231 protein-coding genes, 4 tRNA genes and 1 pseudogene (1 of these 236 cut by a window edge) are annotated in these 230,686 nt (G+C 37.5%); 105 read left to right on the plus strand and 131 right to left on the minus strand.

The window, feature by feature from the left end; genetic code table 11:
* On the plus strand, positions 1 to 289 hold a 289-nt coding region (locus AP75_RS01245), incomplete at its 5' end, for a transposase (RefSeq protein ID WP_143755761.1).
* 118 nt (positions 290 to 407) lie between these two features.
* Here the strand turns inward: AP75_RS01245 and AP75_RS01250 are convergent.
* The 3 genes from AP75_RS01250 to AP75_RS01260 form a co-directional block, all read right to left on the minus strand.
* Positions 408 to 481, minus strand: a tRNA-Asn gene (locus tag AP75_RS01250).
* 77 nt (positions 482 to 558) lie between these two features.
* Positions 559 to 1,896 carry an RIP metalloprotease RseP gene (gene rseP / locus AP75_RS01255; protein WP_088263431.1) on the minus strand — a complete coding sequence of 446 codons (1,338 nt, stop codon included), beginning with the start codon at positions 1,894 to 1,896 and terminating at the stop codon, positions 559 to 561.
* Positions 1,897 to 2,006: 110 nt separating this feature from the next.
* Positions 2,007 to 2,450, minus strand: coding sequence for a DUF6646 family protein (locus AP75_RS01260; RefSeq protein ID WP_031504480.1), 444 nt, complete (start codon positions 2,448 to 2,450; stop codon positions 2,007 to 2,009).
* 124 nt (positions 2,451 to 2,574) lie between these two features.
* Between AP75_RS01260 and AP75_RS01265 the strand changes: the two genes are divergently transcribed.
* Positions 2,575 to 3,333, plus strand: coding sequence for an amidohydrolase (locus AP75_RS01265; RefSeq protein ID WP_031504478.1), 759 nt, complete (start codon positions 2,575 to 2,577; stop codon positions 3,331 to 3,333).
* On the opposite strand, the gene AP75_RS01270 is transcribed toward AP75_RS01265, so the two are convergent.
* The 9 genes from AP75_RS01270 to AP75_RS01310 form a co-directional block, all read right to left on the minus strand.
* Positions 3,330 to 3,641 (minus strand): thioredoxin family protein, encoded by a 312-nt coding sequence (locus tag AP75_RS01270; RefSeq protein ID WP_031504476.1) that lies wholly within the window; start codon positions 3,639 to 3,641, stop codon positions 3,330 to 3,332. The two genes, AP75_RS01265 and AP75_RS01270, sit on opposite strands and share 4 nt — an antisense overlap.
* A 30-nt stretch (positions 3,642 to 3,671) precedes the next feature.
* Complete coding sequence (locus AP75_RS01275) at positions 3,672 to 3,983, minus strand: rhodanese-like domain-containing protein (RefSeq protein ID WP_031504474.1); 312 nt, start codon at positions 3,981 to 3,983, stop codon at positions 3,672 to 3,674.
* Between the two features lie 21 nt (positions 3,984 to 4,004).
* Positions 4,005 to 5,411, minus strand: coding sequence for an MBL fold metallo-hydrolase (locus tag AP75_RS01280; protein ID WP_031504472.1), 1,407 nt, complete (start codon positions 5,409 to 5,411; stop codon positions 4,005 to 4,007).
* A 90-nt stretch (positions 5,412 to 5,501) separates the two neighbouring features.
* The gene (locus tag AP75_RS01285) at positions 5,502 to 5,861 is read right to left on the minus strand and encodes a hypothetical protein (protein ID WP_031504470.1); all 360 of its coding nucleotides are present in this window, start codon (positions 5,859 to 5,861) and stop codon (positions 5,502 to 5,504) included.
* A gap of 2 nt (positions 5,862 to 5,863) precedes the next feature.
* Positions 5,864 to 6,664, minus strand: a complete 801-nt coding sequence (locus AP75_RS01290) for a sulfite exporter TauE/SafE family protein (protein ID WP_031504467.1) — start codon at positions 6,662 to 6,664, stop codon at positions 5,864 to 5,866.
* 77 nt (positions 6,665 to 6,741) lie between these two features.
* Positions 6,742 to 7,185 (minus strand): hypothetical protein, encoded by a 444-nt coding sequence (locus tag AP75_RS01295; RefSeq protein ID WP_088263514.1) that lies wholly within the window; start codon positions 7,183 to 7,185, stop codon positions 6,742 to 6,744.
* An 84-nt stretch (positions 7,186 to 7,269) separates the two neighbouring features.
* Complete coding sequence (locus AP75_RS01300) at positions 7,270 to 9,255, minus strand: TonB-dependent receptor plug domain-containing protein (protein WP_088263432.1); 1,986 nt, start codon at positions 9,253 to 9,255, stop codon at positions 7,270 to 7,272.
* A gap of 127 nt (positions 9,256 to 9,382) precedes the next feature.
* Positions 9,383 to 10,240 (minus strand): hypothetical protein, encoded by an 858-nt coding sequence (locus AP75_RS01305; protein ID WP_031504465.1) that lies wholly within the window; start codon positions 10,238 to 10,240, stop codon positions 9,383 to 9,385.
* A 100-nt stretch (positions 10,241 to 10,340) separates the two neighbouring features.
* Entirely contained in the window at positions 10,341 to 10,703 is a 363-nt protein-coding gene (locus tag AP75_RS01310; protein ID WP_051872732.1) for a hypothetical protein, read from the minus strand.
* A 137-nt stretch (positions 10,704 to 10,840) separates the two neighbouring features.
* Between AP75_RS01310 and AP75_RS01315 the strand changes: the two genes are divergently transcribed.
* The 9 genes from AP75_RS01315 (at position 10,841) to AP75_RS01360 (ending at position 21,163) form a co-directional block, all read left to right on the plus strand.
* Complete coding sequence (locus AP75_RS01315) at positions 10,841 to 12,367, plus strand: helicase HerA-like domain-containing protein (protein ID WP_031504461.1); 1,527 nt, start codon at positions 10,841 to 10,843, stop codon at positions 12,365 to 12,367.
* 22 nt (positions 12,368 to 12,389) lie between these two features.
* On the plus strand, positions 12,390 to 13,616 hold the full coding sequence (locus tag AP75_RS01320) for a 3'-5' exonuclease (protein ID WP_031504459.1): 1,227 nt from the start codon (positions 12,390 to 12,392) through the stop codon (positions 13,614 to 13,616).
* Positions 13,617 to 13,832: 216 nt separating this feature from the next.
* Positions 13,833 to 15,032 (plus strand): diaminopimelate decarboxylase, encoded by a 1,200-nt coding sequence (gene lysA / locus AP75_RS01325; protein WP_088263433.1) that lies wholly within the window; start codon positions 13,833 to 13,835, stop codon positions 15,030 to 15,032.
* Between the two features lie 30 nt (positions 15,033 to 15,062).
* A complete protein-coding gene (locus AP75_RS01330) occupies positions 15,063 to 15,545 on the plus strand; it encodes a hypothetical protein (RefSeq protein WP_088263434.1) in 483 nt (160 codons plus the stop codon).
* 172 nt (positions 15,546 to 15,717) lie between these two features.
* Entirely contained in the window at positions 15,718 to 17,154 is a 1,437-nt protein-coding gene (miaB, locus tag AP75_RS01335) for a tRNA (N6-isopentenyl adenosine(37)-C2)-methylthiotransferase MiaB (protein WP_031504452.1), read from the plus strand.
* Between the two features lie 197 nt (positions 17,155 to 17,351).
* Entirely contained in the window at positions 17,352 to 17,657 is a 306-nt protein-coding gene (locus AP75_RS01345; RefSeq protein WP_088263436.1) for a hypothetical protein, read from the plus strand.
* A gap of 3 nt (positions 17,658 to 17,660) precedes the next feature.
* Positions 17,661 to 18,944 carry a sigma-54 interaction domain-containing protein gene (locus AP75_RS01350; protein ID WP_031504450.1) on the plus strand — a complete coding sequence of 428 codons (1,284 nt, stop codon included), beginning with the start codon at positions 17,661 to 17,663 and terminating at the stop codon, positions 18,942 to 18,944.
* 1 nt (position 18,945) lies between these two features.
* Positions 18,946 to 19,494 carry an LptE family protein gene (locus AP75_RS01355; protein ID WP_051872731.1) on the plus strand — a complete coding sequence of 183 codons (549 nt, stop codon included), beginning with the start codon at positions 18,946 to 18,948 and terminating at the stop codon, positions 19,492 to 19,494.
* Between the two features lies 1 nt (position 19,495).
* Positions 19,496 to 21,163, plus strand: coding sequence for a hypothetical protein (locus AP75_RS01360; RefSeq protein WP_088263437.1), 1,668 nt, complete (start codon positions 19,496 to 19,498; stop codon positions 21,161 to 21,163).
* A 6-nt stretch (positions 21,164 to 21,169) separates the two neighbouring features.
* On the opposite strand, the gene AP75_RS01365 is transcribed toward AP75_RS01360, so the two are convergent.
* From AP75_RS01365 to AP75_RS01380, 4 genes are all read right to left on the minus strand, one after another.
* A complete protein-coding gene (locus AP75_RS01365; RefSeq protein WP_034766115.1) occupies positions 21,170 to 21,817 on the minus strand; it encodes a DUF4126 domain-containing protein in 648 nt (215 codons plus the stop codon).
* A 61-nt stretch (positions 21,818 to 21,878) separates the two neighbouring features.
* Positions 21,879 to 22,256, minus strand: a complete 378-nt coding sequence (rnpA, locus tag AP75_RS01370; protein ID WP_031501270.1) for a ribonuclease P protein component — start codon at positions 22,254 to 22,256, stop codon at positions 21,879 to 21,881.
* Positions 22,257 to 22,279: 23 nt separating this feature from the next.
* Positions 22,280 to 23,008 carry a tRNA threonylcarbamoyladenosine dehydratase gene (locus AP75_RS01375; protein ID WP_031501269.1) on the minus strand — a complete coding sequence of 243 codons (729 nt, stop codon included), beginning with the start codon at positions 23,006 to 23,008 and terminating at the stop codon, positions 22,280 to 22,282.
* A 1-nt stretch (position 23,009) separates the two neighbouring features.
* Positions 23,010 to 23,639: a TatD family hydrolase gene (locus AP75_RS01380; protein WP_088263438.1), complete on the minus strand. Its 630-nt coding sequence runs from the start codon at positions 23,637 to 23,639 to the stop codon at positions 23,010 to 23,012.
* Between the two features lie 90 nt (positions 23,640 to 23,729).
* Here AP75_RS01380 and AP75_RS01385 point away from each other — a divergent pair, with 90 nt between their 5' ends.
* From AP75_RS01385 to AP75_RS01410, 6 genes are all read left to right on the plus strand, one after another.
* Positions 23,730 to 24,356, plus strand: coding sequence for a TetR/AcrR family transcriptional regulator (locus AP75_RS01385; RefSeq protein ID WP_031501268.1), 627 nt, complete (start codon positions 23,730 to 23,732; stop codon positions 24,354 to 24,356).
* A gap of 144 nt (positions 24,357 to 24,500) precedes the next feature.
* Positions 24,501 to 25,475 (plus strand): outer membrane protein assembly factor BamD, encoded by a 975-nt coding sequence (locus AP75_RS01390; RefSeq protein ID WP_088263439.1) that lies wholly within the window; start codon positions 24,501 to 24,503, stop codon positions 25,473 to 25,475.
* A 42-nt stretch (positions 25,476 to 25,517) separates the two neighbouring features.
* Positions 25,518 to 25,847, plus strand: coding sequence for a DNA-directed RNA polymerase subunit omega (locus AP75_RS01395; protein WP_031501267.1), 330 nt, complete (start codon positions 25,518 to 25,520; stop codon positions 25,845 to 25,847).
* A 116-nt stretch (positions 25,848 to 25,963) separates the two neighbouring features.
* On the plus strand, positions 25,964 to 27,169 hold the full coding sequence (gene coaBC / locus AP75_RS01400) for a bifunctional phosphopantothenoylcysteine decarboxylase/phosphopantothenate--cysteine ligase CoaBC (RefSeq protein ID WP_088263440.1): 1,206 nt from the start codon (positions 25,964 to 25,966) through the stop codon (positions 27,167 to 27,169).
* Positions 27,170 to 27,205: 36 nt separating this feature from the next.
* A complete protein-coding gene (porD, locus tag AP75_RS01405) occupies positions 27,206 to 28,111 on the plus strand; it encodes a type IX secretion system protein PorD (RefSeq protein ID WP_031501266.1) in 906 nt (301 codons plus the stop codon).
* A gap of 120 nt (positions 28,112 to 28,231) precedes the next feature.
* Complete coding sequence (locus tag AP75_RS01410) at positions 28,232 to 29,881, plus strand: DNA repair protein RecN (protein ID WP_088263441.1); 1,650 nt, start codon at positions 28,232 to 28,234, stop codon at positions 29,879 to 29,881.
* Positions 29,882 to 30,016: 135 nt separating this feature from the next.
* Here the strand turns inward: AP75_RS01410 and fumC are convergent, their stop codons facing one another.
* Positions 30,017 to 31,399, minus strand: coding sequence for a class II fumarate hydratase (fumC, locus tag AP75_RS01415; protein ID WP_031501263.1), 1,383 nt, complete (start codon positions 31,397 to 31,399; stop codon positions 30,017 to 30,019).
* Between the two features lie 116 nt (positions 31,400 to 31,515).
* Here fumC and AP75_RS01420 point away from each other — a divergent pair, with 116 nt between their 5' ends.
* On the plus strand, positions 31,516 to 32,592 hold the full coding sequence (locus tag AP75_RS01420) for a helix-turn-helix transcriptional regulator (protein WP_031501264.1): 1,077 nt from the start codon (positions 31,516 to 31,518) through the stop codon (positions 32,590 to 32,592).
* Between the two features lie 427 nt (positions 32,593 to 33,019).
* Here AP75_RS01420 and AP75_RS01425 read toward each other — a convergent pair whose 3' ends face one another.
* Complete coding sequence (locus AP75_RS01425; RefSeq protein ID WP_088263442.1) at positions 33,020 to 33,718, minus strand: hypothetical protein; 699 nt, start codon at positions 33,716 to 33,718, stop codon at positions 33,020 to 33,022.
* Between the two features lie 2 nt (positions 33,719 to 33,720).
* Positions 33,721 to 34,707 (minus strand): DNA/RNA non-specific endonuclease, encoded by a 987-nt coding sequence (locus AP75_RS01430; protein ID WP_143755763.1) that lies wholly within the window; start codon positions 34,705 to 34,707, stop codon positions 33,721 to 33,723.
* Positions 34,708 to 34,957: 250 nt separating this feature from the next.
* On the opposite strand from AP75_RS01430, the gene AP75_RS01435 reads away from it, so the two are divergent.
* The 4 genes from AP75_RS01435 (at position 34,958) to scpA (ending at position 40,620) form a co-directional block, all read left to right on the plus strand.
* Positions 34,958 to 36,565: a fumarate hydratase gene (locus AP75_RS01435; protein WP_088263443.1), complete on the plus strand. Its 1,608-nt coding sequence runs from the start codon at positions 34,958 to 34,960 to the stop codon at positions 36,563 to 36,565.
* Positions 36,566 to 36,660: 95 nt separating this feature from the next.
* On the plus strand, positions 36,661 to 36,945 hold the full coding sequence (locus AP75_RS01440) for a hypothetical protein (RefSeq protein ID WP_031501238.1): 285 nt from the start codon (positions 36,661 to 36,663) through the stop codon (positions 36,943 to 36,945).
* Between the two features lie 284 nt (positions 36,946 to 37,229).
* The gene (gene prfA, locus AP75_RS01445) at positions 37,230 to 38,315 is read left to right on the plus strand and encodes a peptide chain release factor 1 (RefSeq protein ID WP_088263444.1); all 1,086 of its coding nucleotides are present in this window, start codon (positions 37,230 to 37,232) and stop codon (positions 38,313 to 38,315) included.
* Positions 38,316 to 38,502: 187 nt separating this feature from the next.
* On the plus strand, positions 38,503 to 40,620 hold the full coding sequence (gene scpA, locus AP75_RS01450) for a methylmalonyl-CoA mutase (protein ID WP_031501239.1): 2,118 nt from the start codon (positions 38,503 to 38,505) through the stop codon (positions 40,618 to 40,620).
* Here scpA and AP75_RS01455 read toward each other — a convergent pair.
* The 5 genes from AP75_RS01455 to AP75_RS01475 all read right to left on the minus strand — a co-directional run bounded on the left by AP75_RS01455 (position 40,617) and on the right by AP75_RS01475 (position 45,404).
* A complete protein-coding gene (locus tag AP75_RS01455) occupies positions 40,617 to 41,123 on the minus strand; it encodes a hypothetical protein (RefSeq protein WP_031501240.1) in 507 nt (168 codons plus the stop codon). The two genes, scpA and AP75_RS01455, sit on opposite strands and share 4 nt — an antisense overlap.
* A 169-nt stretch (positions 41,124 to 41,292) precedes the next feature.
* Positions 41,293 to 42,600 (minus strand): Fe-S cluster assembly protein SufD, encoded by a 1,308-nt coding sequence (gene sufD / locus AP75_RS01460; RefSeq protein WP_031501241.1) that lies wholly within the window; start codon positions 42,598 to 42,600, stop codon positions 41,293 to 41,295.
* 46 nt (positions 42,601 to 42,646) lie between these two features.
* A complete protein-coding gene (gene sufC, locus AP75_RS01465) occupies positions 42,647 to 43,390 on the minus strand; it encodes a Fe-S cluster assembly ATPase SufC (protein WP_031501242.1) in 744 nt (247 codons plus the stop codon).
* Positions 43,391 to 43,446: 56 nt separating this feature from the next.
* Positions 43,447 to 44,892 carry a Fe-S cluster assembly protein SufB gene (gene sufB, locus AP75_RS01470; protein ID WP_088263445.1) on the minus strand — a complete coding sequence of 482 codons (1,446 nt, stop codon included), beginning with the start codon at positions 44,890 to 44,892 and terminating at the stop codon, positions 43,447 to 43,449.
* 182 nt (positions 44,893 to 45,074) lie between these two features.
* Positions 45,075 to 45,404: a HesB/IscA family protein gene (locus AP75_RS01475; RefSeq protein ID WP_088263446.1), complete on the minus strand. Its 330-nt coding sequence runs from the start codon at positions 45,402 to 45,404 to the stop codon at positions 45,075 to 45,077.
* A gap of 147 nt (positions 45,405 to 45,551) precedes the next feature.
* Between AP75_RS01475 and AP75_RS01480 the strand changes: the two genes are divergently transcribed.
* On the plus strand, positions 45,552 to 46,391 hold the full coding sequence (locus AP75_RS01480) for a GLPGLI family protein (RefSeq protein WP_031501243.1): 840 nt from the start codon (positions 45,552 to 45,554) through the stop codon (positions 46,389 to 46,391).
* A 37-nt stretch (positions 46,392 to 46,428) separates the two neighbouring features.
* Here the strand turns inward: AP75_RS01480 and AP75_RS01485 are convergent, their stop codons facing one another.
* Together AP75_RS01485 and AP75_RS14205 are read right to left on the minus strand one after the other, a co-directional pair.
* Positions 46,429 to 47,187 (minus strand): murein L,D-transpeptidase catalytic domain family protein, encoded by a 759-nt coding sequence (locus AP75_RS01485; protein ID WP_088263447.1) that lies wholly within the window; start codon positions 47,185 to 47,187, stop codon positions 46,429 to 46,431.
* Between the two features lie 154 nt (positions 47,188 to 47,341).
* Complete coding sequence (locus AP75_RS14205) at positions 47,342 to 47,488, minus strand: hypothetical protein (RefSeq protein WP_158212060.1); 147 nt, start codon at positions 47,486 to 47,488, stop codon at positions 47,342 to 47,344.
* A gap of 286 nt (positions 47,489 to 47,774) precedes the next feature.
* On the opposite strand from AP75_RS14205, the gene AP75_RS01495 reads away from it, so the two are divergent.
* Both AP75_RS01495 and AP75_RS01500 read left to right on the plus strand, forming a co-directional pair.
* Positions 47,775 to 50,450 (plus strand): TonB-dependent receptor domain-containing protein, encoded by a 2,676-nt coding sequence (locus tag AP75_RS01495; protein WP_031501244.1) that lies wholly within the window; start codon positions 47,775 to 47,777, stop codon positions 50,448 to 50,450.
* Between the two features lie 16 nt (positions 50,451 to 50,466).
* Positions 50,467 to 50,940 (plus strand): Vmc-like lipoprotein signal peptide domain-containing protein, encoded by a 474-nt coding sequence (locus tag AP75_RS01500; protein WP_051872458.1) that lies wholly within the window; start codon positions 50,467 to 50,469, stop codon positions 50,938 to 50,940.
* A gap of 53 nt (positions 50,941 to 50,993) precedes the next feature.
* On the opposite strand, the gene msrB is transcribed toward AP75_RS01500, so the two are convergent.
* A complete protein-coding gene (msrB, locus tag AP75_RS01505; protein WP_031501246.1) occupies positions 50,994 to 51,524 on the minus strand; it encodes a peptide-methionine (R)-S-oxide reductase MsrB in 531 nt (176 codons plus the stop codon).
* Between the two features lie 77 nt (positions 51,525 to 51,601).
* Here msrB and AP75_RS01510 point away from each other — a divergent pair, with 77 nt between their 5' ends.
* On the plus strand, positions 51,602 to 52,846 hold the full coding sequence (locus AP75_RS01510) for a DUF445 domain-containing protein (RefSeq protein WP_088263449.1): 1,245 nt from the start codon (positions 51,602 to 51,604) through the stop codon (positions 52,844 to 52,846).
* A gap of 147 nt (positions 52,847 to 52,993) precedes the next feature.
* Here the strand turns inward: AP75_RS01510 and AP75_RS01515 are convergent, their stop codons facing one another.
* A complete protein-coding gene (locus AP75_RS01515) occupies positions 52,994 to 54,001 on the minus strand; it encodes a quinone-dependent dihydroorotate dehydrogenase (protein WP_031501247.1) in 1,008 nt (335 codons plus the stop codon).
* Positions 54,002 to 54,094: 93 nt separating this feature from the next.
* Between AP75_RS01515 and AP75_RS01520 the strand changes: the two genes are divergently transcribed.
* The 5 genes from AP75_RS01520 (at position 54,095) to AP75_RS01540 (ending at position 60,861) form a co-directional block, all read left to right on the plus strand.
* Positions 54,095 to 55,846, plus strand: coding sequence for a TrkH family potassium uptake protein (locus AP75_RS01520; RefSeq protein ID WP_088263450.1), 1,752 nt, complete (start codon positions 54,095 to 54,097; stop codon positions 55,844 to 55,846).
* 12 nt (positions 55,847 to 55,858) lie between these two features.
* On the plus strand, positions 55,859 to 56,557 hold the full coding sequence (locus AP75_RS01525) for a potassium channel family protein (protein ID WP_031501248.1): 699 nt from the start codon (positions 55,859 to 55,861) through the stop codon (positions 56,555 to 56,557).
* Between the two features lie 249 nt (positions 56,558 to 56,806).
* Positions 56,807 to 58,348 (plus strand): glycine--tRNA ligase, encoded by a 1,542-nt coding sequence (locus AP75_RS01530; RefSeq protein WP_031501250.1) that lies wholly within the window; start codon positions 56,807 to 56,809, stop codon positions 58,346 to 58,348.
* Positions 58,349 to 58,436: 88 nt separating this feature from the next.
* On the plus strand, positions 58,437 to 59,573 hold the full coding sequence (locus AP75_RS01535) for a serine hydrolase domain-containing protein (protein WP_031501251.1): 1,137 nt from the start codon (positions 58,437 to 58,439) through the stop codon (positions 59,571 to 59,573).
* 67 nt (positions 59,574 to 59,640) lie between these two features.
* Complete coding sequence (locus AP75_RS01540; RefSeq protein ID WP_031501252.1) at positions 59,641 to 60,861, plus strand: aminotransferase class V-fold PLP-dependent enzyme; 1,221 nt, start codon at positions 59,641 to 59,643, stop codon at positions 60,859 to 60,861.
* A gap of 3 nt (positions 60,862 to 60,864) precedes the next feature.
* On the opposite strand, the gene bcp is transcribed toward AP75_RS01540, so the two are convergent.
* Positions 60,865 to 61,314 (minus strand): thioredoxin-dependent thiol peroxidase, encoded by a 450-nt coding sequence (gene bcp, locus AP75_RS01545; RefSeq protein ID WP_031501253.1) that lies wholly within the window; start codon positions 61,312 to 61,314, stop codon positions 60,865 to 60,867.
* Between the two features lie 32 nt (positions 61,315 to 61,346).
* On the opposite strand from bcp, the gene nth reads away from it, so the two are divergent.
* Entirely contained in the window at positions 61,347 to 61,967 is a 621-nt protein-coding gene (gene nth / locus AP75_RS01550; protein ID WP_031501254.1) for an endonuclease III, read from the plus strand.
* 9 nt (positions 61,968 to 61,976) lie between these two features.
* On the opposite strand, the gene AP75_RS01555 is transcribed toward nth, so the two are convergent.
* Both AP75_RS01555 and AP75_RS01560 read right to left on the minus strand, forming a co-directional pair.
* Positions 61,977 to 62,330, minus strand: coding sequence for a response regulator (locus tag AP75_RS01555; RefSeq protein ID WP_031501255.1), 354 nt, complete (start codon positions 62,328 to 62,330; stop codon positions 61,977 to 61,979).
* A 244-nt stretch (positions 62,331 to 62,574) separates the two neighbouring features.
* Positions 62,575 to 64,368: a DUF885 domain-containing protein gene (locus tag AP75_RS01560; protein WP_088263451.1), complete on the minus strand. Its 1,794-nt coding sequence runs from the start codon at positions 64,366 to 64,368 to the stop codon at positions 62,575 to 62,577.
* Between the two features lie 242 nt (positions 64,369 to 64,610).
* On the opposite strand from AP75_RS01560, the gene AP75_RS01565 reads away from it, so the two are divergent.
* From AP75_RS01565 to AP75_RS01610, 11 genes and pseudogenes are all read left to right on the plus strand, one after another.
* Positions 64,611 to 65,069, plus strand: coding sequence for a hypothetical protein (locus AP75_RS01565; protein WP_031501256.1), 459 nt, complete (start codon positions 64,611 to 64,613; stop codon positions 65,067 to 65,069).
* 164 nt (positions 65,070 to 65,233) lie between these two features.
* Positions 65,234 to 65,917: a MotA/TolQ/ExbB proton channel family protein gene (locus AP75_RS01570; protein ID WP_088263452.1), complete on the plus strand. Its 684-nt coding sequence runs from the start codon at positions 65,234 to 65,236 to the stop codon at positions 65,915 to 65,917.
* 3 nt (positions 65,918 to 65,920) lie between these two features.
* A complete protein-coding gene (locus AP75_RS01575; protein ID WP_031501257.1) occupies positions 65,921 to 66,319 on the plus strand; it encodes an ExbD/TolR family protein in 399 nt (132 codons plus the stop codon).
* Between the two features lie 10 nt (positions 66,320 to 66,329).
* Entirely contained in the window at positions 66,330 to 67,229 is a 900-nt protein-coding gene (locus AP75_RS01580; RefSeq protein WP_031501258.1) for a hypothetical protein, read from the plus strand.
* Between the two features lie 76 nt (positions 67,230 to 67,305).
* Entirely contained in the window at positions 67,306 to 68,544 is a 1,239-nt protein-coding gene (locus AP75_RS01585; RefSeq protein ID WP_031501259.1) for a bifunctional folylpolyglutamate synthase/dihydrofolate synthase, read from the plus strand.
* A 33-nt stretch (positions 68,545 to 68,577) separates the two neighbouring features.
* Positions 68,578 to 68,652: transfer RNA gene (locus AP75_RS01590), tRNA-Val, on the plus strand.
* Between the two features lie 205 nt (positions 68,653 to 68,857).
* Positions 68,858 to 70,051 carry a site-specific integrase gene (locus tag AP75_RS01595; protein ID WP_242589739.1) on the plus strand — a complete coding sequence of 398 codons (1,194 nt, stop codon included), beginning with the start codon at positions 68,858 to 68,860 and terminating at the stop codon, positions 70,049 to 70,051.
* A 67-nt stretch (positions 70,052 to 70,118) separates the two neighbouring features.
* Positions 70,119 to 72,629, plus strand: a complete 2,511-nt coding sequence (locus tag AP75_RS01600; protein WP_088263454.1) for a DEAD/DEAH box helicase family protein — start codon at positions 70,119 to 70,121, stop codon at positions 72,627 to 72,629.
* Positions 72,630 to 72,721: 92 nt separating this feature from the next.
* The gene (locus AP75_RS01605) at positions 72,722 to 73,690 is read left to right on the plus strand and encodes an ATP-binding protein (protein WP_088263455.1); all 969 of its coding nucleotides are present in this window, start codon (positions 72,722 to 72,724) and stop codon (positions 73,688 to 73,690) included.
* Between the two features lie 157 nt (positions 73,691 to 73,847).
* A pseudogene (locus AP75_RS14600) lies at positions 73,848 to 74,228 on the plus strand (DUF3871 family protein); the annotation flags it as partial.
* Between the two features lie 96 nt (positions 74,229 to 74,324).
* Positions 74,325 to 75,860, plus strand: a complete 1,536-nt coding sequence (locus AP75_RS01610; RefSeq protein WP_169711622.1) for a YifB family Mg chelatase-like AAA ATPase — start codon at positions 74,325 to 74,327, stop codon at positions 75,858 to 75,860.
* A gap of 6 nt (positions 75,861 to 75,866) precedes the next feature.
* Here AP75_RS01610 and AP75_RS01615 read toward each other — a convergent pair whose 3' ends face one another.
* On the minus strand, positions 75,867 to 76,976 hold the full coding sequence (locus tag AP75_RS01615; protein ID WP_088263457.1) for a DUF3078 domain-containing protein: 1,110 nt from the start codon (positions 76,974 to 76,976) through the stop codon (positions 75,867 to 75,869).
* 150 nt (positions 76,977 to 77,126) lie between these two features.
* Between AP75_RS01615 and AP75_RS01620 the strand changes: the two genes are divergently transcribed.
* The 3 genes from AP75_RS01620 (at position 77,127) to gdhA (ending at position 80,579) form a co-directional block, all read left to right on the plus strand.
* Positions 77,127 to 77,897 carry a rhomboid family intramembrane serine protease gene (locus AP75_RS01620; RefSeq protein ID WP_031501235.1) on the plus strand — a complete coding sequence of 257 codons (771 nt, stop codon included), beginning with the start codon at positions 77,127 to 77,129 and terminating at the stop codon, positions 77,895 to 77,897.
* Positions 77,898 to 77,925: 28 nt separating this feature from the next.
* A complete protein-coding gene (dprA, locus tag AP75_RS01625; protein ID WP_031501234.1) occupies positions 77,926 to 79,035 on the plus strand; it encodes a DNA-processing protein DprA in 1,110 nt (369 codons plus the stop codon).
* 185 nt (positions 79,036 to 79,220) lie between these two features.
* Positions 79,221 to 80,579, plus strand: coding sequence for an NADP-specific glutamate dehydrogenase (gdhA, locus tag AP75_RS01630; RefSeq protein WP_088263458.1), 1,359 nt, complete (start codon positions 79,221 to 79,223; stop codon positions 80,577 to 80,579).
* 184 nt (positions 80,580 to 80,763) lie between these two features.
* On the opposite strand, the gene AP75_RS01635 is transcribed toward gdhA, so the two are convergent.
* Positions 80,764 to 81,036: a hypothetical protein gene (locus AP75_RS01635; protein ID WP_031501232.1), complete on the minus strand. Its 273-nt coding sequence runs from the start codon at positions 81,034 to 81,036 to the stop codon at positions 80,764 to 80,766.
* A gap of 122 nt (positions 81,037 to 81,158) precedes the next feature.
* Positions 81,159 to 81,641: a YkgJ family cysteine cluster protein gene (locus AP75_RS01640; RefSeq protein ID WP_031501231.1), complete on the minus strand. Its 483-nt coding sequence runs from the start codon at positions 81,639 to 81,641 to the stop codon at positions 81,159 to 81,161.
* Positions 81,642 to 81,848: 207 nt separating this feature from the next.
* On the opposite strand from AP75_RS01640, the gene AP75_RS01645 reads away from it, so the two are divergent.
* Positions 81,849 to 82,226 carry a group III truncated hemoglobin gene (locus AP75_RS01645; protein WP_088263459.1) on the plus strand — a complete coding sequence of 126 codons (378 nt, stop codon included), beginning with the start codon at positions 81,849 to 81,851 and terminating at the stop codon, positions 82,224 to 82,226.
* Between the two features lie 42 nt (positions 82,227 to 82,268).
* On the opposite strand, the gene AP75_RS01650 is transcribed toward AP75_RS01645, so the two are convergent.
* The 5 genes from AP75_RS01650 to AP75_RS01670 form a co-directional block, all read right to left on the minus strand.
* Complete coding sequence (locus AP75_RS01650; protein WP_031501230.1) at positions 82,269 to 83,348, minus strand: calcium:proton antiporter; 1,080 nt, start codon at positions 83,346 to 83,348, stop codon at positions 82,269 to 82,271.
* Between the two features lie 63 nt (positions 83,349 to 83,411).
* Entirely contained in the window at positions 83,412 to 83,756 is a 345-nt protein-coding gene (locus tag AP75_RS01655; RefSeq protein ID WP_031501229.1) for a DUF6122 family protein, read from the minus strand.
* The gene (locus tag AP75_RS01660) at positions 83,756 to 84,478 is read right to left on the minus strand and encodes a DNA alkylation repair protein (protein ID WP_394335365.1); all 723 of its coding nucleotides are present in this window, start codon (positions 84,476 to 84,478) and stop codon (positions 83,756 to 83,758) included. The genes AP75_RS01655 and AP75_RS01660 overlap by 1 nt, the downstream gene beginning before the upstream one ends.
* A gap of 16 nt (positions 84,479 to 84,494) precedes the next feature.
* Positions 84,495 to 85,712, minus strand: a complete 1,218-nt coding sequence (gene hflX / locus AP75_RS01665) for a GTPase HflX (RefSeq protein WP_088263460.1) — start codon at positions 85,710 to 85,712, stop codon at positions 84,495 to 84,497.
* A 31-nt stretch (positions 85,713 to 85,743) separates the two neighbouring features.
* Positions 85,744 to 86,007 carry a SemiSWEET family sugar transporter gene (locus AP75_RS01670; protein WP_158212061.1) on the minus strand — a complete coding sequence of 88 codons (264 nt, stop codon included), beginning with the start codon at positions 86,005 to 86,007 and terminating at the stop codon, positions 85,744 to 85,746.
* Between the two features lie 85 nt (positions 86,008 to 86,092).
* Here AP75_RS01670 and AP75_RS01675 point away from each other — a divergent pair, with 85 nt between their 5' ends.
* Together AP75_RS01675 and AP75_RS01680 are read left to right on the plus strand one after the other, a co-directional pair.
* On the plus strand, positions 86,093 to 86,596 hold the full coding sequence (locus AP75_RS01675; RefSeq protein WP_088263462.1) for a YdeI/OmpD-associated family protein: 504 nt from the start codon (positions 86,093 to 86,095) through the stop codon (positions 86,594 to 86,596).
* On the plus strand, positions 86,568 to 87,095 hold the full coding sequence (locus AP75_RS01680) for a GNAT family N-acetyltransferase (RefSeq protein WP_031501224.1): 528 nt from the start codon (positions 86,568 to 86,570) through the stop codon (positions 87,093 to 87,095). The genes AP75_RS01675 and AP75_RS01680 overlap by 29 nt, the downstream gene beginning before the upstream one ends.
* Before the next feature lie 78 nt (positions 87,096 to 87,173).
* Here the strand turns inward: AP75_RS01680 and hemE are convergent, their stop codons facing one another.
* From hemE to hemA, 4 genes are read right to left on the minus strand one after another with little or no spacing between them, the layout of a single operon-like run.
* Positions 87,174 to 88,205 (minus strand): uroporphyrinogen decarboxylase, encoded by a 1,032-nt coding sequence (gene hemE / locus AP75_RS01685; RefSeq protein ID WP_088263463.1) that lies wholly within the window; start codon positions 88,203 to 88,205, stop codon positions 87,174 to 87,176.
* Complete coding sequence (locus AP75_RS01690) at positions 88,202 to 88,909, minus strand: uroporphyrinogen-III synthase (RefSeq protein WP_088263464.1); 708 nt, start codon at positions 88,907 to 88,909, stop codon at positions 88,202 to 88,204. Before AP75_RS01690 ends, hemE begins: the two co-directional genes overlap by 4 nt.
* 43 nt (positions 88,910 to 88,952) lie before the next feature.
* Positions 88,953 to 89,867: a hydroxymethylbilane synthase gene (gene hemC / locus AP75_RS01695; protein ID WP_031501223.1), complete on the minus strand. Its 915-nt coding sequence runs from the start codon at positions 89,865 to 89,867 to the stop codon at positions 88,953 to 88,955.
* Positions 89,854 to 91,128, minus strand: a complete 1,275-nt coding sequence (gene hemA / locus AP75_RS01700; RefSeq protein WP_031501222.1) for a glutamyl-tRNA reductase — start codon at positions 91,126 to 91,128, stop codon at positions 89,854 to 89,856. The genes hemC and hemA overlap by 14 nt, the downstream gene beginning before the upstream one ends.
* Positions 91,129 to 91,380: 252 nt before the next feature.
* Between hemA and AP75_RS01705 the strand changes: the two genes are divergently transcribed.
* The 5 genes from AP75_RS01705 to rodA all read left to right on the plus strand — a co-directional run bounded on the left by AP75_RS01705 (position 91,381) and on the right by rodA (position 97,123).
* Positions 91,381 to 92,406, plus strand: a complete 1,026-nt coding sequence (locus AP75_RS01705; RefSeq protein WP_031501539.1) for a rod shape-determining protein — start codon at positions 91,381 to 91,383, stop codon at positions 92,404 to 92,406.
* Positions 92,407 to 92,433: 27 nt separating this feature from the next.
* Positions 92,434 to 93,285 (plus strand): rod shape-determining protein MreC, encoded by an 852-nt coding sequence (gene mreC, locus AP75_RS01710; RefSeq protein WP_031501540.1) that lies wholly within the window; start codon positions 92,434 to 92,436, stop codon positions 93,283 to 93,285.
* Positions 93,282 to 93,788: a rod shape-determining protein MreD gene (locus tag AP75_RS01715; protein WP_088263465.1), complete on the plus strand. Its 507-nt coding sequence runs from the start codon at positions 93,282 to 93,284 to the stop codon at positions 93,786 to 93,788. The genes mreC and AP75_RS01715 overlap by 4 nt, the downstream gene beginning before the upstream one ends.
* Before the next feature lie 93 nt (positions 93,789 to 93,881).
* Complete coding sequence (locus AP75_RS01720) at positions 93,882 to 95,897, plus strand: penicillin-binding transpeptidase domain-containing protein (RefSeq protein ID WP_088263466.1); 2,016 nt, start codon at positions 93,882 to 93,884, stop codon at positions 95,895 to 95,897.
* Positions 95,894 to 97,123 carry a rod shape-determining protein RodA gene (rodA, locus tag AP75_RS01725; protein WP_088263467.1) on the plus strand — a complete coding sequence of 410 codons (1,230 nt, stop codon included), beginning with the start codon at positions 95,894 to 95,896 and terminating at the stop codon, positions 97,121 to 97,123. The genes AP75_RS01720 and rodA overlap by 4 nt, the downstream gene beginning before the upstream one ends.
* Positions 97,124 to 97,324: 201 nt before the next feature.
* Here the strand turns inward: rodA and AP75_RS01730 are convergent, their stop codons facing one another.
* Positions 97,325 to 98,011, minus strand: a complete 687-nt coding sequence (locus AP75_RS01730; RefSeq protein ID WP_031501536.1) for a C40 family peptidase — start codon at positions 98,009 to 98,011, stop codon at positions 97,325 to 97,327.
* A 323-nt stretch (positions 98,012 to 98,334) separates the two neighbouring features.
* A complete protein-coding gene (locus tag AP75_RS01735; RefSeq protein ID WP_088263468.1) occupies positions 98,335 to 100,536 on the minus strand; it encodes a glutamine synthetase III family protein in 2,202 nt (733 codons plus the stop codon).
* Between the two features lie 204 nt (positions 100,537 to 100,740).
* Between AP75_RS01735 and AP75_RS01740 the strand changes: the two genes are divergently transcribed.
* The 3 genes from AP75_RS01740 to AP75_RS01750 all read left to right on the plus strand — a co-directional run bounded on the left by AP75_RS01740 (position 100,741) and on the right by AP75_RS01750 (position 105,145).
* The gene (locus AP75_RS01740; RefSeq protein ID WP_088263469.1) at positions 100,741 to 102,426 is read left to right on the plus strand and encodes a DUF6909 family protein; all 1,686 of its coding nucleotides are present in this window, start codon (positions 100,741 to 100,743) and stop codon (positions 102,424 to 102,426) included.
* A gap of 104 nt (positions 102,427 to 102,530) precedes the next feature.
* Positions 102,531 to 104,369: a M1 family metallopeptidase gene (locus tag AP75_RS01745; protein ID WP_394335366.1), complete on the plus strand. Its 1,839-nt coding sequence runs from the start codon at positions 102,531 to 102,533 to the stop codon at positions 104,367 to 104,369.
* Between the two features lie 17 nt (positions 104,370 to 104,386).
* Positions 104,387 to 105,145, plus strand: coding sequence for a type III pantothenate kinase (locus AP75_RS01750; RefSeq protein ID WP_031501869.1), 759 nt, complete (start codon positions 104,387 to 104,389; stop codon positions 105,143 to 105,145).
* Positions 105,146 to 105,213: 68 nt separating this feature from the next.
* Here AP75_RS01750 and AP75_RS01755 read toward each other — a convergent pair whose 3' ends face one another.
* From AP75_RS01755 to AP75_RS01780, 6 genes are all read right to left on the minus strand, one after another.
* A complete protein-coding gene (locus tag AP75_RS01755) occupies positions 105,214 to 106,584 on the minus strand; it encodes a tetratricopeptide repeat protein (protein ID WP_088263470.1) in 1,371 nt (456 codons plus the stop codon).
* 97 nt (positions 106,585 to 106,681) lie between these two features.
* The gene (glmM, locus tag AP75_RS01760) at positions 106,682 to 108,064 is read right to left on the minus strand and encodes a phosphoglucosamine mutase (protein WP_088263471.1); all 1,383 of its coding nucleotides are present in this window, start codon (positions 108,062 to 108,064) and stop codon (positions 106,682 to 106,684) included.
* A gap of 375 nt (positions 108,065 to 108,439) precedes the next feature.
* Positions 108,440 to 108,592: a hypothetical protein gene (locus AP75_RS14470; protein WP_169711620.1), complete on the minus strand. Its 153-nt coding sequence runs from the start codon at positions 108,590 to 108,592 to the stop codon at positions 108,440 to 108,442.
* Positions 108,592 to 110,628: a ferrous iron transport protein B gene (gene feoB, locus AP75_RS01770; RefSeq protein WP_088263472.1), complete on the minus strand. Its 2,037-nt coding sequence runs from the start codon at positions 110,626 to 110,628 to the stop codon at positions 108,592 to 108,594. The genes AP75_RS14470 and feoB overlap by 1 nt, the downstream gene beginning before the upstream one ends.
* Complete coding sequence (locus AP75_RS01775) at positions 110,628 to 110,879, minus strand: FeoA family protein (protein ID WP_031504556.1); 252 nt, start codon at positions 110,877 to 110,879, stop codon at positions 110,628 to 110,630. The genes feoB and AP75_RS01775 overlap by 1 nt, the downstream gene beginning before the upstream one ends.
* A gap of 139 nt (positions 110,880 to 111,018) precedes the next feature.
* On the minus strand, positions 111,019 to 111,924 hold the full coding sequence (locus AP75_RS01780) for a GLPGLI family protein (protein ID WP_031504555.1): 906 nt from the start codon (positions 111,922 to 111,924) through the stop codon (positions 111,019 to 111,021).
* A gap of 127 nt (positions 111,925 to 112,051) precedes the next feature.
* On the opposite strand from AP75_RS01780, the gene AP75_RS01785 reads away from it, so the two are divergent.
* Positions 112,052 to 112,549: a DinB family protein gene (locus tag AP75_RS01785; RefSeq protein WP_088263473.1), complete on the plus strand. Its 498-nt coding sequence runs from the start codon at positions 112,052 to 112,054 to the stop codon at positions 112,547 to 112,549.
* 21 nt (positions 112,550 to 112,570) lie between these two features.
* On the opposite strand, the gene AP75_RS01790 is transcribed toward AP75_RS01785, so the two are convergent.
* The 28 genes from AP75_RS01790 to AP75_RS01925 form a co-directional block, all read right to left on the minus strand.
* On the minus strand, positions 112,571 to 113,917 hold the full coding sequence (locus AP75_RS01790) for an IS5 family transposase (RefSeq protein WP_088263474.1): 1,347 nt from the start codon (positions 113,915 to 113,917) through the stop codon (positions 112,571 to 112,573).
* Positions 113,918 to 114,025: 108 nt separating this feature from the next.
* Positions 114,026 to 114,592, minus strand: a complete 567-nt coding sequence (locus AP75_RS01795; protein ID WP_088263475.1) for a thymidylate synthase — start codon at positions 114,590 to 114,592, stop codon at positions 114,026 to 114,028.
* Positions 114,585 to 115,028, minus strand: coding sequence for a hypothetical protein (locus AP75_RS14605; protein ID WP_242589740.1), 444 nt, complete (start codon positions 115,026 to 115,028; stop codon positions 114,585 to 114,587). Before AP75_RS14605 ends, AP75_RS01795 begins: the two co-directional genes overlap by 8 nt.
* Positions 115,029 to 115,130: 102 nt before the next feature.
* A complete protein-coding gene (locus AP75_RS14610; protein WP_242589741.1) occupies positions 115,131 to 115,412 on the minus strand; it encodes a DNA adenine methylase in 282 nt (93 codons plus the stop codon).
* A gap of 169 nt (positions 115,413 to 115,581) precedes the next feature.
* Positions 115,582 to 115,917 (minus strand): hypothetical protein, encoded by a 336-nt coding sequence (locus AP75_RS01805; RefSeq protein ID WP_221404525.1) that lies wholly within the window; start codon positions 115,915 to 115,917, stop codon positions 115,582 to 115,584.
* Between the two features lies 1 nt (position 115,918).
* Entirely contained in the window at positions 115,919 to 116,335 is a 417-nt protein-coding gene (locus AP75_RS01810) for a hypothetical protein (protein WP_088263476.1), read from the minus strand.
* The gene (locus AP75_RS14525) at positions 116,332 to 116,610 is read right to left on the minus strand and encodes a hypothetical protein (protein ID WP_031504184.1); all 279 of its coding nucleotides are present in this window, start codon (positions 116,608 to 116,610) and stop codon (positions 116,332 to 116,334) included. Before AP75_RS14525 ends, AP75_RS01810 begins: the two co-directional genes overlap by 4 nt.
* Positions 116,607 to 116,957 carry a hypothetical protein gene (locus AP75_RS01820; protein WP_031504181.1) on the minus strand — a complete coding sequence of 117 codons (351 nt, stop codon included), beginning with the start codon at positions 116,955 to 116,957 and terminating at the stop codon, positions 116,607 to 116,609. Before AP75_RS01820 ends, AP75_RS14525 begins: the two co-directional genes overlap by 4 nt.
* A gap of 5 nt (positions 116,958 to 116,962) precedes the next feature.
* Positions 116,963 to 118,408, minus strand: a complete 1,446-nt coding sequence (locus AP75_RS01825) for a hypothetical protein (protein WP_143755765.1) — start codon at positions 118,406 to 118,408, stop codon at positions 116,963 to 116,965.
* Positions 118,409 to 118,702: 294 nt separating this feature from the next.
* Positions 118,703 to 119,275, minus strand: a complete 573-nt coding sequence (locus tag AP75_RS01835) for a hypothetical protein (RefSeq protein ID WP_031504174.1) — start codon at positions 119,273 to 119,275, stop codon at positions 118,703 to 118,705.
* Between the two features lie 2 nt (positions 119,276 to 119,277).
* Positions 119,278 to 119,778, minus strand: a complete 501-nt coding sequence (locus tag AP75_RS01840) for a hypothetical protein (protein WP_031504172.1) — start codon at positions 119,776 to 119,778, stop codon at positions 119,278 to 119,280.
* Entirely contained in the window at positions 119,775 to 120,677 is a 903-nt protein-coding gene (locus AP75_RS01845) for a hypothetical protein (RefSeq protein WP_088263478.1), read from the minus strand. The genes AP75_RS01840 and AP75_RS01845 overlap by 4 nt, the downstream gene beginning before the upstream one ends.
* 1 nt (position 120,678) lies before the next feature.
* Entirely contained in the window at positions 120,679 to 120,999 is a 321-nt protein-coding gene (locus AP75_RS01850; RefSeq protein ID WP_051872704.1) for a hypothetical protein, read from the minus strand.
* Positions 120,999 to 121,298 carry a hypothetical protein gene (locus AP75_RS01855; RefSeq protein WP_031504163.1) on the minus strand — a complete coding sequence of 100 codons (300 nt, stop codon included), beginning with the start codon at positions 121,296 to 121,298 and terminating at the stop codon, positions 120,999 to 121,001. Before AP75_RS01855 ends, AP75_RS01850 begins: the two co-directional genes overlap by 1 nt.
* A gap of 6 nt (positions 121,299 to 121,304) precedes the next feature.
* Positions 121,305 to 121,595, minus strand: a complete 291-nt coding sequence (locus tag AP75_RS01860) for a hypothetical protein (RefSeq protein WP_051872703.1) — start codon at positions 121,593 to 121,595, stop codon at positions 121,305 to 121,307.
* Between the two features lies 1 nt (position 121,596).
* Entirely contained in the window at positions 121,597 to 121,797 is a 201-nt protein-coding gene (locus AP75_RS01865) for a hypothetical protein (protein WP_031504159.1), read from the minus strand.
* Complete coding sequence (locus tag AP75_RS01870) at positions 121,794 to 122,282, minus strand: hypothetical protein (RefSeq protein WP_031504156.1); 489 nt, start codon at positions 122,280 to 122,282, stop codon at positions 121,794 to 121,796. Before AP75_RS01870 ends, AP75_RS01865 begins: the two co-directional genes overlap by 4 nt.
* Positions 122,283 to 123,269, minus strand: coding sequence for a hypothetical protein (locus AP75_RS01875; RefSeq protein WP_031504154.1), 987 nt, complete (start codon positions 123,267 to 123,269; stop codon positions 122,283 to 122,285). It lies immediately after the preceding gene.
* A 2-nt stretch (positions 123,270 to 123,271) separates the two neighbouring features.
* Positions 123,272 to 123,913: a DUF6046 domain-containing protein gene (locus AP75_RS01880; RefSeq protein ID WP_031504152.1), complete on the minus strand. Its 642-nt coding sequence runs from the start codon at positions 123,911 to 123,913 to the stop codon at positions 123,272 to 123,274.
* Between the two features lies 1 nt (position 123,914).
* Complete coding sequence (locus AP75_RS01885) at positions 123,915 to 125,618, minus strand: tape measure protein (RefSeq protein WP_031504149.1); 1,704 nt, start codon at positions 125,616 to 125,618, stop codon at positions 123,915 to 123,917.
* A 213-nt stretch (positions 125,619 to 125,831) separates the two neighbouring features.
* Positions 125,832 to 126,242, minus strand: coding sequence for a hypothetical protein (locus AP75_RS01890; RefSeq protein ID WP_031504147.1), 411 nt, complete (start codon positions 126,240 to 126,242; stop codon positions 125,832 to 125,834).
* Positions 126,243 to 126,261: 19 nt separating this feature from the next.
* On the minus strand, positions 126,262 to 126,702 hold the full coding sequence (locus AP75_RS01895; RefSeq protein WP_031504145.1) for a hypothetical protein: 441 nt from the start codon (positions 126,700 to 126,702) through the stop codon (positions 126,262 to 126,264).
* Positions 126,703 to 126,705: 3 nt separating this feature from the next.
* Entirely contained in the window at positions 126,706 to 127,866 is a 1,161-nt protein-coding gene (locus AP75_RS01900; protein ID WP_088263479.1) for a DUF2586 family protein, read from the minus strand.
* A 2-nt stretch (positions 127,867 to 127,868) separates the two neighbouring features.
* Positions 127,869 to 128,252, minus strand: coding sequence for a hypothetical protein (locus AP75_RS01905; RefSeq protein ID WP_031504139.1), 384 nt, complete (start codon positions 128,250 to 128,252; stop codon positions 127,869 to 127,871).
* 34 nt (positions 128,253 to 128,286) lie between these two features.
* Entirely contained in the window at positions 128,287 to 128,799 is a 513-nt protein-coding gene (locus AP75_RS01910; protein WP_031504137.1) for a hypothetical protein, read from the minus strand.
* Position 128,800: 1 nt separating this feature from the next.
* Positions 128,801 to 129,217 (minus strand): N-acetylmuramoyl-L-alanine amidase, encoded by a 417-nt coding sequence (locus AP75_RS01915; RefSeq protein WP_031504136.1) that lies wholly within the window; start codon positions 129,215 to 129,217, stop codon positions 128,801 to 128,803.
* A 66-nt stretch (positions 129,218 to 129,283) separates the two neighbouring features.
* Positions 129,284 to 130,243 carry a phage capsid protein gene (locus AP75_RS01920; RefSeq protein ID WP_031504133.1) on the minus strand — a complete coding sequence of 320 codons (960 nt, stop codon included), beginning with the start codon at positions 130,241 to 130,243 and terminating at the stop codon, positions 129,284 to 129,286.
* Between the two features lie 5 nt (positions 130,244 to 130,248).
* Positions 130,249 to 131,211: a hypothetical protein gene (locus AP75_RS01925; RefSeq protein WP_031504131.1), complete on the minus strand. Its 963-nt coding sequence runs from the start codon at positions 131,209 to 131,211 to the stop codon at positions 130,249 to 130,251.
* 237 nt (positions 131,212 to 131,448) lie between these two features.
* On the opposite strand from AP75_RS01925, the gene AP75_RS01930 reads away from it, so the two are divergent.
* The 7 genes from AP75_RS01930 to AP75_RS01960 all read left to right on the plus strand — a co-directional run bounded on the left by AP75_RS01930 (position 131,449) and on the right by AP75_RS01960 (position 137,347).
* Positions 131,449 to 131,934: a DUF1804 family protein gene (locus AP75_RS01930; protein ID WP_088263480.1), complete on the plus strand. Its 486-nt coding sequence runs from the start codon at positions 131,449 to 131,451 to the stop codon at positions 131,932 to 131,934.
* A complete protein-coding gene (locus AP75_RS01935) occupies positions 131,927 to 133,462 on the plus strand; it encodes a hypothetical protein (RefSeq protein ID WP_088263481.1) in 1,536 nt (511 codons plus the stop codon). The genes AP75_RS01930 and AP75_RS01935 overlap by 8 nt, the downstream gene beginning before the upstream one ends.
* Before the next feature lie 11 nt (positions 133,463 to 133,473).
* A complete protein-coding gene (locus tag AP75_RS01940; protein WP_031504125.1) occupies positions 133,474 to 133,977 on the plus strand; it encodes a hypothetical protein in 504 nt (167 codons plus the stop codon).
* 1 nt (position 133,978) lies between these two features.
* Positions 133,979 to 135,325 (plus strand): phage portal protein family protein, encoded by a 1,347-nt coding sequence (locus AP75_RS01945; protein ID WP_031504122.1) that lies wholly within the window; start codon positions 133,979 to 133,981, stop codon positions 135,323 to 135,325.
* A 176-nt stretch (positions 135,326 to 135,501) separates the two neighbouring features.
* Positions 135,502 to 136,275 carry a phage head morphogenesis protein gene (locus tag AP75_RS01950; RefSeq protein WP_031504120.1) on the plus strand — a complete coding sequence of 258 codons (774 nt, stop codon included), beginning with the start codon at positions 135,502 to 135,504 and terminating at the stop codon, positions 136,273 to 136,275.
* A complete protein-coding gene (locus AP75_RS01955; RefSeq protein ID WP_031504118.1) occupies positions 136,272 to 136,832 on the plus strand; it encodes a hypothetical protein in 561 nt (186 codons plus the stop codon). Before AP75_RS01950 ends, AP75_RS01955 begins: the two co-directional genes overlap by 4 nt.
* Positions 136,832 to 137,347 (plus strand): hypothetical protein, encoded by a 516-nt coding sequence (locus AP75_RS01960; RefSeq protein WP_031504116.1) that lies wholly within the window; start codon positions 136,832 to 136,834, stop codon positions 137,345 to 137,347. Before AP75_RS01955 ends, AP75_RS01960 begins: the two co-directional genes overlap by 1 nt.
* Here the strand turns inward: AP75_RS01960 and AP75_RS01965 are convergent.
* The 12 genes from AP75_RS01965 to AP75_RS14615 all read right to left on the minus strand — a co-directional run bounded on the left by AP75_RS01965 (position 137,340) and on the right by AP75_RS14615 (position 142,815).
* A complete protein-coding gene (locus tag AP75_RS01965; RefSeq protein WP_031504113.1) occupies positions 137,340 to 137,549 on the minus strand; it encodes a hypothetical protein in 210 nt (69 codons plus the stop codon). The genes AP75_RS01960 and AP75_RS01965 overlap by 8 nt on opposite strands.
* A gap of 49 nt (positions 137,550 to 137,598) precedes the next feature.
* The gene (locus AP75_RS01970; RefSeq protein WP_031504111.1) at positions 137,599 to 137,817 is read right to left on the minus strand and encodes a hypothetical protein; all 219 of its coding nucleotides are present in this window, start codon (positions 137,815 to 137,817) and stop codon (positions 137,599 to 137,601) included.
* A gap of 3 nt (positions 137,818 to 137,820) precedes the next feature.
* Positions 137,821 to 138,297, minus strand: coding sequence for a hypothetical protein (locus AP75_RS01975; RefSeq protein WP_031504109.1), 477 nt, complete (start codon positions 138,295 to 138,297; stop codon positions 137,821 to 137,823).
* 28 nt (positions 138,298 to 138,325) lie between these two features.
* Complete coding sequence (locus AP75_RS01980; protein WP_031504107.1) at positions 138,326 to 138,760, minus strand: hypothetical protein; 435 nt, start codon at positions 138,758 to 138,760, stop codon at positions 138,326 to 138,328.
* Positions 138,760 to 139,191 (minus strand): hypothetical protein, encoded by a 432-nt coding sequence (locus AP75_RS01985; RefSeq protein ID WP_031504104.1) that lies wholly within the window; start codon positions 139,189 to 139,191, stop codon positions 138,760 to 138,762. Before AP75_RS01985 ends, AP75_RS01980 begins: the two co-directional genes overlap by 1 nt.
* A 5-nt stretch (positions 139,192 to 139,196) precedes the next feature.
* Positions 139,197 to 139,376, minus strand: coding sequence for a hypothetical protein (locus AP75_RS01990; protein WP_143755769.1), 180 nt, complete (start codon positions 139,374 to 139,376; stop codon positions 139,197 to 139,199).
* A 41-nt stretch (positions 139,377 to 139,417) separates the two neighbouring features.
* Positions 139,418 to 139,693, minus strand: a complete 276-nt coding sequence (locus AP75_RS01995; RefSeq protein ID WP_031504101.1) for a hypothetical protein — start codon at positions 139,691 to 139,693, stop codon at positions 139,418 to 139,420.
* Positions 139,690 to 140,268 carry a hypothetical protein gene (locus AP75_RS02000; protein ID WP_221404526.1) on the minus strand — a complete coding sequence of 193 codons (579 nt, stop codon included), beginning with the start codon at positions 140,266 to 140,268 and terminating at the stop codon, positions 139,690 to 139,692. Before AP75_RS02000 ends, AP75_RS01995 begins: the two co-directional genes overlap by 4 nt.
* Positions 140,240 to 140,608: a conserved phage C-terminal domain-containing protein gene (locus tag AP75_RS02005; RefSeq protein ID WP_088263482.1), complete on the minus strand. Its 369-nt coding sequence runs from the start codon at positions 140,606 to 140,608 to the stop codon at positions 140,240 to 140,242. Before AP75_RS02005 ends, AP75_RS02000 begins: the two co-directional genes overlap by 29 nt.
* A gap of 144 nt (positions 140,609 to 140,752) precedes the next feature.
* Complete coding sequence (locus tag AP75_RS02010; protein WP_088263483.1) at positions 140,753 to 142,111, minus strand: IS110 family RNA-guided transposase; 1,359 nt, start codon at positions 142,109 to 142,111, stop codon at positions 140,753 to 140,755.
* A gap of 275 nt (positions 142,112 to 142,386) precedes the next feature.
* Positions 142,387 to 142,584, minus strand: a complete 198-nt coding sequence (locus AP75_RS02015; RefSeq protein WP_088263484.1) for a hypothetical protein — start codon at positions 142,582 to 142,584, stop codon at positions 142,387 to 142,389.
* Between the two features lie 78 nt (positions 142,585 to 142,662).
* Positions 142,663 to 142,815: a hypothetical protein gene (locus AP75_RS14615; protein WP_242589743.1), complete on the minus strand. Its 153-nt coding sequence runs from the start codon at positions 142,813 to 142,815 to the stop codon at positions 142,663 to 142,665.
* On the opposite strand from AP75_RS14615, the gene AP75_RS02020 reads away from it, so the two are divergent.
* Positions 142,753 to 143,634, plus strand: a complete 882-nt coding sequence (locus AP75_RS02020; protein ID WP_242589747.1) for a tyrosine-type recombinase/integrase — start codon at positions 142,753 to 142,755, stop codon at positions 143,632 to 143,634. The genes AP75_RS14615 and AP75_RS02020 overlap by 63 nt on opposite strands.
* Positions 143,618 to 144,724 (plus strand): IS91 family transposase, encoded by a 1,107-nt coding sequence (locus AP75_RS02025; protein ID WP_088263486.1) that lies wholly within the window; start codon positions 143,618 to 143,620, stop codon positions 144,722 to 144,724. The genes AP75_RS02020 and AP75_RS02025 overlap by 17 nt, the downstream gene beginning before the upstream one ends.
* A 251-nt stretch (positions 144,725 to 144,975) precedes the next feature.
* On the opposite strand, the gene AP75_RS02030 is transcribed toward AP75_RS02025, so the two are convergent.
* Together AP75_RS02030 and AP75_RS02035 are read right to left on the minus strand one after the other, a co-directional pair.
* Positions 144,976 to 145,647: a hypothetical protein gene (locus tag AP75_RS02030; protein WP_031501850.1), complete on the minus strand. Its 672-nt coding sequence runs from the start codon at positions 145,645 to 145,647 to the stop codon at positions 144,976 to 144,978.
* 157 nt (positions 145,648 to 145,804) lie between these two features.
* Positions 145,805 to 146,533: a DUF4184 family protein gene (locus AP75_RS02035; RefSeq protein ID WP_031501851.1), complete on the minus strand. Its 729-nt coding sequence runs from the start codon at positions 146,531 to 146,533 to the stop codon at positions 145,805 to 145,807.
* A 672-nt stretch (positions 146,534 to 147,205) separates the two neighbouring features.
* On the opposite strand from AP75_RS02035, the gene ltrA reads away from it, so the two are divergent.
* A complete protein-coding gene (gene ltrA, locus AP75_RS02040; protein ID WP_449404349.1) occupies positions 147,206 to 148,351 on the plus strand; it encodes a group II intron reverse transcriptase/maturase in 1,146 nt (381 codons plus the stop codon).
* A gap of 322 nt (positions 148,352 to 148,673) precedes the next feature.
* Here ltrA and AP75_RS14620 read toward each other — a convergent pair whose 3' ends face one another.
* Complete coding sequence (locus tag AP75_RS14620) at positions 148,674 to 148,826, minus strand: hypothetical protein (protein ID WP_242589744.1); 153 nt, start codon at positions 148,824 to 148,826, stop codon at positions 148,674 to 148,676.
* On the opposite strand from AP75_RS14620, the gene AP75_RS02045 reads away from it, so the two are divergent.
* The gene (locus AP75_RS02045) at positions 148,764 to 149,135 is read left to right on the plus strand and encodes a phage integrase N-terminal SAM-like domain-containing protein (protein ID WP_242589748.1); all 372 of its coding nucleotides are present in this window, start codon (positions 148,764 to 148,766) and stop codon (positions 149,133 to 149,135) included. The two genes, AP75_RS14620 and AP75_RS02045, sit on opposite strands and share 63 nt — an antisense overlap.
* Positions 149,136 to 149,221: 86 nt before the next feature.
* Here AP75_RS02045 and AP75_RS02050 read toward each other — a convergent pair whose 3' ends face one another.
* The gene (locus AP75_RS02050) at positions 149,222 to 150,016 is read right to left on the minus strand and encodes a GLPGLI family protein (RefSeq protein ID WP_088263487.1); all 795 of its coding nucleotides are present in this window, start codon (positions 150,014 to 150,016) and stop codon (positions 149,222 to 149,224) included.
* 63 nt (positions 150,017 to 150,079) lie between these two features.
* Complete coding sequence (locus tag AP75_RS02055) at positions 150,080 to 150,634, minus strand: hypothetical protein (RefSeq protein WP_088263488.1); 555 nt, start codon at positions 150,632 to 150,634, stop codon at positions 150,080 to 150,082.
* 134 nt (positions 150,635 to 150,768) lie between these two features.
* Here AP75_RS02055 and AP75_RS02060 point away from each other — a divergent pair, with 134 nt between their 5' ends.
* Positions 150,769 to 152,322 carry an IS1182 family transposase gene (locus AP75_RS02060; RefSeq protein WP_088263489.1) on the plus strand — a complete coding sequence of 518 codons (1,554 nt, stop codon included), beginning with the start codon at positions 150,769 to 150,771 and terminating at the stop codon, positions 152,320 to 152,322.
* A 59-nt stretch (positions 152,323 to 152,381) separates the two neighbouring features.
* Here AP75_RS02060 and AP75_RS02065 read toward each other — a convergent pair whose 3' ends face one another.
* The 5 genes from AP75_RS02065 to AP75_RS02085 form a co-directional block, all read right to left on the minus strand.
* The gene (locus AP75_RS02065; protein ID WP_088263490.1) at positions 152,382 to 153,653 is read right to left on the minus strand and encodes a DNA-methyltransferase; all 1,272 of its coding nucleotides are present in this window, start codon (positions 153,651 to 153,653) and stop codon (positions 152,382 to 152,384) included.
* Entirely contained in the window at positions 153,643 to 154,278 is a 636-nt protein-coding gene (locus AP75_RS02070) for an ApaLI family restriction endonuclease (protein ID WP_084185967.1), read from the minus strand. Before AP75_RS02070 ends, AP75_RS02065 begins: the two co-directional genes overlap by 11 nt.
* A gap of 498 nt (positions 154,279 to 154,776) precedes the next feature.
* Positions 154,777 to 156,906: a TonB-dependent receptor gene (locus AP75_RS02075; RefSeq protein ID WP_088263491.1), complete on the minus strand. Its 2,130-nt coding sequence runs from the start codon at positions 156,904 to 156,906 to the stop codon at positions 154,777 to 154,779.
* A gap of 223 nt (positions 156,907 to 157,129) precedes the next feature.
* Entirely contained in the window at positions 157,130 to 157,858 is a 729-nt protein-coding gene (locus tag AP75_RS02080) for a WG repeat-containing protein (RefSeq protein WP_031501316.1), read from the minus strand.
* Between the two features lie 38 nt (positions 157,859 to 157,896).
* Positions 157,897 to 158,325: a DUF2752 domain-containing protein gene (locus AP75_RS02085; protein WP_051872464.1), complete on the minus strand. Its 429-nt coding sequence runs from the start codon at positions 158,323 to 158,325 to the stop codon at positions 157,897 to 157,899.
* A 146-nt stretch (positions 158,326 to 158,471) separates the two neighbouring features.
* Here AP75_RS02085 and AP75_RS02090 point away from each other — a divergent pair, with 146 nt between their 5' ends.
* On the plus strand, positions 158,472 to 160,745 hold the full coding sequence (locus AP75_RS02090; protein ID WP_088263492.1) for an aconitate hydratase: 2,274 nt from the start codon (positions 158,472 to 158,474) through the stop codon (positions 160,743 to 160,745).
* Between the two features lie 124 nt (positions 160,746 to 160,869).
* Positions 160,870 to 163,035 carry an outer membrane beta-barrel family protein gene (locus tag AP75_RS02095; RefSeq protein ID WP_031501318.1) on the plus strand — a complete coding sequence of 722 codons (2,166 nt, stop codon included), beginning with the start codon at positions 160,870 to 160,872 and terminating at the stop codon, positions 163,033 to 163,035.
* 88 nt (positions 163,036 to 163,123) lie between these two features.
* Here AP75_RS02095 and AP75_RS02100 read toward each other — a convergent pair whose 3' ends face one another.
* The 6 genes from AP75_RS02100 to AP75_RS02125 form a co-directional block, all read right to left on the minus strand.
* Positions 163,124 to 163,822: an RluA family pseudouridine synthase gene (locus AP75_RS02100; protein WP_031501319.1), complete on the minus strand. Its 699-nt coding sequence runs from the start codon at positions 163,820 to 163,822 to the stop codon at positions 163,124 to 163,126.
* Positions 163,823 to 163,890: 68 nt separating this feature from the next.
* Complete coding sequence (locus tag AP75_RS02105) at positions 163,891 to 164,400, minus strand: NUDIX hydrolase (protein WP_088263493.1); 510 nt, start codon at positions 164,398 to 164,400, stop codon at positions 163,891 to 163,893.
* Positions 164,401 to 165,306: a site-specific tyrosine recombinase XerD gene (gene xerD / locus AP75_RS02110; protein WP_088263494.1), complete on the minus strand. Its 906-nt coding sequence runs from the start codon at positions 165,304 to 165,306 to the stop codon at positions 164,401 to 164,403. It abuts the gene before it with no gap.
* Between the two features lie 21 nt (positions 165,307 to 165,327).
* Positions 165,328 to 165,750 (minus strand): deoxycytidylate deaminase, encoded by a 423-nt coding sequence (locus AP75_RS02115; protein WP_031501320.1) that lies wholly within the window; start codon positions 165,748 to 165,750, stop codon positions 165,328 to 165,330.
* Between the two features lie 35 nt (positions 165,751 to 165,785).
* Positions 165,786 to 166,556 carry an enoyl-CoA hydratase/isomerase family protein gene (locus AP75_RS02120; protein WP_031501321.1) on the minus strand — a complete coding sequence of 257 codons (771 nt, stop codon included), beginning with the start codon at positions 166,554 to 166,556 and terminating at the stop codon, positions 165,786 to 165,788.
* A 102-nt stretch (positions 166,557 to 166,658) separates the two neighbouring features.
* Positions 166,659 to 168,155 carry a catalase gene (locus tag AP75_RS02125; RefSeq protein ID WP_031501322.1) on the minus strand — a complete coding sequence of 499 codons (1,497 nt, stop codon included), beginning with the start codon at positions 168,153 to 168,155 and terminating at the stop codon, positions 166,659 to 166,661.
* Between the two features lie 111 nt (positions 168,156 to 168,266).
* Between AP75_RS02125 and AP75_RS02130 the strand changes: the two genes are divergently transcribed.
* The 5 genes from AP75_RS02130 to AP75_RS02150 all read left to right on the plus strand — a co-directional run bounded on the left by AP75_RS02130 (position 168,267) and on the right by AP75_RS02150 (position 172,924).
* Positions 168,267 to 169,211: a hydrogen peroxide-inducible genes activator gene (locus AP75_RS02130; RefSeq protein WP_031501323.1), complete on the plus strand. Its 945-nt coding sequence runs from the start codon at positions 168,267 to 168,269 to the stop codon at positions 169,209 to 169,211.
* Between the two features lie 190 nt (positions 169,212 to 169,401).
* Positions 169,402 to 170,682, plus strand: a complete 1,281-nt coding sequence (gene metK, locus AP75_RS02135; protein ID WP_088263495.1) for a methionine adenosyltransferase — start codon at positions 169,402 to 169,404, stop codon at positions 170,680 to 170,682.
* Between the two features lie 81 nt (positions 170,683 to 170,763).
* On the plus strand, positions 170,764 to 171,252 hold the full coding sequence (locus AP75_RS02140) for a hypothetical protein (protein WP_088263496.1): 489 nt from the start codon (positions 170,764 to 170,766) through the stop codon (positions 171,250 to 171,252).
* 177 nt (positions 171,253 to 171,429) lie between these two features.
* Positions 171,430 to 172,020, plus strand: a complete 591-nt coding sequence (locus AP75_RS02145; protein WP_031501325.1) for an RNA polymerase sigma factor — start codon at positions 171,430 to 171,432, stop codon at positions 172,018 to 172,020.
* Positions 172,021 to 172,228: 208 nt separating this feature from the next.
* Complete coding sequence (locus tag AP75_RS02150; protein WP_088263497.1) at positions 172,229 to 172,924, plus strand: YjjG family noncanonical pyrimidine nucleotidase; 696 nt, start codon at positions 172,229 to 172,231, stop codon at positions 172,922 to 172,924.
* Positions 172,925 to 172,996: 72 nt separating this feature from the next.
* On the opposite strand, the gene trpS is transcribed toward AP75_RS02150, so the two are convergent.
* The 6 genes from trpS to AP75_RS02180 all read right to left on the minus strand — a co-directional run bounded on the left by trpS (position 172,997) and on the right by AP75_RS02180 (position 180,575).
* Positions 172,997 to 173,965, minus strand: coding sequence for a tryptophan--tRNA ligase (trpS, locus tag AP75_RS02155; RefSeq protein ID WP_088263517.1), 969 nt, complete (start codon positions 173,963 to 173,965; stop codon positions 172,997 to 172,999).
* 121 nt (positions 173,966 to 174,086) lie between these two features.
* Entirely contained in the window at positions 174,087 to 174,725 is a 639-nt protein-coding gene (locus AP75_RS02160; RefSeq protein ID WP_031501328.1) for a lipoprotein signal peptidase, read from the minus strand.
* Complete coding sequence (locus AP75_RS02165; RefSeq protein WP_031501329.1) at positions 174,725 to 174,925, minus strand: DUF2683 family protein; 201 nt, start codon at positions 174,923 to 174,925, stop codon at positions 174,725 to 174,727. Before AP75_RS02165 ends, AP75_RS02160 begins: the two co-directional genes overlap by 1 nt.
* Positions 174,926 to 175,018: 93 nt before the next feature.
* Complete coding sequence (locus tag AP75_RS02170; RefSeq protein ID WP_031501330.1) at positions 175,019 to 175,399, minus strand: TraR/DksA family transcriptional regulator; 381 nt, start codon at positions 175,397 to 175,399, stop codon at positions 175,019 to 175,021.
* A gap of 76 nt (positions 175,400 to 175,475) precedes the next feature.
* On the minus strand, positions 175,476 to 179,009 hold the full coding sequence (ileS, locus tag AP75_RS02175; RefSeq protein ID WP_088263498.1) for an isoleucine--tRNA ligase: 3,534 nt from the start codon (positions 179,007 to 179,009) through the stop codon (positions 175,476 to 175,478).
* Positions 179,010 to 179,078: 69 nt separating this feature from the next.
* Positions 179,079 to 180,575, minus strand: coding sequence for a sensor histidine kinase (locus tag AP75_RS02180; RefSeq protein WP_143755771.1), 1,497 nt, complete (start codon positions 180,573 to 180,575; stop codon positions 179,079 to 179,081).
* Between the two features lie 186 nt (positions 180,576 to 180,761).
* Between AP75_RS02180 and topA the strand changes: the two genes are divergently transcribed.
* From topA to AP75_RS02275, 19 genes are all read left to right on the plus strand, one after another.
* Positions 180,762 to 183,320, plus strand: coding sequence for a type I DNA topoisomerase (gene topA, locus AP75_RS02185; RefSeq protein ID WP_088263500.1), 2,559 nt, complete (start codon positions 180,762 to 180,764; stop codon positions 183,318 to 183,320).
* A gap of 431 nt (positions 183,321 to 183,751) precedes the next feature.
* A complete protein-coding gene (locus tag AP75_RS02190) occupies positions 183,752 to 186,808 on the plus strand; it encodes a T9SS type A sorting domain-containing protein (RefSeq protein ID WP_143755773.1) in 3,057 nt (1,018 codons plus the stop codon).
* Between the two features lie 96 nt (positions 186,809 to 186,904).
* The gene (locus AP75_RS02195) at positions 186,905 to 187,981 is read left to right on the plus strand and encodes a formimidoylglutamase (RefSeq protein WP_031501999.1); all 1,077 of its coding nucleotides are present in this window, start codon (positions 186,905 to 186,907) and stop codon (positions 187,979 to 187,981) included.
* Positions 187,982 to 188,027: 46 nt separating this feature from the next.
* Positions 188,028 to 189,569, plus strand: coding sequence for a hypothetical protein (locus AP75_RS02200; RefSeq protein WP_088263502.1), 1,542 nt, complete (start codon positions 188,028 to 188,030; stop codon positions 189,567 to 189,569).
* On the plus strand, positions 189,562 to 190,551 hold the full coding sequence (locus AP75_RS02205; protein WP_031501337.1) for a glycosyltransferase family 2 protein: 990 nt from the start codon (positions 189,562 to 189,564) through the stop codon (positions 190,549 to 190,551). Before AP75_RS02200 ends, AP75_RS02205 begins: the two co-directional genes overlap by 8 nt.
* Before the next feature lie 44 nt (positions 190,552 to 190,595).
* Positions 190,596 to 191,699 (plus strand): EpsG family protein, encoded by a 1,104-nt coding sequence (locus AP75_RS02210; protein WP_031501338.1) that lies wholly within the window; start codon positions 190,596 to 190,598, stop codon positions 191,697 to 191,699.
* Between the two features lie 4 nt (positions 191,700 to 191,703).
* On the plus strand, positions 191,704 to 192,819 hold the full coding sequence (locus tag AP75_RS02215; RefSeq protein ID WP_088263518.1) for a glycosyltransferase family 4 protein: 1,116 nt from the start codon (positions 191,704 to 191,706) through the stop codon (positions 192,817 to 192,819).
* 36 nt (positions 192,820 to 192,855) lie between these two features.
* Positions 192,856 to 193,704, plus strand: coding sequence for a polysaccharide biosynthesis/export family protein (locus AP75_RS02220; protein ID WP_088263503.1), 849 nt, complete (start codon positions 192,856 to 192,858; stop codon positions 193,702 to 193,704).
* Between the two features lies 1 nt (position 193,705).
* On the plus strand, positions 193,706 to 196,198 hold the full coding sequence (locus AP75_RS02225) for an exopolysaccharide transport family protein (protein ID WP_031501340.1): 2,493 nt from the start codon (positions 193,706 to 193,708) through the stop codon (positions 196,196 to 196,198).
* A 157-nt stretch (positions 196,199 to 196,355) separates the two neighbouring features.
* Positions 196,356 to 197,264 carry a type IX secretion system protein PorG gene (porG, locus tag AP75_RS02230; protein WP_242589745.1) on the plus strand — a complete coding sequence of 303 codons (909 nt, stop codon included), beginning with the start codon at positions 196,356 to 196,358 and terminating at the stop codon, positions 197,262 to 197,264.
* Between the two features lies 1 nt (position 197,265).
* On the plus strand, positions 197,266 to 198,018 hold the full coding sequence (locus AP75_RS02235) for an isoprenyl transferase (RefSeq protein WP_088263504.1): 753 nt from the start codon (positions 197,266 to 197,268) through the stop codon (positions 198,016 to 198,018).
* Positions 198,019 to 198,043: 25 nt separating this feature from the next.
* Positions 198,044 to 200,581 (plus strand): BamA/OMP85 family outer membrane protein, encoded by a 2,538-nt coding sequence (locus tag AP75_RS02240; RefSeq protein WP_031501341.1) that lies wholly within the window; start codon positions 198,044 to 198,046, stop codon positions 200,579 to 200,581.
* A gap of 11 nt (positions 200,582 to 200,592) precedes the next feature.
* Positions 200,593 to 201,207, plus strand: coding sequence for an OmpH family outer membrane protein (locus AP75_RS02245; RefSeq protein ID WP_084185975.1), 615 nt, complete (start codon positions 200,593 to 200,595; stop codon positions 201,205 to 201,207).
* 51 nt (positions 201,208 to 201,258) lie between these two features.
* Complete coding sequence (locus AP75_RS02250; protein WP_031501343.1) at positions 201,259 to 201,753, plus strand: OmpH family outer membrane protein; 495 nt, start codon at positions 201,259 to 201,261, stop codon at positions 201,751 to 201,753.
* A 61-nt stretch (positions 201,754 to 201,814) separates the two neighbouring features.
* Complete coding sequence (locus AP75_RS02255; protein ID WP_031501344.1) at positions 201,815 to 202,303, plus strand: acyl-CoA thioesterase; 489 nt, start codon at positions 201,815 to 201,817, stop codon at positions 202,301 to 202,303.
* Positions 202,303 to 203,166, plus strand: coding sequence for a dTDP-4-dehydrorhamnose reductase (gene rfbD / locus AP75_RS02260; protein ID WP_088263520.1), 864 nt, complete (start codon positions 202,303 to 202,305; stop codon positions 203,164 to 203,166). Before AP75_RS02255 ends, rfbD begins: the two co-directional genes overlap by 1 nt.
* Entirely contained in the window at positions 203,163 to 203,843 is a 681-nt protein-coding gene (locus AP75_RS02265) for a hypothetical protein (RefSeq protein WP_031501369.1), read from the plus strand. Before rfbD ends, AP75_RS02265 begins: the two co-directional genes overlap by 4 nt.
* Positions 203,844 to 203,891: 48 nt before the next feature.
* Positions 203,892 to 204,611 carry a bacillithiol biosynthesis deacetylase BshB1 gene (bshB1, locus tag AP75_RS02270; RefSeq protein WP_031501345.1) on the plus strand — a complete coding sequence of 240 codons (720 nt, stop codon included), beginning with the start codon at positions 203,892 to 203,894 and terminating at the stop codon, positions 204,609 to 204,611.
* Between the two features lie 34 nt (positions 204,612 to 204,645).
* Positions 204,646 to 204,721, plus strand: a tRNA-His gene (locus tag AP75_RS02275).
* Between the two features lie 102 nt (positions 204,722 to 204,823).
* Here the strand turns inward: AP75_RS02275 and AP75_RS02280 are convergent.
* The gene (locus AP75_RS02280) at positions 204,824 to 205,159 is read right to left on the minus strand and encodes a DUF3276 family protein (protein WP_031501346.1); all 336 of its coding nucleotides are present in this window, start codon (positions 205,157 to 205,159) and stop codon (positions 204,824 to 204,826) included.
* A 114-nt stretch (positions 205,160 to 205,273) separates the two neighbouring features.
* On the minus strand, positions 205,274 to 206,935 hold the full coding sequence (locus AP75_RS02285) for an ABC transporter ATP-binding protein (protein ID WP_088263505.1): 1,662 nt from the start codon (positions 206,933 to 206,935) through the stop codon (positions 205,274 to 205,276).
* 158 nt (positions 206,936 to 207,093) lie between these two features.
* Here AP75_RS02285 and nusB point away from each other — a divergent pair, with 158 nt between their 5' ends.
* From nusB to yajC, 3 genes are read left to right on the plus strand one after another with little or no spacing between them, the layout of a single operon-like run.
* On the plus strand, positions 207,094 to 207,999 hold the full coding sequence (gene nusB, locus AP75_RS02290) for a transcription antitermination factor NusB (RefSeq protein WP_031501347.1): 906 nt from the start codon (positions 207,094 to 207,096) through the stop codon (positions 207,997 to 207,999).
* A 12-nt stretch (positions 208,000 to 208,011) separates the two neighbouring features.
* Positions 208,012 to 208,488 carry a DUF1573 domain-containing protein gene (locus AP75_RS02295; protein WP_088263506.1) on the plus strand — a complete coding sequence of 159 codons (477 nt, stop codon included), beginning with the start codon at positions 208,012 to 208,014 and terminating at the stop codon, positions 208,486 to 208,488.
* A gap of 18 nt (positions 208,489 to 208,506) precedes the next feature.
* Positions 208,507 to 208,836: a preprotein translocase subunit YajC gene (yajC, locus tag AP75_RS02300; RefSeq protein WP_088263507.1), complete on the plus strand. Its 330-nt coding sequence runs from the start codon at positions 208,507 to 208,509 to the stop codon at positions 208,834 to 208,836.
* A 64-nt stretch (positions 208,837 to 208,900) separates the two neighbouring features.
* Here the strand turns inward: yajC and AP75_RS02305 are convergent, their stop codons facing one another.
* The 4 genes from AP75_RS02305 to AP75_RS02320 form a co-directional block, all read right to left on the minus strand.
* Complete coding sequence (locus AP75_RS02305) at positions 208,901 to 210,589, minus strand: putative transporter (protein WP_088263508.1); 1,689 nt, start codon at positions 210,587 to 210,589, stop codon at positions 208,901 to 208,903.
* Positions 210,590 to 210,670: 81 nt separating this feature from the next.
* Positions 210,671 to 211,951: a DUF2851 family protein gene (locus AP75_RS02310; protein WP_031501349.1), complete on the minus strand. Its 1,281-nt coding sequence runs from the start codon at positions 211,949 to 211,951 to the stop codon at positions 210,671 to 210,673.
* 36 nt (positions 211,952 to 211,987) lie between these two features.
* Positions 211,988 to 213,133, minus strand: coding sequence for an N-acetyl-alpha-D-glucosaminyl L-malate synthase BshA (bshA, locus tag AP75_RS02315; RefSeq protein WP_031501350.1), 1,146 nt, complete (start codon positions 213,131 to 213,133; stop codon positions 211,988 to 211,990).
* Positions 213,134 to 213,145: 12 nt separating this feature from the next.
* Positions 213,146 to 214,864: a glycoside hydrolase family 3 protein gene (locus AP75_RS02320; protein ID WP_088263509.1), complete on the minus strand. Its 1,719-nt coding sequence runs from the start codon at positions 214,862 to 214,864 to the stop codon at positions 213,146 to 213,148.
* A 106-nt stretch (positions 214,865 to 214,970) separates the two neighbouring features.
* Between AP75_RS02320 and AP75_RS02325 the strand changes: the two genes are divergently transcribed.
* Complete coding sequence (locus AP75_RS02325; RefSeq protein ID WP_088263510.1) at positions 214,971 to 215,474, plus strand: hypothetical protein; 504 nt, start codon at positions 214,971 to 214,973, stop codon at positions 215,472 to 215,474.
* Positions 215,475 to 215,624: 150 nt separating this feature from the next.
* On the plus strand, positions 215,625 to 216,332 hold the full coding sequence (deoD, locus tag AP75_RS02330) for a purine-nucleoside phosphorylase (RefSeq protein WP_088263511.1): 708 nt from the start codon (positions 215,625 to 215,627) through the stop codon (positions 216,330 to 216,332).
* A gap of 40 nt (positions 216,333 to 216,372) precedes the next feature.
* Here deoD and ribA read toward each other — a convergent pair whose 3' ends face one another.
* The 9 genes from ribA to AP75_RS02375 all read right to left on the minus strand — a co-directional run bounded on the left by ribA (position 216,373) and on the right by AP75_RS02375 (position 223,754).
* A complete protein-coding gene (gene ribA / locus AP75_RS02335; protein ID WP_031501353.1) occupies positions 216,373 to 216,987 on the minus strand; it encodes a GTP cyclohydrolase II in 615 nt (204 codons plus the stop codon).
* 8 nt (positions 216,988 to 216,995) lie between these two features.
* Entirely contained in the window at positions 216,996 to 217,466 is a 471-nt protein-coding gene (locus AP75_RS02340; RefSeq protein ID WP_143755775.1) for a hypothetical protein, read from the minus strand.
* Entirely contained in the window at positions 217,447 to 218,073 is a 627-nt protein-coding gene (locus AP75_RS02345; RefSeq protein WP_031501355.1) for a DUF4254 domain-containing protein, read from the minus strand. Before AP75_RS02345 ends, AP75_RS02340 begins: the two co-directional genes overlap by 20 nt.
* A 12-nt stretch (positions 218,074 to 218,085) precedes the next feature.
* Complete coding sequence (locus AP75_RS02350) at positions 218,086 to 218,289, minus strand: Sec-independent protein translocase subunit TatA/TatB (protein ID WP_088263512.1); 204 nt, start codon at positions 218,287 to 218,289, stop codon at positions 218,086 to 218,088.
* Positions 218,290 to 218,322: 33 nt separating this feature from the next.
* Positions 218,323 to 219,906, minus strand: a complete 1,584-nt coding sequence (locus tag AP75_RS02355; protein WP_088263513.1) for a M23 family metallopeptidase — start codon at positions 219,904 to 219,906, stop codon at positions 218,323 to 218,325.
* A complete protein-coding gene (locus AP75_RS02360) occupies positions 219,903 to 220,697 on the minus strand; it encodes a DUF4292 domain-containing protein (protein WP_031501356.1) in 795 nt (264 codons plus the stop codon). The genes AP75_RS02355 and AP75_RS02360 overlap by 4 nt, the downstream gene beginning before the upstream one ends.
* A 91-nt stretch (positions 220,698 to 220,788) precedes the next feature.
* On the minus strand, positions 220,789 to 221,817 hold the full coding sequence (locus tag AP75_RS02365) for a sugar phosphate nucleotidyltransferase (protein ID WP_031501357.1): 1,029 nt from the start codon (positions 221,815 to 221,817) through the stop codon (positions 220,789 to 220,791).
* Between the two features lie 40 nt (positions 221,818 to 221,857).
* Complete coding sequence (dut, locus tag AP75_RS02370) at positions 221,858 to 222,289, minus strand: dUTP diphosphatase (protein WP_031501358.1); 432 nt, start codon at positions 222,287 to 222,289, stop codon at positions 221,858 to 221,860.
* A gap of 7 nt (positions 222,290 to 222,296) precedes the next feature.
* Complete coding sequence (locus tag AP75_RS02375; protein ID WP_031501359.1) at positions 222,297 to 223,754, minus strand: lipopolysaccharide biosynthesis protein; 1,458 nt, start codon at positions 223,752 to 223,754, stop codon at positions 222,297 to 222,299.
* Between the two features lie 140 nt (positions 223,755 to 223,894).
* On the opposite strand from AP75_RS02375, the gene AP75_RS02380 reads away from it, so the two are divergent.
* Positions 223,895 to 225,232, plus strand: coding sequence for a dihydroorotase (locus tag AP75_RS02380; RefSeq protein ID WP_031501360.1), 1,338 nt, complete (start codon positions 223,895 to 223,897; stop codon positions 225,230 to 225,232).
* Positions 225,233 to 225,353: 121 nt separating this feature from the next.
* Here the strand turns inward: AP75_RS02380 and AP75_RS02385 are convergent, their stop codons facing one another.
* The gene (locus tag AP75_RS02385; protein ID WP_031501361.1) at positions 225,354 to 225,689 is read right to left on the minus strand and encodes a hypothetical protein; all 336 of its coding nucleotides are present in this window, start codon (positions 225,687 to 225,689) and stop codon (positions 225,354 to 225,356) included.
* A gap of 100 nt (positions 225,690 to 225,789) precedes the next feature.
* Here AP75_RS02385 and AP75_RS02390 point away from each other — a divergent pair, with 100 nt between their 5' ends.
* On the plus strand, positions 225,790 to 226,671 hold the full coding sequence (locus AP75_RS02390) for an SDR family oxidoreductase (RefSeq protein WP_031501362.1): 882 nt from the start codon (positions 225,790 to 225,792) through the stop codon (positions 226,669 to 226,671).
* A gap of 532 nt (positions 226,672 to 227,203) precedes the next feature.
* Here the strand turns inward: AP75_RS02390 and AP75_RS02400 are convergent.
* Positions 227,204 to 227,274 (minus strand) — tRNA-Gln (locus AP75_RS02400).
* Between the two features lie 149 nt (positions 227,275 to 227,423).
* Here AP75_RS02400 and recA point away from each other — a divergent pair.
* Positions 227,424 to 228,425: a recombinase RecA gene (gene recA / locus AP75_RS02405; RefSeq protein ID WP_031501364.1), complete on the plus strand. Its 1,002-nt coding sequence runs from the start codon at positions 227,424 to 227,426 to the stop codon at positions 228,423 to 228,425.
* Positions 228,426 to 228,563: 138 nt separating this feature from the next.
* Entirely contained in the window at positions 228,564 to 230,456 is a 1,893-nt protein-coding gene (htpG, locus tag AP75_RS02410; protein WP_031501365.1) for a molecular chaperone HtpG, read from the plus strand.
* Between the two features lie 83 nt (positions 230,457 to 230,539).
* Here the strand turns inward: htpG and AP75_RS02415 are convergent, their stop codons facing one another.
* A protein-coding gene (locus AP75_RS02415) for an alpha/beta hydrolase (RefSeq protein ID WP_031501366.1) crosses the window boundary here: on the minus strand, positions 230,540 to 230,686 show its 3' end. Its footprint extends 648 nt past the window's final position; the window shows 147 of its 795 coding nt (coding positions 649-795); the start codon falls outside the window, past its right edge — the gene reads right to left on this strand; it ends in the stop codon at positions 230,540 to 230,542.

The raw sequence follows: 230,686 nt of genomic DNA on the forward strand, positions 1-230,686 counted from the left end.
AACAGAAGATTTAAGAAACGTCTACCACAAGAAAAACACCAAAGAAATCGCTATGTTAAAATTAGCAAGATGGTATCACCAGGTAGAAGTCTCCGGCTTTAAATCTTTTGCTATCCTGTTAAAAACGTTTACCATCCACTATAACGATATCCTAAACTACTTCAATCATAGAAGTACGAATGCATCCGCAGAATCTTTCAATGCAAAAATTAAAAAATTTAGAAGCAACTTCAGAGGAGTTAGGGATCGGGCGTTTTTTCTATTCAGACTACAAAACATTTTTGCTTAAACACAAGTTTTGGTACTGATCCAAAATAGCATTAAAATAAAATACTTTTGTTCGTGAAATGTTCGTGACAAATATAAAAAAAGACACTCACATTTCTGTAAGTGTCTCGTTTTCAGCGCTCCTCTTGCTGGGCTCGAACCAGCGACCCTCTGATTAACAGTCAGATGCTCTAACCAACTGAGCTAAAGAGGAGTGTTTTCCTTTGCTTTAAGCGTGTGCAAATATAAAAACTTTTTTAATTTCTCCAAAATATTTTTGTAAAATTTTTACTAAAATTTTCCGGTAATCCACTTAACTATGTCGTTTCCAAAGATTAAGACCATTAAACCTAATAAGAAAATTACGCCGATCATTTGTGCATTTTCCAAAACTTTCTGCGGAACTGGCTTTCCGGTGATCATTTCCCACAAGGTAAACACCACATGACCTCCATCTAAACCCGGAATCGGAATTAAATTAAGGAACGCCAACCATACCGAAAACATCGCGGTAAAGCTCCAGAAAAATTCCCAATTGATGGTTTCTGGCATTTGTTTGATGATCCCAATTGGTCCGGAAACTTTCTTGTAACCTTCAGTAGTGGTATTGAAAACAATTTTGAACTGCTTGATCTGCATCGTAAGAACATCAATTGTTCTTGTAAAACCTCTTGGGATAGCTTCTAAGAAAGAATATTTTTTTGTGATTTTGGCTTTCTCAAGTTCTGCCTGCTCTACATTTACATCTGTCGAAAAGCCTAATTTACCTTGCGGATCAACTTTAATATCGATTTGCTGCACTGCAGAATTTCTTTCAACATCCAATTTTACATTGGTATTTTTGAATTTTGCCAGTTCTGTTCCCAGCTCATCGAAATATTTCACAGGTTTTCCGTTTACGGCAACTATTTTATCACCTTTCAGAAGGCCAGACGCTTTGGCAGCACCATTTGGTAGCAAACTATCGATAACGACAGGGAAACGCGGGCTGAAATAAGCTTTAGCCTCATTTTGCTTCAATACATCAGCTACACCTTGCTCATTGACAGGGAATGTAACTTCCTTACCGTTTCTTTCCACAGTTACCTCATCCGCAAAAAGAATATTGATGGTGGAAGTTTCCATTCTTTCTGCAGGTTTACCATCAATTTTTAAGATTTTATCACCTGATTGCAATCCCATTTTTTTTCCGGCTTCGGAAACCGCAATTCCGTTCTCGAATTTCGAATTGTCGTGGTAGGTTTCCCCTTTGAAATAGCTAAGGCTCGAATAAATTAACCAAGCCAAAAAGAAGTTCACCGTAACACCTCCCATCATAATAATTAGGCGCTGCCACGCAGGTTTGCTTCGGAATTCCCAAGGCTCAGCTGGTTTTTTTAACTGTTCGGTATCCATGCTTTCATCAACCATTCCGGCGATTTTCACGTAGCCACCAAAAGGTAACCAGCCAATACCATATTCGGTATCACCTATTTTTTTCTTTACCAACGAAAACCACGGATCGAAGAAGAGGTAAAATTTTTCAACTTTTGTTTTGAAGAGTTTTGCGGGGATGAAATGCCCTAATTCATGTAGAATTACCAATATTGAAATACTGAGTATGAATTGAAATAATTGGATGAGTGTCATTTATTTTTATTAAAATTTTAAATAATTGCGAAGATACGAATTATCAAAAGTATGCCAAACAAAAAAGGTTCTCAAAAAAGAGAACCTTATATCTATTGAAAATGATTTTCTTAGAAATTGAACGAAACTCCTAAGCTACCATTGTTACCAAATTCGCCGTAGATACCAACATTGTTGTTGAAGAAATATCTAACTCCAAGGTGAGCACCAAAATAAGTACCGCTTTCTCCCAAAAGTCCTAAATCAACACCTGGATAAATATCCCATTTTTCTGGAAGACTTAATGGTTCTTGTAAGTGGAAGTTTACTCTACCAAATACTCCGAAATCATCATCTTCATATTTATCATTGCTGTGGTCGAAGAAGAAATTAGCTCCCGCACCCAATGATACAATGTTTCCTAAACCATAATCATAAGTTGCTGTAATCCCAGTTCCGTAACCCCATCCGTTGAAACCAACTTGAACTTTTTGGTCTCCTTTTCCGTTCCACGCTTGCGCAAATGCCATTTGTCCTAAAAAGAACATTGAGCATACTAATAATAACTTTTTCATAATGTATTAATTTATAGTTTTAATGAATAGTGAAAAACTATCAAATATGAAGCCAAAAAAATTCATTAGTGAAATAATGCATTGATTTTTTTGTATATTTAATCAAATTTTACAACAATTTATAATGAAAAATTTAAAAATATCGGGTTTAAATTTAGATATTATCTGGAAAGACAAAGAAAGTAATTTCAAGAAAATCAGCGAGTTACTTTCTAATGAAACTTCAGACCTTTTTGTACTTCCGGAAATGTTTTCCACTGGATTCTACATGAAAGCTGAAGAAACCGCCGATCGCAAACAAGAAACCCTAAATTGGATGAAAATTTTTGCTAAAACTACCAATACCGCAGTTTGCGGAAGTGCTGCCGTTTATGAAAACGAAAATTTTTATAACCGTTTTTATTTTGTAGAACCCAACGGAAACCATCATCAATACGACAAAAAACATTTGTTTTCATTTTCCGGTGAAGACAAAAATTACACTTCTGGAAAAGATCGCGTGATTGTAAACTACAAAGGTTGGCGAATTTTGTTGCAGATTTGTTACGATCTGAGATTTCCGGTTTTCGCGAGAAATAATGACGATTACGATGCAATTTTATATGTTGCCAATTGGCCGGAAGTTAGAATCGATGCTTGGAAAACCCTTCTGAAAGCCCGAGCAATCGAGAATTTAGCTTATGTTTTTGGTTTAAACAGAATCGGAACGGATGGAAATAATTTGCATTATCCTGAAAGTTCATATTGTTACGCGCCGGACGGCACTTTGGTTTCAACTACTGAAAACAATATTGTATCCGCAGAATTCAATGCAGAAAAGCTCCTGAAATTCCGAGAGAAATTCCGGTTTCTGAACGATCGCGATTCCTTTGAAATAATTTAGTTGGATTGATTCGCAAAATTTTGCAATAAATTGGTAAGCGTATTCACATCATGAACTCCGCTTTCCTTCCAAAGAAGATTTCCATTTTGGAAAACCGCCAATGTCGGAACTCCACGCACTCCGTATTCGGCCGCAATTGCAGGAAATTGGTCGACATCTATTTTCACAATGCGCGCCAAATCGCCCACGTTTTCCTTAACGGTATTGAGAACCGAAGATTGCACTTTGCATGGTCCACACCAAGTGGCAAAAAAGTCGATTAAAACCGGCTTTTCAGAATTGATAAGTTCTTGAAATTTCTGTGACATTTTTTAAAAAATTAAAATCATTAAACAAAATTATCCTTTCAATTTATTTTCCAGCGACTTCCAGTTTCCGCCATTATAAGCTTCGAAACCATTTTGCTCGAAGATAATTTTTGCAGAAGCACTTCGCATACCACTTGCACAACAGGTGATAATGGGCTTTTTCAGATCGAGTTTTTTCATTTCGGCAGCCAATTCTTGCAACGGAATATTTTTAGAAAATCTAATACTTCCGTTGCTGAATTCTGCGGGAGTTCTTACATCAATAATTTGTGCCCCATTTTCTACAAGAGCCTTATAATCAACTTTGTTTTTACCGAATAATTTCTTGAAAAAATCAATCATTTTTGTAGTTTTTAATATGGCTTACAATGTTTTGCTTTGGCAAACAAAATTACTTTTAGGAACACTTGTTTCTTTTATTTTATTGAAACCACCATCAATTTCGGTGAAATTCCTAATTCCTCTTGAATTTAAGATACTTGCTGCGATCATACTTCTGTATCCACCTGCACAGTGAATGAAGAAATGCTCATCATTATTTAAAGCATTTGCCCATTCATTAATATCTGCTAAAGGTCTGCGATAAGCTTTTTCCACATGTGCAGCATCGTACTCGGATTCTTTTCTCACATCGATTACTTTGGAATCATCACTAAATTTGGCTGCAAAATCTTGAGCAGAAATCCGGTGAATCGTATCAATTTCTTTACCTGAATTTTTCCAAGACTCGAAACCACCTTCCAAATACCCTAAAACATGATCAAAGCCAACTCTGGAAAGTCTTGTAATCACCTCCTCTTCTGTTCCGGGATCCGAAACCAGTAAAATCGGCTGATGTACATCTACAATCATTGCGCCAACCCACGGTGCGAAATCTCCTTTCAAACCGATATTTATCGAATTCGGAATAAATCCCTGATGAAAATCTGCAGCATTTCTGGTATCTAAAACCAAAGCACCCGTATCTTCAGCAACTCCTTCGAAATCTTCTGCGCTTATTGGCTGATTGGATTGATGCAGGACATTGTCGAAAGATTCGTAGCCTTTTTTATTGAGAGCTACATTCATACCGAAATATTTCGGTGGAGCAGAAAGTCCGTCGAGAACTTCTCTAACGAAGGATTCCTTATTAGGCTGTTTTAGTGCGTAATTGGTCTTTTTCTGATTTCCCAAAGTATCTACCGTTTCATTCTGCATATTTTTTCCGCAGGCAGATCCGGCGCCATGAGCAGGATATACGATAATATCATCAGAAAGCGGAACAATTTTGTTCTGCAGACTGTCGTACAGCAACCCCGCCAACTCTTCCTGAGTCATATGTGTTGATTTTTGAGCCAGATCCGGTCTTCCCACATCTCCTAGAAACAAAGTATCTCCAGAAAAAATCGCAGTTTCTTTCCCGTTCTCATCGATCAATAAAAAAGTTGAACTTTCCATCGTGTGACCTGGCGTATGAAGTACTTTAATTTTAATATTTCCAATTTCGAAAATCTGATTATCTTCTGCGATCATCGCTTCAAAATCGGGTTCTGCAGTTGGTCCGTAAACAATTGGAGCACCGGTTTTTTTAGAAAGATCCAAATGTCCTGAAACAAAATCGGCATGAAAATGCGTTTCAAAAATATATTTGAGCTTCACTCCGTCTTTCTCCAGCCTGTCAATATACGGTTTAGTTTCTCGCAAAGGATCGATGATTGCCGCTTCTTTTTCAGAAACAATATAATAGGCACCCTGTGCAAGACATCCGGTATATATTTGTTCTATTTTCATAGTATCATTTTAAATATCTGACAAATTTCGTGAATTCGCCAGCAATATACACCAGCGATAAATTGAAATAATCGATTAAGGAGTATGGAATTAATTATATTCTGTCACATTACCGTCTTTGTCGGACAGTTTTCCTGCCTGCCCTTCCTGGGTGAGCTCCCACATGTACTCTTCATTCGTAAAAATGGGATTACCGCTTGGGTTTACAGTTTTGGCAGATAGTTTCTGTTCTTCCTCCCCTGCTTTCTGAATTTTTACTGCAACCATATCACCTTCTGAGAAATAGGTTACTGAAATCTCTTCACCTGTAGGGCTTTTCAGTGTTAAAGGTTTCTGAACTAGTCCTATTTCAGTAGATTTTTCATTTTCTGTTGACACTGAATTGGTTTCTGTTTTTGTACAAGAATTCATTAAAAGCAAAGCGAAGCCTGCTACGAGTATATTTTTCATGTTTAAAATTGTTGTTTTAAAAATATTTCCTTGATTATAATAAAAATGCCCATTCCCAAAACGATCCATCCAAAAAGGGGTTTTAGTTTTCGGCCATCCATTTTTTTTGAAACTGCAATGCCTGCAAAGATTCCCAGCACGGATAAACCGGTAAATCCAAGCAGAAATCCCCAGTCATGGCTCACCATCTCCATGGTGCTGATGAATCCTAAAATAGAATTCATCGATATGATAAAAAGTGAGGTTGCCACCGCTTTTTTCATATGAACTCCCAGCAGCATTACAAGTGCGGGAACGATTAAAAATCCACCACCGGCACCAATTAATCCTGTAATAATGCCGACCAGAAGTCCTTGCGAAATTAAAATGGTATAATTGGTATCCTCAAAAGTCTGCAGTCTTGGCCTTTCATTTTTTCTGATCATTTTATATGAAGCGATCAGCATTAAAATCGCAAAAAGCAAAAGCAGAAACATATCTTTTGTTAGGGTAATTCCCCACCGGTTAATGATATAATGCGGCAAATGCGGCAGAATAAGCCTGCGGGAAAACAATACTCCCAAAATTGAAGGAATCCCAAATGTAAACGCGGTTTTAAAATCAATCTGTTTCTGTCTAATGAAGCCTACAGAACCTACCAAACTTGTAATTCCCACGACAAACAACGAAAGCGCAGTAGCGGTAACCGCATCAAAACCAAAAACATAAACAAAAATCGGAACACTCAAGATACTTCCGCCACCTCCGATGAGGCCCATTACCAGTCCTATTATTAATGCCGAAAAATATCCTAAAAACTCCATCTGTTATTTTTTTGGCAAAACTAGCTTATTAGATTAAGAACCAGCGTAACCTTTGTTACAAGCCACTGTAGCTACATTTAGTCAACGGATTGTATTTTATATGAATGATCACCAATCTTTACGCTGTCTCCGATTTTCTTTCCTTTAAACCCTTCAAATATAGGAGCGTTATCCGAAAAGGAAATCACTTCTTTACCATTAACTTCGAAAACTGGCACCGAAATTCCGACGAATAAAAAATTTTTATCGGTTTCGATCACACAGCCCTTTTCGATCAAATCATGACGGGATTGTTTTTCATTCAATAGAAAACTGAGATTTTCATCAGCCTCGCCCAACATCTTTTCGAAACGCAACTGCATATCTTTAGCCTGGGATTGCTGAGAGAAATCTTCCGGATCGTGCGTGCTTTCTTCATCCAGATCCGAAGCACTTTTATATTGATTTACAGATTGCTGCAAGCTTTCTATAACTTTACGCTGCTCAGCGATCAGCTTCTCAAGAATTAAATCCCTTTTCATTATTTTCATTTTTTGATGGTCAACAAATTTACTAAAAATATCTGCCTTTTTCAGGGTTGAAATGTGATTTTTGAATTAAAGATTTTAAAAATTCAGATTAAGGTTTAAGTAAAAGTCTCTTCCCGGCCGCGGAATTTTATTCCAGTCAGCATACGTTGTGTAAAGTCGGTCGAATATATTTTCAACGCCAATTTTAGTTAAAACTTTCATCCCGTTAAAGCTGAACTGGTAACCTGCATTAATATTAAAGATTGTGTAATCCGTCGTTTCTGTTTCACCGTAAACAGCTGCAAAATCTCGGTATCTGGAATTGCCGGAAGCTGAAAATTCTGTCGAGATTCTGCTTTTGTAAAACTGCAATGCCGAACGGTAACTCAACGGACTCATAAACGGAAGATTTTCTTTGCTGTAATCCTTTCCGCGGGCATAGGTAAACTGCGAATTCCATTTTAGAAAAGAAAAAAGCTGAACCTGCGTATTGAGATCTGCATTAAAAATTGTGGCATAATCCAGAGAGCCATATTGCTTTACACCCTTTCCACCAATCGTCATCGGTACAAGTCCTTCTATAACTTTCCCAACGATATAATCTGAGATATGGAAATAATTTGAAGAAAGTTTTGCGGAAATTCTTTCATTTTTAAAGGCGACAAACGCATTCGCTTCCAGCGACGATTCATTATTTAGGTTGGGATTTCCGACGTAATCATACTTTTCGGAACTGTTGAAAAGGTAAAAACCATACCCTTCCGAAACCGAAGGAGCGCGGTCGCCGTAACCCCCACCAAAACCAAACTCAAACCCGTTTGCTGAATACTGATATTTTGCAGAAATACTCTTCAGCAGCCTGTTTTTCTGGGCATTCATCTCAGGATAAAAAATCTGCAGACTGTTCAGTCCAAATTCACTTTCCACTTTATTTGAGTGGAAACCCAGCGATCCTGAAATCTGAAGCGAAGAATTTCCGTTCAGATTAAAATGATCATCAAGATAGATCCCCTGAAATAAGGTTCTCACCTGAGGCCACGTGTACATAAACATCAGTTTTTCGTTGGAATTGGCTGGATACATGGTCATTTCAGCCGTTGACAAATTTGAAAAACCGTTTAAGTTTATAGTAAAATGATGGTCGGGCAATTCTGCAGACATGTTGGTAAAATAGCCAAACGTTTTGCTCCAACCTGGCATATCCATATGGATGGGAACTGCGGGACGTTTGGTATCATCCATTCTGTGCGTGATGTTGTTAAAATAAACCTTAGTTTCCCAGTTGTTGAAGAAATCTGAAACGGGAACGAGCTGAAATTTAACTGAACTGATCAGCGCTTCGGCCAGTGAAATATCCATTGGCAACGCCGGATAACCTACATCGGTAGCTCTATCGTAAATCACTGCGGCTTCCAGCATTTTATTGTCACCTAATTTAACTCCCGAATTTCCTGAAAAATTAATTTTTCGGAATTGTGAATACGGAACTTCAGCGCCACCGCCAGCCTTATAATTGTCGGCATCTCTGGACATCACATTAAAATCGGCGAAAAATTTTGGCGCTTTAAAGGCCGCTGAGCCGCCGAAAATTTTCTGTCGGTTAACGCTTTCAAAACCTGAATTTACACCGAAACTCCATTTTTTTTCACCAAATCCTGTCCGGTTTCTTTTCAGATCAATTGCTCCGCCAATGGTGTTACCATGAGCTGTTCCGGCCTGTCCTGAACTTATTTCCGCTTCAGAGAGATTCGATACTTCCACATAAGAAGTTACCGGATCCATCTTGTCGGTGCACGCCCCGAAAATCCTCATTCCGTCGATGGTAATTACAGTTCTTTCGGTTGGCATATTGTTTAGCAGCGGTTCCCAAGCATAGGCTCCGCGCTTGATCATTTCTATTTTTGCTGATTTCTGCAGATATTCGTCGATGGAACTCAGGGGTTTGGAATCCTTCGCAGAAATTCGGTTGGTACCGATAACCACAACTTCCTGAATGCTGTGGTGCAGAGAATCCGGATTGATATTTTGAGCAGCGGCTGCCACAGAAATAAGTATTGAAATCAGGACGAAATTCTTTTTCATTATAATTTGTATTCAAAAATGAAAGAAATGTCCGTTTTGAATGGCTAAGATAACCAACTTCAGGAAACAAATCCTTCAAAAACGGACATTCAGATTTTGCTAAAGACTACGAAAACAGGTATTGATCTTAGAACTCGATTTCGAAAAACAGTGACGATGCAGGATTTTGGTCTGTAACTTCTTCACCTTTCAACACTGTTCCGGCTGCGTTTGCGAGCTGCAGATTAATCTTCCAGTAACCGGTCATGGTAAGCGAAAGTTTTCCGTTATACAGTTTTCCGGGTGAAGTTTGGGTCGCGTTCACATTATTTGGGGAACCGTGATTTCCCATTCCCGGCATTCTGGGATCGATTTTCACGGTGTAACCGTTTACCACAGGAAAAGTCATCATATCCTGCATTTTCCAAACCCCAACCGTCATGTCATTTACAGCAACTTTTGGTGTTCTCGGTTCGATATACGCAACAATATATCTTGTATTGTCGCTGCCTAAAAAAGAACTAACCCGTCTTTTTGACAAATTGGGAACATCAACGACGGTGGTTGCTGTATAAGCCATTCCGTTTATTGAATAGTCAAATTTCAGATCCCAGTATTCCGTCGCGTTTTGTGGCATTTGAAATACAAGATATCCAGCGTACAGCGTTCCATCCGGCGTAACTTTAGTGACTTCGGATTTTGGCCCGGAGTGGCTCATGGTTGTCATGTGCATTACTGGATTCCAATTTACTGTCGCATTTTTTTCATACTGATTATTTGATTTATTTTTGATTCTGAATTTCATATCGTTGTAACCCAACTGTGTTGTTCCGGAAACGGTATAAAGTTCAATCGTATGCGTATCGTTGGAGAATTCTTTAACCTTAGCCAGACCTTCAAGTTCGTTAACTGATGGCGGTGTTACAGGATCATCTGATGTTCTGCAGGAAATAAGGAAGATTGAAAGCGCAACGAATGCCACGAATATTTTTAGTGAAAATTTCATTTTTTATAAATTTAAAGATTGGAGAAATTGCTCTAAAGACTTTGTCTTTAAAAAAATAGGAATATGCTGCTCAAAATCGAACAGTAAGATAAAATGAAATTTAAACTTGCGGCGGATGAGGAAGAATGTTCAGATAAATTTTCAGCAAATCAAAATCTTTATCTGTATTAATCTTCTGGCGGGTTTCGAAATCTGGATTTTTCGTGTCGACAATTGCAGTTTGGGGTGAAGGTAAAATGTTAAATTCAAAACTGTATTTTACTACCTTTAGCAAAGATTCGTTTTTGCTGCTTTCCTTCTGCATCTCGCATTTACCGTGGCAGTTCAGCTCGGGTCTAGCCTTGTTTACGCAATGAATTTCATAGAAATCCCTGTTGATTTGATAATCGACCAAAATCAGCGAATTCTGAAAACTTGCCAGAAAAATTAACGTGGATAATATGGTAAGAAAAAACCGTCTCATTTTGACAATTCAAATTTAAGACTTTTTTATCCGGATTAAAAAATGATTTTCATCATCACCTTAATGACTAATCTGTTCGAAAACTTCTGAAGTCTTTCAATATTTTTTTATCTTTATAAAATAAAACTTGATTCAACATGGCAGATAAAGCGAAATTTATTGAAGAGCTTTCGGCAAGATATTCTCCAAAAGGAGATTTCATAATATTGGGAAAAGGGATGCTCGATGGTGAAGTTATACCTGAAGTAAACGTTACTCTTCCCCTTAAAACCATTAACAGACACGGCCTTATCGCCGGCGCTACCGGAACAGGAAAAACAAAAACTTTGCAGGCTTTTGCCGAGCAGCTTTCCCATAAAGGAATTCCGTCTTTGGTTTTGGATATTAAAGGAGATTTTTCAGGAATTGCCGAGCCGGGCGAAGAAAATAATAACATCAGTGAACGTTACGCAAAAACCCAACTTAGCTATCAGCCACAGGCTTTTCCGGTAGAATTGATGACCATTTCCGGTGAAAAAGGGGTGAAATTAAGAGCTACGGTCACTGAATTCGGACCGCTTTTACTATCAAAAATCCTTGAACTCAATGATACTCAGCAAAGTATAATTTCAATTGTCTTCAAATATTGCGACGATAAAGGTTTGCCTTTAATCGATTTAGACGATTTGAAAAAAGTTTTGCAATATGTAACCGACAATCCACAAGGGAAAGCAGATTTAGCCAATAATTACGGCTCTATTGCACCGGCATCTTTAGGCGCAATTCTCCGGTCAATTGTGGCGCTCGAACAACAGGGTGCCGCACAGTTTTTTGGGGAGCCAAGTTTCGATGTGGAAGATTTACTGCACCAAAGAGACGGAAAAGGCGTGGTGAACATTCTTCGCGTTGGTAATATCCAAAGTAAACCTCAATTGTTTTCTACCTTTATGTTGTCACTTTTTGCGGAAATCTACATGACTTTTCCTGAAGAAGGAGATTCAGGCAAACCCAAACTGGTACTTTTCATTGATGAAGCACACCTGATTTTCAATGAAGCGTCCAAAACTTTATTGGCACAAATTGAAACCATGGTAAAACTAATCCGCTCGAAAGGAGTTGGAATTTATTTTATCACTCAAATTCCTGGTGATGTTCCGGAAAATGTGCTTTCTCAATTAGGTTTAAAAATACAACATGCCTTAAGAGGGTTTACGGCAAAAGACCGAAAAGAAATCTCCAAAGCAGTTGAAAATTACCCAATTACAGAATTTTATAAAGCGGATGAATTGATTCAGAACTTAGGAATTGGTGAAGCATTTATCACTGCGCTGGATGAAAAAGGAATTCCTACACCATTGGTACACACTTATTTGATCTCACCTGAATCTAGAATGGATGTACTGACTGATGCGGAAGTTTCCGATCTTACTTCGCGGTCCGCTTTGGTTGCGAAATATGAACAGACCGTTAACAAAGATTCTGCCTACGAAATGTTGGCAAATCGTATGGAACAAGCGGTACAAAACACATCCACTACACAAAAATCCCGACCTGTAAAAGAAGAACCGGGAATGTTTGAAAGCGTAATGAAATCTCGAGCTGGAAGAACTTTCACAACAACTTTGGCAAGAGAAGGTGCAAAATTTGTATTGGGAATGTTGGGTTTAGGAGGTAGAAAAAGATAATTTGCCCAAAGCAGAAAGAAAAATGTATTCAGTAATCGATATAGAAAGTAACGGAGCCGGTTTCCGAAAAGAAAGCATCATTGAAATCGCCATTTATAAATATGATGGTCATGAAATTGTAGATCAATTTATCTCTTTGGTAAATCCGGAAGGCGAGATCACACCGTTTGTGCAAAAACTCACCAAAATTTCACCAAAAATGGTGAAAACCGCTCCAAAATTCCACGAAATTGCTAAAAGAGTGGTCGAAATTACCGAAAATACAACTTTGGTAGGTCATAATATTGATTTCGATTACCGAATGCTTCGCCAGGAGTTTAAACGGCTCGGTTACACATTCAAAATCAACACTTTAGACACCATTCCTTTAGCTAAAAAACTCATTCCTGAAGCGCAAAGTTATTCATTGGGAAAACTGGTGAAATCTTTGGGAATTCCTCTGGTTGATCAGCACAGAGCGTCCGGTGACGCAAAAGCAACATTAGATTTGTTTAAACTACTGATGATTAAAGACAAAGATTCCGAAATCATTCAGCAGCATCATGAAGAACTGAATGCTAAAACGTACCTCAATAAAGTAAGAAACCTCACCCAAGATTTACCATCAGAAAGAGGAATTATTTATTTCCAAAACGCAGAAGGAAAAATCATTCACTCAGATTTTAGCGATGATTTGAGTAAATTTGCAAAGATTCTTTTTAATACTAAGTCAAAAAAACTGGTAAAAATCCAAGAAGAAGTTGAACAAATTTATTACGAATTAACAGGTAATGATATTCTCGCCAAACTGATGATGAAAACGAAAGGTTTGCATAAAAGAGAAACACTTCCGTTTGGACTTTTCCATAAAAACAACAAATATTTTGTTGAGAAAGTTTCCTTGCGAAAAGAGGCAAAACCATTGCTTAAATTCAAATCATTCACCCAAGGTTTGAAAGCGGTAAGCTTCCTCAAAAAACAAGAACAATACGCAAATCCATCTGTTTTGGAACAGAAAATAAGCTTGAAAAACAGAAATGAAATGTGGATTTCCGCAGGACGAACGCTGGGCGAAAAAGTATTCCTTATTTTTGAAAAGGGCCAACTAAAATCTTACGGATTCTACGATTTGCACACACAAATCAGCACATTGAAGAAAATTGATGCGTTGAAAATCCCAGTAGAATCAACCAGCAGCGATTTAAAAAACGACCTTCAACTGGCGATTCTTAGAGAAGACATTGAAATAATTTCTCTTCCTACAAAATAAAATAGTGCAGAATTAAATAAAAAAATTTAATTTTGAAAAAAATTTACAAAACAACAGATCGCATGACTGCTAAGAAATCAATAAAGAAATTTGCAACTAAGGGGAAAAAGCTTTCCACTAAGGCAAATATTGTGCACTGAGAGCTGTTTTGTTGATCGCTAAATAATCAAGCAAGCTCTTTCTGGGCTTGCTTTTTTGATTTTAAATTAATTAAAAATGACCAATAAAGATTTACTGAAAATTGCCGAACAATACGGCACTCCAACTTATGTTTACGATGCTGAATCTATCAAAATTCAGTATGAAAAACTCACTTCGTCTTTTCACAAAAGCACCCGATTTTTCTATGCTTGCAAAGCGCTTTCGAACATCAACATTCTAAAATATGTGAAAAATCTTGGCGGAAATCTAGATTGTGTTTCGATTAATGAAGTGAAATTGGGTTTGAAGGCCGGTTTCGATGCGAATAAAATTCTTTTCACTCCGAATTGTGTTGATTTAGCTGAAATCGAAGAAGCCATGTCTTTAAAAGTTCATATTAATATTGATAATATTTCAATTCTTGAACAGTTTGGCAACAAATACGGTGGATCTTACCCAATTTTTATTAGAATTAACCCGCATATTTTCGCAGGTGGAAACTACAAAATTTCCACAGGTCACATCGACTCGAAATTCGGAATTTCTATACACCAGCTTCGCCATATCGAAAGGGTAATGAAAACTACCGATCTTAATGTAGAAGGATTACACATGCACACCGGAAGCGAAATAAAAGATCCTGATGTTTTCCTTCAAGGTTTGGAAATCATGTTCGAATTAGCGGAACATTTCCCGAATTTGAAATATTTGGATATGGGAAGCGGTTTCAAAGTACCTTATCAAGAAGGCGATATGGAAACTGATGTGAAAGAACTGGGCAAAAAAGTAGAAAAAGCATTAGCAGAATTCTCAAAAAATTCAGGGAAGAAATTTGAACTTTGGTTCGAACCCGGGAAATATTTGGTGAGCAAAAGTGGTCATTTGATTGTAAAAACAAATGTCATCAAACAAACTACAGCAACGGTTTTTGCAGGAATCAATTCTGGTTTTAACCACCTGATTCGGCCTATGTTTTATGATTCTTACCATATTATCGAGAATCTTTCGAACCCTAAAGGTGCGGAAAGAATTTACACAGTGGTGGGAAATATCTGCGAAACCGACACTTTTGCGTGGGACAGAAAACTTCATGAAGTGCGCGAAGGCGATATCTTGGTTTTCAGAAATGCCGGAGCTTATGGTTTTGAGATGAGCTCCAATTTCAATTCGAGATTGAAACCGGCTGAAGTTTTGTTTCTCGATGGGAAAGCGCATCTCATCAGAAAACGCGATGAATTCGAGGATTTACTGAGAAACCAAGTCGAAGTTCTTTAAAAATGTAAGTTATATTCAATTAAAAATGTTATGAAAAATTTAGTATTACTGTTCTTTTTTGCATTCACGTTTACCCATGCGCAATATGTGGTAGAAGATAACGATATCACGGAAAATGTAAGAGATGTGGTAAAACAAACCATCGCGTTGGACCTGAATGCTCCATTGGAATTTTATCGTTTGAAGTGTGAAAATCCGTTGTACGCACAATTTTCAGGAGGTGAAAACTCTTTCAAACAAGCACTTTCGAAAAATATTCAGAATGATTTGAATTCCGGACTTTATTCGGTCAATGGGACTTTTGAATTGCATTTAAACATCAATAAATCCGGTAATTTGCAAAGTTTTAAGCTTTTACCAGAAGTTTTGAACAGCAATTTGCTTTACCGTGATGTGGAAATAGCTTTGAGAAGGATGAATCCCAAATTTAAACCAGCAACCTGCAACGGAATTCCCGTGGAATCCAAGTTGCGGCAGAAAATAAATTTCAGAACAGATAGTTTTGATCTTTAAATGAAAAACTTTGTAGGCAGCTGCAAAGTTTTTTTTCGAAAAGTGATCTTTGTCCTTCTCTAGATTAAAAAACTTCTGCCATTCTGTCACAAAAATTCTTTATCTTTGCAAATTAAAATCCCTATAAAAGGTGTGTTGCAAAACGCTCTTTTAATATCTAATTTCTACAAAAGTGCAAGAAAAATATATCGACGAAAACAAACAAGGCGAAGCTTTTGCAATTGCTGAAAAACCCCAAAACACGAAGAAACTGTTTTTGGAAAGTTACGGCTGCCAAATGAATTTTTCCGACTCAGAAATTGTAGCTTCAATCCTTAACGAACAAGGCTATAATACAACTTTGAAACAAGAAGAAGCAGATCTAATTCTGCTCAACACTTGTTCAATTCGTGAGAAAGCGGAACAAACCGTGAGAATGCGCCTGTCTCAATTTAAAAATTTAAAAAAAGAAAAACCTAATCTTACAGTTGGAGTTTTGGGATGCATGGCTGAGCGCTTGAAAACCAAGTTTTTGGAAGAAGAACAATTGGTTGATTTGGTCGTAGGACCCGATGCGTACAGAGATTTACCTAATCTTTTAAAGGAAACCGAAGGTGGAAGAGATGCAATAAATGTTATTCTCTCGAAAGAAGAAACTTATGCAGACATCAATCCGGTTCGTCTCGGCGGAAATGGAGTTACGGCGTTCGTTACCATCACTAGAGGATGCGACAATATGTGTACTTTTTGCGTAGTTCCTTTTACCAGAGGGCGCGAAAGAAGCCGCGATCCTCATTCAATCATTCAGGAGTGTAAAGATTTGTGGGAAAATGGTTATAAGGAAATCACACTTTTAGGTCAAAATGTAGATTCCTATCTTTGGTACGGAGGTGGAGCAAAAAAGGACTTCAAAAACGCTACTGAAATGCAAAAATTAACCGCGATTAATTTCTCCCAACTTCTTGATATGGTTGCGGTTGCAGTTCCAAAAATGAGAATTAGATTTTCAACTTCCAATCCGCACGAAATGACCGAGGAAGTTTTCAAAGTTATTGCAAAACACGAAAACATTTGCAAATACGTTCACCTTCCTGTACAAAGTGGAAGCGACCGAATTTTAGAAAAAATGAATCGCCAACACACGCGACAGGAATACCTGGATTTAATCAAAAAAGGAAAAGAAATTGTTCCCGACATTTCTTTTTCGCAAGACATGATTATTGGATTTTGTGGCGAAACAGAAGAAGATCATCAACTTACTTTATCATTAATGAAAGAAGTGGAATACGATTATGGTTATATGTTCGCTTATTCTGAAAGACCGGGAACTCTAGCTCACAAGAAAATGGAGGATGATGTTCCTGCGGATGTAAAACAAAGACGTTTAGCGGAAGTTATTGCGTTACAAGGCGAACTTTCCCGAAAAAGAATGGCGAGTTATGTAGGAAAAGTCCACGAAATCTTGATCGAAGGGATTTCTAAAAAGAACGAAAACCAATGGAAAGGCAGAAATTCCCAAAACGCAGTTTGCGTTTTCGATAAACTGGAAGGACAAAAATTAGGCGACATTGTGTCTGTTTTTGTTCACGGGAATACGCAGGGAACGCTTTTGGGGGAAACAATTTCGTAATTAATGTTGACTAGTTAATTGAATGAGATTTGAAATTATAGAAAGAAAGAAAAATTATTTGGGATTAATAACAAATTCTCAATGGGCATTAATTGCTTTATTCTTATTTCTTTTCTTAGTATTAAAATTTATAGAAAATCAATATATAGATTTTGCAATGCTATTTTTTCTTTTCACACTCTTAGGAATAATTGCATATGGATTATGAAAAGCTAAATTCAATAGTTATCGGTGATCTAATAATTGACCAGAATTGTATCTTGATTAATAATCAAAGAATCAATTTTGAAACCATTCATTCTATCAACTTAGATATTAATCATTATTTCAGCGAATTACAAAATATAGGTATTAATGATTTTTATAAACCACAGTATCTTATTGGAAAAGGAAATTATTTTGAAATTATTACAAATAACAACCTTGAATATAAGGGCGAATTTTTAATAAATAATAGAATTGATTTTCTAAATTTAAAAGATTTTACTTTTAATCAAATCTAAACAATGGCAGACTTACAATCTATAAAAACACGCTTCGGAATTATCGGAAATTTTCCGGCACTTAATCGTGCTTTGGAAAAATCTATTCAAGTGGCTCCTACAGATATTTCGGTTCTAGTAATTGGAGAAAGTGGTGTTGGGAAAGAATTTATTCCGAAAATCATCCACTCAGAATCACGAAGAAAACATCAGCCTTACATCGTCGTAAACTGTGGCGCAATCCCAGAAGGAACGATAGATTCCGAACTTTTCGGTCACGAAAAAGGCGCTTTCACCGGCGCAACTTCTACAAGAAAAGGCTATTTTGAAGTCGCAGATGGCGGAACAATTTTCTTGGATGAAGTTGGTGAATTGCCTTTGCAGACACAGGTTCGTCTTTTGAGAGTTTTGGAAAGCGGCGAGTTTATGAAAGTTGGTTCTTCCCAAGTTCAAAAAACCAACGTGAGAATCGTCGCGGCGACCAATGTCAATATGATGAAAGCCATTCAAGATGGACGTTTTCGTGAGGATTTATATTATCGTCTAAATACCGTTCAGATTGATATGCCGGCGTTGCGAGAAAGAAAGGGAGACATCCAATTGTTATTCAGAAAGTTTGCGATAGATTTTGCTGAGAAATACAGAATGCCGGAATTGGTGTTAACGGATGATGCAGTAAATTATCTGGAAAATTATCCTTTCCCTGGAAATGTTCGTCAATTGAGAAATTTAGTGGAACAGATGACGGTAGTTGAAAAAAATAGAACTATTAATTCTGTTAAACTTGCTGAATATATCCCGATGCAAGCGAACTTACCGGCGTTGGTTCAAAAAGCAGGAAATGGCGTTTCCAACTCGGATTTCAATTCGGAGCGGGAAATCATGTATAAAATTCTGTTTGATATGCGCAACGACTTAAATGATTTAAAATCCTTAACTTCGGAACTCATAAAAAACCGTGGAAATAGCGACTTCAGCAATCAGGAGAAAAATCTAATCAACCGCGTTTTCACACCGGAAACACAAGTTCAGAACGCGAATTCGTTACTGTATTTTGAGAGTCCGAACGCCGATCAATTTCCGAATTCCACGATTATTTCTGATGGCAACGAAAATTTTGACGAAGTAGAAGACATTGAGATCGAAGAAACAAAACCCGATTCGCTCTCCTTGCAAAACAATGAAAGAGAACTGATTGTAAAAGCCCTCGAAAAGCATAAAGGCCGAAGAAATAAAGCTGCAGATGAGCTCGGAATTTCGCAAAGAACGCTTTATAGAAAGATAAAACAGTATAATTTAGAAGACTAAAATGATTCAAAATTCAAAATTTAAAATTCGAAATTTCGGTTTGACAAAGGTCTTTTTTCTTTGCATTTTGTCCTTTCTCCAAAGTTGTTACTCGTTCACAGGCTCATCACTAAGTCCCGAAACAAAAACAATTCAAATTAAAGAATTCCCGAATAATGCAGCGCTAATGAATGCGAATCTTGCCCAACAATTATCGACAGACATACAAAACAGATTTCTGCAAAGAACTACACTGAAAGGTACATCCGAGAATCCGGATATTTTGATAGAAGGTGAAATCACCGATTATTCGATCACACCAACGACCATTTCCAGTGCGGTAAACGCTCCGGGAGGAACCATTCAAGCTGCGCAAAACAAGCTTACCATCACCGTAAAAGTTCATTATGAAAACAAAATCGAGCCGGATAAAAGCTTCGATAGAACTTATTCCGATGAAGCCGCTTTCAGTAGTGATTTGGACATCAATACCATTGAGGCTTCTCAGGTAAAGATTGTCAATGAAAGAATCATCAATAAAATTTTTAACGATATTGTAGCCAACTGGTAAGATGAATCCAAGAGTTTTAGAATTAATAAAAAATCCGGAATTGTTTCAGAAACAAGATTTAGAAATCTTAAGTTCTGAAATAAAAAAACAACCTTACATACAGAATATCAGATCATTATACCTGTATGGAATCTACACGCATCAACCAGAAAATTACCCAAAAGAACTCTCCACTACCGCAGCTTACACTACGGATAAAAAAATCCTTTATCAATTTATCAATAAAAAAGAAATCGCAGAAAAAGCTGCAATCTCTGAAAATCATATTCCAGAAGAAACTAAAATTCAAGAAATTAAGGAGGAAATTAAAGTGCTTCCTGTTGCATTAGAAACGAGTAAAGTTATTTCTCCAACACCTATTGAAGTTCCAAAACCAGTTTATGTTGATGGAGTTTTGAACAGAATTTTATTTGAAGGAGAAGAAAATTTCCTTGAAAATGAATCTGTGAAAATCGACATCGAATCTACCCGAGAATCGGGAATAATTGTAAAGCAGTCAATTCAAAAAGAAGAAAAAACAGAAACGGAAATCCCAAAAATCGAAGAGGAAATTCTACCAAAAGAAGAAACTATTCAAGAAGAAATAGTCGCTGGAAAAACGGAAAATATACCTGCTGAAAAGCAAGAAGAAAACAATGCGGAACTTAGTTTTCACGGAATGGAAGAATTTTTACCAGAAGTAAAAATCGTTAGCAAAAAGCCGGAGACTGTTGTTTATGAAGTTCCTAAACCAACTTTGAGCAAGCACGAAGAAGAAATGCAACGACTTATTTCCGAAGTTGAAGCAAAAATGAAAAATTCGAAAAAAGAAAAAGTAAAAACTGAAGATACACCACTTTCAAACGCGGAAGTAAATTTTGCTGAAACTCAAGATTTTATACCAACCGAAATTAAAAATGAAATTTCAGAAGAAAAAATTATTGATAAAAAAAATGAAGTAGAACCAGAAATTTCCAAAAAAATTGAAGTTGTTGAAAACGCCAAAAAAACAATTAAATCTGGTGATTTTGAACAGGAAACGTGCAAATCCGACATTACTACAGAAAAAAAACCATGGAAACCCATGAGTTTTACAAATAACACACCTGATTCTTTAATTGATAAAAAATCTGAACAAAAATCAAAAACAATTGAAATCCCTGAAAAAAATTCAATTGAAGAAAGTTTAGTAATTCCGGTTGAAAAAAGCGAGGAAAGACCTGTCTTCAATGTTTCATTTTTTTCTGAAAATGTTTTTCCAATTCAAGATAAACAAAAATTAGAAGTAACGGAAAAAATATCAGAAGAACAAACCATTGAACCTTCAGAAGCTCCGGAAAGCAATATTCCAAATTTCATCAATACTTGGCAAAATTGGTTAAAAATTGGTCAAAACGAAGGAGAAATAAGTGGAAATGCGGCAAATTTTAAAGAAAAAATCATTGAGGAATTCATTGAGAAAGAACCGAGAATTTCTAAATTAAAAGAAGATTCTGATTTTGTGGTGAAAGAAAAGAGCGACAACATTTCGCACTTGATGACCGAAACCTTGGCGAATTTGTACCTTGAACAAAGATTATATTCCAAAGCAATTAAAGCGTTTGAAATTTTGATCGAAAAACATCCGGATAAAGAAACATATTTCGCTGAAAAAATCGATCAAATCAAAGAATTACGTCAAAATAAATAATTTTTTCTACTCTAAATTCTTCGTTTCGACCGCTTCCACATCGATAATTTTAGCATGACCAGAAGAATTAAAACTTCGGAATTTACGCCATAATTTTCTTCCCATAACAATTACGACAATTATTAAAACAACTGCCACAAGGAAAGCAATAAAAGGTGCTGTCATTGCCAAAATCGACATAATTCCGGCTCCCGCAGTTTCTGTAGTTGCGACGACGGAATTCCCCAAACCGCCTGTTGTAGCTGTAGATGCGGCCCGTGTTCCTGCAAATCCAGAACTGATCGCAGCTGCGGTTCCTCCTCCAGCTATCAATGCTAATGCCCATTGCGGAAACGTGCCAATGTCTGCAAATTGACTTGCAAACATAACCGACCCGGCGACTGTTGCCAGTGGAACCGATAAAGTATCCAGCAGATGATCAACATAAGGAATATAATAAGCCAAAATCTCGACAACCGTTGCAATCCCCGTGGTAATAACCGTCGGTAAACCAGCGAGCCATTCGAAATTTTCATTCATGGGAATCCAACCCATATAAGAAGCCAAACTCACCGCAAACATCGGAAGAAAGACTCTGAAACCGGTTGCCGCAGCAAGTCCAATTCCTATAAATGCACTTATTGCGTAAGGTAAAAAGGGAATATTTTCGAGCATTTCATTTAATTTTATTGTATTATTGAATCAAATTTACAAAAACTATGCTAATACGATAAAATTATTTTTTTGATTTACAGAGACTTATAAAATTTTGTTCCAAAGATTTAAAATCTTTCGGCATTTCCGAACTTACCCAAAAAATCATGGATAGAGAATGTGTACCGAAAACTTCCGAAAACATTGCTTTATTCAATCGATAAACTTCCCGAAGTTGCCGTTTGATTCGATTTCTGTAAACTGCTTTTTTAAAATAACGCTTTGAAACCGAGACTCCAACCTTTTGATTTTCAACAGATAAACCTTCTTGTGGCTTTTTATTTAAATCAATAGAAATCACTCGTAAATCCCCATTAGTCAACCATTTACCTTTTTGAAAAAGCAAATCGATTTCTTTTTTCTGCTTAAGTTTTTCCTTTGTAGGATATTTTTGATTCAAAGTATATTTTTTGAGTATTGACGTTATTTGGTTTCTTTTATTAAATAATTAATAACTTCAGCAGCAGCATACAATCCAAAAATTGCAGGCATAAAACTAATTGTTCCATAAAAAGAACGCTTAAAATTAGTTCCATCTGTCATTTTCAGACTATCTTCATCCTGAATTTCATTTGAAAATACACAGCGAATTCCTTTATTAATTTTTTCTTTTTTTAGACGTTTTCTTACATTTTTCGCAAGATAGCAATTATAGGTTTTACTGATATCGCGCACCATCACCTTAGATGGATCAGTTTTTCCGCCCGCTCCCATACAACTTACGACTTTTATTTTTCTTCTTTTCGCGATTCTAATTAACGCAATTTTCGGAGTAACACTGTCAATACAATCCAAAACATAGTTAAACTTCTGTGAATCAATAACCTGTTCAACCGTTTCCTGAACAAGAAATTCATTAATTCTCGTCAGTTCTAAGTTAGGATTAATGTCAAGCATTCTGTCACCAACTATTTCTACTTTCGATTGTCCAACGGTGGAATGAAGAGCGGGAAGTTGTCTGTTAACATTAGTAATATCAACCACATCGCCATCAACAATCGTAATTTTTCCAATCCCTGCTCTTGCAAGAAATTCAGCTGCGAACGAACCGACTCCGCCTAAACCAACTACCAAAACATTTGCTTTTTGTAGTTTTTCAATTCCGTTTTCTTTAATCAGCAACTCGGTTCTTTCTAGCCAATTTTTCTCCATTTTATATATAAATTTGTAAATTTTTTAGGTTTTCTTTGGTTTTTTCTTGGATATATTCAATTTTATAACCTTTTAATTCTGCAATTTTGTAGTATAAATCTTTAATTTCAAAATCAGCAGAGTCTGATTCCAGAAAAAGCTTATCAATTGGAATTTCTTTCAAAAAATCCTGCAAATTTACGTTATACAAAGCCGACTTTCCAAAACTTAAACAAAACTGATGTTTTAGTAAATCTTCACCTACCGTTTTTCTTTTATTGAAACCGTGAACAATCATAGGAACTTTCGCTTTTTTTTTGAAATGAAGGAGATGCGGAAATCTTCTAACACAATGGATGATGATTGGTTTTTGGAGCTCGTTGGCGAGTTCAATTTGTTTTTGGAAAATTTCATTCTGTAGATTTTCGTCTATATCAATCAACCCATCCAAGCCGCATTCGCCAATTGCTACGCAGTTTTCTGATTTCGAAATCGTCTTAAGCCATAAAAAATCTTCTTCAAAATTGGGAGAAATATCTTGGGGATGAATTCCGGCTGAAAAATAATTTGCCGGTGGAATTTCATTTAACTTTAAATTATAAATTCCATTTTTTTTATTAAAATCATGATGGTGAAAATCAAAAAACTCCATAATCAAATGTAAGAAAATTCGGGTAAAAAAATTTAAACATTTGTTTTAAATGAGCAAAAAAATCCTTAACTTTACTCAAATTAACTCACCATGAAGAAGAAATTCTCGGAAAAACAAATTCATATTTTAGATGTCGCGGAAAAATTGATTGCAAAAAAAGGTTTTGAAGGTACTTCGATTCGTGATATTTCTTCGCAGGCGAACATCAATGTTGCGATGATTTCCTATTATTTCGGTTCGAAGGAAAAAATGATGTCTTATCTTTATCGATATCGGGTTCAAAAAACTAGGGAAAGTTTCGCGGAATTTGCAGAAATCGTCAAAGATGGAAAACCTGAAATGCAATTAAAAGAACTCATAAAATACGTTGTAAATCAATTATTTAAATTCAATTACTTCCACGGATTTGTAACACAAGAACTTCGCCATACAGAACATTTGAAAACCGATCTTTTGGAGTTTTACACCACTTTTACTTCGAAAATCGATGATGTGATTAAAAAAGGGGTTGCGTCGGGAGTTTTCCAAAATACACCGAAACCTGAAGATATTTTGACACTGATTGTGGGTTCGTCACTTTTTGTCATTCGAAACAAAAACTTCTACGAATTGTATGTTACCGGAAAAGAGGAAACGTATTTGCAAGATGCGGAAAAGAAAATTCTGGCGAATTTACTGGTCACTATTTTCTCATTAGTTGGTTATTCTGCGAGCTAAATCGGAGCTAAATCGTCTTAATAAAGGCAATTGCGTTAAATTATAAGTTAAATTATCATAAAAAAAAAACTATTGGCAAAAAAATTATATTTTTGCAAACTGAACCGCAGAAACCCTCTTAACTATTTCTGCCATAAAAGATTTATGAAAAAATATTTGATAGTACTCCTCGCAATTTTCACATTGTCGGCTTGTAACAAACAGCAGGAACTCGCAATGAAAAGCGCAGATAAAGATTATATCCTAAAAGTTGCCAACGAAAAATTTGAAAACAAAAAATGGGCAGATGCATTGGCGCTGTACGAAAGACTTTCGAATCTTGTTGCGGGTACCGATGACGCTCCAAACGTGGTGTACAACTCAGCTTACGCAAATTATTACGACAAAAATTACAAACTTGCAGGTCATCAGTTTAAGAATTTTGCAGTAACTTTCCCTCAAGACAAACGTGCGGAAGACGCCTCATACATGTCTGCTTTGTGCTATTACGAAGGTTCCATGGATTATAATTTGGACCAAACTAGCACTGAATTGGCCATCAATGAACTTCAAAGTTTCTTGAACAATTATCCAAATTCCGAGAAATCGAAAAACATCAATGAATTGATTGACGAATTGAGCTATAAATTAGAATTTAAAGCTTACGAAAACGCAAGACAATACTACAAAATGGCTGATTATAAAGCAGCAAACGTGGCTTTCGAGAATGTTCTTAACGATTTTCCGAGTACAAAATTGATTGATAAAATCTACGAATATATCTTAAAATCGAAGTATGAACTCGCTGTAAATTCGGTTTATGACTTGAAAAAAGAGAGAATCGAAAATGCTTTGGCTTTCACAAAACAAGTGGAAAGAGATATGCCAAATACTGCAAATGCAAAACTAGCAATTGACTTGAGAGCTAAACTTTTGAAGGAAAAAGAAAATTTCGCTGAAGTTGAAAAGAAAGTAGAAACCCGAAAAAAAGAACTTCAAGAAAAGATTAGAGCTGAAGAACTAAAACAACATCAGGAAAAAGACCAAAAAGAAGCTGAAAAGAAAGCTGAAAAGATTAAAAGAGACAGCGCCGCTCTTTCTACACCCGCGCCAGCTGCCACTTTCCAAATCCAAAAATAAATTGTATATTTGCAAACTTTAATTACACAAACTCCACTGAAAATGAGCGCAAAAGATTCTAAAGCAGAACTAAGTACAATAACTTACGACAAAGATAAAATCGAAGAAAAAGTTGGTTCTATCTACGAAGCCATCGTAATTATGGGCAAAAGAGCAGAACAGATCAATGCTGAAATTCGCTCTGAACTTCATAATAAATTAGACGAATTTGCGGTTCACAACTCTACTTTGGAAGAAGTTTTCGAAAACAGAGAGCAAATTGAAATCTCTAAACACTACGAAAAACTACCAAAACCTACTTCTATCGCAATTCAGGAGTGGCTTGACGGAGAAATTTATTTTAGACACACTGACGAGAAAAACCAAAATTAACCCAAGTTTTTCTCCTCCAGAAAATAAGAATCGCAGAAGTTTTTACTTTTGCGATTTTTTTATTCTTCTACCTTTTAAATTTTTAACTAAATTCGTGCAAGCTAAATCTCAAACTAATGATCCTAGAAGGTAAAAAAATTCTCATTGGTATATCCGGCGGAATTGCCGCTTACAAAATCAATTACCTCATCCGCGACCTTATCAAAAAAGGCGCTGAAGTTCAAGTTTTGATGACTCCTTCAGCGGAAAATTTCGTATCAAAACTTACCCTTTCGACACTTTCCAAAAGACCTGTTTACTCCGATTTTTATTCCAAAGATGGAACGTGGAACAATCATGTTGAGTTTGCGCTTTGGGCAGATTTAATGCTTATCGCTCCGTGCACAGCGAATACTTTGGGTAAAATGGTTCATGGGATTTGTGATAATTTAGTCATCGCGACTTATATGTCGGCGAAATGTCCGGTTTTTATTGCTCCTGCGATGGATTTGGATATGTATCAACATCCTTCTACAAAGCAAAATATGGAACTTGCTGAAGATTTCGGACATTTTATTATTCCTGCAGAAAATGGCGAATTAGCAAGTGGATTGGTCGGACAAGGAAGAATGACGGAACCAGAAACCATTTCAAATACAATCGAATCATTTTTTAATTCCAGTCAAAAAACAAAAAGTTTAACCGGAAAAACCGTACTCATCACCGCCGGACCAACGTATGAAGCGATTGATCCTGTGCGTTTTATCGGAAATCATTCATCGGGGAAAATGGGATTTTCCATTGCCGAAGAAGCTGCAAATCGAGGAGCGAAAGTTATTCTGATTTCCGGGCCGAGTTCTCAGCAAATTCATCATCAAAACATTGAAATTCACCGAGTTACTTCCGCAAAAGAAATGTACGAGCAAGTTTTCAATTATTATGAAAATGTAGATATTGCAATTGCAAGTGCGGCCGTTGCTGATTATGCTCCGAAGGAAATTGCCAAAGAAAAAATTAAGAAAAACGATGATTCATTGACGATTGAATTGGTGAAAAATCCGGATATTTTGAAAACGATGGGCGATAAAAAAGATAAACAATTTTTAGTAGGTTTTGCACTGGAAACTCAAAATGAAGAAGAAAATGCGAAAGGAAAACTTCAGAAAAAAAATCTCGATATGATCGTTCTCAATTCGCTTCGTGATGAGGGCGCAGGTTTCAAAAACGATACCAACAAAATCAAGATTTTCACCAAAACAGAAATGAAAGAATTCACCTTGAAATCAAAAGATGAAGTAGCAACCGATATATTAAATTGTATAGAAGAACAGATTTTGAAATAATATTCCTAAATTTCCGTTCTTTAATTTTACCAAAACATGAAGAAACTTTTTACGATATTCATTCTCATTTTTTCCTTTAATCTAAGTTTTTCCCAAGAACTTTTGGCGACCGTGCAAGTAAACGCGCAGCAATTGGGAGGAAGTAACAATCAAGTATACAGAACTTTAGAGAAAAACCTTCGGGATTTCATTAACTACACCAGTTGGACCGGAAAAAAACTGCAGAATTTCGAGAAAATTAAATGCAATTTCGCAATCGTAATTACGGAAAGAACAGGAAGCAACAATTTCCGTGGTAACATCATCGTACAAGCCGTTCGACCGGTTTTTAACACTACTTATGAATCTCCTTTACTGAACATCAACGATACCAATTTCGGTTTTGAATATACTGAGAACGAGAATTTGGTTTTCAACGAGAGACAATTTTCAGGTAAAAACCTCATCGACGCAGTCAGTTTTTATGTTTACACAATTTTAGGTTACGACGGGGATAGTTACAGAGTTCGTGGCGGTCAAGAATGGTTTGAAAAAGCGCAGAAAATATCCAATAATTCGCAAAACCAAAATTTTGCGGGCTGGTCGCTCATCGAAGGTAATAAAACCAGAGCTGCATTGATCGACAATATCCTAAAACCAGAGCAAAACACGCTCAGAAACCTATTCTACACCTATCACCGCGCTGGTTTGGACAATCTCGGAAAGCAAGATCAATCATCAGCGAAGAAAATCATCGCTGACGCGCTATTGCAACTGAAAACTTATGAAAACAATTTCCAGATGAATTATCCGGTGAATCTTTTCATCGACACCAAAAAACAGGAAATTTTTGATATTTTCAGCAACGGAAACAATGCGACCGTGAACATGACCGAATTGAAAGCTCTTTTCGTAACAATGGCTCCGAGAGAAATCGACAGCAAATGGAATAAGTGGAAATAAAACCACCATTCCGAAATTTCGTTCTGCTATTTCGGTCCTTCTTTTTTTAATACCCTTTAAAATCCTTAAATTTACAGCTTCAAGTTCGTAAATATAATTTCGTAAACGGCTTTTATCAACATGCTTTCAAGAATTTTCATTCAAAATTTCGCGTTAATCGATTCCCTCGAAATTACTTTAAACAAAGGTTTACAGGTAATTACAGGTGAAACAGGTGCTGGGAAATCAATTATTCTCGGAGCTTTGCGCTTGATTTTGGGAGAAAGAGCCGACACGAAATCCCTTCAAAATTCCGAAGCGAAAAGCATTGTTGAAGCCGAATTTTTAATCAACGAAAATTTCAGAAATTTTTTTGATGAAAACGACCTCGATTTCGAAAACCAAACTGTGATCCGGCGCGAACTGTTACCGAACGGGAAATCCCGTGCTTTCATCAACGATGTTCCCGTAACTTTGGAAACGCTGAAGTTGCTTTCTTCAAAACTAATCGATATTCATTCGCAGTTTGAAACTTCCAATTTGTTTGATGAAGAATACCAATTCCGAATCATCGACGGACTTTCGAAGAATAAAACCTTAATTTCCGTTTACCAAAAAGAATTTGCTGAGCATAAAAAATTGGTAAATGAACTCGAAAACTTGAAAAAACAACTTTCCGAAGGCAATAAAGAAAGTGATTACAAAGCATTTTTGTTGAATGAATTGTTGGAAGCCAATTTGGATCTCATCGATTTGGAAGAACTTCAAAGCCAGGTGAAACGCCACGAAAACGCCGAAACCATCACCGAAAATCTTTCTCAAATCTTCATCAAACTCGATGCGGAAGAAATCGGGATTTTGGATTCTTTGAACGATGTGAAAGGAAAACTTTCGAAAGTTGCCGAACTTTCCCATGAATTCACATTGCTGAACCAAAGATTTCAAGAGAATTTTGTAGAATTCAAGGACATTCTTTTTGAATTACAGGATGAGGCTGAGAAAATGGAAACCAGCCCTGAAATTCTTGCGGAATTGAACCAAAAATTAAATACGGTTAACCTTTTATTGCTGAAACACAATGCGAATTCTATCGATGAACTGAAAGCGATTCGCGATGAAATTTCCAATGAGCAGGGTACTTTCGTGGACTTAGAATTCCGAATTTCCGAAGTTGAAAAGAAAATTTACGCTTCTTCTGAACATTTAGAAAAGTTAGCGAAAGAATTATCTGCCAACCGAAAAAAATCTGCTCCGGATTTTGTGAAAAAAATTGAAGTTTTACTGAAACAACTCGGTTTAGAAAAAGCAAAAATCGAAGTCGAACTGAAAGACAGCCAGAATTTCAATCCATTCGGGAAAGAACAAATTCAGCTGATGTTTCAGGCCAATTCCGGGTTTCCAATAAAGCCAATTCAGTCGGCAATTTCCGGTGGTGAAAGATCTCGAGTAATGCTTTCCGTAAAGAAAATTATGGCAGAAAACGCTGAACTGCCAACTTTGATTTTAGATGAAATCGATACAGGAGTTTCCGGAAAAGTCGCTGAAGAAATGGGAAATGTAATGCGCGAAATGTCCGAAAATATGCAATTAATCGTCATTACTCACCTTGCGCAAGTCGCAGCAAAAGGCAACAACAATTACAAAGTAATGAAAGATGATGTTTCCGGAAAAACACAATCGACGATTTTGCCGCTAAGCGATGACCAAAAACTTCAAGAAATTGCGCAATTGCTTTCTGGAAGCAAGATCACAGACGCGGCAATTTCTCAGGCGAAAGAATTAATGAAATAACTTTTCTTCCAAAAAAGAATATTTTACCTCAACAAAATTTAAAATCACTGCGGTATTTTTCCTGTTGCCACGATTATTTTTATTAACACCGCGGTGATTTATTTTTCTTAATATTTCCGAATAATTTTCAGTTTTTTACACCATGTCTTCAGGTTTCACCCATTCATCAAACTGTTCCGCAGTGAGCAAACCGAGATTCACCGCTTCTTGCTTCAAAGTAGTTCCGTTTTTATGTGCAGCTTTGGCAATTTTTGCCGCATTTTCGTAACCAATATGCGGATTTAGGGCAGTAACCAACATCAATGATTGATCTACTAACTCTTTAATTCTTGACAAATTGGGTTCAATTCCTACCGCACAATGATCATTAAAAGAAATACAAGCATCGCCCAAAAGTTGAGCAGATTGCAAGAAATTGTACGCCATCACTGGTTTGAAAACATTTAATTCATAATTTCCCTGAGTTCCTGCGAAAGAAATCGTGGTATCATTTCCCAAAACTTGTGCGCAAACCATCGTCATTGCTTCATTTTGTGTCGGATTTACTTTTCCGGGCATGATCGAAGAGCCGGGTTCGTTTTCAGGAATCAAGATCTCACCGATACCACATCTCGGTCCGGAAGCCAGCAAACGAATATCCTGCGCGATTTTGTATAATGACACTGCAAGCTGCTTCAATGCTCCGTGAGATTCCACAATTGCATCGTGTGCAGCGAGCGCTTCAAACTTATTAGGAGCCGTTACAAAAGGTAAATCTGTGAATTCTGAAATGTATTTTGCTACGGTAACATCATAATCTTTCGGAGTATTGAGTCCGGTCCCAACAGCAGTTCCGCCAAGTGCAATTTCCTGTAAATGATCGAGCGTATTGGTAATGGCCTTCATCGCGTAATCGAGTTGAGCCACATAACCGGAAAATTCTTGACCCAGCGTTAATGGTGTAGCATCCATCAAATGAGTTCTTCCGATTTTCACGATATTTTTAAATTCTTCAGATTTAGCGTGAAGCGTATCTCTGAGTTTTTTAACAGCCGGCAACGTATGCTCAACCACTTTTTTATAAGCAGCAATGTGCATTGCAGTGGGAAAAGTATCGTTTGAACTTTGGGATTTATTCACATCATCATTCGGATGAATAATTGATTTCTCGCCCAAAACTCCACCATTATTCACATGAGCTTTGTTGGAAATCACTTCGTTCACATTCATATTACTCTGCGTCCCGGAACCGGTTTGCCAAATCACCAGCGGAAATTGATCATTGAGTTTTCCTTCTAAAATTTCATCGCAAACTTTGGCAATCATATCCCTTTTTTCTTCGGAAAGCACGCCCAATTCACAATTCGTAAAAGCCGCTGCTTTTTTCAAAATGGCAAAAGCTTCGATAATTTCATGTGGCATAGAAGCTTCCGGACCTATTTTGAAATTATTTCTTGAACGCTCGGTTTGCGCTCCCCAAAATTTCTCTGCGGGCACCTGTACATCGCCCATTGTATCGTGTTCTGTTCTAAATTTCATTGTAATTAAATTGATCAACTAAAGTTACGATTTTCATTTTTGATGAGAAAGAAAAAGCAAAATAAGATTTCATTGATTGTAAAATATTAATTAAATTTGAGTGAGAAAAGAATTTTATGCCAAAGAAATCAGAAAACCTATTGAGAGTTTACAGTCGTTTGAAGCGCGGTCCGGTAAATATCGATATTATGAAAAAATGGATCAAAGCCAACGAACTTTCCATTTCCGAGAGAACCTTGTACCGATATTTAGACGATCTTGAACACATGATGATGCCCGATGAAAAACTCATCATCACGGAAGGCGAAAAAAACAAGAAAACATGGAAAATCGAATATGATGAAAGCACCACAAAACTCAGTGAATTCGACCTTCACAGCTATTTGCTTTTTAAAAATTTGATGCCGCTACCTTTGGTGAAATCCCGCGAAGCTACGTTTGACCGCATTGAGAATCTTTTTTACAAAAATTACAGCAAAAGCAATTTCGAAGACTTCTCCATTTTCGCCGAACAACAGATTTCCAATACCTATTTCTATGAACTTCTGACTTTGGATGATTTTCAAAAAACCTTGAATGACACCATCTGGAGCATTCAAAATAAAAGAGAAATGGAAATTCTGGAGGTGGATTACGATTATACTTCGATTCCAAAATCCATACAATATCCGTTGGTGTTTTTGCCTTTGCAAGTCCTTTATCATCGTGGGGTGATTCATCTTTCGGGTTTTATGAAAGAAAAAGGCAAAATGATGATTATTGCGCTGAACCAAATTAAAAAATACCACCTCACCAACAATATGTTCGACAACAAAAAACTGTTGGCAACGCTGGAAAACGAGATGCAGAACCGCTTCGGGATCACCGCAAATATGGATCATGAAATCTATGATATCGAAATAGAATTTTCGGAATTCACGGGAGAATTCATTACCCATCACTTTTGGCATCATTCACAAAGCATTACTCAGCAGGAAAACGGGGATTATCTGATGAAGCTTCGTTGCGGAATCAACCGCGAATTGGTTGGCTGGATTTTTCAATGGATGAGCAACGCTAAAGTACTGAAACCAAACATCTTAAAAGACCTAGTCATCGAAAAACACCACGAGATATTGGCATCCTATGAATCAGATTCACCCATTATTTCCAATAATACATTTCTTCCGGGTGAGGTGGTTGACAAAATTTGACAAACAAAGGTTTTATATTTGCGTCACCAATCACAAATGATGAGAAAAGGTGCAGGAAATTATTTTTCTGCGCTTTTTTTCTATGATGTCCCAAGGATTTTTTTCTTATCCTAATACAATTTTCAAAAACATTTAACAGAATTCACCAACAAGATTAGCCAAATCTATTTAGCTAATAGAGGATCCTTTTATTCATATCATCTTCATCTCAACTAGGGGTTTGGTTCGGAGTAACTCCATTATAAGTCCAATATAACTCCAATATAAGTCCAATAGATTATTGGAGAAATAATAGATTTATAATGAATTTTTATTAGATATACTTCGAATCTAACTCCTATTTGATTAGCAGAAACTACGGCTAATGATAAGTTATGAATTGCATCAACTAACGACAAATAATTTAAACTCATATTAATAAAAATATCTATTCCAAAATATAACTCACAAACTCATCTCTCTTGTCATAAGGAATATCATTATGTGGCGATTTCAAAACCATAGTATTCCAAGGTTTCCATTCATCTGAAAGTTCTGTATTGGTAATCTTATGATGTTCTAAAATTCCTTCAATAAAATAATCTTTCAAAGGCATTTCTAATATTCTTTCCTTACCATCTTTCGTTAGGATAATTTTATATTCTAACTCATTTTTATCATTAATATGAAAAGTAAAAACTCCACTATCCCAAGAACTTAGATATTCTAAATCTCCATCTCCGTCATATTGAGTGGGTAAAAGATTATTATCTTTTTCAAATTCAAATATCATAGACATCATCCTGTCATTTGCCCATTGATAAAATACTTGTGCATAATTTAACAGGTTTTGCTTTTGTAGACCAGAATCCCACCAGTAATGTTCTAAAAATGTTCCATCAGGATAAATCTCAATTTTAGCCTTGTTAAATTTTTCTGATGTATTTAATAGTCCTTTTTGTCTTTTATGTATTATATCAGCTATATCGAACAATTCAAACTCTCCCCATAAAGATTTTTCTTCACCTTTAATTACTGTAAGTTGTGGCTCATAACCACCTGCTTCAGTAAAATTTATTTCAATTAAAATTTTATCCCAAACTTTTTCTTTGAAAAATTTATTTATAATATCTAATACTTCTTCCATAATTAATTTGAAATTAAATAGTTTTTCTTAACAACTCCATTTTCTGATAATCTTACACGCATACTTGTAGGGCGTTTTGAGCTACCTTCAAAAACGAAAACCATTTCTGCTTTATATTTTGAACTAGGATTATTTTTCTTAAGTAAAGATATCTCCTGTTCCATAATATACCAATCTCCTCCAGCTCTATTTTGCGCAGGACTTTGTGAAAAATAGTTAATCTGTTCACTCGGTCCTCCCCATTCATTTCTGAAAATATGTCCACCATCATCATTCGGATATCCATCTTTTACTTTTTTAGTTTCCTGTTGATAGGTTTCATTTCTTGCTCTTGTATGGAAGTCTAGATCTTCCATTACCGCCTTATTTACTCTACCAATCTCATCAGTTTCAAAAACATATCTGCCATTATCAACTACATATCTGAAGTTTTTCATCAGTGGTGGTGCAACATTAAGGAACTTATTCCATCCCTGTCCGGCATCACCTCCTGTAGCACGTATTTCGTTGTTCAGAATCTCAGCCCATCTTTTTCCGTCTTTATCTACTAAAACAAGTTTTCCGTCAATTTTTTTAATCGTCCACGTGCTTGGGAGCTGTCTTGTAATATCAAGCAATTCTGTAACTCTTGTTGCTCCTAAAGTACTGTTGAGCTCCTGCACTACGCTTGCATCAAGATTACCTGCAAACGATTTGCCCATCTCAACACCTTCCCCTGTACAGTTCACACATTCTGTAATAGGTGGCTGTATTTTGGTGCTTGTACCATCAGGATTAATCTGATACCACTCTGAGCCGTCTGCACGACGGATACCGTTTTCAAATACAGTGATAGCACCATCAGTCGTATAAACTTTCTTACCTGTTGCGGCAGCTAATGCTTTTGCAGATTCTAAATCGTTACAAGAAAGTAAAACAATGTCTTTGTTTACATTTCCTCCTTCATTCAATTTCTTAGTAAGGTACTCTCCAAACTGTTCAGCATCCAAGACTTCTCCATCTACAATAAATCCACCGTCTGATGTAGCGTGCAGAGAAAGGTATATCTTATCTTTATTAAGTAGTTTGGCAACATATTTAGAAACGTTGTTACGTAGCTTTGTAATCTTCCCCAAAAATACTTACTTTCTTTTATCCTACAACAATTAGTAAAGCAAAACACACCACAAACCTAATTGTCTATAATAATTAAAGACATAATTTTAGTATTTTTACACTCTCAAAAAAGTTTAATAAAAAATGGAATTTCAATACCAGGAACCTTTTCCTATTCTAAAAGACGATACCCAATACAAAAAACTTAGTTCTGAATATTTAAAAATAGAATACCTCGGCGGTAGAGAAATTCTTACCGTAGATCCAAGAGCGTTGGAACTTCTCGCTGAACATGCTTTGGCTGATGTTTCTTTTATGCTTCGATCATCCCATTTACAGAAACTTCGCAACATCATCGACGATCCTGAAGCAACGGACAACGATCGTTTTGTTGCCTATAATTTGTTGCAAAATGCTGCAGTAGCTGTTGAAGGCGCTTTGCCGAGTTGTCAGGATACAGGAACTGCAATTTGTGTTGCCCAAAAAGGGGAAAACGTGTACACCGGTGCTGTGGATGCCGAATGGATTTCCCGAGGGATTTACAATACTTACCAAAACAGGAATTTAAGATATTCGCAAGTTGTTCCATTAACGATGTTTGAAGAGAAAAACTCCGGATCGAATCTTCCGGCACAGATTGATATTTATGCCACAAAAGGCGAAGAATATAAATTTCTTTTCCTCGCAAAAGGCGGCGGCTCTGCAAACAAAACCTTTCTTTACCAGAAAACTAAATCTTTACTGAATGACAGCTCACTGGAAGCTTTTATTCGCGAAAGAATCATGGATTTGGGAACTGCGGCTTGCCCACCATATCACTTAGCATTAGTAATCGGGGGAACATCGGCTGAAGCCAACTTAGCAGTTGTGAAAAAAGCCAGCGCGGGTTATTATGACCATCTTCCAACTGAAGGAAACATGGGCGGACAAGCATTCCGCGATTTGGAGTGGGAAAAAAGAGTTCAGCAAATTTGCCAAGAAAGTTCCATCGGAGCTCAGTTTGGCGGGAAATATTTAACGCACGATGTTCGCGTTATCCGTTTGCCTCGTCACGCTGCTTCTTGCCCAGTCGGAATGGGAGTTTCTTGTTCTGCCGACCGAAATATCAAAGGAAAAATCACCCGCGATGGGATTTTCTTGGAACAATTGGAAACCAATCCGAAGAGATTTTTGCCTGAAACTCCGCCTCATTTGGAGAAAGCAGTTTCCATCGATCTTAACAAACCGATGCCTGAGATTTTAGCAGAATTGTCTCAATACCCAATTAAAACGCGTTTGAGTCTCAACGGAACTTTAATTGTTGCGCGAGATATTGCTCATGCAAAAATCAAAGAACTGCTCGACAGCGGAAAACCAATGCCTGAATATTTCAAAAACCACCCGATTTACTACGCAGGTCCTGCTAAAACTCCTGAAGGAATGGCTTCTGGAAGTTTCGGTCCTACTACCGCAGGAAGAATGGATGTTTATGTGGACGAATTCCAAAGCCATGGTGGAAGCATGATTATGTTGGCCAAAGGAAACAGAAGCAAAGAAGTAACCGATGCTTGTGCAAAATACGGCGGTTTTTATCTCGGTTCCATCGGTGGACCATCTGCTATTTTAGCAAAAGAGAATATCAAATCGGTAGAAATTGTCGATTTTGAAGAACTCGGAATGGAAGCTGTAAGAAAAATTGAGATTGAAAATTTCCCGGCCTTCATTATTTCAGATGATAAAGGAAACGATTTCTTTGCATCAATTGCACATTAATAATCTTTAAAAACAATATTGCATCGCAAAAATCAGTAAAATCTTTTGTCTAAAAACAAAAAATATCCTACTTTTGCCTAAAATCTATTACAATAATGATGTTATCAGCATTTTTCCCGTTTTATCAGTTTCTTTGGACCGTATATTTCGTATGCATGTTCCTAGTAGGATTCTGGTGTATTTTCATGTTCTTCGGATATGTAATCCCAATTTGGTTAACTTCCGGTTTGATGGAATATTTCGGCAAAACCGAACCTTTCGATCCTGAAGATATCAGAAGAAAAACGCTTACAGAACAAGAAGGTGTAGAATTGGCGTACAGCAATCCAAAAGGGCACGGTCCATTCTTGCACAGCCACGACAGCCACGGTCATCACTAGTTGATGTCACTGCTCTCCCACTTTAATTTCCGGGAAAAGCAGTCACAAAGCAAAATCATATATACAGTCAGTCTCTAATTTTTTAGAGGCTGATTTTTTTTTGGGAGCAACGCTTTACGTTTTCCTTTCCATATAAACACCGGCTTTCCACTCTATCTTTTGCTCCGCTGCGCTCCGCAAAAGGATGCCGTTTCAATCCGGGCTATAATTAAGTACCGTTGTTCTCAGGGGAGAAATATTGTTTTCTGCTTTTTTCCTATCTTTGCACCCACAAAAATTCCACAATGTCAAAGTCACTGATTCCAAAATTAGAAGCCATAAAGCAGCGCTACAATGAAGTAGCAGATTTGATTATTCAACCCGACGTAATTTCCGACCAGAAAAAATACTCCTCGCTGAATAAAGAATACAGCGATTTGGGAAAAATCGTTGCGGTTTTCGATCAGTACAAACAAGCTTTGAAAACCATCGAAGAATCTGATGAAATCATCGCAGATGGCTCAGATAAAGAATTCGTAGAAATGGCCAAAATGGAAAAAAATGAAGCCATTCAGAAAATTCCGGGTTTCGAGGAACAGCTGAAAGTTCTTTTAATTCCAAAAGACCCAGCAGATGATAAAAACGTCATCATCGAATTGCGCGCAGGTACCGGCGGCGATGAAGCTGCAATTTTTGTCGAGGATGTATACAGAGCTTACTCCATGTATTTTAAAACAAAAGGATGGAGACACGAAATTACCGATTCCAACGAAGCTTCCAAGGGGTACAAGGAACTCATTATGAAGGTAGAAGGTGAAGGCGTTTACGGAATTATGAAATTCGAATCCGGAGTTCACCGTGTTCAGCGTGTTCCCGAAACCGAATCCCAAGGAAGGGTTCACACCTCAGCGATCACCGTTGCGGTTCTGCCTGAAGCGGAAGAAGTGGATTTTGAACTGAATCCTGCCGATATCGAAATGCAGACCTCGCGTTCCGGAGGTGCAGGTGGACAAAACGTAAACAAAGTAGAAACAAAAGTGCAGTTGACGCACAAGCCTTCCGGTCTGGTGGTGGTTTGTCAGCAGGCAAGATCGCAGTTGGCTAACCGGGAATTGGCGATGGAAATGCTTAGAACGAAGTTGTACGATATTGAATTGCAAAAAGTTCAGGGAGATATCGCTGCACAGAGAAAAACCATGGTTTCAACTGGCGACCGTTCCGCAAAAATTAAAACCTACAATTATCCGCAAGGACGGGTTACCGATCACCGAGTGAACAAATCGATTTATAATTTGGATGCCTACATGAACGGGGATATGCAAGAAATGATCGACGCGGTAATCATGGCAGAAAATGCCGAGAAAATGAAAGGCGAAGAGGATAATTATTAAACCTCAACTAAAAAATAATAGTAAAACTCTCATTGCAAAATGGGAGTTTTTTAATGTCTAAAAATCAATTTGAATAAATACAAAGCTTTCATGTCATCATTATAATAAGACCTTTTTCTAAATAAACTTTTCATTAAGAAATTTTCGCGAAAATGCGTAACTTTACTTTTTTACAAAGCCCACGGTAATGCGCAAAAAAATACAAATTCAAAACCCCGATTTTTCAGTTGATTCCAAAGATCAAGTTCCTTACTTTTTTGAAAAAGACGGTTTGGAAATGAAATCTGCTTACACCGAAGCCGACTCGAAATCTTTAACTGATAAGAAATATTCGGCGGGAATTGCTCCATATTTGCGCGGACCTTATTCGACGATGTATGTTCAAAAACCTTGGACCATTCGGCAATACGCAGGATTTTCAACCGCTGAAGAATCCAATGCATTTTACCGAAGAAACCTCGCGGCGGGACAAAAAGGTTTGTCGGTTGCATTCGATTTGGCGACCCACAGAGGGTATGATTCCGACCATCCTAGAGTGGTGGGCGACGTAGGAAAAGCCGGTGTAGCCATTGATTCCGTAGAGGATATGAAGATTTTGTTTAATGAAATTCCTTTGGATGAAATCTCGGTTTCGATGACGATGAATGGTGCGGTTTTGCCTATTCTAGCATTTTACATTGTAGCAGCAGAAGAGCAAGGCGTTTCTCAAGATCAACTTTCCGGCACCATTCAGAATGATATTTTGAAGGAATTTATGGTGCGAAACACCTACATTTATCCACCCACTCCATCGATGAAAATCATCGCCGATATTTTTGAATACACTTCTAAAAATATCCCGAAGTTTAATTCCATTTCAATTTCAGGTTATCACATGCAAGAAGCCGGTGCGACTCCGGTTTTGGAAATGGCATATACTTTAGCCGACGGTTTGGAATACATTAGAACAGGAATTAAAGCCGGCATGAAAATCGACGATTTCGCGCCGAGATTATCATTTTTCTGGGCCATCGGCATGAACCATTTCATGGAGATCGCAAAAATGCGCGCTGCAAGATATATTTGGGCAAATCTTTTAACCCAGTTCAACCCACAAAACCAAAAATCTTTAGCTTTAAGAACCCATTCCCAAACATCCGGTTGGAGTTTAACCGAGCAAGAACCTTTCAATAATATTACGAGAACGGCAATCGAAGCGCTTTCTGCTGCTTTGGGAGGAACACAATCTTTACACACCAATGCATTGGACGAAGCGATTGCTTTGCCAACAGATTACTCTGCAAAAATTGCGAGAAATACCCAGATTATTCTTCAACAAGAAAGCGGAATTTGCGATGTGGTCGATCCCATGGGCGGAAGTCATTTGGTGGAAAGTTTAACCCAGCAAATGATTGATGAAGCCATGAAATACATCGATGAAGTAGAAAAAGAAGGTGGAATGACCAAAGCCATCGAAGCCGGAATCCCGAAAATGAGAATCGAGGAAGCTGCTGCTAAAAAACAAGCAAAAATCGATAGTGGCGAGGAGTTTATAATCGGTGTCAATTCATTTAAATCTACCCAAAAACAAATGGAACTCGATATTTTAGACATCGATAATTCCGAAGTTCGCCGAAAACAAATCGAAAGACTCAACCAGATAAAAGCGGAAAGAAATGCAGAAAAAGTAGCCGAAATCATTGAAAAACTAAAAGAATCCGCCAAAACAGGAACAGGAAATCTACTAGAAATCTGCATCGAAGCAGCGAGAAGAAGAGTAACTTTGGGAGAAATGAGCGATGCGATGGAAGAAAGTTTCGGACGCTACAAAGCTAATATCAGAACCATACAAGGAGTTTACGCAATGAATGCAGGTAAAAACGAATATTTTGAAAAAGCAGTTGCTTTGACACAAAAATTTGAAGATCAGGAAGGTCGCCGACCAAGAATTATGGTGGCAAAAATGGGTCAGGACGGGCACGACCGTGGAGCAAAAGTAGTAGCGACCGCATTTGCCGATATGGGATTTGATGTGGATGTTGCTCCGCTTTTCCAAACTCCGGAAGAAGTCGCCAAACAGGCGGTAGAAAATGATATTCACATTCTGGGCGTTTCTTCGCTTGCGGCGGGTCATAAAACTTTGGTTCCTCAAGTTGTTGAAGAATTGAAAAAATTGGGTGCAGACGATATTACCATCGTTGTGGGTGGTGTGATTCCACAACAAGATTACGATTTTCTATACGAAAACGGAGCCGATCATATTTTCGGACCGGGAACCAATTTACCGAAATCAGCTTGTGAAATTTTAAAAAAAATGCTGGATTAAATGGAGCTAATTAAATGCTCTACTTCCAATTTTTGTTCGGCGTATTTGTTTTGCAATTCGGAACCCTCTCCCATTCTTTTGTAGTACTCAAGGGCTTTCCCGCCGAAAAATTTCTTGTGAAAATCCGAAACGTCGGGAACATTCGGGAAAAATTTGTGGAAAAGCATTTCGTAATATGCCTGAAACTCGCGCTCGTTTTTGTCTTCGATCAAATTTTCCGGCGCTTTTTGGCGAACGTGCAACATCTCATGTGCCAACATATTCACGACTAAATTGAGGTCGAAATCGAATAGGTTTTTAGGAATCATCACCATTTGTCGGTCACCAATTTCGCCTTCTGCGGTGAGCAAAATTCGGTCGGGTTCCAACTCCGGTCGGAAGCCAAAACCTGCAAAATTATCATGCTCCAAACCAAAAGTACTGATGATAAATTCTGCTGCGTCGATGATTTGATCGTGGTTTTTATAAGCTTCGAGGTGATCGTTGATGTTTTCTAAATTCATGGTTCGGGTTTTTATTTAGATGACGAATCTGCGGCCGCGATAGTAGCGGTTACCCCACAAGGAGGCGGCGGAGCGAAGTGGAGCCGCCGACTGAGGAGTAGTAGCGGATAGCGCGAATGTCCGCCCAAAAATAATAAAAAAAACGTGCCTAAACACGTTTTCTATTTTTCTAAAATTCTAATTCCACTTCGAGTTTTTCGGCGAGTAGTTTAGAAATTTTCACTTTAAGTGGTTCGATATCGATGTTTTCCATTGCGTCATTAGCAAAAGCGTAGAGCAGTAGTGCCTGTGCCTCTTTCTTGGAAATTCCGCGCGCTCGAAGGTAGAAAAGCGCATCCTCATTAAGCTGACCTACGGTACAGCCGTGCGAACATTTCACATCATCAGCGAAAATTTCGAGCTGCGGTTTGGTATCGATTGACGCACCTTCGCTAAGCAAAACATTGTTATTTTGTTGATAAGCATTGGTTTTTTGAGCAATTTTATCTACGAAAACTTTCCCGTTGAAAACGCCGTGCGATTTGTCTTTATAAATTCCTTTATAGTTCTGGTAACTTTCGCAATTCGGGGTTTTGTGGTGAACTGCGGTGTGATGATCCACGGTTTGCTCGCCACCGATAATCGTAATTCCGTTCATAAACGAGTTGATATTTTCGCCGTTATGAATGAAACTAAGGTTGTTTCTCACGAGTTTTCCGCCGAAACTAAAGGTGTTTACTGTGGTCAAACTATCGCGTTCTTGTTTTGCGAAAGTATGATCCATCAAATAAGAAGTATCGTTGTCATTTTGCACTTTATGCCAATCTGCTTTTGCATTTTGGTAAGTGAAAATTTCGGTTACCGAGTTGGTGAAAACAAAAGTATCGTCGAAATTGTGGTGACTTTCGATGATTTCAACTTTGGAACCCTCTTCTGCGATGAGTAAATTTCTGGTGTTGTAAAAGGTATTTTCTTCCTGATTTTGAGAGATATAAAAAACATGAATCGGTTTTTCGATGACCATATTTTTCGGAACTTTTAGGAAAAAACCGTGTTTGCAGAATGCTTCATTCAAATTGGTGAAAGCCAAATCCTTCGCTGCTATGGTGTTGAAATAATTATCGAAAACCTCGCGGTGTTTTTCATCATTTAGAGCAAAATTGAAAGACAGAAACTCTACATTTTCAATTGAAATTTTAGAGAGCTCTTTGTGCAATTGCCCATTAATAAAGACAATCCAGTCGAAATTTTCTTCCCCAAGGTGAAGCTGGGCAATTTGCTCTTTACTGATGGTATGCGTTTCTGTAGGGAAAAAATTATAGTCTTTCTCCGTAATTTCGCGCAAATTGGTGTATCTGTATTCTTCGTCTTTTTTGGTAGGAATTCCCAGTTCTAAGAATTTATTCAACGCTGCATGGCGCTGATTATCAAGGAAACGGTGTTTAAGGGTTTCTAAAAAAGCCGGGTGATTATTTTTTATATTTTCTAATAAAGCCATTTTGTACTTGTTTTAACGCAAAGGCGTTGTAAAAAAATCGAAATAATTAATTTAAAAGCCAGTCGTAGCCTTTTTCTTCGAGTTCGAGCGCTAAGTTTTTGTCGCCGGTTTTAATAATTTTTCCGTCTGCCAAAACATGCACAAAATCGGGTTGAATATAATCTAAAAGCCTTTGGTAATGAGTGATAAGCAAAACTGCGTTGCCTTCGTTTCGGAAAGAATTTACTCCATCGGCAACAATTCTGAGTGCGTCGATATCCAAACCGGAATCGGTTTCATCAAGAATCGCCAATTTCGGATTCAGCATCATCATTTGGAAGATTTCGTTTCTTTTTTTCTCGCCTCCGGAGAATCCTTCGTTCAAAGATCTTGAAAGGAAATCTCTTTTAATGCCCAATTTTTCAGAGTTTTCACGGATTAAAGCCAACATTTCTTTAGCAGGCATTTCTTCCAAACCGTTTGCTTTTCTGGTTTCGTTTAATGCCGCTTTAATAAAGTTGGTTACGGAAACTCCAGGAATTTCTACCGGATATTGAAAAGAAAGGAAAATTCCTTTGTGAGCGCGTTCTTCCGGTGCATCTTCGCTAATATTTTCCCCTTCGAAAAGGATTTCTCCTTCTGTTACTTCGTAATCTTCTTTCCCGGCAATAACCGATGAAAGGGTAGATTTTCCTGCTCCGTTGGGTCCCATAATCGCGTGAACTTCACCCGGATTTATTTGTAAGTTGATTCCTTTTAAAATTTCTACACCGTCTTCAATTTTCGCGTGTAAATTATTGATATTTAGCATAATATTTTCGTTTCTTGATTTTTGTTTAATGAAAAAATTTTTCGATTAAACTGTTTTTATCCAACTGATCCTTCGAGAGAAATTTCCAGCAATTTTTGCGCTTCGATTGCAAATTCCATTGGTAATTTGTTCAAAACTTCTTTCCCAAAGCCATTTACAATCAGTGCGATGGCTTTTTCGGTATTGATTCCTCGTTGGTTACAATAAAAAATTTGATCTTCACCGATTTTGGAAGTAGTAGCTTCGTGTTCCAATTGCGCGGTAGGATCCTTGATTTCGATATAAGGGAAAGTGTGTGCTCCACATTCATTACCCATCAAAAGCGAATCACATTGCGAGAAATTCCTTGCTCCTTTCGCGGAAGGCATTACTTTCACCAAACCACGGTAAGAATTATTGGATTTTCCTGCAGAAATTCCTTTAGAAATAATGGTTGATTTCGTATTTCTTCCGATGTGGATCATTTTCGTTCCCGTATCGGCATATTGATGATTGTTGGTCACCGCGATGGAATAAAACTCACCGATCGAATTATCGCCTTTCAAAATGCATGACGGATATTTCCAAGTAACTGCAGAACCGGTTTCCACTTGGGTCCAAGAAATTTTTGCATTTTTCTCACAAATTCCTCTTTTGGTTACGAAATTGAAAACGCCACCTTTTCCTTCTTCATTTCCGGGATACCAGTTTTGAACGGTTGAATATTTGATTTCAGCATCATCCAACGCGATTAATTCCACAACTGCCGCGTGCAATTGGTTTTCGTCTCTTGATGGCGCGGTACAACCTTCCAAATAAGATACATAACTCCCTTCATCGGCAATCAAAAGTGTTCTTTCAAATTGTCCACTTCCAGATTGGTTGATTCTGAAATAAGTTGAAAGCTCCATCGGACATTTCACTCCTTTCGGAATGTAGCAAAAACTTCCGTCGGAAAATACTGCAGAATTGAGTGCTGCATAAAAATTATCGCCTCGAGGAACTACTTTTCCGATGTATTTTTTCACCAAATCCGGGTGATTTTGAATAGCTTCTGAAATCGCGCAGAAAATGATTCCTTTCTCCATCAAAGTATCCTGAAAGGTTGTTTTCACCGAAACGGAATCCATCACGATATCTACCGCAACACCGGAAAGTCTTTTCTGCTCTTCGATGTTGATTCCTAATTTTTCGAATGTTTTTAAAAGTTCCGGATCTACTTCATCTAAACTTGCCAATTCCGGTTTTTTCTTTGGAGCTGCGTAATATTTAATAGCCTGAAAATCAGGTTTTTCATATTTCACATTGGCCCAATTTGGCTCTTCCATTTTCTGCCAAATTCGAAAAGCTTCGAGTCTCCACTCGGTCATCCATTCCGGCTCATTTTTTTTGGCCGAAATCATCTTTACGATTTCTTCGTTCAGACCTGTAGGAAAATCTTCATACTCAATATCTGTTTCGAAGCCGAATTCGTATTTTTGGTTTTCTAAATCGACCCGTAAGTCGTCTTCTGTATATTTCATTTAATTAAATGATTAAAAAATTAGATGATTAATAAAAATAGTTTCTTTTTTTATTATCGATTTACGATTGATTATCAACAAATTTCGACAACTTTATGGAAAATATTTAGCAATCATTAATTAAATTTCAAGATTAATAACATTTTTTATAATATTTTACAAAAAAACATTTAATCTTTTAACTAAAGGGAAAAAGATTCCCCACAACCGCAGGTTCTGCTTGCATTGGGATTATTAAAAACAAAACCTTTTCCGTTCAATCCTCCCGAATATTCCAAAGTGGTTCCGGCTAAATAAAGAATAGATTTTTTATCAACAATTATTTTAATTCCGTTGTCTTCGAAAATTTGATCGGCATCCGATTTCTCATTATCGAATTTCAAAACGTACTCTAAACCTGAGCATCCACCGCTTTTCACGCCGACTCTTATGAAATCTTCGAAAGGCTTAAAACCATCTTCTGTCATCAGCTGGATGGCCTTTTCTTTCGCATGATCGCTTACTTTTATCATTGTTTTTATTTAGAATGATTTTAGATTGCAAAATTACTAATAATATAATGAAAATCAAATTTGTGACGGTATATTTGTCTATCTGAATTATAGAAGAAAAAATTTAACATTTTAACCGTAACCCTATCCAAATCGAAATATTTACTCATGAAAAAAATTGCACTGATATTTTTGGGATTATCTACCCAAATCTTTTTTGCGCAGGCAAACCGTTTTATCTATCAGGTAACGATGAAAACGGATTCCACCAACCGAAACGACATTAAAACCGAAACCGCTTATCTCGATGCAACACCCGAAAAATCTATTTTCTACGGGGAAAAAAGATTGCAGCGTGATTCGTTGTTTACAAGAATGAGACAGACAAATGGCGCTAGTTTCGACCGGTCGCAAATACAGAACCTGCGCTCAAATATTGACTATACAGTAGAAAAAGATTTTAAAACCGGAAAAAACACTTTTAATTCCAGAATTGCACGTGACCAGTATTCTTATGAAGAAGACCGGCCAATGGAATGGAAAATTCTTCCGGAGACCGCAAAGATTGGCGAATATAAAACCCAAAAGGCTGAAACGGATTTCGCCGGCAGAAAATGGGCAGCGTGGTTTACCACTGATGTTCCTTTTCAGGATGGACCTTATAAATTCTCGGGACTTCCGGGACTGATTGTAAAAGTGGAGGATTCTAAAGGCGACTATTCTTTCGACCTGAAAGAGACAAAGAAAATTGCCGAAATACAGAACTTTAATCAATCTGGAAATGTCGTTAAAGTAAAGAGAAAAGATTTTGTAAAACAAGAAGCACTCTTCCGCAAAGATCCCTCATCATTTATGCAGGCCGCTATGGGGACAAGAGGTGGTGGCGGAATCAGCGCTCCACAGAGCAGAGGTTCAATGCGGACTCCTGATCCAAATCAGCGCAGGCAGATGGAAACAAGAATGGCGGAGGAGTTGAAGAAAAATAACAACCCGATTGAATTGAATTAAAAAAAAATCCCGATCTATTGAGATTCGGGATTTTGATTTAGATCGTTTCCCCGCTTTTCAGCCATTCCGATTTTGAAAGGTATTGCTCATCAGGATAATAAATAAACAAGACGTTTCGACCTTTTATAGTATTGATGATTGGTTCTGCTAAAGCTCTGGGAACTGCCGGGCAGCCCCAGCTTCTGCCGATTCTTTTCTGAGATTTTATAAAATCTTCACTAACGTAATCTGCTCCATGCATCACGATCGCTCTTTGCAGAGCCGCATCATTATAACCCGGATCCATCCCTAAAAGCTTGAGCGAATATCCGTTACTACCGTTGTAGGTACTTTCGGTAATGTAAAAACCAAGGCTGCTTTGGTAAGAACTTTCGGTGTTCGAAAAAGCAGTTGCAAATTCTTCTCCCGTATTTTTTCCGTGCGCAACCAAGGAATTGAAAACTACAACTTTCTTCTCCAAATCAATTACCCAAAGGCGCTTTTGTGTTGATGAAAGTGAAAAATCGACGATACTGATTAAATTTGAAGTTTCTGGAAGTTTACCGGCTTTTTTAAGCTTATTGAACCCTAAAAAAGCTTTTTCAAAAACTTCTGGATTCAATGTGTTGTTGCTTTCGAAACTGATGGAACGGTAGATTTCGGCTGCTTTATCTTTCGATGAATTTGATTTTTTAAGTGCAGGTAAGGATGTTTTTATATTCTGAGTTTCAGGCTTTGCCTCTTCTTTTGGATCGAATGTATAAAATGATGTTGCAAAAAAGATGACGGTTACCAGTGATAAAAGAATTTTCTTCATTCTGTATTATGTTAAATCAATTTGACCCGGCAAAAATACAGTTATTTAATTTTCAGAACGTTACGCCTCATTTATTTTAACTGTTTTTTAAGAAACTTTAACTCATATACAGTTCAAAAATATTTTGTAATTTTGCTTCCTAATGTTAAGGACATTAAAAATCTTTCTGATTATTTTGGGCTTGGGAGTTTTCATACTTCCAACGCAGACACTTTTCGCTCAGGATCCAACGGTGGAATGCTGTGAAAAAAAAGCGAAGAAAGATGACTGCTGCAAAAGCGAAGAAAAAAAGTCCTGCCATTCTGATAGTCCTTCAGAAAAATCTGGAAAGAACAATTGTGGTAATGATTGCTCAAACTGTCATACGTGTTCTATAAATTTTGTCCTTAATTACTATCATTCCGAAGAATATCAGTCTTTGCAAAAAACATTCTTCGTCCATCAGCTGAAATTTATTTACGAATTTTCTTTTTTTTCATCAAGTTTTCATAACATCTGGCAGCCGCCTAAAATAGCTTAATTTATTGACTTACAGCCTGAAGTATGTTCTTCCGGCTCCCTTTTATTAAATTAACATATTTTAAAAAATGAAAACATTATTGAAAAGTCTTCTGGCTTTCTCACTCCTATTCACCAACTTTGTATTCGCACAAACCATCACCAAATCTACCTTTAAAGTAAAAGGCGAGTGCGGAATGTGTAAAGAAAGAATCGAAACAACCGCCAAAAAGAGCGGTGCCACCTACGCAAACTGGAACTCAGATTATCAGCAGCTCATAGTAGAATATGATGCGGGAAAAGTAAGTCCTGATGAAATTCTAAAAAAAATCGCGGACGTAGGCCACGATAACGAAAAATATTCGGCTACGGATGAAGTTTACAGAAACCTTCCCGGATGTTGTCTTTACCCAAGAGAACCTTCTTTTCTACCAGTAACAAATGCAGAACTGAGCAAACCTACAAAAGGGGAAAATCAGTTTTTTGTACGTGGAAACTGTGTTTCGTGTAAGACAAGAATTGAAAAAGCTGCTAAAACTGCCGGCGCCGATTCAGCGAATTGGGATCCTGAAACCCAAACAGTAACACTTAATTTTAATCCTGCAAAAACTTCAGCCGATGCAATTTTGAAAATGATCGCCGATGTAGGTCACGATAATGAAAAGTATACCGCGAGCGATTCGGTTTATAAAAACCTTCCCGACTGTTGTCTTTACGACCGCACCTTGCCTTTGGGCGTAAAAAGTGATTTGGTTCACATCGAAGAAAGCCCCGCTCCAAAAAAGGATTTCACCCAACATGCTGATCATGTCGACAAGAGTATTGAAGAGGTAAAACTCATAAAAATGGGGGAAGCTACAGCGCTTAACAAAAAGGAAACCGGCCTTACGTTCAATATCAGTTCTAAAGAATTATTGAAAGCCGCTTGCTGTAATCTTTCCGAAAGTTTCGAAACCAACGCAACTGTTGATGTCGCATTCAGCAACGCCGTTACCGGAACTAAACAGTTGAAAATGTTAGGGTTAGACCAAAAATATACTTCATTGACAAAAGAACTTTTGCCTTCCATCCGCGGTTTGGCGTCACCTTACGGAATGAATTTAATTCCCGGAAGATGGATCGGCGGAATTCAGCTTACGAAAGGTGGAAGCACGGTTACGAACGGTTACGAAAGCATTACCGGACAAATTAATACCGAACTTCTAAAAATGCAGGATAAACCGGAAACTGCCATCAATTTTTTCGGAGATATCAATGGAAGATTCGAATCCAATATCACTTCCATCAGTAAAATTTCTGACAAATGGAACCAGTCGGTACTTCTCCACGGAAATGCCACTTTAGCAAAGATGGACACGAATGACGACGGTTTCTTAGACCAACCGACAGGAAACCAGATTAATGCAGCTTACTTGCTGAATTACAATGATTTGGAACACTCAGGTATGGGTACGCATTTTGGAATAAGTTTCGTTAAAGATGAAAGATTCGGCGGGCAAAAAGATTTCGATAAAAATACAGACCGTTCACAGCAAAGCTTTTACGGAGTGGGAATTGATATTACCAAATTCGACATTTGGAATAAAACAGGATACGTTTTTAAGGGAAAACCTTATCAAAGTATCGGCTGGATGAATCAGTTCACCTATCATCAGCAGGACAGCTTTTTCGGACAGAGAAATTACCTCGGTAACCAGAAAACCTTTTACTCAAACTTAATTTTCGAAAGTATTTTCGGGAATACAAATCATAAATACAAAACCGGAGCAAGTTTTCTGTATGATGATTTCGATGAAAATTATCTGACTCAGAATTTTAAAAGAACTGAAACCGTTCCCGGACTATTCTTTGAATATACATTAACAGGTTTAAAGTACACCTTGGTTGCGGGTGCAAGAACCGATTTTCACAACCTTGCCGGAACACAGTTTACGCCAAGACTTAACTTTAAATACGACATTTCTCCGAAGACAATCTTGAGACTTTCTGCCGGAAAAGGCTTCAGAACGGCCAATATTTTTGCTGAAAATCAACAATATTTTGCCTCCAACAGACAGATTGAAATCTTAGGAAACGGCGGAAACATTTATGACTTGAAGCCAGAGATTGCCTGGAATTATGGGGCAAGCCTTCAGCAGGAATTTAAATTGTTCAACAGAAAAGCGACCTTAGTTGCTGATTTTTTCCGAACCGATTTTCAAGATCAGGTGTTGGCAGATTTGGACATTTCGCCGAACAAAATTGTATTCTATAATCTTGACGGAAATTCTTATGCAAACAGTTTCCAAACTCAATTGGATTTTGTTCCCGCAAAAAATCTTGAACTGCGCCTTGCCTACAAATATTATGATGTTCAGGCCGATTTTTCAGGAGGAAAAAGAGAGATCCCGTTTATGGCAAAAAACCGTGGATTCTTTAATGCATCATATGCTACGGATAAAAATGACAAAGGTGCTTTCTGGAGTTTCGATACGACACTACAGTTGGTTGGAAAACAGAAATTACCCAATTTAAATGCAAACCCGGCAGAATTCAGACTTCCTGAATATTCCGATTCATTCGCAACTTTGAATGCGCAGATTTCCAGAAACTTTAATCAAAATATTCGCGTATATTTGGGAGGAGAAAATCTAACAAGTTATACCCAAAACCAGCCGATCATTGACGCAAAAAATCCATTTGGAAATTATTTTGATGGTGGAATGGTATATGCTCCGATCATGCCCGCGAACTTTTATCTAGGTGTAGATTTCTCCTTTAATTAAAAATAAAATATTAGATATGAAAAAGGTTATTGTAATGATTTTTGCAGTTGCAGCTATCGCTACTTCCTGTAAAAACACCAAAAACACGGAGACTCAAAATTCGGCGGCACAAACAGCCACTGCACCTGAAACCAAATCTCAAGACGACGCAACCTCGCAAAGTTCCGCTCCGGAAAAAAATTCTGTTGCAGACAACACTTCAAAAAGTGGCAAACCTGCTCTGAATCCAGCTCACGGCGAACCTTACCATCGATGTGATATTGCTGTTGGTGCGCCAATTGACAGTCCGGCTCCGGCACAAAATGCGGCCCCGAAAGTAGTTCAGCCACAAAGTGCGCCAAATGCTGGTTTTAACACCAATCCAATTTCGCCATCAGCTGCTCCTTCGGTTTCTTCCACTGCAGATATCGGCCCGAAACCGGCTCTGAATCCGCCTCATGGCCAACCGCACCACCGTTGCGATTTGCAGGTTGGAGCGCCTTTAACTTAAATGAAAGTTTTTATTTAAATAGAAATTGCGGAATTTCATGTTCCGCAATTTTTTTATTTCTTTTCTGAATCTCCTACGAACTCCAACGAAACCGAATTCATGCAATAACGCATTCCGGTTGGAGGCGGTCCATCATTGAAAACGTGACCAAGATGGGAATCGCAGCGTTTGCAGACCACTTCAATTCTTTCCATTCCGTGGGAAGAATCTCTGTTGTAAGCAACTCCATCTTTATCGGCTTCAAAAAAACTCGGCCATCCGCAGGTGGATGAGAATTTAGAATCTGAACGGAAAAGATGATTTCCGCAAACCGCGCAATAATAATCGCCCAGTTCGTCAAATTCATTGTATTTCCCTGTAAAAGGTCTTTCGGTTGCAGCTTCGCGAGCAATTGCATAAAGATCCGGAGATAGGATTTTTTTCCATTCTTCGTTGCTAACGGTTAATTTAGAACGATCTGTCCTTGAGTAATAAGGATTGTTTTTGGTGGTAATATTTTCCATTTGTTTTTCTTTTTCGGGTTTATTTACCTGAGAACACATTTGTAGGGAAATGCTCATCAGAATAATTAGGATTGTTTTCATCTTTTTAAAAACAGATTTTTAAGATAAATCGTATTTAGAATGAATTTTGCTCTTCAAAAGTAGTAAATTTGAACCTAATGAACGACGCAGAAAAAAAAATACAGCTGAGAAAATACAAATTATTTGCAACAGGACTTTTCGTTTTGATGGCGGTGATTTTTGTGGCGACCACCATTTTAGAGAAAAGAAATCCCGCGCATTGGATTGGTTACATCCGCGCTTTTTCGGAGGCGGCGATGGTGGGTGCATTAGCGGATTGGTTTGCAGTGACAGCCCTTTTTAACTATCCTTTAGGACTGAAAATTCCACACACGAATCTTATTGAAAACAGCAAAGACCGAATTGGCGATAATCTCGGGAATTTCGTGGTTTCTAATTTTCTTTCGCCTTCGAATATTCGTCCGTACATTCAAAAGCTTAAAATTTCTCAATTTGTGGGTGAATGGCTTTCAAAAGAACGCAACCAGCAGAATTTGGTGAAAGAAATGTCGAATATTGTTTTAGATATTTTGAACAAATTAGATGATTCTGCGGTGGTAAATTTTATTGGAAACAAAGCAAAAGAAATGTCCGATGACATAAAAATCAATCATATTTTAGGCAACGGAATCGAGTATGTTCTCGATAAAAACGATCATCAAAGGATGATTACTAGCCTTTCAAAACAGATAAAAGATTACGTTCTGCAAAATCAGGAAATCGTAAAAAACCGTGTAAAAAAGGAAAGTTTCTTCCTGATTCCGAAATTTGTAGATGATACGATCGCCGAAAAAATAACCAACGGACTTTCTTCTTTTTTTGAGGAAGTAGAAAACGACCAAAACCATTCTTTACGGAGCGAAATTACCCAGAAGCTGTACGCTTTTTCGCATGAAATACAAACCGAAGAAAAATGGGCGGAGGAATTTCGCGGGATTAAAAATGATTTTCTAAAAGAGGAAAAAATCAACCAATATTCAAAAGACATTTGGGAATCCATCAAAAAATCTTTATCGAAGGAATTGGAAGATGAAGATTCAGCATTAAAGAAATATTTGCAAAAAAACCTTTCAGAACTTGCGGAAAATCTAAAATCCGATGAAAAACTTCAGTATAAAATCGACCATTGGGTTCGGGTTACGGCTTACAAATATATTCTCCGAAACACTCATCAGTTCGGGGATTTAATCAGTTCTACCGTAGGAAACTGGAAAGGAAAAGAGCTCAGCGAAAAACTGGAGCTTGAAGTTGGCAAAGATCTTCAGTTTATCCGCGTTAACGGGACTTTAGTTGGCGGTTTGGTTGGATTGGTAATCTATACGATTGCGAATTTCTTCATTTAACTTTTTAAACCACAAAAGGCACAAAAGCTTTTTCTCAATCATTTTTATTTAAGATTTTAAAAGATAGCAAAATTTGAAAAACAGATTTTGCTACCTTCTGTAATGCTTTTTTCAAACATTTCTTTTGTGGCTTTTGTGGTTCAATAATCAATATTTTTCCAAAAGCTTCTTATTAATATCATGAATCAATTGCGGGCCTTCATAAATAAACCCGGTGTAAAGTTGGATTAAACTTGCGCCTGCTTCCAGTTTTTCAAGTGCATCTTCAGCAGAATGAATTCCGCCAACACCGATAATTGGGAAAGCTTTTCCACTTTTTTCTGAGAGAAATCGGATGACTTCCGTGGAACGTTTTGTTAATGGTTTTCCGGAAAGTCCACCCGTTTCGTCTTTGTTACTCGAAACCAAACCTTCACGGGAAAGTGTCGTGTTTGTTGCGATAACTCCGGCAATTTTGGTCTCGTTTACGATATCGATGATATCTAAAAGCTGTTCATCCGTCAAATCCGGCGCGATTTTCAGAAGAATCGGTTTTTGCTTTTCTTTTTCAGCATTGCGTTTCTGCAGTTCACTTAAAAGTTTCGTTAAAGGCTCTTTTTCCTGTAAAGCGCGGAGATTTGGTGTATTAGGCGAACTTACATTCACCACGAAATAATCGACAACAGGAAATAATTTTTCGAAACAGATGATGTAATCATTCACCGCATCTTCGTTGGCCGTGATTTTATTTTTTCCAATATTTCCGCCAATCAACACGTTTTTATTGTTCTTCAGCCGTTCCACCGCCGCATCTACTCCACCGTTGTTGAAACCCATTCGGTTGATGATTGCAGCATCCTCTTTCAGACGAAACAGTCTTTTCTTGGGATTTCCGTCTTGTGGCTTTGGTGTTAAAGTTCCAACTTCAATAAAACCGAATCCCAGATCCGAAAGTTCACTGAACATTTTTGCATCCTTATCAAATCCCGCGGCAAGACCAACAGGATTTTTAAATTTCAACCCGAAAACTTCACATTCCAATCTTTTGTCTTCAATAGGTTTCGGAATAAAAATTTTGGCAAAAAAAGGGAAATTCTTTAATAATGAAAAAGTGAAATAATGTACTTCTTCGGGATCGAATTTGAATAGAATTGGGCGGATGAGGCTTTTATACATTTGTAAAATGGGGTTTCACAAATTTACAATTTTCCGGCGAATTTTATTACTCTCACAATATTTTGAATACATTTGCTTTTCTATTTGCAGAAAATGTGGAACAACAGACTCAATACCATTTCATTTTATACAAGTTTCATTGCCTTCGGTCTAATGATTGTAGAAGCAGGATTTTATACAGAGCTCCTGTACCGGTCGCAAGTAATTTTCTTTTATGATGTAAGTTTCCTGCTTACCATCTTCAACATCTTGTATTATAACATGTATAAGAAAAATACAGCCACCCGGAAACTCTGGCCGCTGGAAATCCTAATCATTCTGCTGGTCATTCTATATTACGCTGCGCGGCTGGAATATAATTTCTTCGATTCCCGAAATCTGCGGTTGGTGAACCAAAGACTGCTGTATCTGTTGATTACGCTTTGTTTTATCAGAGATTTTTCGTGTTTGCATATCAATTTTAAAAGAGCATTTATCAATCCTGCGCAGCTGTTTATTTCGAGTTTTATTGGAATTATTTTCCTGGGAACCGCAATGCTCCTCATGCCGAATGCAACTACAAAGGGAATAACAGTGCTCGATGCGCTCTTCACTTCTACCAGCGCTGTATGTGTAACAGGTTTGGTGACGCTTGATACCGCCAAAGATTTTACCGTGTTCGGGAAGATTATCATCCTTGCTCTGATACAGACCGGCGGGTTGGGAATTATGACTTTTGCGAGTTATTTCAGCTATTTTTTCCGGGGTGATTCGTCGTTTGAAAACCAGATCAGCATCAGCGAAATGACAAGTTCAGATAAACTGGGCGATGTTTTCAATACTTTAAAACGGGTTTTGGTGATCACCGTAACCGTAGAACTAGTGGGAGCTGCACTTATTTACCTCTCTCTGGATCTGAGCCTTCTGGGCAACTCCATTAACAATGGAATTATGTTTTCGGTTTTTCATTCTATATCTGCCTTCTGTAATGCTGGATTTTCAACACTTACAGGCGGTTTAAGCGAACCCGGCTACGAACTTAATTACGCGTTACATGTTGTTATCGCATTCCTTTTTATATTCGGCGGACTTGGTTTTCCGATTGTGTATAATGTCTACAAATTCATCCGCCATCTGTTCCAGAATATACTGCTGTCTAAAATAACAAAAGAAAAGTACCGGTACACGCCATGGGTCATCAACATCAATAGCAGAATTATTTTGATTACCACTGCGATTCTCTTAGTTGTGGGAACTGTTTTAATTTATTTGTTTGAAAAGGATGGTTCTCTGAAAAACCACACGTATTTCGGGACTGTTGTAGAAGCCTTTTTCATCTCAGCATCTAACCGGACCGCAGGCTTTAACACTGTGAATATGGTGAGTTTAAGCGGCCCCACGATGATGATCTGCTTACTGCTGATGTGGATCGGAGCCTCGCCTGCATCTACCGGTGGTGGTATTAAAACAACAACATTTGCGATCGCCATCCTTAACATTATCGCATTTGCCAGAGGCAAAAACAGAACGGAAGTGTACCGCAGAGAGATTAGTGATAATTCAGTAAAACGCGCATTTGCGATTATTGCGCTTTCTTTGATGATTATTGGGATTGCCATTTTTCTTCTCGTCCTCACAGAAAAAGATAAAGATCTGATGAGTCTGGCTTTCGAAGTATTTTCAGCCTATTCCACCGTTGGGTTAAGTTTGAATTTAACGCCCACCCTTACGCCGGCAGGCAAAATCATCATCATAGCGGTAATGTTTATCGGGAGAGTAAGTATGTTATCGCTGCTCATCGCTCTTGTAAAAAGGGAAAGGTATTTCAATTACCGATATCCGAAAGAGGAAATTATGATCAATTAAAAAGACATCAACATGAAATATATCGTCATAGGATTAGGAAATTTCGGACTTGCACTGGCCGAAAAACTTACAAAACTCGGCAACGAAGTGATCGGTGTCGACAGCTCAATGACCAAAGTAGAATCGGTGAAAGAAAAAATTTCGCACGCCATTTGTCTTGATGCGACCGATGAATATACGATGGGCGGACTCCCGTACAAAGACACTGATGTAGTCGTAATCGCAATCGGAGAGAATACAGGTTCAAATATCATGGCAACCGCCATCATCAAAAAGCTACACCCAAACCGAATCATCAGCCGCGCCATCGATCCGCTCCACGAAACGATTCTGGAAGCCATGGATATTCACACAATTATTCATCCCGAAGAGGAAACCGCAGAGAAATGGGCGAAAAAACTTTCCCTGAAGGGGTTGGTTGAATCTTTCGAACTCAGCGGAAAATACAGTATTGTGGAAATCCGCCTCCCGCAGAAATTTGTTGGGAAATCTCCAGTAGAGATCGAATTCCGGGCAAAATATAATCTGGTTCTGGTAACAGTCATCAAAATTCTGGCCGAGAAAAGCATCTTCGGGAAAGTGAAACGGGTCAATGAGGTACAAGGTGTTGTGAACAACGAAACGCCGCTTGAAAAAGGAGACATTTTGGTTTTATACGGGGACAATGATGATATTAAAAGTTTCATCAGAGACAGCAACAGCGAAGAGTAAAACCCATTTTTGAATCCTGGAAAAATCAGCTGATTTAATTTAATGAACAAATTTATAAATATAAAAGACGGAATTGTGTTTCCGTCTTTTTGTTTTCAAACCGAATCTCCATAGCCCTGATCGCAGCGGCATCCTTTTGCGGAGCGAAGCGCAGCAAAAGATACAGCGGAGAGCAGGTTCCCGGCTCCTTAAAATTCAACCCTATTTTATGAGTAAAATTCCCTATTTTTGCACAAATACTTAAAAACGATGGCAAAACAGGAAGATGTTTTCAAAAAGCTGATTTCACATGCGAAAGAATATGGTTTTATTTTTCCTTCGAGTGAGATATACGACGGACTATCAGCAATTTACGATTACGGACAGAACGGTGCGGAACTGAAAAACAACATTAAGCAATATTGGTGGAAAGCAATGGTGCAGATGAATGAAAATATTGTGGGAATTGATTCTGCGATTTTCATGCATCCGACGATTTGGAAAGCTTCCGGTCACGTTGATGCTTTCAATGATCCTTTGATTGATAATAAAGATTCGAAAAAACGTTTCAGAGCCGATGTTTTGCTGGAAGATTACTGCGCGAAACTGGAAGAAAAAGCACAGAAAGAAATTGAAAAAGCCGCGAAAAGATTCGGTGATGCCTTCGATAAGAATGAATTTGAATCCACGAACGGACGCGTTTTAGAATACAGGGAAAAACAGAAAACCATCCTATCCAGAATGGCGAAATCTTTGGAAAATGAAGATTTGGCGGATGTAAAAGCTTTAATCGAAGAGCTGGAAATCGCTGATCCTGACACCGGTTCTAAAAACTGGACCGATGTTCGTCAGTTCAACTTAATGTTTGGAACGAAACTTGGCGCTTCCGCAGATTCGGCAACCGATTTATATCTTAGACCGGAAACTGCACAGGGGATTTTCGTGAACTTCCTGAATGTGCAGAAAACTTCCCGCCACAAATTACCATTCGGGATTGCCCAAATCGGGAAAGCTTTTAGAAATGAGATTGTTGCGAGACAATTTATCTTCAGAATGCGCGAGTTCGAGCAAATGGAAATGCAGTTTTTCGTTCCTCCTGGAACAGAACTTAGCTTTTATGAAGAATGGAAACAAAAACGGTTGAACTGGCATTTGGCTTTAGGTTTAGGTGCTGAAAATTATAAATTCCACGATCACGAAAAACTGGCGCATTACGCCAATGCAGCTGCAGATATCGAATTTAAATTCCCATTCGGATTCAAGGAACTGGAAGGAATCCACTCCAGAACTGATTTCGATTTGAAAGCGCACGAAAAATTCTCCGGCAGAAAACTTCAGTATTTTGATTCGGAAAGAAACGAAAATTATATTCCTTATGTGGTAGAAACTTCCGTTGGATTAGACCGACTTTTCCTCGCTATTTTCTCCAATTCACTGAAAGAGGAAGTTCTGGAAGACGGTTCAGAAAGAACAGTTCTTGCACTTCCACCAGCTTTGGCTCCGGTAAAAGCGGCGATTTTACCTTTAATGAAAAAAGACGGTTTAGGCGAATACGGGGAGAAAATCTTCAACGATCTGAAATTTGATTTCAACGTGATTTATGAAGATAAAGACAGCATCGGGAAACGTTACAGACGTCAGGATGCGATTGGAACGCCTTTCTGTATCACCATCGATCACGATTCTTTGGTGGATAACACCGTTACTTTAAGAGACCGCGACACGATGAAACAGGAAAGAGTTCCGGTAGCCGATTTGCGCAGAATCATCGACGAGAAAACGAATTTCAGAAACCTGCTTTCCAAGATTTAATCGTACTAAAAATATCAAACTGAAGTTCCGAATTACTTCGGAACTTTTTTTGTTTTTTAATCTTAAATTTGTGATTAAAGATTTATAAATGTTTTTGAAAATTCTAAAAGGAATCCTCGTATTTTTTGCTCTGGTCATCGCACTTACGTATTCTTTCGGCTACGATTATCTCTTCAATGGAATCCGCCAGACCTATCTCCGGGGAGAATCGGGTTCTACGATTGATGACGGCAAATATTTTCCGTCGCATACCATCGCGAAAGGAAATACTGTTTTGTGGGAAAAAGACTCTCTTTACAATAAAAAAGCGTTGCCTAAAAGTCTGCTTCAGGATCTTAAAAATTCAAATACTGCATCATTTTTAATCATTAAAAATGGAAAACTTCTTCACGAACAATATTGGGACGGCTACAGCGCAACCTCAAAAACCAATTCTTTTTCCATGGCGAAAGCCGTCACTGTACTGCTGTTGGGCAAAGCAATTGAAGAAAAAAAAATCAGCAGTTTACATCAGCGTTATTCAGATTTTTTTGAAAATTACAAAAATGTAGAATTCGGAAATAGACTCACCGTAGGAGATTTAGCCAAAATGGAAGCCGGATTAAATTGGAACGAAAACTACAAAAATCCATTTCTGCAAAATGCAAAAGCTTATTATGGAAAATCGCTGGAAGAAGCCGTTTTGCTCCGAGGTTTTAAAGAAAATCCGGGAACAAAATTCGAATACCAAAGTGGAGCAACTCAGCTTCTCGGCTTTGCAATAAGAAAATCCCTAAACCAAACCATCGCCCAATACGCCTCCGAAAAACTTTGGAAACCTCTCGGAATGGAGCATAATGCTGAATGGAGTACTGATGAATTGGGGATGGAAAAGACATTTTGCTGTATTCATTCTACCTCACGGGATTTTGCGAAACTCGGACAGTTGTTCTTGAATGACGGAAAATTCGGCGGTCAGCAAATCATCAGTTCAGAATTTTTAAACGAGATGAAAACGCCCACGAAACTTTCGAAAGAAGCTTATGGAATGGGACTTTGGATCAATAATGATACCGCCATCAAACATTATTATTTCTGGGGATTATACGGACAGTACATCATTATCATTCCTGAGAAGAATATGATAATTGTGAGAACCGGCACTTATAAAGACCAGCCAAAAGACGCAAAAGGAAGACCGGTACAGGCAGCGTTTTTGGCAAATGAGGTTGCAAATCATTATTAATACAATAAATCAGAATACATAGTATTCAAATATAAATTCCGTAAATTTGAAGCATTCTAAATAAGTTATGTTCGATTTACAAAATATCCGCAGCCAGTTCCCGATTCTGAATCAGCAGGTTAACGGGAAACCTTTGGTTTACCTCGATAATGCCGCAACTTCGCAGAAACCAATCAGTGTTTTAGATTCCTGGCAAAAATATTATACAGAAATCAACGCGAATGTTCACCGCGGAATTCACACTTTAAGCCAACTGGCGACCGAGGAAATGGAGCTTTCTAGGAGAAAAGTCCAAAAATTCATCAATGCAAAAAACGATTTCGAAGTTATTTTTACGAAAGGAACTACGGAAGGACTTAACCTCATCGCCTACTCGCTCACGAACCTGATTAAAGAAAACGACGAGATTATTATTTCTTATCTCGAACATCACTCGAATATTGTTCCGTGGCAAATGCTTTGCGAAAGAACCGGCGCAAAACTAAAAGTAATTCCGATGGATGAAAACGGAATTCTGCAACTCGATTTCTTAGATGAAAACCTCAGCGAAAAAACAAAAATAGTTTCTGTTAATCAGGTTTCCAACGCATTGGGAATTGTAAATCCCATTGAAGAGATTATTGCAAAAACCCGCGCAAATTCTGACGCTATCATCGTAATCGATGGAGCGCAATCTGCACCGCATTTCAAAATTAATGTTCAGAAAATGGATTGCGATTTTTTCGTTTTTTCAGGACACAAAATGTATGCACCGATGGGAACCGGAATTCTGTACGGAAAAGAAGAAGTTCTGAATAAAATTCAGCCTTTCCACGGCGGTGGCGAGATGATCGCAACTTGCTCTTTCGAGAAAACCACCTACGCAGATTTGCCTTTCAAATTTGAAGCAGGTACACCAAATGTTGGTGGAAACATTGCATTGGGAGCCGCTATTGATTTCATAGAAAATATTGGTCAGGAACATTTACAAAACCACGAAAATGCTTTGCTGGATTACGCTCAAAAGCAATTGCTGCAAATAGAAGGTTTAAAAATCTATGGTGAAAAGGCCCACAGAACCGGCGTTGTATCTTTCAATCTCGAAGGAATTGGAATTTCTTCAGATGTCGGAATGATTCTCGACAAGTTGGGAATTGCGGTGAGAACCGGCCATCATTGTACGCAACCGATTATGAATTTCTTCAATATCGCAGGAACCGTTCGAGCAAGTTTTGCAGTCTACAACACATTTGAAGAGATTGATATTCTTTTCGAAGGGGTGAAAAAAGCGCAAAAAATGCTGGGTTAAATCTTAGCTTTCCAAGATTTGTTTTGCCGCTTCTTTTGTTTTTACTTTTTCAATAACGCGAACGCAAATTCCGTTTTCGTCGAAGATAAAAGTGGTACGAACAATTCCCATGAATTCTCTGCCCATGAATTTTTTGAGTTGCCAAACTCCGAATTTTTCGATGATTTCTCGGTTTTCATCAGCAAGTAGAGGATATTGGAAGCCAAATTTTTCATGAAACTTTTTCTGACTTTTCACAGGATCTGCAGAAACTCCTAATAATTGAAAGCCTTCTTTTTTAAGTTTTGAGAAATGATTATTTAGATCGCAGGCTTCAGCTGTACAACCGGGTGTATTGGCTTTTGGATAAAAGAAAATCACAAGTTTTTTTCCTAATAAATCTTGGGAATTTACTGTTTCACCATCTTGATTTACACTTACAAATTCGGGCAATTGATCACCAACTTTCAACATAATGTTTAATTTTGTTCAAATTTAAAGCTAAAATGACAAAAAAGCAAAGAGCAGAAACCGTGTTGACGGAACTCGAAAAATTATATCCGGAAGTTCCGATTCCTCTGGATCATAGCGATCCTTACACGCTTTTGGTCGCGGTAGCTCTTTCGGCCCAAACGACTGATAAAAAGGTAAACCAAATTACCCCAAAATTATTCGAAGTTGCAGGTGATCCCTTTAGAATGAAGGATTTAGAAGTTGATGAAATTAAATATTTAATCAAAGAAATCGGGCTCGCAAATACCAAGGCCAAAAACTTAAAAAAAATGGCAGAACTACTGGTAGAAAGGCATAACGGCCAGGTTCCACAAACTTTTGAAGAATTGGAAGCACTTCCGGGAGTTGGTCACAAAACCGCGTCGGTGGTAATGAGCCAAGCTTTCGGCGAACCTGCTTTTCCGGTTGATACGCACATTCACCGATTGATGATTCAATGGCAACTAACTTCAGGAAAAAACGTTGTAGAAACAGAAAAAGATGCAAAAAAACTCTTCCCGAAAGAAAGTTGGAACAAACTTCATCTACAAATTATTTTCTACGGCCGCGAATATTCTCCCGCGAGAGGCAATAAAGAAAAAGATTTCTTAACGAGAATGCTTTTTGAAAAATAAATTCTGAGTTTATTTTAAAAGCCCTTCAACTTTGTTCACCAGCTCCTCGATTTCAAAAGATTTGGTGAGAAAATCGTTCACATCGATTGCTTTGCTAATTTTATCCGCATCGGGATGCGCAGACATCATCATGATTTTGATGTGCTGAGTTTGTGGATTTTCTTTAATTTTTTTAGTTAAAATTTTCCCGTCAAAACCCGACATCAGCAAATCGGTGATAATAAGTTTTGGATGATTTTTTTCAATCATTTTATTAAAATCCAAAGGATTCGTACAAGATTCCGCATCGAAACCTTCGGCAATTAAAATGCTTTCGAGCAACGTGCAGATATCCTTATTATCATCCACCACCAAAATTTCCATATACTTCTTCGTGTTTTTTAAAGTTGGCTATCAAAATAAATTTTCTGATATTGAAAAAGCAAAATTAATTATTTTTATTAATGTTATTTATTAAATAATGAAAATTTTTCATCAAATTTAATATTCATAAATTATTATTTTTAAATAAAATTCAAAATTCCGTCACCTTTGATTATTTATGACAATTAAATAAAAAATCCGCTGATGATTTCAGGGGATTTTGTTCAAATATTTACGTAATTTATTATTGTCTTTTCGCCCAATTTTCCATTTTCCGATCCAAAACATCGAGCGGAAGACAACCTTGATTTAAAACTTCATCATGAAATTTGGCCAAACTAAACTTGGCACCCAATTCTTTTTGATATTTATCCCGAAGTTCCCGAATTCGAAGCGCTCCGATTTTATAACCCAATGCTTGTCCCGGCAAAGCCATATATCGTTCAATTTCCGCTGTTGCAGCGGCTTCATCATACGAAATATTACTCAAGAAATACTTAATTGCCTCTTCACGATTCATCGTTCCGGTGTGCAAACCGGTATCAACAACCAAACGAACCGCTCTCAACATTTGGTCACTCAGATAACCCATTTTTTGATAAGGATCGGTGTACAAACCAAATTCGGGACCCAAAGTTTCACAATAATGCGCCCATCCTTCACCATACGCACCGAACCAACCAAACCTCATAAATTTCGGCAGTGCAGTGTTTTCCTGTTGAAGCGAAACCTGATAATGATGGCCAGGAATTGCCTCGTGAAGGAAAAGCGATTCCATTCCGGAAGTCACATTAAACTTCGAAGGATCCGGCAAAGGAATATAGAAAATTCCCGGTTTTTTACCATCAGATGTTCCCGGAAAATATTCAGCACTTGCCGTTGCTTCTCGGAATTTTTCGGTTTGGCGAATCTCAAATTTGGTTTTTGGAGTAACGCCGAACATGGTTTTCAATTTCGGGGTAATTTTTGTCAAAATCCCATTGAAAGCATTGATTACTTCTTTTTCGGTTTTATACGGCATTGCTTTAGGATCGGCTTTTACGAAAGTGATAAACTCTTCCAATGTTCCAGAGAAACCAACTTGTTGCTTCACTTTTTCCATTTCCGCACGAAGCATTGCCACCTGTTCCAATCCAATTTTATTGATTTCTTCCGGAGTTTTGTCGGTAGTGGTGTGGCTTTTCACATAAAATGCATAAATCTCATTTCCTTTCGGCAACGCATTAATCCCATCACTTTTTCTTGCTTTTGGCAAATATTCTTTCGCTAAGAAATTGCCCATTTTTATATATGCAGGAATAATTTTTTGAAGAATGAGGTTTTTATAATCCGCAATTAATTTTTCTTTTTGTGCTTCAGAAAAGCTTTTTGGGAAGTTTTTTACGGGACCATAGAAAATATTTTTCTCCAAATCCGGACTTACGATTTCTTCCGCGGTCATCTGAGGAATCATCTTAACGACCAATTTTTGAGGCAAAACATAATTATTTTTAATTCCTTCACGGAAATTTTCAATCGCGGCATCCATCCATTTCGGGAATTTTTCAGCTCTGCTCAACCAATCCTGATAATCTTTTTCGGTTTTGAAAGGCTGAAATCCACTACCACTTCCCAAAAGCGGAAATTGCAAAGGAAGCCCGTCGAATTGAGTAAAAGGAATATATTCCGGGTGATAAGCGTAGTTTTCTATTTTATCTTTTAAGGTATAATCGAGGACATCATAAACAGTTTTATCCTCGTCATTCAAATTTTTATAATCCACTTTTTTCAGCTGCTCCTGCACGGAATTGAAAAAGGAAATTTCGCCAGAAATGAAATCTCTATCAATGGTAATCGGTAATTGGTCATTGTAACGGTAATCACCTTGTGCAGTGGCTTCCAAAGGATGAAGTTTCAAATATTGCTCATAATAGTTCGCAGCAATAGAATCCAAATCCGCTGGTGTAACTTTGGTAAGAGGCGAATCAGTTTTTTTGCAAGAAACTAAAGAAACAATAATTCCTACGCCACAAAGTGCTTTATAAAAGATATTCTTCATTCTGATGATTTATTTTTGGAAACGCTAAATTAATAGTTTTAATATTATCACTTCATTTTTATTGAGAAATCGATTTAAAAAATTTTCATTCTTCTTTAAAATCGTTTAAAAACAACAAATAAAACGCTAAAACTTGCATTAATTCTAAAAAAAGAACAAAAAATTTTGCACAACGAATCAATTTTTTATCTTTGTTGAAGCAGATTCACAATCAATTAATTAACATTTTTTTTCTTACCGAAATGAAAGGGATTTTAAAAATCTATCACCCTGAAGAAACCCTTAAATACCACATCAAAAGTACTTACTCTAAAGCGGTTTACAGCAATCAAAAGCATTTTCTGGAAGTTGAAATCATCACCGACGATTCTTTGGATCACGTGGATGACGACTCTCTACAATATCGTTTTCCGCAACTTTCGATGAATGTTTACGAATTTCCCCTCGAAGATGATCAAGTAGAAGGAAAAACTTTTGAGATTGACGATTCCGACGATGAAACCTTCACGGAAGTAAACCTTTTCGACGATGAAGACGCATTTCTTTACCAAAATGAATTGTCTTTTACCCAAAACGAAAATAGAGATTTGGAGCTATTATGGAAAGGGGAAATCACCGATTTTTATACCGGTTCCGACGAAACAATTCCTTTTAAATTGAAATGCAATTTCAGGCAAGACGAGATTGAAGTAGACGAGTAATTCCCGTTTTTTTCTTAGCTTTTTTTGTTAAAACCGTTTTTTTCTCAAGTAGAAAAAGCAGGTTATTTGAACACATTAATCATTTAAAAATGATTAACAGAAAGGTTTTTCAACAATATTAACCTAATTTTATCGTTCAGTTTTTAATTATAAATTTATATTAAATGTTTTTACAAGCAGCAGCACAAGCCGTAACGCCGGAAACGCAGGAGCAAGTTTTCTCTTTCTGGAAAATCATTTTCCACGGAAACCTTTTCGCTAATATCGTAATGTGCACCGTAATTGCATTAGGTGTTTTCTCGCTTTATATTTTTCTCGAAAGGTTATTTTACATCAACCGAATGTTGAAAATAAACGACACGAATTTAATGAATAACATTGCGGATTTGCTGAATCAGGGCCGTGTAGATGCAGCGATTGATTATTGCGAAAGACAAAATACTCCAGAAGCCAGAATCCTGGAAAAAGGAATTACAAGAATCGGAAGACCGATTTCTGACATCGTAAGCGCAATGGAAAGTCAAGCACAAATAGAAATTTCCAAATTAGAAAAAAACCTGAATCTTTTAGCTTCTGTACCAAGTCTAGCTCCAATGTTGGGACTTTTGGGAACGGTGATCGGATTGATTATGGCGTTTTTTAGCATGTCGAATGCTGAAGGTTCTTTCTCGCCGAAAACACTTTCTGAAGGAATTTATACCGCTCTCGGACAAACCGCAATGGGTCTCGCAGTGGCAATTCCTTCCAATTTTTTCTATAATTTACTCCTCACAAGAATCGATAAATTTGTTCTGAAAGTACAACACCTTTCTACCGACTTTTTAGACATCATCAACAAACCATCATAAATCATGAAACTTAAACGCAGAAATAAAGCAAACCCCGAGTTCAGTCTTGCTGCAATGGTGGATGTGATTTTGTTGCTCCTCATCTTTTTCATGGTGACTTCCGCAGCGGCGAACCAAAGTGCGATTGATGTAGAACTTCCGAAAGGCGAACTTGAAAATCCGAGCATTCCAAACCAGGTGACGGTAAGCATTAAAGAAGATGGCTCTTATTTTGTAGATGATGTTGCTGTAAAAAAAGAAGCTTTGGAATCGGTAATCGTCGAAAAATTAAAAAATACTCAAAAGCCTTCGTTTACCATTAGAGCCGACAAAAATTCGTTTCATAAAGACGTAGTTTTTGCGATGGAAATTGCAGAAAAGCACAAATTCAGCATCGCGATTGCCACTACGAAAGAAGATTAAGCCTTACAAAATGAACCAATACAGCATCAATAAAAAGGAAGAAAATAAAGACAAGATCAAAAGCGGAATTATCACCGCGATTATCTGGTCCGCTCTCCTGCTGTTTGTTTCTCTTTATAAATTTACCACCACGATTCCCGAAAAAAACGAGGTCGTTACCAGCATGCTCATCAATTTCGGTGACAACAGAAACGGAAATGGAATAGAAGAACCCGCCGAACAAAAAGGAAGTTTGGCCGCAACAAGCGATCCAACAACCTTAGAAACATCTGCGGAAGCGCAATCTGAAACTAAAATTACAGAACCTTCGAACGCTGTTGAAATCACTAAAAAAGAGTCTGCGAAAGAAAAAGTAATAACAGGAACAAGTGCTATAAACACGGTAAAAAATTCTGAGAAATCAGAGAAAAATACGAAATCAACCGTTGCTTCTTCATCAAAATCTTCGACAAAATCTTCGACAAAAGCATCAAGTTCTAAATCCACAACTTCCAATTCGAAAACCGGCTCAGGCGACGGAAAAGGAACCTCTGCAATTGGAAATTTAATTAAAGGACGTGGTACAAAAGCCGGCTCACAAGGCACCGGAACCGGCATAGGAAACCAAGGAGATCCTTTGGGCGGTGATGGTGATGGCGATAGCAAAATTGGGATCGACAGAAAATTAGTTGGCTACATTCCCGGAACGATGGGACGTGGCGGCGCACAACCATCGCATAATTGCTCAGCCAGCGGAAGCATCACGGTTTCTTACACCGTTGATAAGGCAGGAAACGTAATTTCCGCGAGAAGATCGGGAGGAATTTCCGATCCTTGCGTTGCTTCAACATCGGTTTCTTGGGTTAAAAAATATGTAAAAGCCGAAAAAGCTTCGACCTCATCTACCGGAACTTATAAAATTACTTTCTAAAAATTTTACCTGAATTTCATAAAAAACTTTACGAAAATAATTTCCCAAAACCAAAAACTTTTGTGAATTTTGTGGAATGACAAATCATGAATATCAAGAAGCTGTAGAGTGGCTTTTTGTGCAAGCTCCGAACTACCAAATCGATGGTAAAAAAGCGTATAAACCAGGGCTTCAAAACATCACCAAGCTTTGTGCTTTTTTCGGAAATCCCCAAGAAAAAATCAAAATGATTCATATCGGTGGAACCAACGGAAAAGGTTCTACTAGCAATATGCTCGCTTCCGTTTTGCAGGAATCCGGCTATAAAATAGGTTTATACAATTCGCCACATTTAATTGATTTTACGGAAAGAATCAAGGTGAATGGTAAAAACTGCGATAAAGAATTTGTCTATCATTTCATCCAAAAACTCAAAAATCTTCCTTCAGATATCCGGCCTTCTTTTTTCGAATTTACGACGATTATGGCTTTCGAATATTTTGCCCAGCAAGAAGTAGATTTCGCCATTATCGAAGTCGGTTTAGGCGGAAGATTAGATTCCACCAACATCATCAATCCGTTGGTATCAGCAATTACCAATGTTGCTTTGGATCATCAAAATATTTTGGGAAACACTGTGGAAGAAATCGCTACTGAAAAAGCAGGAATCATCAAAGAAAATACTCCGGTGATTTCAGGCGATGAAAATGATGCAGTAAAAATAATTATTGCAAATAAAGCCAAAGAAAAAAATGCCGAGTTCATCGATTCGACAACAATTAATTCGAATTTTGAATCTGATTTAAAGGGAAATTATCAAAAGAAAAACATCAAAGTAGTTTTGGCATTAATTCATGAATTAAAAAACCTCGGAGTTCAAATTTTTGAGAAAAATATCCAAGCCGGACTTTTAAATGTTCAAAAAAACACCAATTTTTTAGGTAGATGGTACGAATTTTCAAAAAATCCATTGACGATTTGTGATACAGGTCACAATCAAGCGGGTTTGGAAGAGGTTTTTGCGCAACTCAATACTTTACCCGAACACAAACATATTATCCTGGGATTTGTAAATGATAAAAAATTAGATGAAGTTCTACGGATTTTGCCCCAAAATTCTACTTATTATTTTGCCAAACCATACGTCAATCGTGGCCGTCACCCCAAAGATTATGAAAATTTACTGAAAAAATCGAAAATTTCTTATAAAATTTTTGACGAAGTTCAGCAAGCATATCTCTCTGCAAAACAGAATATTAAAAATGGAGAAATGATTTTTATCGGCGGAAGCAACTTCGTTGTGGGAGAATTTTTGGAAAAAAATTTGCAGAAATAAAAAAACGTTGTATATTTGCAACACCAAAAACAAGGGTTCTTAGCTCAGTTGGTTCAGAGCATCTGGTTTACACCCAGAGGGTCGGGGGTTCGAATCCCTCAGGACCCACACTTGTATAAGCTTCACAGAAATGTGAGGCTTTTTTTGTGCTATAAACTTAGTGTTTATAGGGGCTGGTGGGAATAGCCAAATTCTTTAAAATATACTGACTCTCCTGTTAATCTTAAAAAAGTATGCCTTTTTAGGTTACCCTCCAGGTTACCCAAAAATTTCTCAGGTTACCCATTAAAACCCCTATTAAATCAACATTTCTATGAAAATCTCAATACTATTCCTTTTAAGAAGGAACAAGATCAATGCGCAAGGGGTTTGCCCTATTGAATGTAGAATTACTTTGGACAAACAAAGAAAACCTTTTGCTACAGGATTATTTATAAATCCTGATAATTGGAATGCAGCTAAACAAAAAGCATTTCCATCCAATACACCTAATTCCCAAATCAATACCCAACTAAGCCTGATTAAACAAGAGATTAATCAGGCTTTTTTATTCCTGCAGGTACAAGGCAGGGAATTTAATGCAGAAGATATTTACATGCATTATAAAGGTGAAAACATTAAAGATGATAAATCTATAATGGAAATATTCAATCTGCATATTGCAAAGCAGGAAAAGCTGATTGGCATCTCTACTACAAAAGGATCTGTAGCTAAATTCTATCAGACCAAAACTCATGTGAAAAATTATATCTTCTGGAAATTTAAGAAACATGATTACTTGTTAAATAAAATGAAAATGTCATTTATCACAGAATTTGAATACTATCTAAAAGCAGAAAAACAGTTTGAGCAGAACACCATCCATAAAACCCTTCAAAGGCTAAAACAGATGGTTAAATTAGCTGTAGGATTAGATTTTCTTGCAAAAGATCCTTTCCTACTCCATAAGAACAAAAGACCTAAAAAACAGGTGGTTTTCTTAAGTGAGGAAGAACTTGCAAAGATTGACCAGCATGAGTTTGCATCCCAGAGACTTCAACAGGTAGCAGATATGTTTATTTTCTGTTGTTATACTGGTCTGGCATTTTTGGAAATGTCTACTCTGGAAAGGAAACACATAATCATTGGCTCTGATAAAAAGAAATGGATCAGTATTACGAGGCAAAAGACCAATAAGAAATATGAAATCCCTCTCCTAAAGAAAGCGGAGTATATTTTGCAGAAATATGAAGGCGGAGAAAAACTCTTACCAAGAATTTCCAATCAACGTTTTAACTCCTATCTAAAGGAGATTGCTGAGATTGTAGGGATTCAGAAAAACCTGACCCATCACATAGCCAGAAAAACTTTTGCATCAACCATACTGCTGTATAATGATGTTCCCATGGAAATTGTATCTGAGCTTTTAGGACATTCTGAAATGAGCATTACGCAGAATCATTATGCCAAGGTGGTCAAAGCAAAGCTATCTGAAAGCATGAGTAAAGTGGAGAAATTATTAAAATAATTCCATATATGGCATATAGCAGACAGCAGTATTGAAGTATCTTTTAAAAAATTTAATACTGCTTGTTATGCCTGATGATACAACACAAGGGAATATTAGTGATTTATTTATTGGTTTTCCGATAGATTATTTCAAAATTCTGCCTGATGACTTAAATGATAAATATTTTGGAGGTCTTACTAGTGAGGAGAGCGAGGAAGTAAATGAAAGTTACCGTTCCAGAGTTTCAACAGTTGAAATACAACCTGACCCAGAAAGCGGCAGGGTTTATGACGCACTATCTGAACATCTAAACCTGCAAACCAAAGATACTACTGTTATCAATATTGGAGTAGGACAAGGAAAGACTTATACTATTCTGAAAACTGTTCAGAAATACTTTACTGAGCACCCGGACACTTATATAATAGTTGCAGTTCCTTATGTAAGTCTTGTATCGCAGTATGTTGAAGAATTAATAGCAAATGGGATTCCTGAAAATCAAATTTACAGGTATGAATGGCTAAACCCAAAAGAATTTCCAAAAAGCACTTTAGATTATCAGTTAAGGAGAAGGGTGCATGTTGTGACAGCAAACTGTCTGTTGGGAAATGCAGGTGAGAATGCTGCTATAAACTCTCGTATAAAGAGAAAATATCTAAAAGAATTCCCTAAAGCTCTTAATCCACAAATAATAAAATATGATGGCAGGCCAAATCCAACCGAGGAGGAAATGGAAGAACTCTTTTTAAATCTAACAAATTCACAAATCAATGAGTTAAATGGTAATGACGATTTACCTGTAAATCCAGACAAAATTTATGACTCTACTAAGCTTACATCAGAAAGTCTAGGTAAAAAGAAAGTAATTTTCATTTTTGATGAGTTGCACGATGCAGTTCATAACTTCACTGCCGAAAACATACTTCATCTTTATTTATGGAAGGATGTGCTCCATAAAATATTCGTTCTAAGCGAAACTTATAATGATCCATCACTGATTGTAATAAATAAGTTATCAGAAATGACTGATGAAAAAATAAAAATAATTGAGGCTACTAGGAAGCAGATTGAATCAAAGTTGAGTGACTTACATATTCACTTTGACAACTCTTTTTCTTTCAAAGAAAATGAAAAATTAAAATCAATTATTCAGGATGCAATAAGTCAACGAAAATCAATAGATATTTTGTGTTATTCAAAGAAACTAGCAGAGAACATATATGCTGGAGAAGTTGGTGCTCTGCTTAGAAATTACTCTCCAAACAATGTGAAATTATGCGTTTCAGAGCTTATTCAAAATCAGAGAACTACTGTGGATGAGCCAAAAAACAGGTATGATTCAACTAAAATAAATATTGGAACTAATTTCAAGACAGGTATAAACATAACCAAAGAAAACCACTGCTTTGTGATTGTTATGCCTCCCTATTCTTCAAAGATGGCATTTGAAAATCTGTACGGCATCTTTTCTGGCGGTTATATAGATTTAATTCAGGCAGTAGCTCGTCAAAGAATTCCAGGGGAAATTCACATTATTACAATGTATCCAGATTATATGACATTTAGAAATGGAAGACCTGCAAGTATGACTTCAACTCAATACAATGCATTTAGAGAAAGTTATAACGAAATTAGAAAAATCACACCCGAAACCTATAAATTGTTGACAGAAATTGACCGTGATGATTTAACTGATGAGATGATTGTTAAATACGCACCAGTGAATTTTCAGACTAAAATTATCTCTGATGCAGTAAAAGAATATTTACAGTATATAGGTACTCCAATCATGTATACAGGAGCCAATGGAACGTTAATAAAGGAAAATTTCAGGTTGAATTTGGGCAAGCTACAACTTCAAAAGAATAAATTTTTATATGGTGACATTGCTGCGAACTTAACCATAAATGCATTTATGAATCAGTTCATCAACTGTAAACTCGTATCAGTAAACTTCCAGAAGACCGATTTTACAGATGATAATTTTCCATCTGTAATTGACGATTTATTTTCTGATTATGTTACTGAAGAAGTGCCTTCATTTAAAAAATTATACAATCATATTAAAAACAAGCTGTCCACTCACGTTGTAACCTACAATGGAAAGAGTGTAAAGCCAAGCAATTATAAGTTCTCCAAAAAATTACTTCTGGAGATTTTTAGGAAATATTACCCGGAATCAAAAATTGATAATAGTGAAAGGGTTTCTCCCCATCATGTTATACACGCCTTAATGAATTCTAACGATGAATCTCTACTAGAAATAAAGGATAAAGTAAAAGAAGTATTCAAGCATTTTAATTCTCTAATTGTAGGAAATGAAAGATCTAAATATTTACCAACTAAAATTGAAACTATTGGAGATCTAAATAGTGTACAGCTTTACAATGACCTTTCAGAAAGCTTACCTGTTTTAAAAGACACAAAATTTTTTAGTGCCCTGCCTGATGAAAACCAAAATATAGAAGCAACAAAATTTTTAAAAAATCTATTCACTAAATCATTTGGTGATTTGGATAAGTCAGACGAATATACATTTTCTGAAGTAAAACTAAAAAAAATTATTAACCATCACTACCCATCCGACTTTTTTTGAAAAACCTAATATAGAATAAAAAAAATAGTAGGATATAAAATAGAGCCACCCCTTCGGGGTGGTTTTCTCGTATAACCCCAAAAACAAATTTTATGAACCTAAGAAAATCAGAAAGAAAACAGGCCAGAATAAAAATGGCGCTGCAAGGTCCTTCAGGATCTGGAAAGACAATGAGTTCTCTGCTAATGGCTAAAGGGCTATCAGGTGGAGATTTATCTAAAGTAGCCATCATTGACACAGAAAATGGCAGTGCAGATTTGTATGCCCATTTAGGAGAGTACAATGTAATCTCTCTTACACCACCTTTTACACCAGAAAACTACATTAAGGCTTTAGATATCTGCGAAAATGCTGGTATGGAAGTGATCATTGTTGACTCTATTTCACATGAATGGGATGAGCTGTTAGATTTCCACTCTAAATTAGCAGGTAACAGCTTTACCAACTGGGCTAAAGTTACCCCAAGGCAAAAGGCTTTTGTTGATAGAATTCTACATTGTAAGAGCCATGTGATTGCCACCATGAGAACCAAACAGGATTATGTCCTGAATCAGAAAGATGGTAAGATGATACCAGAGAAGGTTGGTCTTAAGTCTGTACAGAGAGATGGTATGGACTATGAGTTCACATTGGTTTTTGATGTGGATATCAAGCATTTTGCTACTGCATCAAAGGACAGAACTGGTCTCTTTATGGGTAAGCCTGAATTCGTAATCAGTGAGAAAACTGGTAGAGAGATTTTAGACTGGTGTTTGGAGGGAAAACCTATTGACTCTCCTAGAACTAAGGATGGTATTCCAAGGATCAGTGCGGAGGAAGCTTTTAGAGACACTCCAGATGAAAAATTGGAAAGACAGTTTACTACAAATCTTAATGTATCAGAGAAGGTAGTGTATGAATCAATTCAGGCCTGCAGAACCATTCAGGAATTACTTTCAATTTATAAGCAGTTTCCAGAGTATCAGGAAAGCCTGAGACTGGATTATGAGGCTAAAAAGTCTCTCTTAATAAATAATAACCCTAATACACATTTACAGAATGGAAGATCAAAAATTCAGTAATATTAATACTTTATCAGAGTCAGAAATCTCTGAAATCCAATCTTTCCCAAGGTTAAGATCAGTGCGGGACATTTTTCTGGAGGATAAAGTTGATGACTCTATCATCACTTCTATTAGAGATGATAATGATCCGGAAAAAGCCGTAATTACTAAAGATATGATACCTTTTTCATTTACTAGAGAGAAGGAAATTGAACCCATCAACTCTAATAAAGTATCATCATCAAAAGACAGCCCTTTTATCATCGCTAATACAGTAGATGTGACTTTACCTCATCTGCAGAATGAATGCATAATTCCAGTATTCAGTAAGGACAATGAAAAGACCATAGCACATCAGGAATTTATTGAAACAGTGATGAATGCTATTAGTAAAGAATTTCCTTATCAGAGTATTTCAATGCCTGAAATTAGAGTTTCTCATCAGATCAAAGGCAGGACACCAGATGCAATCCATTTGAATGTGAAGGATTTACTTGAACACCAGAAAACCATCTATTATGAGAGAATGGCATTTCTGATCAAGATTCCGGGAATACACAGAAACGTGAGGCTTTTTTTTTTCAAAAAGTTCTTTTTGTTAAAAGCCTTCATTCCGAAAATTTTTACTAATTTTATTTTAAAACACAAAATCATGTTAGTGAAAATTTATGGGAGCGCCATCCATGGAGTTTCTGCACAAACCATTACCATTGAGGTCAATGTTGATACTTCCGGAGTTGGTTACCATTTGGTAGGGCTTCCCGATAATGCAATCAAAGAAAGCAGTTACCGAATTTCCGCAGCATTAAAAAATGTTGGGTATAAAATTCCTGGTAAAAAAATTACCATCAATATGGCTCCTGCCGATTTGCGAAAAGAAGGTTCTGCTTATGACCTCAGTATAGCGCTAGGAATTCTCGCCGCTTCAGGACAAATCACCGCAGAAAATATTGGTGAATACATCATCATGGGAGAACTCTCGCTCGACGGTGGATTGCTTCCCATAAAAGGAGTATTACCGATTGCTATTAAAGCTCGCGAAGAAGGTTTTAAAGGAATTATTCTTCCTAAACAAAATATTCGTGAAGCCGCAATTGTCGATCAACTCGAAGTGTACGGCATCGAAAACATCAAAGAAGTCATCGATTTTTTCAATGAAGGAATTCCATTAGAGAGAACAACCATTGACACTAGAAAAGAGTTTCAGGAAAAGATTAATTTCTTTTCCACAGATTTTTCAGAAGTAAAAGGCCAAGAAACCGCAAAAAGAGCGATGGAAGTAGCTGCAGCCGGCGGACACAACATTATTTTGATTGGCCCACCCGGAAGCGGAAAAACCATGCTTGCGAAAAGAGTTCCAAGTATTCTTCCACCTTTAACTTTAAAAGAAGCTTTAGAAACCACCAAAATTCATTCAGTCGCCGGAAAAATAGGAACAGAAACTTCGTTGATGACCGTTCGCCCTTTCCGTAGTCCGCACCACACCATTTCGGACGTCGCACTCGTTGGCGGCGGAAGCTATCCTCAACCCGGAGAAATTTCTCTAGCTCATAATGGCGTTTTATTTTTGGATGAAATGCCGGAATTTAAAAGAACCGTTCTGGAAGTAATGCGACAGCCGCTGGAAGATCGGGAAGTAACGATTTCAAGAGCAAAATTCACCGTAAATTATCCTGCGAGTTTCATGTTAGTTGCAAGCATGAATCCGAGTCCGAGCGGTTATTTCCCGGATGATCCCAACAATACTTCTTCGCAATTTGAAATGCAACGATATATGAATAAACTTTCAGGGCCACTTTTGGATCGAATCGACATTCATATTGAGGTACAAAAGGTAGAATTTGATCAACTTACCGACAAACGCAAAGGTGAAAAAAGCGAAGAAATAAGGGCGAGAGTTCTGAAGGCAAGGGAGATTCAATCTAAAAGATATCAGGATTCCGAGATTCATTACAACGCACAAATGGGTCCTAAAGAAATAGAAAAATACTGCGAATTGGATGATGCTTCCCAAAGTTTAATAAAAACAGCCATGGAAAAACTCAATCTTTCGGCAAGAGCTTATGACAGAATACTGAAGGTTGCCCGAACCATCGCCGATCTGGAACTTCAGGAACGCCTCAACGCTGCCCATATTTCCGAAGCCATCCAATATCGTAGTCTGGATAGGGAATTTTGGAATGTATAAAGAAAATTAATTCGTCACGAACGGCTTAATCAACTTTTTGTTTTTCTCTTTATTTTCAAAACCAAAATTATAAGAAAAACCTACGCCCAAGGTTTGTTTCATCTGCAATTTCTGCAACTGATCGTGGTCGTATAGCAAATCCAAACTCACTACTGTTGAAATAAATTTATTGAACCGGATATTCAGCGTACCATTATAAGCAATATCCACTCTCTCGGGATGGAAAATGTAATTACTAAAGAAATTAATTTGATTGACAAGGTTAATGTCTTTATAGATTTTCAAACGGTACAAAACATTCACCAAAGCACCAAGCTCAGATCTCACATTTTGTCCGTCTTTTTCCAAACCATATTTCCCTGCCTTTTGTAGCAAAGGATCTGTAACAAAGGTAAATTTACCATTCACCGGACGGAAAATTACCTGGAAATTTTCATTAGGATTGTACGAAATACCCAAACCGGCATTCAAATATCCCGGCGACATGAACCTTGAAATACGGTCTTTAAATTCGGGATCAGGAGTGTCGGTATAATTAAAACCCGGCGAAAACTGCGAAAGAAACTGAAAACCAGTTGAAAGATAAAAGTCTTTTCCGATATCGTATCCGTAGTTAGTCATAAGATTAATGTAATCTTCTGTTTTTCGCGACGCTTCACCTTGCGAAGCAACAAAACCATAACCGAGTTGCAAGGTATTATCCAAGAAATGCTTGTTATTTTTATAACTTAAATTATAATTAATCTTTCCGATGATTCCTATATTATTATTCCCTCCGGAATTCCAGTTGGAAAACGAAGATTGATTGAAAACCAAATTATTGGTTCCGTAATAAAACCATTTAATTGGGCCTTGCAATTTTAGCATATTATAAGGAGTAATAGGCAATTCCTGAGTGAGATTCGACATCACCACTTTATCGCGAATCACGATGGTATCCTTAAAATGCCTGTCGAAATTGATGAGTTTCGGATTCGACAAACTATCCAAATCCAATGCAACCGAATCCCATCTTCTTTGAGAAATAGAATCGATTTCTTTAAGAATTTCTCTGTCTCGCTGCGCGAAAACTACAGCCGTAAAAAACAATAGAATAAAGGCAATAAACTTTCTCATAGCCTACAAATTTAAGCCAAACTAATAATTATATAAAATTCAGAAGCAATCTTTTGTTACTTTTTGACTGATTTTTATTGATTTTAATGAAAACTTTAGCCATATTTACTTAATTATTAAATTGGCTACAATTTTGACAAAAAGAAATCGATGTTAAAAGAATCTCTAAATTACAAAGCGGTAATATACGCCATCATCATGGTTTCAGCGATGTGGTTTGGATTTTTGCTGCAAAATTTTGACCTTATCGAAGGTTGCAATGGCGCTATTATTCCACTCACTCCTTCCGGGTTGAAAGGGATTTTTTTCTCGCCTTTTCTTCATGGCGGAATTGATCATATTTTCGGAAATTCTGTGCCGATTTTCGTTCTTATATTTTTGTTATTTCAATTTTATCCATCTATTGCAAAAAAGATTTTCGTTACCGGATGGTTCGTGTCCGCACTTTTGGTTTGGATGCTTCCACCGATTGATATCTTAACCGGCGAATACTCCCACGTTTGTATCATCGGAGCCAGCGGAATTGTATATGTTTTAGCATTTTTCTTGTTTTTCAGCGGTGTTTTCCGGTGGAATATGAAACTTTTGACCGTTTCGCTGATTGTAGCATTATATTACGGAAGTTTAGTTTGGGGCGTAATGCCGGAAGAACTTTTCTCAACCCTTCCGGAACCGAGCAGAATTTCCTGGCAATCGCATCTTTCAGGTGCTGTAGTAGGAGTGATACTAGCTTTTGTTTTTAGGAAAACCGGTGAAAAAACCAAGAAATTCATTTGGCAATTTCCCAATTATTATAGCGAAAAAGACGATAAACTTTGGCAAGCCTACAAAGAAAATCATCCGGAGGATTTTATGGAACTTCCCTACCTGAAAAAGGAGGATCCTTGGGATCACTTAGATGAAATCAGAAAAAACGGATAATTTTCAATAAATTTGAAAAAAATACGAAATGTTTTCCGAAGAAACACTCTACTCCATCGCGCTTCGGCACTGCCCACTTATCGGAGATTTAATCTTTCGAAAACTTGTAAATGAGGCAGGTTCCGCAAAGGATGTTTGGCAACTCACCAAAACCGGACTAGAAAACATCTATGGAATCGGACAAAAAATTTCAAAGGAAATAGGCAATCCCGAACATTTAAAATTCGCTGAAAAAGAGTTGAAATTTTGCGAGAACAATCAAATAGAAATCAACCTGCGCCACCTCGGAGATCTCCCTAAACTACTGGATGAATGCGACGACGCTCCGGCAATTCTTTACCAAAAAGGAAATTTCGATCCTTCCCTAAGACCCATCAGTTTGGTAGGAACCAGAAATATTACAACATACGGCAGAAATTTTGTTCATGATTTTTTAGAAAATAACAGGAACAAAAATATACTGACAATTAGCGGACTCGCTCTAGGTGTTGACACGGAAGTTCACGAATCTTCTTTGAAAAACAACATTCCGACCATTGCGGTATTAGCTCATGGTTTCCACACACTTTATCCTTCAAAAAACAGAAAACTTTCGGAAAAAATCCTTGAAGAAAACGGCGTTCTTTTCACAGAATTCAACAGTTCGCAAAAACCCGATCGTGAGAATTTCATCCAGAGAAATCGCATCATTGCTGGATTATCTCCCGCCACGATTGTAGTAGAAACGGCATTCGGCGGCGGATCCATCAGCACTGCGACATTTGCCAATAATTACAACCGTGAAGTTTATGCCCTTCCCGGAAGAATTTCCGATAAATTTAGCCAGGGCTGCAATCAATTAATTCTTCAAAACAAAGCAGCAACAATTTCAACCATTTCTTCACTATCCGAACAACTTGGATTTCAGAGCGATCATTTAAAAATAGGTGAGTTATTCCCGACTTCAGAAATCAGAACGCTCTTAACTGAAAACCAGTTGGCAATTTGGAAAATTTTAGATAAAAACACTCCTTTTTCACTAGATGAAATATCGGAGAAACTCGAAATTCCGAGCTATAAAATTTTGCCCGATTTGCTTCAAATGGAAATTGCAGGATACATCAAAGCACTTTCGGGAAGACAATATCTGGCACTTTAATTTTTCATGATTTTTAAAAATTTATTAATATTTGCATAACATTCAATTATCAATATTGTAAATACCAAAATTATCAATTTAATAAAAATAAACTGCAAATTCATTAATATTTCAACAACATATAAAATTTTTCTTGCAAGTTTTGAAAAAAAAATTAAATTTGTTGACAATAATATTCAACCTTTATGGAACACTATAATGTAGAGCAAAAAATTCAGGAGTTTGTCGCTAAAATAGAGGCAAAAAACCCTAATGAACCAGAATTCCTTCAAGCAGTGAAAGAAGTTGCAGTTACGGTAATTCCTTTTATTGCAAACCGCAAAGAGTACACGGGAATGAAGCTTTTGGAAAGAATGGCCGAACCCGAAAGAACCATTATTTTTAGAGTTCCTTGGGTAGATGATAAAGGAGAAATCCAAGTAAACCGAGGTTTCAGAATTCAGATGAATTCAGCAATTGGACCTTATAAAGGTGGAATACGATTTCATCCAACGGTAAACCTTTCTGTTCTTAAATTCCTAGCGTTCGAGCAAACTTTCAAAAACTCTCTTACTACTTTGCCAATGGGCGGTGGAAAAGGAGGTTCGGATTTCGACCCTCAAGGAAAATCCGATATGGAAGTGATGCGTTTTTGCCAGGCTTTCATGACGGAAATGTGCAAACATATCGGTCCTGAAACGGATGTTCCTGCAGGTGACATCGGAGTGGGAGCAAGAGAAATTGGGTATTTATTCGGTCAGTACAAAAAAATTAGAAACGAATTTACCGGAGTTCTTACCGGAAAAGGATTGGCTTATGGTGGTTCATTGATCCGTCCGGAAGCAACCGGCTACGGTGTAGTATATTTTGCTGAGCAAATGCTAAAAACAATTGGACAAGATTTCAAAGGGAAAACAGTTACTGTTTCTGGTTTTGGAAATGTTGCATGGGGCGTTATTAAAAAAGTTGAAGAATTAGGCGGTAAAGCGGTTACCATTTCTGGCCCTGATGGTTATATTTATGATAAAGACGGAATCACCGGTGAAAAAATTGATTATTTATTAGAGCTTAGAGCTTCCGGAAACAACCGCGCTGAAGATTATGTGAAGAAATTCCCAACCGCGGAATTCCACGCTGGGAAACGTCCTTGGGAAGTAAAATGTGACGTAGCAATTCCTGCTGCAACACAAAACGAACTTCATTTGGATGATGCTAAAAATCTTGTAGCAAACGGTGTAATCTGCGTAACAGAAGCTGCGAATATGCCTTCAACTTTGGATGCTATCAATTATTTCTTAGATAATAAAGTACTTTTCTCTCCAGGAAAAGCTTCCAACGCGGGTGGTGTAGCAACTTCAGGTTTAGAAATGACGCAAAACTCAATACGTTTAAACTGGTCCTCTGAAGAAGTGGATGCTAGATTGAAAGAAATCATGATCGGAATTCACAAAGCTTGTAGAGATTACGGTAAAGAAGAAGACGGCTACGTAAACTATGTGAAAGGTGCAAACATCGCAGGTTTCGTAAAAGTTGCCGAAGCAATGTTGGCTCAAGGAGTAGTATAAAACAAAAAAAGTCTGAGGAAATTTCCCAGACTTTTTTATTGATATTCCTGTCCCGGGATAATGGGTAAAAAGTAAAATGAAAGGATAAAAAGCATTGGTTTTCAATGCTTTTTATTTTTGTATACCGCACAAAAAATTCTGCAAAATTGCAGGATTCTTTTTCATTTTTACTCTTTAGGTTTTTTTACTTTTTCTCCTCGGTCTTTGTAACCGGAAGTTCCTGTTTCAGTTCAGCAGTAGTTTCAGTTTTCAGAGCTGCGGTTTCTTCTTTTTTCGCTTCTACAGACTCTTTCTTAAAAGTTGGCGCCTGTGCAGCAACTTCCGCATTTTCTGCTGCTTTTACTTCTGTTTTTACCGCTTTGTCTGTTTTTGCTTTATTAGCAACTTCCGTACTTTGTGCATTTGCTAAACTTACTCCTGCTGCTAAAAAAACAACAGCGAACAACGACTTTTTCATAATACTTTCTATTTTTTTGGTTAGTAATGATTTTAAAATGCCGTTTTCGCGAGGGAATTATATGAATCTCCGAAGTTTAACTGAATTTATAAGAGTTTATGATTTATTTAGATTCACTTCTTCTACAGATTTTTCTGGATTTTTTCAACAAATTCAAATGCTGCAGGGCAAATGACCGTGTTCTTGATGGTAAGGTGATTAATTTGATAAATCTTTTTGCGATCGGTATGTGGAAATTCTCGACATGCCTTCGGGCGAACTTCGTAAATGGAACAAGTGTTATCGGAATTAAGAAACCAACAAGGTAAATTTTGCAAAACTTTGTCGTTGTCTTCATCTGTTCTTAAAAATTTCTGCTCAAAGTCTGCTGATTTCATACGAAGGTGTTTGGCTATTCGCTCAATATCTTTTTCTGTAAAGAGCGGTCCGGTTGTTTTGCAACAATTGGCGCATTGCAAACAATCAATCTTGCTGAAAACCTCATCGTGAGTATCTTGAACAATATAATCGAGATTTTTTGGCGGGCGTTTTTTCAGAGTTTCAAGAAATTTTTTGTGTTCCTTTTGTTTTAAAACGGCCTGGTTTTTATAAAATTCAAGATTCATGATGCAAAAATAGGTTTAATTTGGAAAACAAATATTCGATTAATTCCGACCTGCGGCCGCGATAGTAGCGGTTACCCCACAAGGAGGCGGCGGAACGAAGTGGAGCCGCCGACTGAGGAGTAGTAGCGGATAGCGCGAATTGTCCGCCCAAATATTTAATGACCAAAATCATAGGAATCTCTTCCTTAAATTCCTTAAATTTGATGGATGAAAAAGCTGGAAACAAGAGCAGATATTGAGCTGCTTGTGAATCGTTTTTATGAGAAAGTTGCTGATGATGAGAACATTGGCTTCTTTTTCAATGATGTAGCAAAAGTGAGTTGGGATAGGCATTTACCGAAGATGTACTCGTTTTGGGAAACGTTGCTTTTTGGGCAGATTTCTTATAAAGGAAACCCGATGGCGATGCATTTTCCAATTAATGAAAAAGTGGCGATTGAAAAGCATCATTTTGAGCACTGGATCAAACTGTGGACAGAAACTGTGGAGGAAAATTTCACCGGCGAAATGGCGGAAACCGCAATTTACAAAGCCACGAATATCGCCAATTTGATGAGTCATAAAATGCAAATAGCGAGAAGATAGTTAGGCGATTTCCTTTCCATTCAGAAAACCGCCCGATTTATTCTAAGGTACGATTACCGTAAAAATATATGCTGCTAAATTGACGAGAAGTACTGTTCCGTATAGGTGATTGGTTTTCCCGCGACTGAGGGAAAGCATCACTGTAAATACGGATAATGCGAGCAAAATAATTGATTTCATATCCAACCCCAAAACGAACGGTATATCAAACATTATACAAACCACGGAAACGGCAGGAATTGTTAACCCTACACTGGCCAATGCAGATCCTAAGCCCAAATTGATAGACGATTGAATTTGGTTGTTTCGCGCAGCTCGAATTGCCGCCAAACCTTCAGGCAATAATACAACGGAAGCAATAATTACGCCCACCAAAGCTCTCGGCGCACCTATATTTTCTACAAAATCTTCGATAACCGGAGAGAGTCCTTTTGCCATAAAAATGACCACCGCAAGACAAACAATCAGCAAAACCAAACTGGCAATTGTTTTTGCATTACTCGGTGGTGCTGCTTCATGCGCTGTATGATCATCTGGTGCTGCTACGATAAAGTAGTTTCGGTGACGTACCGTTTGTAACATTAGGAAAGATCCATAAATAACCAAACAAGCCAAGGAGACAAAAATTAATTGAGTATTATTGTAAATTGGCCCCCGTGCACTGGAGGTAAAATTGGGTAAAATCAGTGTAAGAACGAGAATCGCAACCAAACTCACCAAATAAGTGGTGGCTGAACTTCGCATGAAAAACTGCTCTTTGTATTTCCAGCTTCCGATCCAGATACAAATCCCCAAAATTCCGTTTAGAATAAGCATTACTGCGGCGAAAACGGTGTCGCGAGCGTAAGTCATAGCACCTTCACCACCGGAAAGCATGAATGAGATAATCAAACCCACCTCCAAAATGGTGATGCAAATTGCGAGAATGATAGTTCCGTAGGGTTCTCCCACTTTGTGAGCCACTATTTCTGCGTGATGAACAGCTGCTAAAACTGTTGCAAATAACAAAAGGGCACCGGTAATATTTGCGAAAATAGTGTCAGTAAGAAATCCTGCAAGATAAAATACCGACGCTAAAACCGGGAAAACGACTGTCCAGTTTAAAATATTTTTTACTTTCATCAATTTTCGATTTTCACAATTATACAAAAAATCTATTGAAAATCAAAATTATTTGGATAGTTCTTATCGAAAAATCACTCTCCATAGATAAAAATCCTGAAAATCGGTGATCATGTGGAAAACCAATCCCAATGCGATAATCTTATAATTTCCTTTCAGTAAAACAAATCCAAGAAAATAAAGCACAACCATTGGATAAGAGTGCAAAAGGTGAAAACCTACACTGCTCCTATTCGGATCGAAAATTGGATCAGCAAAAAGATGATCCAAATCGACCAACATCGTCGCGAGCATCAGCAAATAAGCTTTTTTCCAATTATTTTTAAAGAAAATTTTCGCAACCAACAACGGAAATACAAAATGGAGAAAATAATGAACAATTTCTCGAATGTAGAAATGGTTTTCCATCAAATTTTTCCTTTTAAATAGTTTTGCCTAAGATCCTCATCTAATTTCTCAATCGCATAACGAAGGGATGTTCGAGGCATATTCCGGTAATTTTCATTAAGAAAATTCAATAATTCCGCCTCATTTTTATCGCCCATTACCCGCAACAACCAGCCATTCGCTTTGTGCATCAAATCGTGGGAATGTCGCAGGTTTTTCAACACCAATTCTTTCATTAAATCAAATTGACCTTGCTTTACATGATGCATCGTTGCGACAACAGCCATCCTTTTGCTCCACAAATTATCTTCCTCCGAAAGTGCTTTTAGTAAGCTGTTGTCATTATTTTCAAAACAATAGCGCCCTAAAATTTTGTAGCAGGAATTATCTACCAAATCCCAATTGTTTATGTGTTTTTTATGGTTTAAATAAAATTCAACGATCTGAGATTTTTCTGCTGCAGATTTCGATTTTTCGAATTTAAAAACCAACATCAAAAGCGCGCAATGCCTATGTTCATGGATTTCAGAAACTAGAAGTTCACTCAATTCTTCTAAGAAAATGCTTGCAAAATATTCCTTCGCTACTTTTCGTTGCTCCGGAACTGTAACTCCGATAAACTGGTCGCCTTCCGCATATTCGCCTTTCCCCGCTTTGAAAAATCTTGGAAAAAACGCTGCTTTTTCGGGCAGCGCTAACATTTCCAAAGCTTCTTTTACCGCATCTGATTGGTTGCCCATCATTTTTTAAAATTAAAAATTATTCGCCTGTTTCCTCATCATCATGATATTCAAAAAGGAAATCGTTGTAAGGAAATCTTGAAATATGAATTTTCAAAACCTCATCGTAAATAATTTTTTTCATCTCCGAGAAATTTTCTTTGGTCAAAGCCGAGATAAATACCGTTGGATATTTCGATTTCGACATCCAGGTTTTTTTCCATTCTTCCAGGGAAATATTTTTTCGGGTTTCTGGGGTTAAATCATCTTCATCCTTTTTTTCATAACTAAAATCATCAATTTTATTGAAAACCATCACCATCGGTTTTTGATGCGCATTGATTTCCATTAAAATCTGATTAACAGAATTGATATGATCCTCAAAACTTTCATGGGAAATATCAACGACGTGAATCAACAAATCGGCTTCACGAACCTCATCCAAAGTAGATTTGAAACTTTCAACAAGTTGAGTAGGAAGTTTACGGATAAAACCAACAGTATCGGTCAAAAGGAACGGCAAATTCCCAATCACCACCTTTCGTACGGTAGTATCGAGGGTTGCAAAAAGTTTGTTCTCCGCAAAAACCTCGGATTTGGAAATAGCGTTCATTAAAGTCGATTTTCCAACGTTGGTATAGCCCACAAGTGCTGCTCTCACCACCTTTCCGCGATTTTGTCTTTGCGTAGACATTTGCTTGTCGATGGTTTTCAGTTTTTCTTTTAATAATGAAATTCTGTCGCGGATGATACGTCGGTCAGTTTCAATTTCGGTTTCACCCGGACCTCTCATCCCGATTCCCCCTTTTTGTCTTTCGAGGTGAGTCCACATTCTGGTCAACCTTGGCAATAGATACTGATACTGAGCCAGTTCCACCTGTGTTCTCGCGTAAGAAGTTTGTGCTCTCTGGGCAAAAATATCGAGAATAAGGTTGGTTCTATCAAGGATTTTAACTTCGATTTCTTTTTCAAGATTTTTAAGTTGCGAAGGCGAGAGTTCGTCATCAAAAATAATGGTGTTAATGTCATTTTCCTTTACATAATCTCTAATTTCCTGTGCTTTTCCGCTTCCGATGAATGTTTTGGAATCCGGCTGCGTAAGCTTTTGGGTAAATCTTTTCACCACGGTAGCTCCTGCAGTTAAAGCAAGAAACTCCAATTCATCCATATATTCTACAACTTTATCTTCGTCTTGGTTTTGGGTAATTACCCCGACAAGGACGGCTTTCTCGTACAAATGTTCTTTATTATCTAGCATATATTTTGTCTATAATCTAATGTTCACAAAATTAGTTTTTTTCTTTGTTATAAATGAGTTTTAGGATGATCAAAATCATCGTAGCTACCACCGAAATACTGTTGGTAACAATCATCGAAATATGATCTTTACCTATTCCAAACCACAACCATAAACCGCTGCTCAAAACTCCAATAATACAAGTAATTAAGGAAATTTCTTCTGCAGATTTTTCTTTCAAAATTTTAATAATTTGAGGAACAAAAAGCGCCGAAGATAAACCACCGGCGATAAAACCAATAATTTCAATATCCATAATTTTTCTTTTTTTTAAAGCTATTAAAGCATATTCCATTTTTATGCCGTGGTTTTCTTTAAATTTGAATTCAGTTTAGCTAAAAATGACACAGGATTACATTTCATTTAAAGGAAAAATCATTCAACACGGCGAAATAAATGCAGCTTTTGTTGAATTTCCATTTTCCACGGAAGAACTTTTCGGGAAAAAAGGACAGGTTAAAATTAAAGCAATTTTCGACGGTCACGTAGAATATCGCGGTAGTTTAGCCAAAATGAAAAGCGATTGTCATAGACTCGGACTTACCCAACAAATCAGGAATAAACTCAGGAAATCCTTTGGAGATGAAGTTTCCGCAAAACTATGGGAAGATAATGAAGAACGCATTGTAGAAATTCCGGATGATGTAAAAATCGTTTTTAATGACAATCTACAAGCCAAGGAACTTTTTGACAAAATGAGCTATACCCACCGAAAAGAGTACATCCGATGGATTGTGGAAGCGAAAAAACCCGAAACACGAGAAAACAGAAAAGTGAAAATGATCGAAATGATTCTCGCCGGAAAAAAGGAATATAATGAAGAAAATCAATCATTTAGAAACTGAAAGATTAACGACGCGTCCGATTTCTTCGGATGATGCAGAATTTATTCTGGAACTTTATAATTCTCCGAAATTCATTGAGTTTATCGGAGACAGAAATATTAAAAACACGGAAGATGCAGCCAATTACATCATCCAAAAATTTCTGCCACAATACGAAAAGCTTGGATTCGGAAATTATTTGATTACCCGAAAAAGCGACGGAAAAAAGATCGGTTCCGTGGGAATTTTCGAAAGAGAAGGATTAGATGTTCATGATATAGGGTTTTCATTTCTCCCGGAATTTGAAGGACGTGGTTATGGTTTTGAATCTGCTTCAAAGCTTTTAGAAACTGTAATTCAAGAATTTAACTTAAAGAAAATTTCCGCAATTACGACAAAAACAAATTTTTCGTCTCAAAAACTTATTGAAAAATTAGGTTTGAAGTACAAAAAAATAGTAACGCTTCCCGGCGATGATGTTGAATTGCTTTATTATGAAATCTCAATTGAGGCTATTTAAACATTAAAAAACGCACTTTTAGGTGCGTTTTAATTTTTTAAGGATTCCACTTTTTGGCGCTCGCTTCGCTCGCGCTACCTAGTAATTCGGTTTCCAATCTACCACCGCTTTGATGAAGGCTTCGGCGTTTTCTAAAGGAATATTTGGTAAAATTCCGTGACCAAGATTCACGATATATCGATCTTTTCCGAATCGATTAATCATTTCGTTCACCATTTTCTTGATGGTTTCGGGTGTAGAATGTAATCTTGTAGGATCGAAATTTCCTTGTAAAGTCATCGAATGATTCGTAAGAACTCTAGCAAATTCAGGTTTGATGGTCCAATCGACACCCAATGCAGAAGCTTTAGACATCGTCATTTCTTCTAACGCGAACCAACAACCTTTCCCGAAAACAACAACATGAGTAAGCGGACTCAAGGCCTCAACAATTTGGTTGATGTATCTCCACGAAAATACTTCGTAATCATCCGGAGAGAGCATTCCGCCCCAAGAATCGAAAATCTGAACAGCAGAAACACCTTTTTCAACTTTTCTTTTTAAGTAAGCGATTGTGGTATCGGTAATTTTTTGAAGTAAAAGATGGGCCGCTTCCGGATTTTGAAAACAAAAAGTTTTGGCAATTTCAAATGCTTTAGAACCTTTACCTTCTACACAATAGCACAAAATTGTCCATGGAGAACCGGCAAAACCAATTAATGGAATCTCACGATCCAATTTCTGAAGGGTAAGTTCAATCGCATCGAAAACATATCCCAGAGTATCATTTACATCAGGAACTGGAATATTTTGCACTTGTTCCAAAGTTCGGATAGGTTCATCGAGCCATGGCCCTACATTTTCTTTCATCTTAAAATCCAATCCCATCGCTTGCGGAACTACCAAAATATCTGAAAAAAGAATGGCTGCATCTAGTGGATATCTGCGGATCGGCATCATGGTAATTTCCGCTGCAAGTTCCGGAGTTTGGCATCTTGTGAAAAAATCGTACTGATCACGAAGTGCACGGAATTCCGGCAAAAATCTTCCGGCTTGTCTCATCATCCAAACCGGCGGTCTTTCTACGATTTCGCCTCGTAATGCCTTTAGGTAAAGGTCGTTTTTAATCATAACTTATTATTTTGTTCTGCCTCCACTTCTGGGCTATAGTGGGAAGAAATTAAATTCAACAAATCATCAACATTGCTCTCAGAGCTTGTTATGACTGTATTTTTGGTAATTTTTTTTATCTCTTTTGTCGTAGTTTCTCCGATAGAAAATAGCTGAAAATCTTCTAAAGAATTAAACTTTGCAAAACTACGCACACCGCTGGGACTGAAGAAACAAACCGCATCATATTTTGCAGAAATCGTTGGATAAAGCAGTTCAGTTTCGTAAACGGGAATTTTTTTGTAGGAAATATTTTGCAGTGGTAAAGCTTTATTCAAGACGTTAAGGGCGAGATTTCCGCAGAAGTGAAGAAATTTTTCTTTCGGGCTGTTTTCAATAATAAATTCAGCGAGCTCCTTCGCGTTCTTGGTCACTTTGAAAGTTCCAAAACCAAATTTCCTAAGTTCCCTCTTCGTCATCTGTCCTACCGCGTAAATCTTATTGAAATTGCGTTCGGCAAAATTCTCATTGGGTAGAAAATGATTACTAAAAAAAGAATTAACCGCATTAACACTGGTGAAAATCAAGGATTTATCTTTCAAATCAAACGATTCAACTTCCAACTGATTTATTTTTATTACATCTACAAAATCATAAGAAAAATGACCTCCTAATTTCTTGGAAATCATCAATGGGTTGATTTTTTTTGTAAAGAGAATTTTCATGAAACAAATATTGTCAATAGCTGAAAAACCTGGTGTTTTTGGGCTATTTTAATTGATTTTTAATCTCCGCCATTAGCTCCCTTCCGCCATTATTCAATACCTTTTCGGCCAAAATCTTTCCGAAGTTTTTATGTTCATTCCACTGGAAAATTTCGTCGGTTTCGATGCTATTTTTTCCGTCCAAGGAGCATAATCTGGCCTGAAATCGCACTTCATTTTGATCATTTATTTCAGCAAAAGCCCCGATGGGAGCGGTACAACCACCTTCCAAAGTATTGAGGAAATTTCTTTCTATATCAATGCAAATTTGTGTCTTTTTATGGTTAATGTCTTTAAATATCTCTTTAATTTCCTCATCATCAGCACGTCCGCAAATCGCTACTACACCTTGTGCCGGCGCAGGAATCATCATCGGAAGTTGTTCATATTCAATATTTAATTCCATTCTTTTAATCGCCGCAAGTGAAAAAAGTGTTGCGTCGAAATCGTTTTCTTCAAGCTTTTTTAACCGAGTTTGTACGTTGCCTCGAATGTCTGAAATTGCAGTTCCCGGAAATTCTTTATACCAAAAAGCACGTCTTCTCAAACTGCTTGTCGCAATTTTCAAATCTTTCAAATCCAGGGTTTGGGATTCTTTTTTTCTTACCAAAACATCTTCTGGATAGTCTCTTTCCAAAACCGCGATAATCTCAATGTTTGTAGGCAATTCGGTAGGAATGTCTTTGAGAGAATGTACGGCAATATCCACTTCTTTATTCAATAGTGCAATATCGAGATCTCGGGTAAAAACGCCTGTAATCCCCAATGAATAAAGCGGTTGTGTGAGGTTTTTATCACCTGTGGAAACAATTGGTGTGATGTCGGTGACAAAATTTCTGTTTTGGAGATTTCTTGCCACTTCACGCGCTTGCCACAAAGCGAGCGGTGAGTTTCTGGTTCCAATTTTAATGCTTTTCATTGAATTCGTTTTTGGGCTGTTCCACCAAAATTTCGTGCATCAATTTGCTGATTTCTTCCGCTTTCAAAGGGTTATCGATGATGTACTTTGCAAATCTGTTGGTGATTTTCTGGATCAGTTTATCCGAAAGTTGCATATCATTCACATCAACATACTTGTGTTTTTTGTGAATATTGTGCATTTCATAATTCTCCATTTTTTTCAGTGCCGCTTTGAAATGATGAATATTAGGAGCTAATTTCCTTTTCTTTTCCCATTCTACAAAATCCTTCGTCATTTCTTTGATGATGCTTTCCGCTTTTGGAATTTCTTTTTGTCTTTGGATCATGGTTTCGCTGATGTGAAGCGAGAGCTGATCGACATCGACCAAACTCACATTGGTGTTTTCGGTGACATTTTTCTCTACGTTATTCGGGATCGAAAGATCGATAACCAAGGTTTCTTTTCCGTTCGGGAAATGAGTTTTATTAATGATCGGATGTTGCGCACCTGTTGCAACAATAAGAATATCGGTTTCCGCGAGTTCTTCGTGCAAATTATCGAAAGGAATTTGTGGAATATTATATTTTTCCGCAATTTTTTCTGCTTTCTCGGAAGTTCTGTTGGCAACTTTTACCCGCGGTTTATAAACGTGTTTTACGAGGTTTTCAACTGTATTTTGACCAATTTCCCCGACTCCCAAAAGCAAAATATTCTTATCGGAAATCTGCGCTTGGTTTTTTAGAATGTAATGAACCGCTGCATACGAAACGGAAGCTGCTCCATTGGAAATTCCGGTTTCATTTTTAATTCTTTTTGAAATTTGAATTGCAGAATTTATTGCTCTCTCTAGAAAAGGATTGGAATATTTCTTTTCTTTTTTGAAACGGTGATAGGCGTTCTTAATCTGCCCAATGATCTCAAAATCACCAATAATCTGGCTTTCCAAACCGGCCGCAACCCGAAAAAGATGATTCAAAGCTTCTTCGTGTTTCAGGATATTCACATATTGCATGAATTCTGTAAGACTCACTCCGATGGTTTTGCAATAAAGCTCGGCAATCAGCAGATAATTCTGCGTAGTGGTATAAATTTCGGTCCGGTTGCAGGTGGAAACCACAAAGGCATCGCCCATGTTTTGGTCATGGATTTCATTGACGAAATTTTTAACGTTTTCGTCAAAAAAAGCAAATTTTCCCCGAGTTTCGGCATCAGCTTTCTCGAAACTGACGCTGAGGACAGCGAAATTGGCGGTTTTGTGAATGTTGGTATCCTGATTCATAAAGCAACCGCAAATTTAAGATTTTAAATTGAATTGGTGAAGGTTCCAAAAAATGAACTTTATCAGTAAAATCTATGAGTTTCTGAATTTTATTTTAGGATTTTTAATTAAAAATGAAACCATTAGTTATGTACATTTTATTTCGAAAGAGTTTTGAATTTTAATAAAATTTTAACCAAATTAACTGAGAATCTAATTTTTAGAACGGTTCTAAATTTATATCTTTGTACACTTAAAAAAAATCAAGAAAAAATGGGGCTATTTGATATGTTCACGCAAGATATTGCGATTGACTTAGGCACAGCAAACACACTTATTATACATAATAACAAGATCGTTATCGATCAACCTTCTATAGTAGCAATTGAGCGTTCTAGCGGAAAACCAATCGCAGTAGGCGAAAAGGCGAAACACATGCAAGGAAAAACTCACGAAGATATCAAAACAATTAGACCCTTGAAAGATGGTGTAATTGCTGATTTTCATGCATCTGAACACATGATCAAAGAGTTTATCAAACAAATTCCCGGCATTAAAGGAAAGCTTTTTCAACCTACTTTAAAAATCGTAATTTGTATTCCTTCCGGAATTACCGAAGTAGAAAAAAGAGCGGTACGAGATTCTGCACAAAAAGTAAATGCCAAAGAAGTTCGTTTGATCTACGAACCAATGGCTGCTGCAATTGGGGTAGGAATTGATGTTCAAAAACCCGAAGGTAACATGATTATCGACATCGGTGGTGGTACTACCGAAATCGCAGTAGTAGCTCTAGGAGGAATTGTTTGCGACAAGTCCGTGAAAATTGCAGGTGATGTTTTTACCAATGATATTGCATATTACCTGAGAACGCATCACAATTTGTATATCGGTGAAAGAACTGCCGAACGAGTAAAAATCGAAGTAGGATCTGCCGTAGAAGAACTGGATGTTGATATTGAGGATATTCCGGTTCAAGGGCGTGATTTGATTACAGGTAAGCCTAAAGAAATTATGGTAAACTACAAGGAAATCGCTCGCGCATTGGACAAATCGATCATCAGAATTGAAGATGCGGTAATGGAAACCCTTTCGCTTACTCCACCTGAATTGGCTGCAGATATCTACAAAACAGGAATTTATCTTGCCGGCGGTGGTGCTTTGCTCAGAGGACTTGCAGATAGACTTCACAAGAAAACAGGCCTTCCGGTTTTTGTAGCTGAAGATCCTTTGAGAGCGGTGGTTCGCGGAACAGGTATCGCTTTGAAAAATATGGATAAATTCAACTTCCTGATTAAATAATTTTTAACTTTTTTACGACATTAACTGATGGGATTTTTGCTGCGATTATTTTCGAAGAACGGTTTGTTCGTTTTCTTCCTATTTCTGCAGCTCACCGCTTTGGTACTGATTTTCAGCAGAAACTCGATGCAACAATCGTGGATTTCGGGACAAACGGCGGCTTTCAATTCCTGGGTTTCCGGATATATCGACGAAGGAACTTCTTACCTTAAATTAAAGCAAATCAATGAGCAACTTGTTGCCCAAAACAAAGTTTTGATGGAGCAGGTCTATGGAAAAAACCCTTCCGGGATTCCCAATTTCAGAAAAGTTCATGACACCATCGGGGGTGGACAAATTTATACTTTTGTAGACGGTGAAATCGTTTTCAATAGCATCAACCGGAAAGATAATTACTTCACCATCAACCGCGGAAGACGAGATGGAGTTTTGCCACAAATGGGCGTTATGGCTCCAAAAGGAATCGCCGGAATCGTGATTAATTCTACAAATTCTTATGCGTTGGTTCAATCTGTTTTAAGCTTGAATAAAATCAAAATCAACGCTTCCTTAAAAAAATCAGGTTATTTCGGAACTTTAACATGGAAAGGCGAAGATTCCCGAATTATGCACCTCGCTGATGTGCCGAAATATGTTCCACTTCAAATTGGAGATACCGTAGTAACCGATGGTAAATCTGCGATTTTTCCACAAGGAATTATGATTGGAAAAGTTTCCGGATATGAAGTCGACAGCAAAACCGGTTTCTGGGATATTTCCGTGGAACTGAGTGAGAAAATGGGCAACCTCAGCAAAATATATGTGGTGAAAAACCTGAAAAAAGCCGAAGTTCAAAAGATACAGGATACGCTACAAGCGACTATAAATAAAGAGAAATGATAAGCAGAACCCTTTTTACCGATATCCTGATTATTGTTTTGCTGATTGCATTACAGATTTTCGTGCTGAATCGCATTACGCTTTTCGGAAAATACACTCCGGTAATGTATCCGGTTTTCGTGATGTTTTATCCGTTTTTCAGAAACCGTTTTCAGTTTTTAGCGCTCAGTTTTATCCTCGGATTAGGAATTGATGCGTTTCTCTACACTTGGGGAATCAACGCGTTCGCAACAACCATGATTGCGTATTTCCGAACTTTAATTTTCCGAACCTCAACCGATACTTCGACAGACTTTTTCTCATTTCAGTCGTTGCAATGGTCTCAATATTTGTTTTTCATTTTATCGAGTATTTTCTTGCACCAGCTTCTGGTTCAGTATATTGAGTTTTTCAAATTCAGTAGATTCTTCGAAATCTTTATGAATGTTTTGGCAACAAGCGCGATTTCTTTTATATTTATAATGATCTATGCATTGGCATTTAAAGTAAAACAAAAGGTTTAGAAATTGCCCCATTTTTAATCCGAATTAAAAGATAACGCTTTTCCTAATTTCGAATTCCACGCGAGCTTTGGAAGAAAATGTTAATCAAAACGCATGAAATCACAGTACCTTAAAATTACCTCTATACTATTCATACTTGCTTTAATTTTTATCGCAAGATTAGCTTATTTGCAACTTTTCACCGATCGATATGCGCTGAACGCTGCAAATACTTCCATTAAAACAGAATATATTATTCCACAACGGGGTGTAATCTTCGATAGAAATGGAAAAATTATGGTCGGAAACCAGCCTTCCTACGAAATTTCTTTCACCGAAGCTTTGATAAAAAGTGATTTCGATACTTTGGGATTTTGTAATATAATGAAAATCAGCAAACAAGATTTCATTAAAAGAATTAACCTCATCAAAAAAGAAAAATACTATTCTAAGCTCACTCCGATGACTTTCATGAAGAATTTGAGCAGGGAAGAAATCGCAAGAATACAAGAAATTATCTTTAAATATCCGGCGTTCAGCATCGTTTCCAGACCACAACGACAGTACGAAGTTTCAACTTCCGGAAATTTGTTGGGCTACACCAATGAGGTAAACGATCGGGAGATCAAAAAAGATTCGCTGTATTATCTTCCGGGAGATTTCATTGGGAAAACCGGTGTTGAAAAATCTTATGAAAAGGAACTTCGCGGCGAAAAAGGCATACAATACATCCAAAAAGATATTCGCCTTAGAAATGTAGGCCCTTACAAAAACGGAACTTTAGACAAAGAAGTAATCACCGGAAAAGACATTACCCTCACCATTGATTACGATTTGCAAAAATTGGCCGAAGAAATGTTAGTGAATAAACAAGGTGCAATTGTAGCAATTGATCCTAAAAATGGTGAAATTCTTGTTCTAGCAACGGGTCCGGATATTGATCCCAATTTATTCGTAGGTCCAGATAAGACCAAAAACTTGTATCGTTTGCAAATGGACACGATTTATAACAATCGTCCAACTTTTGATCGTTCTCTACAAGCGGCTTATCCGCCGGGTTCAACTTTCAAACTTCTCACGGCGGCTGCTGCGATGCAAATGGGCGTGATGGACGAAAATACCATTTTCCCTTGTGGTGGAGGATTTAACTATAAAGGATTAAGAGTAAAAGGACATGGCGGCGCTGATCCGCTGATTCCGGCAATTCAGGTGTCGAGTAACTGCTATTTTTCCTATGCTTTCATTGCAATCATGAATAAATATCCCGGAAATCCATCAAAAGGTGTGGACGAATGGAAGAAAATCATGAGCAGTTTCGGAGTGGGAGAATTTTTGAACAACGATTTGGCCGTAGGTTCGAAAGGTAGAATTCCTTCTGGAGCTTTTTATGAAAAAAGAAGTGGCAAAAAAGATTGGAGCTCTGCCTACACGATGAATGGATCTATTTTCAACGGAATGGGGCAAGGTGATGTTTTGCTTACCCCACTTCAAATGGCGAATGCAACTGCCGCAATCGTAAACAGAGGTTGGTATTATACGCCTCATATCGTGAAATCGATTGATGGAAAACCAAATCCTGATCCAAGATTTAAAGTAAAACACAAAACTCTGGTAAACCCTAAACATTTTGGGCCCATCATTAAAGGAATGGAAGCAGTAGTACTGAATGGAACAGCAAGAGGACTTAAATCCAACGACTTTACAATGCTGGCAAAAACCGGAACTGCACAAGTTCCACAAGGAAAAGACAACTCAATTTTTGTATTGGCTGCACCTGCAGATAATCCTAAAATCGTCATCGTTGCCGTAATGGAACACGCTGGATTCGGTGCAACTTGGGCTGGACCCGCAGCTGCTGTGATTGCCGAAAAATATTTAACGGGTGATTTAAAAAGAGAACATCTTTATAAAAAGCTTACTAACGCGAGTTTCATGCCGGAATACCGACGACAATGGAATGCCGAACTGAAACGAAAAGGACTTTACAAAGAACCTAACAAAGATTCTTTAAAAATCCAAAGCATTGAAGACAGTTTAAAATTTATAAAAAACGAAAATCTCCGTTCAAAACTTGTCTTTAAGAGAGACTCGCTACGGCTGAAACTTAAAACACAAAATCCTAAAAAATGAAGTGGACAGAAGGCATAGACAAAACCAGTATCTTTCTTTATCTCGCTATTTCTTTTTTTGCAGTAGCGAATATCTATAGTGTGGATGAGGGTTTAGGTAAAAAACAACTTATTTTCCTCTGCATTTCTATCGTCGTGGGCTTGATTATTTTCATGATGAGAACCAAATTTTTCGAGAATTTTGCAAGCATAATCTATGTAATCGGCATTTTGCTTTTGATTGGATTATTCCCTTTTGGAACAGAAATTTTAGGACAAAAAAACTGGTACAAATTCGGCGGAGTTACCATGCAACCAGTTGAATTTGCTAAAATAGGGGTTGCATTAATGCTAGCAAATTATGTTTCCGGCCCCGATTTTAATTTGAAAAACCAGAAATCACTGCTTACAACTCTTGCTATAATCGGTATTCCCGCGATTGTTGTGCTTGCGATTCCTGATGTGGGTTCACTATTGGTCTTTACGGCTTTTTTTATTGCGCTTTTCCGGGAAGGGCTTAGCGGCTGGGTCTTCGGTGTGGGCGCGATTTTAGCTGCAGTTTTCTTAGTAGCATTGGCGGTGGATCCTCTTTATGTAATTATTGGGATTAGTTTAATTTTCCTAATTATTATCTTTTTTAATTACCACAGAATTCATTGGAACGTTGTTTCTATTTCCGGTTTTATTGGATCATTTCTGCTACTCTCCGGAATAGCTTTTGCAACTCCAAAAATTTTAGAAAAAATGCCAAAACACCAACGTGAAAGAATTGAAGTTTTGTACAAAGGTGAAAAGGCATTTCGCGACACTTCGGGCTACAATCTTTTATATTCTAAAACAGCCATTGGTTCCGGCGGTTTCTTCGGAAAAGGATACAAAGAAGGCTCAGTAACCCAAGGAAAATTCGTTCCGGAACAAGAAACCGATTATATTTTCTGCACCGTGGGCGAAGAATGGGGTTTTTTCGGAGCCACTCTGCTTGTGATTTTTTATGCCATTTTCATTGGTCGCATCTATTACCTTTCCGAGCAACAGAAATCGGCATTTAACCGCGTTTTCGGCTACTCTTTTGCTTCAATTCTTTTGATGCACTTTGCGATTAATTTAGGCATGGTAATGGGACTGTTTCCAACGGTTGGGATTCCTTTACCTTACTTTAGTTACGGGGGAAGTTCTTTGTTAGCATTCTCCATTATGACTTTTATTTTCTTCAAATTAAACTACGCCGATCGCAATAGTTTGGTGTAATTAAACCAATAATTATTTTAAAGTTACCATTCATTATTAAAGAAGATATTTCTAAAGTTTAGTTAACATTTTTAAACATCAATAACAAGTAAATTTCATTAATTAAATCTAATTAAAAAGTTTCAGTTACCTGAAAACAAAAAAAGCTGCCTTATCGAGCAGCTTTTTATTGAATCAATTATTTACTTTTTGTATTTATTCTTAGTTATTTGCTAAATTGTTGAAAGAATCTATAGAGATTACTCTCTTCGCAAATCTGTATCTGGGTCCCCAATAAGAATCATTCAGTGATGAAATCATCACACCTCTGGAAGTAGCAGCGTGGATAAATTTCACATCTCCTTCTGGTGAAACTTCTTCTACAATTCCGACATGTGAGATTCTCCCTCTGCCTTGGTGAGAAAAGAAAACCAAATCTCCTTTTTGAAGTTGATCTTTCTCGATTTTTTCACCTTCTTGAGCTTGAGATGCTGCTACTCTTGGCAAATTCATTCCAGTTACTGATCCGAAAACCGAAAGAACGAATGCGGAGCAATCAATTCCATTTCTGGTCATTCCACCGTAACGGTACGGAGTTCCCAAATAGGTTTGAGCTTCGGCTAAAAGATCATCAATTTTTTTGGTGAATTTTACAGTTTTAGCAATTTCTTCGTTTCTTAAAGTAGCTTCTAACGCCTTTGTAGCGACAAGATTCTCATCTTTAAAATTACTAAGTAATTGTGCTTTAGCAGTTTCTAATTTTTTATTATCGATTGATGCAAGTTTGGCATCTGATTTGTATGTATTGAGGTGTGTTGCTGGTGATGAAACAACGTAGTTGCTAACACAAGACTGCATTGAAAATGTAGCAGTAATAGCAACAAGATAAATCAGAACTCTTTTCTTCATATATATTTGATTATCTGTGTTAAAGATGAAATATTTCGTTTTAAAAGCAAAGCAAAATTAAGTATTCAAGTTCGAAGGAGGGTGAAATCACCCTTTCTCAAAACTTACTTTAACACTTTTTAACAATTCTTTTGCTTATGTTAAAGCAAAAATCGCCACAATCCCTTTATTTAAGAGATTGTGGTTTTGTTTTTTATTAAGATTTGTTAACATTTATATGCGTCATCTATTCAAATTATTACTGCACTCTATAATTGAGAAACCTAAAACAAAAAACCCTGAAAAATATTTCAGGGCTCTTAATAATGATTTTTGAACAAATATTATCGTATAAATAATAATTCACGGTATTTGGTCATTGGCCAAAGTTCGTCATCAACGACCATTTCCAAAGCATCGGAAGCTTCACGGATTTTATCGAATAGCGGTTTCACATCATTGCAAAATGCTTCTGCAACTTTCTGTGAATTTGGGGCTTTTTTCGCTGTTGCGATGGCTTCTAACAATTTATCAGCTTCCACTTTCATCACGGAAACATAACCTGAAATTTCAGAGATCATGTTCATCTGTTCTTTTGCAAGGGTTTTAAATTCTTTGTCTCCGAATATTTCTTTTAGACCTTTCACATTTTCGATGAGTCTGTTTTGGTAATTAAGCGCACAAGGAATAATATGGTTTCTGGCAATATCTGCTAAAACAGTAGCTTCGATAGAGATCACGGTAGAATATTTTTCTAATTTAATTTCATTTCTCGCTTCAAGTTCGCGGTGAGTATAAATTCCTAGTTCTTCGTACAGTGCAACAAATTTTTTGTCTAATTCTTTTTTCAGAGCTTCCGGAGTAGTCTTTAAATTGTTCAATCCTCTTTTTTCAGCTTCTTTCGCCCAATCTTCAGAATATCCATCACCTTCAAACATAATCTTCTTAGAATCTTTGATGTACTCTCTTAGAATATTAAAGATGGCTTCGTCTTTTTTCAAGCCTTTTGTTTCTATCAATTCATCTACTTCTTTTTTGAAGTTTTGCAATTGCTTCGCAACGATAGCATTCATCACCGTCATTACTTCCGCGCAATTGGCAGATGATCCAACTGCTCTAATCTCGAATTTGTTTCCTGTGAAAGCGAATGGTGAAGTTCTGTTTCTATCGGTATTATCCAATAAAATTTCAGGAATTTTACCTACAACGTTTAATTTAAGTTCGGTTTTCTCTTCAGGAGATAATTTTCCGTCCGTTACTTTTTCCAATTCTTCCAAAACATTGAAAAGCTGACTTCCAATAAATGCAGAAATAATCGCTGGTGGTGCTTCGTTGGCTCCAAGGCGGTGATCGTTGCTTGCAGAAGCAATACTTACTCTTAAAAGATCTGCATAATCGTGAACAGCTTTCAAAGTATTTACAAAAAAGGTAAGAAACTGAAGGTTCTTTTTAGGATTTTTACCAGGGCTTAGCAAATTTTCGCCGGTATCGGTTGCTAAACTCCAGTTGTTGTGTTTTCCGCTTCCGTTCACGCCTGCAAAAGGTTTTTCGTGGAACAAAATATGGAAATGGTGTTTGTGCGCAACTCTCGCCATAATATCCATTAATAATGAATTATGATCTACGGCAACGTTGGCTTCTTCAAACATCGGAGCCAACTCGAATTGGTTGGGTGCCACCTCATTATGTCGAGTGGTCACCGGAATTCCCAATTTCATACACTCAATTTCCAATTCTTTCATAAAGTTCATTACTCTTGTCGGAATTGATCCAAAGTAATGATCATCAAGTTGCTGCCCTTTCGCAGGAGAATGTCCAAGAAGAGTTTTCCCGGTGATCACCAAATCCGGACGAGATTGATACAATGCAGAATCTACCAAAAAGTATTCTTGTTCCCAACCTAAAGTAGGAATTACTTTGGTAACATTTTTATCAAAATAAGATTTGCAAACATCGGTTGCAGCTTCATCTACCGCATGCAAAGCTCTTAAAAGAGGTGCTTTATAATCTAGAGTTTCCCCTGTATAAGAAATAAAAATAGAGGGAATACACAAAGTAGTTCCAACGATAAAAGCCGGCGATGTAGGATCCCACGCGGTATAACCTCTCGCTTCGAAGGTATTTCGAATTCCACCATTCGGAAATGAAGACGCATCTGGCTCTTGCTGAATAAGCATTCCGCCGGAAAATCTTTCAATTGCGCGATCGCTTTCGAAAGGTGTGAAGAATGAATCGTGTTTCTCCGCAGTAGAACCTGTCAACGGTTGAAACCAGTGCGTATAGTGAGTTACACCTTTGCTCAACGCCCAATCTTTCATTGCTACAGCAATTTGATCTGCAACATCTCTTTGGATTTTGGTTCCTCTTTTTATCGCATTTTGGATGGATGTAAACGCTTCTTTGGTTAAGTATTCTCTCATTGTTTCTTCCGAGAAAACATTTTGGCAGAACAATTCCGAAAGTTTTGCCGGTACTGTAACCGCATTGTCTTTTCTATAGTCTTTGAAAGACAACATTTCTAAAGCTTTAAATCTTAATGATGACATATTTTAGTGTATTTTTGATGGGGCTAAATTACAAAAAAATAAAAAACAAACACGCAAACCCTTTAAATTTTTGGGGTCGAGTATAATTATATCAATTTATATAGGAATTACATTAACAAAGATTCATTTTTAATTAATAGCATCAATAATTAGAGAATATAGAAATTTGAGAGATATGTGTTATATTTGCCAAAAGATACACCTATGGTAAATTCACGAGCAAGAGAAACTACAGAAGCAATTGAGCGACTATACGTTTCGATGCGACACTTATTCTATCGCGGTTTTTTCAAACCTTCCGGAATCTCCGGCGAAAGTCTTCGGTCTCTATTAATGACCATCAACCCTGAAATTTACGGAACAATGGGCGTTCCCAATAAAATTGAACTTGACGGGCTATTGTATGTACTCGATCGTCTTCCGGAGGGAATCGAAGAATGTTCATTCATTCACCTTACGTCCGACGAAGGATTCGAAAAAGGCAGCTTCGAGGTTATTGTTCCTAAGAAAAGACGCAGAAACTGCTACCGTATCGATAAGCATCAAATGAATATCGAAGTACTTTTAGGACGATCTGAAATCTACGATATTCTTACCCACCTTACCTTCTTATATATAGAAGCAGATAAAATTAAGAACCTCGCTTTCATTTCCGATGAAAACGACAAACCTACGCGCGCCTGGAAAATCATCGAAGAAGTAGCCACAGGCGAGAAAAAATTCAGCAGAAAAGAAAAAGAAGTTGCTTTAATTCATCTTTCCTCCTTATTGGGAAGAACTTTCGATGAAACCTTGAATGCTTATAATAATTTCGGTGATGATAAAAATCCGGACAGACTTTTCAAAATTATTTATCATCTTGGAAACGAAAGTTTCAATGACAATAAAAAGATCAGAGAGCGAGAAGTGCATTTCTCTGCAATTCTCCGCGAAAGGGTTGGGCATCATTTCTTTGGTGAAAAATGGGCCAATAAAGTAAAAGAAGTTCTGGCAGAAAACAATCTGCAGATGAGACCTTTGCACATTATCTCCGCCAATATGCACTCGGTAAAGAATATGCTTTACGCCAATGATGCATTAGGGAAAAAGTCGACGAAAGATGTCGATTTTAAACTTTATGAAGAAATTTCCAACAAAAAATCGCTTCAGGAAAAAGTTCTTGAGCATTCACAGAAAGCGGGTTTAATTTACATTGATGACCAAAGTGGAAGCAACATCGATGTACAGATTATCGATTTATCCAAAACCGACCTTAAAAACACGCCTTTCGCAGGAATCAAATTCGGCGGAGACGATGTAATAATGGTTTTCGATTATGCTTTCGGGGAACAAGCTTTCGAAGTGATGGACGAGCTTCTTCGCCCGTACGACTACAATGGCGAAATCTACACCATGAAGGTAAAATCCATCTCGATCATGGGTAAGGCCGGAATTTTAAAAGGAGGAAAAGGAGATATCATGATCCCAACCTCTCACGTTTTCGAAGGAACTGCTGATAATTACCCGTTTGAAAATGCGTTGAAACTTTCAGATTTCGAAGATGATGAACTCCAAGCATTCGAAGGAGGAATGATAACGGTACTCGGAACTTCACTTCAGAACAAAGACATTCTGCGCTATTTCATGGATACTTCCTGGAAAGCCATTGGTTTGGAAATGGAAGGAGCGCATTACCAAAAAGCAATACAGGTTGCTTCCAAAATCCGCCACCACATTTCGGAAGATTTATTTGTAATGTATGCTTATTACGCTTCCGATAATCCTTTGGAAACAGGTTCTACCCTATCTTCCGGAGGCTTGGGATTAACAGGAGTGAAACCAACTTATTTAATTACTTTAAGAATTTTAGAGAAAATTTTATCAAGCGGCAAAACCGAAACCAAGAAATAAGACCTTGCTAAAATCATACAACCCTTTCATCCAACCTCGCGATGAAAGGGTTTTTTATTAAAATTTCTTATCTTTCCCATTCAAAAAATTATTTCAATATGAAAATGCGGTACTTTTTCGTTTTTACTTTTTTCTTTGCACTTTTTTCAGCTCAGCAAAACCCTTATTATCACCAATATGCAAAATATAAAATGGATATTGATGTCAATGCGCAAAATTTCACTTACCAAGGAAAACAAACTTTAACTTACACCAATAATTCGCCTGACGAATTGAAAGTTGTGTACTTTCATTTGTATTGGAATGCGTTCAAAGCTGGCTCTATGATGGATCAAAGAGTTCAAAATCAAGGAAAAAACGGAGATTCCAGATTGCAGATCAACGGAATTTCAAGATTGGCTTCTATACCGAAAGAGGAAGAAGGCGCACAAAACATTCATTTCATTAAACAAAACGGAAAAGACTTGAAATTTGAAGTTCAGGAAACCATCATGAAGGTGGAACTGAACACGCCTTTAAAACCCAATTCTTCTACCACTTTCACCATGGAATGGGACGCCAATATCCCTCAGCAAATCCGCCGTTCCGGAAGAAACAATCGAGAAGGAATCGATATGACAATGACGCAGTGGTACCCGAAAATTGCAGAATACGACTATGATGGTTGGGCAACTTTTGATTATGTTGGTCGCGAATTTCATGCTCCATTTTCGGATTACGAAGTGAATATTAAAATTGATAAAGAATACGTAATCGGAGCCGGAGGAAACCTGGAAAACCCAATGGAAGTTAAAGGTTATGATGCGAATTCAACCGTTAAAACAGATGATAAAAACAAAGCAACATGGAAATGGACTGCTAAAAACATCCTCGATTTCGCTTGGGCTGCAGACAGAGATTACACTGTGGAAAACTTTACTGTTCTCGATGGACCGAAAGTTTTTTATGTTTACCAAAAATCTGAAAAAACAAAACTATGGGAAGAATCTAAACCTTATATCACCAAATTTTTCCAACTGATGAATGCAGCTTTCGGAAGATATACTTACCCGACTTACGCTTTCATACAAGGCGGAGACGGCGGAATGGAATACGGAATGTGCACGATGATGTTGGGCAATGCAACTTCACTGGAAGGCTTGGTTGGATTGATGGTTCACGAAGGTGGTCACTCTTGGAATCAGCAAATTTTGGCTTATAACGAAAGCGTGCGACCTTGGATGGACGAAGGTTTCACAAGTTATTACGAAAGCTATGTAATGCACCAACTTTTCCCGCCGGCAAAACCAGTCGCAAACCCATTTGTAGGAAGTTTAAATTCCTACCGAAACTTCGTGAAAAGAGGGATTGAAGAACCGGCAGTTTGGTTGGGAGATCACCATGATAATGGCACTGCATATTCCTTTGCATCTTATGTGAAAGGCGAACTTTTCTTGGTGCAATTGGGTTACATCATGGGAGAGCAAAATTTATCGTTGGTAATGAAAGAATTCTATAATCAATGGAAATTGAAACATCCTACCGATAGGGATTTCATGCATATTGCGCAGAAAATTTCCGAAATGAATTTGAAATGGTTCCATCATTATTGGATTAATACCACCAAAACGATCGATTATAGCGTAAAAAATGTGAAACACGAATCAAATTCGACCACAATTACCTTGGAAAACAAAGGTTCGGTTCCGATGCCAATTGATTTTTCTGTTTTAACGAAAGATAAAAAAGTGGTGAATTATCAAATTCCACTCAACATGACGCATACTTGGAAAAAGAAAGATATTTATGGGAATTTTGAAACTTTAAATTATTGGCCTTGGACACAGAAAGAATACACTTTCACGATTCCTTTCAACAAATCACAAATTTCCGCTTTGGGAATTGATTTTTCCGGGAGATTGGCTGATGTCAATATGGAAGATAACTTAATAGAAGTAAAGTAATTTCAAGCTTTAATTAAATGAATTCAATTGTAATCAACATAGGCAATACCAACATCAGATTCGGGCTTTTTGATGATGACAACTGCGATATTTCGTGGATTCTCAACACCAAATCTTATCGAACGAGTGACGAATTGCAAATGCAATTTATAATGATGTATCAAACCCATAAAATCGATGCCGAGAAAATCGACAAAGTGATTATTGGTTCGGTAGTTCCGCAATTAACTTACGATATTACAAGAGCTATTGAAAAAATTCATGGCAAAAAACCCATCATCGTTGACCGAAATACCCCTTCCGGAGTGCAACCGAAATCAAAACAAATGGGAACGGATATCTATGCAAATCTGGTTGCAGCGCATCATCTTTATCCTAAAAGAAAAAAAATTATTTTCGATTTTGGAACTGCTTTAACCGCAAGTTGTATCGACGAAAACGGCGAAACCATCGGTGTAATTATCGCTCCCGGAATTATCACTTCTTTGAATTCACTGATTCATGATACCGCTCAATTACCAGAAATTGAACTGATAAAACCAGCTAAAGTTTTAGGTTTGGATACCGTTTCTTGTATGCAAAGCGGGATGGTTTACGGATTTCTCGGGATGGTGGAAGGATTTATCACCCGGATTAATGATGAAGTAAACGAAGATTGTTTCGTAATTGCAACCGGTGGAGTTTCTCATGTTTATAAACCTTTAACTGAAAAAATTCATATAGCAGACCGGCTTCATACATTGAAAGGTTTATACTTTTTAGGAAAAGATTTGTAAAATATAAGATTTCAAAATATAAAAAACGCACCTTTTTCGGGTGCGTTTCTTTTATTATTGGGGTGAAATTATTTCTTCTTGGTTTTCACTTTATCAGCTTCATCTTTTATGAAAGGATATTTCTGTTTCATATCTTCCAAAAGCTGAGGATCAAGATCCAAAGCCGTTGATAGCGCCAATCTTCCTTCTTTTTGATTGTTAAGATGGAAATAGCAATTGCTCAATTGATAGTACAATTCTGCTCTGTTATGCATTTGAGTTGCGCTTTTCAAAACTTTTATTGCATCTTCGAAATCGCCGATCAACATGAGCACTTTAGAATAAGCGTACCAATTGTAAAAACGCGTTGGTTCGTAATCAACAAGTTTTTTCAAGCATTCTAAACTCTCTTCAAACTTCCCGGAATCGATGAAAAGAAACGCGAGTCGCTTTTGATAATCCAAATTATTATCATTTAAAGAAACCGCTTCTTTCGCAAAATGCAATGCCTCCTTCATCCCTCCCATTTCCTCATAAATATAAGACTGTTCCATCATCGAGAGATAAAACTGAGGGTCGTCTCTCAACGATTTTTGGAAAGCATTCAGGGCTAAAACAGGTTGTTTGTTTTCCTTGTAGCACAAACCGATTTTATAGTAAGTGTAGGATTTGGTATACTCCAATTCCAGCATTTCCTGATAAACAGCAACCGCCTTCAACCATTCGCCCATGGCTTCGAAACATGCCGCTTTATTAGCATAAACTCCCACCGATTGCGGATTGACTGCCAAAAGATAATCAAATCCCTTGATGGCTTCTTCGTAGTTTTTTTTGTTGAAATAAAACTGTCCGTATTCGTACCAAGCTGTTTCTGAGAAAGCAAACTGATCGAGGTAACCATTGAGGAATTCAATCGCTTCGTCGCTTCTTTTCAGTTGGTTGTAGCAGAACATCACGTTTTCCAACGCATAATCGTCTTGTTGATCGAAACTTAAAGCCAATTTATAATGTTTCAAAGCGTTGAAAGGATCTTCAAGATTCACAAATTCATCAGCGATGAAATTGTGCAGAAAATTCTCTTCCTCATCCAGTTCCAAACCTTTTAAGCAATATTCAATTGCTCTACGCGGATTCCCAAGATTGGAGTAATATTTCGCACAACATACCATAAAATCGATACTTTCCATTGAAGATTCATTCAATTCTTGCATCAATTCTTTGGCTTGGGTATAATTCTCGAGTTCCAAGTAAACTTCAAATTGTTTGATCTTGAGTTCCAGAGAATTCGGGTGAAGTTTCAACGCATAATTGGTAGCCACTTCTGCGTAGGAGATATCGCCCATTTCTAGGTAATGAATGATGATATCCTCGTATTCTTCGGTTTCGAAGTACAATTCATCATTATTTTCTACCATTTCTTCGAACTTTCGTACCAGTTCGTTATCAAAAAAATCTTCCAATGTAATATCTCGTTGTCTTTCCGATGTTCAAAAATTTCTTCTAAACTTCGGAGAAACTTATTATTTAATTTTATTTAAAAGTAATAAAAATTTGATCTTAAACCAAACTTTTTATTTTTTCTATCATTTGATCTCCCAATTGATCGGCTTCTTCCTGAGAAAATGCTTCGGTATAAATCCGGATAATCGGTTCTGTATTGGATTTTCTTAAATGCACCCAATTCTTTTCAAAATCGATTTTCACCCCATCAACGGTAGAAATCTCTTCGTTTTGATACTCTTTTTCCATTTTAGTTAAAAGTGCATCCACATCGATATCCGGAGTCAATTCGATTTTCTTTTTCCCCATAAAATAACTTGGGTAAGTCGCTCTCAACTCGGAAACCGATTTGTTTTCTTTTGCTAAATGCGTCAAAAATAAAGCCACACCCACCAAAGAATCTCTTCCGTAATGAAGATCAGGATAAATGATTCCACCGTTTCCTTCGCCACCGATTACTGCGTTTTTCTCTTTCATTAAAGTCACTACATTCACCTCGCCTACTGCACTCGCGAAATATTCTGAATCTAAATTTCTAGCAACATCTCGCAACGCACGACTTGAGCTTAAATTAGAAATCGCTGCGCCTTTTTTGTTTTTCAAAAGATAATCTGCAACGGCTACCAAAGTGTATTCTTCACCGAAAAGTTCGCCATTTTCATCTACCAAAGCCAAACGGTCAACATCGGGATCTACAACGATTCCCAAATCTGCGTTTTCTTTCTTTACCAACTCGCAAATATCTCCCAAATGCTCTTTCAACGGTTCGGGATTGTGCGGAAATTGTCCGTTCGGTTCGCAATAAAGTTTTACCACTTCGCAGCCGAGTTCTTCCAAAAGTTGCGGAATCGCAATTCCTCCGGTTGAATTCACTGCATCAACAACGATTTTGAATTTTTTTGAACGGATGATTTCTGCATCCACCATCGGCAAATCCAGAATTTTTTTGATGTGAATGTCAAAAGCGTCATCCCGGGTTTCGTATTTTCCTAAATCATCCACTTCCGCATAATTGAAATCTTCACTTTCCGCTAAAGCCAAAACATCTGCCCCATTTTCGCCATTGATGAATTCGCCTTTTTCGTTTAATAATTTCAGCGCGTTCCATTGTTTTGGATTGTGAGAAGCGGTAAGAATAATTCCGCCATCAGCGTTTAATTCAGGAACCATCACCTCCACAGTTGGCGTGGTAGAAAGACCTAAATCAACAACATTAATTCCCAATCCTTGTAAAGTTGCAGTAACCAAAGAATTCACCATTGCACCGGAAATTCTTGCATCGCGACCAACGACAAGGGTTAAATCTTTTTTATTTTTATTGTTTTGAAGCCAGGTTCCGAAAGCGGAAGTAAATTTCACCACATCCAGAGGAGTGAGATTTTCATTGACTTTTCCACCGATTGTCCCGCGGATTCCTGAGATACTTTTTATTAAAGACATTGCCTAATTGATTTTAAATTAGAGATTTAAATTGCTGCAAAAATACGAATAAATGATTGGAGGAGCGATTTTTGTCTTGTTAAATAAATATAATCTATCCTAAATAATGATCCTATTTTTTCGAAGTTTTTCAAAACAACGACGTCTTCAAAAAAATGCTAGAACGATTTGTTTTTTTGGATTTAAAGAAGATGTCGATCACCAAAGTGAAATTGGTAGCTATCGTCGATTTCGATTTGATCTGTTTTCAAACATAATCAGAAAAAAAGCAATTAAAGTTAATGCTGGAATTGCGTTTTTATAACGGATGTTTCAGAAATCGCCAAACTTCAGCTAAAAAATCAACGAACTAAAAGAACCAGCAACAACCCGAAATTAGGAACAACCACAATCGGCATCACAGCCCGGTTTGCCCTTTTTAAACTTTTTAGAAGTAAAATTTTTTCTGATGGTTTTAAATAAAGAAAACCCGGCAAACAAAACGATTGCTGCAATTATTAAATATTGTAAAATCAAAGAATTATCCATTATTTAAAGAGCTGATAAACGATTAAAGAAGCAAAATAAGCCAAACCAGACATTCCGAAAAGCTGTACAAGCGTCCATTTCAACGATTTTGTTTCACGATAAACTACCGCTAAAGTCGATACGCATTGCATCGCAAACGCATAGAAAAACAAGATGGAAATTCCTGTGGCAAAACTGAAAACTTTCTCACCATTCGGTTTCACATCGTTGCGCATTTTATCGATTACTTTTCCTTCCGGAGCATCATCATCCAAAGAATACAACGTAGACATGGTTCCCACAAAAACCTCTCTCGCCACGAAACTGGTCAAAATTCCAACGCCCATTTTCCAGTCATAACCGAGTGGAGCAATCGCCGGTTCAATAGATTTTCCTACTTTCGCGAGATAAGAATGATCCAAATGCACATCGGTTGCTACTAATTCATCTGGTTTTTGTTTCGGCCCGAAATAACTGAAAAACCAAATCAAAATACTTACGATAAAAATGATTTTTCCGGCTCCGGTGATAAATTCCCAAACTTTTCCGAGAGTCAGTTTAAAATCGTAGCCGAAAAGCGGCATTTTATAAGTTGGCAAATCCATCACGAGGAAAGATTTTCCTTTATTTTTAATGAATTTTTTCAGAATTAAAGACGCCATCAACGAAGTGACAAACCCCAAAATATACATCGCCATCAACGCCAAAGCTTTATAACTGATTCCCGCGAAATATTCATCAGGAATAATCAATCCGATGATAATGCTGTACACCGGAAGTCGCGCAGAACACGTCATAAAAGGGGTCACCAAAATGGTAATCAAACGTTCTTTTACATTTTCGATATTTCTGGTCGACATGATTGCCGGAATCGCACAAGCCGTTCCGGAAACCAATGGTACAATACTTTTCCCGTTGAGTCCGAATGGTCTTAAAAAACGATCCATTAAAAAGATAACCCTCGCCATATAACCCGAATCTTCGAGCAGATAAAGGAAATACAACAAAATTCCGATTTGTGGAGCAAAAATCACAATCCCTCCAATTCCTGGAATGATTCCGTTGGAAATCAATGAATTAATCGGACCTTCTGGTAAATGTTCCGCTGCGAAATTGGCAAGCCAGCTCGTCGCACTATCAATCCAGTCCATCGGATACGCAGCGATAAGGAAGACCATTTGGAAAATAAAAAGCAAAATTGCTGCAAAAATTACATATCCCCAGAATTTGTGAACCAGAATTTTGTCTAATTTTTCTGTTAAAAGCTCTTTAAACTGAGGTTTTTTAGATAAAACTTTTGCAATAATTTTATCGATATTCTGATAACGTCTGATGGTTTCTTGCGTTTGTAATCTTTTCGGAACCAAGCATTTAACCTCATCATCATTCATTTGATCTTTTACCTTTTCTAGTTTTCCAAGGTAAGTATCGGAGGAAAGAAGCGTCCAGATTTTATATTGATTTTTTTCTTTGGTTTCAGTTAAAATCTTAAAAACCAAACCTTTCTGCTCCATAGGAATTTCGAAAGAAACCGTTTCAGATTTGGTGAAATGATCCTTAAAAATAGCTTCACGAAGTTCATCGATTCCTAAATTTTGTTTCGCATTGGTTTGCAAAACTTTCACGCCTAATTCTTTCGAAAGTTCATCGAGATTGATGTTAATGCCTCGTCTTTCTGCCTGATCAATCTGGTTCACCACCAATAAAACCGGAATTCCCAAATCCTGAATCTGCTGAAAAAGAAGTAAACCTCGTTTGATGCTCAATGCTTCCAAAATATAAACAACACCGGAATAATTTTGCTGTTCTTCTATTAAAAATTTAGAAAAAATAGCTTCATCTTCGGAAGTCGGATATACGCTGTACGAACCAGGCAAATCGATAACTTCTACGTTTTCGCCTTTGTAGTTGTAATTTCCGGAATGGCTGGCTACAGTGACACCGGCGTAATTTCCGGTATTTTGCTTTTTGTTACAAAGCAGATTAAAAACGGTGGATTTTCCTACATTCGGGTTTCCGACCAAAAGTATTTGTTTGTTTTGGGAAGATTTTTGCATTACACAGCTTCTACAATAATAAATGTTGCTTCTTCTTCTCGAAGAGCAATTCTGCTTTTTTCATCGCCGAATTCGATATAAAGCGGACCTTGAAAAGGTGCCTGATAAAGGATTCTGAAAACGGTTTCCGGGAGAAGTCCCATTTCGATAATTTTGTTGGGCATCTTCAGGTCCTCGTTTTCGTAACCAAGAATTTTTCCATTTTTACCTTTCGGGAAACAGCATAATTTATTAGAATTATCTCTTTTCAAGACTCAATTATTTTGCTAGCAAATATACGTTATTTAAATTAAATCTAAATAAGCGAATGCCTTAAACTGATATACTTCATAAAAAAACCCGAAAACAAAGCGTTTCCGGGTAAAAAAATAACTTAGTGTATATGAATTCTTATTTCCCTTTCTTCTTTGTTGCAGGAGGTGTTTCTGCTGCAACTTCGATGGGATTGTTGTTGGCATTATAGAAATCTTTAACCATCTTTTCTTGATCCTTTATCATTTCGCCGATGGTTTTATCCTGCCCCGGAATTTTTCTCGCCATTACGTCTGGCGTCATTTGAGAGCGAAAGGAAGAAAAAGGATCTTTTTTATAGTCTTCCATCGTCTTTTCAAATTTTTCTCGCGAAACCTCCACTATTTTTCCAGCGCCGCCAGGAGACATTTTCTCCATTTGAGTAAGTTCTTCAAAATTTTGAACTTTTTTATTTCCCTTCAATTCCCAAGAGTAATTTTTATCTGCATCTTCAACTTTTACAATAAGGCCAGGCAAGCCATAAAACTTGTAAGGTCCATCTTGAAAAGGGATATCTGCGCTAAACCAAGCTGTCCATTTTCTGCCTCCAAAATCCGCTGTTGCTTTTTGAACGTTATACTCTCCGATTTTAGTTTTTTCGTTTATAATTTTCCAATCGAATTTCGGATTGTCGTTATAAGCAAGTTGTACCGGTGTCATTCCATTTAGCATTCCTTCGGAATATTGTATTGTCATTTCCGGATATTTTTTTGTCACTTTAAATGCGAATTTTGGCATTTTCATGGATTTCGAAATATCCTTATACACACCTGTTTTTTGCATGGTTTCGATTTCTGCTTTTAGAAGTGAATCTTGTGCAATGGTTGTGAAATCCCGAAAAAGCGATTTGTCTTTGGTGATGTCCAAAACAGTCATCACTTTTTCGGTAGTTTCTGCTTCTTTCTTTGGTTTAAAGGTAAGTTCGTAGAAAAACCGGTTTGCAGTTTCCTGTGCATTACCCACAAAAAATGCGGTAAGAAGTACTAAAGATAATAATTTTTTCATTTTTCTTAATTTTAAATATTAGTTACTAAGATAATGTTTTTGTTACATTTTTTTAAGAAAATTTTATAATTTTTTATAATGAAACATTTATGCAAACATTGTAACTTTATTCCATAAAATTTTGGCTATGAACACCTTACCAAACCTCAAAGACGAGCTCAAACAAGAATACGAAACTACTGCAAAATTCATCGAAAACTTCCCGGAAGGTAAAAATGATTACGCTCCACACGAAAAAAGCATGAAACTAATGCCATTGGCAACACACGTTGTCGAGATTTTTGCTTGGCCGGAAACAATGCTGAATACCGATAAATTAGATTTTGCTGCAGGTGATTACCAACCTACCATATTATCGACAAAAAAAGAGCTTCAACAGAAATTAGAAGAAGATTACGCAAGAGGGAAGGCTGCATTGGACGCCGTTTCAGAGGAAGATTTGGATGGTAGATGGAGCATGAGTATGGGAGAGCAAGTTTTAGCTGAATGGAGTAAATATGGCGCAATTCGCCACGCTTTAGACCAAATTACTCATCACAGAGCGCAACTGGGCGTTTATTATAGATTGAATGACATTCCCCTTCCGGGAAGCTACGGACCAAGTGCCGATGAACAAGGGTTTTAGTTGTTTTTAGATAGTCGTTCCTTAACAATATAAATATTTTCTTTTTATTGTGAAAAAATATGCAGCAAAGAGGAAATTCTGCAAAGAAAAATATAGCCAACGAAGATTGGCTTTAAGAATCTCCATCATTTTCTTCATATTCCAGGCAGTTGCTGCTAGGAAGGCATTGATTTGAGGCCCCGTTTCTCCCATAAAGTAATTTTTAGCCAGCCTGAAATCAGTTTTTAAATGTCCGATGATAGGCTCTATGGCAGCTCTGGTTCTGAATTTTTTGCGCTTTGTTTGTTTCTGGTAGAGGGTGTCTTTTTTTCTCGGTGGACCTGGAATGGAGATTTTCACTCCTTTTATTTCCGATTTCCCTTTTCCGCCACGGTCGTAAACCAGTTCTTTGGGAAGGGGTTGGCCACCTGTTTCCATTTGTTCCAAAAGTGGTTCAATGGTGTGACCATCATAAGGGGTTTGTAAAAATGCTTTAATTGCGAGAATGATTTTTTTTCCTTTATTAGCGGTGGTGATCAAGCCCACTTTATTCCCGAATTCGTATTGTTTATGCGCTTTTCCTTTGGCGATGCATTGGGTAAAAGGTTTGTGCAGGCTGTAAATTTTATCGGTACCTTTTCTTTCCTGAGTGACGGCTTTGGAGTAAAGAGCGAGTAAATCTTTGTAGAATTCTTTTTGTTCAGGAGTAAAGTTGCGCTCCAGTTCGCGTACCATCCTCAGGGCAATAGTCTTTAATCGTCTTGCAGATTTTCTTGCTCCTTTGGCTCGCTTAGGATGTTTGCCATTATAGGTGTCACGAACCAATTGTTTACTGACTTTCGTGTAGCGTTGTCTTTGTTTTATGCCTTCTTTTTCGGCTATTTTGTTGCAATAATCAATTACTTTCTTGCACAATTTTGCATCGGTGGGAAAAGTGGTATTATTCTCCTGAACAGTAGTGTCTGATAAAACAAAGTTCGAGGTCTTCGTCTTTACATCGTGCATCCTTACGCTGTAGGCGAAGATTTTCTCAATTCCCTTCTCGCCAATTCTTTTTCGGAAATGAACCAAATTGCTCGGGTCACACGGAAACTCGTGTTCAAAGAAAACCCTGCCACAAAAATATTGCATGTAAGGATTCATAATCCAGGCTTTTTCTAAAGTCTCATCGCCCAAATTGTAAAGGTGTTTCAGAAGCAGACAGCCCACCATAAACCGGATCGGATGGCTTGCGTTTCCTTTCTTGGAATATAGGGAGGCGAATTCTTTTTCAAAATAATTCCAATCAACTTTTTCTGCAAGCAAAACAAGTTCGTGCGTATTATCAATAAAATCTATCAACATAGGACGGAATAATTCTGGCAGTTTCTCTGGATTTTTTCCCAACATATTTGCAAGGTTTTAAGGCTCTAAGATACAAAAGCCTGCAAGAAAACACAAGTGAAATATTGATTAAAACACTAATATTCAATATGTTAAACACATTTTAAGGAGCGACTAAATATGGACATTATCAAGATTCAGCGTGATGCTTTTTAGCGGTAAGTCAATCTGCCTACTGACGAGATATAAGTGAAAAACATCTGCAGGAAGTCCTAAACTTGCATCGCTAGATCGTTGGTAAGCTGAAATTACCAACTTCCCGCAATCGAGCTGAAACTGAATAAGCGACAAACATGGTTGCTGGTTGCTTTCAGTATCGTTTTTGCCTAAAAATAAAACATAGTTTTTGCTGTTGCGCTTTTCCTTATTTATTTTCTTAATAAGATCGGGCAATTGCTCAAAATAAGTCGGGTACGAATTGACCAGGATAGGGCCACAATAATCCCACCAGCTGATTCCTTTTTCGCGGTATCTTTCCGTAAGCCTTTCGCCACTTTGGAAGAGTTCAAGTTCTGTTTTCAGCTTGTTCCTGGCAATTCCGTGGCTTTCGAAGATCTCCAATAGATCACCCGGTTTTAGTTTCAATTGCTCATCTAAAAGGTAGGTAATTCCGCCTTTTTTGTTTTCTTGAACCTTCCCCTTTTCGAGGATTTTTTCTAAAAGTAAATGGTATTTATTCATTGTTTTTATATATCATTATATCGTTGTATCTGCTATTCTTATTCAGCTGTGTACCCTTTACAATGGTTGTAGCACCTTCGAATGGGTTTCGGCAATAGCCGTTCAGTTCCATCCACTCACATAGTTCGATGATTTGACTTTTATTGCTGGTGAAATAAAAGTAAGACGTGTCCTCAATGCATTTAAGGACGTTCAGATAGTCGGCTAGCTTCCAGTAATCCTTTTTGTTGTAGGATGAAACATCAGTTGATAGATAAGGAGGGTCTAAAAGATACACCACATTAGCTGTATTGCGGTATTCTGCAAATAGGTCGCGGTAATCCTTTTTAACCCTGTGTACACCCTCCAGATAACCGTCCGCTTTATAATCCGATTGCCGTACATTGTTGTAAAGCGTTTGTTTCTCCAGTTCCTGAAGGTTGGTCGCGTAATTCATACTGAAAAGGATTGAACTCGATAACGTGATATAATCCACAAAACCCGGCTCCTGTTTTACCCTTTCAATGACCTGATCGCGGTAAGCGCCGGTTACCCTTTGCTAATCGCCTACATCCTTTAAAATCTCCCTGAAATCTTGCAGAACAGCGTTAGTTCTGTCAGTATTCTCAAGGCGGTAAGAATACCCGTCGAAATCATTATACACTACATTAGCATCCGGGTAATGCTGTTTTACGGTGTGGCTAAGGAAGCCGGAACCACCAAACAGATCCACATAGGTTGCTGTAGCTGAAAAACCATTTAAAGCCTCTTTAAACTCTTTTTGAAACTTTCTCTTTTGCCCCTGAAAAGGCAGGGGTGCCTGTACATAATTGTACGTCATAACTATAAATTTTAGTGTTAATTTTATATCTTTGCACCTCTCACAACCACACATAAAAAAACCAGCTAAAGAAGACTTTGCGTCCTCCGTAGCTGGTTTCAGTGTGTTTTAAAGGTTGTGAGAGATTTTTAAAAGCGGAGGGCGTTTTTATTTCCTGCCTCCTTGGAAATTACACTTCCAAAATAGATTTCACACAATGATCCTTATCTATTTTATTTAGAATAAAAACCAAAATCTTTCCTGTTTTAGACAAAGTTTCGTCCCTCTCATTTTTTCCTAATACACTTGAAATTGTTTCTTCGAAATTTCCAAATTTATATCCCTCTTCTTTTTTTAAAGTGGCATTAAATAAGGTTCTAAACTCTCTGTTTCCCAATTTATCTAATGTTACAGCAGAACTTCTAAAATATCCTTTTGCATTATCCTTTGCTGTAAAAGCAACACATATATAATTAATCATCGTAAGTGGTAGATAAAGTATATATGCTATAACAAATAGTATCATCTTAATCAAAGAATTTTATTGCATCATTAAGTTGGATGTGAGATCTTAACAGTTTAATTGGTGAGGGTGCATTTTCATCTGTAAGTAAACCAAAAAAGTAATCAAAACTTGGTTTCTTTAAATATTTGATATTTTCATTACTCTCAGGAAGTGCAGGATTATAATCAGGATGAAATACAGGAGACCCATCAGCATTCCTTACAGTAGTAGTATCATCATTAGTGATAAACCAGTTCTTAATTTCTATATTAAATTCTTTGCTTACATCTATATCATCTCCATCAAAAAACTGTTTGTAAGCTTCAATATAAATCCGCCCATACTTAGGCTGTATATTAAGTTCTGTTACAACCACTTTCCTTTTGATATTTGGTAATTTTGGATGATTACTGATTTGTTGTTCTAAAATGTTTTTCATAGTATTCTAAATATTAAAATTGTTATTAGTCCTCCAATTAAAGTCCAAAATATATCTATTAAATTAATTGGTTTCTGTTCAAGTATCTTTCCTACTACCTCCCAAAGAAGTGCAACCATTACTGTAATCACACCTAAACTCCAAGTTGGTAAGTAGATGTTGAAGAGTATCAAAGTAAGCTGCATTATCATTGTAAGAATAGTAAACATCGTTACAATATGAAGGAATGCTTCACCTCTTACGAAGTAGTTTAGTTTTGTCCAAAATCCTTTCATAATCCCCCTATTTCATTTATTACTAAATAGGTTAGAATAAATCCTAAAATGTAAAATGGGATGTCTACTTTTTTTAAAATGAAGAACCTGTCTCCAGCATTATTAAGTGAAATCCTTGCAAAGTGTCCAAATATTACACTTGCTAAAAGCAGTGCAAATTGAGCTACATAATATTTCTCTGTACTCTGAATATATTTCCAAATATCTCCTGTGAAAGTACCTAGAAGTGTTGCTGAAAGAAAATATCCTATTCCTGTGAAAAGAATAATACTTAACCAGTTTCTTAGTATAGCGTAGTAGCTTGCTGATTGTGGACTTGGTAGTCCTAAAAATGTTTTTGTTTTCATGTTATTTAAAATAAAAATAATTGGGATATAATAAAATTGACAGATTCCTCTTTACCTTTTTGAAAGTTTTTTCCTGTAATACCAATTTTTAAGGCTTCCGTTGATATTGTTTTGGTCATAACTGTACTTACAGAATTATCTCTAATTGTTAGAATTGTTAATTGATTTCCCCTGCGAACCATTATTGTTTTAACACTTATTTCTTTAAGAACTTGTCCAGCAACATTAACCCCACTCGTATCATTAAGTAGATACCTTATATCTGTTCCATATCCATAGATATAGGCTATATTTTGATTGGAAAGTTGTATTACAGATGATGCTAATGAAATACCCACCCATACTCCTGCAAAATGCGGATAAGGATGCACATTATTCCATTGTGTATTAAATTCTAAATAAAAATCTTGATTTGCTCCTACAAATTGTGGTGATAATAGTGCTTGAACAATACTATTATCCGTTGCATAAGGAGCATAACCAGATTTAATCACTTCAGAAGATTGGTAGTTAGCCGAGTTTCCTGAACCATAAGTTCCTGTATAAGCTACGTCATTGTAAAATTTAGACTCCCAATTTCCTGTTAAAATTGTTGACGTAATACTATTCACAACTGAAATAATTCCGGTAGTACCTGTTATATATTCAACTACACCATTTCTTAATCTTATCCTGTAATTTCCTAAAGGAAAATTTTTAAAGTTGTAATAAAAAACTAGCACTAAACCATCAGTATAAAGTTGTACTTGGGAATTTGGAATATTATCAATAACAGTAGTTCCTGCCTCATTCATAATATCAATAGAGAAATTAGTAGGATTAAAATTCAAACCAGTACCTCTTAACGTAATCCAATAATTTTTATCTTGCTTATCAACAATAGGAGGCATTATAACAGCCACACTCATTGTGTTAGTAGTCCACCCACCATTCATTTCAGTTTTCCAGTTCGTCTTTTCTGCATCAGATAATAAAGCTGGCATGTTTTTAATTAATGTTCTTCCATTTCCCCAAGCCACTTGTCCTGTACTATTCTGAATTAACATTTTATTAAATGAAGTATCAGCAGATTTATCTGGAAGATTGGTGACACTATAAAGCTGTCCATTGGTATTTAATGTCCAAGAAGAGCCTAGTGTCAACCCTGCACCTGCAACAGAAGTAAGAGAACTGTTGGCAATGTTTTTTCCTAAATCGGTTGCCTCTTTTGTGGTACCATCTTTCATCATCACCTGATTATGTATATCATAATCGTAGGTTGCAATATTTTCAGGCAAATCACCAACGCCTAACTTAGCTTTCCAGTCGTTAACGTTGGTTGGTGTTAAATTCGATGCATCTCTTTTCGCTAAATAAGTGCTGTGCGCATTTTCATCATTCAAATGAGAATTGAAAGTCGAAACTAAAACATACTTTCCAAATTGATCTGAAAGCCCATTAATTGTAGTCATCGGTATTGTCTCGTCTTTATGCCAGAAAGACGACCATGATGCATGAAACTGTTCCTGTGTTGGGAAATCGCCGGTCTCGAACCAGCTGTATATTGTGTTTATTGGTGTTGCCATTGTTATTGGAAATTAGGTTCTATAAAGTTTACGATTCTCGATGGTTGAATGTTATTATGGGCTGCACCACCACCTATAGTAGATGTTGCCTTATTGTTTACCTCGTTGCGGTTGCCTTGTTTGGATACGCCGTTAGAATTTCCTGTACCCACTCTCTCGGTGCCTGGGTAAAATACATAGTCATGACTGTGATTTGGCATTTGTTTTTCCGCGAAAATCAATACATTCTTTCCAACCTTCCGGAATTTCTATTGCTGGTTTTCGAAACGGGAAAACAATTCCGCCGTTAATAATAGGCGCGGTTTTAATCTTTAAAAGATTAATTTCTGCTAAAAGAGCATTAAACATTTGCATTGTCACTCCATTATTCACTTTAGCTTGAATTTCTTTCAATGTTTCCAAACGAACAAAATCAGCCCAGTTATAAGTCGTAAGTGCATTTCCAAATTTCACTGTTCTTTTTTCGATCAAAACCTTTTCTGTTTGGTTTTGGAAGGTTTTTTTTATTTCTTCAAGATTGATATAAACGGTGTCAGAAACTAACCCACCCTCAAAATGGTAGAGTTTCCCTTCGATTGCCACTATTCCAGGTTCCACGGTAGAACCAATAAGGCTACAGCCTTTCAGAATCGTCAGGTTGCCTGCTAAATCACCCAATACTTCAAATATTTCGTAAGCCTCTTCGATGAGATGCATGAGATCATTGGTTAGTGGAACCCCGTCGGTTTGTAAGAATTTAAAATTATACTTCATGGTTACTTAATTACTATTAAATATCGTTTTGATTGCAAAGCGTAAAAATCAATTTCCGCTTTTAACTGATGCATGTTGAAAGGCTCGTTTGGTATTTCCACAATGAAATCGTAATCACTATTTAGTTCGCTTTCATTTCGCAGATAAATTGGATTTTCATCGCCGTACAACCATTGTGTTTTACTTTTAAATTGATCATCTTCAGCCTCTGTGTATATGTACACTCCAAAATAGCTGATAGAGTTCACTATTCTAATTCTTCGTTGCTGATTATCAAAAGCATCATTTAGCCTTTTTTGCATTGAAAACTTTTGAAAATTGTGATCCATTTTAATCAGGTTCTGTTTTCTCATTTTCAGAAATTCTACGTACATCGTTTCGAGCGGTGCAATCAGAACAAATGAAAATCCTGCTAAAAAAACACTTCTTAAAAAAGTTGGCAGCCAAAGCAAAACCAGTCTTTTAAAATCAATATTAAAAGGATCGGTTTGATTATGTATCATTCTTCCGCTATTTTAATGATGTATTGAATTCCACTCCAATCTTCAATTTTAAAGTGTCCGGATTTGGGGATTTTTGAAATTTGAATCGGCTGGAACAAACCATAACCGTCAGCATCGCCGCCTGTTGGAACGATCCATTTGCTTTCCACTTGTAACTTTTGCAAATCGATAACACCATTCACATTCAATATTATTTCCTCTAATTTTTGCACAGACAATTCACCATTGAATGGCAGGTTTTTCATAAACTTCTTAATTGCTTCCTGCACCGGGAATACATTTCCAAGTAAAATAGACTGACCATTTGGAAGCAAAATAAGTGGATCATAGCACACTTTAAACTGCGGAAACAAAATGTCTGGCTTATAATTAATGATTTGTAAAACATCACCAGAAGGCTGTATTTCTTCTATAAATTTGGTAAATGCAATTCCTACATTGTCAGAAACTGGTACGATTTCCTCACCTGCTTCAGTAGCTATTTTTATTAAAATCAAAGCCCGGTTATTAACGATATTTCTACCGACCGCTGCGTATTTCACGACTTTAGAATTCTCAACCTGTTCGTCTGTGGCAATGATCCACGAATCCGTTTCTACATCATAATAATCCGGTCTAAAGCCGTCATTTTCATTAATCAAATCGAAACCGTATTGAAACCTTAAAGATTCCGTTCTGTACCATTTTAGCGACGAAACTTTTTGATTTCGTATTTTATCTTCAATCTCCTGAAGATGCAAATTCGTTGCTTCCTGAAAGTTCCAAATCGCAAAAGCCACGGTTTCAAAAACCTGCCTCCAAATAGAAGTTTTAGAAGTAGTGGTAAGCGTTGCCAGATTGGGGTTTGCATCTTTCAAACCCAACATTTCTGCGATAATTTCAAATAGTGATTTGTTCATTTTAACTGGTTATAAATCCATTACTTTCTGCGTTCCCTGCGGTGATTTGCATAAATCCGATCCCTCGTTTCTGCTGGCTTACTAAATCGTTATCGGCACGAGTAAGGGCGGTTGCTGGCATTATCTTTTTTGAGGTGTAATAGTTCAAAATATCAGTATCATTTTTCAAAGTACCAGGAATAATTAAAATACTTCCGGCACTTAATAGATCACTTACTGCCAATCCATTTGCCGCTGCAATTGCAAAGCAATTCTCCACGCTTCCAGTGTGCTGGATGGCGATGTCTAAGAGAGATTGGTTATGTAGGACTGTAATTTCCATTAGTTGATTTTTCCGTTCAATTGTTTATATTTCTTCAGCTCATCGGTGAGCGCGTCAATACGTTCTTCGAGTTCCCGAATTGTTTGTTCGGCTTCATTAAATTTTTTGATTGCATGTTCCAACCTGGTCCCCAAATCATCCACTAGCGATTTGTAATAATTAAGAAGTTTTTCCGCGTTTTCAATCTGCGAAGTTTCGGCATCGGCTTGAGCCTTTTTGCGTCCAAAGAACCACCCACCAAAACCAGTAGCTAAAGTTGCCAGAAGAACACCGAGGTTTTCGATAAAAATTTTATCCATTTTATATTAATTATATTCAGCATCAATGCTTAATTCTAAATCCGCAGTTATTACAAGCGTATGGACTTTCATTCCATCCCTAATAAATTCCTGTCTGATTGCACGGGCATACTCATCTGGGCTTTCTCTTTCAACATAATTCTTGCTTGCCACACCAATTGTTGGGTTTTGTTTATATTGGCCTTTCTCTGCCATCAGTAGGTGTTTCTGGTGTTGATAAGTTGATTCACCTACAACAAAATCCCCATCGCTTATTTGTAGATCATTATTTTTGTCTAAAAGAAAATCATTCATCATGTTAGGTCATTTTACCGGTTTGAGTGGTTGCGGTTCCGGTGGTTGTTACAACTCCAGCTTTAATAAATTTTTTAATTGCGGCCGCCATCTTCTGGGCAATTCTTGTTCGGGAATCTTCCGCGCTTTCTTTTTCTTCAGATTCGGTTTCCCATATTTCCATGAGCTCCGCAATGAAAGACTCTTCCGCTATATCTAAACTCATTTTAAAAGTTGTTTAAAATCATTTTTAATATCATCAAATTCGGTCTTTAATATCAAGCTGATCGTCGGACCATTGTTGGTTGTATAACCTTTTTCTAATACCGTAAAAAGCCTTTCCATTAATGAGAGCAGATTCTGATTGTTGGCCTCGAGTAATATTTTTTCAGAGACTTCTACTTTTGCAGTTGGTGTTACCCAGATAAATTTTTCCGTTTCATCTTGGGCGATGATCATCCAGTCGTCATCATCTTCTATTCTTATTGCCAAAACATAACTGCCAATCTTTGGCACTTGCAGAAAGCTTTCCTTTCCGGTAAGAACCGGTCGAAGGCGGACATCTAAATACTCCTGATCATCTTCATCGATAAGCACACAGGTCGCGTTTTGCTCATTAACAGATTTCACCACGGCAATGTTGGAGGTTGCAGGTCCGAATTTTTTAGCAAAATCTTCGAGTCCTTTTCTAATTTGTTCCTCTGTCGCCATTTATCTATTCATTATAAAACCAAGTTGCACTGTTTGCCGACCACCACTCATTCCAAATTCACCCTGCACGGACTGAATGAAATAATCTCCCGTCTTTTCCGGGTACATACCGCCGTGCAGCTCGATAACCATTCCCTTGTTAGCATAAGGCGCAAGAAATAACTGAATATCGCCTTCATAGCCTTTGTAATCTTCCTGGGTCTGTAACCTGTTTACAATTTCCTTGAGAAAATTTACCGGGATATCGGCCTTTATTTTTATATCTTTTTCATTGTCATATTTTGTTAAATCAGATTTTGTCCGCTTCACTTCACCTTTTGCGTTTTTTTCCCGGACTACTATCTTTAGATTCTTCTCGACTTTCCTTTTCTGGAAATCATCATCTCTCACCGTATTCCATCCAATTTTTACTCTTATTCTTTTCTGAACTTTCCCGAAGACAGTTCCTACGAAAAGCTCATTAAAATTGAAATACACAGCCAGACTCACTTCTTTTTTCAGATATTCCAAAACCTGTATCCCGGTAGCATTCTTGAACCGAACATTTTTTAAAGGAATTTCCGGTATTTCATTAGAAAGTTTAATGTCTGTTCCTGCTGTCAAATCTTTTAATAGCTGTTTAACAGTGACATTTGCATAAGTTTTATTGAAAATAATATTATGCAATTGAGAGGCGTACCCCTCGCATTCCAGTTCAACGGGAATTCCCATTTTTACCCGGCGGATAAATCCTGAAAAACGCCTTTCGTTTTTGTTATTGTAACCCAAAAGAACTTCTACTTTGTCGCCTTCTTTAAACTGATAAATTTTGCGACCTTCCAAATCCAATGTTTTATCTGGATTCTCATTTATCATGTGTGTCCGGCGCGGTAAGGTGATGGTGCAGGTATCAACAAAATTTCCAACATCTGTTTTCCAAGTCACCTTATTGGGCTTTATGTTTTTGTAATCGCCAATTGTGATACTGCTGGTTAAATAAAAAGCCATTATTAAAACTCTAAATCTGTTATAAAATCACTTTTACAAGTCATGGTGAAGGGTCTTATCCAGTGGTTTTGTCCTTGGACTTCCGGGAATTCCAAGTCCGTAACAATAATTCTACAGCTTTCATCAAGGAATATTTCCGGATATCCGCCGTGAAGAGTTTTTTCTAAAGTGCTTTCTTTGAAATCAACCAAAGCGCGGATTTTGTCTTCTGGTACCGTTCTGTTTTTTCCAATCAGGAAACCTCGGATTGTGAATTTATAATCATCAATATTGATGATCTCATTCACGGTTCCTTTGCGCTCAACAACAGGAGTAGAAACTACAGTTGTGGCAAGATTTACAGAAATGGTACAGGCATCAATTGAAATATGAATCCCCTCAAGAGTTCCAGCATTCAGTTTGCCGCCCCTTAGTGTTATAGGAAACCAGATATCCTGACCATAAGCGCCTATTTTATTGAAACTAATATTCTTGGAAGAATAATGAATAGTGCCTCTAGGATGTGGGTTTTTGGTAATACCAGGAATCTCAACTTCTTGAGTGAAATTCTTTTTATTACCATCTCTATCCACATAGTAAGAACCGCGGCCAAAGTATTCTTTGTACAGGTCATAAAGATTAAAGACGTTTGCTGAGTTTGCCATGTTATCCGTTTTGTGCGCCGTTGTATAGAACTCTACCCATCATTTCCATTAACAATTTTTCAAGCTCGTCTCTACTTTCATTATTATTTAAAGTGGTGAATTGAATCGTTTCAAAGAATTTCCCAAGCGTGATATTAATTACGCGCGGTCCTCCGCCAGAAATTGTATCACCAGCTTTTTTGGAAGACTCTTTATTTTTCTTACTTTTTGCTTCAGTATCACTGATAATCCCTTTATCCTTAAATCTTGTTAAGTCTGCCTGATAACTTGGTGCTGCTGGATCATCTTTATTTACGATGGTTTTCGTAGCTTGCACAGTAAGATTATTGTCATCTGTTACAATGTCGCGAACCCATTTATAAGCGGCTTCTAAACCATCGAGGATAGGGCTTAATACTTTTTCCCAAATCCAAACTAAGGCGTCACCGAGCCACGTAATTATAGGTTTAATGATACTTTCTAAGGTCCAGCCAATAAGCCGGAAAATATCTTTTATGATTAAACTTTTCCCAAGCCATTCCAAAATGCCGCCGACAATTTTCCCTAGTTGAGCAGACACTGTTTTTGAATAATCCCAAATGGTTCCGAAAATTCCAGAAACAATATTCAGGTAATCCATCCAACCGCCTGTGCTTTTTGACAAACCAGTGATATAAGCTATAGCGGTTCCCAATCCTTTAGAAATAAGGTCGATGTACGGCGTGATTTTTAAAATTGCAGGTGCAACAAAATTTAAAGCCTTTGTGCCAAGATCAAGGAATTGAATAATAATAGGGCTCATTGCATCACCAATATCTGTAAGCGTATTTGCTGCTTTATCCTTCATTGCTTCCCACCGTCCGCCCTTCGTTGCATTTTGAGCTTCTAATGCGCCGGCATAAAGACCACCTTTGCTCCTTGCCATTGCTAATGACTTGGCCAGTAAATCATAAGTAACATCCATTTCCTTAACTTCATCCATTGATTTTCCTGTAGCTTTGGAGAGCAGAGAATAAATATTGATTCCAGCATAGCCAAATTGCCTAATATCCATAGCGGAAGCTTTTCCAAGCGACTTAATTTGCTGCATGTTAATTGACATACGCTGCAATTCATCATTTCCTCCACCGGTTGCTGCTATAGCATTGGCAAGGTTCATCACATCTTCTCTGGCATTTTTAGCATTGCCGTCAACTGATATTAAAGCCCGGTTAGCTTTTAGAAGTGAGGCGGTATCGTAAGAAGAATTTTGTGCATCCTGCCGGATATTCTTATAAGCGACATTTGCATCCTTTTTTCCGATAAAAGTGGAAAGTCCTACGAGATCTTTCTCTTTTTGCAAACTCCCGGAAATAGCGCTCCCAATTCCTTCTTTAACTGCTCCTAAAAAAGCAGTTGCAGCCTGTAAGCCAACATTACCGATCATGGAACCTAAAGCGACTCCACCAACGCCAATCCCACCAGAACTAGACCCAGAACCACCAATATTACCTTGATGAGTTCCGGCTTGCCTTTGTAAACTTGCTAATTCACGCCTTGCAGATGCAATTTGGGTGGTAATAGTAGAGGTTCGAATTGTATTTTCAACTTCACGAATTCTGCTTTGTAACTGATCATAGCTTTGGCCAAGAATACGGTTACGCTGGTTCATTTTATCCGCGTGCTGAGCCATTCGGCCGAATGTTGATTGAGAAGTTGCGCCAAGTTTCCCTAGGCCGCCGCTCATCTGATCACGCATTCGTACTACAAACTCAACAATATTACTCACAACTCTTTTTTACCTTGATTTTTCCAAATTTCTAAAGCGATGCCTGTTCTGAAGAAAAATTTCTCCTCACCCCAGAGTCTCATCGCATCTGCGCCGAATTTCATAGCTCCGAAAACTATTAAGAACTCAATTCCGCCTTCCTGCTTTTCAAAGGCATATTTGCCAGCTTGACTAAGCGCGAAAAAATTCGCCTTTCTTACCTTCTAAAATGTTATTGATTTGCAGGAAAACCGCAATAAAGAGGTCTTCATCTTCGATCAGTTGATAATCGCCTTCCAGCCAAAGCTGTTCGATGATCATAGCAACCGCTTTGGACATTCCGTTGACTCCGATTGCGGTTAGGTAATCGCCAAGGTCTTCAGCGGTTGGAGGTCTGAGAACTGCTAGGAAATCATCTACTTTTAAATAGATCAGTTCCCGGTTTGCGTTTTCCTCTTTCCATTCATCCAGCTTCTTTTGGGTGAATCTTTTCACAAATGCTGATAAATCCTTAACCACCGGTGATTTGTCGTTTTTTGCTTTTTCAGCTTCCTTTGCCTGTCTTTTGGCGAATACGTTTTTTAAGTCTTCTGTTTGTGACATTCTGATATTTTATTTTTGATTAATGAATTAACTGTTGGCTCATCGCTAAGAATGGCAACGTTGTTTCGCGGTTCTTTGCGCCTTGCTCCATTCCAACACCTGTCTCAGTAAACTGCACACCGCGGACGATGTAGGTCTTGCGCTTATCCGTAATTCTTCTTTTGAAAGAGATACTGATAATAATAAGCTCGTGCGGTACCTCTGTGATATCATCATAGCCTCCATCCTGCGCCGCTTTATCAATTGCATCGGCTTCGAATCCTAAAAGTTTGATATTACCTTCATACTTGATGTTGGAGGTCATAATATCAATCGGTTGATCACCTGCACCCATCAGATGTTCTGCATCTTTTGTTTTTTTACTTTCAAAACCGCGCAAACCTTTTATAGTTCGGTTGAGAACTTTTACTTCAAAATGTGACCAGGCACATTCTTTTGTAGTGATATTTACGTTTGACATTTTTTAAATCGTTTTTGTTAATCCTAGGTTGATGATGATCCATGTCAGATATCCAAGAGGTTGGATTTTCACCTGCATTTCCAAAGTGTTGGTATTAATAAGGTCCTGATCTAAGGAAATGATACAGTCTACGCCGCTGATCTGGTCTCCCATCTGTGCCAGTAGCTGCGTTTTAACGGTTTGCTCCATATACGTCGCATCAGCATCGTTGATTTTACCGTCCGGTGTAATTCTCACATCTGTTTCCACAAATGGAGCTGTAGTAGCGGTGGAGATTCTTTGCGCTTTGTCGATTAAGCGACCGTAAACTAAGATTCTGAAATCGTCATCAGAACACATGTTATCCCGGCCGAAAAAGAAACCTGAAATTCCTTCCCGGATATGCAACACCATAAATCCAGCACTTGCGAACGCATCCAGTTCTGTAGGTGTGTATTCTTCAATCGGACGGTCTCCGATATAAGCTGAATTAATACTCAAAGCGCCTTTTTCACCGCTTCCGATTTTAATGTGAGCTTCATATTTAACCGCCCTTGCTAATGCTAAAGGAACGGCCGGTCTGCCATCAGATAAAACATTTCCCAACACAACTCCAGCGTAACCGTTGGATGCAGTATTTGGATTGTAAGTGTTCGCGACATCCGTATTCGCAACTCTACCGGAAATTAAAAACCTTACCGGACGATTGATACTTTGTTGATATTCCGCCAACGCTTTTGAAGCGATGACAGCGGCTGAAACATCAGTGTCGAGAAATTCTTCTCCAGCATCATAAGCTAATGCCGGGTCTCTCATAATTCCAACCAGATTTACACGCCCTTGAGAAACAGTCAGCAATTTTTTCGCACCGTTGTTATTGGTACTGGTCACAGCTTGCGCCATCGTCATTGTGTCTTCGGTTCCTAGAACCCAAAGTTCCTGCGAGCCGCCAAGTTCCGTGTAGAACTCATTGAGAATTCCAAAGATGAAAGGTTCTGCAGCTTCGGTATAACCTTTCTTAACCGCATCGTCTAAGCCATAGACTGTATTTACTTTGCCAATTAATCCAGCGGTTTTCGCTGTAGCTACGATTCCTGCAACACCGTCAGTTATGTTGACTTGGCGTAGCAAATTGCCGTTGGTAACATTGGTAATTACTTTCGGCGTTCCAGTTTCTTGAGCCATAATTATTGAGCTAAGTTATTTTTGTATTCAGTTAAAGCAGTTTTTAAAGTTGCTGCCTTTTGGTCTTCGCATTTGATGTCGAAAAACTTGATGAAAGTTTTCAGAACAGGATATTCCGCTGCATCAATATCAAGGTTTTTAAGTTCCTCAGTTTTTGCAATAATTTCCTCTTCAGTAGGACCAACTGGTTCAACCGGAACAGTTGCAATTTTTTCCGCCTGATCTCTTGTGTAAGATTCAATTGTTTGATCTTGCAGGTTATTTTCCTGAGCAAAACTGATGGCGTGACCTGAGGTGTGAAAAACTCTTCCATCACTTGTAATGTGGCATTCGTTACTTCTGGAATGGCGCTCAAAATAGTCTTGAGCTAAATCTGTATGTTTCATTTTAATTGATTTTTAATAAGTGTTTAAACATTGATTAAATCAGGCGTTTCCAACGGAGTACACCGATTATTAAAAACAAAGAGAGGATTCCCATAAAGATTCTTCCGAACCAAATTTGAGTTTTCTGCCAGAACGTTAAAGGCTTTTCCACTTCAACAGGCACTTTGATGTAAATAGGTGTTTGCTCGTGCTCCTTGGTGTGGGTTTCCTCCCATTGTTTATGTAATTCCTGTGCTTTCGCTTCACAATCACAGTTTAATTTATTGCCGTCTAATGTGGTTTTGGGAACTTTCAGACTTTTACCAGGCTTTGAGGCTGCTTTGGTTTCCTGAGTTTCCCGTAGTACCGGTTTCCCGTTCACACAGTCTACAAAAGCCGTGTAGAATGAGCTGTCTTTTTCCACTTTAAAGATTGTATCTCTTACAGTTTTAACAGTCTCCTTCGTTTTCGTGATGATCACCGGTTCCTGCGGTTTCCTGCTTTTGCAGGAAACCACCATCACCAGCGAATAAAAAATCAGAACTATGAAAAAAAAATTGCGTTTCATTTTAAAAATTTATTTGTTTCAGCCAAGTTTTGACATCAAAGCTTGGACAGGCTTTGTTCACTTTTGGAAAATCCCGATGGCCAGTAATTATGGCAGTGGGAAATTTTAATTTCAGCTCTTTTAAAAGCTTTATTTGTGATGCTTTTTGCGCATCGGTTCTGTTATCCAGAGGTTTGTTTTTAGCATCTACACCGCCGATATAGGCGATATGAATACTGGGTGTGTTGTAACCGGCAACACCATTGGAGATTTGCTCAATCGGAAAAGTGTTCACTATTTCGCCATTGGCCTTAATCATAAAATGATATCCGGGATTCTTCCAGCCTTTCACCCGCTTCCAATAATCTTTAATTGAATCAATGGTTGTGTTTTGCGGTGTGGCTGTGCAATGCAGCACTAAATATTTGATAGCTCGCATAAGTGTTTTTAAGAAAAAAAGCCTACCTAATCAGATAGGCTTTTTATATTTATTTTGTGATTATTGTTAAGCGCCTTGAACGATTGAGATAACTCCTTTCCAGTCAGCTCTCTTACATCTTGCACCCATTTTCAGTAATGTTGAGTAAACGTCACCGTAATACAGTGGGTTCCCTTTGTCATCAAACAAATGAGTGTCTCCCATTGCCTTGGTAACAGATTGCTTTTGCCATAACAGACAGCCTAAATTGTCAGTTGCTGCAAGAGCGGTTCCCGGTGCAATGGCTGCACCTTCACTGGTAAATGCCAATACTGAACTTCTTTCCAAAATTTTGAATCCTGCGAACTCACCAACAATACCCTTTGAAAGGTCAGCGGCGTTTTGGAATGCAGCCATTTGGTTAGCTGATAATGAATCCAAAAATTGCTGATACATGTAAGATTCAAGCATTGCATATCTCTCAGACTTTGGAACATTATCTTTGTTCATGATCGCCTGAGCTTTTTGAAGCTCTTTGTAGCTCAATGCCTTTCTGGTTCCAGTTTGGCCATCTTCACCATTTACAGCCTCGGCTGCACCTGTAGTTGGGATTTTTCTGTTTGCTGGTAAATTATCAGCTGTAACACCGCCGCCAACTGCTGGTTTAAATGCTCTTACCCAGTTGTAAACTACTTCATCACCTACAGCTTCAATTAATGTATTGACATGATCGCCAAGTACAGAATCTGTTTTTTGGTAAGAAAGTTCCAGCTGGTCAGCCAGTGGCAAATGAGAAGGATCGGTAGTCCAAACATCAAGCGCATACACCAATGCTGTATCGGCTCTTTGCACCGCTGTTGCCGGATACACTGATCTGTTTTTTACCGTTCCGGGCTTTGCCCCGGCTTGTGGAATATAAACAACTGAACCACCTTTTACGAATTGAGATTCGTCAACACATAGTGCTAAATGGGGATTTTCTTTCCATAGTTTTTCAACTACGTATTGCGCCCACAGTTCTTGTGGTACTTTTGGATTTTGTGCCATATTTTTTAGTCTTGTTTTAGGTTAGGATACTTCTCATCTCTCAGTTTTTCATAGAGATCAGGAAACTCTTTCTTTACGGTTTCCAGTTCACCGGAACTGTACAGATCATCAAAGGTTTTACCTTCGTATTTGCCAGCTTCTTTTTGCTCTGTAACCAATACCTGCGCTGGTAATGTATCGATCAAATCTTTCAGTCCGGACGGATTTTCGGCATAGTCTTTCTCAAGCTTTGCAGCCAATTCGTTGGTCAGTTTTTTAGAGGTTTTTCCACCGGCAATAAGGTCTTGAACCTCCTTTGTTAAGGTTTCGGCCTTTACCGTTTTCAGTTCCTCATCTTTTGCATCCAAAAGATCTTTGTACTCGTCGGCTTTGTCAGCTTTAGCAACTAGGTTGTTAATAGCTGTTACGACGGCAGATTCGTCGCCGTCCTTTAGATTCAGTGCGGTAAGAATTACGGCAGCTTCTAGTGTGTTTTTCATATTTTTTAAAGTGAAATTTTCGAGATCGGATAAGTTGAGCTCGTTGTTATCTTTATCATAAAGATTAGCAAGAGCGTTGTAGTTTCCGGGAATATCCACCAGTGATATTTCACGCGAAAACCATTTTGTTACGGTAGGTTTTGTTTGTCCGGGTAACTTTAGATTTTTAGCATCTGAAGCTTCCAAAACGACAATCTTTCCAACAGAGGCAGCGTTTAGAAAACCACCTTCTATCTGGTCAACTATTGATTGACCTTCCGGATGTGATAGATTAACAACCGGCTTTGCAAAAACTTTATCGCCATCGATACGGAAATCATCCCAACGAACGACAACACCTTTGTCACGGTTGTGCATGTGGAAGCCTATTGGATTCTTTTTGACTTCATCGATTTGAAATCCTGCCGTAAGACATCGGTAACCATAAACATTCACGGAATCATCAGTGATGCAAAATTCTTTGTCTATTTTTTTGAAAGTGTCGCTCATTTATTTTGAAAAAGGTTTAAAAAATTTGCTTTCAACTTGATACTTTAATTCGTGCTTATGAATGTTTGGAAATCCAAGAACATCCACACCTAGCCAGAAAGAAATTATTATCGTTTTCATATTTGTCTGGCAAACTTCCAAAAACCTCTAACCGTTTGAAAATTAGTGCGCAAGGATTGCACAACTATTTCACTTTGAGGCTGTTTCACTTCATTTTTGTACCGAGAAATACTATTTATGGCAATAAGCAAGTCGGAACAAAGGGAACACGCACGCCTTTTATATGTGAATGAAAAAATCACATTAAAAGAAGTGGCAGAGCGTGTGAAAGTCACTGAGAAAACAGTGGGTAAGTGGTGCAAAGAAGATAACTGGGACGGTCTCAGAAAGAGCCTTTTAAACACCCGGGAAAATCAATTGATACACTTTTATAATCAATTGGAAGCTATCAATCTTGATATCGCCTTTCGACCTGAAATTCTGGATAATAAGGGAAAGCCGATTCAGCGACCACAAAAAAACATTCCTACATCTGCTGAAGCGGATACATTGAGTAAAATAACTTCTAATATACAACGATTGGAGGTGGAAATCGGATTAGGTGAAATCGTACATACTGGCAAAAAGATGATCACCTTCATCCAGCAGATCAATCTACCGGATGCAAAGCTTTTTAAAAACTATTTCGATGAGTACATAAATAACCGGGTGAAAAATGGCTAATCGCAAAAAAACCGATAAAGAGTGGTTACAGGAGTGGAAAGAATTTGGAGACAATATCGACAACGCCACACCCATTGACCTCGCAGAGTTATCTACCGAAAAACTAAAACGCATTAAGCGACTGGAAGAGAATGATGAGGAATGGTTTAAGTATTATTTCCCAAATTTCTATACCTCAGAACCTGCACCGTTTCACTTAGCATCTACCAAAAAAGTAATGCGGAATTCTGAGTATTACTTGGTGAGAAGTTGGGCGCGTGAACTTTCAAAGTCCGGGCGTACAATGATGGAGGTTTTGAAATTAATCCTTACCGGCAAGAAAAAAAATACGCTTCTGGTTTCAAACTCCTGGGATAATGCCAATAGGCTTTTAATGCCTTACAAAACAATCCTTGAGAGAAACAATAGAATCATTAATGACTACGGCCAACAGAAAAGAATTGGAAGTTGGGAAGAGGGAGAATTCACCACCCGAAAAGGTTGTGCTTTTCGCGCCGTTGGGGCTGGGCAATCGCCGAGGGGTACGCGTAACGATTCCATTCGTCCGGATATTATTTTAATTGATGATATCGACACTGATGACGATTGCCGAAACTCTGAAATTATTGATAAGCGTGTAAAATGGATCGATGAAGCTTTGATTCCAACGCGGTCTATTTCTAACGGTTTACTGATTATCGCCTGCGGAAATATCATTGCAGATTATTGTTGTATAACCGAAATGGGTAATAAGGCAGATAGCTGGGAAATTGTAAATATCCGGGACGAAAACAATAAATCCACTTGGCCAGAAAAAAACACGGAGGAACTGATTGATATTGCACTCAGAACCACAAGTTACGAGTCTATCCAAAAGGAATATTATAATAATCCAATGGACGGCGGAAAAGTCTTTAAAAACTTGACCGACAAAACGCCTTTTATGTTGAAGCACTGCGATTATGTGGTGATTTATGCCGATCCAGCAACCAGCAATTCTGAAAGTAAAAAATCATCATCCAAAGCGGTCGGAATTGTCGCCAATAAGATGAGGGAATATAATATTCACAAGGCATGGGTAGACCAGATGACAAACTCGAAATTCATTGATTATCTCTTCGAAGCTTACATGATTTGTAAGAAAGCAGGTGTTGAAGTTATTTACATCTACATCGAAAATAATACGCTGCAAAATCCTTTTTATGAGCAGGTTCTATTGCCGCTGATTTATGCAAAATCACAGGAGCTGAACATCATACTCCCAATTCGACCTGACGAGCGCAAAAAGCCAGATAAATGGTCAAGGATTGAAGGGAAGTTAGAGCCGTTGGTAAGATTGGAGCATCTGACTTTTAACGAGCGTGAAAAAGATAATCCGCACATGATGAGATTAAAAGCACAATTCAAAAATGCCAATTCCAAAGCAAAGCTTCTGGATGGTCCCGATATGATCGAGGGTGCTGTTTCAATCATCGACGATAAGAGAGCCAGCGAAGCACTTGGCTCTGTAGAATCAGTGCAACGTCAACCTAGCCGTCATAGACTTTAAACATATTTAAAATGAGTTTAATAACACCAAAAGACCTCGACACTGAACTGTACGCAGAGGTCATTAACCAAATCACACGATATCAGGAACCGGTAGAAAATGAAGACCCGGAAACTGTTCCCGTTGCTGAAATCAATCAGGAAGTACAGGATCATATCGATGATGCTGAAGCATTCATCAAAACTTTCCTTTTTAAATATGATCTGGATAAACTTTTCGGAACTGAAGATTCGGATCCAGCAGTAAAAGACCATGCTCTGAAAAAATGCGTAAAGGTAACGACGTCTTGGTTCCTGATTCGGAAAGCAAATCCGAACGTTAATCTGTCAAGATTCGAAGCTGATTTTATGTTTTGGATCGGAACAGAGGAAGAGCCGGGATGGATTTACGGAATCCGGGACGGGAAACTAAATCCGGGTTGGCCTTATCCGGCTGACGATCCTGACACCCCGGAAGATGAAAGTGGAAGCGATGTCTATTGGACATCTACAACTAAACGAACAAACAGATTTTAAAATGACAGAAGATTTAAAACCGCGCCCGCAAAAGCAAACCGCTCAACCGACATACATAATCCAGGATATTAACCTTGTTTCGCCAGATCGTAGCAGGAAGGATGTTCAGTCGCTTAAAAACTCCGTTGTCATTGCTGAATCAGTTCATTACCCGAACAGAGTACTGCTGTATGATCTGTATCATGATGTTGTTTCTATGGACGGCTTTCTTGGGGGAATTATTGATAAAAGAATCAATTCAGTTCTCAATAAAAAATTAATTTTTAAGGACAAAGAAGGCAACGAGAACAAAGTGGTGACCAAACTCATGCGCAGCAAGTCTGGAAGATCTTTGATAAAGAAAATACTGGAATCCATTTTCTGGGGTATTTCGGGTGTTGAATTTAAGATCGGAGAAAAGTTTTGTTTTGACGAAATCGAACGAAAGCACATCAAGCCGGAAAAGGGTTTGATTGTTAAAAACCAATACAGCATTTCCAAAGATGAAGGCTTTAAAATTGACGAGCTGCCATTTGTTTGGGTGATCGGTGATAAAAAGGATCTCGGCTTATTGTTGGGCTGTTCACTGTACGCAATTTACAAACGAGGAAACTTTGGTGATTGGGCGCAATATGTAGAAATTTTCGGCCAACCGGTTCGAATTATGGAATATGATGCCTATGACACACAAACCAAAGAGGAGCTTAAAAAGATTCTCAATGAGTCCGGAAACTCATTAGCAATGATGATTCCAAAGCAGGCAACTTTCCAGATGTTGGACGGCAAAGCCAGTAATGGTGACGGACAATTACAAGGTGGTTTTAAAGCTGCCTGTAATGAAGAAATGGCTATTAAAATCCTTGGAAACACGGAAACCACATCCGCGAGCAAATCTTCCGGATATGCGCAATCTAAAGAGCATGGTGAACAACAAGACGAGATTATCGCCTCTGACTTAATCATGGTTGAGAATGAGCTGAATTCTGAATATTTCCTTAATATTCTGAAATCTTACGGTTTTGATGTTGAAGGCGGTGAATTTGAGTATGAGTTAGAATTAAATCTAGCCAAACTGAAACTCAAAATGGAGATTGATTTTAAAGTTGCAGAAAAGGTACCGGTGGAAGATGATTATTGGTATAGTACCTATGGCATCCCAAAACCAAAGAATTACGACGCTTTGAAAAAGAAAATGGAGGAAAGTAAACTGCCGGTTATTGATGACGGTACCAAGACAGAAAAAAAAGGTACCAAGATCAATGATGCCACTTCGAAAAAGGAAGGAGATCTCGCGGATTTTAGCAACCCTACAATTCTAGACCAGTTTTTCAAAAAGATGGCCGATTTTTTCGACCACGCCCGACGGTAATCGGGCGGTTAAATAATCTGTACGCCACACACTGTGAAGATTGTGGTGGACATTTACCGGATCTTGCAGACCAAGACAATAATTGGGATGAAATTTATCAGATTATTGCTGAACAGCTGAACGATCCAAACATTCTAATTAATGCTGATCTGCACCTGAAAACGGCACAAAGTTTAATGAAAGCGGTAAACTCAGGACTTGAAGGTATTGGAAGTTCTGAAGACGATCAGCGGATTCTAATTGAGAAATTGAAGCAAAACATCTATGCGTTTTCGGCGGCGAAATCTCTCACTCAAATGCAATATTACCGTGATGCAATGATTGAAGATGGCAAGATAATAAGTGGATCGGCATTCGTTAAAAAGATAGCAGATACAGGAGAAATTTTCAATAGGAAATTTTTGGAAACCGAATCCGAAAATGCACATTATAGTGCGATAATGGCGGATAAATGGGATAGGTTTGCGGAAGAGGATTGGTTGCAATATTCTACGGTTGGTGATAGTCGTGTAAGACCATCGCACGCGGTTCTTGATAAATACACCGCTCCGAAATCACATTTCTTCTGGAAAACAAATTATCCGCCAAATGGCTGGAGCTGTAGATGCATGGTGGTTCCGGGAAAATCAAATTATCAAAATAAATTGACGGACCAGGAGGCAGACATACAGTTAAAAGAAGAAAACAAAGATTCGCCGTTTTACAATAATGTTGGAATATCGAAAGTGATATTTAAAGAAAACCATCCGTATTTTATCAATTCAAAAGGAAAGGAGCAAAATCTGAGCTGGCAACAGTATGGATTGCCCAATCTTGAAAAAATAAAAACTTTTGAAGGCTACTCCGAAACATGGATGAATGCAAAAGGTGTGATCACTGAAGTAGATTTTACCGCGGGCGACCCTAAGAAGATTGACAAACTAAGAAAAGGCATTTTAATAGACCGATGAGTCCAGAAGAATTTGACAAAGTTTTGCAACGTAAATCAGCCGAGCTGAAGACATACACTGAAGTAAAGTTTCCTGCAAAAGCCGGAAAGATTGCTTTGCGTTTTGTGAACGGGAATTTTCGGGCGCAAGGCTTTCAAGGTGCATCTTTCAAAAAGTGGAAATCTACCAAGCGTGGTGGTACCATTCTCGTGAAAACGGGAAAATTGAGGGCTGCAACCTATTTCACAACACAGGTAGGTCAAGCAACAATTCAGAACCACATGCCATACGCAAAAGCGCACAATGAAGGATTCAGTGGTGATGTGACTGTAAAGGCTCACACTAGAAATAGGTACGGAAAAACAAAGATCGGCACCGGTAAATATACCAAAAGCGGAAATGAAAGGCAGAAAACTGTTACCATGAAAACGGGTCAAAGTTCTGTAAAATCTCACACCAGAAAGGTGAATATTGCACAACGCCAATTTGCTCCAACCGCTGCCAATCCAAGTCCTGTTTTAAATAATGCCATCTCCAGAGAAGTATTACGGGATATCAACGAAATAATCAAAAAATAATGGATTACTTTTTTTCACAAATATTAATTGATCTTCAGAAAAGGATTTCCAAAGAAGTTCCCGCAATTCAGTACATTGATCAGGACCTTGGCCAATTAGGGCAAGTTGGTGAAAATGGCCGTCCGGCGTTAGCCTATCCAGCGGTTTTAATTGATTTCCCGAACTCTGATTATTCAGAACTTTCCAGTTCTGCACAGTTGGGAATGGTACCAATCACTTTTCAGCTCGTGTTTGACAACTACAGCGCGACTTGGCACAAAGCTCCACTAAGAGACAGAATGAAAGGTTTAGAATATTTGGAGATTGAACAGAAACTCCACAATGCGCTGAACGGATGGAGTGAGGATTATTTCACCAACCTGACCAGAACCAACGTGAAAAGCCAGAATAACAATGATATCGGGTTACGCGTCCGCCAACTGACTTATACGACATCTTACGAGGATTACAGCACAAATCAGGAGGAAACCAAAGAAGTGGTTTTTAAATTTAATGGTGGATTAAAACCTAATTAAAAAGCGTTAACTGTTCGGTATTTGGTTTAGGAACGGGCGTTCCCTTGATATTCATCCATTGTCTGTAGGAAATGAAAATGTGATGCTTTGGGAAATGAATGCGTAAAATATCTGTATCCGGGACATCAGAATGCTTATACTGTTGATAGACAGAAATAATGTACTGTAAGCGTTTAATGTAATTATTTCTGTTGTAAGCCATTCTGTACAAAAATAAATAGCCTTGACATACGAGTCAAGGCTATTTTACTTTACCGAATTTTAGCTTTTATTTCTTCTGGAATGAGATTTAAAAATCTTTCCAGGTTTCTTAATTTATCATCAAAATCATTAATAAATTCCTCCAAATTATCCCAATTCTGAAAACCAGAGAACTCACAAAATTTACCTGTAACGGTATCAAAAAAAGCAAATGAAATTATCTCTTCGTCTAAATAGATTTGTCCTGTTAAGTCAATAAATCTAATCATAATTTACCATTGAGAATCTGAACGGTCAGACATATTTACTATTCTCCAGCTTTTAGGTGTAGGCTCCAGATTGTACCACACTTTTGCTTCTTTATTTTTGTAGCTTTTAATGGCGGTGGTTTTTTCCGCTGGTTGCACTTCTTTGGTCCAGAAAGCGAAAAGGCTTTCACTGTCACCTTTAGCAGATGAGAATACGTAATTTCCATTAATCACCTTGTAAACCACACTAACTCCTATTTTGCAAGGATTACCAAGTTTACAATCTTTCACTTCAGCTTCAGAAGTTTTTTCCGGTACCAATACGTAAGTGTAGTTTAAACCTTCCTTATAACTGTCAACCAATTTATAATCTGGATAGATGTTTTTGGTGAAGGTTTGCGCAAATGTTTCATCACCGCTGTTGGCCTTCTGTAGTAATTCTACATTTTGACCGAATACAAGTCCGGAAATAAAAAGGAAAATAAGAAATAGTTTTTTCATTTTTTTAATGATAAGATTAACATATAAATTATTCCTGCAAAATGTAAAAATAATTACTGATGAAAGTTTCTGTTTTATTGCCGTTTATTTCAATTTGCTCATCAAATTGATGCTTATCAAGGCGGGCAACAAATTTATTCCGTGAATTGTAAAGACTGTATGAATTAGCATCCTGATAAACTGACAGGAATGCAGTGTTTTTGTCAGCTACTGAACTGGCTTCTAACAGACCAGTTAAAAATAAATTAAAAGCAATTTCTGTTTGGTGGTTTTGCTTGCTTTTAGCATCAGCAACTATATATTTACACCTCTCAATATTAGCTATTAGGTCTTCATTTTTTAATCCTAACTTCTCGTTATATAGTTCGATTAGGTTATTATATGACACAGCTTTAAAAAGCGTCTTTTCTTGTCCAAAAAATATCCCGGAAATAAACAGAAAAAAAAGTAATAGTGTTTTCATTACATATATATCTGGTGACTTTTTAAAGAAGTGAAAAACAACTTCATCCTATCCAAAATGGCTAAATACTTCTCTTGTTCTTCCAACGGAAGCGAAACAAATGTATCATAATCATTGTAGTTTTCAGGATTAGCGATTTCCATATAGTAAGATATTGTAGAAATTTGATGCTTATCTCTCTTGGTGGTAAGCAATCTCATAATTTCCCTTAGGCTTCCTTTAAATAATCTTTCGTCTTCTGTGTAAATAACCCAATGTTCTCCGTTATTCACAAATCCTAAGATACTGATGCCTTCAAAATCAAAAGGATATTTTATTCTTCTGCCAATAGGAATTTGATTGAAGATTGATTTAGTAATCTTCTGATTTCCAAGTTTCGCAACTGAAACTGTAACAGTTTGCGCTTCTGAAAAGTATTTTTTGAAATCCATATAATTTACTGTTTTTTAAGTGCCGCGACAGGAACATTTACTTTTTTTAGTTCACCAGCTGCACTGTCAAAGTAAAATAAGACTGCAATTTTTTTATCACTTTGAGTCTCAATTCTGCCAACGGTAAATGTATAACTCTCTGAACTTTTAAGTGACACAACATCACCTTCTTTAATTTCTTCCATATTTCTGATTTTATTAATTTTTTCAAATTTAACAATTTTAATTAACAAATTTTTAAAAGATTTTTAACCTCTTTTTTAAACACCTTTAAAAACTGATTATCGCCAGACTGTTCCTCGTCTTTTTTTGTGGCGGTGAAGGTATGCCAGATGTGAACCGGTTCAGTAATTAGAAATTCTTCTACAGCTTCGTGATGAATCGGATAGGCTTTAATTTCATAGCCTTTGCTTTGCAGGAACTGAAAAATTTCAGTTTGTGGTATTGTGAGTTGTACTTCCATTTTAATAAAATCGGGTGGTTTTTCGGTCAGTTTAATCATTTTTCTTTTTTAATTTTTTCAGCAAGTTCCCGGTGCATCTTTTCCCTGGTTAATGCATCGACCGCTTTTTGTGGGAGAAAGTCTTTTTTAGGCTGCACCAGTGTTTCAAATTTTTCCTGAAGCTCTTTGGGTAATTCATTGAAGTACTTGCCGACTTTCGCCTCCGTTCGCGGTTCCTGTTTCTTTTTCAACAGTTTTTCCCGGGTTGCAGCTTTCACATCTAAATATTTGTTGCTCCAGTCCATAATCTCGAAAGTATCGCATTTGTACACTTTCCCAAATTCGCCCTGCCTTGCCATTTTGAACATGAGAATAATATCTTCCAGTGCATCAGTTTTAAATTTTTCGTACAGGTCGCCAGCAAGGATGTCAATTTGATAGTCATAAAGCTCTTTGCCGGTTACTTCCAGAAAGAATTCTATAATCCGAGATATTTGATCTACAACCGGTCGTTTCCTGCCAAGTGTCATAACCAGCGGACTTTCTTCGATTACTTTTGCAACGCTTATTTTCTGCTCTATTTTAGCGAGCATATTAAAAGCCTGTTTAGTCTCCGTAAATGTCTGTAAGGTCATCAGTACGGTTTGCGCTGGATCTTGTTTTATTAAGTTTTGCGAAGTATTTTGCATATTGCTTCGGGTTTGCTTTGATTGACAAAATATAATTAAGGTACTTATCTGTATTGCCGGGCCGGAAAAGTGTTGTTGGGCAAAGGTGTTGGTTCATCACCTCGTTATTCTTCCAGTCGAGCGTTTTAACCTGTACAATTTCCTTTAATTCCTGTACGGTGTAACCATCTTTCAGCCTTGCCGATATGGGCGCTATATTGCTTTTAATCGGCTTAAATCTTTTGCCTGCCAAATCGTTGAGCATTGTTAAGATTTCTATTTCGTGGGTGGCGATTTCTTCATTCATTATTCCATATTTTCGTGAATTATATAAGAGAAATAACAGATAATTATTGCTGTTATCATTATTTGCATCCAAATAAAACTAAGAGTCCAAATAAATACTAGGAAAGAAAGAATTCTGACTAACGTTAAATTTTAATATTGATAATCAGTATTTTGTGATTTCAATATCTCTGTCAGTCAATCCAAATTTAGTGATTTGTTTTTGAATTCTTTTGGCTGCAGCAATTTTTCTTTTCTCGTCAAGGAACAGATATAGTGAAGGTGGTTGGTAGCTTTGCCCTTTCACAAGCATGTTCCAGATGATGACGGCAAGTTTGCGGGCCAGTGCAGAGACAGCAGTTGCTCTTCCTTTCTTGTAGTTCAACCTTTTGAAAAAGTCTGCGAGCCAGCCTTCTTTGAGATTACCGATGGCATTGGCAGTGTTTCGAAAGGCAATTTTGAGCCTTGAACTTCCTTTCGGGATGTGGTTGGACAGCACCTTGCCTCCGCTTATCTTGTTGTTTGGCGCAAGCCTAAGCCAGGCCGTGAACTGTTTAGCAGTGGGGAATTTCCTAATACCGTCTAATCCGATTTCAGCAATAAGGGTCATAATCAATCCCTCACTTACCCCTTCAATAGCCATCAGATCTACACCTTCGAAGTATTGGTAAGCAATTAAATTCATATCCGTTTGGCTTACCGCATTTTTGTTTTTTCGCTTGTGCTTTTTTTTTTCAATGGTATGCTGTTTCTTATGGTCGTCTTTATCGATGAGTTCTTTCAGCAGTTGATCAATTTGTAAATCTGTCTCTGTGATTTGCTGTTGAAGGTGTTTATAGGAGTTCCACTCCTGTTGCAAAGCAAAAAGATAATCTTTACGACCGTTAAATTGCAGGGCTTTTGCAATTTCTTCCTCTGATTTCCGGCAATTATAATGACGGAGTTTTGCCAAGTCCTCACCTTGATGCTCACCCTTTAAAAAAGCCTCAATAATCGATGATCCGGTAAGGCCAACTACATCCCTTACCACGACTTCTAACCGCATATTCATCAACCGAAGGTATTTTTGAATTCTCCTGACGCATGATGCGGATTGCTTCAGCAGATTCTGCCGGTGTCTGGAATAGGTCCGTACAGTATCCGTGTCCGAATCTGGCAAAAAACTGGCACTCAAAAGCCCGAGAGAATGCAGTTTCTGTATCCACTGACAATCTTTAATGTCGGTCTTTTTTCCTTTGATGTTTTTGGTTTGTCTGCCATTCACCAAAATCACCTCAAAACCCTGGCCCACCAAAGTGGAAAATAGGTTTTGCCAGTAAGTTCCGGTGGATTCCATTGCAATGGAGGTAACACCTTTTGAGTGTAGCCAGTTACACATCTCGAGCTGATCTTGGCTGTACACCCCAAATTCTTTTACATCCTCGGCATTTTGCCCTACAGCTGCCCAGTGGCTGCGGCTGCCAATGTCTATTCCACACGCATTGGGATGTACCACTTCGAGTGAAATCTGCTTCTTAATTTCCATGTCTTAATTTTTTAAATTAAACCAATAAAAACTCCAAGGATTGCACTTTGCTAAATTTGAAATTATTCTGATCGGGATATCTGCTTTTGGCGGACTCACCATTAAAAACTAACACCGTCTGAAGTATTACTACCAAAGACTTTTGTGCAATCTTACCTGAATTGCAGACGGGTTTTTTAAACACCATTGCTTAAACCGGTCTTTTCAAGGAGCAGGTACTAAGGTAAGAAATAATGGATTTGGAATATTGAATTTTTCACGCCGACTCCTCCTCGTTAGCGGCTAAAAACAACTTCGTTTTCGAGTAGGGGAATTGCAGGTAACGGTTTGCAGCTTGGCGAAGTGGCGGAAATCGAAGCACAAATGTTGAGTTTTGCACAAAAGTTCAATCGAAGAACTGAACTTGAATTTAGCAATGAACCCGCCATTTTGCCAAACTGCTGTTGAACTAAACCTCCGGTAGCTTTTCCCATTCGCCGTTTTAGTAACTTTGTTTTTATTAACCCTTAAAAAACATATAAAATGGCTACAAAAAAAAATCTCCGGAGGATTTAAGGACCAACAAATTTCTCAATCGTGCCTCGAGCGAAGTTAATGGTTTTGCCGAACTTCTGCAACGCTTCGAAAGAAATATTTCCATCCTGGGCAGAAGCAAACGTACCTTCGACAATTATTCCCGTCACGTTGCAGCCTTGGCGCTTCATTTCGGTAAAGTCCCTACCGAATTAGACCCGGAAGACATCAAAGATTACCTTTTTGAACTTCAAAAGCGATCAAAAACCCCTTCTCAGTCGTACTTTAAACATACCGTTTACGGACTGCGGTTTTTGCTGAAAACCGAAGGCTTGCCTTACAGCTACCTCCATCTTCCCGCGATTCCAAAAGTGAAAAAACTTCCCACTATTTTAAGCCGTGAAGAAATCTGGCGAATGCTTCAAAGTGCTGAACTCCTGAAACACAAACTGCTCATCGGCCTGATCTACGGTTGCGGACTGCGCTGTATGGAAGTAAGGAATATCAAGCTTCAGCATTTGGATTTTGACCGGAAGATGCTGCATATCGTTCAGGGTAAAGGCAGCAAAGACCGCTATGTTCCCCTGTCCGAACATTTAATCAGAGGCTTGAAAACCTTCATCAGTATTGAAAATCCGGATCAGTATTTATTCAATGGGAACCACAACAGGAATATTGAGGAGATTGATTTAAAAACACATCAAAACGCTTTACAGAAACCTGATTTTGACTCCCGCTACAGCCAGCGCGGTGTGCAGTGGGTAATAAAAACCATTTCTAAAAAAGCCGGCATCACCAAAGAGGTTCACACCCATACTTTGCGCCACAGCTACGCCACGCATCTGCTGGAAGAAGGCGTTCCGATCATCATGGTTCAGAAACTTCTGGGTCATGAAAGAATTGAATCGACCATGGAATATCTTCATGTCTGCCAGCTTTCGGATCAGAAGCCTCACAGTCCTTTGGATACCGTTTTCGCTTTATGCCGCAAAAATGGAATCCCGAAGTAAGGGCAGAAGTGTAGCCGACGTTCTGCGCAAAATCAATTTATCGGCTCAAAATTTTACGGGTCATCAGGAAAAAACGCTTCGGGCTTTGTCCTATTGTCGGACTTCCGCCTTGGGCGGCCATATCGATGCGTGCGACGGTTGCGGAAATCTTTCCATCAGTTACAACTCGTGTCGTAATCGGCATTGTCCGCAATGTCAAGGTCATAAAAAAGAAGAATGGATTCAGAAGCGCGAAGCGGATTTACTCCCGTGCAGCTATTATCATCTCGTTTTCACGCTTCCCGAAGAGCTGAACGGTTTGGCAATTGCAAATCCCACACTCATTTACAAAACATTGTTTGAAGCCGCCTGGGCAACTTTAAACCAATTCGGTAACACCGAAGGAATACAGCTCGGAATGATTGCGATACTTCACACGTGGGGACAGAACCTGAGCTTGCATCCGCACCTGCACTGCATTGTTCCTGGCGGCGGAATTGATCATCACGGAAAGTGGAAAAAGAAAGTACGAACCGATAAATATCTCTTCTCTGTAAAAGCGATGAGCAAAGTATTCCGGGCAAAGTTTGTGGCTTTATTGAGAACTTCGGGAGTAAAAGATTCCAATTTAATGGATAAACTCTTTACCAAGAACTGGGTCGTCTATGCAAAACGTCCTTTTGGCGGCCCGAAACAGGTCATCGAGTACTTGGGCAGGTACACCCACAAAGTCGCCATCAGCAACCACCGTATCAAAGAAGTTACCGATAAAAAAGTGCATTTTAGCTACAAAGATTACCGGAAAGGTGGCGAAAAAAAGGAGATGACCCTATCCCATGTGGAGTTTATCAGGCGCTTCAGTCTGCACATTCTGCCAAAAAGGTTTGTGCGGATCCGCCATTACGGGATTTTGAGCAGCAGCTGGAAACGTGGGAAACTTCAGGCTCTGCAATCCGATTTAAAGATCAAGATCCCGGAGGTAACACCCAAAACGCTGCTCAATAAATGCCGGTGCTGCAAGGAGGGAAACCTGGTGACCATTGCCGTTTTCGGGCAGCGCGGTCCGCCGCAGGATTTTCTTTTCGTTACCCAACCTTTGTCTGCAAAATAACCTTTGCGGGTAAGGGAAGCTGTGCCCTACCGCCAGTAAAACCCCGCAGAACCCGCTTCCAAAGGCTACCCAACGCCACAAAAAAAAGCAGTCCTTCTGAAAAACTGCTTTGCACCTCTAAATTCTAAAAACGACATCCCCATAAGAGGACCATCATACTGCTGAAAAGCCACCGGAGCTTCCGTTCAACGGGCTTTCATTTCTTGTCTTGCAGACAAAACGAAAGCTTAGTTATTGTGCGATGTTTTTTTTTAACATTGTGATTTAATTTTTATCGATTTGGCTCTGATCGCAAAAAATTCCTTGACTAAAATTTCATCATCTTGAATTAGCTCTGCAGAACCGCGAGAGATTATTGTCGTAGAAGTTGGAGATTTCCAAACTTGCCGAAAACAACCCTTTATTTCAGGAAAGTTATTGACAAAAAAAGAGATGGCAAATTCGTCATTCCAATATTGCTCTATTATAGACTCTAAAATGGCATCATATTTATGGATGATTCTATCTTGCAAAACACTATTTAGTTTTAAAGGTATGTTATGGCATAAATCAGCCAACAATCTAGCGTTATTGTCTTGACTGTGTCGAATTTCTATAAATGCATAGTATAAGGCTTTGTGCAAAATCAATCTTGTGTCAATTTGCGAGTCGTCGGTAAAAAAATCTTCATAAACCTCAAAGAAAAGGTCGAAAGCCACACTACTATTCCCATTGCAATAATTTAAAATAATCTGAACCCAATCAATATCAACCTTTTCGGAAAAATATAATTGGCAGTATTTGGAGAATAAGATATTGTCTTCAAAAGAATGCGCAACATTAATTCTATCAATATACCTTGCCAACTCGTATAAATTTCTTTCGCCTAAATAATTGGAAGGGTTATTTTTTAATTTTGAAATATCGTTTGCAATTCTATACATAATATTGGTTTAAAATATCGCACAACGTTTCGGCGCTTGGCGAAGAAGCGGTTTTCGAAGCACTAAACTGTCCGCCAGCACTGAACTTGATACGAAGCACAAAGCTTCATTTAAGCACTGAACCCGCTTTTTTGCCAAACGCCTGTTGTACCACCAGTTATTTTTCTTTCGTCCTTGTCAGCCACGGTGTTATTGTTAATGAAATTAGTCCTGCGGAAATAGCTGTCACAATTACGTTTCCGTATTGTTTATAGTCAAGTCCGCTTAAAAGTCTTACTGCAATAATTGTCAAAGTTAGTCCTGCTAAAATTGTCCAATATTTCAAATTTATATTTTCTTTTTCAGTCTTGTTTGTCGGCAGTTTGTAAATGGCAAAAACAATTACAAGTCCACCAAGTAAAGTTGAACCGTGTTGTAATATTTTCAGCATTGGAATTTGTCTGCCTAAAAAGTCCACCGAGTTTTGTAATGCTGGAATTGTTTGAACGAAATAGCCGTGGTCGTGAGTAAAGCTGTCCCAAAATATGTGAGAAGCTGCACCGATTAGAATTGAAATTGTCACTACTAACCAATTTCTTTTGAAGTGTCCATTCCAGTCAAACTGTCTAAATGCCGAAAATCTTGATTTTAAAATTGTCGGCAAGTTGTCGAATAAACTGTCTCGAACAATGTTGTGAAAAATGAAAGCAAGCAACAGTCCTAAAGGTAAGTCGAACCAAAAAAGTCCGTCAATTGTGTGGCTGTAATTGCTCTTAATTCTCATTCTTAAAAAGTATTCAAAGTCTGGTGTCATACTACCGATTACAAGTCCAGTCAACGAGAACCATTGTCGAGGCAAAAATGTCAACGGTAAAACTATTGCTGGGTGTGAAAATGTAAATGGCATTTCTTTTTGTCTGTTCGTTTATTTGTTTCAGGGTCGTCTTTTATAATTGGTGGTAACGTTTCGGGGCTTGGCGATGGCGGGCAAACCGAAGCCGAAACTTTCAACTAAAATACAAATTTTAATCGAAGCACAAAACGTGAACTGATAAATTTCCGCCCGCTATTGCCAAACCCTTGTGTGTGCCCAGCATGGGCATCTTTCTCTTACGAAAGTAGGAAATTAATCTAGAGGGTGCAAGTCCCTTATGGGCGAGGGTAACGCCTTGAACCATTAGTAAGTCGCAAGGGTGGTAACCGTGAGGTTACATCTGAAGGAAGCGAGACTACAAAACTCGGTACTGACGAACAGGAACCGTATAAGAGGCATTTATGCATGGGTAAGCAAGCACATCATTGTAACGCCCTAAGATTACAAAAGTGCATAAATGTAGATACGGCAGGAATTGAGTGAAAGAAGATGCCATTACCTGGGGAGATCTTCGTAGCCACGAGTTGGTAAAACGAAGAAGTCAGCAGAAGTCATAGTACTTAGGAGCAACGAGCCGATGAATAAATCGGAGGACTCACAACCCGAGGAAGGACTGAACGTATTTTGGTTCTTAATTCACAATGGAATTCCCGTTAAACGGAATAGCCTTGGGAAAGCGGAACAGGTTAAAGTAAAAGAACAAGAATGATTGAAAGAGTATTACATCCTCGTAACATGCAACGAGCCTTACAGCAAGTAATTGCGAATAAAGGCAGTGCTGGCGTGGACGGAATGAACGTGCAAGAACTATCTGATTATCTTCGGAAAGAGAAAACACGACTTTATTCTTCCATAAAAGAGAGGTGTTATCTTCCCCAACCCATTCTTGGAGCAGAAATTCCTAAAGGAAATGGTAAAACCCGACTTTTAGGAATACCAACAGTAACCGATAGAGTGTTACAACAAGCGGTATCACAAGTTCTGATGCCACACTATGAGAATGAATTTAGTGTTCACAGTTATGGATTCAGACCTAATAAAAACGCCCGCCAAGCAGTTGGTAAAGCGTTGGAGCATATCCATGAAGGTTATCCATTTATTGTAGACATTGATCTAAAGACCTTCTTTGATGAAGTAGACCACTGCATCCTTCTGAACTTACTTTATCGAAAGGTAAAATGCCCAATAACCATGCGCTTAATCCGCAAATGGTTACGAGCCCCAATTCTAATCAATGGTCAATTACACAAACGAAGAAAGGGAGTTCCGCAAGGTTCTCCTTTAAGTCCGTTATTGTCGAATATCCTGCTCAATGAGTTGGATAAAGAATTGACAAAACGTAAACTTCGATTTATACGCTACGCAGATGATTTTAGTATTTATACCCAGTATAAAAGCCATGCAACTGCAACGTTAAAAGCCATAGAAAAGTACTTGAAAACGAAACTTAAACTCACTATTAATGGTGAGAAAAGTGGCGTTAGAAAGCCAGTACAATTTGAACTACTGGGATTCGGATTCGAATCTACTTATAAGAAAGGGGACAAGGGCAAATACCAATTGGTAGTAGGCAAGAAAGCGTGGACACAATTGAAAGAGCGACTAAAATCCCTCACCCGCAAAACCGCTCCGATAAGTTTTGATGAGCGCATCCAAAAGATTAACGAAGTTCAGCGTGGATGGTTAAACTATTTTCGAGGAACAAGTATCAAGGGAAAACTCCTCAACTTTGACGGATGGCTGAGAAACCGACTGCGGTATTGCATTTGGCATGATTGGAAGAAGCCCGAACGGAAGAGAAAAAAACCTCATTCGATTAGGAATCGAACAAAGCCTTGCGTATGCATATAGTCGAACTCGGAAAGGAGGATGGGCAGTGGCACAAAGTCCTATTTTAGGAACAACAATCACTATTTCAAGGCTAAAGAAGCGTGGTTACATCGCCATGTTAGAACTTCATCTATCACTTAACCCATCAAGATACGAACCGCCGTATACGAGACCCGTACGTACGGTGGTGTGAGAGGCGTACTCCGTTCGATTATGAGCGGAGCCGTCTACTCGATTGAACTAAACCTCCGGTAGCTTTTCCCATTCGCCGTTTTAGTAACTTTGTTTTTATTAACCTTTTAAAAACTCATGAAATGGCTACAAAAAAAAATCTCCGGAGGATTTAAGGACAAACAAATTCCTGAATCGTGCCTCGAGCGAAATTAAAGGTTTTGCCGAACTTCTGCAACGCTTTGAAAGAAATATTTCCATCCTGGGCAGAAGCAAGCGTACCTTCGACAATTATTCCAGGCACGTTGCAGCCTTGGCGCTTCATTTCGGTAAAGTCCCTACCGAATTAGACCCGGAAGACATCAAAGATTACCTTTTTGAACTTCAAAAGCGATCAAAAACCCCTTCTCAGTCGTACTTTAAACATACCGTTTACGGACTGCGGTTTTTGCTGAAAACCGAAGGCTTGCCTTACAGCTACCTCCATCTTCCCGCGATTCCAAAAGTGAAAAAACTTCCCACTATTTTAAGCCGTGAAGAAATCTGGCGAAAGCTTCAGTCCTTCCGAAAAAACTGCTTTGCACCTCTAAATTCTAAAAACGACATCCCCATAAGAGGACCATCATACCGCTGAAAAGCCACCGGAGCTTCCGTTCAACGGGCTTTCATCTCGTGTCCTGCGGACAAGACGAAAGCTTAGTTATTATCGGCAGTGGTTTTTTATTTAAATTCTATCGGATTATTCCTTTTTTTCATATTCGTTTTAACTCTATCTACACTTTCAGGTGCAACAGTAAATCCTGACATTGACATTTCATTAATAATATTTTCATTGATATTATTTACTGCTTTAAAATATTCTTCTTTACTAATTTTTTTATGTTGAGTAAAATAGCTATCTTTTAGTATTGTATTTTCAAATAAAATACCCTTCTTAATGCTAATTAAATCAAACGAGTAGTTGTTTTTTGTATCAGAAACTTTTACAATCAATCCTGGAAGATTATTAAATTTATATGGTCCATCATAAATTGGAATTTCTGTTGTATACCAAGCAATCCAAGTTCTTCCGCCATAATTAGTAATTGCTTTTTGACAATTAAAATCACCAATTTTACTTTTTTCACTTAATAATTTCCAATTGAAATTAGATAGCTCAGTGTAATTAAATTTATATTTTAAAAGACTTTCATAATAATTAATTGTATTATCTTCTTTTACAATTACATACTTAAAACGAGTGTTTGGAACTTTTGAAAAATTTAATTCTAAATTTTTATTAATTTTCATACTGTTTACTATAGAATCCCTCTTTAAAAAAATATCACTTGTAAAATAAGATTTACCTCCTTCAACCAATAATGTAAAATCCTCTTTTTTTCTACTGTTGATGTCCGTAGAATCAGACAAATATTCTAATCTATAACCTAATTGATAATTTTTATCAATTTGAATCTGGCTATATGCACTCATGGAGACTAATAAAAAAAAAGTCAATAATATATAATTTTTCATAGTATATAATTAAAATAAAAAGAGCATTACTTGTTAGTAATGCCCACTTTTTAGGTCGTTTCTTTAGTTTGGACAAGCAATATCATATGCGTCCCAAGCATTCATAATTATTTCCAATGTAGATCCACCACAAGCCCAACCTGTAGTGCCACAATCATAAGAAACTCTAACACAACTCCAATCAGCACTTGCTGTTTTTTTCTTAATAATTTTTGTTTCAATTTTTTTTGGTGCAGTAGTTGTAACTTTCTTAACAACTTTTCCCGTTGAAGCACTTACTAAAGTTATGCCTCCTAAAGCGACTGTTAAAAGTAATTTTTTCATATAAATTAAAAGTTTTATATTGAGTTGATAAATTAATAAAAAATCTTTTAAAGAACAAAATTTATTTTTATTTTTTTTCAATTTTGCATCAGATTTCGTAATTTTTATATCATTGCCGATAACGGAAAAAGTATTGGCGAAGTGCGGGCTAAATGGAACTGAAAGTTCAATTTCGACCAAACATAGCGAATGCTTTTTCAATACTGCTAACTTACAAAAAATTGCAGAATTGAAAAGCATGAGCGGATTATTTTTGTGCTTTTCAATTTCGCACTTCTCCCCGCATTTTGCCAATACAATGTGCCTGTTGCACAACCTCTTTTCAAAGATACGGTAAAAAGATTTCAGAAATAGAAAATGTGGTTATAAACGGGTTTAAAATATTGAAAATCAATTGTATATATCGTTTATTCTCCGTAAATTAGCGTATGCAAGGCAGAAAAACATTTGAACCGAAAATCTTCTACGAACTCAGCCTGGAGGGGCTCGTTCCCCAGGATGATTTCTACCGTAAAATCAGTCAGGAAGTACCCTTTAGCTTCCTCTACAAGTCAACCTCTCATTATTACGGCCGTTGCGGGCAGGACAGCATCGATCCTGTGGTCTTTTTCAAGATACTGTTAGTGGGCTACCTGAACAATTTAAACAGCGACCGCGCCTTGCTGCGGTTCTGTTCAGACAGCCTCTCCATCCGCCTTTTCCTGGGCTACGACCTGGATGAGGAGCTTCCGTGGCATTCCACCATATCCAGGACGCGGGCGCTTTTCGGGGAGGAACTCTTTATGAAACTGTTCCAAAAAATCCTGAGCCTCTGCATAGAGAAAGGCATGGTGCGCGGGAAGCGCCAGGCGGTGGATTCAGCCTTCATTAAGGCCAATGCAAGCATGGACAGCCTGGTTGAAAAGGAAGTTTTGGAAGACGCTTCAGCGTTTGTGGAGGAACTGGAGGAGAACAGCGAGTACAAGGTAACTTCGGCCCGAAAGAAACTTGTAGAACAGCACCACGCCTGGAAGGAAAAAGAATACAAAGACATGCCCGGAGCCAGCAAAAACGAGGACAGGAGGGACGAGGACGGCAACCCGCTGCGTCCCAAGTTCCTCTCCAATCATACCCATTATTCTCCCACGGATCCGGATGCCAAAATCTCGGTAAAACCGGGCAAAGCGAGGCAGCTCAACTATGCCGGACAGATAGCGGTGGACGACAAACATCATGTTATCACGGGAGCCTGCGCGAGCACGGCCGGCAGCAAGGACAGTGCAATCATGCACGAGATTATGGACCGCATGCTGGAAAACCTGGAACAGCACGGCATAAGGACGGAGGAAGCATTGCTGGATGCCGGCTACAGCAGTGGCGAGAGCCTGGAGTATTGCGAAAAGAACGGCATCAATGCGTTTATCCCGAACTTCGGGCAGTACAAAGCGGAACGGGAGGGATTTGAATTTGTAAAAGGAGAAACGCAGGAGGAGGATCATTACCGCTGCACTCAAAAAGGCGGCAACGGAGCTGTCTTACAGTTCAAGAGAATCCTCACCGACAGCAAGGGCTACCAAAAGAAGAGCTACCGCAGCAGCGAGCGTGACTGTAAGGACTGTCCGCTGCGTGCCCAGTGCTGCGGCAGGGTAACTAAGTTCAAGAAGATAGAGGACAGTATCCACAAGCCGCTCTACGATGCGATGCACGAGAAGCTGAACAGGGACAAAAACTACACACGCTTCCTCACCAAACGCCGCAGCTCCACGGTGGAGCCGGTGCTGGGCACGCTAATCAACTACCACAGCATGAAGAGGGTCAACACGCGGGGCATGAAAAACGCCAACAAGCATGTTTTAATGGCCGCTTTGGCTTACAACCTGAAGAAGTACCTGAAGTTTATCTCCCGGAAACCAAAAAGCAATGCCCAGATTATGCACCTTCCGGAAGGGATACTCCGGCTTTTTCTAAACCGGTTCCACAGTTCGCTGATCACTTCAATTTAAGCCACCCGAAAACCTCAGCTCCTTTGCCCGACAAAAATAGAAACCTCCCTTAAATCGCTTTAAAGGAGGCCGTTTTTTATGGTTTTACTTTGGAAATTACTGAAAATGTGGAGTTGTGCAACGGTTACCCTTGTTAGGCGTTCGTTGTTTTTCCTCGTCAGTTCTTTCGTTTGTAATTCAAGAGATTTCAATATGGTAACTTCAGTTTCAAATCCAAAAAGTCTACTTATTCCAGTTTCCTTTGTTTGGATTAAAATTTTCATCTTATAGTCTTTTCCGTAAGTAGCTTTCTCTAGTTTTTCAATTGCATCTTCTATACTTTCGTGTTCAGTTTGAATTTTTACAGGAACAGGCATTCCATCGCAGTGTTCTTTTAAAAAGCCGTCAATCCCTGAATTTCGTTGAACTGGAAAGGCATTGATATTTTGAAGAATTGCAAGTTCTTTATCTGTTTTCTCAAAATATTCATTTGTTCCTTTGCTTAATAAATTGGATGAAGAAATTATCATTTCTTCTAAACGTGAATTAGCCAACTCTACTGCATCAACAGAAACATCTATTCCAATAAAATTCCTTTTTAATGATTTTGCAGAAACACAAGTAGTTCCGCTTCCGCAGAATGGGTCAAGAACTAAATCTCCTTCTTCGGTTGCAATACTTAGAATTTGATTTAATAATAAAACTGGTTTCTGAGTTGGATAACCTGTTCTTTCTTTCGCTTTTGGATTTAGATAGGGGATTTCCCAAACGTCAGAAAGTGGCACGCCTTTTTTCTCTTTTCCTAAAACTGGATTTCCATTTTCATCTCTTTTATAAACCGATTTTCCATTTTCATTTCTTTCTCTGTCTTGTAAAATTTGGTCAAGATTTGTTGTAGCTGAATAGTCGGTATAAAGTGTGTTAAATTTAAAATCTTGTGTTTTTGAATAAAAGAAAATTACTTGATGAGCATTCAAAAGCCCTTTTTTTGCATTCGACCAACGTTTGTAAGACCAAATGATTTCACTTTGAAAATTGTCACGTCCAAAAACTTTGTCCATAACAATTCTTATGTTGTGCGAGGCTGTTTTGTCGCAATGTAGAAACACGCTTCCAGTGTTTTTTAAAACTCTTTTTGATTGCTCTAAAACATTTTCTATTACCGCCAAATACTCTTCGATAGAATTATACTTGTCGTCAAATTCGTAAGTTTTCGAATTGTCTTTATTGGTCAAAGAATGTTTTCTTTGAGTAAAAAATGGTGGGTCAAAATAAATCAAGTCAACTTTATTGGCTTCAATTTCTTTGAGTTTTTCAACACAATTTCCGTGAATTATTTTATTAATTTCCATCTTGAGGTGTTCTTTCGTTAGCAATTTCAGTTAAGATAGCTTTTAGGTCAACTCCAGAATATGCTTTTAAAAAATCCCAAGCTTCATCTCCTCCATAATATTCTCCGTCAACACCAGCATAAAGTGTTTTCAATGTCTGTTGAATTCTTATTGCCTGTGTTCTTTGTGGATAAAAGAACATAATCCGAATAGGTTTATAGCCGTGATTTTTAATGACTTGAACTCTAGTATGTTCTTTTGTGATGTGGTCTCCATCAGTTGTCGCATCTTTCCATTTAACTTCAATAGCATCATTGTCATTTAAAAAATCAACTTCAAAAGTTTTAGGTCTTTGACCGATGGTGTTTTCTACTTTTGTCTTTATACCTTCTGGAAATTTATAATTTAGGCATAAAGTCGCAGATGCTTCAAGAAAAGAACCTGCGTATTTATATAAAAAACGTCCCGTATTTTGATAACTGTCTATAAGTTGCCCTTGTTCTAATGAAATTCCCAATACACGATAAATAAGATAGTGAGCATTGTCATCAGCTTTCATTTCTTCTGTTCTCGCTTCAATTTTACCTTTCAAGTTTGCTGAATAAACCTCTGCTAAATTCTTTATGCTTTGTATTAATTCTTCCATTTTAAATTTGTCTATATAATTGGTTGCAAGGTACAAAATTTTGGTTGGTTTCGGTTCTAGTGCGGTCTGGTACAATGACGCCTAACACCCAAATATACGCAGATTTTTGAAAGTACCAAGTATTTTTTAAAATAAATTAAATATATCGAGTAATGTATTGTTAAATAATGAATTATATGTAAATTTGTATTGCGTATTATGAATTGTTTTACCATAATTCCGCCTAATTTATTGAGTTTTTAAGAAATTTTAACATATACAAAAAACGAAGTATTATGATTGATTTTAATTACTAAAATATCATAGAACCTAGCTGAAGTTTCTAGTAGTAAATAACTGTGAGAATTTAGTTTTTTGCCTAAGTGCGAAAATTTCTGGAAAGTATACCTGCTTTCGTAACGGAAAGGGATGCATCTTTTAAATTGCGAAACTAAAAAGACCGCTTCCGAAAAAGCAGTCTTCAAAGAGCAATATTTTCTTGTGAAATTAAGGCATTTTTTATTTAATTTTAATGCTCATCCCAAACATGAAATTAGTTCCCGCTTGTGAGAAATACACCGGTCCTTCATACACGTAGCCGTTGTTTACATATTTCTTGTTGAAAATATTATTGAGCAGGAATTTGAAATCGATTTCCGTTTTTTGGATTTTCAATGTATATTTTGCATTAAAGTCGGTTAGCCAATAATCTTTTAATTGATTATCAGCAGTTTCTAAATTATCCAAATATTGTTTTCCCACATATTGCGCAGTAACACCAAGATTGAAATTTTTGAATGGCGAGTAAATCACATTTCCGTTCGCAATGATGTTAGGAGAAAAAGAGATATCAGAATCTTTCAAAACAACATCCGCACCATTTTGAAGCGAGTTGATTTCCTTAATCTTATTCTGACTCAAAGATAAATTAGCTCCTAATTGAATTTTATCAGAAAGTCTGCTTTGGGCAGAAAGTTCAATTCCTAATCTATAACTTTTATCTACATTCTGACGAATGAATTCACCAACATTGTTGATTCTACCTGACAAAACCAACTGATTTTGGTAATCCATATAATACGCATTAGCCGTCAACACAACCTTTCCAAATTGCTGTTCCCAACCTGCCTCAAAATCGTGTAAGGTTTCTTCTTTTGTGCTAGGATTTGCAAAGAGGTCATCTCTATTTGGTTCGCGATGTGCATTGGCATACGAAACGAATACTTTTCCGTTTTCAATATTGAAATTGACACCAACTTTCGGGTTGAAAAAAGTCCATTTTCTGTATAGATCTGCACCTTCACCATCGCCCTGTTGGACAATTTTTGTATCATAATTAATGTTTCTTAGTTGCAAATCGCCAAAAAATTCAAATTGGTTTAATTTATAAATTGCTTTGGCAAATCCAGAAACTTCGTTCTTCACCGAATTATTTCGGTAGTATTCGTGTTCATCAATTTGTGGTAGAAAAACGCCGGTTACATTACCAAAATGTCTTCCGTAATACTGATTGGCAACTGCTCCGAAATTCAAATCAAGATTACCTAATTTCCCGTATAATGTTGAAACTACTCCATAAAAATCATTATCCAGCCATTTTTTTCGGATAAAATCGGTAATCTCTACCGGAGAACCTCCTACAATCTGTACTGGTAAATTATAATTTGAATAATGAGTAGCATCTACATCAGTTTCGTCAACTCTTTTATAGTTTTCGTAATATCCTTTTCCTCTGGTGTAGTGAAGTGTTGTTTCTAAATTCCATTTATCATTGAATCTTTGTTCCCATAAAAGTTGATAATGATTTTGTCTGTAGTTGTCGGTTTCATTATCGTAGAACTTGTCTTCACCTGTGAACAAATCGGTGTACATTCCCGAATAATTAAATCTAGGATTAGTTTCCCAAGTTGCTTTATCGATTCCGTTCCAGGCTTGGTATGTTTTTTCTTTGCCTCCAAACGCCATCAAACGGATTGTGGTTTTATTTTCTTCAAAAAGTGCAGTGAAATTATAGGAATTCAAATCTGAAAATGCACGATCGATATAGCCATCCGAATGGATTTTGGTGTAGCGCCCCAATAGAGACAGTCGGTCTTTCCAGAATTTTCCCGAACCGATTTCGGCGGAGTATTTATAGGTGTTAAACGAACCGTAGCTGTTGTCGGATTTCACATAAAACTTCTCCTCCGGATTTTTAGAAATCACGTTGACACTCGCTCCAAAGGCTGAAACTCCATTTGTGGAAGTTCCCACCCCGCGCTGAATAACAATTTGCGAAGCAGAACTTGTTAAATCCGGAACATTCACGAAAAAAGTTCCTTGGGATTCCGAATCATTGTACGGAATGCCATTCATCATTACATTGATGCCATTTCCACCTACACCACGAATTCTGAAACCAGTGTATCCAACGCCGTTTCCGGCATCAGAAGTGGAAATTACCGAAGTTTGGTTTTTCAGCAAGATTGGTAAATCCTGACCAAGGTTTTTGTTCCCTAAATCTTTTTCTACAATAATGATTTCTTTGGAAACAGGAAGTCTTTTTGTGAAATTCACACTTTCGATTTCGTGAATTTTCAAAGTGTCTTGCGTCGATTGTGCAAGGTAAAAAGGACCAGCAAAAAGTCCTAAAAAAATAATTCCTTTCATTCTTTTAATTTTAGAGATTAATTGAATAAAAGGGGGAGATTAAGTCATGTAACAATTTGTTCGATGTAACAGCGTTGCAATCATTGGCAAACTGCTATATTCTCACATTGCTACATTTGCAACGCGTCCCTAAACAGCATTACCTGTTCCAGGTTCATTGGGTGTAATCTCAGCCTTTTACAGCACCCCTTTAGTTTCGTCAGCGAAAATACAATATTTTTAATTAATATGCATTATTATTGACATCAATGTAAAAATAATTTTTTCCGTCTTTAGTTACTTCGAATAATCGTGCGAATTTCCAGCTGAAATTCCGTTTGATATCATTGTATTCAAAAGGGATGATGACCTTATTGTTCACATCGATCACCCCGAATTTATTATTCTTGGATGCAACAATCATTGGGTTTTTCAAATCGTCGCCCTCCAAAATGTGCAGGTAATTGTATTGCGGATAAATTGTGAACTGCCGATAGTCCCCGGGGTTTTCAAACTTTGAATCTTCGATAATCCCGTAAGAATTGTTGAGAATGTAGGCATGAAAAAGTTGGGTAACATAAGGCAAACTGCATTTTCCCAAATCGCTGTTTTTGTATAGGTAAACCCGCTTTCCGCTTCTATCAATCCGGAAATCCAAGTTGTTGATCCGCACCGATGCATATTTGTTGGAGCCGTATTTTCGGACTTTTTCGTTCGGAGAATTCAGCAAGTTGCAGTCTTCGGTAAAAAAGCCGACATTGCTGTATTGATGGGCAATAATGACTTTTCCTTTTTGATTGATAAAGCCGTATTTTCCATTGTTTTTTTGAGGAATCAATGCGGGAATTGAGTCATTAATTTTAACAAGATCCGGATTGGTTTTCACCACAACTGTTTTTTGATGAAGATTTTTTTTCTGGGCAAAAACCAGCACAACGAAACAACAAAAAAAGAGGCTAAACAGATATTTCATGAAAATCTTTTTGCAAACTTAAAGCCAAAAATAAGCATTTAAATATTTCTGTAAACGGAAAAAACCACTGCGATTCCCAAAAGAACGAGGATTGCTTGCGGATTGAAGAATAACTTTCGGGTTTTGGGAAAATAATTGCGAAGCGGTTTGGTATTCAATACAATTGCTAAAATAACGTATGGTGTTACAGTGACGAACAGTGCATTATATTCAAATGCTTTTTTGATATTCAAGTGCAATAATTCATGAATCGCCCTTTGGGAACCACATCCGGGACAGAGATATCCTGTGAAATAATATATCGGACACTTCCAAAAATAGCTGCTGTTCTGAGGATTAAAGCTGTAAAAAACAACTCCCAAACCAATGAAAATCAGAGCAAATACTGCTAATGTTAAGTGTTTCTTCATCATGATGAAAGATAAGGCGCCCGACTGGTTTTGATTCGCAGAATCCCTTGTTTCCAAAAATTTTAATTAAAATTTTTCTAAAAATAATAAAAAAATAGATGAAAAGCATCATATTTATATTAAATCTAAATGATTTTAGTCATCATTAAATGTAAAAATTCGTATTTTTGAACTTCTTAATTTTAAACAAAAAATATACGAATATGACTTTTGACATTGATATGATCAGAAAAGTGTATGAGCGTTACCCAGAAAGAGTTGCGAAAGCACGTGAAGTAGTGGGTAAACCTCTTACATTATCAGAAAAAATTCTTTACACTCACCTTTGGGAAGGGAATCCAACCCAAAGTTATGAAAGAGGAAACTCCTACGTAGATTTCGCTCCGGACAGAGTGGCAATGCAGGATGCAACGGCTCAAATGGCACTTTTGCAGTTTATGCAGGCCGGAAAAAAGAAAGTTGCAGTTCCTTCTACAGCACACGCGGATCACCTTATTCAAGCTAGAGTAGGTGCCGAAGCGGATTTGCAAGAAGGTATCAACAAAAACTCTGAAGTATTCAATTTCTTAAGCTCTGTTTGTGATAAATACGGAATCGGTTTCTGGAAACCGGGAGCGGGGATTATTCACCAAGTAGTTCTAGAAAACTATGCTTTTCCAGGTGGAATGATGATTGGAACCGACTCTCATACCGTAAACGCGGGTGGTTTAGGAATGGTTGCCATAGGTGTTGGTGGTGCAGATGCAGTTGACGTGATGGCTGGAATGGCTTGGGAACTTAAAATGCCTAAATTAATCGGGATAAAATTGACTGGTAAACTCAACGGATGGACTTCTGCAAAAGATGTTATCTTAAAAGTTGCCGGAATTTTAACCGTAAAAGGTGGTACAGGTTGCATCGTAGAATATTTCGGTGAAGGTGCTGAAAACCTTTCTGCTACTGGTAAAGGTACCATCTGTAATATGGGTGCTGAAATAGGTGCTACAACTTCTACTTTCGGTTATGACGATTCGATGAGAAGATATTTAGCAGCAACCGGAAGGCAAGATGTCGTAGATGCAGCGGATAAAATTGCAGAACACTTAACAGGAGATGCAGAAGTTTATGCAAATCCTGAACAATATTTTGACCAAGTAATTGAAATCAACCTTTCTGAACTGACACCACATTTGAACGGACCTTTTACTCCGGATTTGGCGACGCCTGTTGCAGAATTCAGAGCAAAAGCCGAAGCAAACGGATGGCCACTTGATGTAGAATGGGCTTTGATCGGTTCCTGTACCAACTCGTCTTACGAAGATCTTTCCAGAGCAGCTTCTATCGTTGAAGATGCTGTTGCTAAAGGTGTTAAACCAAAAGCAATCTTAGGAATCAACCCTGGTTCGGAGCAAGTGAAATTCACTGCTGAAAGGGATGGTTTCCTGGATTCTTTCAGAAAATTCGAATCTGCGAGAATCTTTACCAATGCTTGCGGTCCATGTATCGGACAGTGGGATAGAGAAGGCGCTGAGAAAGGCGAGAAAAACTCCATAATTCATTCATTCAACAGAAACTTTGCAAAAAGAGCTGATGGTAACCCAAATACCCACGCTTTCGTAGCTTCCCCTGAAATGGTTGCAGCTGTTGCAATTTCGGGTAGATTAGATTTTAACCCAATCACAGATACTTTAACTAACCAAAACGGAGAGCAAATCAAATTGGACGAGCCAAAAGGTTCGGAACTTCCTGCAAAAGGTTTTGCAGTGGACGACAACGGTTATCAGGCTCCATCTGAAGACGGTTCTAATGTGCAGGTAATTGTTTCACCTACTTCCGACAGACTTCAATTGTTGAAACCTTTCGAACCTTGGGATGGAAAAAACATTACGGGTGCTAAAGTATTAATTAAAGCTTTCGGAAAATGTACTACCGACCATATTTCTATGGCAGGTCCTTGGTTGAAATACCGTGGTCACTTGGATAATATTTCCAACAATATGTTGATCGGCGCTGTAAATGCTTTCAACATGGAAACCAATAAAGTTAAAAATCAGTTAACTGGAGAATATGGCGAAGTTCCTGCTGTTGCAAGAGCGTACAAAGCAGCCGGAGTTCCTTCAATTGTTGTGGGCGACGAAAATTACGGCGAAGGTTCTTCAAGAGAGCACGCTGCAATGGAACCAAGACATCTGGGCGTGAAAGCCGTTTTGGTAAAATCCTTCGCACGTATCCACGAGACAAATTTGAAAAAACAGGGAATGCTTGGTTTGACTTTCGCTGACAAAGCAGATTACGATAAAATTCAGGAGGATGATACCGTAAACTTTCTTGATTTAGATCAGTTTACTCCGGGAAAACCTTTGACTTTAGAGTTTGTTCATGCTGATGGAAGCAAAGATACTGTTGTTGCAAATCATACATACAATGAGCAGCAAATCGGTTGGTTTAAAGCAGGTTCTGCTTTGAATCTTATAGCTGAAGAAGCGAAAAATTCTTAACACTTTTTAAAAATTTAAATATTGAAACCGTTCAGAAATGAGCGGTTTTCTTTTGCAAGTGTAACAAGTATCATGTTTTCTCTACTAAATATTTAACCTATTTTTGCCCACCTAAATTGTAAACATGAAGAAAAGTTTATTTGTACTTTCACTCGCAGCATCAGTTTTCACTCTTGCACAGCAGAAACCCAAAACCGAAAAAGAAACCCAAATTGAAGGTGTAACGATAACCGCGACCAAAAAAGCGGTGGAACAGAAAGCCGACCGTACCATTTTTGATTTTTCGGAACAGCCAACGCTGAACTCCGGAACTTTAATGGAAGGTGTAAAAAAACTTCCGGGATTGGTGGTAACCGACATTGCCGGAATGATGTATCAGGGAAAACTGTTAGCGGTTTTTATGGATGGACGTCCGCTAAATATTTCAAGTAACGAACTTCAGGGATTTTTAGATGGAATGCCTGCAAACGCGGTTGAGAGAATTGAAATCATTACACAACCCGGCGCAGAATTTCCTGCAACATCGGGAGGTGCAATTCTGAATATCATCACTTCAAAATCTGCAAAAAATTATTTATCTGCAACGTATTCAGGGAATTATAGTTTTACCAATTACGATAAATACAGAAGCAGAACCAACAATTCTTTAAGTTTAAATGCGAAAAATAAATTTTTCGGATGGCAGCTGAATGTAGGACAAAACTACCGCGAAAATATGATGTTGGGAAATTTGGATGATCTTTCCTCCACTTACACAGACGGTATCAGAAGAGGGTATTTTGCCAAAGCAGCCATGACTTTTGACCTTGGACTTGACCGAATTTTATTGAACTACGATATTTTTCACAACAACAACGATAATTACACTTTAGGAAAAGGAACTTATTTTGGAAATCCTTACACTCGCGAAGATGATGCTGCAACTTTAAACTGGCGCAACGAAGCTGTTGTAACTTATCAGAAAAGATTTGCCGACAAAGCAAAGAAGTTGGATTTCAAATATAATTACAGTAACTCTAAGTCTGATTTTTCTCAGTTCAGCAGAAATTTCAACACCAACACGCTTGAAAATGAATCGGATATGAATGTTTCTACCTTTAAAGTAGATTATTCTCAGGCGGTGAAAATTTTAGATGAGGGGAAAATCAGCATTGGTGGTTTATATGAAATGCAGAAGTTTGATACCCAAAGTTTCGGTTTTACCAACCTCGATTATCAAAGACAAACTGCTTCAAGTTACGTAGAATTGCAGGCCAAACTGAAAAAGTTTGATTTCACGTTGGGAACAAGAGCTGAAGATTATGATATTTCTGGAATTACAAGCTACAAAGACTCGCTCAATGTTGTTCATACCGATAATTTAACGCCTTTCAAAAAATTTAAGCTGTTCCCGAACGCAAGTATTCAGTACAGCTTTATGCCGAGGATTTATTTGGCTTTGAATTACAACAAGAAAATTAATTTGCCTAGTATTTCAGCACTGAATCCGAATAACACCACCTATCAGAACGGTAATTCCACCACTGCCGGAAATCCCAATCTTCAGCCAACAATTTTTGATAATTATGAAATCAAAATTTCAGCGTTTGATTATGCCTTTATCGGTTACAATGTAAACGTGGCTAAAAATCAGGTCATGCAGATTATGACGAGAGAAACGGAAACCGATCCGGACACAGGAAAAACCAACGATTATATACTGAACAGACAGATGAATATTTCGGAAATGACAATTCAGAACTTTAATTTGGGTTTACCGATTCCGCTGATGATTTTCAGTAAACCGCTAAGCGAAATCATGAAGTTTAACTTTAATCCGGATAAAATCAACTTTATTTATTTGTACGCGGCTTATCAGAAACACATTATCCCGGATTTGAAAACCAAAGGATTTTTGATGTTCAACATCAATTCCCAGTTTATACTGCCGAAAGATGTAAAATTGGCCATCAATTATTTCGTTCTTCCTGCCAAAGGAAACTACTATTATTACGAAGCCGTAAAACCTGTCGGAAATAACGTGGACATTACGGTTTCAAAAAAATTCATGAAGGACAGGCTGAATGTTTCAGTGTTTGCGAATGATATTTTCAACGGACAACAAATGGCTTTCCGTTCGGTTTTCAGACAGCCTTATCCTGTTCTTTCGAACAAAATGGATTCACGAAATTTCGGATTCTCCGTAAACTATAAAATTCCTACAAAAAACAAACTTGCTAAAGAGGCACCCAACATGCTGAACCAGGATAAAAAAGAAGACAATGGCGGCATTATGAATTCAGGACAGTAATTTTAGAATTATTTTATAATGAAAAGTTTAAAAGTTGGAGAAATTTCTCCAACTTTTTTTCATTCTGTTCAATTTTTAAACATAATGATCAACCTTCACACGCTTTCCAAACCGCATCATTCTGCGGAACGGGCGCCGTGATTTCTAAATTTTCTTTCGTTACGGGATGCGTGAATTCTAACTTTCTTGCGTGAAGATGTATTCCGCCATCGGGATTGGATCGGGCTGCACCATATTTTAAATCGCCCTTTATCGCAGCGCCAATTTTAGAAAGTTGCGCACGAATTTGGTGATGTCTTCCGGTTTCTAAATCGATTTCGAGTAGTTGGAAATTATCAAGAACTTTGATGATTTGGTAATTAAGAATCGACTCTTTTGCGTTATCAGTTGGTTTGATGAAAACTGTCGCTTTGTTGGTTTTCTCGTTTTTTTGTAAATAATGAACCAGCCTTTGGCTTTGCGGAATCGTGGTTTTCTGTACAACGGCCCAATACGTTTTCTTGATTTCTCGATTTTTCACCATTTGCGTAAGTCTCGTCAAAGCTTTAGACGTTTTCGCATAAATCACCAATCCGGAAGTAGGTCGGTCGATACGGTGAACGAGTCCGAGGAAAACATTTCCGGGTTTTTGGTCTCTTTTTTTTATGAAATCTTTGATCAAATCGAGCAGCGAAGCATCGCCAGTTTTGTCGCCTTGAACAAGTTGTCCGGCTTTTTTATTAATGATAAGCAGGTGATTGTCTTCAAAAACAATTTGTTGATCGATAGAATTGGCAGATTCGCGCATGGATGATTTTTCGGGTTCTAAAATTACAACAAAAAAAGAGAATTGAAATTCTCTCCCCTTTGTATGTTTTACTTCAAGTATTTCTCTAAAAATTTTCTTTGAGAATCGAACGCAATATCGTCCAGATTGATTTGTTCTTTATGAAGCCAAACAGCTTCGGAAATTTCCGAAATTTCCAGATTCACTTCGAATTTTTCTGATATATGGTATTCGTAAAATAAATCTAAAGTGTTGTAAATGATGTTTTTATATTCGTAAATATTCGGCAATGAGGCCAAGTATTTCAATTGAGAAATATCAACATTAAGCTTCATTTCTTCAAAAAGTTCTCGAACACAAGTTTCCTCAGCACTTTCTTTTGGATCCACAAAGCCACCGGCTAAATCGAGTTTTCCTTTTTTGGGTTCTTGGTTTCTGCGTGTGAACAGGATTTCATCACCATTTTTTACCAAAACGGCAACTGCACCTGCAACATTATGAAAAAGAATAAAGTCGCATTCCGAACAGTTCCATTTTTTTTCGCCATCCCATTTCAGGCTTTGTTGCCCACATTTCGGACAAAATTTGAGATCCTTCATTTATGATTTATTTCTAGGATGATAATTAAGAATCACGTCCCGAAGTTCTTCGTTTTTCAGATGCGTATAGATTTCGGTTGTTGTAATACTTGAGTGTCCCAACATTTCCTGAATGTATCGCAAATCGGCACCATTTTGCAAAAGATGGGTGGCAAATGAATGCCGGAAAGTGTGCGGAGAGATTTTCTTGTTGATGCCTGCTTTTTCGGTGAGTTCTTTGATGATAATGAAAACAATTACCCGCGACATCGCGGATCCACGGCTGTTGAGGAAGAGGATATCGTCACATTTTTTATTGATTTTATATTTCGATCGAACTTCGCGGATATAATCTTTGATTAATGTTGAGGTGTAAGTTGCCAACGGAACAAAACGCGATTTGTCGCCTTTTCCATCCACTTTTAGGTAAGATTCTTTGAAGTTGATATTCGAAATTTTAAGGTCAATTAATTCGGAAACACGCAGACCGCAACCGTACAAAACCTCGATCATGCATTGATTTCTTTTCCCTAAATCCGTCGATAAATCAATGGCTTTAATAATTCTGTTGACGTCTTCGAAACTTAAAGTATCCGGAAGATAAAGACCAAGTTTCGGGCCTTCGATCAGCGTTGCAGGATTGTCGGTTCGCACCTCATCGTCCACAAGATATTTAAAAAAAGCTTTGATTGAGGAAATCCATCTTGCCTGTGATCTCTCACTGAATTTAAGCTTTGAACGTTGAAAAATATACTCCTGAATATGGTCGTAAGTAATTTCCAGTGGCCCCGTATTTTCGAGTTCTAGTTCGCAGTAATCGCGGAGTTTTTTGATATCTCGAAGGTAGGCGTCAAGTGTGTTTTCAGAGAAATTTCTTTCAAACCTCAGGAAATTTTCAAAATCTTTAATTTTTTCATCCCAAGTCATTGTGTTATGGTGTTTAGTTTTTTATAAATTTTCTTTCGGAATTTTTACAATTTCAATTCCATGGTTTTTCAAGAAGTTGATTCCGTCATTATCGGAATAATTATCTGTAAAAACAACTCTATTGATACCAGCTTGCAGAATCAATTTGCTACACTCCTTGCATGGAGACAAGGTTAGGTATAGCGTGGAGTCCTTTGCAGATTGTGTGGAACCTGCGAGTTTCAGGATAGCATTCGCTTCCGCGTGAAGGACAAACCAATGCGTTTTTCCGGCTCCGTCTTCGCAGCAGTTGTCGAAGCTAGATGGTGTTCCATTATACCCATCGGAGATAATCATTCGGTCTTTTACAATTAATGCGCCTACCTTTTTTCTTTCGCAATAGGAGAGTTTCGCCCATTCCATAGCCATTTTCAGGTAAGCCTTATCGAATTTCGTTGGTTCCAAAAATTGTTTATTTCTAAATTTATTATTAATGCGGTTTATTTAAAAGAAGGTTTTCTTTTTTCCAAAAACGCAGCCACTCCTTCTTTTTTATCTTCCATTTCGAAGAGCTCTCCGAAAGATTTTATTTCGGTCTCAAAGCCTTTGTCGGTATAAGCTAGATTCACTGCAGCAATCGCTTTTGCAATTCCCAATGGCGAATTTTGTGAAATCAATGTGGCCAATTCTTTTGTTTTTGATAAAAGATCTTCCAAACTAAAAACCTCGTTTACCAATCCGATTTCTTTCGCTCTTTGCGCAGGAATCATCTTTGCAGAAAGGATTAATTCGTTAGCAAAACCTTTCCCGACCAGCTTTGGTAGTCTTTGTGTGCCACCGTAACCGGGAATCAACCCTAAAGTAACTTCTGGTAATCCCAACTTTGCATTTTCCGAGGCGTATCGGATGTGGCAAGCCATAGCCAACTCTAATCCTCCACCTAATGCAAATCCGTTCACCGCCGCTATTACTGGTTTGCTGAGATTTTCAATTTTATCAAAAAGAATCGATTGTCCTTTTCTTGCTAATTCTTCAGCAGCTGCAGTTCCGAAATCCGAAAATTCCTTAATGTCGGCACCCGCTACGAAAGATTTCTCGCCACTTCCAGTCAGGATGATTGCTCGAATATTTTTATCTGCTTCTAATTCAGAAAATGCATCGCTTAATTCCTGAATTGTTTGTGAATTAAGGGCATTTAAACTTTGCGGTCGATTGATGATAACGGTTGCTATCTTTCCTTCCGCTTCTACGATGATATTTTGGTAATTCATACTGACAAATGATTATTTCTTACTGTGCAAATTAGCAAATTTTTATCTAGGAATAAAAAATGAATACGCACGATTCTTATTTTTAATGAATTTTTAAATAAATTATTCAGGTGATTTAGAATGGTTCATCATATTCATATCAATATTCACTTGCAATCCCATCGCGATTTTCATTCCGAGTTCAATATTCGCTCTGAAAAAATGGCAAAGTTGTCGATTGATAATTTCTTCTTTTTTTGGACCACTAATTCCTTTCATCGATCCAATAATATTAGAAACCAGATTTTCGCGATCCTGAGGATTCATTGCTTTGGTGTACAATAAACCCGGTTGGGTGTAGTGATCGTCATCGTTTTCGTTCCTGTTGAAATTAGCTACAGTGGTATTGTCTAAATCATATTCGAAGTTTTTATAAGCGGAATCGGGTTTGATTTCATCGAAACTGTTCGGGTAATAATTTGGTGCATCTTTATAGCCGCTCGAATCTGCCATATATCCGTCTCGTTGGTAATTGTTGACAGCAAACGGACAACGGTTTACTTCCAATTGATGGGAATTTACCCCAACTCTATAGCGATGCGCATCACGATAAGAGAACAATCTTCCTTGCAACATTCGATCTGGTGAAAAACTAATTCCATTAATCAAATTGCTTGGTGAAAAAGTGGACTGTTCCACATGAGCAAAGTAATTATTCGGGATTTCGTTAAGTTCCATTTCGCCCACTTCAATTAATGGGAATTCGTTTTGAAACCAAACTTTCGTTACATCAAAAGGATTCCAACGGAATTCTTTGGCTTGTTCTTCGGTCATAACCTGGATGTACATGGTCCATTTTGGGAAATCGCCGTTTTCGATAGCGTTTACCAAATCTTCTTGTGCGAAATCTGGATTTTCACCTTTCATTTTCACGGCTTCATCATTGGTGAAATTTTTAATTTGTTGCTTGGTTTTGAAATGGAATTTTACCCAAACTCTTTCATTTTCGGCATTAATCATTGAAAAAGTATGCGATCCAAAACCGTGCATATGTCTGTATCCATAAGGCGTTCCGCGATCAGACATCAAAATGAGAACTTGGTGAAGCGATTCCGGATTCAAACTCCAGAAATCCCACATCATTGTAGCGCTTTTCAGATTTGTTTTCGGAACTCTTTTTTGGGTATGAATAAAATCGGGGAATTTTTTAGCATCTTTGATGAAGAAAACCGGCGTGTTATTTCCTACTAGATCCCAATTTCCATCTTCTGTGTAAAATTTTAAGGCAAAACCTCGCGGATCTCTTTCAGTATCAGCACTGCCTTTTTCGCCTCCCACGGTGGAGAATCGGGCAAAAATTTTACATTCGTTTCCTACTTTCGAAAATAATTTTGCCTTCGTATATTTAGAAATATCATGGGTAACAGTGAATTTTCCGTAAGCGCCGCTGCCTTTTGCATGAACAATTCTTTCCGGGATTCTTTCGCGTACAAAATGCGCTAAATTTTCCTGTAAAATAAAATCTTGTAGCAAAACAGGGCCTCTCGCGCCAACGGTTTGTGAATCTTCATGTTCAAAATATGGTGCTCCTGAGCTTGAGGTGAGTTTTTTAAATTCCATTTTTTCTATTTTTTAGGTTAACAAATTTATGAAATTCCGCAGAGGAATCTCTTGCTTTTTGGTTAAATTAAAGAAAACATAAGTATATTTGTAATAGATAAAATTAATCAGATGAACATTCAGCAATTAGAATATCTTATCGCAGTTGATAAATATAAACATTTCGGAAAGGCAGCACAAGCTTGCTTTATTACACAGCCCACGCTCAGTGCGATGATACAGAAGTTTGAAGACGAACTGGATGTGAAGGTTTTTGATCGAACTACGCACCCAATTCGAACCACCGATGTGGGGGTGCAAATTATCGAAGAATCCAAAAGAGTGATTGATGCTGTAAATGAACTGAAAAATAAAGCGAATCTTCTTAATAATGTTTTGGCGGGGAAATTAAACCTCGGAATTATCCCCACGATTTCTAGTTTTATTCTTCCTTCAGAAATTTTTGATTTTCTTCAAACTCACCCAAAAATTGAACTGAATGTGAAGGAAATGACTACCGATAGCATTATCAAAGCTTTAAAATCCGGGGAGTTGGATGCCGGAATTATCGCGACTCCTTACGATGCGGCTTCTGAGTTTTACCAACAGTTTCTATTTAATGAAGAATTGATGATTTACTCGTCGGAAGATTTGAGGAAAGATTCTTTTGTTGTTCCTGAAGATATCGACAGCAACAAAGTTTGGCTCCTCGAAGAAGGGAATTGCCTGCGTACGCAGTTCGAAAATATCTGCATGCTCAAAGAAAATTCGCTGAAACCAAAAAATCTGGAATTTTTGGCGTCAAATATCAATACCTTAATACAAATGGTAGATAAAGTGGGTGGAATTACTATTCTTCCAGAGTTGGCGATTCCTCAACTATCCGAAGAACAAAAATCGAAAATTTCCAGATTCCGAAAGCCGTTTCCTTTTAGAGAAATCAGCTTGATTTATTACAAACCGACTTATAAGCAGAAAATTTTGGACGAAATGACGCAATCACTTCAAAATTCGCTGAATACGAAATTTAATTATAACCAAAATCCCGAAGATTTCGTCAGCGTAAAACCTCAATAATTTTATTCATGAAATAAATTTTGCTTTTCAATAAATACTCTTTAAATTTGCAGTCGAATAAAATTTCATGAGGAAAAATTTGAACTGATTGCAACCTCCATAAAAAATGCTAAAACAGAATTTCTATTTTAGTTTCTTTTGTAATCATTTCCTATTTTCTTTATTTTTTAATTAATAAAATACAAAAGAAATGTCATACTTATTTACGTCTGAATCTGTTTCAGAAGGACATCCTGACAAAATTGCAGATCAAATTTCTGATGCGCTGATTGATAATTTTCTAGCTTACGATCCCAATTCAAAAGTTGCTTGCGAAACCTTGGTAACAACCGGACAAGTAGTTTTGGCGGGAGAAGTGAAATCGGAAGCTTATCTTGATGTGCAGGATATTGCCAGAAAAGTAATCAACGAAATTGGCTATACCAAAGGCGAATATATGTTCAATGGTGATTCTTGTGGAGTAATTTCCGCAATTCATGAGCAATCTCAGGACATCAATCAGGGGGTTGACAGAACTGATGAAAATGCTGATTTCGAAACCAAAGCCAACGGACAAGGAGCTGGTGATCAAGGAATGATGTTTGGTTATGCAACCAACGAAACCGAAAATTATATGCCTCTTGCATTGGATCTGGCGCATACTATCTTGAAAGAACTTTCGGTTTTAAGAAGAGAAAATAATGCCATTAAATATCTTCGTCCGGATGCAAAATCACAAGTTACGATTGAATATTCGGATGATCACAAACCTATCAGAATAGATTCTATCGTAGTTTCAACACAGCATGACGATTTCGGAAGTGAGGAAGCGATGCTCGCTAAAATCAAAAAAGATATCATCGAAATTCTAATTCCTAAAGTTAAAGATTTGCAGAAATTGGAAATTCAGGAACTTTTCAACGATCAGATTAAATATCACATCAACCCAACCGGAAAATTTGTTATCGGAGGTCCGCATGGAGACACTGGCTTGACAGGTAGGAAAATTATTGTAGACACTTATGGCGGTAAAGGCGCTCACGGAGGTGGGGCGTTTTCCGGAAAAGATCCGTCAAAAGTGGACAGAAGTGCGGCCTATGCGACAAGACATATTGCTAAAAACTTAGTTGCTGCAGGAGTTGCAGATGAGGTCTTGGTACAAGTTTCTTACGCGATTGGTGTGGCAGAACCGTGCGGACTTTTCATCAGTACCAACGGAACTGCGAAAGTAAACCTTACCGATGGAGAAATTGCAGAAAAACTGAAAAACATATTTGATTTGAGACCGTATGCCATCGAGCAAAACTTGAAATTAAGAAATCCTATCTATCAGGAAACTGCTTCATACGGCCACATGGGAAGAGAGTATTATGTTGGAAGTAAAACTTTTAATAAAGGAAAAAGTAACCAAAAAATTATTGACGACCTGGAATTTTTCACGTGGGAAAAACTAGACAAAGTTGACGAAATCAAAAAAGAATTCGGATTGTAATTTTTTTAAAAAATATTTAAACTGCTTTATTCAAAACGATAAAGCAGTTTTTTTTAACTTTACCGCGAAATAAATGAGTTTATGAAGAAAATTTTGGCTTTTTCAATTTTGATGGTGTTTCTTTCAACGGCTTTTGCGAAAGGTCAAATGACGATCCATAAAATGCTTCATGCCGGATATGTTTATCAAAATCAAAGCTTTGGGGAAATTGGTGGAAGATTACTTTTTTTGAATAATGATGATGTAATTTATCGTATGGGTGCTGCTGCAATGATGGGTTCTGTAAACAAAGAATTTGCAATTTTGCCCAAAGTGCAAGGTGATATCTTGATTAATTTTGAAAGAAATGTGGATATTTATCATTCCTATTATTTCTTGGCCGGAACTGAAGTTACCACCAAATATGCCGCTCCAAAAATAGGAGTCTCCATGTTTGGACTTATCGATCTTACCGGAGGATACGCTTTTCCTATCGATAAATCGGGGATTAATCGCAAAGAATTGAAAGGTTTCAATTTTAATTTTACCCTCAATTTACCGCTTGTAATGTTGAATGATTTACTGAAATAATGAGTTTCTACTAAAATTATCGAATTTTCTAACAAAGGATTAACTTTTTTACTAATTTTACACCCTATAAAAAATAATTGCTATCGATTAAAGCTGTACTTCTTGAAATAGACCGATCATTAAGATGACCTAATTATAAATTGGGATTTTAAATTCGAGTGAAAAAAGAAGAAAATTATGTACACAAACACAGATAGTTGGTTAATCGAACAATATAAGTCGGGAAACGAAAATGCCCTCGCAACCCTCATCGAGAGGCATCAAAAAGATCTTTTCTCATTCATTTTTTATAAATTAATGGATGACGATCTAGCGAATGATATTTTTCAAGATACTTTCATGAAGATTATTGTTACGCTGAAAGAAGGTCGCTACAACGAAGAAGGTAAATTTATGCTCTGGGCCAAAAGAATTGCCCATAATCTCATCATCGATCATTTCCGTTTGAAATCGAAGCACTCCAAAGTTTCGGAAACTACTTACGATAACGAGGAATTTTCTATATTCGACCTTATTGCAGGAAAAGAAGAAAATGTAGAAGAAAAATTGGTGAGCCAGCAAATCCAAAATGATTTAATGAAAATGCTCGTTTGTCTCCCGGAAAACCAGCAAGAAGTCATCAAGTTGAGATTTTTCGATGGTTTAAGTTTCAAAGAAATCGCAGAACAAACCAATACCAGTATTAATACAACCCTTGGAAGAGTGCGTTATGCTCTTATCAACTTAAGAAAAATAATGGACGAAAATAAGATTATTTTAACGCGATAATAATAATTTAAATAAACTTTCGTTTTTAAGAAAAAAACCTTTCGCCTATGAAAAAAAATGACACTTTAAACGAAAAACTTTTGAAACCCCAAAAAAAAACAATTGATTTTCTATTAAGTTATTCCAGAAGCATTTCCGTTTTAAAAACCAAAAGTAAAAACCAAATTGTTTCGAAGAACTAATCTTAAATTACTTAAATTTGTGCTGTATGAAAATTCAGCACATTTTTTTTGATCTCGATAACACCCTTTGGGATCACCGACGAAACGCCTATCTTACCCTGAAAGACATTTTCAATAGACAAAAAGTAAGCGAAAAATACAATCTAAATTTTGAAGATTTCCACCGAGAGTATTTCACTATTAATGAAAGACTGTGGGAGCAAATTCGCGACGGTGAAATTGATAAAGATTACCTTAGAAAACATCGCTTTTATGATTCATTCCTGTTTTTTGGAATTGATGATCTCGAGCTCGCTCAGCTTTTTGAAGATAATTTTCTTGATGAAATTCTCAATTACAATGACCTGGTGGAAGGAGCATTCGATTTGTTGGAATATCTTTCCGAGAAGAAATATAAACTTCATATCCTTTCCAATGGTTTTAAAGAGGTAACTTACCGAAAATGTGAACTTTCAGGGATTAAAAATTATTTTGAAACGATTACGAGTGCTGATGAAATTAATGTTCGCAAGCCGCATCGCGAAGTTTACGAATATGCATTGAACAAAGCCGGTGCGAAAAAAGAAGAAAGCATGATGATTGGCGACGATTGGATCGCGGATGTCGAAGGTGGAAAATCTTTCGGATTGCAAGTGGTTTTCTTCGATGTTTTCAATGACAATTACCAAGCAGAAGGCGTGGAAGTCATTAAAAAATTAGCTGAACTTAAAAACTTATTATAAAACAAAAACCCTTTCAGAATCAATGTTCGAAAGGGTTTTTTATTCGTGAAATTTGAGCAATTCGTATATAAATTACATGCCCAAATTTGCTCTTACTCTTTTCAGAGTTTCTGCGGCAATTTTTCTGGTTTTTTCGGCACCTTCTTGTAGTTTTTGTTCCAGCTCCGGAAGATTGTTCATGTAGTAACTGAAAAGTTCTCTTTCCTTAGCGTATTTGGTGAGAATTAAGCTTAAAAGTTCATTTTTAGCATGTCCGTACCCGAAATTTCCAGCGAGGTATTTTTGTCTTAAAACTTCAGTTTGTTCTGCAGTTGCAATGAGTTCATACAAAGCGAAAACTTTATCGGTTACCGGGTCTTTCGGCTCTTCCAAAGATTTGGAGTCGGTTTCTATTCCCATTACCTGTTTTTTCAGCTCTTTTTCCGGAAGAAAAATATTGATGATATTTCCTCTCGATTTGCTCATTTTATTTCCATCGGTTCCGGGAACGTATTTGGTGTCTTCTTGTAACTCCGCTTGCGGCAACACGAAAACATCTCCCATTTGATGGTTAAATCTTGCGCCCATATCTCGTGCCATTTCCAGGTGTTGTAGCTGGTCTTTCCCGACAGGAACAACTTCCGCATCGTAAAGCAAAATATCTGCAGCCATCAAAACCGGATAGGTGAAAAGTCCGGCATTCACGTCATCTAAACGATCGGCTTTATCTTTAAAAGAATGCGCCAAAGTAAGTCTTTGATACGGGAAAAAGCATGCAAGATACCAAGAAAGTTCGCACACTTCCGGGATGTCGCTTTGTCTGTAGAAAAAAGTCTTTTCCGTATCCAGACCACATGCAAGCCACGCAGCCGCAATTTCGTATGTATTTTTCTTCAGTTCAGCAGCATTTTTTATCTGGGTTAAAGAATGCATGTTGGCGATGAAGAGAAAAGATTCGTTTTCAGATTGTTTGGAGAGTTCGATTGCGGGAATAATTGCGCCCAAAAGATTTCCCAAATGCGGCGTTCCTGTTGCTTGTATTCCGGTAAGTATTCTTGACATATTGTGTATTTCTATGTTGAAATTTCTGTTGTAATGCTCTTGATTAAAAAACTCAGCAAAAATAGGGAAATAAAAAACTCCAGACAATTGGCTGAAGTTTCAAATATGATTAAATGTTTTCTTAAAGTTCAAATCCGTCCGGAAACGCTTTCTTCCTGAAAATCAGCAATAAAATTCCGCCGACGGTAATTGCAGAATCTGCAACATTAAAGATGTATTTGAAAAACTCAATATGCTTGCCGCCAATTAAGGGCCAGCTTTCAGGAACCCACCAGTCCACGAGCGGGAAATGCAACATATCGACTACACAGCCTTTCATAAAATGCGAATAACCTTCACCAAACGGTACCACTTTCGAAATTCCGCCATAATCGATCCAGCGGTTTACGCTTTCGTCGAAAACAGTTCCGCTGTCGAAGATCATTCCGTAAAACATTCCGTCGATCAGGTTTCCGATAGCGCCGGCAAAAATCATCGCCATTGGGATGATGAGGTAGTTGGAAGCGCCTTCTTTCAACCATTTTCTGAAAAGATAAACCATTCCGCCGATTAAGAATATTCTTACAATGACCAGGAAATATTTACCAATTAATCCACCGAAATGAAAACCGTAAGCCATTCCCGGATTTTCTACAAAGGTGAGTTTGAAACCAGGTAAAATATCGACACTCTCGCCGAGCTGAAAAGTTGTCTTTATATAGAATTTTGAGATCTGATCGATTAAAAGGATGATGAAGGTAATTAATGCTATTTTCTTCATTACAGATCTTTCTTTGGTTTGTCTTTAAAATTTCTAGCAGGTTTCGACTCTTTTCTCGGGGCAACTTTTACGTCTTGACTTGGAGAGGTTTTTGTGTTTCTGGTGTGAAATTTTTCGAAATGGATTCCCATTTCCTTAAGTGTGCTTTTTAGGGCATTGAGCTCCATTTGGTTTTTTGGATGAACGACTAATGATTCCATTTTTTAGTTTTTATAACATATAAAATGTACAAGGTACCATGTTCTTTGAAAAACAGGGTGCCTTGCACAATTTAGGGGATACAATGTACAATATTATCTTTGTAAATTCTTTGCCTCAATACTTAAGGTTGCATGCGGAACCGCTCTCAATCGTTCTTTCCCGATGAGTTTTCCGGTTACTCTGCAGATTCCGTACGTTTTGTTTTCAATACGGATGAGTGCATTTTTCAAATCGCGCACAAATTTCTCCTGCCTTCCGGCCAAAATTGCATTTTGCTCCTTGCTCAGGGTTTCTGCACCTTCTTCAAATGCTTTGAAGGTTGGGGAAGTATCATCCGTTCCATTATTTTGGTCATTGATGAAACTTTCTCTAATCAGCATTAAATCTTTTTCTGCTTTTTCTATTTTTTGCTGAATAAGTTCTTTAAACTCTTTCAGATCACTATCGCTGTAACGTTGTCTTTCTTCTGCCATGTTTTTTTGTTTGAAATCGTTTGTGTTTTTTGGGAGGACGAAGAATTTCGGATTCTTCATTAATTCTCTGCTAACATCAAACTTTGTTTACCAATAATTTAAATTTCACGTCGTCAATTTCAATTTCATCAAAATTTGAAAGTGAATTTACAATTTCTATTTTATCTGACAATACTTCTTCCGAAATATATGCACGATTGTTAATAAGTTCTTTTTCGAAAGGCGAGTTAGCTTCTAATTCAATTGAAATTCTGTCTGTTAGCTCAAAATCTTTATCTTTTCGGATGTTCTGAACTCTATTGATGAATTCTCTCGCGATTCCTTCCGCTTTCAAGTCATCGGTTATTGTCAAATCCAATGCCACAGTCATTTTCCCTTCGTTGGCAACAGTCCATCCCGGAATATCTTTAGTGAAGATTTCTACATCATCTGTGGTAATTTCGTACCCTTGAATGGTCATTTTTCCGTCTTTTTCCAAATCAGCAATTTCTGCGGAGGTCAAATTAGTAATTGCCGCGCCCACGGTTTTCATGTCCTTTCCGAGTCTTGAACCTAATGTTTTGAAATTCGGTTTGATTTGTTTCACAATCAAGTGCGAAGCTTCATCAGCATTGATGAGAACCAATTCTTTTACGTTTACTTCTTGTTTAATGAGTTCCGGAACTGCTACAATCTGAGCTTCCGTTTTCGGATCCAAAACAGGAATCATTACTTTTTGCAAAGGTTGACGGACTTTGATATTTTCTTTCTTTCTTAAAGAGAAAACCATCGAAGTAATTTGTTGCGCCAAATGTGTTTTTTCTACCAAATCCTGATCGATCAAACTTTCATCAGCAACCGGGAAATTCGTTAAATGCACAGATTCAGCTTCATCTTTTCCGGTAATTTTGTTCAAATCTTGGAAGAGTTGATCCATGAAAAACGGTGCAATCGGTGCCGAAATTTTAGCAATCGTTTCCAGACAAGTGTACAAGGTTTGATATGCCGAAATTTTGTCTTCGGTATAATCTCCTTTCCAGAAACGTCTTCTGCAAAGTCTTACATACCAGTTACTTAAGTTGTCATTAACGAAATTGTTGATCGCTCTTGCAACTTTTGTTGGTTCGTAATCATTGTAAAATTCGGTAACATCTTTTACCAAAAGATTTAGTTCAGAAAGAATCCATCGGTCGATTTCCGGACGGTTTTCAATATCTTTTTCGGAATAATTAAATTCGTCAACATTCGCATAAAGCGCGAAGAACGAGTATGTATTGTACAAGGTTCCGAAGAATTTTCTGCGGACTTCATCAATTCCTTCTACATCAAATTTCAAATTTTCCCAAGGATTTGCATTCGAAATCATATACCAACGCGTTGCATCGGGACCATATTTTTTTAGCGTTTCGAAAGGATCTACCGCGTTTCCAAGACGTTTAGACATTTTCTGTCCGTTTTTGTCCAACACCAAACCATTCGACATCACATTTTTGTAAGCAACTGAATCGAAAACAGAAGTTCCAATCGCGTGAAGCGTGTAGAACCAACCTCTTGTTTGGTCAACTCCTTCCGCAATAAAATCGGCAGGAAATGCTTTTTTGTTGTCGATAAGTTCTTTATTTTCAAATGGATAATGCAATTGTGCGTAAGGCATCGAACCGGAGTCGAACCAAACGTCGATCAAGTCGGATTCGCGTTTCATCGGTTTTCCGGAATCTGAAACCAAAATAATTTCATCCACAATGTTTTTATGCAAATCAATTTTCGCATAGTTTTCCTCCGACATGTTACCGGTTTCAAAACCTTCGAAAGGGTTCGTTTTCATCAAACCTGCCTCGATCGATTTTTGGATTTCGTTCATCAGTTCTTCCACCGAACCGATGATGATTTCTTCTTTCAAATCCTCGCTACGCCAAATCGGAAGAGGGATTCCCCAATATCTGGATCGCGAAAGATTCCAATCATTTACATTTTCGAGCCAGTTGGCAAATCTACCTTCTCCTGTGGATTTAGGTTTCCAGTTGATGGTTTCATTGAGTTCTACCAAACGGTTTTTCACCGCGGTCATTTTCACAAACCAAGAATCCAAAGGATAATACAAAACAGGTTTATCGGTTCTCCAGCAATGCGGGTAGCTGTGAACATATTTTTCGACTTTAAAGGCCTTGTTCTCCGTTTTTAAAAGGATCGCAAGTTCCACATCCCAAGATTTTTCCGGAGCGGTTCCTGCGTTGTAATATTCGTTTTTAATATATTTTCCGGCAAATAATTCCGGTGTGTTTCCACCTTTAATAAATTTTCCTTGCAAATCCACCAAAGGAACGAGATTATCGTTTTCGTCTTTGGTAAGCATTGGTGAAATTCCGTTTTCTTTTGCAACACGGGCATCGTCTGCACCAAAAGTTGGCGCGATATGTACAATTCCGGTTCCGTCTTCAGTCGTAACGAAATCTCCAATGATTACTCTGAAAGCATTTTTTTCCCTTCGGTCAAGATACGCTTCGCTTGATTCAGGATTTTCTGCCGGCAAAAACCAAGGAATCAGTTGCTCATATTCGGTTCCGGCAAGATCTTCGCCGGTGAATTCGGCTAAGATTTGATATGGAATAACTTTGGATTCTGCTGTGTAATTTTGGAAATCTTCATCGGTTCCTACTGCGTATTTTTTTCCAAAATTCTTCTCCAAAAGAACTTTCGCAAGAATGATGTTAATGGGCTCGAAAGTATATTGATTAAAGGTTTTCACCAAAACATATTCAATATCCCGTCCAACTGCTAAAGCGGTGTTGGAAGGTAAAGTCCAAGGAGTTGTCGTCCATGCTAAAATGTGAATTGGACCTTGGTTTTTGTTATTCGGTTCTTGATTTTCTTTGTCAAATTCAGCCCAATGATTAACACCACCACAAGTAGCACCTGCGATTTCATCCGTGTTTATCTTGGATCCAGGATTCGAAATTTTAGATCGTAGCGCATCACTCAATTTTTTTACTTTAAACTGGGCAACAACAGTGGTGTCGGAAACATCACGATAGGTTCCCGGTTGGTTGAGTTCATGGGAGCTCAAACCTGTTCCTGCAGCAGGAGAGTACGGCTGTATGGTGTAACCTTTGTACAGTAATTTTTTGTCGTAAAGTTGCTTCAAAAGCCACCAAACGGTTTCCATATATTTCGGTTCATAGGTAATATAAGGATCTTCGAGATCTACCCAATAACCGATTTTTTCAGTCAAATCGTTCCAAACATCGGTGTAGCGCATCACCGCGTTTCTACAAGCCTGATTGTATTCTTCGACCGAAATTTTCTTCCCGATGTCTTCTTTGGTGATGCCCAATTCTTTCTCAACGCCCAATTCTATTGGTAAACCGTGAGTATCCCAACCAGCTTTTCGAAAAACTTGTTTTCCGTTTTGGGTTTGGTATCGGCAGAAAATATCTTTCAGCGCTCTTGCCATCACGTGGTGAATTCCCGGCATTCCGTTTGCGGAAGGTGGTCCTTCGTAGAACACATATTCCGGTTTTCCGGCGCGGGTTTCTACTGATTTCTTAAAGGTTTCGTGAGTATTCCAAAATTTTGAAACTTCATCAGCAATCGCCGTGAGGTCTAGATTTTTATATTCGGTAAACTTATTCATTTTCAGTCAGTTCTATAAGGATGATCTTGGTTTCATTAAGTTTGCGAATATAATAAATTTTAGTTAATTTTAAGCGTATTTATTTCCTAAATATCGGGGCGTGGGTATGGAAATTAGTATTATGGTTCCAGTTGGGATATCGTTTTCATATAAATCAATATATTGAAGTTTATATCCTTCGTTGTTAAAATAATTTTTAAGCATTTCTGCTGCTATTTCTGTGCCTAGCGATTTGGTTTTGTTTTTAATGATCGATTTTCTTTTTCCGGCCTCCTCTCTTCCTATTCCGTTATCGGAAATAGAGATTTCAACAGCTTGATCTTTTACCGATACATTAACCGAAATTTTTTTGTCATCCACGGTCGCCACGCCATGTATAATAGCGTTTTCAATGAAAGGCTGCAGTACCATTGGTGGCAATTTTACAATGTCCACATCGATTTCCGGCGCGATATTAATGGAGAACTGAATGTGATTGTGAAATCGCAAGTTTTCGATATCAACGTAGAGCTGCAATGTTTGAAGTTCCTGCGAAAGCGTAAACTCTTTTTCTTTAGATGCTAAAAGAATGGTTCTGATAATTTTTGAAAATTTGGTCAAGTAATCCACCGCGTTTTGCGTGTCGTTTTCCAGGATATAATATTTTATTGAATTTAAAGCATTGAAAATAAAATGCGGATTCATCTGGCTTTGAAGTACAGAGAGTTTCAAGTCTGAAATTTCCTGCAGATACTTTATTTTCTCATTGTCGATGATGAGTCTTTTTTCGTTATCTCTGTTTATTTCGTCTTTCAGCATTTCATTTTTTTGTAATTGTGCGATGAAATTCTGCTGAAAAGCTACTTTGTCCTGGTAATTCATCCTTTGTTTGTGTCCCAATGCGAAAGAGAAAGCCATATTTTCGATTAAAAGTCCAAGGAAAAATATAAAATCGCCCATTTTTCTGCTTAAGTCAATGCCAGGAAGCTGCCTCACCGTTTTGTCCCCTATTACGGAACAAGCAAATAAGATCAGACCGTCAAAAACGATATAATATTTGAGATCATTGTGGACTTTCGAAAGGATGTAAAAAGAAATCACCGTTTGGATGGTCACTAGATAAATGAAAACATTTTTAAAGGAATTGAAAAACCCATCATAACCTAGGAAATAATGTAGGAAAAGACTAAGAAACGCTATGAAAATTATTACAAAAACCGGCAGAACAATAATCCTGTACCAATTTATGCTAATCTTTTTGATGTTAAGAAATTCTGTAAATAAGAAAAAATAAATACAGTTGAAAATAATGGTAAAGAAATCTTTGGTAAAATGGTCCAGGTTCAGCGTTTCCGAAATCGACTTTGCGAAACCGCTTTCTGCCATAGGCATATAGGCAACAAATGAAAAAAAAGTGTAAGCGCTGTATAAAAGGTAGGCGCGATCCCTGTTCTGAAAAAACATGACGAGATGAAATACAGAAAGCAGCAATATCCCACCTAATACCACATACAATATACTGTTGTAGGCGTCGCGCTCTACAATCGAACTTAGGGAATCATACATGGCGCGGATGATTTTTTCCAAAAATAGGTATTTAAATCATAATTGTGATAATAAATACAGTTTTTTATGAATGAAACTGCTTATTTTTTGTTGAAAATTGTTGCATATTGATTATAAATAAAGAAAATCATTTTGAATTTACGTGCTAAAAATGAGCGTTAAAATTTTCATTAAAAAAAAACTTCTACTTTTGCAAAAATTTTCTTGATGTCAAAAAATCTAGTCATTGTAGAGTCTCCTGCAAAAGCGAAAACCATTCAAAAGTATTTAGGGAAAGATTTTGAAGTGAAATCCAGTTTCGGGCATATCCGAGATTTACCTAAAAAAGGAATGGGAATCAACTTAGCTACGTTCACCCCCGAATATGAAGTTTCTCCTGATAAAAAGAAATTGGTTGCCGAACTGAAAGCAGCAGTAAAAAAAACCGACATGGTTTGGCTAGCTTCCGATGAAGATCGCGAAGGTGAAGCAATTGCGTGGCATCTTGCTCAAGAATTAAAATTAAAAGATGAAAATACGAAAAGAATCGTTTTTCATGAAATTACCAAAAATGCTATTTTAAAAGCAGTTGAAAATCCACGAAAAATTGACCAAAATTTAGTGGATGCGCAACAAGCGAGAAGAATTTTGGATCGGGTTGTTGGGTTTGAAATGTCGCCTGTTCTTTGGAAAAAAGTAAAACCAGGACTTTCTGCCGGTCGAGTACAATCTGTCGCAGTGCGTTTGGTGGTGGAACGAGAACTGGAAATAAGAGCCTTTGAGCCCAAATCGAGTTTTAAGGTAGAGGGTGTTTTCTTAAATGAAAATCAGCAGGAAATTGCCGCAAAACTGAAAAAAGATTTTGCTAAAGAAAAGGACGCGGAAGATTTTCTTCTTCAATCCCAAAACACAGAATTCCAAGTTCTGAATGTAGAAACAAAACCAGGAACGCGTTCTGCATCAGCGCCTTTCACAACATCTACTTTGCAACAGGAAGCGAGTAATCGCCTTGGATATGGAGTGACCACCACGATGAGAGTTGCGCAAAGATTGTACGAAGAAGGGTACATTACCTATATGAGAACCGATTCCGTGAACCTTTCTCAAGATGCGATCAACGCGGCGAAATCCTATATCGTTTCGGAATTTGGTGATGAATATTCGAATCCGCGAAATTTCACCACAAAATCAGCATCTGCACAAGAAGCGCACGAGGCGATTCGTCCGACCGATTTTTCGGTGAAAAAAATTGGCGATGAACAACTTAATAAATTATATCAATTAATTTATAAGAGGACATTGGCTAGCCAAATGGCGAATGCCAAAATTGAAAAAACCGTTATCGAAATTGGAAATCCGAAACTTCCCCAACATTTCGAAGCGCAAGGTGAAGTCATAGTTTTCGATGGTTTCCTTAAAGTGTACGGAATTACCAAAACTGAAGATGACGACGAAGAAAACAACGAAAAGCTTTTGCCGAAAGTGAAAATCGGTGAAGTTTTAAATTATAAAAAAATAGAAGCCACAGAAAAATTTACCAAACCTTCCGCTCGATATACCGAAGCAGGATTGGTGAAAAAACTCGAAGAATTGGGAATCGGAAGACCTTCAACTTATGCGCCTACCATTCAGACGATTCAGAACCGTGAGTATGTGGATAAAAGAGAAATTCAGCCGCAGGAAAGAGAGATTATGAAGATTTCTTTGGGTAAATCCGGTGTGAAAAAACAAGTGATTACCGAAAAATTTGGTGGCGACAAGAATAAATTTGTTCCCACTGACATCGGCGAAGTAGTGAATGAATTTTTAACGCAAAATTTTGCAGAAATTTTAGACTATGGTTTTACCGCTAAAGTAGAACAGGATTTTGATGATATCGCGAACGGATCTGAGAAATGGAAAGACGTTTTACAGAATTTCTACAAAGATTTCCACCCGAAAATTGAAGATGTTGAAGAACACGCGGAAAGAGCTAATGGAGAAAGAATTTTAGGAGTAGATCCGAAAACCGGCAAAAACGTAATCACCAGAATTGGAAGGTTCGGTCCGATGGTACAAATTGGCGAACAAGACGATGAAGAAAAACCAATTTTCGCAAGTTTGATGGCCTCGCAAAATATCGCTACAATTACTCTGGAAGAGGCTTTGGAATTGTTCAAGGTTCCGTTTGATTTAAAAGAGTATGATGGGCTCCCGGTTTCTGTGGGAGTTGGTAGGTTCGGGCCGTATGTGAAATGGGGAGATACGTTCATCAGCATACCTCGAGGTGAAGAACCACTTTCGATTACTCAGGAAAGAGCAGAAGAAATTATTAACGAGAAAAAAATCGCGGATGCGCCAATCGCTACTTACAAAGGCGAGCCGGTAACCAAAGGAACCGGAAGATTTGGGCCGTTTATTAAATATCAGTCTCTTTTCATCAATGTTCCGAAGCGTTATGATTTCGATAATCTTTCTCAAAATGACATCAACGAACTGATCGAGGCGAAGCTAGAAAAAGAAGCCAATCGCTACATTCAGCAGTGGGAAAATGAAAAAATTTCTATTGAAAACGGAAGATGGGGACCTTTCATCAAATTCGGGAAAGCGATGTTTAAAATTCCGAAAAACAAGAAAGATGAAAAATATACCACTGAAGAATTGGCAGAAGTTTCTTTGGATGAGGTAAAAAAATGGATTACCGCCCAGGATAAAAATGCTTTCAAAGAAAAGCCGAAAAAAGCCGCTCCCAAAAAAGCAACTCCCAAGAAAGCTGCAGCCAAAAAACCGGTCGCGAAGAAGAAATAATTAGCGTTTTATTGTAAATATCTTAAACTTGTCATTTTATTAATGACAAGTTTTTTTTATTTTGAATAAAAATGTCATAATTCGCTGTATTTCTGATGTTAAGAGATTGTAAATGTTATAAAATTCGGTGTTTTCAATAGTTTGCCGTGCTTGAGTTAAAATTTTTAATCAAACTTTTGATTTTGTAGTTTTTTAATAAATCGCCTTTGTAGCTGGTATTTGGCTTAAAGACATCATGGTTTCTACCATTGAAAATATTTTAATAAAAATGTTAATTTATTTGAATATCAGTAAATTATGATTTTTTACGCTACTTTTTATTATTTTTGCAGCGCACAAATGATCCTCCAAACACAAATGATTTAGAAGAATTTATCACACAAACGATGTTAAAAAATTTACAGTATTAACCTTGTAAATTTATTTAACGAATGATAAAAATTAATGTCTTAGTATTGTGTTGTTTGGCAGGCTTGGCGTATTCGCAAACTCAGAACTATTCTAAAGCTCCAAACAGTTATATCTACGACTTAGAACTCGCCAAATCCCAGAATTATGGGGGAATAGAGATTCCGGTTAAAAAGGCCTATGAAATGTGGGCGAATTATGAGTATTTGAAAACCAACGGATCGGCAACTCCGATTCCTCAAGGAAGTCAAACTGCATCGTTGTACTGGGAAGATGTTCCCCGACTAATCGAAAACGTAACTATTGTGCCTGGAGAAAATTCTTCTTCTTCTAAAATTAAAGTGGAAGTGAACAAGGCTAAAGGAAAAGGTAATGCTGTAGTTGCTTTCAAAGTGGATGGTACCATTTACTGGAGTTGGCATATTTGGGTAACCGATAACCCTGAAAATGGAATTGCATACTCTCAAGGAACTGAAACTGATATTGATGGAAATCCGATAACCGTTCAGTATATGGATAGAAATTTGGGAGCAGTAAGTGGTAGTTTTCTTGAAAATGATTGGCAAAAATCCGGAGGATTAATGTATGAATGGGGCCGCAAAGATCCGTTTCCGCCATTGGTTTACAAAGACAATAGTTTCTATGAAATCTCCGGCGAAGTTGGGGTTTTGAAGCATATACAGATTGATCAGATCAATACAATTCCTGTTCAGGTAAGACCTTATAATCAAATAGAGAAAAATATTCAGTATGCGGTAAATAATCCCCTAAATTATATCATTAATACTGAAGCTACCGGAAATTGGTTTTCAAGTAGCAGATATAAAATTGCGGGAGGAACTTACGATTATGTCACATGGGATTTATGGTCGGATAATGCAAAGGGGAAATATAGCCATGCAAACAGTTCGAATACAGCGGTTAGAATGGACAGCCGATCTTATGAATTAAAATCCGAAATGGATCCTTGTCCGAACGGATGGCGTATCCCTTCTTATTATGGGCGCGAAGCGTCGGTGAATAACTTGGTATTTTTCGGAAACAAAGACTGGAATAATGACGATATTAATCCCACAAAAAGCCAGCTTTTCCCGGACGCTATCAATCCGAATTTAAATGGAATTAAAGTATATCCTGGTTTGGGAATGGATTTTACCAACGCACAATCCGGAAACCGAAATTTAGGACTTCTGAGTATTTCAGGTGCTTATGTTTTTTATCCCAACTCGGTTTCTCCGAACGCACCAGTGGGAGTCAATTTTCAGGATACAACAGCCAATGGAGGTTTGTGGAGTGCAACATTCGGGTACGATGGAGCGCGGATTTTTTCAATGATTTCAGATCCGGTTACAACGCAGACTTCAGTGGGACTCCATGCGATCTATAACCATCAAACCAATCCTACCAAAGCAGGAAATGCAGTGAAATGTATGAGAGATCCGAATATGAGCAAAATCGGAGATTTCGCAACACAATATTTTATCAACCAGAAAGAAGATTTCCAAACCGGTTTAAACAATCCTAATTCTTACGTTCTGGTAAACCAAAGTAATCTGCAAATTCCTGTGAGTAAAGCGTTTTCGGTGTACAACCAAATTCTTACCGATCATGAAATGCCTGATTACAACAATTTGGTGGCTAAAGTGAACTGGAGCACCAATGCTCAATTGGTTACCGGGATTTCTTTAATTAAAAACACTATCGACGCAAGAAATTCGGTGATTAATATTCAATTGAATTCAAACGAATCCGGCAACGCAGTAATTTCCCTTCATAACGGAAGCAAGGAGGATCCTGTTCTATGGAGTTGGCATATTTGGGTACCAATAAGTGATCCTACAATTAATACTGTTACTTACATTACAGAGGATCCGGTAGCGGTAGCATATAATTTTGTAAATCCTACTACCAGTAAACTTCCTCCATTAAAAACCGTTTTTATGGATCGAAATTTAGGTGCGGAAAGCAATAATTTAAACTCTGGTTTAGCCAATGGTTTACATTATCAATGGGGAAGAAAAGATCCGTTGCCAAACTTCTTGGGAACAAACAAACAAAATATTTATCTTGATAGTGGAGTTTCCCAAAAAACGATCAATGGGACAAATTACGAAGCTAATTATACAGTGAACTACGATATTTACAGCTCCAATAATTCTATTTATCATAAAAAAATAAGAGCGCATATTAAATATTCCGTAGAAAATCCACTTTCTTTCATGTATCATAATGTTTTGGGAATGCTTTATGATGGTGGAAATCACGCCGCGAATGATTTAACAAAAATCAATGATTGGGTTTCTGATGACAGAGCCGATGCCGAAAATCGTTGGGGACACGGAACGGAAAAATCACCCTTCGATCCTTGTCCCGAAGGTTGGCGAGTTCCCGATGTTTCACTTACCAATTTGTACTCAGGTTCTAAAGGAAATTCACCCTGGTACAACGGTTCTCATACTGATGCTTATGGAAAACCTGGTGTAATTCAAGATCAATGGCATGATGTGAATACGTATTACGGAGGGACAACTGACAGTAGCAACGGATGGAAATTTGAAACTTCTTCTTTCCAAATTGGAAATTTCCCTAAAGACGGAATCCGCGGAGAATTGGGATCCAATAAAATCTCTATGGAAAGATCCGGTGTGTGGACCGCTTCGTTAGCAGATATGAACACAGGTTTTGCGCTGGCAATGGAATTTAAGGGAAGCAAGATGCAAACTGCAACCGGTGCTTATCCGCAAGCCGCAATGAGTGTGAGATGCGCTAAAGACGAAAAAAGACTTCTGGGAGCTCCAGTGGTTAGGGATTCAGGAACATTGGATACCGGATACGACAATATTCCAAAGCCGAAAACCGCAGATTTACAAACTTATCCGAGTCCTTTTAAAGACGAGTTTTACATCAATAGTCCGAATGCTGAACAATTTGAAATTTACGACATCAGCGGAAAACTTGTTCAAAGCGGCAAGGTGAATTCCGGAAAAGTTTCCGCACCGAAACTGCAAAAAGGTTTCTATCTCGTAAAAATCATCATGGAAAATGGTGAAGCGGTAACCAAGAAAATCATCAAAGAATAAGTTATTTCGAACTTTACCTCATAGCACAATCTTTTGGTTGTGCTTTTTTTGTTACTTTTGTTTCATTTTCATTTAATACAAATTATTTTCTCAGATATGAACATCGAAGATCTCATGATTCCGCCCAAAGAATTCAAAACCGAAAAATGGCAACTCGGCAATATCATTTCGCAAGAAATCAAAGAAAATGGAATTGTGCTTATTTTTTGTTCAGATTATCGAGGTGTAAAAAACGGAAACGCTGAAATCCAAGATTTTGTAACCATTAGAAAAGAACTGTACCGGCTTTCAAAACTCGATTTTGAGGTTCCGATTTGCGATTTAGGCGACCTTATTTCTGGGCGTTCGCATCAGGATACTCACTATATTTTGCAGGAATTGCTTTCGATATGTCATTACAAAAATGCCATTCCCGTAATCATCGGTGGAAGCAACGATCTTTCTTTTTCGCTTTTTTCAGCTTTAAATTTTCATCAGAAAAATATTAATTATACACAAATTTCGAATATTATTTCTTTGATCAATGAAGGCGAATATATTTCGGATCTGAATTTCTTGTCAAGGATTTTAAGTTCTAAAAATTTCAGCATTAAAAATTATCACCATCTCGGCTATCAAAAGCATTTGAATGAATTGGATTCGGTGAAACTGATGAAAGAAGTGGAGTTTGAAATCATTAGACTTGCCGAAATGATGAATTCAACCGAGAAAACAGAACCATTTTTCCGTCGTGCAGATTTGGTGACTGTAAATTGTGATGCCGTGGAAAGTATGGGCGATGGTTTTTCGATAAATCCACAAATAAATGGCTTGAATAAAAGGGAAATTTGCGCTTACATGAAAGAAATTGGGTTGAGCGAAAACCTGAAATCAGTCGGGATTTTTAATTTCAATGTGTATTCTCATGAGTTTTTGAATCACCAACTTTTGGCACAAATGATTTGGCATTTAATAGAAGGAATTAATATCCAGAAATCGCACCCGAAAGAGCGTCAGTTCGAAACATTTTGGGTAATGATTGACGATGGCGAATATGCCTTTCAACGCGATAGTTTCAGCGGATTATGGTATTTTGGAGAAGATGAAAATCCACAAAATCTAATCCCTTGTTCAAGGTTAGAATATGAAGAAGCAAAGCGCGGCCGACTGGACAGGCGTTTTATGAAAAGTTGAATAGATGAGATTAGGTTAAAAAATTGAAAATCAGATTGTTTCGTTGATGGATAAACAACTACCCAAATTCTTATTAAATCCGTATTTTTTGATGATTATCACGATCATCTTGAAGGTTCCTGTTTTCTTTGCAAAACATATTCAAGAAGATTCTTTCATTACTTGGCGCGTTGCGAGAAATTTGCTTGATTATGGAGTGATTGGTTTCAATGGTGAAGAACGGATTTCGGCCTCTACAACGCATTTGTACGTTCTGATTTCAGCAATTTTTCAATTGGCGTTTGACGATTTTTTCATTTATCCGCTTTTAATATTTAGTTGTATTTTATTCTTCATCGGATCGTGGTGGTTGGCGAAGATTCTTTTTAGAAAAAACAAACCGAATCGCGTTTTATTCGTGGTTTTCTTAAATATGGTTCCTCCCGCCATCACCGCTTCTTGTTTGGGAATGGAATACGGAATTCTGTTTTTTTTGTACAATGCTTTGCTCTATTTTGGCCTTTACAAAAGGAAAAATTGGGCATTTATTCTCTTCCCGATTTTACTGCTTTGGACCAGAATTGACGCGGTGATTTTCCTTGGCGTGATCTTCATCGCGGATTTTATCATCAGAAAGAAAATCAATTTTGCATTCATTTTGGGCGGATTTTTAGGAATGGTCACCGTGGTTGCTTTCAATTGGATGTATTTTGGCGAGTTGGTGAACCACACGATTACCGCAAAAAAAATCGCATATAAAAATTTAGCACAAAACAATAGCATTGAGTTTTTGCTTTATCAATGGGCATATTACGGCGGTTTAATCAAGAAATATTCGCTTTTTACGTTGCTGTTTTTTCTCGGATTTTTGGTTTTTCTGGGATTTGTTCTCCGGAAAATCATTCAGGATCAAAGCCGAATTTCTCCTAAAACCAAAATTATTTTGATTGCAGTAATCGCTTTTGCATTGTTGAAAATTACCGTTTTTGCTTTTATGAAAGCGTATTTCGATTGGTATTATTGGTTGCCAAGAGTTTTCCTTTTTGCCGGAGTGATCTATTTCTTGTTGAGCTATTTATCGCTTCCGAAACATGTTTTGGCGCCTTCTCTTTTCATTTTAATGATTGGATTTTACGTTTTTCAATTGCTGCAATCATTCACAATCGGTTATATGGAAGATTCGCAAAGAATGAAGATCGTGCGCGAAATTGGTCGAAGCAATGCGCCTTTAGAACAATCTATTTTCCTCGAACCTGCAGGAATTATTCCATTCTTTACTGGACTGTATACTTATGATGAAGTTGGTTTGGTGAATGAAAAAATTACTGATGAAATGCTGAAGGATGAAAAATTTTGGTGGATGAATTCTGTCAGAGATTTCCAGCCGGATTATATTTTGACTGTAAAATATCAACCTGGTGATGGGAAAAGTTACTACGCAATGAAACCGGAAGATCAATCCTATTTTGAAAGCCGATATCAACTGGTGCGAAAATATCCGATTGCGGAAATCCATCGAAATGCACCCGAAATTTTGAAAATGATATACGAAATTAGGCCGATTGGGAAAGATTATTATCTCTACAAAAAAGTACTTTCAGATGATTAAAATTTCGGTGATTGTTCCGGTTTATAATGTTGAAAATTACCTAAAGAAATGTTTGAATTCTTTGGTTAATCAAACTTTGCAGGAAATCGAAATTTTAATGGTAAATGACGGAAGTACCGATCACTCTCAGGAAATTATTGATGAATTTCAAACAGATTTTCCTTTAAAAATTAAAGCCTTTAAAAAAGAAAATGGCGGATTGAGTGATGCCAGAAATTTCGGAATTGCTCAAGCAAAAGGTGAATATTTCGGATTTGTAGATAGCGATGATGAGGTTTCGCCGAAGATGTTTGAGGAAATGTACCATTTGGCAAAAAAACATGAAGCCGAAATGGTGATTTGTAATCTTCAAAAAGTAAATGAAGATGGAAAACTAATCCGTAAGTTGCCTCAAATCCCGAATATGCCTGAAAAAATCATACTTCAGGAAAATTTTTCGGTATTTTCGGATTTAAGTTATTTTGCGTGTAATAAGATTTTCAAAGCAGAATTATTCAATCAAAAAAGGTTTAAAAAAGGAGTTCATTTTGAAGACATTCAACTGATTCCACAACTTTTGCTGAATTGCAAAGTGATTGCTCACACCGAAAATTACCATTACCAATATCTGGAAAGAAGTGAATCGATCTCGAAAACCCACACCGAGAAAGGGTTAGACATCCTTCACGCTGTAGAAGATGTGGAAATTGCTTTCGAAAAATCGCAGTATGCAGGTGAGAAAAATGGGCTTAAAAATTTTCAGATTTTAGAAGGGATCTACACGTATTTGGCTTATTTGGCTTTTGTGAAAAATGATGAGGTCTACCTGGAGCTTTCCTTAGCGCTGAAAAAATTTAGAACTGAAAAGCAAATTTCTTTAACAGAATTATTGTGTTATAAGCGTTTCGGAAAGAATTATCTGCTATATTTGCCGGTGAAGAAAAAGATTTTTTACCTTTTATATTTCTTTGGGCAAGAGCGTTTGATCAGGAAATTATTATAAAAACACAAAACCCATAAATGCCGATACTACATCCAATTTTTACAATGATTTTCTTGTTTCTGGTGGTGGCGAGTTATTGGGAGATTTTCAGGTTAGAAAAAAAACAAATTATTTTCACGTGGATTGCCGGCATTTTGGTCGTCGTGGCGGTTGGTTTCCGAATCAATGTCGGTGCGGATTATCCGGTTTATAAAGCCCTCTTTTCGGGATTTGCTATCTATACCGATTATGGCGACGTTCTGGATAAGGCACTCTTCCGTCCCAATACGGAAGAAATCGAATGGATTTTCGTGCTCATTAACAAAATTATCTTCGATTTTGGGATGCCTTTTTACATTGTAACTTTTGTGATGGCGCTCATTACGGTAACTTTAAAGTTCACAGCGATTTATAAAAATTCGGCTTTTCCTACACTTTCATTGCTATTCTATTTTATGCCGATTATGTTTTTCGAAGATGCGGGGCAAATGCGGCAAGGTCTGGGAATTGCGGTGTGTGTGGCTTCTTTTAAATTTATTAAAGAGCGCAATTTACCGATGTTTTTGCTGTGTATGTATATCGCTTTGGGCTTTCATAAAACTTCGATCGTGTTTTTGCCGGCTTATTGGCTTGTGAAAATTCCAATGAACAGCAAAAGAATTTTTTGGGTTCTTATTGTCGCTTTATTGACCTCTCCTTTAGAGCTTTATCGCTTGGGAGGCGAGTTTTTCGGATCATTAACTCCGCAAGATATTTCCGGAGCATACACCGGTTATTTGGACGATAGATATTACGGAACGCAGGTGGAAACTGGGTTGAATGATTTGGTGAAATTACTATTTATTGTAATTTTAATTAAATATGACAAAGAAGGTTGCGAAGAGGTTTGGTGGTACGAGTATATGAGGAATTTGGCTGTTTTTGGACTGGCTTTGTTTTATTTTTTCAGGTCTAATGAAATATTTGCGGTTCGGCTTCCGGGCGCGTACATGTTTTTTCTCACGATGTTTTGCCTGAGTAATTTGGTGTATGCAGTAAAAGACCGAACTCGGCAGATTTTATATTTAGGTTTTATGGCTTATTTTATTGCGATGTTTTTCTATTTTGGCAGTGGCAATGGTCATCGTGGAGGATTTACCTCAGAAAGATATCAAAATGCTTTATGGTAAAACAATGAATGAAATTAAAGAATTATTAGCTCAATTAGGAATTCCACTTTTTTATGCGAAGTTGGTATTGGGAATTTTGTTTTCTTTTTTGATTACGTTTTTGTCGATTCCGACCATCGTGAAGATTTCTAAAAGAAAAAACCTCATGGACGAACCCGGTACGCGCAGTTCTCACCTTCGAAAAATACCGAATTTGGGAGGAATTGCCATGTTTTATTCGCTTTCGGTTTGTGCTTCTATTTTTGCCTTCGAGCTTTTCGAACTTTATAAGTTCCTTTTTGCTTCATTGGTTATTCTTCTCTATGTTGGGGTGATGGATGATATTGTCATTATGCGGGCTTACAAAAAATTGCTTGCGCAAATCGTGGTAACTTCCATGATGGTGATCGGCTCGGATGTGAGAATTAGGAGCTTTTTTGGACTTTTTGGCGTGTATGAACTCAACTATTATTTCAGTGTTTTGTTCAGTATTTTTACTTTTATTGTACTTATCAATGCCTTTAATTTAATTGATGGAATTGATGGTTTGGCAGCGGGTTATTCCCTGATTTGTAGTGCGTTGTTTGGTATCAGTTATTTCCGTTTGGGAGCATACAATTATCCTTTGGTGGTGCTTTCGGGCGTGATTATCGGAACGGTGATCGGATTTTTGTACTATAATCTATCAAATTACCGGAAACATAAGATTTTCATGGGCGATACGGGCTCGATGATTCTTGGATTTTTGCTGGCTTTCACCGCGATTTGTTTCATCGATATTTTCATCGACAAAGAATTGCCGGAGGTGCCTAGATATTATCTTCAGTCTGCTCCTGCGATTGCTATGGCAATTCTTATTTTGCCTATCATTGATACATTAAATGTCTTTATCATAAGAATTGTCAAAGGGAAATCGCCTTTTCAGGCAGATAAAAACCATATTCATCATTCATTGCTGGAATTGGGTTTAACGCATAGAAGATCAACATTTTACATTATTGTGTATTACTTGTTTATTGTTTCCGTCGCCTATTTTTTCCGGCACATTAATGTGAATTTACTTTTGCTTTTGGTATTAATTTTAGGATTTATTGGTGCCTATTTACCTAAATTGATCATGCTAATTAAAGAAAAGAAGTAACGAATTATTTGTTATTTTTGTAATCAACTTAAAAAAATGAAGAAAATTTATAAAAATCTGCTGTTTCTCACGATTCCTTTTTTGCTAAGTTCTTGCATCAGCACAAAAGACGTAAGATATTTGCAACCCAACGAAAGTCTGGTGATCAATGAAGAAGGCCTCGTTCCTTATAATATTCCGGTATATCGGGTTACCAAAAACGATATGCTGAACCTCAATATCGTAACCACTCCTAAAGGTGATGCAGCGCAGTTTTATTCAACTTTAAATGCTCCTCAAGGTTCAGCAGCGGGTACAACTGCGGGAAATACGGGATCAGGCAACGGACAAGGTGGTAATTCGAATTTCTATTTTAATGGATTGAAAGTAGATTCTAACGGAGATATCAACATCATGGGAATCGGTTTTATCAAAGCTGAAGGCAGAACGATTGAGGAAATTACTCAGGAAATTCAAACAAAAGTTAATGAAAATTTTGTCGAAGGAAAATCCGAAGTTCGCCTCAATACCGATGGAATTACCTATTATATCCTTGGAGATGTGGAAACTACGGAGTTGAGCGGCGAAAAGAAAGCGCATAAAAACACCCTTACCATAACCGAAGCACTTGCTATGAATGGTGGCCTCAATAGAACTGTGGATCGGACTAATGTGGTGATTCATAGAAAGTTACCGGAGGGAATTAAAATTGCAAAAATTGACCTTACCAGAGAAGATGTGATGAATTCTCCCTATTATTGGGTTCAAAATGGTGATGAAATCTTCCTCAATACCCGATCCAAAAACTTAAACGGTTTAGGAAAAGATCCAATCCAAACACTTACCACAGGAGTTTCGGTAATTACAACCGCGCTGTCTATTTATTTAATTTTATCAAGATTATAGCATGATACCAGGAAAAGAATCTCCCAGCAAATCTGGTCCCGGTACTACCGAAAAAATAGGATCTTTTGCTTTTTTCGACTTCGAGCATTTTCTTAGAAGAGTCCTCAGAAATTGGTATTGGTTTGCATTGATGGCCGTTTTGGGATATGCAATTTCATGGGTGTACAGCAAGTATTATGCGCAGCGAATTTACGCTTCAAACCTTTCATTAAGTATTTCCAATAACACCGCGAGCTATTTCACTCCGAACCAATCCATTAATTTCATTTGGGGACAAAATGGCAATCAGGATGGAATTTATCTTAAAAAAATGTTGCTTTCCCGTTCGCACAACGAATACCTGGTGAAGCAACTCGATTTGTATATCAATTACGCTACGAAAGGCCTAATCAAACAGACTTATCTGGATAAATACGATTCTCCGGTTTTTTTAGAAATTGATAAAAACCATCTTCAGCAGGTCAATTATCCGATTACTTTAATCCCGAAAGGTGGAAACCGGTACGAAGTCGTTTTGCCGGAGGAAAATCAGCAATCGACCAGTTTGTATTCCTTTGCTACGGAAGGATTTTCTAATATTTCGCCCTATTCGCGACCAGCAAATAAAGTAATTTCGGTAGGAGAATGGTATAATTCGCCCAACTTGAAATTTAAACTGTTGAAAAATCCACAACCGACGCCGATTGTTTTAGAGAACATTATTCTTACACTTTCTACGGTTAATCAAACGGTGAATAACTTGGTTTCTACCATTGCAGTGGATTTCGATAAAGAAATTAATACCATTATGATCATCACCAAAAGTGGTTATAATCTGAACGGAACTGTAAATTTTCTGAATACTTCGGTGGGTGAACTACAGAAAAAGAGACTTGTTGATAGAAATACCGTCGATAAAAACACAGAATTTTACCTAGCTGATAATCTCGAAAAAATCAGAAAAAAATTAGATTCGAGTGCTGCTGTTCTCAATAATTTGAAAATTTCCGAAGGTCTATACGATATTAAAGATCGGGATGAAAAAGCGCTGCAAAGAATCAAAGAATTAGATGCTAAAAAAGCAGAATTGATGACCAGAATCAACTCCCTGAATTCAATCCGAAACTCTTTGTCATCGCAAAATATCGAGCGAATGATCAGCATGAACGCTGCAGGAATCGAGGACGGAGTTTTCAGCGCGACGATGTCGGAGCTGAAAGCACTTTATCTCAAAAGAAGAGAAATGGCGCTCATCTATACTCCAAATTCGGAACCGATGCGGGAAATCAATCGTTTGATCAACGAAGCTCGAGGAAACTCCAATGGTTCTATCAATAATTATTACAAAAATTACCTAAACGAGCTTTCCAAAATTGATCGTATGATTGCTGAGGAAACCGGTGATTTGGTAAGTTTTCCTGAAAAAGAAAGAAAATATCTCGATGCCGAACGCGGGTATAATATGATTGAGGCGACCTACAACAGCTTGCTTAGTAAGCAGAACGAAACCCAAATTCGTGTTGCAACCAATAAATCGGATATTACGGTAATCGATCCGGCGAAAAATCTTGGTCAAGGGCCAATCGCTCCTGATGTTCAAAAAACGCAATATTCGATCATCGGTGGATTGTTGCTTTTGCCGCTACTGATTTTGGGTATTTCAGAAGCGCTAGACAGCAGAATTCGAAATGTTAAAGAATTACTTCAAGCAACCAAAATTCCTTTGCTCGGCGTTATTGGGAAAAATTCACATGAAAATAATTTAACGGTTCTCGAGCAGCCAAGATCTTCGATCTCTGAAGCATTCCGGGGAATTCGAGCTAATTTGCGATTTTTGCATAAGGAAGACAACAAATCAAAAGTTATCCTCCTTACTTCTTCCGTTGGTGGTGAAGGAAAAACTTATATTTCCATTAATATTGCTTCTGTTTTAGGTTTGAGCGGGAAAAAAACCATCTTGTTGGGAATGGATCTCAGAAAGCCAAAAATTTTCGGAGATTTTAAAATTGATAATAAATTCGGGATTTCTAATTATCTCACCGGTGAAGTGGAGATGGATCAGATCATCAATCAAACTAAAATACCGAATCTTCATGTTGCGACTTCCGGCCCCATTCCACCCAATCCGTCAGAACTTTTGATGAGCGAGCGAAATATTAATTTCATTGAGGAGCTGAAAAAGCATTACGACTTTATTGTCATCGATTCGCCACCTGTAGGTTTGGTTGCTGATCCTTTCGAACTGATGAAGCATGCGGACGCCAGCATTTATGTGGTAAGACACGAATATACCGAAAAATACATGTTGAAAATGATCACCGAGAAATACCATAACCACGAAGTGAAGAATCTTGGATTAATTTATAATGATTTCCAGTTCAACCAAGGTTATGGCTACGGTTATGGCTACGGCTACGGTTATGGTTACGGTTATTTTGAGGAGGATAAAAATTATCAGGAACCAACCTTAATTAAAATCAGAAATGCAGTACGAAAGATTTTCGGAAGAGCATAACTTGGTAACCCTCCAGAGTGAGGGTTTTTATTTAAAAAAATCATAAAATCATTTATTTATCGTTTTTAGAATTAAAAATTATGCTTTTTTGAGGGTATTTAACTAAAAATTAAGAATTTCCTTAAAGCAAAAATGTTTTATATTTGCAAAATTATTTATGAAAATTGATGCTCAGTCATTCATGCAGAAAAAGATTATCTATTGCCTTTTCGCTTTAATTTTCATGTCGGTTTCTTACAAGGGACAGCGGCATGAAAGAGGGGTGCAATTGGGGATGAGTAATTTGGTGGGAGATATTGGTAGAACCAATTATATCCTGCAGAAACCTCTCGGTAACACCGGTGATTATCGAATTCCGTTTTACGGCGGAATATTATACCGGATGAATTTTAATCCTTACCAAACCGTAAGGTTGAATCTCGGCTATAGCCATATTCAGTTTGTGGATGCAGTGGCAAAAGAGCAGTACCGAAGAGATAGAAAATTGTGGGGAACCAATTCGATTTTTCATGCAGATTTGATCTTTGAATACAATTTTTTCCCGGTAAATGATGAGCAAAAAAGCCTTCTGAGTCCTTATGTTTTCGGTGGAGTAGGCGCGATGTTGATGAATTCTACCAAACTGGTTGTTAACCATGATTTCTATCGAGATACAGGTGGAAATGTGATTGAACCGATAACCGATTTTCGTACCGTTCATACTTACGAAAATGGTAAGAAAATGACCATGGCAATTCCGTTTGGGGTGGGTTTAAAGTATAAATTCAATTACAATTGGGCGCTTTTCGGAGAAATCATGTTTAGACCAACTTTCTCCGATTCAGTGGATTATAGCGTGATTGATGATAAAGATGTAAAAGTAACTTATAATAAAGATATAACCGTACCCGGAGGAACCAAATCGATTTTGCAAGAAAGCCCTTATTTGCAGGAAGCAGAACAGAGAGTTGCGGAATTCCTAAAAAAGCGGCAAATCGGAAATATCAATTCGAAAGATTGGGTAAACTCAGTTACACTGGGACTTTCTTATTCATTCGGAAGACCACCTTGTTATTGTGAACAGTAAAATGCAGTCGTTTAAAGATAAAATAAATCAGGAAAAACTCCCGAAACATGTAGCAATAATCATGGATGGGAACGGAAGGTGGGCAAAATCTCGAGGAGAAAAGCGCACTTTCGGCCACAAACACGCCATTAAAGCGGTGCGTGATGTGGTGCATGCTTGTAATGAGATTAATATTCCCTACCTTACCCTCTACACCTTTTCTTCAGAAAATTGGAACAGACCGGAGGAGGAAGTCGGCACATTGATGAGCCTGATTTCCGAAACATTATTGTTGGAAGCGGAAGAGATATTCACCAAAGGATTAAGAATGCATGTAATCGGCGATATCAATAAATTACCACCTTTGGTACAGGAACAAATGATGCATTTGGTTGATATCACCAAAAACAATACAAGAGGAAACCTTATTTTGGCATTAAGCTACGGCTCGCAACAAGAAATTCTGAATGCTGTAAAACAAATCAGCACTAAAGTAAAAAACGGCGAGTTGAAAGAAGAGGAAATTACCGAGCAGGTTTTTGAAAATCATTTATATACAAAGGATTTTCCGCCAGTAGATTTATTGGTGCGAACCAGCGGAGAAGTGCGGATAAGTAACTTCTTGCTATGGCAAATTGCCTACGCAGAGTTGCAGTTTTTGGATACATTGTGGCCTGATTTCGGAAAAGAAGATTTCTTCGAATGCATCTACAATTATCAAAACAAAGAAAGAAGATTCGGTAAAACAAGCGAGCAGCTTGACGAACATTTATAAAAAGAAAAGTTAGCAAGATAAAAAAATGAAGTTTAAACTATTACCCATCATCATGTTTGTGGCTTCGGCACATTTCTATGGTCAAATCACTCCCGAGCAGCAGACACAGGATAATAATCCGGTATACGCTCAAAACGAAGCAGGAACCTACATCTTAAAAGATATTGTAGTAGATGGCGTAAAAAAATATACCCCAGCGCAAATCCTTCGGTTTACAGGCCTTAATAAAAATGAAAGCGTAGAAATACCTGGGCAGAAAATAAGCAATGCCATCAAAAAACTTTGGGAAACTCAATCTTTCTCTGAAGTGGAGGTTTATGTTCAGAGTATTGAAGGGGAGCAGGTTGTGTTGAGATTTAACTTGCAAGATCTTAAAGATTTAGGTGAAGTAAAATTCACCGGAAAAGGAATTGGTAAATCTAAAAGTGAAAAACTCGCTAAAGATAATGGCCTGAAACCGGGAACCAAAATTACCCAAAACTTGGTTTCTACTTTGAAAACCAATATCCCGAAAGAATACATCAAAAAAGGTTTCGCAGATGCCAAAGTGACTATTCAGGATAAAGTAAATGCAAAAGATCCGGAATTGGTGGACTGGACCATCAACGTTGAAAAAGGTAAAAAGGTGAAAATCAGCCATATCGAGTTTGAAGGAAACCAAAATGTTTCCGACAATAAACTGCGCAAAAAGGGTTTCAAAGACACGAAGCAGAAAAGATTCGGTATTCAGGGTATTTTGAAGCCATCCAAATTTATCCAAGAAAAATACGAGGAAGACAAAGGCAACCTTATCAATTATTACCGTTCTTTAGGTTTTAGAGATGCGAAAATCGTATCCGATTCTGTCTGGAGAAATTCTAAAAACCAATATGAAATCAATGTAAAACTTAACGAAGGTAAAAAATATTATATCGGCGACATTAATTTCCTTGGGAATACAGCATTTTCAACCGATTATCTTCAGAAGGTTTTAGGATATAAAACCGGAGATATTTACGATGCGGTTGGATTCAACAAAAAAGTGGGCGAAGATGGAGGAAAAGAAGACGATTCCGACATCAAGTCGATTTATATGAACAATGGTTACTTGTTCTCCAACGTTACTCCGATTGAAAAATCAGTAGTGGGCGATTCCATCAATTTGGAAATCCGAATCAACGAAGGTGAAAAAGCAACTTGGAACCGAGTAACTTGGAGCGGAAATACCACCACTCATGACCACGTGATTTTGCGTTCTTTAAGAACAAAACCGGGAAGTCTATTCGCAAAAAGCGACATCAAGAGAACATATTTTGATTTAGCAGGAATGCAGTTTTTCGATCCTCAGCAAATCGGACAAAATATTTCCCCGAATCCCCAAGATAACACGGTAGATATTCATTGGACTTTGGTAGAGAAAGGTTCCTCACAAGTGCAACTACAAGCTGGTTACGGTGGAGGTTCTTTCATCGGAACTCTGGGACTTACTTTCAATAATTTCTCTTTGAAAAATTTCTTGAAATTTAAAGATTTCAAACCAGTTCCTCAAGGGGACGGACAAACATTATCTATACAGGCACAAGCCGGACAGTATTTCCAGAATTATGGGATATCATTCACCGAGCCATGGTTGTTCGGAACAAGACCAACCGCTCTTTCAGTTGGCGTAAACCAATCATTGGTAAGATATACCGATCAATATGGTGAAGCTCAAAAACTAAATATTTTCTCAGCAAGTGTTGGTTTAAATAGATTATTAAGATGGCCGGATGATTATTTCTCGCTTTATACCGGAATTCAGTATCAAAGCTATGATTTCAGTAATTATCCGTTCCAATTTGGAAATACGACAGAATATAATGGCTCTGCGAAAAACTTTAGTTTCAACGTGGGATTAAGCAGAAATTCTGCTGGTTTGGATCCGATTTTCCCAACCCAAGGTTCCAATTTGGAAGCTTCTGTGAAGTTTACGCCGCCTTACTCGCTTTTCAGCGATAAGGATTATACCAACATGAGTGCTATTGAAAAATACAAATGGTTGGAGTTTTATAAAGTTAAATTAAAAGCGGACGTCTATAATACGGTTGTAGGAAAATTGGTTCTTAGAAGTACTGCCGAAATGGGTTTCCTAAATGGATACAACAAAGAATTAGGAGCACCACCTTTTGAGAGGTTCTACGTTGGTGGAACCGGACTTTTGGGCGGAAGATACGACGGCCGTGAATTGGTACCACTTAGAGGTTACGAAAACTCCTCGTCAACCGGTGGCGAAATTGATGATGTTACGCCTTATGGTGGAGCTACAATTTATAACCGATTTGCTATGGAACTTAGATATCCAATCTCGATGAACCAAACTGCGAAAATTTATGCACTTTCTTTCTTGGAAGGAGGGAATGCTTGGAATTCTTTCGGAACTTATAATCCATTCCAGTTGAAACGTTCTGCCGGTGTCGGAATCAGAGTGTACATGGGAGCTTTCGGATTAATTGGTTTTGATTTTGCTTATGGATTCGATAAAACAATTTTAGGAACCGAACCAGCCGGTTGGAAAACACACTTCCTAATGAATCAATCTTTATAAAAAGTATAAAAATGAAACAGATTAAATTATTCCTTGCACTTTTCATCTTGCTCTCGGGCTTTATCAATGCTCAGAAAATTGGAGTCGTGGATACAAACTATATCCTCAGCAAACTTCCCCAATATAAAGATGCGGAAAGCCGCCTAAATGAGCAAATCAATGGTTGGCAAACGGAAATCCAGACTTTGCAAACAGAACTTGATAAGAAAAAAGCACTTCTGGAAAACGAACGTGTACTTTTAATCGGTGATCAATTGAAGCAAAGACAAAAAGAAGTGGATGATCTCGACAAGAAGATCAAAGGTATGGTGAATAACCGCTTTGGTTCGATGGGAGAACTCAACAATGCAAGAGCAAATCTTACCAAGCCTTTTCAGGATCAAATTTGGAATGCTATTAAGACCGTTTTAGAGAAAAATAGTTTAGGCATCATTCTTGATAAAAGTAATAATATCAGTGTTATTTTTCTTGAAAAAAGATATGACTATACAGATAAAGTATTAGATTTGTTGTTGAAAAATTCAGGCAAAAAAACAACTGAACAACCAACCAAATCAGGCAGTAACGTAAGAGATCAAAGACCAAGCAAAGGAGTGCAAAAATTAGATGCTCCAGCTGAAACATGACGTAAAACAAATTAAAAATTTAAAACAACAATAAATTATTCTATCCCAATTATGAAAAAATTAAGCGTATTATTTGCAGCAGTAATGATGTTCGTAACCGTAGGAACGGTAAGTGCACAAAAAGTTGCATCTATGGATTATGAAGCAGTTTTATCTGCAATGCCAGAAACTAAAAAAATGACCACAGATCTAGATACTTTCAGCAAAACTAAAGGTGACGAACTGAACAAACAAGCGGAAGCTTTCCAAAAAGAAGTTCAACAATACCAAGCTGAAGGAGCAAAATTAACCGAAGCTCAGAGAAATGCGAAAGAAGCTGAATTGCAGAAAAAACAACAAAACTTGCAACAACTTCAGCAAACTGCTCAAAAAGATCTTGCTACAAGAAGAGACACTGCGGTAAAACCAATCATTGAAAAATTGAACAACGCAGTAGAAAAAGTAGCTAAAGCAAACGGTTTCGATTTTATCATAGATTCTACCGCCTTAATCTACAAAGCAGGTCCGGATGCAACTCCATTAGTTAAAAAAGAATTAGGACTTTAAAATCCTTTTCATATAACCAAAACCATCCTCTAATTCGGGATGGTTTTTTTAATTTTGTAAAATGCAAAAAGAACTTTCATCCATAGAAAAAGTACGCTTCAGCGACTGTGATCCAATCGGGCATCTCAACAATGTCAAATACCTGGAGTATATGTTGAATGCAAGGGAAGATCACGTAGAAAACGGTTACGGTTTTACCTACGAAGAATATACCAAAAGAACCGGTTGTACTTGGGTAACCGTACAAAACGAAATCGCTTACCTGAAAGAAGTACGATACAACGCAAAAGTGATGATCACCAGCAAAACAATTGATTTGGGAGACCGCCTTTCGAAAGTGGAAATCCTAATGAAAAGCGAAGATGGAAAAACTATTCATAGCGTCCTTTGGCTTACGGTGATTTATTTCAATATGAAAACCCGTTCATCAGAATCGCATCCGGAAGATACCAAAGAACTCTTCCAGAATTTTTTGGTAAATTTAGAGGAAAAAGATTTCCAAACCAGAGCCGCAAACCTTAGAAAACAAAACAAAGAAGCATCAAAATGATAAAAAAAATACTCGTCATCGGTGGAAATGGACAGTTAGGAAATTGTTTCAGAAAGTTGGCGCCAGATTTTGAAAAAGAATTTGAATTTAATTTTACAGATTCCTCAACGATTGATATTACTAATGAAGATCAGGTTTCTGAATTCATTAATGATTATAAACCCGATTTTTGCATCAATGCTTCGGCTTACACCGCAGTTGATTTGGCAGAATCTGAACCCGAAAAAGCTTATGCTGTCAATGCCGAAGGTGTTGCCAATTTAGCGCAAGCTTGTAAGGAAAATAATGCTGTTCTAATCCATATTTCCACCGATTATGTTTTCGATGGGGAAAGTAATATTTCATATTCTGAAGATAATTTTACCAATCCACAAGGCGTTTACGGAGCTTCGAAATTGAAAGGGGAAGAACTCGCACTCGATATTCATCCAAAAACGATTGTGATTCGAACTTCTTGGTTGTATTCGGAGTTTAATAAAAACTTCGTGAAAACCATGCTCAATTTGTTCTCAACCAAAGACGAATTGGGAATCGTAGCAGATCAGTTCGGGCAACCAACCAACGCGAATGATTTGGCGGAAGCAGTGATGAAAATTATCAAAACCGAACAAAAAATCTACGGAGTTTATCATTTTTCCAATTATCCGGAAACAACTTGGTTTGGTTTTGCCGAGAAAATTGCTGAGTTTTCCGGTTCTTCAATTAAATTGAATGCGATTGCAACGGAACAATTTCCAACACCTGCAAAAAGACCTAAAAGAAGTACAATGGCTTTAGATAAAATCGAAAAAAACTTCGGAATCGACCCAAAACATTGGGAAAATTCATTGCAAGAATGTATCGAAATCCTCCAAAAATCATGAAAAAATCTGTAGCAATATTGATGATGATTTTCAGCCAAATTCTTTTGGGTCAAAACGTCATTCTCAACAAAGTGGTGAAAACCCATTCCAATTCTGACAAGGTTTTTTATAAAATTAATCCCGAATTAGGTAATTCTGAATATCTCGCAGAGCTTGAAGTTCAAGGTTTCTCGGATGATGATCCTAAAGTTTTCGGAATGATTTATAAAAAAGCAAAGGAAGTTGGAGCCAATGCATTTTCATATCAACCTTTCGAAACCATAGAAGAAGCTGGAGCCCAAAAATTCGATCCAGCGCACTATAAACTGAATTTGTACTACGTAAATCCGGAAAATTTCCCAAAGGAAAATAACGTTGTTTATTTCTTTGCTTCGCCTTACAAAACGCAAAACATTGCATTGAATAATGTAAATGTCGTTTTTGAGCCGAGAACTTTTACCAAAAAAACACTCAATATAGGAGAGGTTTTTTCGGTTTCTACCAAGAAACTTTTGGGGGCGTCTATCAAACTTTCCGGGCAAGAAAATCAGCCGGTTCAGCATTATCAGTTTTCTGCTTTTTCGGTGAATTCTTATCCTTACGGAACCGCCGGAATTAACTTGAAATCTGGTGATATCACGAGGTTGGAACGTTCTTATGCCGATTTTTTATCCGTGGTTTACCAAGAGTTTAAATAGCTGCTGTATTTTAATTAAAAATCTCAATTTTAGTATCTTTGCAAAATGATAAAAGTAGATGTTTTAGCAATAGGAGCGCATCCTGATGATGTAGAATTGGGTTGTGGAGGAACTTTGGCTAAGCTGATTTCTGAAGGAAAAAAGGTAGCTATCGTTGATCTTACCCAAGGTGAACTCGGAACTCGTGGAACCAATTTTACCCGTGCGGAAGAAGCAGCCGAAGCTGCAAAAATTTTAGAGATTTCCGCGCGTGAAAACCTGAAAATGAAAGACGGTTTCATCCAAAATTCTGAAGAATACCAGATGAAAATCGTGACGATGATTCGTAAATACCAACCGGAAATTGTTCTTTCCAATGCGATCGATGATCGTCATCCGGATCATGCTAAAGCTTCCAAATTGGTCTCCGATGCTTGTTTTCTTTCTGGTTTGGTGAAAATTGAAACCGTTTTGGAAGGCAAAAATCAACAACCATGGCGACCGAAACATATTTTCAACTATATTCAATGGAAAAACATTACGCCGGATTTTGTGATTGATATTACAGATTTTATGCAGAAAAAGATTGATGCTTGTTTGGCATACAAAACACAGTTTTACGATCCAAATTCCACGGAACCAATGACTCCCATTGCAACGAAGGATTTTTTGGAAAGTCTTACTTACCGCGCGCAGGATTTGGGCAGATTGTCCGGAGTTGACTTTGCGGAAGGATTCACGACAGAAAAATTAATCGCTCTGAAAAATTTCGACGGAATAATTTTGTAATTTCTGGAAAAGCTTTATATTTGCAACCTCAAACGGTGATTGTAGCTCAGTTGGTTAGAGCGCCGGATTGTGGTTCCGGAGGTCGGGGGTTCGAGACCCCTCATTCACCCACTTTAAAACGCATTGATTTTCAATGCGTTTTTTTTATTATCAATGATATTTTTATCGTCATTACAAAAAAAGCATCCCGTAAAGGATGCTTTTTGATTTATTTAAATTTCTTCGTCAGAATCAATCGTGAAGGATTTGCTTTTGAAATCTTTATCGTGTCTTTCAGAGATCACGTCTTCGCCCTTTTGGCTGATGATAAAGTCTGTAGATTCTTTAAACATTTCTTCGAAACTCTTGAAATCCTCTTTGTACAGATAAATTTTATGTTTTTCGAAAGTCGCTTCCCCGTTTTCTCCAAAGTTTTTCTTGCTCTCGGTGATCGTAAGATAGTAATCTCCTGCTTTTGTCTCGCGCACATCAAAGAAATATGTTCTTCTTCCTGCTTTTAACACCTTAGTGAAAATTTCGTTTTCGTGGCGTTCCTTGTAATCACTCATTTGTATATATTTTTTGAAATCTTAGTATAACAAATATAAAAGATTTCTTTTAAATGCAAAATAAAATTTTAATTTTTTGCTATAAAATTGTAATATCAATAACGATTCTGCAATTTATGCAGAGATTTCGTTTTCTATTTCGGTGAGATTCAGTATTTTATCTGCGCGTTTTGCGCTGCTCTCCCGATGGGTAATGATAATCGAGCTGCTTTTCTGGATTTCGTTTTCGATATTTTGAAGGATATTTTCCTCGGTTTCGGTATCTAAAGCTGATAACGAATCATCAAAAATAAGAATCTTCGGCTCTTTTATCAGGGCTCTAGCGATACAAATTCTTTGTTTTTGCCCGCCGGAAAGCATGACTCCTCGTTCTCCAACTAAGGTTTTGTATTGGTCTTTAAATTCAATAATATTTTTATGAACATCCGCTTTTTTTGCAAATTCTTCAACCAGTTTTAGATTAGGTTTGTCAATCGCAAATCCAATGTTGTTTTCGATGGTATCTGAGAAAAGGAAACTTTCTTGCGGTATGTATCCAATGTGTTTTCGGTAATTTTCCAAGTTGTGATCCTTAAGGTTTATCCCGTCAATAAGGATTTCTCCCTCGGTAGGATCGATTAATCGGCAAAGTAAAAGTGCAATCGTGGATTTTCCGCTTCCGGTTTTTCCCATAATTGCGAGAGATTTGCCAGCTTCTATTTTGAAACTTAAATTATCCAACGCTTTTATTCCGGTATTCGGATATACATAAGAAACGTTGCGAAACTCGATTTCACCGTAAATTGGATAATTTTCGTGATTGGTATTGATGATATCGGTTTTCATATCCAAAAACTCATTAATTCTCGCCATTGAAGCTTCCGCACGTTGATTCACCGAGGTTACCCAACCTACCATGGAAAATGGCCAAATTAAAATGTTAATGTAAAGAAAGAAATCCGCGATTTTCCCTACAGAAAGCTCATTGTTCAAATATTTTTGACCACCAATAAAAAGAATCACCACATTGAGCAAACCGATTACAAACACGATAATCGTGAAGAAATAGGCTTCTGTTTTAGCAAGATCCAGAGCTTTGTCCTGATAATCTCTTACTTTAATTCCATAGTTTTTCTCAATATATTTTTCTTTCGCAAAAAATTTCACCACCCGAATTCCCGAAAAACTGTCTTGCACAAAGGTCGAAATGGCAGATTGGCTTTTCTGCATAATTTTCGATTTGTGATTGATAATCGAGCTTACTTTATAGATCACAAAAGAAAGTATCGGGAGAGGAATCAGCGACCAAAGCGTCATCGAAACATCGGTTTTCAGCATGTAAATACTGGTGATAATCAATAGAATTAAAAGATTCACCACGTACATAACGCCGGGTCCCAAATACATTCTTACCGCAACCACATCTTCACTTAACCGGTTCATCAGGTCGCCGATCGTAGTTTTCTTGAAATCGGTGAGCGACAATTCTTGGTAGTGATTATAAATTTTATTTTTCAGTTCATACTCAATTCTTCTGGAAGCTACGATGATGGTTTGGCGCATCATAAACGTGAAAAATCCGGTAAGCAAAGAGGACACAACGATAATTGCTACATAAAACAAAACCTGTTTGTTGAAACCTAAATGGGTCGTTTTCGAAATTTCATCAACTGATTTTCCTACAAACTGAACTTTGTAAATGCTGAAAAAATTACTGGCTATAATGAAAATAAATCCCCAAAACAAGAGTATCTTGTGTTTCCAGAAATAGGGGTTCAAGGTTTTTAGTGCATTCATAATGGGCTTTCTACATTACTTTTTCGGAACAAATAAGTTCGGATACAAAAGTAATAAAATGTAAATGGATTCTTTGTATTTTATTAATCAGAATACAAATTGGCTCGAAAGAGTTTGCAAAAAAATGCTATCTTTGCACTCATATAAAGCTCTTTGAAATGTTAGGAAGAAGACAAATTCGTGAAAAAGTTGTAGAATCGGTATATTCTTATTCTCAAAATCCTATAAAATTTGATGTTGTTGAGAAAAATATGTTTTCCGAAATCGAGAAAATATATCATCTCTATATTTACCAACTCAATTTTTTGGTTGCATTGAAACATTTAGCCGAAAAACAAATTGAAATTGGGAAAAACAAATACATCAAAACAGATGATAACATTAATCCTAATCAAAAATTTATCAATAATCAGGTTCTGAACAAAATAGAAGAAAACAACGAAAGACTTTCTTTTACTTCAAAACATCAGGAATTGAAATGGGAACTCCATGATGATTTATTGGTAAAAACTTTCCAAAGGATGACTGCCGGGAAAAGATATCAGGATTTTATGAAAGAAGAAAGCTATTCTTTCGAAGAAGATCAAAAATTTATCGGAAAATTATTCCTACGTTATATCGCTGAAAATGAAGATTTTCATGAGCATTTGGAAGAAAAAGAGATGAGCTGGGCGGATGATTTTCACATCGCTAATTCGATGATCCAGAAAACCATTGGTTTCTTCAAAGAAGATGAGCCAAGTCATACTTTGATCAAAATGATTAAAGATGAAGCGGACAGCGAATTCGCTCAGAAATTACTCAGACAAACCCTAATCCACTTCGAAGAATCCGAAAAGAAACTGAAAGATAAACTTGAAAATTGGGATATTGAAAGAGTTTCCTTAATGGATAAAATTATCTTGATTATTGCCATCACCGAGCTCGATTATTTCCCCCTTACTCCGGCCCGAGTAGTGATCAATGAATATATCGAAATATCCAAAGTTTTTTCAACTGATCGGTCCAACATCTTCATCAATGGAATTTTAGATAAATACACCAAAGAATTGAACAGAAATTAATAAAATTTATTTATGAAAAAATTAGTAAGAATATTACCTCTGGTAGCTGTTTTAAGCCTTGCTTCCTGCAAAAAAGATCAAAAAGCAGATCAATTAATCACTGAAGATCAAACTGCTGCACCTGCACCAGTGGCACCAACTCAGGAAGAATTAGTGAAAGAAGCGCAGGCAAAACCTTTAACAACTGTTGCGCTTTCGGAATCTGATTTCGATTTCGGAAATATTAAAAAAGGAGAACATGTAGAACATGTGTATGAAGTAACCAATACCGGTACCAATCCTTTGATCATTTCTCAGGTGAAACCTGCTTGTGGCTGCACCATTCCGGATTATACCAAAGATCCAATTTTACCAGGCCAAAAAGGAAAAATCACATTGAAATTCGATTCTACTAATTTTGATGGACTGGTTAATAAGCAGGCTGAAGTATACGCCAATGTAGAAAAAGCACCAATCATGTTGACTTTTTCAGCGAATATCCAACCATAATTTTATAAGTAAATAACGATGATTACAATATTTTTACAGGCAGCTTCTCCGGAAGGATCGATGATGCCAACCATGATCATGATGGGACTAATGTTCGTTGGATTTTATTTTCTAATGATTCGTCCGCAAATGAAAAAAGCTAAACAAGAAAAGAGTTTTCAGGAAACTTTAAAGGTGGGCAGCAGAGTAGTAACCACCTCCGGAATGCACGGTAGAATCGCCCAAATCCAAGAAGATGGAGTGGTGATCGAAACGCTTTCAGGGAAATTGAAGTTTGAGAAAGCTGCAATTTCAAGAGAATTTACACAACAGCGTTTTCCGGACTCAGCACCGGATGACAAAAAATAATTCTTAGAAGTACAATAGAAAAGCAACCTGAAAATGGTTGCTTTTTTTTGTTTAAAATTTTAATTTAGCTAAAAATCAAAATCAAAAGACTCGCCACGAAAATCCTAAAAATAGTTACCAAAGGATAAACCTGCGCATAACTTTGAATAGGAATATCGGAGTCTAAATAATTGGTACTGAATGATAAAGCTGCCGGATCGGTATAGCTTCCACTCATAATTCCTGCGAGTTGCAAGTAATTGATTTTCATAAAAAAATGTCCGATAATCACCATAAAAATTAGCGGGATAAAAGTAATCGCAGAGCCAAAAAGAAGCCAGTTCCATCCGTTATATTGTATAAAATTTTCGTAGAAACCTTCTCCTGCGTGGATTCCTACAGCCGCAAAGAATAAACAAATTCCGAAATCTTTCATGAAATAAATCGCTCCGTTATTGATATAGGAATGAATGAAAGAAATTCCGCCGTATCTCGAAATCAAAAGTGCAACGATGAGTGGTCCTGCAGCAAATCCCAGTTTTATAGGAACCGGTAAACTAGGGATAGCAATTGGAATAGAGCCCAGAATAATGCCCAAAAGTAAACCTCCGAAAAGGGAAAGAAAATCGGGTTCAAGCAGTTTTTTTTCAGAATTCCCGATGATTTTTTCCACTTCTTCGATCGCTTCCAATGTGCCAATTACCCTTAATTTATCTCCATAAAAGAGCTCCAAAGAAGGTCGTGGCAAAATTTCCCGACCTGCTCGGAAAACGCGTGTTACTTTCAGATCATAGGTGTTGTATAGATCGAGCTGAGATAGTTTTTTATGAATGGCTGAAGGTCTGGTGACAAAAATATTTTTCTGCTGAATGTAAGAATCAGATTCAATAAATAAATCGGTTGATGGGCGGCCAATTTTTGCAATAAATTCATCCAGATCGTCTTCTAAGCCAACAATCATCAATACATCTCTGTCTTGAACCTTGGTATCCAAAGTTGGCGATAGTACCGCTTCGCTGCCGCTGTGTTTTAGCCGAGAAACTACAATATCACGACCGAATTCTTTGATTATTTGATGCAAAGTTTTTCCAAAATATTCAGGATTTGTCACCCGCAATTTTTTATGAATTAACGGTAATTCTTGGTTGATTTTTGATTTCCTGAACTTCTTCATTTCTTCATTATTATCAATTTTTAATAATAATTTAGAAAGAATAATTGCACTGATAATCCCGAAAACGCCTAATGGATATGTAATGGCATAGCCAATTGCCGGATCATCGAAATTACGGTCGGGGAAGGTGTTTTTGATTTCTTCAATTGTATTTTTAGCAGCTCCTAAACCCGGAGTGTTCGTTACGGAACCGCTCATAATTCCAACTAAATTTTCGATTTTCAAATCTGTAAATTTGTAAAGAATGATGGTAATGATTCCGGCGAAAATTACCGCAGAAACAGCCAGAAGATTAAATTTCAAACCTTCGTTTCGAAAAGAAGAGAAAAATGAAGGACCAACTTGTAAACCAATTCCATACACGAAAATAATCAAACCGAAATCCCGAATGAAATCTAAAATTCCGGGTTGTATTCTGTAGCCGAAATGTCCCATCAATAAACCGGTAAACATCACGGCTGAAACTCCGAAAGTAATCTTGCCTAGCTTTAATCGTCCAAAGAAAATTCCTGCACCAATTGCCAGCATGATCGCAACAATGGATTGGGTAACATTCGGATTTTCAATGGGAAGGAGGAGCGTTTTTAACCAGTCGAACATAGCAACCTATTTTTATACAAAATTATCACTAAATTTCCCGATAAACAGGACTATTGAAGTGAAGTTTGTCACAATTTAAAATTATTTAATATCATGGGATTCTGCTTTTAAAAGATGAAATCCGATTCCGCAATTTAAGCAGTTTTTTTTCTCGCAAAAAGTCTTGTAATGATAGAGTATCGCTTGGCTTTCCAAGGCGTTTTCAATCTTCATATTAAGATTTTTCCAACCATCAATTACCGTGTTTTTTTCTGAGGGAATTTTTTGGTAAAATTCAAGAATTTCATCAGTTATTCCTTCGTGGAAATGCTTGTGATAGGTGTATTTTAAAGGCAAAACAGCATTAAGCAAAATAATGTTTTTGAAATCTTCTGTCAAAAATTTTTCACCTGAAACGGAAGATGTTTTCCCGAAATTGAAACGTGTATTCCAATATTCACTGGCTTTTACGGGCTGAAAAACATCGTCGATTTCTTTTTTGCTTTTTGCGGAAATCAGTTTCGAGAACAAATTCTGATTGAGATGGTAGAGTGATGCGAGTTGTGAAAGACGAATGGTAGGAAAATTCGGAGGCCGCAATCTAGAAAATTTCGGAAAACTCCGAAGATCGGAAAGTGCATATTTCGATTTCAGAAAATCGAATTCGCGTTTCCAGATTTTGATTTGTTCGTCTTCCGCATTTTCCAACCAGCCGCACATTCCGAAAAAAAAAGCTTCCAATTGGAGCGGGTTTTGTCGAATTTTGTTGATAACCGAAAAGTCGATATTTTCTGCCATTTGGCGGAAAATTGGTGCGTTCACTTTCAAACCGAAAGCGTACGCCAAATTTTGAAAAAGAACGGCTTCGTAATTGTTCTTATTTATTTTCAACGCTTCTTCTATTTCGGTAGATTTTTCATCAAGTTTTTTCAGAAGAGTTTCTTCCGCAAAATAAAAGGGAATTTTTTCGGGTGAAATAAGCGCTTCACACGGAATAAATTGATTTTCTTTTAGCAAAGCTTCATATTTCCACAGCAGTTTTTCGTCGATATAATCCTTCAAAACCAAAGTGTGAATATTTTTTTGATGAAGTTCCTCTACTTCTACATCGTGAATGTAAACTGCATGCAAAATCAGGTTTTCGAATTCGGGATTTCCAGAATGTTGGTGAAAAATATAATCGGAAGATTTTACATGAAGTTCAATATTTCCGGCCAGAACCAGATCTTTGGTTTTAATTCTTCCACACAAAAAATCTGGTCCGGAATTGAAATTCCAAGTTCCGAAATCAAGAATTTCAACCGGATTTCCTTCCACATCTTTGAAATCAAAATTTTTGAAAATCTTGAAATTCCAAAGATATTGAAGGAGTTTTTCGTTCATGATTAACGGCTGAGTCGGATTAAATTTTTTTAAAACTTATGCATCCTGTAAATTTTTAAATCGATAAAGTGTTTCTTCGTACATCTTCTCGTAAATTGGCAAAATATTCTTTATATCAAATTTAATGGCTTGTTTTTTTGCATTAATTTTCATCTTTGCAAGAAGCTTTTCATCGCTCAGAAGCTTTATCGTATAATTACTCATTGCTTCTACATTTCCTATTTCGGCCAAGTAACCGGTTTCTCCCTGAATATTGACTTCTGGGATTCCGCCAGCGTTTGAACTGATGACCGGAGTGTTTGCAGCCATTGCTTCCAAAGCGGCTAAACCAAAACTTTCTTGCTCGGAGGGTAGTAAAAAAACATCAGAAAGCTGTAGGATTTTATACAAATCATTCACTTTTCCTAAAAGCCTAATTTTACCAATTAAATCTGGATTTTCTTCCAAAAACTGATTGATCTTTTCCATATCTGGACCTTCTCCGATAATCACTAATTTGGAATTTAATTTTTTATTGACATTTTTAAAAATCTGCAAAACATCTTCAACTCGCTTCACCGGACGAAGATTGGAAACGTGAATGAGGATTTTTTCGTCATCATTTGCAAATTGTTTTCTTTCGCAATTTTTGCATTCATCAAATTCCGAATTATCAATAAAATTATTGATCACTTGTATTTCCTTTTTTATATTGAAAAATTGTAGGGTGTCTTTTTTTAAGCTTTCAGAAACGGAAGTAATCGTATCGGATTGATTGATAGAGAATTCCACCGCGTGTTTGTAGCTCGGATGTTGTCCTACCAAAGTGATATCGGTTCCGTGGAGTGTGGTGACCAGCGGGATGTCTTTACCTTCAACTTTAAGCATTTGTTTTGCAGTAAAAGCCGCGTAGGCATACGGAATGGCATAATGAGCATGCAGAATATCGAGTTTGTATAAATTTACAACTCGGTAAATCATCGATGATAGTGCAATATCATACGGTTGATACTGGAAAAGCGGATAAGTCTGCACATTTACTTTATGAAAAAAAATATTTGGATTGGTAATATCGAGCCGAGCCGGAAGTGCCGAGCTGATGAAATGTACTTCGTAACCTTTGTTGGCAAGCGACATGCCCAGTTCAGTGGCTACAATTCCACTACCGCCGTAGGTCGGATAGCACAAAATTCCTATTTTCATGTTCTTTTAATTTTACTTATTAAGTTGATGTGTTGATGAAAGATTCAGGTCTATTCCTGCGCCGGGTTTTAGCTGATTGTTCACCAAAACCGGCAATCTGCCAGAAATTGGAGATTTTCCATTTAAGGATTTTGCTGTTGCTTTCATCGAATCATCATTGTTTTCGTATGCTACTACAACGGTAGAAATTTTGGTAATATCAAGGTCTTTCAAAGCATATGCAGAACCAAAAACATTGAGAATAATTTTTTGATTTTTACTTAATTCTGCCAAGATTTTCTTGCTGTTTTCTGAAATTTTATATGGTTTATAAGCGGTTGAATTGTCTTTGTGTAATCCAACGATGATCTTAGAATTTGCAGGAATGGTCGCAATTTCTGAAGCTTTTTTCACAATAACCGTCGTATTTAAATTTAATTGATTGGTGAAAGTTTCAAATGGAGCTTCTTCCAGAGGAACGTAATAATAAGTTTCTTTGCAATTCAGCGGAAGTAGTTTTTGCTCATCTTTAACTAAGGTTAAAGCGTTGCTATAAAGTTTTTCTACTAATTCTTGATGAGATTTATTATTGAGATCTTCGTTGATGTTTTCTGGATTTCGTGGTTGGTAATTATTTAAACCAAGAAAATATTTGGTCAAAAGAATCTTTTTTACACTTTCTTCCACACGGTTCTGTGATATTTCTTTGTTATCAATTGCCAATTGAATTAGGCGTTTTCCTTCCTTCACTCCATCGGAAAAAAGCATGATGTCGTTTCCGGCTTTAAAGGCAAGAGCGTCCAATTCTCCGGGTTTGTAGCGTTTTGCAACAGCGCCCATATTCAGAGCATCCGTAATGATCAAACCTTTGTAGCCTAATTTTTCTTTTAAAAGTCCGGTGACGATGTTTTTGGAAACCGAAGCAGGAACTCCTTTTTCTTTTTCTAAAGCAGGGACGTATAAATGAGCAACCATTACGCCACCAATTCCTTTATCCATCAATGCTTTGAATGGCGCTAGCTCTACAGAATTCAGTCTGTTGAGATCATGAGAAACCACCGGCAAATCGAGGTGAGAATCAGTATTGGTGTCGCCATGACCCGGGAAATGTTTAATCGCTGCTAAAATTTTATTATCCTGTAATCCGTTGGAATAGGCCAATGCTGAATTTACAACATTTTCCACTTCGGACCCGAAACTTCTGTTTCCGATAATTGGATTTTCCGGATTGGTATTTACATCGACAACCGGGGCGAAATCCCAGTTAATTCCCATTCTTTTGCAATCTTCCGCAATTTTTGCGGCCATTTCTTTAATTAAATTTTTATCTTGAATGGCACCTAAAGTCATCGCCCACGGAAATTTATGTGCCGTTGCAATTCTTTGGAAAAGTCCCCATTCTGCATCCATGCCGATCATTAAAGGAACTTTGGATGTTTTCTGAAATTCATTAACAAGATTAATTTCTCTCGCAGCATCGTCTTGCATTAAAATTAAGCCTCCGATTTTCTCGTTGGTTACGATATTTCTCACATTGTTGATGTAATCTTCACCTCGGTTGGTGTATAAGGCGACGATGAACAGTTGTCCCAGTTTTTCGTCTTGTGAAAGGGAATTATAGGTTTTGTCTACCCATTCGTTAGCTTTTTTCAGGTCTTCTTTGCTGAGATTTTTCGGTTGGTACTGAGCAGTGATTTTTAAAGAAAAAACCAAAATAATGAGGCAGGTGATTTTACTATTTATATTTTTCATTATCCAAACTATGATGTACAACAAAAATACAATTTTTAAAACTTAATTTTTTAAATTTAATGGCATACATCTTGAGATATTTTCAACAATTAAAAATTTATATAAAATGAAAAAGTATTTTACAATATTGCTTTTGGCAATTTTCGGATTTGTAGCGGTAAGCTGCGACGATAATAGAAACGACAACGTAGTGGGCGACGGCGACACTTATTCAGTAATGAAAGATGTTACCGGCACTTTGAGCAGTGGGAATAATTATACACTTTCACAGGGGATCAATATTGCAAGTTCCGATGTAGTATTGGTTTACCGAGATATCAATTCAAATACTTCTTCTTCAGCAGTATGGCAACTTCTTCCAAAAACAGAATATTTGAGTGGCGGAAGAGAATTGGATTACAACTTCCTTTTCGATGCTGCTAATGTGGAAATATACACCGAAGCCAACTTCGATCAAGCTACTTTTACAACTGCGGAAGCAAATCAGTATCTGAACAACCAACGATTCCGAATTGTTTTGGTACCGGCTTCTGCTGGCAAAAACACCAATGTTAACTATAGCGATTACCAAAGTGTAATTAAGTATTACAATATTCCGGACAGAAAATAAGTTTTTTGTTTTGAATTAAAGTAACGAAGCCATCTTTCCCGGGTGGTTTTTTTTATGATTTATACCGTGAATTTGCAAAAATGTGAGTCGAAAATTTCGAGTTTCTTTAGAATTCCTTACATTTAAAACTGGATTTAAAATTAATAAATTATGAGCGTTCATATCGCAGCGAATAAAGGAGAAATTGCTAAAACTGTACTGCAACCGGGCGATCCTTTGCGAGCAAAATATATTGCCGATAACTTCATGGAAGAAGTAAAATTGGTTAGTCAAACCAGAAATATTTTTTATTATACCGGACTTTATAAAGGTAAAGAAATTTCGGTAGGAGCGAGCGGCATGGGAATTCCGAGTATTGGGATTTATTCTTTTGAGTTATACACGGAATATGAAGTGGATACCATTATTAGAATCGGAACTTGTGGTGCTTACAATACAGATTTGAAACTTTTTGATTTGCTAAATGTAGAAAATTCTGCGAGTGAATCTACCTATGCTAAATTCGCTTGGGGAATTGAAGAAGAACTGATCAAAAGCCAAGGGAATGTCTTCGACAACATTAACCAAACGGCAGAAAAATTATCACTGAAGATTCAACCAACCAATATTCACACGAGCGATATTTTTTACAGAAAAGACGAAGATCTTCCTGCAATTGCAACCAAATACAACTGTTCTGCTGTAGAAATGGAAGCTTTTGCTTTGTTTGCCAACGCACAATATTTGCGAAAAAATGCGGCGACAATTCTTACCGTTTCAGATGTAATTCCAACCCGTGAAAAAATCTCCGCAGACGAAAGAGAAAAAGCATTAAAACCAATGATCGAATTGGCTTTGGAGACAGCTTTGCAATTTTAAAATCTAAATTTAAACTTAAAAATAAAAACGCTTTGAAAACTCAAAGCGTTTTTTTATCGGGGTCTGTTTTGTCTATCAAAAGGTGACCGAAATAATCTTTTTTTACCTTTAAATAGCTTTCACTTTCTTTGGTAGCGGTTATTTGCAAAGGAATACGTTTATTTAAAATGACATTGCTGTTTTCCACAATTTTCATTTTTTCCGGATTGTTCGTGAGGAGGTTGATTTCTTTCACTTCCAATAAATTAAGGATTTCAATTGCAGCTGAAAAATCTCGGTCATCAGCAGGAAGTCCTAATTTCAAATTGGCTTCTACAGTATCGAATCCTTGTTCTTGTAAAGCATAAGCTTTCAATTTATTGATGATTCCTATATTTCTTCCTTCTTGTCTTAGATAAATGATGATTCCTCCATTTTCATGCATGAATTTCATCGCTGCATCCAACTGTTGTCCACATTCGCATTTTTTGGAATGAAAAACCTCGCCGGTAATACATTCTGAATGGAAACGAACATTGACGGGTTTAGAGAAATCGGTGTTTTCAGCAATAATTGCCATGTGCGGCATCCAGTCGCTTTCTTGTTCAGAAAATGCAATCATCCGGAAGTTCCCATATTCTGTGGGAACGTTGGCCTCCGCTTGAATTTTTAGCATGGAAAATTTTAGTTTTTAGGGGAAGTAGAAAGTGAATCTTGTGGAATATTATTATTGATCAAAGTCATACTCGTTTTGATACGAACCAAATATCGGTTAAGAACCTCGTCATCATCCTGATTTAGGTATTTCCTGAGTTTTTGAAGTTTCTTGTACGATTTTTCAAATTTTCGGTGCGAGGAATCCAATTGAGTTAAATTGTAAGATTTCATCGCGATGATGTATTCTTTAAGATGATATTTCAGATTGGAAACTTCAGCATTCACAACATCGTTTCTTAGCTTGGGAAAACTAGAAATCAAATTCGAGATTTCGGATGAATGTACGATTAAGATTTTCTTTTGGTCAAAGGAATAGGGAATAGCGTTTTCACTTAATTGCGAAGCGTTATCACCTATCGGTGAAAGATTCATCTTCTCTACTGAACAGGATGATAATAAGAATAACAATAAAACGAAACTAAGATTTAGTTTGGCCATTTTTTACATTTTGATACAAGACCGGATTAAGATTTTCATCATTATACATTTTCATTTGTCTGTAAACTTTCATCTTAATCTTACCGTTCTCAATATCAAGCAGCAATTGGTCGATAGCTTCAAAGAGATCCTTTTTTTGTTCCAACAATACATTGAGTTTTGCTGTACAATTGTTTCTATGCTCTTCACTTGCTGATTCTCTGTTGGCCTCTAGAGACATGTGATAAACTTTCAGTGCCAAAATCGAGAGGCGGTCTACAGCCCATGCAGGGGTTTCGCTATTGATTCTTGCATCATGATTGGGCGTCACATTACTGTATTTTTGTAGGAACCAAGTATCAATATATTCTACTAGATCAGTTCTTTGCTGATTGGAGGCGTCGATTCTTCTTTTTAATTTTAGCGCTTCGGTTGGGTCTATATTTTCATCACGAATGATATCTTCCAGATGCCATTGAACGGTGTCAATCCAATTCTTAGCATACAAAAGTCGTTCCAAACTATCTTGTTGGAATGGGTTATCAATTGGAGTATCGACTTGGTCTTTTTGGTGATAGTCGTAAATCGATTGATTGAAGATTTCCCAAGCGCTATTCGAAAAACTCATAAACCTCAGAAATTAGTTCGTGGCATTTGTGTTATTCTTTGGCTCTTCAGATGGTTTTTTGTCATCTTCTTTTACTGCATCTTTAAATTCTTTGATGCCGGAACCTAAACCTTTCATCATTTCTGGGATTTTTTTTCCACCAAAAAGAATAAGTACAATTACTGCAACGATTAATAAATGCTGCCAAGAAAGTGCCAATATAGTAAGTGCTTCCATTTTTAAATTTTGTGCAAAGTTAATTTATATTTTTTAATTCACCCAACCCAAAGGATCTACTGGATTGGTACCGTTCCAAATTTGAAAGTCTAAGGTATAGGTCCCGTCAAAATCGGTTGCAACGCTACCGATAGGAGTTCCTGCTGATATTTGCTGATTGGCGCTTACCATTGTGTTTGCAAGGTTGGCGTAGATGGTAAAATAATCACCATGTTTCACGAAAACCATTTTAGTTCCATCACCAGAAGCTACCACACGAGACACAGTTCCAGGTGCGATACATTTTGCAACCGTTCCTTTAGCAACCGCGATCTTAATTCCGTTGTTTTCTTCAATAATATTTTTAAATACCGGATGTGGCTGTCGTCCGAATCGGTGGGTAATCGTTCCGTAAGCCGGCATTCCCATTTTTCCGCGATTAGCTGCGAAGTTGTTTCCTACCGCACTCGAAACTCCGTAGTTGGTCATTGCTTTGGTTTCAGCAGCTTTCTTGTCGGCTTCGGTTTTTTTGGTGAGCGATGCTTCTGCGGCTTTTGCGTTTGCGGCTTTTTCTGCAGCGGCTTTTGCGTTTGCAGCAGCTATTTCGGCCTCTTTTGCAGCAGCTAATCTTCTGGTTTCGGCTTTTTCAGCTTCAGCAGCTCTTTTGGAATCTTCGTTTTTCTTGGCGTCTGCAGCTGCAGCAATTTTAGATCTTTCTGCTTCTTCTGCCGCTTTTCTGTCCGAGATTTCTTTCAATCTTTTGGCTTCTTCATCCGCACGCTTTTTCTCTAATGCAAGGGCTTCCAATCTTACTCTATTTTCGGCTTCTATTCTTGCTTTTTCCTTTTCGGCGGCTATTTTTGCCAATCTTACTTTTTCGGCTTCGGCTTTTTTGCGTTCCTCTTCTTTGGCTTTGGCAATTCTTATTTCCTCGGCAATAATGGAACGGATTTGTCCTTCAAGTTTCTTAGATTCTGTCTGTTTTTGCTTGAGTTCTGAGGTGAGTTGGACCTCATTTTTCTTGAATTCCTGAAGAAGGTTTTCCTTTTGTTTTCTTTCTGCTTCTATGGTCAATAGATCCTTTTGCTGATTGGTGAGTATCATTTGTTTGTCCTTAACCGATTTTTGTTTAAGGTTGATATTCTGTAGCAATTGTTTTGCAGCATCAGAAATTTCCGCCGCTTTTTTATCCTGATAATCAGAATAATCTTTTAAATATTGTACTCTTCGCAAAGCTTCACCCAGATTTTTGGATGATAAAATAAAGGTTACCTTGTTTTGTACGCCTTTGTTTTTGTATGCTTTTACAAGAACTTCCGCGTAATTTTTTCTTAAAACAGCCAATTCCCGATTCTGTCGGTTGATTTCTAACTGACGAAGATAAATATCATCTTCAATGAGGCGTTTTTCCTTTTGGGTGTTGTTATAAACTTTTTCTCGCAGCTGGATTTTTTTTTGAACTTCAGTGAGATAAGCTACTGAAAGTTTCGATTGCTGCTGAGTTTTTGCCAAATTTTGATTGATCGCTGCAATCTGTTTTTTGAGTTCAGCATTTTGCTTTTGAAGTTGTTCCTTTTTCTGGGAAAATACCATCCCGAACAAAAAAAGTCCTATTAAAAAGCTTAATTTCTTAATCATTTGATCTCTGTTTTCGTATAATTATTGGGAACGGAATACGGAGTATCCATTTTCGAACTTTCAAATTTCGTGTTTTCAAGTAGAATTTGGCTCGTTTTTGTACCTTTTATAATTATTTTAACATTTTTTGGGAATTTCGTTCCGTCAACTTCAACCCAATCGGAATAGGTGAGTTCCAGGTTATCCGCGGTTTTGATGTTCTTTAAATTCACCTTGGATAAATCAAAATCATTGGTGTAATCTAGTGATGCTGAATATTCCGAAACTTTCCCATCGTTGTTAAATTTCAGATTTTTAGATGAACTTAGGTTGTAACCCTGCATGTTTTTCGTTAAAACAAAATCTTTTTCATCTACCGGAATAAAGGTTTTCCCTGTCAATAAATTTTGTAATGAACTGTAATTGATGAAATTAACGTTCAGCAAACTATTAAGATAAGAAAAATCGGATTCAATATAGGTTTTGTTCCATTTTTCGTAGCCTTTTATCCCTTCCGGAGTGGCAATTCCTCGACCAACGTTCAAGAAAACAGCAATCATATTCATCCAGACTTTCTGCCCGTTTTCAATATAAATCGTTGCGTCCAAAGTTGGGATAAAACTTCCCGTTTCCACATTCACTCTGGAGTTGATTTTCACCTGCTCAAACTTTGGTTTTTCAGTTATTTTACTAAAAAATGCAGCGTTTGAAGAGATGGGTGATGTTGTACTCGTAGGTTGGTTAAGAACTGTTTTAGTTTTGCAGGAAACTACAAGAAATGCACTCAGTAGGACTATGATGTGTTTTTTCATATTAAAATTTTACTTCAGAACTTTGCAATATTAACGCCAAACCACACAAATTGTTTTGTGTGGCTAGTTGTATACCGTTATTAGTGGTGGTTTAATTACTTTCGCTTTTTGATAGGAAATCGAGAACGGAATAATCTCCCAATGAAATTTCACGGGCAACTCCGAAGTATTGTGCGGAATTTCCGATCATGGAATTACTGAGATTTCCGTGGTCAATTAATGTGTTTTCTTGAATTAGCGAATTGTCAATATTTGAATTGATGATTTTCGTATTATTCCCCAATGACACGCAAGGTCCAATTTTCGAGTTGTAAATTTCTACGTTTTCGCCAATAAAGCATGGTGGAATAATCATGCAATTTTCAATTTTTGCAGAAGCAGGATAAGTGGAAAGATTCTCTTTTTCATAGTTGAGCACTTTTCCGTTGGTTTCTACCGTTGCGTTTTTGTTTCCGCAATCCATCCAATCGTCTACTTTTCCAAGCGAGAATTTCGCTCCTTTTTGGCGAAGGTTTTCCAATGCGGTAGTCAATTGATATTCACCTCCCTCTTTAATGTCATTGGTCATGATGTAATTAATCTCATCCATCAATTTTTCTGCAGAATTGAAATAATAAATTCCAATAATCGCCAAATCGGAAACAAAAGTTTTAGGTTTTTCAACAAAATCGGTGATGAATCCGTAATCATCGAGTTTTACAACGCCAAATGCGGAAGGATCTTCCACTTTTTTCACCCAAATTACACCATCTGAATTTTTATCTAAAATAAAATCAGCTTTAAATAAAGTATCGGCAAATGCAACGACAACATCGCCTTGCATGGATGCTTCTGCACATTTTATTGCATGTGCGGTTCCCAGAGGTTCGTCCTGAACATAAACACTTCCTTTTGCACCCAATTTTTCAGCAATTTCAACCAAAGATTCTTCTACTTCCGGCCCGAAATCTCCAATAATAAAGGCGATTTCATCAATTTTTTCCCCTGCCACTTTTGCGATATCTTCTACCAATCGCTGTACAATGGGTTTTCCTGCGATAGGAATCAGCGGTTTTGGAACAGTGAGGGTGTGAGGTCTTAGTCTGGAGCCTCTTCCGGCCATAGGAACTATAATTTTCATAAGATTTTTTTTAACTACTTATATTAATATTGTGTTGGTTTTATTTGGAAGTACTTCCGAATCCACCGGCTCCGCGATCTGTTTCGGTGAGCTGCTGAGCTACGTCCCAAATGGCAGTTTCGTGTTTTGCGATAACCATTTGAGCAATTCTGTCGCCATCATTGATCACAAATTCGTCGTCTGACAAATTTACTAAAATAACTCCAATTTCGCCTCGGTAATCCGCATCAATTGTTCCTGGAGAATTCAGTACGGTGATGCCGTTTTTTATGGCTAAACCGCTTCTGGGACGCACTTGCGCTTCAAAGCCTTCTGGAAGTTCAAGGAATAATCCTGTGGGAATTAGCTTTCTTTCAAGGCTTTTTAAAACAATAGATTCTTCGATGTTGGCACACAAATCCATTCCGGCGGAAAGTGCGGTTTGATACTTTGGTAACGCGTGTTTTGACCGGTTAATGATTTTTATTTTCATGAAATATTTATCTTTTAATTTTATTCAGCAGACTTTGCGGAATTAATTTTTGAGTTTTAATTAAAAGGATGGCTAAAACTAAAAAGATTAGATTCCCCAGCCAAATATTGTGTTTAAAATTTTGGTAATATAGCAGAGAAACAATGATGGTTACAGTAATAATAATAATGTTGCCGTAAACGTTATATGGGATTGGATACTTTTTCTGTCCCCATATATAAGAAACAATCATCATGACGAAATATGAGGCAATCGTTGCCCAGGCCGATGCCCAGTAACCATATTTTGGAATGAAATAAAAATTGATCGCAATGGTAACCGCAGCACCTATAAACGAGATGTAGCTGCCGACAATTGTTCTGTCGGAAAGTTTGTACCAGACTGAAAGATTAAGGTAAATTCCTAAAAACAGGCTTGCAAAAAATAAAATCGGGAGAATCTGAATTCCCTCATAATATTCAGGGTTTCTTAGATAAAATTTCGCAATCCAGTCCAGATTTACACAAAGAAACAGAATGATCATACAGTTCACTGCTATAAAAACATCCATAAGTTTTGCATAGGTTTTTCCGGCATTTTCATTTTTAGAATGGCTGAAGAAAAACGGTTCAATCCCCAAAACATACGCCTGCCTGAAAAGCACCACGAAGGTTACAATCTTTGCCACTGCACCATAAACTCCAAGCTGGTGGCGCCCGATTTCCTCGGGAAGAAGGAATTTCAGAAACTGCCGGTCCATGGTTTCATTTATAATTCCGGCTAAACCCGCAATCATGATGGGCCACGAATATTTAATCATTCTTTGCCAGAGTTCCCACGAAAAATATTTCAGTTTTGCAATGAAAATATCTTTAAACAAAAGAAGGAAAGTTACACCGCTGGCAACCAGATTGGCAACGAAAACATAGCCAATCCCGAATTCCGGATTGTATTTTAAGCCCATAATTCCCTGCGGAACACGCGGTAAAACCTGCAGAAAAAAGATCACAAGTAAAAAGTTGATAACGCCGTTTGCAATTTTTATTGAAGCATATTTTATCGGTCTTTCATTTTTTCTAAGCATTACGAAAGGCATTGCAGAGAGAGCGTCGAGAGAAAGTACAATAACTAAAATCGTGAGTAAATCAACCTGAGTTGGTGTTTTGAAGGCGACTGCAAGCTCTTTACTGAAGCTCAGCGAAAATATCAGAAACATCAACGTGGCGGTTGCGACGCTGAAGAATGCGGTGGAGATCAGTTTTTTATCGTTCTTTTCATCGAGCGCAAAACGGAAAAAAGTGGTTTCCATACCGTGAGTCAGTAATACTGCAATTACACCGGCAACCGAATAAAAATCCGCGAACGGTGCGTAAGCTTCTGGTCCAAAGGCATTGGTGATATAAGGATTTATGATAAACGGGAACAGGCGGATGATTACCGTAGTAAGTCCATAAAGCGCAGTTTGTCCCAGCAGTTTTTTATACAAAATTCAGATATTTCTGCAAATGTATCGTTTTAATTAAAATCAAAAAAATCTCACCGTAAAACTTATCTGTTTTGAAATCCGAATACTTTTTCGGAATGAAATCGCTAAATTTACAGTGAAATAAAACTGAATAAAAATAAATGAAAACGCTCATAAAAAACGCTGAAATAGTCAGCGAGAATCAAGTATTTAAAAGCGATTTGCTGATCGAAAACGATCTCATTTCTAGAATCGGAAAAAATATTTCTGAGGAAGGTGTTGATAAAATAATAGAGGCTTCCGGAAAGTATCTTTTGCCGGGAATCATTGATGATCAGGTGCATTTTCGTGAGCCAGGATTAACGCACAAAGGTGACATTGAAAGCGAATCCAGAGCTGCAATTGCAGGCGGAGTCACGAGTTTTATCGAACAGCCGAATACCGTTCCGAATGCGGTAACACAAGATCTTTTGGAAGAAAAATATCAAATTGCTTCCGAGAAATCTTTCGCTAATTATTCGTTCATGATGGGCGGAACCAACGATAATTTGGAAGAAGTTTTGAAAACAAATCCCCGAAATGTTGCCGGAATCAAGCTTTTTCTCGGTTCTTCCACCGGAAATATGCTCGTGGATAATCCTGAAACTTTAGAAAATATATTCAGCAAAACCAAAATGCTCATCGCTGTTCATTGCGAAGATGAAGCCACGATAAAAGCCAACACAGAAAAATATAAAAAAGAGTTTGGCGACGATATTCCGATGAAATATCACCATTTGATAAGAAGTGAAGAAGCTTGTTATCTTTCTTCTTCGAAAGCGGTGGAACTTGCGGAAAAAACAGGAGCGCGAATTCATGTTTTTCATGTTTCTACGGCGAAAGAAACTTCGCTTTTCCGAAACGATATTCCTTTAAAAGATAAAAAAATCACTGCAGAAGTTTGTGTTCATCATCTCACTTTTACCGATGCAGATTACGAAACGAAACGAACTTTAATTAAATGGAATCCCGCGGTAAAAACTCAAAAAGATAAAGATGGACTTTGGGAAGCGCTGCTCGATGACCGAATTGATGTAGTGGCCACCGATCACGCGCCGCATACTTGGGAAGAAAAACAAAATGTATATACGAAAGCGCCTTCCGGTGGACCTTTGGTGCAGCATTCTTTACAATTGATGTTGGAGAATTTCCAAAACGGAAAAATTTCTTTAGAAAAATTGGTGGAGAAAATGTGTCACAATCCTGCGATTCTTTTTCAAGTGGAAAAGCGTGGTTTTATTCGCGAAACTTACAAAGCCGACCTTGTTTTGGTTGATTTGAATGAAACTTATACCGTTGCAAAAGAAAATCTGCTTTATAAATGTGGTTGGAGTCCGCTGGAAGGAACAACTTTCCACTCGAAAATTACCCACACTTTTGTCAATGGAAAATTAGCTTTCGAAAACGGAAAAGTTGCCGAGCAGAAACATGGTGAAAGATTACTTTTTGATAGAAAATAGAAACTATTTTGGCGGAAATTCAGCAATATCCTTTGTTTTCAGCTTAGTAGTGGTTAAGAAATAGTTTTATTAGAAATTTATTTTTTGTTTGGGTCGTATCGGAACTGGGTCTTTTTTCTTATTATTTTATTAGTTCTTTTACTACCCAAATTGTATCGTTTTCTGTTGCTATTCGGGAAAGGTTTTCCCCTTCTTCAATTACGATGGCGTGTGTTCCATTCTTAATCAGTTTCAAATTAATTTTACTCCTTAATTCCGCAGCTTCTTCCTCTTTTTCTGACATAATTAATTTAAAGTGCTTTTCTGCGAGTTCCTTATTAGCAATGCCTACCGTTCCGCTGGAAATGATTACTGAGCGTCCAGGATTAAATTTTTTGTGATTAACAATCTTCTCTTTCTCCTCTTTGGTGCATGATGCTAATATGCATATTGAAGCAATAATCAAAACTTTTCTCATTAGCCTTTTTTATTCAAATTTACTTGTTTTTGCGAATAATCCAAATAAAAGGGACTAAAACTATAATCTTTTTCCTTAAATTTACAAAAAAACCAAAGATATGAATCTTTATACCCAACCGATGCTCAAGGAAGGAGCGTTAAAAGATAAAGTTGCAATAGTAACTGGTGGCGGAAGCGGCCTCGGAAAGGCAATGACTAAATATTTTCTTCAACTCGGAGCAAAAGTCGTCATTACTTCCAGAAATCTTGAAAAACTGCAAAATACCGCTAAAGAACTGGAAGATGAAACCGGCGGAAAAATCCTTTGCGTAGCATGTGATGTGCGCAACTGGGACGAAGTGGAAGCAATGAAAGAGGCGGCGATAAAAGAATTTGGGCAAATTGATATTCTGCTGAATAATGCTGCGGGAAATTTTATTTCTCCAACCGAAAGATTGACGCACTCGGCATTTGACTCTGTTTTGGATATTGTTTTAAAAGGTACAAAAAACTGCACTCTTTCCATCGGGAAATATTGGATCGATCAGAAAATCCCCGGAACGGTTTTAAATATTGTCACGACTTATGCATGGACTGGTTCTGCTTATGTGGTTCCTTCCGCATGTGCAAAAGCAGGAGTTTTGGCAATGACCAGAAGTTTAGCCGTAGAATGGGCAAAATATGGTATTCGTTTTAATGCAATTGCTCCTGGACCATTCCCTACAAAAGGTGCGTGGGATAGATTGTTGCCCGGAGATCTCCAAGAAAAGTTCGATATGCGCAAAAAAGTTCCGTTAAGAAGAGTCGGTGAACATCAGGAATTGGCCAACTTGGCGGCTTACCTCGTTTCCGATTATTCGGCGTATATGAATGGGGAAGTAGTTACCATTGATGGTGGCGAATGGCTTCAGGGAGCCGGCGAATTCAATATGCTCGAAGAAATTCCGCAAGAAATGTGGGATATGCTCGAATCCATGATTAAGGCGAAGAAATCAAGTTAAATTTTAAATTCTCTCAGAAATTTTCAGCAAAAAGAAGGCTATTTGCTAAAAAAATTAAATATTAAAAACCGCTGTGAATAATCTATTTACGGCGTTTTTTTTTGTGACGAGATTTAAAGTTTTCAAAAAAAGAGATTTTACTCTAATTCCTTTATTACCAATGAAATTGGTATATTTATACTTTTGGAATAAAGCATATTGAACATTCACACTGAAATTAAAACAGTAAATGAAATTCTTAATCATTCTATTTTCGATCATTCTATTTTTAAAAGATCAGCAATCAAACGTATTTATTTGTAAAGGCAAAAATAGCGAGAGATATCACCTCAAAAAATCTTGTAGAGGCCTCAGCAAGTGCTCAACCGACATCCACACAGTCACGATTGCGGAAGCAAGAGAGAAAGGGAGAACATTATGTAAATGGGAAGATTAGCAGACTGATTATTTAATGCATTTTGCCATAATTGGATAAATTTCAACCTAAACAAAAAAAAACGCCCTGAAAATCAGAGCGTTAATTATCAAAATGTAGACCCACAGGGATTCGAACCCCGACAGGCGGTACCAAAAACCGAAGTGCTACCGTTACACCATGGGTCTGTCTTTATTTTGGTGGTGCAAATCTAAAAAATATTTTCTTATCGCACAAAACTTTTTTTAAATTAATTTTAAAATATTTCAATATTTCAATTTTCGTTTGGCTTTTATAATATTTTAATTCCGTATTTTTGGACAAATAATATTTACACATGAGCAGTACTGACGATAAGAAAAAAGCACTCGCACTAGTGCTTGAAAAACTAGATAAAACCTACGGAAAAGGAACCGTAATGACTTTGGGAGATGCTTCTGTGGATACCTCCATCGAAGTGATTCCTTCCGGATCTTTGGGACTCGACCTTGCACTTGGTGTGGGCGGTTATCCAAGAGGGAGAGTAATCGAAATCTATGGACCGGAATCTTCTGGTAAAACAACTTTAACCTTGCACGCTATTGCAGAAGCCCAAAAAACGGGTGGTATCGCTGCATTCATCGATGCGGAACACGCTTTCGACAGACATTATGCTTCGAAATTGGGAATCAATTTGGATGATTTGATCATTTCCCAACCCGATAATGGGGAACAAGCTTTGGAAATCGCGGATAATTTAATCCGTTCCGGTGCTGTGGATATCGTGGTAATTGATTCTGTGGCTGCGCTTACTCCAAAAGCTGAAATCGAAGGAGAAATGGGGGATTCCAAAATGGGATTGCACGCAAGATTGATGTCTCAAGCTTTAAGAAAATTAACTGCAACCATTTCTAAAACAAAATGTACCGTAATTTTCATTAACCAATTAAGAGAAAAAATCGGGGTAATGTTCGGAAATCCGGAGACTACAACCGGTGGAAATGCACTTAAATTCTATGCGTCGGTGAGAATTGATATTAGAAAAGCAAGTGCTCCAATCAAAACCGGTGACGAAGCTGTGGGTAGCCGAGTGAAGGTGAAAATCGTGAAAAACAAAGTAGCTCCGCCTTTTAAAATGGCTGAGTTCGACATCATGTATGGTGAAGGGGTTTCGAAAGTTGGTGAAATTTTGGATATGGCCGTGGAAACCGGAGTAGTGAAGAAAAGTGGCTCTTGGTTCAGCTATGAAGAAACCAAACTCGGACAAGGTCGTGATGCCGTTCGTGATATGTTGAAAGACAATCCGGAACTTGCAGAAGAACTGGAAGCTAAGATTAAAGAAGCGCTATTGAATAAATAATAAACGCAAATTACTACAGAAGGCAGCCATCGGGTTGCTTTTTTTTATACCTGATTTTCTGAAAAAATGCCAAATTGTCATTTTCTTACGCATGGTATTTTTTTTGAAATTGTAGTTTAAATTTAAATCTAAAAAATTATGACTACAGGAAAAATTAATGTTTCGGTAGAGAATATTTTTCCGCTGATCAAGAAGTTTTTGTATAGTGATCACGAAATATTCCTGCGCGAACTAATATCCAACGCAACCGACGCTACTTTGAAATTGAAGCATTTAACCAATATCGGTGAGGCCAAAGTAGATTACGGAAACCCAAAAATTGAAGTAAAAATTGATAAAGAGAATAAGACAATTCACATTATCGATCAAGGAATCGGGATGACGGCGGAAGAAGTTGAAAAATACATCAATCAGGTCGCATTTTCAGGGGCGGAAGAATTTCTTGAAAAATATAAAGATAGCGCAAAAGATGCGGGAATTATCGGTCACTTTGGACTAGGTTTTTATTCTGCATTTATGGTCGCTGAAAAGGTGGAAATCCTCACCAAATCTTACAAAGACGAACCTGCCGTAAGATGGATTTGCGACGGAAGTCCTGAGTTTTCTCTCGAAGAAACTGCTGATAAAACCGAACGAGGAACGGAAATCATCCTTCATATTGCGGAAGATTCAACCGAGTTTTTAGAAGAAGCCAAAATCCGTGAATTGCTCTTAAAATACAACAAATTCATGCCGGTTCCTATTAAATTTGGGACCAAAACTGTAACCTTACCTTTACCGGAAAACGCAGCTGAAGATGCAAAACCCGAAACTCAGGAAGTTGATAATATCATCAACAATCCAGAGCCAGCATGGACAAAATCGCCATCCGAATTAAAAGATGAAGATTATCTGAACTTCTACCGCGAGTTGTATCCGATGCAGTTCGAGGATCCTTTGTTCCATATTCATCTGAATGTAGATTATCCGTTTAATTTGACCGGAGTTCTCTTCTTCCCAAAATTGGCAAACAATCTGAATATCGAAAAAGATAAAATCCAACTCTATCAAAACCAGGTTTTTGTAACCGATGAGGTGAAAGGAATTGTTCCCGATTTCTTGATGTTGCTTCGCGGAGTAATCGATTCGCCGGATATCCCGCTGAATGTTTCCCGGTCTTATCTTCAGGCGGATGGTGCAGTGAAGAAAATCTCTTCTTACATCACCAAAAAAGTGGCCGACAAAATGGCTTCTTTAATCAATGAAAACCGTGAAGATTTCGAGAAAAAATGGAACGACATCAAAATCGTGATTGAATACGGAATGATTTCTGAAGAGAAATTCTACGAAAAATCCGACAGGTTTGCACTGTACCCAAATGTTGATGGAAAATATTTCCTTTGGAATGAACTTCAAGATAAAATTAAAGCCAACCAAACCGACAAAAACGGCAATTTGGTAATCTTGTATGCAACCAACGAACACGATCAACACAGTTACATCCAGGCGGCTCAGAATAAAGGATATGAAGTCTTGTTGCTGGATTCACCGATCGTTCCGCATTTGATTCAAAAACTAGAATCTTCTAAAGAGAAAATCCAGTTTGCTCGCGTAGATGCCGATCACATCAATAATTTAATTAAAAAAGATGAGCCAATTATTTCTAAATTAAATGATACAGAAAAAGAGGCCTTGAAAAAAAGTATTGAAGAAGGAATTTCTGATACGAAATTTACCGTCCAACTCGAAGATTTGGAAAGTACCGATGCGCCTTTTGTGATCACTCAGCCGGAATTTATGCGAAGAATGAAGGATATGCAAGCGACCGGTGGTGGCGGAATGTTCGCGATGGGTGGTTTCCCGGAAATGTACAATTTGGTGGTGAATACCAACAGCGATTTGGCAGGAAAGATCTTAAAAACTGAAAATGATGAGGACAAAACTACGCAAATCAAACATGCGATGGATTTGGCAAAATTGTCTCAAAACCTTTTGAAAGGGAAGGAATTGACGGATTTTATCCAAAGAAGTTATCAGGATTTGAGCAAGTAAATTAAAGGTGAAATATTTTAAAACGTTGGCTGGATTTCTCTCCTTGCCAACGTTTTTTATATAAAAATCTTAGTTAAAATGGATTACAAGTTATTGATTGCTTTCAAAATCTCTAACGGTTCATCTTTCAAACCCTGAAGATGATCGGCACTATTTTCAAGGAATTGTTTGGGTTCCGAAGCGTTTTTAAAAATTTCTTCTCCTTGTGAATATGGAACGGTTTTATCGTT

The sequence above is a fragment of the Kaistella haifensis DSM 19056 genome, from assembly GCF_000735695.2.
GTDB classification, from domain to species: domain Bacteria; phylum Bacteroidota; class Bacteroidia; order Flavobacteriales; family Weeksellaceae; genus Kaistella; species Kaistella haifensis.

What these genes read in the sequence shown, in the direction of transcription:
- rseP (WP_088263431.1), bottom strand. Translation starts at nt 1,896, where the DNA reads ATGACACTCATCCAATTATTTCAATTCATACTCAGTATTTCAATATTG.
- AP75_RS01260 (WP_031504480.1), bottom strand. Translation starts at nt 2,450, where the DNA reads ATGAAAAAGTTATTATTAGTATGCTCAATGTTCTTTTTAGGACAAATG.
- AP75_RS01265 (WP_031504478.1), top strand. Translation starts at nt 2,575, where the DNA reads ATGAAAAATTTAAAAATATCGGGTTTAAATTTAGATATTATCTGGAAA.
- AP75_RS01270 (WP_031504476.1), bottom strand. Translation starts at nt 3,641, where the DNA reads ATGTCACAGAAATTTCAAGAACTTATCAATTCTGAAAAGCCGGTTTTA.
- AP75_RS01275 (WP_031504474.1), bottom strand. Translation starts at nt 3,983, where the DNA reads ATGATTGATTTTTTCAAGAAATTATTCGGTAAAAACAAAGTTGATTAT.
- AP75_RS01280 (WP_031504472.1), bottom strand. Translation starts at nt 5,411, where the DNA reads ATGAAAATAGAACAAATATATACCGGATGTCTTGCACAGGGTGCCTAT.
- AP75_RS01285 (WP_031504470.1), bottom strand. Translation starts at nt 5,861, where the DNA reads ATGAAAAATATACTCGTAGCAGGCTTCGCTTTGCTTTTAATGAATTCT.
- AP75_RS01290 (WP_031504467.1), bottom strand. Translation starts at nt 6,664, where the DNA reads ATGGAGTTTTTAGGATATTTTTCGGCATTAATAATAGGACTGGTAATG.
- AP75_RS01295 (WP_088263514.1), bottom strand. Translation starts at nt 7,185, where the DNA reads ATGAAAAGGGATTTAATTCTTGAGAAGCTGATCGCTGAGCAGCGTAAA.
- AP75_RS01300 (WP_088263432.1), bottom strand. Translation starts at nt 9,255, where the DNA reads ATGAAAAAGAATTTCGTCCTGATTTCAATACTTATTTCTGTGGCAGCC.
- AP75_RS01305 (WP_031504465.1), bottom strand. Translation starts at nt 10,240, where the DNA reads ATGAAATTTTCACTAAAAATATTCGTGGCATTCGTTGCGCTTTCAATC.
- AP75_RS01310 (WP_051872732.1), bottom strand. Translation starts at nt 10,703, where the DNA reads ATGAGACGGTTTTTTCTTACCATATTATCCACGTTAATTTTTCTGGCA.
- AP75_RS01315 (WP_031504461.1), top strand. Translation starts at nt 10,841, where the DNA reads ATGGCAGATAAAGCGAAATTTATTGAAGAGCTTTCGGCAAGATATTCT.
- AP75_RS01320 (WP_031504459.1), top strand. Translation starts at nt 12,390, where the DNA reads ATGTATTCAGTAATCGATATAGAAAGTAACGGAGCCGGTTTCCGAAAA.
- lysA (WP_088263433.1), top strand. Translation starts at nt 13,833, where the DNA reads ATGACCAATAAAGATTTACTGAAAATTGCCGAACAATACGGCACTCCA.
- AP75_RS01330 (WP_088263434.1), top strand. Translation starts at nt 15,063, where the DNA reads ATGAAAAATTTAGTATTACTGTTCTTTTTTGCATTCACGTTTACCCAT.
- AP75_RS01345 (WP_088263436.1), top strand. Translation starts at nt 17,352, where the DNA reads ATGGATTATGAAAAGCTAAATTCAATAGTTATCGGTGATCTAATAATT.
- AP75_RS01350 (WP_031504450.1), top strand. Translation starts at nt 17,661, where the DNA reads ATGGCAGACTTACAATCTATAAAAACACGCTTCGGAATTATCGGAAAT.
- AP75_RS01355 (WP_051872731.1), top strand. Translation starts at nt 18,946, where the DNA reads ATGATTCAAAATTCAAAATTTAAAATTCGAAATTTCGGTTTGACAAAG.
- AP75_RS01360 (WP_088263437.1), top strand. Translation starts at nt 19,496, where the DNA reads ATGAATCCAAGAGTTTTAGAATTAATAAAAAATCCGGAATTGTTTCAG.
- AP75_RS01365 (WP_034766115.1), bottom strand. Translation starts at nt 21,817, where the DNA reads ATGCTCGAAAATATTCCCTTTTTACCTTACGCAATAAGTGCATTTATA.
- AP75_RS01375 (WP_031501269.1), bottom strand. Translation starts at nt 23,008, where the DNA reads ATGGAGAAAAATTGGCTAGAAAGAACCGAGTTGCTGATTAAAGAAAAC.
- AP75_RS01380 (WP_088263438.1), bottom strand. Translation starts at nt 23,639, where the DNA reads ATGGAGTTTTTTGATTTTCACCATCATGATTTTAATAAAAAAAATGGA.
- AP75_RS01385 (WP_031501268.1), top strand. Translation starts at nt 23,730, where the DNA reads ATGAAGAAGAAATTCTCGGAAAAACAAATTCATATTTTAGATGTCGCG.
- AP75_RS01390 (WP_088263439.1), top strand. Translation starts at nt 24,501, where the DNA reads ATGAAAAAATATTTGATAGTACTCCTCGCAATTTTCACATTGTCGGCT.
- AP75_RS01395 (WP_031501267.1), top strand. Translation starts at nt 25,518, where the DNA reads ATGAGCGCAAAAGATTCTAAAGCAGAACTAAGTACAATAACTTACGAC.
- coaBC (WP_088263440.1), top strand. Translation starts at nt 25,964, where the DNA reads ATGATCCTAGAAGGTAAAAAAATTCTCATTGGTATATCCGGCGGAATT.
- porD (WP_031501266.1), top strand. Translation starts at nt 27,206, where the DNA reads ATGAAGAAACTTTTTACGATATTCATTCTCATTTTTTCCTTTAATCTA.
- AP75_RS01410 (WP_088263441.1), top strand. Translation starts at nt 28,232, where the DNA reads ATGCTTTCAAGAATTTTCATTCAAAATTTCGCGTTAATCGATTCCCTC.
- fumC (WP_031501263.1), bottom strand. Translation starts at nt 31,399, where the DNA reads ATGAAATTTAGAACAGAACACGATACAATGGGCGATGTACAGGTGCCC.
- AP75_RS01420 (WP_031501264.1), top strand. Translation starts at nt 31,516, where the DNA reads ATGCCAAAGAAATCAGAAAACCTATTGAGAGTTTACAGTCGTTTGAAG.
- AP75_RS01425 (WP_088263442.1), bottom strand. Translation starts at nt 33,718, where the DNA reads ATGGAAGAAGTATTAGATATTATAAATAAATTTTTCAAAGAAAAAGTT.
- AP75_RS01435 (WP_088263443.1), top strand. Translation starts at nt 34,958, where the DNA reads ATGGAATTTCAATACCAGGAACCTTTTCCTATTCTAAAAGACGATACC.
- AP75_RS01440 (WP_031501238.1), top strand. Translation starts at nt 36,661, where the DNA reads ATGATGTTATCAGCATTTTTCCCGTTTTATCAGTTTCTTTGGACCGTA.
- prfA (WP_088263444.1), top strand. Translation starts at nt 37,230, where the DNA reads ATGTCAAAGTCACTGATTCCAAAATTAGAAGCCATAAAGCAGCGCTAC.
- scpA (WP_031501239.1), top strand. Translation starts at nt 38,503, where the DNA reads ATGCGCAAAAAAATACAAATTCAAAACCCCGATTTTTCAGTTGATTCC.
- AP75_RS01455 (WP_031501240.1), bottom strand. Translation starts at nt 41,123, where the DNA reads ATGAATTTAGAAAACATCAACGATCACCTCGAAGCTTATAAAAACCAC.
- sufD (WP_031501241.1), bottom strand. Translation starts at nt 42,600, where the DNA reads ATGGCTTTATTAGAAAATATAAAAAATAATCACCCGGCTTTTTTAGAA.
- sufC (WP_031501242.1), bottom strand. Translation starts at nt 43,390, where the DNA reads ATGCTAAATATCAATAATTTACACGCGAAAATTGAAGACGGTGTAGAA.
- sufB (WP_088263445.1), bottom strand. Translation starts at nt 44,892, where the DNA reads ATGAAATATACAGAAGACGACTTACGGGTCGATTTAGAAAACCAAAAA.
- AP75_RS01475 (WP_088263446.1), bottom strand. Translation starts at nt 45,404, where the DNA reads ATGATAAAAGTAAGCGATCATGCGAAAGAAAAGGCCATCCAGCTGATG.
- AP75_RS01480 (WP_031501243.1), top strand. Translation starts at nt 45,552, where the DNA reads ATGAAAAAAATTGCACTGATATTTTTGGGATTATCTACCCAAATCTTT.
- AP75_RS01485 (WP_088263447.1), bottom strand. Translation starts at nt 47,187, where the DNA reads ATGAAGAAAATTCTTTTATCACTGGTAACCGTCATCTTTTTTGCAACA.
- AP75_RS14205 (WP_158212060.1), bottom strand. Translation starts at nt 47,488, where the DNA reads ATGGCAGGACTTTTTTTCTTCGCTTTTGCAGCAGTCATCTTTCTTCGC.
- AP75_RS01495 (WP_031501244.1), top strand. Translation starts at nt 47,775, where the DNA reads ATGAAAACATTATTGAAAAGTCTTCTGGCTTTCTCACTCCTATTCACC.
- AP75_RS01500 (WP_051872458.1), top strand. Translation starts at nt 50,467, where the DNA reads ATGAAAAAGGTTATTGTAATGATTTTTGCAGTTGCAGCTATCGCTACT.
- msrB (WP_031501246.1), bottom strand. Translation starts at nt 51,524, where the DNA reads ATGAAAACAATCCTAATTATTCTGATGAGCATTTCCCTACAAATGTGT.
- AP75_RS01510 (WP_088263449.1), top strand. Translation starts at nt 51,602, where the DNA reads ATGAACGACGCAGAAAAAAAAATACAGCTGAGAAAATACAAATTATTT.
- AP75_RS01515 (WP_031501247.1), bottom strand. Translation starts at nt 54,001, where the DNA reads ATGTATAAAAGCCTCATCCGCCCAATTCTATTCAAATTCGATCCCGAA.
- AP75_RS01520 (WP_088263450.1), top strand. Translation starts at nt 54,095, where the DNA reads ATGTGGAACAACAGACTCAATACCATTTCATTTTATACAAGTTTCATT.
- AP75_RS01525 (WP_031501248.1), top strand. Translation starts at nt 55,859, where the DNA reads ATGAAATATATCGTCATAGGATTAGGAAATTTCGGACTTGCACTGGCC.
- AP75_RS01530 (WP_031501250.1), top strand. Translation starts at nt 56,807, where the DNA reads ATGGCAAAACAGGAAGATGTTTTCAAAAAGCTGATTTCACATGCGAAA.
- AP75_RS01535 (WP_031501251.1), top strand. Translation starts at nt 58,437, where the DNA reads ATGTTTTTGAAAATTCTAAAAGGAATCCTCGTATTTTTTGCTCTGGTC.
- AP75_RS01540 (WP_031501252.1), top strand. Translation starts at nt 59,641, where the DNA reads ATGTTCGATTTACAAAATATCCGCAGCCAGTTCCCGATTCTGAATCAG.
- bcp (WP_031501253.1), bottom strand. Translation starts at nt 61,314, where the DNA reads ATGTTGAAAGTTGGTGATCAATTGCCCGAATTTGTAAGTGTAAATCAA.
- nth (WP_031501254.1), top strand. Translation starts at nt 61,347, where the DNA reads ATGACAAAAAAGCAAAGAGCAGAAACCGTGTTGACGGAACTCGAAAAA.
- AP75_RS01555 (WP_031501255.1), bottom strand. Translation starts at nt 62,330, where the DNA reads ATGGAAATTTTGGTGGTGGATGATAATAAGGATATCTGCACGTTGCTC.
- AP75_RS01560 (WP_088263451.1), bottom strand. Translation starts at nt 64,368, where the DNA reads ATGAAGAATATCTTTTATAAAGCACTTTGTGGCGTAGGAATTATTGTT.
- AP75_RS01565 (WP_031501256.1), top strand. Translation starts at nt 64,611, where the DNA reads ATGAAAGGGATTTTAAAAATCTATCACCCTGAAGAAACCCTTAAATAC.
- AP75_RS01570 (WP_088263452.1), top strand. Translation starts at nt 65,234, where the DNA reads ATGTTTTTACAAGCAGCAGCACAAGCCGTAACGCCGGAAACGCAGGAG.
- AP75_RS01575 (WP_031501257.1), top strand. Translation starts at nt 65,921, where the DNA reads ATGAAACTTAAACGCAGAAATAAAGCAAACCCCGAGTTCAGTCTTGCT.
- AP75_RS01580 (WP_031501258.1), top strand. Translation starts at nt 66,330, where the DNA reads ATGAACCAATACAGCATCAATAAAAAGGAAGAAAATAAAGACAAGATC.
- AP75_RS01585 (WP_031501259.1), top strand. Translation starts at nt 67,306, where the DNA reads ATGACAAATCATGAATATCAAGAAGCTGTAGAGTGGCTTTTTGTGCAA.
- AP75_RS01595 (WP_242589739.1), top strand. Translation starts at nt 68,858, where the DNA reads ATGAAAATCTCAATACTATTCCTTTTAAGAAGGAACAAGATCAATGCG.
- AP75_RS01600 (WP_088263454.1), top strand. Translation starts at nt 70,119, where the DNA reads ATGCCTGATGATACAACACAAGGGAATATTAGTGATTTATTTATTGGT.
- AP75_RS01605 (WP_088263455.1), top strand. Translation starts at nt 72,722, where the DNA reads ATGAACCTAAGAAAATCAGAAAGAAAACAGGCCAGAATAAAAATGGCG.
- AP75_RS01610 (WP_169711622.1), top strand. Translation starts at nt 74,325, where the DNA reads ATGTTAGTGAAAATTTATGGGAGCGCCATCCATGGAGTTTCTGCACAA.
- AP75_RS01615 (WP_088263457.1), bottom strand. Translation starts at nt 76,976, where the DNA reads ATGAGAAAGTTTATTGCCTTTATTCTATTGTTTTTTACGGCTGTAGTT.
- AP75_RS01620 (WP_031501235.1), top strand. Translation starts at nt 77,127, where the DNA reads ATGTTAAAAGAATCTCTAAATTACAAAGCGGTAATATACGCCATCATC.
- dprA (WP_031501234.1), top strand. Translation starts at nt 77,926, where the DNA reads ATGTTTTCCGAAGAAACACTCTACTCCATCGCGCTTCGGCACTGCCCA.
- gdhA (WP_088263458.1), top strand. Translation starts at nt 79,221, where the DNA reads ATGGAACACTATAATGTAGAGCAAAAAATTCAGGAGTTTGTCGCTAAA.
- AP75_RS01635 (WP_031501232.1), bottom strand. Translation starts at nt 81,036, where the DNA reads ATGAAAAAGTCGTTGTTCGCTGTTGTTTTTTTAGCAGCAGGAGTAAGT.
- AP75_RS01640 (WP_031501231.1), bottom strand. Translation starts at nt 81,641, where the DNA reads ATGAATCTTGAATTTTATAAAAACCAGGCCGTTTTAAAACAAAAGGAA.
- AP75_RS01645 (WP_088263459.1), top strand. Translation starts at nt 81,849, where the DNA reads ATGAAAAAGCTGGAAACAAGAGCAGATATTGAGCTGCTTGTGAATCGT.
- AP75_RS01650 (WP_031501230.1), bottom strand. Translation starts at nt 83,348, where the DNA reads ATGAAAGTAAAAAATATTTTAAACTGGACAGTCGTTTTCCCGGTTTTA.
- AP75_RS01655 (WP_031501229.1), bottom strand. Translation starts at nt 83,756, where the DNA reads ATGGAAAACCATTTCTACATTCGAGAAATTGTTCATTATTTTCTCCAT.
- AP75_RS01660 (WP_394335365.1), bottom strand. Translation starts at nt 84,478, where the DNA reads ATGATGGGCAACCAATCAGATGCGGTAAAAGAAGCTTTGGAAATGTTA.
- hflX (WP_088263460.1), bottom strand. Translation starts at nt 85,712, where the DNA reads ATGCTAGATAATAAAGAACATTTGTACGAGAAAGCCGTCCTTGTCGGG.
- AP75_RS01670 (WP_158212061.1), bottom strand. Translation starts at nt 86,007, where the DNA reads ATGGATATTGAAATTATTGGTTTTATCGCCGGTGGTTTATCTTCGGCG.
- AP75_RS01675 (WP_088263462.1), top strand. Translation starts at nt 86,093, where the DNA reads ATGACACAGGATTACATTTCATTTAAAGGAAAAATCATTCAACACGGC.
- AP75_RS01680 (WP_031501224.1), top strand. Translation starts at nt 86,568, where the DNA reads ATGAAGAAAATCAATCATTTAGAAACTGAAAGATTAACGACGCGTCCG.
- hemE (WP_088263463.1), bottom strand. Translation starts at nt 88,205, where the DNA reads ATGATTAAAAACGACCTTTACCTAAAGGCATTACGAGGCGAAATCGTA.
- AP75_RS01690 (WP_088263464.1), bottom strand. Translation starts at nt 88,909, where the DNA reads ATGAAAATTCTCTTTACAAAAAAAATCAACCCATTGATGATTTCCAAG.
- hemC (WP_031501223.1), bottom strand. Translation starts at nt 89,867, where the DNA reads ATGAAAAGCATTAAAATTGGAACCAGAAACTCACCGCTCGCTTTGTGG.
- hemA (WP_031501222.1), bottom strand. Translation starts at nt 91,128, where the DNA reads ATGAATCAGGATACCAACATTCACAAAACCGCCAATTTCGCTGTCCTC.
- AP75_RS01705 (WP_031501539.1), top strand. Translation starts at nt 91,381, where the DNA reads ATGGGGCTATTTGATATGTTCACGCAAGATATTGCGATTGACTTAGGC.
- mreC (WP_031501540.1), top strand. Translation starts at nt 92,434, where the DNA reads ATGGGATTTTTGCTGCGATTATTTTCGAAGAACGGTTTGTTCGTTTTC.
- AP75_RS01715 (WP_088263465.1), top strand. Translation starts at nt 93,282, where the DNA reads ATGATAAGCAGAACCCTTTTTACCGATATCCTGATTATTGTTTTGCTG.
- AP75_RS01720 (WP_088263466.1), top strand. Translation starts at nt 93,882, where the DNA reads ATGAAATCACAGTACCTTAAAATTACCTCTATACTATTCATACTTGCT.
- rodA (WP_088263467.1), top strand. Translation starts at nt 95,894, where the DNA reads ATGAAGTGGACAGAAGGCATAGACAAAACCAGTATCTTTCTTTATCTC.
- AP75_RS01730 (WP_031501536.1), bottom strand. Translation starts at nt 98,011, where the DNA reads ATGAAGAAAAGAGTTCTGATTTATCTTGTTGCTATTACTGCTACATTT.
- AP75_RS01735 (WP_088263468.1), bottom strand. Translation starts at nt 100,536, where the DNA reads ATGTCATCATTAAGATTTAAAGCTTTAGAAATGTTGTCTTTCAAAGAC.
- AP75_RS01740 (WP_088263469.1), top strand. Translation starts at nt 100,741, where the DNA reads ATGGTAAATTCACGAGCAAGAGAAACTACAGAAGCAATTGAGCGACTA.
- AP75_RS01745 (WP_394335366.1), top strand. Translation starts at nt 102,531, where the DNA reads ATGCGGTACTTTTTCGTTTTTACTTTTTTCTTTGCACTTTTTTCAGCT.
- AP75_RS01750 (WP_031501869.1), top strand. Translation starts at nt 104,387, where the DNA reads ATGAATTCAATTGTAATCAACATAGGCAATACCAACATCAGATTCGGG.
- glmM (WP_088263471.1), bottom strand. Translation starts at nt 108,064, where the DNA reads ATGTCTTTAATAAAAAGTATCTCAGGAATCCGCGGGACAATCGGTGGA.
- AP75_RS14470 (WP_169711620.1), bottom strand. Translation starts at nt 108,592, where the DNA reads ATGGATAATTCTTTGATTTTACAATATTTAATAATTGCAGCAATCGTT.
- feoB (WP_088263472.1), bottom strand. Translation starts at nt 110,628, where the DNA reads ATGCAAAAATCTTCCCAAAACAAACAAATACTTTTGGTCGGAAACCCG.
- AP75_RS01780 (WP_031504555.1), bottom strand. Translation starts at nt 111,924, where the DNA reads ATGAAAAAATTATTATCTTTAGTACTTCTTACCGCATTTTTTGTGGGT.
- AP75_RS01785 (WP_088263473.1), top strand. Translation starts at nt 112,052, where the DNA reads ATGAACACCTTACCAAACCTCAAAGACGAGCTCAAACAAGAATACGAA.
- AP75_RS01790 (WP_088263474.1), bottom strand. Translation starts at nt 113,917, where the DNA reads ATGTTGGGAAAAAATCCAGAGAAACTGCCAGAATTATTCCGTCCTATG.
- AP75_RS01795 (WP_088263475.1), bottom strand. Translation starts at nt 114,592, where the DNA reads ATGAATAAATACCATTTACTTTTAGAAAAAATCCTCGAAAAGGGGAAG.
- AP75_RS14605 (WP_242589740.1), bottom strand. Translation starts at nt 115,028, where the DNA reads ATGAATTACGCGACCAACCTTCAGGAACTGGAGAAACAAACGCTTTAC.
- AP75_RS14610 (WP_242589741.1), bottom strand. Translation starts at nt 115,412, where the DNA reads ATGACGTACAATTATGTACAGGCACCCCTGCCTTTTCAGGGGCAAAAG.
- AP75_RS01805 (WP_221404525.1), bottom strand. Translation starts at nt 115,917, where the DNA reads ATGATACTATTTGTTATAGCATATATACTTTATCTACCACTTACGATG.
- AP75_RS01810 (WP_088263476.1), bottom strand. Translation starts at nt 116,335, where the DNA reads ATGAAAAACATTTTAGAACAACAAATCAGTAATCATCCAAAATTACCA.
- AP75_RS14525 (WP_031504184.1), bottom strand. Translation starts at nt 116,610, where the DNA reads ATGAAAGGATTTTGGACAAAACTAAACTACTTCGTAAGAGGTGAAGCA.
- AP75_RS01820 (WP_031504181.1), bottom strand. Translation starts at nt 116,957, where the DNA reads ATGAAAACAAAAACATTTTTAGGACTACCAAGTCCACAATCAGCAAGC.
- AP75_RS01825 (WP_143755765.1), bottom strand. Translation starts at nt 118,408, where the DNA reads ATGACTACAATTAATGGGCTTTCAGATCAATTTGGAAAGTATGTTTTA.
- AP75_RS01835 (WP_031504174.1), bottom strand. Translation starts at nt 119,275, where the DNA reads ATGAAGTATAATTTTAAATTCTTACAAACCGACGGGGTTCCACTAACC.
- AP75_RS01840 (WP_031504172.1), bottom strand. Translation starts at nt 119,778, where the DNA reads ATGATACATAATCAAACCGATCCTTTTAATATTGATTTTAAAAGACTG.
- AP75_RS01845 (WP_088263478.1), bottom strand. Translation starts at nt 120,677, where the DNA reads ATGAACAAATCACTATTTGAAATTATCGCAGAAATGTTGGGTTTGAAA.
- AP75_RS01850 (WP_051872704.1), bottom strand. Translation starts at nt 120,999, where the DNA reads ATGGAAATTACAGTCCTACATAACCAATCTCTCTTAGACATCGCCATC.
- AP75_RS01855 (WP_031504163.1), bottom strand. Translation starts at nt 121,298, where the DNA reads ATGGATAAAATTTTTATCGAAAACCTCGGTGTTCTTCTGGCAACTTTA.
- AP75_RS01860 (WP_051872703.1), bottom strand. Translation starts at nt 121,595, where the DNA reads ATGATGAATGATTTTCTTTTAGACAAAAATAATGATCTACAAATAAGC.
- AP75_RS01865 (WP_031504159.1), bottom strand. Translation starts at nt 121,797, where the DNA reads ATGAGTTTAGATATAGCGGAAGAGTCTTTCATTGCGGAGCTCATGGAA.
- AP75_RS01870 (WP_031504156.1), bottom strand. Translation starts at nt 122,282, where the DNA reads ATGGCGACAGAGGAACAAATTAGAAAAGGACTCGAAGATTTTGCTAAA.
- AP75_RS01875 (WP_031504154.1), bottom strand. Translation starts at nt 123,269, where the DNA reads ATGGCTTTTTATTTAACCAGCAGTATCACAATTGGCGATTACAAAAAC.
- AP75_RS01880 (WP_031504152.1), bottom strand. Translation starts at nt 123,913, where the DNA reads ATGGCAAACTCAGCAAACGTCTTTAATCTTTATGACCTGTACAAAGAA.
- AP75_RS01885 (WP_031504149.1), bottom strand. Translation starts at nt 125,618, where the DNA reads ATGAGCGGCGGCCTAGGGAAACTTGGCGCAACTTCTCAATCAACATTC.
- AP75_RS01890 (WP_031504147.1), bottom strand. Translation starts at nt 126,242, where the DNA reads ATGTCACAAACAGAAGACTTAAAAAACGTATTCGCCAAAAGACAGGCA.
- AP75_RS01895 (WP_031504145.1), bottom strand. Translation starts at nt 126,702, where the DNA reads ATGTCAAACGTAAATATCACTACAAAAGAATGTGCCTGGTCACATTTT.
- AP75_RS01900 (WP_088263479.1), bottom strand. Translation starts at nt 127,866, where the DNA reads ATGGCTCAAGAAACTGGAACGCCGAAAGTAATTACCAATGTTACCAAC.
- AP75_RS01905 (WP_031504139.1), bottom strand. Translation starts at nt 128,252, where the DNA reads ATGAAACATACAGATTTAGCTCAAGACTATTTTGAGCGCCATTCCAGA.
- AP75_RS01910 (WP_031504137.1), bottom strand. Translation starts at nt 128,799, where the DNA reads ATGAAACGCAATTTTTTTTTCATAGTTCTGATTTTTTATTCGCTGGTG.
- AP75_RS01915 (WP_031504136.1), bottom strand. Translation starts at nt 129,217, where the DNA reads ATGCGAGCTATCAAATATTTAGTGCTGCATTGCACAGCCACACCGCAA.
- AP75_RS01920 (WP_031504133.1), bottom strand. Translation starts at nt 130,243, where the DNA reads ATGGCACAAAATCCAAAAGTACCACAAGAACTGTGGGCGCAATACGTA.
- AP75_RS01925 (WP_031504131.1), bottom strand. Translation starts at nt 131,211, where the DNA reads ATGAGCGACACTTTCAAAAAAATAGACAAAGAATTTTGCATCACTGAT.
- AP75_RS01930 (WP_088263480.1), top strand. Translation starts at nt 131,449, where the DNA reads ATGGCAATAAGCAAGTCGGAACAAAGGGAACACGCACGCCTTTTATAT.
- AP75_RS01935 (WP_088263481.1), top strand. Translation starts at nt 131,927, where the DNA reads ATGGCTAATCGCAAAAAAACCGATAAAGAGTGGTTACAGGAGTGGAAA.
- AP75_RS01940 (WP_031504125.1), top strand. Translation starts at nt 133,474, where the DNA reads ATGAGTTTAATAACACCAAAAGACCTCGACACTGAACTGTACGCAGAG.
- AP75_RS01945 (WP_031504122.1), top strand. Translation starts at nt 133,979, where the DNA reads ATGACAGAAGATTTAAAACCGCGCCCGCAAAAGCAAACCGCTCAACCG.
- AP75_RS01950 (WP_031504120.1), top strand. Translation starts at nt 135,502, where the DNA reads ATGAAAGCGGTAAACTCAGGACTTGAAGGTATTGGAAGTTCTGAAGAC.
- AP75_RS01955 (WP_031504118.1), top strand. Translation starts at nt 136,272, where the DNA reads ATGAGTCCAGAAGAATTTGACAAAGTTTTGCAACGTAAATCAGCCGAG.
- AP75_RS01960 (WP_031504116.1), top strand. Translation starts at nt 136,832, where the DNA reads ATGGATTACTTTTTTTCACAAATATTAATTGATCTTCAGAAAAGGATT.
- AP75_RS01965 (WP_031504113.1), bottom strand. Translation starts at nt 137,549, where the DNA reads ATGGCTTACAACAGAAATAATTACATTAAACGCTTACAGTACATTATT.
- AP75_RS01970 (WP_031504111.1), bottom strand. Translation starts at nt 137,817, where the DNA reads ATGATTAGATTTATTGACTTAACAGGACAAATCTATTTAGACGAAGAG.
- AP75_RS01975 (WP_031504109.1), bottom strand. Translation starts at nt 138,297, where the DNA reads ATGAAAAAACTATTTCTTATTTTCCTTTTTATTTCCGGACTTGTATTC.
- AP75_RS01980 (WP_031504107.1), bottom strand. Translation starts at nt 138,760, where the DNA reads ATGAAAACACTATTACTTTTTTTTCTGTTTATTTCCGGGATATTTTTT.
- AP75_RS01985 (WP_031504104.1), bottom strand. Translation starts at nt 139,191, where the DNA reads ATGGATTTCAAAAAATACTTTTCAGAAGCGCAAACTGTTACAGTTTCA.
- AP75_RS01990 (WP_143755769.1), bottom strand. Translation starts at nt 139,376, where the DNA reads ATGGAAGAAATTAAAGAAGGTGATGTTGTGTCACTTAAAAGTTCAGAG.
- AP75_RS01995 (WP_031504101.1), bottom strand. Translation starts at nt 139,693, where the DNA reads ATGATTAAACTGACCGAAAAACCACCCGATTTTATTAAAATGGAAGTA.
- AP75_RS02000 (WP_221404526.1), bottom strand. Translation starts at nt 140,268, where the DNA reads ATGACCTTACAGACATTTACGGAGACTAAACAGGCTTTTAATATGCTC.
- AP75_RS02005 (WP_088263482.1), bottom strand. Translation starts at nt 140,608, where the DNA reads ATGAATGAAGAAATCGCCACCCACGAAATAGAAATCTTAACAATGCTC.
- AP75_RS02010 (WP_088263483.1), bottom strand. Translation starts at nt 142,111, where the DNA reads ATGGAAATTAAGAAGCAGATTTCACTCGAAGTGGTACATCCCAATGCG.
- AP75_RS02015 (WP_088263484.1), bottom strand. Translation starts at nt 142,584, where the DNA reads ATGGGAAAAGCTACCGGAGGTTTAGTTCAACAGCAGTTTGGCAAAATG.
- AP75_RS14615 (WP_242589743.1), bottom strand. Translation starts at nt 142,815, where the DNA reads ATGAAGCGCCAAGGCTGCAACGTGACGGGAATAATTGTCGAAGGTACG.
- AP75_RS02025 (WP_088263486.1), top strand. Translation starts at nt 143,618, where the DNA reads ATGGAATCCCGAAGTAAGGGCAGAAGTGTAGCCGACGTTCTGCGCAAA.
- AP75_RS02030 (WP_031501850.1), bottom strand. Translation starts at nt 145,647, where the DNA reads ATGTATAGAATTGCAAACGATATTTCAAAATTAAAAAATAACCCTTCC.
- AP75_RS02035 (WP_031501851.1), bottom strand. Translation starts at nt 146,533, where the DNA reads ATGCCATTTACATTTTCACACCCAGCAATAGTTTTACCGTTGACATTT.
- ltrA (WP_449404349.1), top strand. Translation starts at nt 147,206, where the DNA reads ATGATTGAAAGAGTATTACATCCTCGTAACATGCAACGAGCCTTACAG.
- AP75_RS14620 (WP_242589744.1), bottom strand. Translation starts at nt 148,826, where the DNA reads ATGAAGCGCCAAGGCTGCAACGTGCCTGGAATAATTGTCGAAGGTACG.
- AP75_RS02050 (WP_088263487.1), bottom strand. Translation starts at nt 150,016, where the DNA reads ATGAAAAATTATATATTATTGACTTTTTTTTTATTAGTCTCCATGAGT.
- AP75_RS02060 (WP_088263489.1), top strand. Translation starts at nt 150,769, where the DNA reads ATGCAAGGCAGAAAAACATTTGAACCGAAAATCTTCTACGAACTCAGC.
- AP75_RS02065 (WP_088263490.1), bottom strand. Translation starts at nt 153,653, where the DNA reads ATGGAAATTAATAAAATAATTCACGGAAATTGTGTTGAAAAACTCAAA.
- AP75_RS02070 (WP_084185967.1), bottom strand. Translation starts at nt 154,278, where the DNA reads ATGGAAGAATTAATACAAAGCATAAAGAATTTAGCAGAGGTTTATTCA.
- AP75_RS02075 (WP_088263491.1), bottom strand. Translation starts at nt 156,906, where the DNA reads ATGAAAGGAATTATTTTTTTAGGACTTTTTGCTGGTCCTTTTTACCTT.
- AP75_RS02080 (WP_031501316.1), bottom strand. Translation starts at nt 157,858, where the DNA reads ATGAAATATCTGTTTAGCCTCTTTTTTTGTTGTTTCGTTGTGCTGGTT.
- AP75_RS02090 (WP_088263492.1), top strand. Translation starts at nt 158,472, where the DNA reads ATGACTTTTGACATTGATATGATCAGAAAAGTGTATGAGCGTTACCCA.
- AP75_RS02095 (WP_031501318.1), top strand. Translation starts at nt 160,870, where the DNA reads ATGAAGAAAAGTTTATTTGTACTTTCACTCGCAGCATCAGTTTTCACT.
- AP75_RS02100 (WP_031501319.1), bottom strand. Translation starts at nt 163,822, where the DNA reads ATGCGCGAATCTGCCAATTCTATCGATCAACAAATTGTTTTTGAAGAC.
- AP75_RS02105 (WP_088263493.1), bottom strand. Translation starts at nt 164,400, where the DNA reads ATGAAGGATCTCAAATTTTGTCCGAAATGTGGGCAACAAAGCCTGAAA.
- xerD (WP_088263494.1), bottom strand. Translation starts at nt 165,306, where the DNA reads ATGACTTGGGATGAAAAAATTAAAGATTTTGAAAATTTCCTGAGGTTT.
- AP75_RS02120 (WP_031501321.1), bottom strand. Translation starts at nt 166,556, where the DNA reads ATGAATTACCAAAATATCATCGTAGAAGCGGAAGGAAAGATAGCAACC.
- AP75_RS02125 (WP_031501322.1), bottom strand. Translation starts at nt 168,155, where the DNA reads ATGGAATTTAAAAAACTCACCTCAAGCTCAGGAGCACCATATTTTGAA.
- AP75_RS02130 (WP_031501323.1), top strand. Translation starts at nt 168,267, where the DNA reads ATGAACATTCAGCAATTAGAATATCTTATCGCAGTTGATAAATATAAA.
- metK (WP_088263495.1), top strand. Translation starts at nt 169,402, where the DNA reads ATGTCATACTTATTTACGTCTGAATCTGTTTCAGAAGGACATCCTGAC.
- AP75_RS02140 (WP_088263496.1), top strand. Translation starts at nt 170,764, where the DNA reads ATGAAGAAAATTTTGGCTTTTTCAATTTTGATGGTGTTTCTTTCAACG.
- AP75_RS02145 (WP_031501325.1), top strand. Translation starts at nt 171,430, where the DNA reads ATGTACACAAACACAGATAGTTGGTTAATCGAACAATATAAGTCGGGA.
- AP75_RS02150 (WP_088263497.1), top strand. Translation starts at nt 172,229, where the DNA reads ATGAAAATTCAGCACATTTTTTTTGATCTCGATAACACCCTTTGGGAT.
- trpS (WP_088263517.1), bottom strand. Translation starts at nt 173,965, where the DNA reads ATGTCAAGAATACTTACCGGAATACAAGCAACAGGAACGCCGCATTTG.
- AP75_RS02160 (WP_031501328.1), bottom strand. Translation starts at nt 174,725, where the DNA reads ATGAAGAAAATAGCATTAATTACCTTCATCATCCTTTTAATCGATCAG.
- AP75_RS02165 (WP_031501329.1), bottom strand. Translation starts at nt 174,925, where the DNA reads ATGGAATCATTAGTCGTTCATCCAAAAAACCAAATGGAGCTCAATGCC.
- AP75_RS02170 (WP_031501330.1), bottom strand. Translation starts at nt 175,399, where the DNA reads ATGGCAGAAGAAAGACAACGTTACAGCGATAGTGATCTGAAAGAGTTT.
- ileS (WP_088263498.1), bottom strand. Translation starts at nt 179,009, where the DNA reads ATGAATAAGTTTACCGAATATAAAAATCTAGACCTCACGGCGATTGCT.
- topA (WP_088263500.1), top strand. Translation starts at nt 180,762, where the DNA reads ATGTCAAAAAATCTAGTCATTGTAGAGTCTCCTGCAAAAGCGAAAACC.
- AP75_RS02190 (WP_143755773.1), top strand. Translation starts at nt 183,752, where the DNA reads ATGATAAAAATTAATGTCTTAGTATTGTGTTGTTTGGCAGGCTTGGCG.
- AP75_RS02195 (WP_031501999.1), top strand. Translation starts at nt 186,905, where the DNA reads ATGAACATCGAAGATCTCATGATTCCGCCCAAAGAATTCAAAACCGAA.
- AP75_RS02200 (WP_088263502.1), top strand. Translation starts at nt 188,028, where the DNA reads ATGGATAAACAACTACCCAAATTCTTATTAAATCCGTATTTTTTGATG.
- AP75_RS02205 (WP_031501337.1), top strand. Translation starts at nt 189,562, where the DNA reads ATGATTAAAATTTCGGTGATTGTTCCGGTTTATAATGTTGAAAATTAC.
- AP75_RS02210 (WP_031501338.1), top strand. Translation starts at nt 190,596, where the DNA reads ATGATTTTCTTGTTTCTGGTGGTGGCGAGTTATTGGGAGATTTTCAGG.
- AP75_RS02215 (WP_088263518.1), top strand. Translation starts at nt 191,704, where the DNA reads ATGAATGAAATTAAAGAATTATTAGCTCAATTAGGAATTCCACTTTTT.
- AP75_RS02220 (WP_088263503.1), top strand. Translation starts at nt 192,856, where the DNA reads ATGAAGAAAATTTATAAAAATCTGCTGTTTCTCACGATTCCTTTTTTG.
- AP75_RS02225 (WP_031501340.1), top strand. Translation starts at nt 193,706, where the DNA reads ATGATACCAGGAAAAGAATCTCCCAGCAAATCTGGTCCCGGTACTACC.
- porG (WP_242589745.1), top strand. Translation starts at nt 196,356, where the DNA reads ATGAAAATTGATGCTCAGTCATTCATGCAGAAAAAGATTATCTATTGC.
- AP75_RS02235 (WP_088263504.1), top strand. Translation starts at nt 197,266, where the DNA reads ATGCAGTCGTTTAAAGATAAAATAAATCAGGAAAAACTCCCGAAACAT.
- AP75_RS02240 (WP_031501341.1), top strand. Translation starts at nt 198,044, where the DNA reads ATGAAGTTTAAACTATTACCCATCATCATGTTTGTGGCTTCGGCACAT.
- AP75_RS02245 (WP_084185975.1), top strand. Translation starts at nt 200,593, where the DNA reads ATGAAACAGATTAAATTATTCCTTGCACTTTTCATCTTGCTCTCGGGC.
- AP75_RS02250 (WP_031501343.1), top strand. Translation starts at nt 201,259, where the DNA reads ATGAAAAAATTAAGCGTATTATTTGCAGCAGTAATGATGTTCGTAACC.
- AP75_RS02255 (WP_031501344.1), top strand. Translation starts at nt 201,815, where the DNA reads ATGCAAAAAGAACTTTCATCCATAGAAAAAGTACGCTTCAGCGACTGT.
- AP75_RS02265 (WP_031501369.1), top strand. Translation starts at nt 203,163, where the DNA reads ATGAAAAAATCTGTAGCAATATTGATGATGATTTTCAGCCAAATTCTT.
- AP75_RS02280 (WP_031501346.1), bottom strand. Translation starts at nt 205,159, where the DNA reads ATGAGTGATTACAAGGAACGCCACGAAAACGAAATTTTCACTAAGGTG.
- AP75_RS02285 (WP_088263505.1), bottom strand. Translation starts at nt 206,935, where the DNA reads ATGAATGCACTAAAAACCTTGAACCCCTATTTCTGGAAACACAAGATA.
- nusB (WP_031501347.1), top strand. Translation starts at nt 207,094, where the DNA reads ATGTTAGGAAGAAGACAAATTCGTGAAAAAGTTGTAGAATCGGTATAT.
- AP75_RS02295 (WP_088263506.1), top strand. Translation starts at nt 208,012, where the DNA reads ATGAAAAAATTAGTAAGAATATTACCTCTGGTAGCTGTTTTAAGCCTT.
- yajC (WP_088263507.1), top strand. Translation starts at nt 208,507, where the DNA reads ATGATTACAATATTTTTACAGGCAGCTTCTCCGGAAGGATCGATGATG.
- AP75_RS02305 (WP_088263508.1), bottom strand. Translation starts at nt 210,589, where the DNA reads ATGTTCGACTGGTTAAAAACGCTCCTCCTTCCCATTGAAAATCCGAAT.
- AP75_RS02310 (WP_031501349.1), bottom strand. Translation starts at nt 211,951, where the DNA reads ATGAACGAAAAACTCCTTCAATATCTTTGGAATTTCAAGATTTTCAAA.
- bshA (WP_031501350.1), bottom strand. Translation starts at nt 213,133, where the DNA reads ATGAAAATAGGAATTTTGTGCTATCCGACCTACGGCGGTAGTGGAATT.
- AP75_RS02320 (WP_088263509.1), bottom strand. Translation starts at nt 214,864, where the DNA reads ATGAAAAATATAAATAGTAAAATCACCTGCCTCATTATTTTGGTTTTT.
- AP75_RS02325 (WP_088263510.1), top strand. Translation starts at nt 214,971, where the DNA reads ATGAAAAAGTATTTTACAATATTGCTTTTGGCAATTTTCGGATTTGTA.
- deoD (WP_088263511.1), top strand. Translation starts at nt 215,625, where the DNA reads ATGAGCGTTCATATCGCAGCGAATAAAGGAGAAATTGCTAAAACTGTA.
- ribA (WP_031501353.1), bottom strand. Translation starts at nt 216,987, where the DNA reads ATGCTAAAAATTCAAGCGGAGGCCAACGTTCCCACAGAATATGGGAAC.
- AP75_RS02340 (WP_143755775.1), bottom strand. Translation starts at nt 217,466, where the DNA reads ATGGCCAAACTAAATCTTAGTTTCGTTTTATTGTTATTCTTATTATCA.
- AP75_RS02345 (WP_031501355.1), bottom strand. Translation starts at nt 218,073, where the DNA reads ATGAGTTTTTCGAATAGCGCTTGGGAAATCTTCAATCAATCGATTTAC.
- AP75_RS02350 (WP_088263512.1), bottom strand. Translation starts at nt 218,289, where the DNA reads ATGGAAGCACTTACTATATTGGCACTTTCTTGGCAGCATTTATTAATC.
- AP75_RS02355 (WP_088263513.1), bottom strand. Translation starts at nt 219,906, where the DNA reads ATGATTAAGAAATTAAGCTTTTTAATAGGACTTTTTTTGTTCGGGATG.
- AP75_RS02360 (WP_031501356.1), bottom strand. Translation starts at nt 220,697, where the DNA reads ATGAAAAAACACATCATAGTCCTACTGAGTGCATTTCTTGTAGTTTCC.
- AP75_RS02365 (WP_031501357.1), bottom strand. Translation starts at nt 221,817, where the DNA reads ATGAAAATTATAGTTCCTATGGCCGGAAGAGGCTCCAGACTAAGACCT.
- dut (WP_031501358.1), bottom strand. Translation starts at nt 222,289, where the DNA reads ATGAAAATAAAAATCATTAACCGGTCAAAACACGCGTTACCAAAGTAT.
- AP75_RS02380 (WP_031501360.1), top strand. Translation starts at nt 223,895, where the DNA reads ATGAAAACGCTCATAAAAAACGCTGAAATAGTCAGCGAGAATCAAGTA.
- AP75_RS02385 (WP_031501361.1), bottom strand. Translation starts at nt 225,689, where the DNA reads ATGAGAAAAGTTTTGATTATTGCTTCAATATGCATATTAGCATCATGC.
- AP75_RS02390 (WP_031501362.1), top strand. Translation starts at nt 225,790, where the DNA reads ATGAATCTTTATACCCAACCGATGCTCAAGGAAGGAGCGTTAAAAGAT.
- recA (WP_031501364.1), top strand. Translation starts at nt 227,424, where the DNA reads ATGAGCAGTACTGACGATAAGAAAAAAGCACTCGCACTAGTGCTTGAA.
- htpG (WP_031501365.1), top strand. Translation starts at nt 228,564, where the DNA reads ATGACTACAGGAAAAATTAATGTTTCGGTAGAGAATATTTTTCCGCTG.